206 protein-coding genes, 1 tRNA gene and 3 pseudogenes (2 of these 210 only partly in view) are annotated in these 230,686 nt (G+C 42.7%); 107 read left to right on the top strand and 103 right to left on the bottom strand.

Annotated elements, in window-relative coordinates; genetic code table 11:
- From MA_RS07295 to MA_RS07285, 3 genes are all read right to left on the bottom strand, one after another.
- Positions 1-5, bottom strand: the beginning of a protein-coding gene (locus tag MA_RS07295) for a hypothetical protein (protein ID WP_011021422.1). 358 nt of this gene lie to the left of the window's left edge; the window shows 5 of its 363 coding nt (coding positions 1-5); its start codon is at positions 3-5; its stop codon lies beyond the left edge, outside the window.
- A 159-nt stretch (positions 6-164) separates the two neighbouring features.
- Entirely contained in the window at positions 165-716 is a 552-nt protein-coding gene (locus MA_RS07290; RefSeq protein WP_011021421.1) for a TVP38/TMEM64 family protein, read from the bottom strand.
- 7 nt (positions 717-723) lie between these two features.
- Positions 724-1,194 carry a hypothetical protein gene (locus MA_RS07285; protein ID WP_048065112.1) on the bottom strand — a complete coding sequence of 157 codons (471 nt, stop codon included), beginning with the start codon at positions 1,192-1,194 and terminating at the stop codon, positions 724-726.
- Positions 1,195-1,807: 613 nt separating this feature from the next.
- Here MA_RS07285 and MA_RS07280 point away from each other — a divergent pair.
- Positions 1,808-2,530: a 5' nucleotidase, NT5C type gene (locus MA_RS07280; protein WP_011021419.1), complete on the top strand. Its 723-nt coding sequence runs from the start codon at positions 1,808-1,810 to the stop codon at positions 2,528-2,530.
- A 177-nt stretch (positions 2,531-2,707) separates the two neighbouring features.
- Here MA_RS07280 and MA_RS07275 read toward each other — a convergent pair whose 3' ends face one another.
- The 3 genes from MA_RS07275 to MA_RS07260 form a co-directional block, all read right to left on the bottom strand.
- Positions 2,708-3,166, bottom strand: coding sequence for a PGF-CTERM sorting domain-containing protein (locus MA_RS07275; protein WP_011021418.1), 459 nt, complete (start codon positions 3,164-3,166; stop codon positions 2,708-2,710).
- 136 nt (positions 3,167-3,302) lie between these two features.
- On the bottom strand, positions 3,303-4,064 hold the full coding sequence (locus MA_RS07270; protein ID WP_083755888.1) for a VWA domain-containing protein: 762 nt from the start codon (positions 4,062-4,064) through the stop codon (positions 3,303-3,305).
- A gap of 279 nt (positions 4,065-4,343) precedes the next feature.
- A complete protein-coding gene (locus tag MA_RS07260) occupies positions 4,344-4,706 on the bottom strand; it encodes a VIT domain-containing protein (RefSeq protein ID WP_048065109.1) in 363 nt (120 codons plus the stop codon).
- Between the two features lie 694 nt (positions 4,707-5,400).
- Here MA_RS07260 and MA_RS07255 point away from each other — a divergent pair.
- The gene (locus tag MA_RS07255; protein WP_048065108.1) at positions 5,401-6,900 is read left to right on the top strand and encodes a DUF2193 domain-containing protein; all 1,500 of its coding nucleotides are present in this window, start codon (positions 5,401-5,403) and stop codon (positions 6,898-6,900) included.
- Between the two features lie 522 nt (positions 6,901-7,422).
- Here the strand turns inward: MA_RS07255 and MA_RS07245 are convergent.
- The 4 genes from MA_RS07245 to nikR all read right to left on the bottom strand — a co-directional run bounded on the left by MA_RS07245 (position 7,423) and on the right by nikR (position 10,775).
- Positions 7,423-7,710, bottom strand: coding sequence for a hypothetical protein (locus tag MA_RS07245; RefSeq protein ID WP_011021415.1), 288 nt, complete (start codon positions 7,708-7,710; stop codon positions 7,423-7,425).
- A gap of 87 nt (positions 7,711-7,797) precedes the next feature.
- A complete protein-coding gene (locus MA_RS07240; RefSeq protein ID WP_048066216.1) occupies positions 7,798-8,973 on the bottom strand; it encodes a DUF2117 family protein in 1,176 nt (391 codons plus the stop codon).
- A gap of 646 nt (positions 8,974-9,619) precedes the next feature.
- On the bottom strand, positions 9,620-10,123 hold the full coding sequence (locus tag MA_RS07235; protein ID WP_011021413.1) for an amino acid-binding protein: 504 nt from the start codon (positions 10,121-10,123) through the stop codon (positions 9,620-9,622).
- A 229-nt stretch (positions 10,124-10,352) separates the two neighbouring features.
- On the bottom strand, positions 10,353-10,775 hold the full coding sequence (nikR, locus tag MA_RS07230; RefSeq protein ID WP_048065107.1) for a nickel-responsive transcriptional regulator NikR: 423 nt from the start codon (positions 10,773-10,775) through the stop codon (positions 10,353-10,355).
- 669 nt (positions 10,776-11,444) lie between these two features.
- Between nikR and MA_RS07225 the strand changes: the two genes are divergently transcribed.
- From MA_RS07225 to hisE, 3 genes are all read left to right on the top strand, one after another.
- Positions 11,445-12,275: a YkgJ family cysteine cluster protein gene (locus MA_RS07225; RefSeq protein ID WP_048065106.1), complete on the top strand. Its 831-nt coding sequence runs from the start codon at positions 11,445-11,447 to the stop codon at positions 12,273-12,275.
- Positions 12,276-12,536: 261 nt separating this feature from the next.
- Positions 12,537-13,799 (top strand): 3-isopropylmalate dehydratase large subunit, encoded by a 1,263-nt coding sequence (locus MA_RS07220; protein ID WP_011021410.1) that lies wholly within the window; start codon positions 12,537-12,539, stop codon positions 13,797-13,799.
- A gap of 74 nt (positions 13,800-13,873) precedes the next feature.
- Positions 13,874-14,188, top strand: coding sequence for a phosphoribosyl-ATP diphosphatase (hisE, locus tag MA_RS07215; protein WP_011021409.1), 315 nt, complete (start codon positions 13,874-13,876; stop codon positions 14,186-14,188).
- Between the two features lie 346 nt (positions 14,189-14,534).
- Here hisE and MA_RS07210 read toward each other — a convergent pair whose 3' ends face one another.
- On the bottom strand, positions 14,535-15,410 hold the full coding sequence (locus MA_RS07210; protein ID WP_011021408.1) for a CBS domain-containing protein: 876 nt from the start codon (positions 15,408-15,410) through the stop codon (positions 14,535-14,537).
- 686 nt (positions 15,411-16,096) lie between these two features.
- On the opposite strand from MA_RS07210, the gene MA_RS07205 reads away from it, so the two are divergent.
- Entirely contained in the window at positions 16,097-17,113 is a 1,017-nt protein-coding gene (locus tag MA_RS07205; RefSeq protein ID WP_011021407.1) for an NOG1 family protein, read from the top strand.
- Between the two features lie 90 nt (positions 17,114-17,203).
- On the opposite strand, the gene MA_RS07200 is transcribed toward MA_RS07205, so the two are convergent.
- On the bottom strand, positions 17,204-18,115 hold the full coding sequence (locus MA_RS07200; protein WP_226990787.1) for a cytochrome c biogenesis CcdA family protein: 912 nt from the start codon (positions 18,113-18,115) through the stop codon (positions 17,204-17,206).
- 393 nt (positions 18,116-18,508) lie between these two features.
- Between MA_RS07200 and MA_RS07195 the strand changes: the two genes are divergently transcribed.
- Both MA_RS07195 and MA_RS29760 read left to right on the top strand, forming a co-directional pair.
- Positions 18,509-19,339 carry a DUF1670 domain-containing protein gene (locus MA_RS07195; RefSeq protein ID WP_052279128.1) on the top strand — a complete coding sequence of 277 codons (831 nt, stop codon included), beginning with the start codon at positions 18,509-18,511 and terminating at the stop codon, positions 19,337-19,339.
- Positions 19,327-20,075 (top strand): annotated as a pseudogene (locus MA_RS29760) (DUF1670 domain-containing protein). The gene MA_RS07195 and the pseudogene MA_RS29760 overlap by 13 nt, the downstream one beginning before the upstream one ends.
- Positions 20,076-20,381: 306 nt before the next feature.
- On the opposite strand, the gene MA_RS07185 reads toward MA_RS29760, so the two are convergent.
- From MA_RS07185 to MA_RS07160, 6 genes are all read right to left on the bottom strand, one after another.
- Positions 20,382-21,494 (bottom strand): pyridoxal phosphate-dependent aminotransferase, encoded by a 1,113-nt coding sequence (locus MA_RS07185; RefSeq protein ID WP_011021402.1) that lies wholly within the window; start codon positions 21,492-21,494, stop codon positions 20,382-20,384.
- 119 nt (positions 21,495-21,613) lie between these two features.
- On the bottom strand, positions 21,614-22,228 hold the full coding sequence (gene hxlB, locus MA_RS07180; RefSeq protein ID WP_048065105.1) for a 6-phospho-3-hexuloisomerase: 615 nt from the start codon (positions 22,226-22,228) through the stop codon (positions 21,614-21,616).
- A 345-nt stretch (positions 22,229-22,573) separates the two neighbouring features.
- Positions 22,574-23,089 (bottom strand): hypothetical protein, encoded by a 516-nt coding sequence (locus MA_RS07175; RefSeq protein WP_048065104.1) that lies wholly within the window; start codon positions 23,087-23,089, stop codon positions 22,574-22,576.
- Positions 23,090-23,104: 15 nt separating this feature from the next.
- Positions 23,105-23,464: a DUF2073 domain-containing protein gene (locus MA_RS07170; RefSeq protein ID WP_011021399.1), complete on the bottom strand. Its 360-nt coding sequence runs from the start codon at positions 23,462-23,464 to the stop codon at positions 23,105-23,107.
- Between the two features lie 5 nt (positions 23,465-23,469).
- Positions 23,470-24,111 (bottom strand): Era-like GTP-binding protein, encoded by a 642-nt coding sequence (locus MA_RS07165; protein WP_011021398.1) that lies wholly within the window; start codon positions 24,109-24,111, stop codon positions 23,470-23,472.
- Positions 24,112-25,192: 1,081 nt separating this feature from the next.
- The gene (locus tag MA_RS07160) at positions 25,193-26,173 is read right to left on the bottom strand and encodes a phosphate uptake regulator PhoU (RefSeq protein ID WP_011021397.1); all 981 of its coding nucleotides are present in this window, start codon (positions 26,171-26,173) and stop codon (positions 25,193-25,195) included.
- Positions 26,174-26,446: 273 nt separating this feature from the next.
- On the opposite strand from MA_RS07160, the gene MA_RS07155 reads away from it, so the two are divergent.
- The 4 genes from MA_RS07155 (at position 26,447) to MA_RS07140 (ending at position 29,049) form a co-directional block, all read left to right on the top strand.
- A complete protein-coding gene (locus tag MA_RS07155) occupies positions 26,447-27,364 on the top strand; it encodes an IS481-like element ISMac4 family transposase (RefSeq protein WP_011020628.1) in 918 nt (305 codons plus the stop codon).
- A gap of 103 nt (positions 27,365-27,467) precedes the next feature.
- On the top strand, positions 27,468-28,352 hold the full coding sequence (locus MA_RS07150) for a shikimate kinase (protein ID WP_011021396.1): 885 nt from the start codon (positions 27,468-27,470) through the stop codon (positions 28,350-28,352).
- Positions 28,345-28,632 carry a chorismate mutase gene (locus tag MA_RS07145; protein WP_011021395.1) on the top strand — a complete coding sequence of 96 codons (288 nt, stop codon included), beginning with the start codon at positions 28,345-28,347 and terminating at the stop codon, positions 28,630-28,632. The genes MA_RS07150 and MA_RS07145 overlap by 8 nt, the downstream gene beginning before the upstream one ends.
- A gap of 21 nt (positions 28,633-28,653) precedes the next feature.
- Entirely contained in the window at positions 28,654-29,049 is a 396-nt protein-coding gene (locus MA_RS07140; RefSeq protein ID WP_011021394.1) for a 5-(carboxyamino)imidazole ribonucleotide mutase, read from the top strand.
- A gap of 1,524 nt (positions 29,050-30,573) precedes the next feature.
- Here the strand turns inward: MA_RS07140 and MA_RS07135 are convergent.
- From MA_RS07135 to dph5, 5 genes are all read right to left on the bottom strand, one after another.
- On the bottom strand, positions 30,574-31,245 hold the full coding sequence (locus MA_RS07135; RefSeq protein WP_048066212.1) for a diphthine--ammonia ligase: 672 nt from the start codon (positions 31,243-31,245) through the stop codon (positions 30,574-30,576).
- Positions 31,246-31,375: 130 nt separating this feature from the next.
- Positions 31,376-32,275: a carbohydrate kinase family protein gene (locus tag MA_RS07130; protein WP_011021391.1), complete on the bottom strand. Its 900-nt coding sequence runs from the start codon at positions 32,273-32,275 to the stop codon at positions 31,376-31,378.
- Between the two features lie 246 nt (positions 32,276-32,521).
- Entirely contained in the window at positions 32,522-32,911 is a 390-nt protein-coding gene (locus tag MA_RS07125) for a DUF555 domain-containing protein (protein WP_011021390.1), read from the bottom strand.
- Positions 32,912-33,510: 599 nt separating this feature from the next.
- Positions 33,511-33,792 (bottom strand): DUF357 domain-containing protein, encoded by a 282-nt coding sequence (locus MA_RS07120; RefSeq protein WP_048066211.1) that lies wholly within the window; start codon positions 33,790-33,792, stop codon positions 33,511-33,513.
- Positions 33,793-33,878: 86 nt separating this feature from the next.
- Entirely contained in the window at positions 33,879-34,679 is an 801-nt protein-coding gene (dph5, locus tag MA_RS07115; RefSeq protein ID WP_011021388.1) for a diphthine synthase, read from the bottom strand.
- 164 nt (positions 34,680-34,843) lie between these two features.
- Here dph5 and MA_RS07110 point away from each other — a divergent pair, with 164 nt between their 5' ends.
- Positions 34,844-35,092 (top strand): glutaredoxin family protein, encoded by a 249-nt coding sequence (locus MA_RS07110; RefSeq protein WP_011021387.1) that lies wholly within the window; start codon positions 34,844-34,846, stop codon positions 35,090-35,092.
- A gap of 46 nt (positions 35,093-35,138) precedes the next feature.
- On the top strand, positions 35,139-36,056 hold the full coding sequence (gene trxB / locus MA_RS07105) for a thioredoxin-disulfide reductase (RefSeq protein ID WP_048065103.1): 918 nt from the start codon (positions 35,139-35,141) through the stop codon (positions 36,054-36,056).
- 345 nt (positions 36,057-36,401) lie between these two features.
- Here trxB and MA_RS07100 read toward each other — a convergent pair whose 3' ends face one another.
- A complete protein-coding gene (locus MA_RS07100) occupies positions 36,402-36,683 on the bottom strand; it encodes a MarR family transcriptional regulator (protein ID WP_048066210.1) in 282 nt (93 codons plus the stop codon).
- A gap of 245 nt (positions 36,684-36,928) precedes the next feature.
- Here MA_RS07100 and MA_RS07090 point away from each other — a divergent pair, with 245 nt between their 5' ends.
- The 3 genes from MA_RS07090 (at position 36,929) to MA_RS07085 (ending at position 39,308) form a co-directional block, all read left to right on the top strand.
- On the top strand, positions 36,929-37,441 hold the full coding sequence (locus MA_RS07090) for a response regulator (protein WP_048065101.1): 513 nt from the start codon (positions 36,929-36,931) through the stop codon (positions 37,439-37,441).
- Between the two features lie 364 nt (positions 37,442-37,805).
- Positions 37,806-38,072, top strand: a complete 267-nt coding sequence (locus MA_RS26675) for a hypothetical protein (RefSeq protein ID WP_011021383.1) — start codon at positions 37,806-37,808, stop codon at positions 38,070-38,072.
- A 357-nt stretch (positions 38,073-38,429) separates the two neighbouring features.
- On the top strand, positions 38,430-39,308 hold the full coding sequence (locus MA_RS07085) for a tetratricopeptide repeat protein (protein WP_011021382.1): 879 nt from the start codon (positions 38,430-38,432) through the stop codon (positions 39,306-39,308).
- 282 nt (positions 39,309-39,590) lie between these two features.
- Here the strand turns inward: MA_RS07085 and MA_RS07080 are convergent, their stop codons facing one another.
- Complete coding sequence (locus tag MA_RS07080; RefSeq protein WP_011021381.1) at positions 39,591-40,445, bottom strand: HAD family hydrolase; 855 nt, start codon at positions 40,443-40,445, stop codon at positions 39,591-39,593.
- Positions 40,446-40,679: 234 nt separating this feature from the next.
- Between MA_RS07080 and MA_RS07075 the strand changes: the two genes are divergently transcribed.
- Positions 40,680-41,876, top strand: a complete 1,197-nt coding sequence (locus MA_RS07075) for a tetratricopeptide repeat protein (protein ID WP_048065100.1) — start codon at positions 40,680-40,682, stop codon at positions 41,874-41,876.
- A gap of 395 nt (positions 41,877-42,271) precedes the next feature.
- Positions 42,272-43,177, top strand: a complete 906-nt coding sequence (locus MA_RS07070) for an ATP-grasp domain-containing protein (protein ID WP_011021379.1) — start codon at positions 42,272-42,274, stop codon at positions 43,175-43,177.
- Between the two features lie 86 nt (positions 43,178-43,263).
- Here MA_RS07070 and MA_RS07065 read toward each other — a convergent pair whose 3' ends face one another.
- Complete coding sequence (locus MA_RS07065) at positions 43,264-44,109, bottom strand: class I SAM-dependent methyltransferase (protein WP_011021378.1); 846 nt, start codon at positions 44,107-44,109, stop codon at positions 43,264-43,266.
- Between the two features lie 78 nt (positions 44,110-44,187).
- Between MA_RS07065 and MA_RS26670 the strand changes: the two genes are divergently transcribed.
- Positions 44,188-44,358, top strand: a complete 171-nt coding sequence (locus MA_RS26670) for a hypothetical protein (RefSeq protein ID WP_226990786.1) — start codon at positions 44,188-44,190, stop codon at positions 44,356-44,358.
- A gap of 125 nt (positions 44,359-44,483) precedes the next feature.
- Here MA_RS26670 and MA_RS28495 read toward each other — a convergent pair whose 3' ends face one another.
- The 3 genes from MA_RS28495 to MA_RS24425 form a co-directional block, all read right to left on the bottom strand.
- A complete protein-coding gene (locus tag MA_RS28495; RefSeq protein ID WP_011021376.1) occupies positions 44,484-45,251 on the bottom strand; it encodes a cupredoxin domain-containing protein in 768 nt (255 codons plus the stop codon).
- A 467-nt stretch (positions 45,252-45,718) separates the two neighbouring features.
- Complete coding sequence (locus MA_RS07055; protein WP_048065099.1) at positions 45,719-46,150, bottom strand: cupredoxin domain-containing protein; 432 nt, start codon at positions 46,148-46,150, stop codon at positions 45,719-45,721.
- A gap of 529 nt (positions 46,151-46,679) precedes the next feature.
- On the bottom strand, positions 46,680-47,105 hold the full coding sequence (locus MA_RS24425; protein ID WP_011021374.1) for a hypothetical protein: 426 nt from the start codon (positions 47,103-47,105) through the stop codon (positions 46,680-46,682).
- 248 nt (positions 47,106-47,353) lie between these two features.
- Between MA_RS24425 and MA_RS07045 the strand changes: the two genes are divergently transcribed.
- The gene (locus tag MA_RS07045) at positions 47,354-48,718 is read left to right on the top strand and encodes an NAD-dependent succinate-semialdehyde dehydrogenase (protein ID WP_011021373.1); all 1,365 of its coding nucleotides are present in this window, start codon (positions 47,354-47,356) and stop codon (positions 48,716-48,718) included.
- 215 nt (positions 48,719-48,933) lie between these two features.
- Entirely contained in the window at positions 48,934-50,568 is a 1,635-nt protein-coding gene (locus tag MA_RS07040; RefSeq protein ID WP_048065098.1) for an acetolactate synthase large subunit, read from the top strand.
- Positions 50,569-50,801: 233 nt separating this feature from the next.
- Here the strand turns inward: MA_RS07040 and eif1A (MA_RS07030) are convergent, their stop codons facing one another.
- From eif1A (MA_RS07030) to MA_RS07020, 3 genes are all read right to left on the bottom strand, one after another.
- The gene (gene eif1A, locus MA_RS07030) at positions 50,802-51,134 is read right to left on the bottom strand and encodes a translation initiation factor eIF-1A (protein ID WP_011021371.1); all 333 of its coding nucleotides are present in this window, start codon (positions 51,132-51,134) and stop codon (positions 50,802-50,804) included.
- 874 nt (positions 51,135-52,008) lie between these two features.
- Positions 52,009-52,209 (bottom strand): CxxC-x17-CxxC domain-containing protein, encoded by a 201-nt coding sequence (locus MA_RS07025; RefSeq protein ID WP_048065096.1) that lies wholly within the window; start codon positions 52,207-52,209, stop codon positions 52,009-52,011.
- Between the two features lie 277 nt (positions 52,210-52,486).
- A complete protein-coding gene (locus MA_RS07020; RefSeq protein WP_048065095.1) occupies positions 52,487-52,675 on the bottom strand; it encodes a hypothetical protein in 189 nt (62 codons plus the stop codon).
- 261 nt (positions 52,676-52,936) lie between these two features.
- Between MA_RS07020 and MA_RS07015 the strand changes: the two genes are divergently transcribed.
- Positions 52,937-53,125: a hypothetical protein gene (locus MA_RS07015; protein ID WP_048065094.1), complete on the top strand. Its 189-nt coding sequence runs from the start codon at positions 52,937-52,939 to the stop codon at positions 53,123-53,125.
- Between the two features lie 50 nt (positions 53,126-53,175).
- On the opposite strand, the gene eif1A (MA_RS07010) is transcribed toward MA_RS07015, so the two are convergent.
- The 3 genes from eif1A (MA_RS07010) to MA_RS07000 all read right to left on the bottom strand — a co-directional run bounded on the left by eif1A (MA_RS07010) (position 53,176) and on the right by MA_RS07000 (position 54,866).
- Entirely contained in the window at positions 53,176-53,493 is a 318-nt protein-coding gene (gene eif1A / locus MA_RS07010) for a translation initiation factor eIF-1A (protein WP_011021369.1), read from the bottom strand.
- A 617-nt stretch (positions 53,494-54,110) separates the two neighbouring features.
- Complete coding sequence (locus MA_RS07005; protein ID WP_083755886.1) at positions 54,111-54,332, bottom strand: CxxC-x17-CxxC domain-containing protein; 222 nt, start codon at positions 54,330-54,332, stop codon at positions 54,111-54,113.
- Between the two features lie 309 nt (positions 54,333-54,641).
- Entirely contained in the window at positions 54,642-54,866 is a 225-nt protein-coding gene (locus MA_RS07000; RefSeq protein WP_048065093.1) for a CxxC-x17-CxxC domain-containing protein, read from the bottom strand.
- A gap of 576 nt (positions 54,867-55,442) precedes the next feature.
- Here MA_RS07000 and MA_RS06995 point away from each other — a divergent pair.
- Entirely contained in the window at positions 55,443-55,769 is a 327-nt protein-coding gene (locus MA_RS06995; protein WP_048065092.1) for a DMT family transporter, read from the top strand.
- Positions 55,770-55,879: 110 nt separating this feature from the next.
- On the opposite strand, the gene MA_RS06990 is transcribed toward MA_RS06995, so the two are convergent.
- Complete coding sequence (locus MA_RS06990) at positions 55,880-56,563, bottom strand: class I SAM-dependent methyltransferase (protein ID WP_048065091.1); 684 nt, start codon at positions 56,561-56,563, stop codon at positions 55,880-55,882.
- 1,038 nt (positions 56,564-57,601) lie between these two features.
- Here MA_RS06990 and MA_RS06985 point away from each other — a divergent pair.
- From MA_RS06985 to MA_RS06975, 3 genes are all read left to right on the top strand, one after another.
- Positions 57,602-57,784 carry a hypothetical protein gene (locus MA_RS06985; RefSeq protein ID WP_048065090.1) on the top strand — a complete coding sequence of 61 codons (183 nt, stop codon included), beginning with the start codon at positions 57,602-57,604 and terminating at the stop codon, positions 57,782-57,784.
- 86 nt (positions 57,785-57,870) lie between these two features.
- Positions 57,871-59,202, top strand: coding sequence for an MFS transporter (locus MA_RS06980; protein ID WP_011021364.1), 1,332 nt, complete (start codon positions 57,871-57,873; stop codon positions 59,200-59,202).
- Between the two features lie 60 nt (positions 59,203-59,262).
- Entirely contained in the window at positions 59,263-61,278 is a 2,016-nt protein-coding gene (locus MA_RS06975) for a serine hydrolase domain-containing protein (RefSeq protein WP_011021363.1), read from the top strand.
- 291 nt (positions 61,279-61,569) lie between these two features.
- Here the strand turns inward: MA_RS06975 and MA_RS25195 are convergent.
- The 7 genes and pseudogenes from MA_RS25195 to MA_RS06950 all read right to left on the bottom strand — a co-directional run.
- Positions 61,570-61,791: pseudogene (locus tag MA_RS25195) on the bottom strand (transposase); the annotation flags it as partial.
- 103 nt (positions 61,792-61,894) lie between these two features.
- Positions 61,895-62,050: a hypothetical protein gene (locus MA_RS26660; protein ID WP_157860121.1), complete on the bottom strand. Its 156-nt coding sequence runs from the start codon at positions 62,048-62,050 to the stop codon at positions 61,895-61,897.
- A gap of 78 nt (positions 62,051-62,128) precedes the next feature.
- On the bottom strand, positions 62,129-62,323 hold the full coding sequence (locus MA_RS06970; RefSeq protein WP_048066206.1) for a YwbE family protein: 195 nt from the start codon (positions 62,321-62,323) through the stop codon (positions 62,129-62,131).
- 160 nt (positions 62,324-62,483) lie between these two features.
- Positions 62,484-62,738, bottom strand: a complete 255-nt coding sequence (locus MA_RS06965; RefSeq protein WP_048066205.1) for a hypothetical protein — start codon at positions 62,736-62,738, stop codon at positions 62,484-62,486.
- Between the two features lie 188 nt (positions 62,739-62,926).
- Entirely contained in the window at positions 62,927-65,875 is a 2,949-nt protein-coding gene (locus MA_RS06960; protein ID WP_011021360.1) for a heavy metal translocating P-type ATPase, read from the bottom strand.
- Between the two features lie 602 nt (positions 65,876-66,477).
- Positions 66,478-67,131 (bottom strand): flavin reductase family protein, encoded by a 654-nt coding sequence (locus tag MA_RS06955; protein ID WP_011021359.1) that lies wholly within the window; start codon positions 67,129-67,131, stop codon positions 66,478-66,480.
- A 308-nt stretch (positions 67,132-67,439) separates the two neighbouring features.
- A complete protein-coding gene (locus MA_RS06950) occupies positions 67,440-68,204 on the bottom strand; it encodes a P-loop NTPase (RefSeq protein ID WP_011021358.1) in 765 nt (254 codons plus the stop codon).
- Between the two features lie 148 nt (positions 68,205-68,352).
- Here MA_RS06950 and MA_RS06945 point away from each other — a divergent pair, with 148 nt between their 5' ends.
- Entirely contained in the window at positions 68,353-68,694 is a 342-nt protein-coding gene (locus MA_RS06945; protein ID WP_011021357.1) for a winged helix-turn-helix transcriptional regulator, read from the top strand.
- Positions 68,695-68,974: 280 nt separating this feature from the next.
- Here MA_RS06945 and MA_RS06940 read toward each other — a convergent pair whose 3' ends face one another.
- From MA_RS06940 to MA_RS24415, 10 genes are all read right to left on the bottom strand, one after another.
- Positions 68,975-69,172, bottom strand: coding sequence for a heavy-metal-associated domain-containing protein (locus MA_RS06940; RefSeq protein ID WP_048065088.1), 198 nt, complete (start codon positions 69,170-69,172; stop codon positions 68,975-68,977).
- Positions 69,173-69,354: 182 nt separating this feature from the next.
- A complete protein-coding gene (locus MA_RS25190; protein WP_226990847.1) occupies positions 69,355-69,546 on the bottom strand; it encodes a heavy-metal-associated domain-containing protein in 192 nt (63 codons plus the stop codon).
- A gap of 61 nt (positions 69,547-69,607) precedes the next feature.
- Complete coding sequence (locus MA_RS25185; RefSeq protein WP_226990785.1) at positions 69,608-69,913, bottom strand: heavy-metal-associated domain-containing protein; 306 nt, start codon at positions 69,911-69,913, stop codon at positions 69,608-69,610.
- A 215-nt stretch (positions 69,914-70,128) separates the two neighbouring features.
- Complete coding sequence (locus MA_RS06925) at positions 70,129-70,359, bottom strand: hypothetical protein (RefSeq protein WP_011021353.1); 231 nt, start codon at positions 70,357-70,359, stop codon at positions 70,129-70,131.
- 11 nt (positions 70,360-70,370) lie between these two features.
- Positions 70,371-71,330, bottom strand: coding sequence for a 2-hydroxyacid dehydrogenase (locus tag MA_RS06920; protein WP_011021352.1), 960 nt, complete (start codon positions 71,328-71,330; stop codon positions 70,371-70,373).
- On the bottom strand, positions 71,327-71,482 hold the full coding sequence (locus tag MA_RS26655) for a hypothetical protein (RefSeq protein WP_157860120.1): 156 nt from the start codon (positions 71,480-71,482) through the stop codon (positions 71,327-71,329). The genes MA_RS06920 and MA_RS26655 overlap by 4 nt, the downstream gene beginning before the upstream one ends.
- 11 nt (positions 71,483-71,493) lie before the next feature.
- Entirely contained in the window at positions 71,494-71,643 is a 150-nt protein-coding gene (locus MA_RS25180; protein ID WP_083755885.1) for a YHS domain-containing protein, read from the bottom strand.
- A gap of 82 nt (positions 71,644-71,725) precedes the next feature.
- Positions 71,726-71,857: a hypothetical protein gene (locus MA_RS29320; protein WP_281085356.1), complete on the bottom strand. Its 132-nt coding sequence runs from the start codon at positions 71,855-71,857 to the stop codon at positions 71,726-71,728.
- A 6-nt stretch (positions 71,858-71,863) separates the two neighbouring features.
- A complete protein-coding gene (locus MA_RS06915) occupies positions 71,864-72,181 on the bottom strand; it encodes a hypothetical protein (protein WP_048065086.1) in 318 nt (105 codons plus the stop codon).
- A 1-nt stretch (position 72,182) separates the two neighbouring features.
- On the bottom strand, positions 72,183-73,088 hold the full coding sequence (locus tag MA_RS24415; protein ID WP_011021350.1) for a hypothetical protein: 906 nt from the start codon (positions 73,086-73,088) through the stop codon (positions 72,183-72,185).
- 470 nt (positions 73,089-73,558) lie between these two features.
- On the opposite strand from MA_RS24415, the gene MA_RS06905 reads away from it, so the two are divergent.
- The gene (locus MA_RS06905; RefSeq protein ID WP_011021349.1) at positions 73,559-74,290 is read left to right on the top strand and encodes a sulfite exporter TauE/SafE family protein; all 732 of its coding nucleotides are present in this window, start codon (positions 73,559-73,561) and stop codon (positions 74,288-74,290) included.
- Positions 74,291-74,495: 205 nt separating this feature from the next.
- Here the strand turns inward: MA_RS06905 and MA_RS25175 are convergent, their stop codons facing one another.
- Positions 74,496-74,765, bottom strand: a complete 270-nt coding sequence (locus MA_RS25175; RefSeq protein ID WP_011021348.1) for a YHS domain-containing protein — start codon at positions 74,763-74,765, stop codon at positions 74,496-74,498.
- A 156-nt stretch (positions 74,766-74,921) separates the two neighbouring features.
- Between MA_RS25175 and MA_RS06895 the strand changes: the two genes are divergently transcribed.
- Positions 74,922-75,167, top strand: coding sequence for a hypothetical protein (locus tag MA_RS06895; protein ID WP_011021347.1), 246 nt, complete (start codon positions 74,922-74,924; stop codon positions 75,165-75,167).
- Positions 75,168-75,545: 378 nt separating this feature from the next.
- On the opposite strand, the gene MA_RS06890 is transcribed toward MA_RS06895, so the two are convergent.
- The 4 genes from MA_RS06890 to MA_RS06875 form a co-directional block, all read right to left on the bottom strand.
- The gene (locus MA_RS06890) at positions 75,546-76,841 is read right to left on the bottom strand and encodes an APC family permease (RefSeq protein WP_048065084.1); all 1,296 of its coding nucleotides are present in this window, start codon (positions 76,839-76,841) and stop codon (positions 75,546-75,548) included.
- 581 nt (positions 76,842-77,422) lie between these two features.
- Positions 77,423-77,671: an SHOCT domain-containing protein gene (locus MA_RS06885; RefSeq protein WP_011021345.1), complete on the bottom strand. Its 249-nt coding sequence runs from the start codon at positions 77,669-77,671 to the stop codon at positions 77,423-77,425.
- A gap of 239 nt (positions 77,672-77,910) precedes the next feature.
- Positions 77,911-78,150: a heavy-metal-associated domain-containing protein gene (locus MA_RS06880; RefSeq protein WP_011021344.1), complete on the bottom strand. Its 240-nt coding sequence runs from the start codon at positions 78,148-78,150 to the stop codon at positions 77,911-77,913.
- A 122-nt stretch (positions 78,151-78,272) separates the two neighbouring features.
- Entirely contained in the window at positions 78,273-79,928 is a 1,656-nt protein-coding gene (locus tag MA_RS06875; RefSeq protein ID WP_011021343.1) for an ABC1 kinase family protein, read from the bottom strand.
- A 205-nt stretch (positions 79,929-80,133) separates the two neighbouring features.
- Here MA_RS06875 and MA_RS06870 point away from each other — a divergent pair, with 205 nt between their 5' ends.
- The gene (locus MA_RS06870; protein WP_011021342.1) at positions 80,134-81,069 is read left to right on the top strand and encodes a nucleoside recognition domain-containing protein; all 936 of its coding nucleotides are present in this window, start codon (positions 80,134-80,136) and stop codon (positions 81,067-81,069) included.
- Positions 81,070-81,463: 394 nt separating this feature from the next.
- Here the strand turns inward: MA_RS06870 and MA_RS06865 are convergent, their stop codons facing one another.
- A complete protein-coding gene (locus MA_RS06865) occupies positions 81,464-81,658 on the bottom strand; it encodes a hypothetical protein (RefSeq protein ID WP_157860119.1) in 195 nt (64 codons plus the stop codon).
- Between the two features lie 726 nt (positions 81,659-82,384).
- On the opposite strand from MA_RS06865, the gene MA_RS06850 reads away from it, so the two are divergent.
- Positions 82,385-86,671 (top strand): PAS domain S-box protein, encoded by a 4,287-nt coding sequence (locus MA_RS06850; protein ID WP_011021340.1) that lies wholly within the window; start codon positions 82,385-82,387, stop codon positions 86,669-86,671.
- 506 nt (positions 86,672-87,177) lie between these two features.
- Positions 87,178-87,954: an SDR family oxidoreductase gene (locus MA_RS06845; protein ID WP_048065081.1), complete on the top strand. Its 777-nt coding sequence runs from the start codon at positions 87,178-87,180 to the stop codon at positions 87,952-87,954.
- 359 nt (positions 87,955-88,313) lie between these two features.
- On the opposite strand, the gene MA_RS06840 is transcribed toward MA_RS06845, so the two are convergent.
- Positions 88,314-88,742 carry a class I SAM-dependent methyltransferase gene (locus tag MA_RS06840; RefSeq protein WP_226990784.1) on the bottom strand — a complete coding sequence of 143 codons (429 nt, stop codon included), beginning with the start codon at positions 88,740-88,742 and terminating at the stop codon, positions 88,314-88,316.
- A gap of 45 nt (positions 88,743-88,787) precedes the next feature.
- On the bottom strand, positions 88,788-89,387 hold the full coding sequence (locus MA_RS06835) for a class I SAM-dependent methyltransferase (protein ID WP_011021338.1): 600 nt from the start codon (positions 89,385-89,387) through the stop codon (positions 88,788-88,790).
- A 436-nt stretch (positions 89,388-89,823) separates the two neighbouring features.
- Here MA_RS06835 and argH point away from each other — a divergent pair, with 436 nt between their 5' ends.
- The 6 genes from argH to MA_RS25165 all read left to right on the top strand — a co-directional run bounded on the left by argH (position 89,824) and on the right by MA_RS25165 (position 96,888).
- On the top strand, positions 89,824-91,299 hold the full coding sequence (gene argH / locus MA_RS06830; RefSeq protein ID WP_011021337.1) for an argininosuccinate lyase: 1,476 nt from the start codon (positions 89,824-89,826) through the stop codon (positions 91,297-91,299).
- Between the two features lie 267 nt (positions 91,300-91,566).
- Positions 91,567-92,841: a Glu-tRNA(Gln) amidotransferase subunit GatD gene (gene gatD, locus MA_RS06825; RefSeq protein ID WP_011021336.1), complete on the top strand. Its 1,275-nt coding sequence runs from the start codon at positions 91,567-91,569 to the stop codon at positions 92,839-92,841.
- A gap of 147 nt (positions 92,842-92,988) precedes the next feature.
- Positions 92,989-93,189, top strand: a complete 201-nt coding sequence (locus MA_RS06820) for a hypothetical protein (RefSeq protein WP_048065080.1) — start codon at positions 92,989-92,991, stop codon at positions 93,187-93,189.
- Positions 93,190-93,328: 139 nt separating this feature from the next.
- Positions 93,329-93,487, top strand: coding sequence for a symporter small accessory protein (locus MA_RS28075; RefSeq protein WP_162829678.1), 159 nt, complete (start codon positions 93,329-93,331; stop codon positions 93,485-93,487).
- A 116-nt stretch (positions 93,488-93,603) separates the two neighbouring features.
- Entirely contained in the window at positions 93,604-95,262 is a 1,659-nt protein-coding gene (locus MA_RS06815) for a sodium:solute symporter family protein (RefSeq protein WP_011021335.1), read from the top strand.
- A 943-nt stretch (positions 95,263-96,205) separates the two neighbouring features.
- Positions 96,206-96,888, top strand: a protein-coding gene (locus MA_RS25165) for an IS1-like element ISMac16 family transposase (RefSeq protein WP_076611660.1) whose coding sequence is annotated in 2 segments (ribosomal slippage) — positions 96,206-96,526 and positions 96,529-96,888 — 681 coding nt in all. Because the reading frame shifts where the segments join, the coding sequence is not laid out codon by codon here.
- A gap of 87 nt (positions 96,889-96,975) precedes the next feature.
- On the opposite strand, the gene larA (MA_RS06800) is transcribed toward MA_RS25165, so the two are convergent.
- Positions 96,976-98,235 carry a nickel-dependent lactate racemase gene (gene larA, locus MA_RS06800; RefSeq protein ID WP_157860456.1) on the bottom strand — a complete coding sequence of 420 codons (1,260 nt, stop codon included), beginning with the start codon at positions 98,233-98,235 and terminating at the stop codon, positions 96,976-96,978.
- A 122-nt stretch (positions 98,236-98,357) separates the two neighbouring features.
- Entirely contained in the window at positions 98,358-99,620 is a 1,263-nt protein-coding gene (larA, locus tag MA_RS06795; protein ID WP_048065079.1) for a nickel-dependent lactate racemase, read from the bottom strand.
- A 107-nt stretch (positions 99,621-99,727) separates the two neighbouring features.
- On the opposite strand from larA (MA_RS06795), the pseudogene MA_RS29755 reads away from it, so the two are divergent.
- The 3 genes and pseudogenes from MA_RS29755 to cooS form a co-directional block, all read left to right on the top strand.
- Positions 99,728-99,943, top strand: a pseudogene (locus tag MA_RS29755) (hypothetical protein); the annotation flags it as partial.
- A 537-nt stretch (positions 99,944-100,480) separates the two neighbouring features.
- Positions 100,481-102,271 carry a hypothetical protein gene (locus MA_RS06790; RefSeq protein WP_011021330.1) on the top strand — a complete coding sequence of 597 codons (1,791 nt, stop codon included), beginning with the start codon at positions 100,481-100,483 and terminating at the stop codon, positions 102,269-102,271.
- Between the two features lie 466 nt (positions 102,272-102,737).
- Positions 102,738-104,639 carry an anaerobic carbon-monoxide dehydrogenase catalytic subunit gene (gene cooS, locus MA_RS06785; RefSeq protein ID WP_011021329.1) on the top strand — a complete coding sequence of 634 codons (1,902 nt, stop codon included), beginning with the start codon at positions 102,738-102,740 and terminating at the stop codon, positions 104,637-104,639.
- Between the two features lie 160 nt (positions 104,640-104,799).
- Here cooS and MA_RS06780 read toward each other — a convergent pair whose 3' ends face one another.
- Positions 104,800-105,492: a metal-dependent hydrolase gene (locus MA_RS06780; protein WP_011021328.1), complete on the bottom strand. Its 693-nt coding sequence runs from the start codon at positions 105,490-105,492 to the stop codon at positions 104,800-104,802.
- A 173-nt stretch (positions 105,493-105,665) separates the two neighbouring features.
- Here MA_RS06780 and MA_RS06775 point away from each other — a divergent pair, with 173 nt between their 5' ends.
- The 3 genes from MA_RS06775 (at position 105,666) to MA_RS29750 (ending at position 108,016) form a co-directional block, all read left to right on the top strand.
- Positions 105,666-106,850 (top strand): DUF2117 family protein, encoded by a 1,185-nt coding sequence (locus tag MA_RS06775; RefSeq protein ID WP_226990783.1) that lies wholly within the window; start codon positions 105,666-105,668, stop codon positions 106,848-106,850.
- A 147-nt stretch (positions 106,851-106,997) separates the two neighbouring features.
- A complete protein-coding gene (locus MA_RS28490) occupies positions 106,998-107,633 on the top strand; it encodes a Fic family protein (RefSeq protein ID WP_083755884.1) in 636 nt (211 codons plus the stop codon).
- On the top strand, positions 107,579-108,016 hold the full coding sequence (locus MA_RS29750; protein WP_083755987.1) for a Fic family protein: 438 nt from the start codon (positions 107,579-107,581) through the stop codon (positions 108,014-108,016). Before MA_RS28490 ends, MA_RS29750 begins: the two co-directional genes overlap by 55 nt.
- A gap of 137 nt (positions 108,017-108,153) precedes the next feature.
- On the opposite strand, the gene MA_RS06765 is transcribed toward MA_RS29750, so the two are convergent.
- Together MA_RS06765 and MA_RS06760 are read right to left on the bottom strand one after the other, a co-directional pair.
- The gene (locus tag MA_RS06765) at positions 108,154-108,450 is read right to left on the bottom strand and encodes a nucleotidyltransferase family protein (protein ID WP_011021326.1); all 297 of its coding nucleotides are present in this window, start codon (positions 108,448-108,450) and stop codon (positions 108,154-108,156) included.
- A gap of 400 nt (positions 108,451-108,850) precedes the next feature.
- Positions 108,851-109,237: a DUF2971 domain-containing protein gene (locus MA_RS06760; RefSeq protein ID WP_011021325.1), complete on the bottom strand. Its 387-nt coding sequence runs from the start codon at positions 109,235-109,237 to the stop codon at positions 108,851-108,853.
- Positions 109,238-109,287: 50 nt separating this feature from the next.
- Here MA_RS06760 and MA_RS06755 point away from each other — a divergent pair, with 50 nt between their 5' ends.
- The 7 genes from MA_RS06755 (at position 109,288) to MA_RS29745 (ending at position 118,219) form a co-directional block, all read left to right on the top strand.
- Positions 109,288-109,632, top strand: a complete 345-nt coding sequence (locus MA_RS06755; RefSeq protein WP_011021324.1) for a hypothetical protein — start codon at positions 109,288-109,290, stop codon at positions 109,630-109,632.
- A gap of 288 nt (positions 109,633-109,920) precedes the next feature.
- A complete protein-coding gene (locus MA_RS06750; RefSeq protein ID WP_011021323.1) occupies positions 109,921-111,261 on the top strand; it encodes a radical SAM/SPASM domain-containing protein in 1,341 nt (446 codons plus the stop codon).
- Positions 111,262-111,457: 196 nt separating this feature from the next.
- Entirely contained in the window at positions 111,458-111,682 is a 225-nt protein-coding gene (locus MA_RS26640) for a hypothetical protein (protein ID WP_011021322.1), read from the top strand.
- Between the two features lie 1,301 nt (positions 111,683-112,983).
- Positions 112,984-115,818, top strand: coding sequence for an ATPase, T2SS/T4P/T4SS family (locus MA_RS06740; RefSeq protein WP_226990782.1), 2,835 nt, complete (start codon positions 112,984-112,986; stop codon positions 115,816-115,818).
- Between the two features lie 20 nt (positions 115,819-115,838).
- Positions 115,839-117,776 (top strand): hypothetical protein, encoded by a 1,938-nt coding sequence (locus MA_RS06735; protein ID WP_011021319.1) that lies wholly within the window; start codon positions 115,839-115,841, stop codon positions 117,774-117,776.
- A gap of 64 nt (positions 117,777-117,840) precedes the next feature.
- Positions 117,841-118,083 carry a DUF2117 domain-containing protein gene (locus tag MA_RS29315; protein ID WP_011021318.1) on the top strand — a complete coding sequence of 81 codons (243 nt, stop codon included), beginning with the start codon at positions 117,841-117,843 and terminating at the stop codon, positions 118,081-118,083.
- The gene (locus MA_RS29745; RefSeq protein WP_394295990.1) at positions 118,046-118,219 is read left to right on the top strand and encodes a DUF2117 domain-containing protein; all 174 of its coding nucleotides are present in this window, start codon (positions 118,046-118,048) and stop codon (positions 118,217-118,219) included. Before MA_RS29315 ends, MA_RS29745 begins: the two co-directional genes overlap by 38 nt.
- On the opposite strand, the gene MA_RS06725 is transcribed toward MA_RS29745, so the two are convergent.
- From MA_RS06725 to MA_RS06685, 9 genes are all read right to left on the bottom strand, one after another.
- Complete coding sequence (locus MA_RS06725; RefSeq protein WP_011021317.1) at positions 118,203-118,553, bottom strand: HepT-like ribonuclease domain-containing protein; 351 nt, start codon at positions 118,551-118,553, stop codon at positions 118,203-118,205. The genes MA_RS29745 and MA_RS06725 overlap by 17 nt on opposite strands.
- Complete coding sequence (locus MA_RS06720; protein ID WP_048066199.1) at positions 118,550-118,846, bottom strand: nucleotidyltransferase family protein; 297 nt, start codon at positions 118,844-118,846, stop codon at positions 118,550-118,552. Before MA_RS06720 ends, MA_RS06725 begins: the two co-directional genes overlap by 4 nt.
- 447 nt (positions 118,847-119,293) lie before the next feature.
- Positions 119,294-119,503: a hypothetical protein gene (locus MA_RS28480; protein WP_011021315.1), complete on the bottom strand. Its 210-nt coding sequence runs from the start codon at positions 119,501-119,503 to the stop codon at positions 119,294-119,296.
- Positions 119,500-121,566, bottom strand: coding sequence for a PKD domain-containing protein (locus MA_RS06710; protein WP_011021314.1), 2,067 nt, complete (start codon positions 121,564-121,566; stop codon positions 119,500-119,502). The genes MA_RS28480 and MA_RS06710 overlap by 4 nt, the downstream gene beginning before the upstream one ends.
- A 384-nt stretch (positions 121,567-121,950) precedes the next feature.
- Positions 121,951-124,824: a PGF-pre-PGF domain-containing protein gene (locus MA_RS28475; RefSeq protein ID WP_011021313.1), complete on the bottom strand. Its 2,874-nt coding sequence runs from the start codon at positions 124,822-124,824 to the stop codon at positions 121,951-121,953.
- A 410-nt stretch (positions 124,825-125,234) separates the two neighbouring features.
- On the bottom strand, positions 125,235-125,882 hold the full coding sequence (locus MA_RS06700; protein WP_048065078.1) for a histidinol phosphate phosphatase domain-containing protein: 648 nt from the start codon (positions 125,880-125,882) through the stop codon (positions 125,235-125,237).
- A 225-nt stretch (positions 125,883-126,107) separates the two neighbouring features.
- Positions 126,108-127,769, bottom strand: a complete 1,662-nt coding sequence (locus tag MA_RS06695; protein WP_011021311.1) for an IS1634-like element ISMac10 family transposase — start codon at positions 127,767-127,769, stop codon at positions 126,108-126,110.
- Between the two features lie 351 nt (positions 127,770-128,120).
- Complete coding sequence (locus MA_RS06690) at positions 128,121-128,768, bottom strand: histidinol phosphate phosphatase domain-containing protein (protein ID WP_048065077.1); 648 nt, start codon at positions 128,766-128,768, stop codon at positions 128,121-128,123.
- 222 nt (positions 128,769-128,990) lie between these two features.
- Positions 128,991-129,809, bottom strand: coding sequence for a 23S rRNA (uridine(2552)-2'-O)-methyltransferase (locus MA_RS06685; protein WP_011021309.1), 819 nt, complete (start codon positions 129,807-129,809; stop codon positions 128,991-128,993).
- 507 nt (positions 129,810-130,316) lie between these two features.
- Between MA_RS06685 and MA_RS06680 the strand changes: the two genes are divergently transcribed.
- Positions 130,317-130,610, top strand: a complete 294-nt coding sequence (locus MA_RS06680) for a hypothetical protein (RefSeq protein WP_011021308.1) — start codon at positions 130,317-130,319, stop codon at positions 130,608-130,610.
- 3 nt (positions 130,611-130,613) lie between these two features.
- Here MA_RS06680 and MA_RS06675 read toward each other — a convergent pair whose 3' ends face one another.
- From MA_RS06675 to MA_RS06660, 4 genes are all read right to left on the bottom strand, one after another.
- Complete coding sequence (locus MA_RS06675; RefSeq protein WP_011021307.1) at positions 130,614-132,287, bottom strand: right-handed parallel beta-helix repeat-containing protein; 1,674 nt, start codon at positions 132,285-132,287, stop codon at positions 130,614-130,616.
- Positions 132,288-132,774: 487 nt separating this feature from the next.
- On the bottom strand, positions 132,775-133,071 hold the full coding sequence (locus tag MA_RS06670) for a hypothetical protein (RefSeq protein ID WP_157860117.1): 297 nt from the start codon (positions 133,069-133,071) through the stop codon (positions 132,775-132,777).
- A gap of 187 nt (positions 133,072-133,258) precedes the next feature.
- On the bottom strand, positions 133,259-134,278 hold the full coding sequence (locus tag MA_RS06665) for a hypothetical protein (protein ID WP_011021305.1): 1,020 nt from the start codon (positions 134,276-134,278) through the stop codon (positions 133,259-133,261).
- A gap of 759 nt (positions 134,279-135,037) precedes the next feature.
- On the bottom strand, positions 135,038-135,508 hold the full coding sequence (locus MA_RS06660; RefSeq protein ID WP_048065076.1) for a hypothetical protein: 471 nt from the start codon (positions 135,506-135,508) through the stop codon (positions 135,038-135,040).
- 397 nt (positions 135,509-135,905) lie between these two features.
- On the opposite strand from MA_RS06660, the gene MA_RS06655 reads away from it, so the two are divergent.
- Positions 135,906-136,622, top strand: a complete 717-nt coding sequence (locus tag MA_RS06655) for a YoaK family protein (RefSeq protein WP_226990781.1) — start codon at positions 135,906-135,908, stop codon at positions 136,620-136,622.
- Between the two features lie 199 nt (positions 136,623-136,821).
- Here MA_RS06655 and MA_RS06650 read toward each other — a convergent pair whose 3' ends face one another.
- Positions 136,822-137,865 carry a Vms1/Ankzf1 family peptidyl-tRNA hydrolase gene (locus MA_RS06650; protein WP_011021302.1) on the bottom strand — a complete coding sequence of 348 codons (1,044 nt, stop codon included), beginning with the start codon at positions 137,863-137,865 and terminating at the stop codon, positions 136,822-136,824.
- A gap of 596 nt (positions 137,866-138,461) precedes the next feature.
- Between MA_RS06650 and coaBC the strand changes: the two genes are divergently transcribed.
- The 7 genes from coaBC (at position 138,462) to MA_RS06615 (ending at position 150,405) form a co-directional block, all read left to right on the top strand.
- Positions 138,462-139,727 (top strand): bifunctional phosphopantothenoylcysteine decarboxylase/phosphopantothenate--cysteine ligase CoaBC, encoded by a 1,266-nt coding sequence (gene coaBC, locus MA_RS06645; protein WP_048065075.1) that lies wholly within the window; start codon positions 138,462-138,464, stop codon positions 139,725-139,727.
- A 149-nt stretch (positions 139,728-139,876) separates the two neighbouring features.
- A complete protein-coding gene (locus MA_RS06640) occupies positions 139,877-140,803 on the top strand; it encodes a pantoate kinase (RefSeq protein ID WP_048066198.1) in 927 nt (308 codons plus the stop codon).
- A gap of 235 nt (positions 140,804-141,038) precedes the next feature.
- Complete coding sequence (locus tag MA_RS06635; protein ID WP_011021299.1) at positions 141,039-141,800, top strand: 4-phosphopantoate--beta-alanine ligase; 762 nt, start codon at positions 141,039-141,041, stop codon at positions 141,798-141,800.
- A gap of 2 nt (positions 141,801-141,802) precedes the next feature.
- Positions 141,803-142,447, top strand: coding sequence for an HD domain-containing protein (locus tag MA_RS06630; protein ID WP_011021298.1), 645 nt, complete (start codon positions 141,803-141,805; stop codon positions 142,445-142,447).
- A gap of 520 nt (positions 142,448-142,967) precedes the next feature.
- Positions 142,968-144,266, top strand: a complete 1,299-nt coding sequence (locus tag MA_RS06625; protein WP_048065074.1) for an amidohydrolase family protein — start codon at positions 142,968-142,970, stop codon at positions 144,264-144,266.
- Positions 144,267-144,653: 387 nt separating this feature from the next.
- The gene (locus tag MA_RS06620; RefSeq protein WP_011021296.1) at positions 144,654-145,889 is read left to right on the top strand and encodes an adenosylhomocysteinase; all 1,236 of its coding nucleotides are present in this window, start codon (positions 144,654-144,656) and stop codon (positions 145,887-145,889) included.
- 448 nt (positions 145,890-146,337) lie between these two features.
- On the top strand, positions 146,338-150,405 hold the full coding sequence (locus tag MA_RS06615; protein ID WP_011021295.1) for a PAS domain S-box protein: 4,068 nt from the start codon (positions 146,338-146,340) through the stop codon (positions 150,403-150,405).
- Positions 150,406-150,535: 130 nt separating this feature from the next.
- On the opposite strand, the gene MA_RS06610 is transcribed toward MA_RS06615, so the two are convergent.
- From MA_RS06610 to MA_RS06600, 3 genes are read right to left on the bottom strand one after another with little or no spacing between them, the layout of a single operon-like run.
- Positions 150,536-151,549 (bottom strand): ATP-binding cassette domain-containing protein, encoded by a 1,014-nt coding sequence (locus MA_RS06610; RefSeq protein WP_157860116.1) that lies wholly within the window; start codon positions 151,547-151,549, stop codon positions 150,536-150,538.
- A gap of 1 nt (position 151,550) precedes the next feature.
- A complete protein-coding gene (locus tag MA_RS06605; RefSeq protein ID WP_011021293.1) occupies positions 151,551-152,246 on the bottom strand; it encodes a GTP-binding protein in 696 nt (231 codons plus the stop codon).
- Positions 152,243-153,475: an ABC transporter substrate-binding protein gene (locus MA_RS06600; protein ID WP_011021292.1), complete on the bottom strand. Its 1,233-nt coding sequence runs from the start codon at positions 153,473-153,475 to the stop codon at positions 152,243-152,245. The genes MA_RS06605 and MA_RS06600 overlap by 4 nt, the downstream gene beginning before the upstream one ends.
- Positions 153,476-154,789: 1,314 nt before the next feature.
- Between MA_RS06600 and MA_RS06595 the strand changes: the two genes are divergently transcribed.
- The 17 genes from MA_RS06595 to rpsJ all read left to right on the top strand — a co-directional run bounded on the left by MA_RS06595 (position 154,790) and on the right by rpsJ (position 176,876).
- Positions 154,790-159,160 carry a PAS domain S-box protein gene (locus MA_RS06595; RefSeq protein ID WP_011021291.1) on the top strand — a complete coding sequence of 1,457 codons (4,371 nt, stop codon included), beginning with the start codon at positions 154,790-154,792 and terminating at the stop codon, positions 159,158-159,160.
- Between the two features lie 97 nt (positions 159,161-159,257).
- On the top strand, positions 159,258-159,698 hold the full coding sequence (locus MA_RS06590) for a response regulator (RefSeq protein WP_011021290.1): 441 nt from the start codon (positions 159,258-159,260) through the stop codon (positions 159,696-159,698).
- A 58-nt stretch (positions 159,699-159,756) separates the two neighbouring features.
- The gene (locus MA_RS06585) at positions 159,757-160,203 is read left to right on the top strand and encodes a response regulator (protein ID WP_011021289.1); all 447 of its coding nucleotides are present in this window, start codon (positions 159,757-159,759) and stop codon (positions 160,201-160,203) included.
- A 31-nt stretch (positions 160,204-160,234) separates the two neighbouring features.
- Positions 160,235-162,085: a PAS domain S-box protein gene (locus MA_RS06580; protein WP_011021288.1), complete on the top strand. Its 1,851-nt coding sequence runs from the start codon at positions 160,235-160,237 to the stop codon at positions 162,083-162,085.
- A 594-nt stretch (positions 162,086-162,679) separates the two neighbouring features.
- Positions 162,680-162,756: transfer RNA gene (locus MA_RS06570), tRNA-Lys, on the top strand.
- 86 nt (positions 162,757-162,842) lie between these two features.
- Complete coding sequence (locus MA_RS06565; RefSeq protein ID WP_011021287.1) at positions 162,843-163,079, top strand: DNA-directed RNA polymerase subunit H; 237 nt, start codon at positions 162,843-162,845, stop codon at positions 163,077-163,079.
- A 213-nt stretch (positions 163,080-163,292) separates the two neighbouring features.
- Entirely contained in the window at positions 163,293-164,888 is a 1,596-nt protein-coding gene (locus MA_RS06560) for a DNA-directed RNA polymerase subunit B'' (RefSeq protein ID WP_048065071.1), read from the top strand.
- A 13-nt stretch (positions 164,889-164,901) separates the two neighbouring features.
- Positions 164,902-166,716: a DNA-directed RNA polymerase subunit B gene (gene rpoB, locus MA_RS06555; protein WP_011021285.1), complete on the top strand. Its 1,815-nt coding sequence runs from the start codon at positions 164,902-164,904 to the stop codon at positions 166,714-166,716.
- Positions 166,717-166,730: 14 nt separating this feature from the next.
- The gene (locus tag MA_RS06550) at positions 166,731-169,373 is read left to right on the top strand and encodes a DNA-directed RNA polymerase subunit A' (RefSeq protein WP_011021284.1); all 2,643 of its coding nucleotides are present in this window, start codon (positions 166,731-166,733) and stop codon (positions 169,371-169,373) included.
- A complete protein-coding gene (gene rpoA2, locus MA_RS06545; RefSeq protein ID WP_394295987.1) occupies positions 169,370-170,572 on the top strand; it encodes a DNA-directed RNA polymerase subunit A'' in 1,203 nt (400 codons plus the stop codon). Before MA_RS06550 ends, rpoA2 begins: the two co-directional genes overlap by 4 nt.
- 261 nt (positions 170,573-170,833) lie before the next feature.
- A complete protein-coding gene (locus MA_RS06540; protein WP_048065070.1) occupies positions 170,834-171,124 on the top strand; it encodes a 50S ribosomal protein L30e in 291 nt (96 codons plus the stop codon).
- 20 nt (positions 171,125-171,144) lie between these two features.
- A complete protein-coding gene (locus tag MA_RS06535) occupies positions 171,145-171,570 on the top strand; it encodes a NusA-like transcription termination signal-binding factor (protein WP_011021281.1) in 426 nt (141 codons plus the stop codon).
- Between the two features lie 103 nt (positions 171,571-171,673).
- Complete coding sequence (locus tag MA_RS06530) at positions 171,674-172,102, top strand: 30S ribosomal protein S12 (protein ID WP_011021280.1); 429 nt, start codon at positions 171,674-171,676, stop codon at positions 172,100-172,102.
- Positions 172,099-172,668 (top strand): 30S ribosomal protein S7, encoded by a 570-nt coding sequence (locus MA_RS06525; RefSeq protein WP_011021279.1) that lies wholly within the window; start codon positions 172,099-172,101, stop codon positions 172,666-172,668. The genes MA_RS06530 and MA_RS06525 overlap by 4 nt, the downstream gene beginning before the upstream one ends.
- Before the next feature lie 72 nt (positions 172,669-172,740).
- Positions 172,741-174,933 (top strand): elongation factor EF-2, encoded by a 2,193-nt coding sequence (locus tag MA_RS06520; RefSeq protein ID WP_011021278.1) that lies wholly within the window; start codon positions 172,741-172,743, stop codon positions 174,931-174,933.
- Positions 174,934-175,260: 327 nt separating this feature from the next.
- Positions 175,261-176,529, top strand: coding sequence for a translation elongation factor EF-1 subunit alpha (gene tuf, locus MA_RS06515; protein WP_011021277.1), 1,269 nt, complete (start codon positions 175,261-175,263; stop codon positions 176,527-176,529).
- A 38-nt stretch (positions 176,530-176,567) separates the two neighbouring features.
- Positions 176,568-176,876 (top strand): 30S ribosomal protein S10, encoded by a 309-nt coding sequence (rpsJ, locus tag MA_RS06510; RefSeq protein ID WP_011021276.1) that lies wholly within the window; start codon positions 176,568-176,570, stop codon positions 176,874-176,876.
- A 679-nt stretch (positions 176,877-177,555) separates the two neighbouring features.
- Here the strand turns inward: rpsJ and MA_RS26615 are convergent.
- From MA_RS26615 to MA_RS06495, 5 genes are all read right to left on the bottom strand, one after another.
- Positions 177,556-177,702 (bottom strand): hypothetical protein, encoded by a 147-nt coding sequence (locus tag MA_RS26615; RefSeq protein ID WP_157860115.1) that lies wholly within the window; start codon positions 177,700-177,702, stop codon positions 177,556-177,558.
- Positions 177,703-177,726: 24 nt separating this feature from the next.
- Positions 177,727-177,870 carry a hypothetical protein gene (locus tag MA_RS26610; protein ID WP_157860114.1) on the bottom strand — a complete coding sequence of 48 codons (144 nt, stop codon included), beginning with the start codon at positions 177,868-177,870 and terminating at the stop codon, positions 177,727-177,729.
- 118 nt (positions 177,871-177,988) lie between these two features.
- On the bottom strand, positions 177,989-178,195 hold the full coding sequence (locus tag MA_RS06505) for a hypothetical protein (RefSeq protein WP_157860113.1): 207 nt from the start codon (positions 178,193-178,195) through the stop codon (positions 177,989-177,991).
- Positions 178,196-178,872: 677 nt separating this feature from the next.
- The gene (locus MA_RS06500) at positions 178,873-179,580 is read right to left on the bottom strand and encodes an HAD family hydrolase (protein WP_011021273.1); all 708 of its coding nucleotides are present in this window, start codon (positions 179,578-179,580) and stop codon (positions 178,873-178,875) included.
- Positions 179,581-180,430: 850 nt separating this feature from the next.
- Entirely contained in the window at positions 180,431-181,291 is an 861-nt protein-coding gene (locus MA_RS06495; protein ID WP_011021272.1) for a class I SAM-dependent methyltransferase, read from the bottom strand.
- A gap of 889 nt (positions 181,292-182,180) precedes the next feature.
- Here MA_RS06495 and MA_RS06490 point away from each other — a divergent pair.
- The 7 genes from MA_RS06490 (at position 182,181) to MA_RS06460 (ending at position 189,893) form a co-directional block, all read left to right on the top strand.
- The gene (locus MA_RS06490; protein WP_048065068.1) at positions 182,181-183,755 is read left to right on the top strand and encodes an ABC transporter substrate-binding protein; all 1,575 of its coding nucleotides are present in this window, start codon (positions 182,181-182,183) and stop codon (positions 183,753-183,755) included.
- 216 nt (positions 183,756-183,971) lie between these two features.
- A complete protein-coding gene (locus MA_RS06485; protein ID WP_011021270.1) occupies positions 183,972-185,534 on the top strand; it encodes an ABC transporter substrate-binding protein in 1,563 nt (520 codons plus the stop codon).
- Positions 185,535-185,545: 11 nt separating this feature from the next.
- Entirely contained in the window at positions 185,546-186,238 is a 693-nt protein-coding gene (locus MA_RS06480) for a class I SAM-dependent methyltransferase (RefSeq protein WP_011021269.1), read from the top strand.
- Positions 186,239-186,269: 31 nt separating this feature from the next.
- Positions 186,270-187,220 carry an ABC transporter permease gene (locus MA_RS06475; RefSeq protein ID WP_011021268.1) on the top strand — a complete coding sequence of 317 codons (951 nt, stop codon included), beginning with the start codon at positions 186,270-186,272 and terminating at the stop codon, positions 187,218-187,220.
- Positions 187,204-188,043, top strand: a complete 840-nt coding sequence (gene nikC / locus MA_RS06470; protein ID WP_048065067.1) for a nickel transporter permease — start codon at positions 187,204-187,206, stop codon at positions 188,041-188,043. Before MA_RS06475 ends, nikC begins: the two co-directional genes overlap by 17 nt.
- Position 188,044: 1 nt before the next feature.
- Positions 188,045-188,983 (top strand): ABC transporter ATP-binding protein, encoded by a 939-nt coding sequence (locus MA_RS06465; RefSeq protein ID WP_083755881.1) that lies wholly within the window; start codon positions 188,045-188,047, stop codon positions 188,981-188,983.
- Positions 188,976-189,893, top strand: coding sequence for an ABC transporter ATP-binding protein (locus MA_RS06460; protein WP_011021265.1), 918 nt, complete (start codon positions 188,976-188,978; stop codon positions 189,891-189,893). The genes MA_RS06465 and MA_RS06460 overlap by 8 nt, the downstream gene beginning before the upstream one ends.
- 217 nt (positions 189,894-190,110) lie before the next feature.
- Here MA_RS06460 and MA_RS06455 read toward each other — a convergent pair whose 3' ends face one another.
- Positions 190,111-194,703: an NACHT domain-containing protein gene (locus MA_RS06455; protein WP_157860112.1), complete on the bottom strand. Its 4,593-nt coding sequence runs from the start codon at positions 194,701-194,703 to the stop codon at positions 190,111-190,113.
- A gap of 826 nt (positions 194,704-195,529) precedes the next feature.
- On the opposite strand from MA_RS06455, the gene MA_RS28115 reads away from it, so the two are divergent.
- On the top strand, positions 195,530-197,065 hold the full coding sequence (locus MA_RS28115; RefSeq protein ID WP_011021263.1) for a transposase: 1,536 nt from the start codon (positions 195,530-195,532) through the stop codon (positions 197,063-197,065).
- A gap of 170 nt (positions 197,066-197,235) precedes the next feature.
- On the opposite strand, the gene MA_RS06445 is transcribed toward MA_RS28115, so the two are convergent.
- Positions 197,236-198,561 (bottom strand): formylmethanofuran dehydrogenase subunit B, encoded by a 1,326-nt coding sequence (locus tag MA_RS06445; protein WP_011021262.1) that lies wholly within the window; start codon positions 198,559-198,561, stop codon positions 197,236-197,238.
- A gap of 203 nt (positions 198,562-198,764) precedes the next feature.
- Positions 198,765-198,887, bottom strand: coding sequence for a hypothetical protein (locus MA_RS29310; RefSeq protein ID WP_281085384.1), 123 nt, complete (start codon positions 198,885-198,887; stop codon positions 198,765-198,767).
- Between the two features lie 275 nt (positions 198,888-199,162).
- On the opposite strand from MA_RS29310, the gene MA_RS06440 reads away from it, so the two are divergent.
- The 5 genes from MA_RS06440 to MA_RS06420 all read left to right on the top strand — a co-directional run bounded on the left by MA_RS06440 (position 199,163) and on the right by MA_RS06420 (position 203,125).
- On the top strand, positions 199,163-199,372 hold the full coding sequence (locus MA_RS06440) for a TOBE domain-containing protein (RefSeq protein ID WP_048065065.1): 210 nt from the start codon (positions 199,163-199,165) through the stop codon (positions 199,370-199,372).
- A gap of 290 nt (positions 199,373-199,662) precedes the next feature.
- Positions 199,663-199,872: a TOBE domain-containing protein gene (locus MA_RS06435; protein WP_011021259.1), complete on the top strand. Its 210-nt coding sequence runs from the start codon at positions 199,663-199,665 to the stop codon at positions 199,870-199,872.
- A gap of 486 nt (positions 199,873-200,358) precedes the next feature.
- Positions 200,359-201,189: a molybdate ABC transporter substrate-binding protein gene (modA, locus tag MA_RS06430; protein WP_011021258.1), complete on the top strand. Its 831-nt coding sequence runs from the start codon at positions 200,359-200,361 to the stop codon at positions 201,187-201,189.
- A gap of 128 nt (positions 201,190-201,317) precedes the next feature.
- Positions 201,318-201,995 carry a molybdate ABC transporter permease subunit gene (gene modB, locus MA_RS06425; protein ID WP_011021257.1) on the top strand — a complete coding sequence of 226 codons (678 nt, stop codon included), beginning with the start codon at positions 201,318-201,320 and terminating at the stop codon, positions 201,993-201,995.
- Positions 201,992-203,125 carry an ABC transporter ATP-binding protein gene (locus tag MA_RS06420; protein ID WP_011021256.1) on the top strand — a complete coding sequence of 378 codons (1,134 nt, stop codon included), beginning with the start codon at positions 201,992-201,994 and terminating at the stop codon, positions 203,123-203,125. The genes modB and MA_RS06420 overlap by 4 nt, the downstream gene beginning before the upstream one ends.
- Before the next feature lie 435 nt (positions 203,126-203,560).
- Here MA_RS06420 and MA_RS29305 read toward each other — a convergent pair whose 3' ends face one another.
- The gene (locus MA_RS29305; protein WP_282679839.1) at positions 203,561-203,689 is read right to left on the bottom strand and encodes a hypothetical protein; all 129 of its coding nucleotides are present in this window, start codon (positions 203,687-203,689) and stop codon (positions 203,561-203,563) included.
- A gap of 649 nt (positions 203,690-204,338) precedes the next feature.
- On the opposite strand from MA_RS29305, the gene MA_RS06415 reads away from it, so the two are divergent.
- From MA_RS06415 to MA_RS06365, 11 genes are all read left to right on the top strand, one after another.
- The gene (locus MA_RS06415; RefSeq protein WP_011021255.1) at positions 204,339-205,370 is read left to right on the top strand and encodes a FecCD family ABC transporter permease; all 1,032 of its coding nucleotides are present in this window, start codon (positions 204,339-204,341) and stop codon (positions 205,368-205,370) included.
- On the top strand, positions 205,361-206,149 hold the full coding sequence (locus MA_RS06410) for an ABC transporter ATP-binding protein (protein ID WP_048065064.1): 789 nt from the start codon (positions 205,361-205,363) through the stop codon (positions 206,147-206,149). Before MA_RS06415 ends, MA_RS06410 begins: the two co-directional genes overlap by 10 nt.
- Positions 206,150-206,226: 77 nt before the next feature.
- A complete protein-coding gene (locus MA_RS06405) occupies positions 206,227-207,318 on the top strand; it encodes an ABC transporter substrate-binding protein (protein WP_011021253.1) in 1,092 nt (363 codons plus the stop codon).
- A gap of 104 nt (positions 207,319-207,422) precedes the next feature.
- Positions 207,423-208,508, top strand: a complete 1,086-nt coding sequence (locus tag MA_RS06400) for an ABC transporter substrate-binding protein (RefSeq protein ID WP_011021252.1) — start codon at positions 207,423-207,425, stop codon at positions 208,506-208,508.
- A 107-nt stretch (positions 208,509-208,615) separates the two neighbouring features.
- The gene (locus MA_RS06395) at positions 208,616-209,707 is read left to right on the top strand and encodes an ABC transporter substrate-binding protein (RefSeq protein WP_011021251.1); all 1,092 of its coding nucleotides are present in this window, start codon (positions 208,616-208,618) and stop codon (positions 209,705-209,707) included.
- Between the two features lie 250 nt (positions 209,708-209,957).
- Positions 209,958-210,839, top strand: a complete 882-nt coding sequence (locus tag MA_RS06390; protein ID WP_226990780.1) for an ABC transporter substrate-binding protein — start codon at positions 209,958-209,960, stop codon at positions 210,837-210,839.
- 38 nt (positions 210,840-210,877) lie between these two features.
- Entirely contained in the window at positions 210,878-211,570 is a 693-nt protein-coding gene (locus tag MA_RS06385) for a GTP-binding protein (protein WP_011021249.1), read from the top strand.
- Between the two features lie 2 nt (positions 211,571-211,572).
- Positions 211,573-212,583: an ATP-binding cassette domain-containing protein gene (locus tag MA_RS06380; RefSeq protein ID WP_011021248.1), complete on the top strand. Its 1,011-nt coding sequence runs from the start codon at positions 211,573-211,575 to the stop codon at positions 212,581-212,583.
- Positions 212,584-212,636: 53 nt separating this feature from the next.
- The gene (locus MA_RS06375) at positions 212,637-213,767 is read left to right on the top strand and encodes a LeuA family protein (RefSeq protein WP_011021247.1); all 1,131 of its coding nucleotides are present in this window, start codon (positions 212,637-212,639) and stop codon (positions 213,765-213,767) included.
- A complete protein-coding gene (locus MA_RS06370; RefSeq protein ID WP_011021246.1) occupies positions 213,760-214,629 on the top strand; it encodes a homocitrate synthase in 870 nt (289 codons plus the stop codon). The genes MA_RS06375 and MA_RS06370 overlap by 8 nt, the downstream gene beginning before the upstream one ends.
- Before the next feature lie 99 nt (positions 214,630-214,728).
- Positions 214,729-215,667 (top strand): hypothetical protein, encoded by a 939-nt coding sequence (locus MA_RS06365; RefSeq protein ID WP_048065062.1) that lies wholly within the window; start codon positions 214,729-214,731, stop codon positions 215,665-215,667.
- A gap of 77 nt (positions 215,668-215,744) precedes the next feature.
- Here the strand turns inward: MA_RS06365 and hacB are convergent, their stop codons facing one another.
- The 11 genes from hacB to nifH all read right to left on the bottom strand — a co-directional run bounded on the left by hacB (position 215,745) and on the right by nifH (position 226,119).
- Positions 215,745-216,239, bottom strand: coding sequence for a homoaconitase small subunit (hacB, locus tag MA_RS06360; protein WP_011021244.1), 495 nt, complete (start codon positions 216,237-216,239; stop codon positions 215,745-215,747).
- A gap of 82 nt (positions 216,240-216,321) precedes the next feature.
- Positions 216,322-217,419, bottom strand: coding sequence for an ABC transporter substrate-binding protein (locus MA_RS06355; RefSeq protein WP_011021243.1), 1,098 nt, complete (start codon positions 217,417-217,419; stop codon positions 216,322-216,324).
- A 257-nt stretch (positions 217,420-217,676) separates the two neighbouring features.
- Positions 217,677-218,234 carry a NifB/NifX family molybdenum-iron cluster-binding protein gene (locus MA_RS06350; protein ID WP_011021242.1) on the bottom strand — a complete coding sequence of 186 codons (558 nt, stop codon included), beginning with the start codon at positions 218,232-218,234 and terminating at the stop codon, positions 217,677-217,679.
- Positions 218,235-218,257: 23 nt separating this feature from the next.
- Complete coding sequence (locus tag MA_RS06345) at positions 218,258-219,598, bottom strand: nitrogenase component 1 (protein WP_048065061.1); 1,341 nt, start codon at positions 219,596-219,598, stop codon at positions 218,258-218,260.
- The gene (locus MA_RS06340) at positions 219,583-221,112 is read right to left on the bottom strand and encodes a nitrogenase component 1 (RefSeq protein WP_048065060.1); all 1,530 of its coding nucleotides are present in this window, start codon (positions 221,110-221,112) and stop codon (positions 219,583-219,585) included. Before MA_RS06340 ends, MA_RS06345 begins: the two co-directional genes overlap by 16 nt.
- 201 nt (positions 221,113-221,313) lie before the next feature.
- Positions 221,314-222,699 (bottom strand): V-containing nitrogenase subunit beta, encoded by a 1,386-nt coding sequence (gene vnfK, locus MA_RS06335; protein WP_011021239.1) that lies wholly within the window; start codon positions 222,697-222,699, stop codon positions 221,314-221,316.
- A gap of 40 nt (positions 222,700-222,739) precedes the next feature.
- On the bottom strand, positions 222,740-223,078 hold the full coding sequence (gene vnfG / locus MA_RS06330) for a V-containing nitrogenase subunit delta (protein WP_011021238.1): 339 nt from the start codon (positions 223,076-223,078) through the stop codon (positions 222,740-222,742).
- Positions 223,075-224,517 carry a nitrogenase vanadium-iron protein, alpha chain gene (gene vnfD / locus MA_RS06325; protein WP_011021237.1) on the bottom strand — a complete coding sequence of 481 codons (1,443 nt, stop codon included), beginning with the start codon at positions 224,515-224,517 and terminating at the stop codon, positions 223,075-223,077. The genes vnfG and vnfD overlap by 4 nt, the downstream gene beginning before the upstream one ends.
- A 19-nt stretch (positions 224,518-224,536) precedes the next feature.
- On the bottom strand, positions 224,537-224,908 hold the full coding sequence (locus tag MA_RS06320) for a P-II family nitrogen regulator (protein WP_011021236.1): 372 nt from the start codon (positions 224,906-224,908) through the stop codon (positions 224,537-224,539).
- A 46-nt stretch (positions 224,909-224,954) separates the two neighbouring features.
- Entirely contained in the window at positions 224,955-225,272 is a 318-nt protein-coding gene (locus MA_RS06315; protein WP_011021235.1) for a P-II family nitrogen regulator, read from the bottom strand.
- 19 nt (positions 225,273-225,291) lie between these two features.
- A complete protein-coding gene (gene nifH, locus MA_RS06310) occupies positions 225,292-226,119 on the bottom strand; it encodes a nitrogenase iron protein (protein WP_011021227.1) in 828 nt (275 codons plus the stop codon).
- Positions 226,120-227,989: 1,870 nt separating this feature from the next.
- Here nifH and MA_RS06305 point away from each other — a divergent pair.
- The 5 genes in view from MA_RS06305 to anfK are tightly spaced (at most 33 nt apart) and all read left to right on the top strand, a layout consistent with a single transcriptional unit that may run on beyond the window.
- Positions 227,990-228,307 (top strand): P-II family nitrogen regulator, encoded by a 318-nt coding sequence (locus tag MA_RS06305; RefSeq protein WP_011021234.1) that lies wholly within the window; start codon positions 227,990-227,992, stop codon positions 228,305-228,307.
- 13 nt (positions 228,308-228,320) lie between these two features.
- Positions 228,321-228,701 (top strand): P-II family nitrogen regulator, encoded by a 381-nt coding sequence (locus MA_RS06300; protein ID WP_011021233.1) that lies wholly within the window; start codon positions 228,321-228,323, stop codon positions 228,699-228,701.
- 33 nt (positions 228,702-228,734) lie between these two features.
- Complete coding sequence (gene anfD / locus MA_RS06295) at positions 228,735-230,297, top strand: nitrogenase iron-iron protein, alpha chain (RefSeq protein WP_011021232.1); 1,563 nt, start codon at positions 228,735-228,737, stop codon at positions 230,295-230,297.
- 22 nt (positions 230,298-230,319) lie between these two features.
- The gene (anfG, locus tag MA_RS06290) at positions 230,320-230,670 is read left to right on the top strand and encodes a Fe-only nitrogenase subunit delta (protein WP_011021231.1); all 351 of its coding nucleotides are present in this window, start codon (positions 230,320-230,322) and stop codon (positions 230,668-230,670) included.
- A gap of 15 nt (positions 230,671-230,685) precedes the next feature.
- Position 230,686, top strand: a 1-nt sliver of a protein-coding gene (gene anfK, locus MA_RS06285; RefSeq protein ID WP_011021230.1) for a Fe-only nitrogenase subunit beta. It continues 1,388 nt past the right edge of the window; a 1-nt sliver of its 1,389-nt coding sequence is all that appears in the window; only part of the start codon is in view: it crosses the right edge, with 1 base visible at position 230,686; the stop codon falls past the right edge of the window.

Here is a 230,686-nt window from a genome sequence, read left to right as displayed (position 1 = left end):
TTCATTGACTCTCATCCTTTACTTTTCGCTTACTATGGATGGAAATATAAAAGGAATATTATTTGACCGTTTCTTACCGGATTTGTGTGACTTATGAGCTTCATGCAGGCTTGAATTTTTACAGAAAATCCTGCTGCTTATTTTTTGCCAGGATGAAATTAATTTCAAAGCTTCAAGATCAAGTTTGTCGAAAAGATATAAAATGCATTGAGTACGGATTCTCCCACAAAAACACCCAGCAGACACTTGAGCAGGGGTATTTTCAGGCTTGAGCCGACATAAACTATCAAATCCGTGGGTACAAGCGGGAAAAAACTCCAGCCGACGATCACCGGGAGTTCTTTGTCGGTGAGGCCTCTCCTTATTTTTCGGACATATTTTCCGTGTTTTGTTTCAAAATAGGAATCAAAGCCCAGGAATTTTGAAAAATAGTAGACTATGGTAGAAGAACTCAGTATTCCTGCCATGTTTACGATAAAGAGTTCCAGGGGGTCGAAGGTCAATACTCCTGCCAGGAGGAGAGGGGTGGAAGGGATCATTGTAAGGCCCCTGGCGGATAGGAGCAGGAAATAGATGATCAAAGCTACGTAATAGTATTCTTCGGAAAGATCTTCCAGGAAAAGGATATTAATCTCATCAGGATAGAGGAAGTATGCCGTTATACCTCCTGCGACCAGGAGCAGCCAGAGGTAAAAAGCGAGCTTTTTCGGGTTCATTTTTCGCTCATCCCCTTCCCGGATCTTCCGGCGGTCTTACATCTTTATGAAAAGTTCCGCCTCTTCTTCCATTGGCCCAGTGTGCTTTTCTGGTACTTACGTAGACAAGATCGGTATACTTGCTTATCCCGTAGAGAGTGTAGGTGGAATTGTCCTGCGGGTCCGGGATATCATAAGTGACCATCAAAAATTCATCTTTTTTATTTGCAGTCCCGTAATGACTCTCGAAAAGTTCTATACAGTCGTCTTCAGGGCTTAATGAGACATTTAAGTATTCCAGCGCAAATTTTTCTTTTGTGTAAGTCTCAAACTTGAATTCATGAGGGTCGGTCCCGCTGTGCTTAATAAGCAAATTGACATGTGTATTCATGAAAAAAGGGTTAGAAAAAACCAGAATACCTGATATAAAAATAAGTATGAATAGGGTTAGAAGGGTATAGATGGCAATTTTCAGGTATTTTTTCATTTTTCTTCCCATCAATCTGAATTAGTTTTGTAACAGTTATAAATATTCCTTTCAATGAGGCAGCCCCCTTTAAAGAATAGTCTTTTAAAGAAAGGCTAAAAAAATCCGGAATAAAACCTGAAAAAATATGAAACAAAAACTAAAACGAAAGCTGAAAAAAAAGCTGAAAAAAAAATCTAAAACAAAATCTGAAGCGTGAATGTTCCCCCAAATGTAACTATTCCCTGAATAGTTGCTTTCATTGGCTCTTCGCTGTTTCGAGTGGATAACTTACATTCATCTCCAAAATGTCGAAGCAGCATATCTAAAATTTAGAACCATTTATGGTTGAAAATCACATTCAAGATCGATGTTTCTCGTTTTGGCCTAGCTACTTTCTAACTGAGTAATTATTTTCAACCCACACAAAATAGCGAAGAGCCCTTTCATTTTTGTTTTCTTTTTTTCGTTTTTCTATCATCTTTACATTTAATATTATTTTTTTATAATTGGCATTTTTTACGCTATCGGCATTTTTTGAGTCCTTCAGTTAATTATATTATTTAGGAAGAGTAAATATATTTATCATTCCTCCTATAATAACTAGGAAACTATTTTCCGCCAGAAAATATAAGGAACGGTTGTCATGTCCATTTATATTGATCAGCGCAGGTTTACAAGGAAAAGTTCCGTAAAGGACAACTCAACTCCTGTTGATAATGGTCAGAGTAATCCAGTCCAGAGTATCCCGGCCCAAAATGGTTCCTTCCAGGGTTATCCGGTTCAGGGCAACTCCCTTAGTTTTCACCCTATCCTTCCGGATAATTCTCCTTACACTCCTTTTTCCGTACAGGATTCAGGGTTGAAGGTTTTTCTGGATATGGACGGAGTCCTCACGGATTTTACGGGTGCATGCGAGCTACTGGGCGAACATATGATGTTCTGGTACACTACCGACAAGGAACGTTTCTGGAGGCACATTACAGCTGCAGGAGCCGATTTCTGGTCAGACATGCCCTGGCTGGAAGGAGGCAAGGAACTTCACGGTTTCCTAAAAAGTTCCGGTTTACATCCCACGATCCTTTCTGCTCTCCCAAATCCTGACCGTAAGATTGCCCTTGTTAATGCCAGGAAAGGAAAAATAGAGTGGCTGAAAAAAGAACTCGGAACCCCGTATGCAAACAATGCAATTCTCTGTTTCCGCCCGGAAAAAGCTCTCCAGTCCGGAACCTCCAGGATCCTGATCGATGACAACTCCGATAACATCCGAGAATGGGAAGAAGCAGGCGGTACAGGCATCCTGCATAAGAACACAAGCCGGACAATCAGATGTCTTGGCAGAATAGTCGAAAAAGAACAGATGACCTGAATTTTTCATTCTTTCCCTGAAAGCTAATAACCGTTAGTCTGATCACCCGAATTAAATAATTAAACTGCATTTTTCATATTGCTTCCGCTCCCACCGACCTCTGACGCCTTGATCGCATAAAGTTAGTTTTCATCCGGTGGGAGCTCTTAATCTTCACCTTTTTCTTTTCACCCGTTCTTACTTTTTCCGGAAACAAAATGCGATTCCCAAAAGTCCGATCAACGCAAGGGAGATTCCAAACCCGGGTGTCGCTTCCTCTTCAACTCCTTCGGCCAAACCTCCGTCATATGCTCCATTCCTGTCATAGGATAAAGAAATAGAAGGTTCCTGCTGACCGGTAGAATAGCCAGGCATTTCTTCTTCCTCAAGAGCCATCTCTTCCTCTGCCTCCATTTCCACCATCTTTTCAGCAACTTCTTCATTTATGGCACCAGTTGGCTCCGGGTCTGCCAGCTTGGGTAGCTCTACGAATAAAGATGTGTAAGGAGTCACAGACCCGAATTCCAGAGCAAGTCCTGTTACTTCAGACACTAAGGCCTCGTTTTTCCCTTCGACCTCGATCCTGTCAAGGAGGGAATTTATGGTCGTGTAAGCCCAGACCCTGGGAATGAAGGAATTTGCGGCTTCCGGGGTCACGGTAAATTCTTCGAGAAATCTCGGTTCCCGGTCCTTGTACTTGCGGAAACGTCCGTACGGACGTTCCCTGTTCCTGTGCTGTATTTTCCAAGGACTATCACGTCCGAACCTGCAATGAGGTTTTTCTCTCCGGTGTTTACGATTTCAGAGACCTCCCCCCGTAAGAGAATTCCATGTCCGTGATCAGGGGGGTTGAGATCGTTTCATAGAAGCTGCCTATTTCCTCGGCTGCATTGGCATCAGGGGAGAACCACTCCGCAGTCCCGTAGTTTTCGATCGCCCTCAGGAAGTAGTAGTTGCTTTCGTCATCGATCCCGAAGGCAATCGAAAAGATCGAGACCTGTGCGGAATTCGCGTCCTTTATGTTCTGGCGGATTGCGTAAGGGGAAACAACGCCCTGGGTGGGTTCTCCGTCGGTCAAAAAGACTATGATCGGGACCCTTTCGCTCTCAGGGTTGAACATTCCGAGAGCCGTCAGCAGGGCTTCGTTAATGTTCATGCTCCCGTTTGCATCAAGGTTGTTTACAAAGTCCAGGGCTCCTGCCTTTTCTTCCGAATTTGCCTCCATCAGGGTCCCGGAATAGCTCTGGGCCGTGGAATCGAAGAAAATTATGTTGAAATAATCCCCCGGAGGGAGGTCTTCAATGATATTTCCGAAAACTTCCTTTACCTGCTCGATTTTGTCCCCTTCCATAGAGCCGGATTTGTCGAGTACGAAAATTATTTCCTTGCTCATGGCTGAGGTCCCGAGCTCTTCTTCACCGGGAGAAAAGATATGCATGAAGTATCCTTCACTCCCATTTTCATAAAACAGCATGTTCCCGTTCAGGGGCGGATTTTCAGTCTCGAACACGACCCTGAGTTCCGAAGGTGGGAGGAAGTCCGTTTCATACCTCACCTGACCTCTATTTGCCGAAAGGTATTCGACCTCAGCTGCCGGGAAATCCGGAGCTTCCAGGCGGGCGAGCTGATTTTCCGAATTGATATTTACGATTACCGAAAGTTCACCTGCTGATTTTCCGCTGTCCAGGAACTGGACAAGTTCATATTCCCCGAGGGTTTTTTGAAGAGCCTGTTCACAGGTCAGTTTAACAGTAATGTTTTGCCCCGGTTCAAAGCTCAGGGCATAAGAAAAAAGGTTCTGTTCTTCAGTTTCCAGGAGCCCTGCATCCCTGCCTTACGAGGCTGCAGTATCGAATCTCCGGGAAGTCTCTTCTTTTTCCAGGACTTCGGCTGTGTATTCCTTTCCGTCAATGATCAGGGAAAAGCCCGAAATGAAAGCCTCCTCCGGGATTAGGAAACTGAACCTGTCTTCAACTGCCGTATCAGCCGGGTTGGAAAGTTTTTCTTCAACCGTGGTAATGGCATACCCATTGTTTATGTCCGTGCTGATATTCAGGTACTCTGCAACAGGGCTGGCTGCTCCTGCCTGGGAAGTTGCCAGCAAAACAAGGCAGGCTGTAAAGATTCTCTTGATCCGGTTCTTGATATGACTCTTGATATGAAATCCCCCTCTTTTTGATCCTGTGAACAGGGACAAATTATTTGTGGAATTTTCACGTCGGAATTCGAGGACAAGTCCAAAAAAATTTATTCAACGTCCTAAGAGAAAGTACTAAACTGTCTTATTTATATTTGACTTTGACTGCGGACTATTTCGAAGTTATTGGAAAAAATAAGGGTTATAAAGTGCTGAAAAAATGAAATTGAAATTATCAGGGTTCCGGGAAAAAGCCGGTTCAATATTCCGAAAAAAAGGAAAAAATAGAAAACAAGAAAAGTAAATTTTTCGCCAAAAGATGTTTTCTGAACATTTAAGATCCGAACCTAAACAGTAGTTATCAAATTAACTTTTGATTTTATCATCAATAACAATTGTTACCAAAATTACCCTCTTTATTTCAGCGTTTTAATAATAGTTATCAACTTGAGCCCTGGATATCAGATTCCGGATCTTTAAACCAAATTTTATTCTTTAAATCAAACTATTTATAGAATAAAAAAGAATCATAGTATAAAAGTTAGCATATATTACAACTGTAGAATCCAGAAGAACAATAATAGAAATTATCTGGATAGGGTATCTTTGGTTTTTAGTCTGGGGGATTTATTTCTGTCAAATCTGGTCATTGAATTTAAGTTCTAGGCTTTTAAGGTCTGAATTTCTGGATTTTTAAGGGTATTAATCCCTCGCAGATATACTGACAACTTTAAAATGATTTTGGGGAGTGAATATGAAAGCGGAACCTAAAGATGATGTTCAGGAAGTGTACAATAAAATGGCAGACGAGGCTGTAGGGGCCCAGAAAGCCGTTGTGGGAGTGATTAATAAAAAGAGGGGTAGTGAGTTCAAAGTAACAGATGCAAAACCCTACGTCGACGCGGTAAACAAAATGAAGCCGGTCGGAGAGCAGTCCAAAGAGGTCTTCGACCTGCACATCGATTCTGTAAACACCCATTACGAAACCCTTACAGGCCTTACGGACACGGTCAGGCCTGAAGATGATCCTTTTGTAGAACATTACCAGACCCCTCCGATCCTTGAGATCCTCTATGAAGAAGACCCGGCTTTCCATGAATCCGTCATGAAGTTCGTGGAGGAAATCGGAAAATCCGAAGCCCTGATCGGAAAAGAGTCAATCCGACGGTACGGGGGCTTCTACGGGCCAACCTGTGTCGTGGACTTTGCCTTTGTGCCCGGAAGCACGAGCAATGTTGTAAACAGGATTCTCAAGAAGATGGACATCCCTGTGGAACACAAACGTGCGATCCTGTCTTCAAAGTCCTGGGGGATGAACACGTCCTACGGAATTGGGGGGAAGTTCCAGATCGCGGTCGAAGATGGAAAAACTCCGTCGGAAGCCATAAAAGAAGAAATTGATATGCTCAAGATGGTCTACGAGTCTCCGGTGGACGCTCAGGTAAAACTCATGGAAGAAGCAGGGCATACCTCCTTTGACACCAAGAAGTATATGGAGACATATAAGCAGAGGATCCGAAAAACCGTAAAGGCTGCCATGGACGCCGACGTTTTTTACGGGAACATTGTGACAGTACCCGCTTACGGCGTAGGTGACGTAGCCCACCATATCTCCCAGTCCATGTACAACATGACAAAGGACGACGTCGTACTGGCAGTTATCAACGCTGTCACTGATGTCCTTGAGAGCACCATGAACCGGGCAAAAGGCAGGTTCAGGGACGAATACTCGCCTCTGACCATCGGCACGGACGCAACAGCCGCTGCAGTCACCAAGATCCTCTGGATGGACGGGTTTACCACCATGATGGTTCTTGACCTTCTGGTCAAACGCTTCCACAATCTTGTGCTGACCAACCCGAGACGCGGGGCGGCAGCTGAGCTGCATAACGTGGACTTCATCGACCTGATTGAAAAGGGTGAACGGATTATCGACCATATTCCAAGGGGTGCCGGCTGCATTGTACAGGGTGTGCCTATCGACCTCAGCCCCATCGACAGGAACGAAGTCCTGCAAAATCCACAGCGTTACACATATCCGGCCTGTGCGATCACGGTCCGTTTCTCGGCTCTCATGCGCCTGGCAGATTTCCCCTGCCTCCTGACAAGCGAGCCCGTGACTGCAACACTTATGACCAACATCATTGCACTGCACAAGAAGCAGGCACATTCTCCGGCCAGGGTCTGCAAGTTCTGTTCGGCGAACTACTTTGATTACAAGTGCAATTACTGTAACTGGTCAGATGCAGTGTAACGGATGGCGACAAAGAGGATGCGCGAAGGGAAGCTGAGGAAAAGGCTGAGGAAAAGGGAAGCAATAGAGAGATCTGTAGATCCTTTTAAATACGGCCCTCCCTTACAGTTCTCTTTGTCCTGAACTTTTCAGTGAGGAGTTGAACAGTCGAACCTAAAAAAGTAGCTTGACACAGATTGCTACATAGATTTAGTAAACTGGTACAAATACTTTGTAAAACGGATAAAAGCCAAAAAAAGTCAAAAGCGCTCTGTTTTTCTTCCGGCACAATTTCTTTTCCTGCTTCTTCTTCAAATGGTCTTTCTGTCAGAGGTTCCAGCTCACAATACAAAGAATACTTTTCTGGTTTAGCCTCGATCCACACTCAGTAAAAATGTTATCAAAGAGCTGCTTCCGCCTGAAAAAAAAGTGATAATCGGAGACATCCATTTGTGGAAATTTCAGTAGGCGGAAGCGACATAAATAAAAACACATTTTTTTTAGTTATAATTATTTATCCGGGTAACAGACCTTAGCTTTACGCTAATACCCGGATTTTATTTCAGACCGGACCTTTTTTCTCAAAGTACTGGCAGACTCCAAAATTTTCCTGAAATTAGTTTTATGCCCCTCTTTAATCAACCTGAGATAACCAGCCTTTCTCCTGTGGGAGCGAAGCAAATCCAGGTAAAGCTCTCGAAGTTTCTCTTCGTAGCCTTCAATTTCTGCCAAGACACCGGGAACTTTTTCCTCAAAGCTCTTGAACACGGTTGTCTCCAGTTTTTCAGCAGCATCTTTCAACTTTTCACCTGCTCTTGTAATTAGAACCATACCCGTATTCTTATTAACTTCATCTGATTTCTTACCTGTTACGGTAAAGTGAGAATTCCCCGATTTTTGAAAAGTGCAGGCAAAAGTTTAGTATTCTGAGATGGATTCCAGAGAATTTTCTCCAAGAGTTATGACCTTTCGCTTCAGGTCCCCCAGATTCTCAAAAATTGCAGAATATTTCCCGGAAAAGAGTTCCTGCTGAAGTATTCCTCCCAAGTCGTCATCCATTCCGGGCTTTAGATGAAGGATCATAGACCCCGGGGCATAATTCACTGCGGTTGCAAGTTCGTCACAGTCCCCATCCGTAATCCCCAGAACAGGGATTCCAAATCTGGACAGGATATTTCCTGCAAGCTCCGTTGTGTCATCTCCAATAGTAATGGCAAGCTCTGCCCCTTCTATCAGCTCAAATGAACGCTCTGCGCAGTGGTTTATAAGAACGACCTTAACTCCGCCTTCCGGAGTCTTCTCCTGTAAATAACTTTTTTTCAAAGACGTGTTTTTTGCCATCGCTTCAGCTTTATCTTCCATCAGGTTTTTACAGCCATCCGGACTTTTTCGGGAAGCTGCAGTTTTTACCCATGCCCTTGCCAGGTCTACGGGCACTCTTTCTCCATGCTTATGGAGGATTTCGATACCCTGCTCCTTTATGGTTCCCCCTTCCATTGAAGTAAGAAAACCGTTTTCGGTTACGAGGACGACCTCGGAGGAAGTAGCTTTTCCAATCACGATCCCTTCGACCATTATGTTTGCCCCCGGGAAAGTTGAGATTCTTCTCACAACCCGTTTTCCCTGGTTACTTATTTCTATATTGTTGACAGGCAGAGGGGGCCTGGAAATTTTAAGGTTAAGAAGACCTGAAAGTTTTTTTGCATGGGGATCTGCAGCCCGGTTCCAGGGGATGAGTTCCCCGTCAAGGCATCCGGGCCTTTCAATCTGGATCAGGGGTTTCTCTTCAGGATTATTTGTATTTGACACCACGATCCTGCCAAAAGTCCGGCCTGTTTGAAGCTCACGACCATGGTTCAGGAGACATACCAGGTCATTTGACCCGAAAAGGGCTTCTATGCAGGCACTGGGTTTCAGAAACTGTTCTATTTTGATCAGGTCTTCAAGGCCGGCATCAATAGCTGCAACTTTTCCCATAGTGCCGCAGAGGCAGGCATTTATGCAATTTTCCCTGGAAAGAAGGGTAAGAATATCTTTTACCTTCTGTGGAGAATCCATGAGCTGGAGGTTATGAATCACAATTCCTATCTTCATACACATAAAACATACATAGTCAAACTAATTATACTCACCGAATTAATTTTGTGTTAATAATTTTATCACTCTTCCGAACAATTTTGAGATATCCCCTTCTGGATCATTCATTTATATCATTCAGGTTTCTGGCAGATAGTAGAAGATTTAGCCAGTATATGGGTTTGAAGAAGTCTGATAATTTCATCAAGGATAATCTGAAGAGAAATATATGCGACTTCCAGCATAGAGTTTGATTCAGAGAGGATTTTTGCAAAAATCAAAAAAGTCGTATATTAATAATTAATGTTAAGTAGTTTAAATATGGTATTATGAAGTAATGCAATCTTCAATATTTCCCACTCATATCTTTTACGCTTATGTAACTTGACATTTCCGGCATCAGAAAAAAATGGTTACGAATTTTATGAAAAAAGTCAGCCGGAAACGAGGCATATGTTTCTTGTTACAACCCACAGGCCTGAAATGACCAGGACTGCGTATAGGGGGTAAAACTAAAAGATGGAAAAAAATTACTAATGGGTTTTTTAAGCCTCTGATTTTTTCCATTCGTGCTGGCACTCTCAAAAAGCTGCGGCACTCTCAAAAAGCTGCAATTGTTGTCCAGCTTACGTTAAACTCTGATTTTGTAAAAATGGAATTATTTTCAGTAAATGCTTACTCCTTTTACCGAGGGCAGGTTAAGGATATCATCAACAAGGTCGCCAGGGACTTTGTGGTCGGTAATGATGGTGAGCCTGGGATTGTCCGTAAGGTACGGGTCGTCCGAAACAGCCTGGCGGATGCTTACATTATGTTTGGAGATCAGGCCTGCGACTTCTGCAAGGATGCCAATATGAGCGGCGTCTTCAGGGATAATGATGATTACCCCGAGCCCGAGAGCAGGGGCCACATCTCTGAGGAAAGGGATTGAATGGACATTTTTGAATATAGTGCTCAGGAGTTCGTCGGAGATTATGGTCTTTGTGGTCGCGTCAACAACCCGTCGGTCAACCCCCACTTCCTTTGCAAGCTGGGTGTGTGCAATCTCGATGCTTCCGGAAGTTACCTTTCCTTCCTCGTTCACCTGAAACCCGCGCTCAAAAAGTAACTTAAGTACTTTTGCCTGTGCCGGGTATTTTTCAAACTTACTGAGTAGTGTCTGCCACATACAAACTAACTTTTAATTGAGTCTCCGAATATAAAGCTTGCTGATCGAATCCGGGGCTAGAAGGCTTCAAGGTTTGAGTGGATATCGGCTACCAGCAGGATTTTCATTTTATTCTCCACATTTCCGGAGGACTCGAACCTGAAGTTTCGGAATATGCTCAACAAATGAGATATGGAAATCTGGTTTTTTTAAGCCCCCCGGAATATTAATTTGCATCTCATATGAAAGGTCAAATATTTTCATTTGAAGCTACGGTTGTGAGCTTGGAGAATTTTACCCCTTTGAGAACCATCATAGTCTCGGAAAGCTCCGCTATTTCCTTGCCGTCCCCGTTCAAAACAACTACTTCAAAACACTCTTTGTGGTCGAGGTGAACATGTATTGAAGACTTGATCAAGTGAGAGTAGTGATGCTGAATATCGGTCAGGGAATTTGAAAGCCCACGCTTTGTGTGGTCGTAAACGAATGCAATTGTCCCGACACGATGCCCTTTAATGTCGTTCATCCACTCATAATAGGAAATATAACTCCTTATGGCATCTCTTATGCCTTCCGAGCGGGAGGAATAACCTCTTTTTCCAATAATCTCATCAAATTCACCAAGAAGGATATCGGGAAGAGAAATCCCTATCCTCATGAGTTCTGTTTCCATCATATCACCCATCGGTAATTTCAAATTTGTCTGAATAGTACTACATAAAGTAATATACGTATTACTATATATGTTTTTTTCACTTAAAAACTAAAATAAAAGAGTTTGTGGGCAAGAAAAAAAGGAGACATAACTGACAGACAATAGAATAAATGATCAAATTAAGTCTTGAAATTCCACGTTAAAAACACTTTCAAATAGAATCTGTTTTTCTGCGATAAAGAATGTATTTTTTATCTCTCGTATTTCCGGAGAGTAATACAAATAAGAAATATAATAACATCAAATATTATGAAAGATATGAAAAGTATTAAATAGGAGCTTATCATACAGTTATATGTCTAAGCGAACAGACAAAAAACAAAAAACGCCTCCTAAATCGATGAATAAACTTGAAACGCTGCATATTCCTCACCTGTGAGTGCAGGCAGGCGGGGAATATCAGGTTCAAGGGCAGAACAACAAAAAGGTAAAAATCCATTGGAGGCTAAGGTTCCGCCGCATTAATTTATGCTTCAATTTTCTCAAGAAAGATAGTTATTTGCTTGATGCCGAGCACGAAGATTTATTTTTCCGTACCCGTATCCTTCAGACACTCTTATTCTGCTAGCAATCGCCACCCACGTTAGTTGCGTTAGTTTGATCTACCTGCAGGACAGGAACCTGTATATGGAAGAATCCAGTTCAGGCAGTCCGCAAAAACCCGAAAAAACAAAGTATCAGCTCATTCTAATTGCCGCCCTCAAAAAAGAAATTGAGATTGCGCGCAGGCTTGACCCTGAAAAGCTTGCATCCGAAATTGAAAAAACAGGTTTTTCCTGCCAGTACTGCGGGAAGTGCTGCCAGCGGGCTTTTGGGGACAACAGAGTAGTGTTGACCCCTTCCGAGATTGAAAAAATCCAGAAACACACAGGGCTTTCAAAACTTGAGGTTGCAGGCCCCCTTATCCCTGAAACCTGCCAGCCCGAAGAAACCGGAAATAAGGAGGAAGGTAGAGAAATTGATAGAGAAATTTCTTCCATGCAACCGGAGATATCAGAAACAGATGAAGAAGCTTTCTCAAAACCTTCCCAGCTGTTTGAGCTCCTGAGGGAGGACATCGACTCCCAGGGCAATATCCATGCCTACGGCTGGATGCTCAGGCGAAAAAGGAATGGAGACTGTCTGTTCCTCAATAAGGACACAAACAGATGCAGGATTTATCCCGTTCGCCCGATGCTCTGCAGTACCTATCCATTTTACATTGAAGGACTTAAACTGTACACCTGCGAATGTGAAGGGTTTGGAGGGCATATTTCTAAGGAAGAAAGCCGGAAACTTGCAGAGGCCCTGCTCTCCAGATATATCGCGGAACTTGAAGATACGCTTGCAATGTACGAAAAATACGAAGATTTTGAAAAAGACAAAGAAGGGCTGGAGATTGCGAAAAATAATCTGGAAAAAGGCACATGTGTTTATGTGATTCACGACAGCAAAGGAATTACAAAAATGATCGATTGAGGCACGATTCCTGAGTCCCTGAAGAAAAATTTCAGTTTTCTTTCCCTGCATTGCACGGGTTTGTACTGGCCTCCCACCCGGATAAAATATAACCGACAAAGCAACCCTGCAATTAAGAAAGATATACTGAAAAAATACTGAAGAAACATGCCCTGTCCTTGTCCTGAACCCCATTTTCGTTCCGGCTCAGCAATTAAATTTATTTATTAGAAAGCTCCAGTTATCCCCATGACCGGAATGTCTGGTAGTGACAATCGTCCGATGACCGTTTCGGAGAAGATCTTTTCGAAGGCCTCCGGAACTCCCGTGAAAGCCGGGGATTTCGTACTGGCAAACATAGACCTGGCAATGACCCACGACATCACAGGTCCGCTGGCAGTCCAGGGCTTTTACGAAATCATGAGAGATGAAGAAGAAAAAAAAGTCTGGGACCCCAGCAAAATCGTAATCATTTTCGATCACCAGGTCCCTGCAGACTCAATTAATGCCGCAGAAAACCACATCATGCTCAGGAAGTTTGCAAAAGAGCAGGGCATTTTAAATTATGATGTGTACGAGGGAGTCTGCCATCAGGTTCTGCCCGAAAAAGGGCATGTACTGCCCGGAGACCTTATTGTGGGCTCTGACTCTCATACCTGCGCATACGGTTCTTTAGGGGCATTTTCTACCGGTATAGGATCTACTGACATGGCAGCTGTTTTTGCTACAGGCAAACTCTGGTTCAGGGTTCCCGAGACCTTCCGTTTTGAAGTTGAAGGCAAACTGCCAGAGCGCGTTTACTCCAAAGACCTTATCCTGCACCTCATCGGGGATGTAGGAGTGGAAGGTGCCAGATATATGGCAGCCGAGTATGCAGGTTCGACCATCCGTTCCCTTTCCATTCCCGAGCGCATGACCATCTCCAACATGGCAATAGAGATGGGAGGAAAGGCAGGAATTATCGAAGCCGACGAAGTTACCGAAGCATACCTTCAGGAGAGGATTCCGGGCTACAAACTTGACCCATACTGGAAGTCCGATGAAGAGGCTAAATACCTGGACATCAGGCACTACGATGTCTCCGACCTTGAACCCCAGGTAGCCTGTCCCCACAATGTCGATAACGTGAAGTCGGTAAGTGAAGTTGAGGGCACGAAGCTTGACCAGGTCTTTATGGGCTCCTGCACGAATGGCAGGTTTGAAGACATAAAGATAATGGCTGATATCATGGGCGACGAACCTGTAGCAAAAGGTGTGCGTCTCCTTGTTGTGCCTGCTTCGAAAACCGAATATATGAAACTGTTAAAAGCCGGATATGTTGAAAAACTCATGAATGCCGGCGCAATCGTAGAAGCTCCCTGCTGCGGACCCTGTATGGGTGGCTCTTTCGGCCTGCTCGGCCCGGGAGAAGTCGGGCTTGCAACCTCTAACCGTAACTTCAAGGGTAGAGAAGGCAGCGCCGAATCGTTCGTCTACCTTTCTTCTCCTGCAACCGCAGGAGCATCCGCCCTTACGGGAGAAATTACCGACCCCAGGAAGGTTTGAAAACCCTCCTGTTATTACTTCTTTTTATTTTTCAGAATTGTTATAACTGCTATTTATCTTGAACAGGTGTTAGAATGCCGGAGGCTGACTTATCCATTTTAAACAGGGTGTACGATATAATCCTGGACCGAAAAGAGAACTATGACGAAAATTCATATGTCTGCAAACTCCTGAACCACCGCAAAGGTATGAATAAAATCCTTGAGAAAGTGGGAGAGGAATCCATTGAAACCATCCTTGCAGTCAGGAATGAAGACCATAAAGAAATCGTCTCGGAAAGCTCGGATCTGATTTTCCATCTGCTGGTACTGCTCGCCGCAAACAACGTTACCCTTGACGAGATTGCAGGCGAGCTCAGTGCCAGACACGAAAAAATGAAAAGAGACTGAATAAAGAGGTTAAAAATCAGATAAAGCGATTTCAAAAACGATAAAGTCCGAAGAGCGCCCGGGTAATGACCAGAGAGGCTAAAGCGAGGTTTTAAAAGAGGTTGAAAGGGTTTTGAAAAACCCGGGCTTCTGTCCTCCTGTCTAGTGTTCCTCTGGTTAAACTACGGTTTCACTCAGATGACTTCGATTTCAACATAAGGGTCTCGGTTTTAATTAGCTAAGTCTGATTTTGATAAACTGATTGCGGTTTCAATAAAAGGATCCGGTTTCAGTTTGCTAATCCCGAGTTCAATTTGCTGAGCACGAGTTCAATAAACTTATCCAGTTTTAAGACGCGATTTCCGTTTCAATATACAGCAAGTTCGTTCAGAACATCGGTTTTTGACAGGGTCCCCTTGGGAACTCCGTTGATTGTTACAATAAGCCTTCCCACATTATACTTGTGGAAGAGTTTTACCACATCATAGAGCTGCATGTCCCCGTCAACCGTTATCAGCTCTTTTGTCATTATGTCCTTGACCTTGACATTGGGCTTTCCCTGGGCAATGGCGTGTGCAATATCAGTATAGGTAATTATCCCTACGATTTTTCCTTTGTCTTCTACAGGGGCTCCGTGTACGTTATTCCGGATAAAAAGCCTTGTTGCTTCCTGGATACTGGCATTGAGGTTCACAAGCAGCGGAGGATACTTCATATAATGTTTGACATGCTTTTTAGGCAGAGAGATCATTTCTGTGATGTTAAAAAGAATTGAGTTGTTGGTGTCGTCTCTCCCCGTAACTTCCCCCCGGACTATGAGGCGGTTTACGGGGGTTGGCCCTACCTGCAGCTTGTCATCCATTACAAAGTCCTTGATATTACCTATTACCCTTATTACTCCATTACATGCATCGGGATTCCGGACGGTCGTAAAGCTGATTTCTGCAGCTGTTGCCCCGTTAACGATCACATTATTCCTGTAGATTGGAACAACGGATTCGTTTTTCAACTGCTGGATGCGTAAAGCATCATATGCTGCCCCTGTTGGTTTATAACCTCCCTTTGGCCCGGGTACGCCTTCAACCAGCCCAAGAGCCTTTAGTAACTGCATCTGGTTGCGGACCGTACCAGGGTTTCGCTGGATAACTTCGGCAATTTCTTCCCCTTTAATTGCCCTGTCTTTTTGCCGCTGAAGGTTGATTAATGCAATAATAATGTCTTTTTGAATCGGAGTGAGTTCCATACTACCACCATCAATTTCATATACCTTGTATCAGGATGAAATAACATATGTCAAGAATAGTATATACCTTAATTTACCACAATCTTAATTTACCACAATCTTAATTTACCACAATCTTAATTTACCACAATCTTAATTTACCACAATCTTAATTTACCACAATCTTAATTTGCCATAATTAATGATTACAAATACCTAATACAAATTACAATTACAAATATAAATAAAGTCCGGTTCTACTTAAAAATACAGCCTTTTTCCTGCCTGTATTTAAGTCTATTATAATAATTTATAACTGAAACTTCTGATAGAACCAGAATTGTAATCGATTATTGAGCAGTCAACAAACAAATGTAAATTAGACAGTATTTTACATTTCTTGAATATTGCTCCAGATCGAGCTTAATAGAAAGGAACAAGTATAATTTAAAGTTATATTAAAATTTCGTATGCTATGAAGCCCAGAACTTAATTATCTTCCCGGGCAGTTTTCCGGGATTGTACAGGTTTTTGGGCAGAAAAAGCCTAGAGAGAAGCTGTTTAGAGAATCCGAATAAGAAAAGTAAAGAAACTCCGCTCAGGAACTTTTGAAAAACTTTTGCTTACGGAATTTAGATTTTTCTGCTAAACTTCCTCACTCAGAAAAACCTTTATATAGATTAACAGAGCCCCCAGAGGGTTAGAAAATGATGATATTTGAAAAAATTCACACAGTTCCTACTTCCGAGGAGTTAACTAATAAAGCTTTCAAACGGGCAGCAAGAGCAATGTCCGGGAAAACTATTGAGGGGAGGGAAAGCCGGCTCAGAGCTAACGAGTCTATGGTGCTGACGGCTGCAAACATTTTCACGGATAACCTTGCAAACATAGTCCGGCGCTTTCCAAGTTTTGAACAGCTACCCAGATTTTATTATGAACTGACCGATATCCTTGTGGGCGTAGAAAAACTCAAAATGTCTCTGGCCTCCGTAGACTGGGCAAGCAGGAAGATCCATGAGGTGGCAAGAAGCTATGTAGGAAAAATGCGGGATGCAGATACTCCCGATCCTGTCAGGAAAGAAGCCTTCGGAAGGCTTGCCTCCATAATCAAGTCCATCAATAAGGACCTACTCTTTCTGAATGAAGCCAGAAACATCCTCAGGAAACTCCCTGATGTTCAGGACGAACCCACAATTGTAATTGCGGGCTACCCAAACGTAGGAAAATCAAGTTTTGTTTCGAAAATTACCGGAGCAAGCCCGGAAATAGCCCCATATCCCTTCACAACAAAAGGAGTAACAATCGGCCACTTCATACGGGACGGAATCCGTTATCAGGTCATGGATACCCCCGGGCTCCTTGACCGTCCGATGGCTGAGAGAAACGATATCGAACGCCAGGCAATCACAGCAATCCACTTCCTGGATGCGGTTGTAATGTTCATTATGGACCCGAGTGAGAGTTGCGGATATGAGATTGAAGACCAGAAACGCCTGCTTGCCGAAATCAGGGAAAACTTTGACCTACCCCTGCTCGTGGTTGCCAACAAAGCCGATAGGCCGGAGTTCAGGAAAATGGATGAGATCGAGCTGAACATCTCCACAATTACCGGAGAAGGAATCGAAGAAGTAATGGACAGGCTTCTGGAAATGATTGAAGAAAAGCGCCTTCGGGCTTCAGAAGAGCCCTCAACGGAAGAACCGGATGAGGAGTCCACGCTCTGATTCCTTATCTGGCTTTTATTTGAATATCTTCATTTGAATATCTTTTTGCCTCTGACTCCTTATCTGACTTTTATTCAAAGTATCTTTTATTTAGAGTATCCTGAGCTGCATCAGCAGGGCAAGGACAATGAGTATCAGCCCTGTTATCAGCCTTATCTCCACCCTTCTTTTTTCACGGAATTCGGTGACTTTTTTAGGGCTCAACCCGAAGGACAGTAAAAGACCAAGGCACATTACAGGGAGCAGAAGGCCAAAGTTGTAGATCCCCATGTAGGCTATTCCTCTTATAATATCGGTTTTTACTGCCAGCATACTCAGGATTGAGAGATAGATTGCCCCTACGCAGGGAGCCTTGACCAGAGAAAACATACTCCCTGCGAGAAAGGACAGAAGCAGGAGGTTTTTTTCACCCATACGGCTCATAAAGTCCTTCAGGGATTTCGGAGTCTTGAAGGTCGACTTTGCATGTGTTCTAAGCCAATAAGCATCATAAATGTGCCAGAACCCAAGCAAGGCGGTCAGCAGGATCGTAATCGCCGTAAAATGGCTCCGGAATTCAGGCAGGAAACTGACAGTACTCAAAATGCTTATTCCTGCAAACATGTACATGGTGAAAATGCCCGCAGAAAAGCCCAGGGTGATTTTGAGCATCTCTTTTCTACCTCCTGTCTGAGCAAGAGTGACAGAAGCCAGAAAAGCCATTACTGCAAGCAGGCAAGGGTTAAAACCTGCAAGGATGCCCGCTATCAGGATTAAAAAAGGGCTCATTTTCTCAAGGTGCTTATTGTTTCCATCTCTGCTTCCTGTGAGGGGATCCGAGGACTCAGGGATGAAAAGCAGGGCAGGGGGTTCGATGGTTTCCAGCAGGAGAACTTCTATTGAGTTTGAGATTTCGTAAAAATAGCCATTTGACCCGTTTGCCGTTGGGATGAACGAACCGGAAGCAGGGCTCAGTAACAAAAAAATAGACATGAATGCAAGAGTTCCTTTAGTTACAGACATAAGGCACATAGCTCTCTCTTTCGCACCTCTCTTCAGAAGCTATTTTTGTGAAAACACACAAAAATTCTCCTTCAGATGACACATACTTTTTGACATAGACAACTTTCAACGCATAATTTTCAATGGACAGAAACGTTCCGGCAACATCACCGGGAAAAAGGTCATTGCAAAATAATATAGATAGCAGGCTGCGGAACAGTTGCAATAAGCACATTTCTTCATATCAGGGTATCGGGATGCCCCAATATAAATATTCCCAAAGTTTACAGTGTTATTCCGGGAACAGGAGAAAGGAATGAAAATAGTAGTAGAAGAAAAAAGAGTAGAAGAAAATACTCCCTTCTGACCGATTGTTTATCTACTCTTGTCACCAAAGCATTGTTGGTGGCACTAATGGTCGTTAAAATCCCAAAAGAATATCTCTCAACTTTTAATCGCCAATTACAGACACAACTTTACAATGAACTGATGCAGGATTATTCCTTTCCTCGTGCTGTCTGCAGATCGCTGTCTGAACTCTTCATTTCCTATATTGATCTATATTTCAGCAGCCAGCGCAAAGAAAGCCAAGTTATCTTCCATGGAGTTTCCAAAGACGTTCCTCCTGGCGTACCAGTTGACGAAATGAATCTGGTTTCTGTCAGTATCACCATCTATGACCCTGAAGACTGCAAAGTTAAGAACCAGCGAGAGCTGCTGGATAAACGGATCATGCGCATAAGTAATGAAGCACACACTCAGGGCGCTTTGCTCACCCAGGCTGGCATAGCAATTCTTCTGGGAGAGAGTACAAAGACAATTTCACGACATATAGAAGCGCTGGAAGAGAATGGGGAACTGGTGCCAACCAGAGGAAAATGGAAGGATATAGGTCCCGGAGTAAGCCACAAAAAACGGATTCTGGAGCTATATCTTAAAGGGTATGAATATACCGAGATTGAGAGAAAGACCCAACATAGTGGCGAAGCCATAATGCGTTATGTAAAGGATTTTGCAAGAATTATGGTGCTGACGGAAGAGGGATTCGAAGATGAAGAACTCAGGATCATAACAGGGCTTTCTGAAAAAACAATTCAGGAATACAAAGAGCTGATTGAGACTTATTCTACCGAGGAACATCAGGAACGTTTAGACCAGCTTCATAGCATTTTTGGAAAAAAAGAGACCAGCAGAACGAACACGGAAACAGGTCCAAAAAACAGTTCGGGGAGATGGAGCAGATGAAAGTACCGTCAATGATTGAAACAAAGGTAACAGGCTCCCTGAAAGGTTCAGTTCTGGATCTGATACAGAATGATTACCAGTTTATTGCAGGTGACAAAATTCAGGAAATGTTTGCCAATGATCTTGTGGAAGTGGTGAGGAAATCTTATAGAGAGCCATGGAAACTGGAAGTTGGACAGATTTTGTGGTATGGAGCAAAGGCTTCAGAGAAACCAAATTATGGTAAAAACAGTAAGAAAACACCATTAACACCAATTGTTTTGACCCTGATTTCCAAAGATGACCTGGAGATGAAGAAGGAAGGGTATTCAGATAGAGAAATTATGGAAACAAAAGTAGTTAGGATCTTTAAAGAGGCATATAACAGGGAGCACTGCTAACACATTCTGATATGGCATATCTGCTAAATGTTTCCACGGGTACGGTAAGCAAACAGGCAAAGGAGTACATGCAAAGAACAGGCGAGATATTGCCAACAAGAGGGATCATACATGATATTGGTAGAGCAGTCACTCACAAGAGGATTATACTAAACTTGTACAAAAAAGGATATCAAACACCGGATATTGCAAGAATGACAAATCACACGCAGGAAGCGTGTGATAGGTACATAAAAGCATACAAAAAGGTAGAAAAGCTTAGCAAAACGATGAAAAGTGAGGAAATTGCACAAATTCTGGGAATGGGAAAATCCCTAGTAGAAGAATACATAAGAATTTTAAATGAGGAGGAATGACTGATGGGCGAAACAAACTACGGCATGTGTGGGCGCCTACCGGTCAAATGGGAGTTTAGAAAAAGAAAAAGGAACAGGGAACAAAAAAGAATAGAAGAATAAAAGACAGGGGTAGGGAATAAAAAAGAATAGAGGAATTAGAGGAGTAAAAGCAGAGTAACAAAAAAAGAATACAGGAATAAAAGAAGTGAAACTAGAATAGCAAAAAAGAACAAAGTAATAAAAAAGTAAAAACGGAACAAAAGAAACCAAGCAGGAAAAAAGAAGAGAAAAGAGAAAGAAAAAAGTCTTTCTCCCTAAAAAGTCTCAGAGCACTTTTTCCATAATGGCAAGGGATTTTTCAATATCTTTCATTGAGGCTGCATAGGAAATTCTTATATAGCCGTCACCTTCGCTTCCGAAGGCTGTTCCCGGGACAACTACAACCCCGTTTGAGATCATTTTAGAGGCGACCTCAGCTGAGTTTTCAACTTTCGGAAAGGCGTAAAAAGCCCCTTTCGGAAAAGCACACTCCATTCCCAGCTCATTGAGCCCTTTTACGAGTAAGTCCCTGCGTTTTCGGAACTCTTCACGCATTGCATTGACCGAGTCTTTCGGGCCGGTAACTGCGGCATAGGCAGCCTTCTGAGCAATTGAATTTGCACAGGCCTGTATGTACTGGTGGACTTTGTTCATCTGGGCTATGTACTCTTTCCTGGCTGCAAGATATCCGAGCCTCCAGCCTGTCATGGAATAGCTTTTTGAGGTAGCGTTTATAGTGACCACATTATCCGAATAGCTGGCAGGGCTTACGTGTTCGCCTTCATAGATGAAGTACTCGTAGACCTCGTCAGAAATGATGGTTATGTTATGGTCATCTGCAATCTCGGCAAGGGCTTTGATATCTGCCCTGCTTGAGACCGCACCTGTAGGGTTGGATGGAGAGTTAAGGATAAGGGCTTTTGTCTTAGGAGTTATTCTCTCGAGGACAGCGTCCGGCTTCATGGTAAGGTCTTCTGCCAGGGGAACGCTTACCACCTTTCCGTTCAGGATCTCAGTCAGGGCGTTGTAGGACACAAAGCCGGGGTTTGAGATCAGAACTTCATCTCCGACATTAAGGAGGGCTGCAAGGGCAATGGTAAGAGCTTCAGATGCGCCTGAGGTTACAATTATTTCCTGAGGAGAAACAGAAAAACCATTTTCCTCCAGGAATTTCTGGCTCAGGGCTTCTCTCAGTTCAGGGATTCCCGGGCCTACGGTATAACCCGTAAAACCTTCATTTATGGCTTCGATTGCTGCGGTTTTTATGTGTACCGGGGTATCGAAGTCAGGCTGTCCGAGCCCAAGGTTGATGGCATTTGAACCTGCAGCTTCGAAAATCTTTCTGATCCCGGAAGTATCTATCCGGGATACGTTTTCTGAAAAACTGATTTCCTTCAAGTTACACCCTCCTTATGTCCCTGCAATAAATTACATCCTTTAAAATCCTGCTTATTTTAAGCAACCTAATCCGTTTATTCAGACGTTTATTTTAAAGCCATTATCCAATGCTAAGTCCGTTATTCAATATTTGTGTGCCTGGACTTGAGTTCTGCTTCCGAAGCACCTGTAAGCGTAATCAGCTGGGCAATTACCGAGTCAAGGAAGACAAGGGAAGTGATTTCAAAAGCAGTGCCCAGTGGAGGCAAATTCTTGTAATCTCCCCTCATATTTTTTTCAAGGGAGCCCCCTGCATCATGATCATTTTTGGTCTTGCTCGGAAGGACCATAGTTATATCAGAAATTTTACCAAGTGATGAATCTTTCTTGGAAGTGACAGTTATGAGAGTTGAACCGATCTCCTTTACTATTCTTCCGAGATTTGCTATGGAACGGGTTTCTCCTGACCCTGAAATAGCAATAACGACATCTTGAGGATGGACTGCAGGGGTTGTGGTCTCACCAACGACATAAACACTAAATCCGAGATGCATCAGCCTCATTGCGAAAGCCTTGGCAACAAGCCCGGAACGCCCGGCACCCATTACAAATACCCTCTCCCCCTCCATTATTTTTTGAAGCATGCTTTCTATAGCCTGACAGTCAAGCATCTTGACAACATCACTGAGATTGTCTACCATAAGTTCCATTGATAAAATTACATCTTTACAGTCATTTACCTGATCTTTTTTCATAGAAGTTCTCCAAAAAGTATTGAGTTGAGTTCTCAATAGATAACAGAAAATAATAAGTGCTTAACTTTCAATTTACTTACTTTTATCGGATAACTGATACTAATCTCAAAATACCGGCGAAGATCCTGAGACTATGTGTGCTGTATCTTGAAACTATAAAGTAATGTAAATAATTATCGTAGATACATACCGTATTTACCATATCTACCGTAAGTACGGAATGTAAAACTGAATTTAGTTTCTGAAATCCTGCCAGATAACTTTTTTTCGCTTTCTTAAACTTATTGGTAAGGATTTCAGGATAAATTTCTGGAAGCTTCCGTCTATCCTGTTCTTGCCGAAAGTTTATCGGTTTGTTTGCGGCTCAGTTTTATAATTAATAGCTTTTAGTTCCCAGCTGTCAATATTGTTACTGAACTCCTTATAGAGCCGCTGGATGTCACAATCACTCCCGTTCCAGTAGAAGTCCTTACGTACCTCTCCTTTCTGGAGTTCTTCAAGTACGAACCGGGAAAGATGGAAGAGGGCTTTTTTGTTGGAAAAAGGAATACTATAGTTTACACGATAGCCGCCGGCGGTTTTACCATAGGAAACCAGTATGTACCCTTTGCTTTCATACTCCGTAATCTCATCAAAATCGCAGATGATTTCAAACTCGTGAACAGTAGATGGATCTACCTTTGAGATTCCTATGAGTACCTGCGCTATAATATAATCAGGAACCTTTCGTCCAAACCATACTGCAATTTTTCCGTAGGTACAGACTACGTTAACGTCGTTCCTGCCCATCTCAAAGGAGCCTAGGGACTGAGGAGGGGATATTTTTGCTTCCAGGTCTTGGTGGGTCTTCTGGGCACACATCGTTTCCACTTCGTTTTACTTACTTGCAGAGACAAGTGCACTGATCAGATTCCTGTCCTTTTTAAGGGTTTTGAGCTGGTTTGCGGGCCCTATCACCGTAAGTCTCTTGCTGTTTTGTTTTTTGAATAACTTACCCAGCAAAGAGGATTCTGCGTTTGCAGGGTAGCTTTGCATCTCTATTCCTGAAAACACGTCCGGTTGAATTGCTGACATTGTCATCTCAATGAGTTTTGCTTCCTCCATTGGGTTAAGCCCTTTTTCAAGTACAAGGATTTTGCCCTTCCGCACCTCGTCGATTATGTACCGGACTTTTTCCATAGAAGCCATCTGAGAAATCCTGGCTTCGGATATAAGATCAAGTTGGATTCCCTGCATTTTGATCACCCGAACTGCTTGGCCAGAGCTTCATAGAATGAGTCCATTCCCATTCCTTCAAGTGCCGAGACTGGTACCATGGGGTGTTGAGGGAAGGCTTCCTTTATGACTCCTGGGTCCGCATCAGGAAGGTCTACTTTGTTTGCTACGATGAGAAGCGGCAGGTTTCTGGCTTCCATATTCCCTATCACAGTTACGTTAACCTGAGTATAGGGGTTTTCTGTGGAATCCATCACCAGTATGACCCCATCAAGATCATCCAGCCATTTGACAGCTTCAATTACGCCTTCTGTAGCTTCTTTTGACCTTTTCTTTGACTCAGAGTCACTCATTCCTTGTTCCATGAAGTCATGGAAGTCGATCTTTGTTGCAAGTCCGGGGGTATCCACAATATCAAGGCTGATAGTATGCCCGTTAGTTTCGATGATGAGCCCGTTCCTTCTTTTTGCATGTCTGGTTTCGTGGGCGATATGTGAAACTGAGCCCATTGTTTCCTCGCTTCCGACCCAGTCCCGGAGAATGCGATTGCTAAGGGTTGTCTTGCCGGCATTGGGGGGACCGTAGATACCTATGCATGCTCCTTTTTTCTTGAACAGCTTGTTAAATATTTTTGAAAAGCTTACCTTAAATCGTTTTATCATATTCATGGCTTCCCTCCATTGGGAAAAGCATAACACCAAAGGATTTCTCGGATTGCTTTCCTTTATAGATTTACTGGTGTTTTCGTGACCTTTTTATTTAATTGATCCTTGCATATAAATAATTTCTATTTGTTAAGCCGAGGGAATCAGAGAAATTGGAGATACTGACATCTCCTTTCTGACATACCTGGAATAAATAGCAAACCTTGCATCTCATGTGAGAATAGAAAGTACCTCCGTGAAATAACACCAGAATATAAATAAATTACTTCTTATCGCCTGACTCCCGGACATATTTAACAAAAAACTTTTTTGTAAAGAAGAACTTCGTTATGTCGTTAACTCTCTTCATTTTCTATTGAATTTTTATGTTTGTACTGATGTTCTGTACTTTCCTTTATATTTTTTCCTATTTTTATTCATCATATCTTAAAAATATAAATGGTTTTTATCCAATGAAGGAACTAGCAAATTTGCCTTCATTTTTAGTTTCCCTATCCCTTTTGCTACCGTACTCCGAAAAACCTGAGCTGCTGAACCTTAGATCTTGGCCAGACTCACCGCATTCATACATTAACTGCTGTTCCGTCACTCTGCACATTTTTCTTTTGACCCTCCTGAAACTTCTCAGGAAAAGTCCCTCCGGGTGCTCCGTTACTGGAATCTGGGGCAGTTTTAACAGGCAGAGATATTAAAAGCTGATTGCTTGCCCTCGTTTCAAGAGCGTAGTTATATATTTAGGTTATTTATTCAAATAAAGATACTTTTATTACCAAATAGAATACTTCAGCCTCTTGACATTGAAAAAAGGATTATTTCGTTTAATTCAGGGCAAAAAAGAAGTTTATTCATAAAAAGGGAAAGCTATTTATTTCTATATGTATCGGCCTTTTTTAAATCCTATTTATTTCTTTTTGGGAGGCGCCGCCAGACAAAAACGGATTTTCTACCTGGCGGGCAGGTGACGGAAGTCCTGCAGTACAGAAAAACTAAAGCTTCCACATTTGAGGTCCGAAAATTAAGACTCTGAATAAGATCACCAAAAGAACATCCTGATTCTAAGGGACTCCAACTTTTCCCGATAGCCTCACTTGTCTTTTACCGCGGAATTTATGGCTATCTCGGCTATGTTGGAGCCAAGGTCTCCTATTCTGGAGAGGCTATCCACTATCATCCCGAGGGAGATCATGGTTTCATGGGACTCAAGTTTGAGAATGGAAGCATGAAGTTCCTTTACACGCAGGCGCATACCATCTATACTGTCTATTGCCTGGTTTGCAAGAGAGGTGTCAGCATTGTAGAGGGCGTCTACTGCCTGCTGAACAAGTTCCATGTAGGTATTGCTGAGGTTCTCTATGACTTCCATTACATCTTCCCTGACCGGCTCCTGCATTTTAGAGGCAACGTTTGCAATCCTCTGTGAATGATCTGCTATTCTTTCTATAGGGCTTGCAGCCATTCTGAAATCATGGTATTCCTCAATACTAGTTTCCGAGGAATCGGGCATTCTTCCGCCACAGAGCACAGAACGGAACTGTTTGGAAATCAAAAGACACAACCTGTCGACCTCATCATCTCTCTGACTTACATCGAGAGCAAGATCATGGTCAACATTTTTGAGGGCTCGTATGGCATCCTTTTGCATAGAGCCTGCAATCAGGAACATCCGGTGTATACCTTTTTTAATGTGGAGTTCATTGGGATTAAGAAGGTCCTGAATGACCACGCAGTTTGAGCTTTCCTCAATGATTTCAGGGCCTATGAGCTTGTAACAGACCTTCCGAATAACCTGTTTCTGCTCGGCAAGTATCCTTTTTGAGATAAACTCCATCCTGTCATAGCCATAGAGGTATGCAGCAATGATATCCCTTTCCAGGGCTCTTGCCTCATAGCCTGTCACATCGATCCTTTTCTTTTTGATCGTGCGCCCTTCCAGAATAGGATCAATTAACAGTTTTCCGTCTGGCTGAGCCTGAATGGATACTCTCGTCCCTGTTTCAATTCCTACTTTTTCAGCCCACTGTTTAGGGAGAGAAATTATATAAGTGGACCCACCCGTCTGCTGCACTTTTCTGGTCTCTATATGGATTCCCCGTTTTTGGTTGCTCAGGCCAAGCCTGGAAGTTAGAGGATGCTCACTTCATATTTAAAGTATTTATTAGTGTGTAGATAACGACTTAATATATATACAATTTGGCTTTACTATTTATATTCGGGGGCTTCTTTCTTTTCTGCAGAGAAATTCCGGAACCCTGTTATAAAGTTTAGCTGCCCGGAATAGAGGTGTTTTATCCCGAAATTATTTCGCGCTAAATATGTCGGTTGTAATCCCTTATCTTTTGTGAAACTTAATGGAAAAAAGATACGTTGGATCATTGCTCAAAAATCGAAAGGTGAATCTACCTCGACGATAGCTGAGATCCAGGGGATCTCAGCCCGTCGAGTTCAGCAGATCTACAAAGAATACGTTGAAACTGGTCAGCTTCCTCAAGTTGGCATTAATCTTGGAAGACCAAAGAACCCCTTATCCTCCTCTGATCAGGAATTGATTGACCAAACTTACTCTGATTATAAGTTTGGAGCCTGTTACCTTGAGATTCTCATCGAAGGCAAATATAATCGTAAGATATCTCATAACAGAATCCATAACTACCTACTTAGCATGGACCTTGCCAAGGAAAACCGAAAAAAGAAACAGAGAAGAAAATGGTGTAGATACGAACGCGAACACAGCATGTCTGCTGCACACATCGATTGGCATGAGAATCCCCTGTTAGGACTGCAAGTCTGTGCCATTCTTGATGATTCATCAAGAATGATAATTGCAGGTGGAGAGTACGTTCATTGCAACACGGAGAACACCATTAAAGTGATTGATGAACTTGTCAAAGAGTACTGGGACATATACCCTTTAAGAGAGCTCATTATGGATCATGGAAGTGAATTCGGGGCTCACAGGATTAATAAGGATGGTTCATGGGATAGTGACTTTAAAAGATGCATTGAAGAACTTGGAATCAAACCAATACTTGCAAGGGTAAGACATCCTCAGACAAACGGAAAAATAGAGAAATGGTTCGATACATATCAAAGGTTTAGAGGAGAGTTTGAATCATTTGAAGAATTCGTACAGTGGTATAACAAGAGGCCACATGGAGCTTTGAAACTTGAACAGTTAGAATCGCCACAGGAAGCATTCTGGAATAGATTACCAGTTGAGGCAAAGTTCAGAATAGGAGTGAGATTGTTTGGGTGGTGAAAACATGGACAAGAGGAAAAAAGTTTCAAAGCGAAATTATTTCAGGACAAAACATCCCGGAATAGAGGTAAAAAATATTAAAGAACAGAGCATTCTGAACTTGATGACATTTGAAGGGCATGCCTGCGCTTTCGGAGCAGGAACCATAATAAACGCTATAGCTACCTGGAAAGGTGCAGCATTCGGGGTAGACTTAAAAACCTTTGCAGAGGTGTCCCTCTTCGAGGGAAAATCGGGCATTAAAGGCTCAATAGAGGGGACGCCTGAAGGAGACACTCGCCTTATAGAGCACTGCGTAGAACTCGTCCTTGAGCGGTTCGGGCTCGAACTCGAAGGAACGATAATAACGGGAAGTGAAATCCCTCTTGCAGGAGGACTAAAAAGCAGTAGTGCTGCAGCAAACGCTTCAGTCCTTGCTACCCTCCGGGCAGTTGGTGAGATCCTGCCTCCCCTTGAGATAGTAAAACTGGGCGTAAGAGCTGCAAAAGAAGTGGGAGTTACGGTAACAGGAGCTTTTGACGATGCTTGTGCTTCTTTTTTAGGCGGGATTGTTGTTACCGATAACCGAAAAATGGAACTGGTTCGGCGGGAAGAAGCCGACTCAAAAGTCCTGATATTTGCTCCCTCAAAAAAGGCTTTCAGTGCGGACACAAATGTGAAGCGTTCCCGATTGATTGCCCCATATGTGGAAATGGCATACGAGCTTGCCCTCAAAGGGGAGTACGAACGCGCAATGACACTTAACGGCTTTCTCTACTGCGGAGCCCTTGGTTTTGATACGGAATACATGCTAAAGGCTCTGGAATGCGGGGTAACTGGAGTCAGCCTTTCCGGAACCGGCCCTTCCTATGCAGCCCTGGTGAAGGCAGAGCAGGTAAAAGAGCTTAAATCTGCCTGGGAAAGCTGCGGTATGGAAGGAAAGGTCATAGAGACCAGTATAAATAACAGAGATGCAATATCTTTTAAAGGGAGGGGTTCTCTTGAGTGAACTTGAAGCTGTCCGCAAAGAAATAGAGGAGATTGACAGGGAAATCCTTTCCCTCATTGATAAAAGAGTCAACCTTGCCGAGAGAGTTCTTGAATCAAAAAGAATAAATGGGACTTCCATAAATGACCGTAAGCAAAACGAGGTTGTAATTAACAGGGCATTAAACACTGCGACCGAACTCAACCTTGATGTAGGATCGATAAAGGAAATATTTGAAATTCTGATCCGGATGAGTATCGAACGCCAGAACGAATTAAGTGGAAAGGGAAGCCTGCCCTGACTTGCCTCAAAGGAGCAAAAAATGGTCGACATCTCACTGATTATGGGCTCTGAGTCCGACAGATCAATCGCCAACCGCGCGGTAGCTGTACTTGAAAAGAGCAAATATACTTACGAAGTAATGGTTATCTCTGCCCACAGAAACCCCGAAGAACTTGATAGCTATATTTCAGGCTCGGATGCAAAAGTCTTTATCACTATAGCCGGTCTATCGGCAGCTCTCCCGGGGGTTGTTGCTTCCAGAACAAAAAAACCTGTAATAGGTGTACCCGTAAGCGCAAAACTCGGCGGGCTTGATGCCCTTCTCTCCATAGCCCAGATGCCCCCGGGAGTACCTGTTGGAAGCGTGGGGATCGACAATGGAGCAAACGGCGCATATCTTGCCCTGAGAATTCTGGATTTAATCGAAAACCCTTAATGAGAGAGAATTCGAATTTTAAGCTGGTACTGCAGGAATCCGATTCCTGAAACTTATTTTTTCGCATTTTCCATATTGATTCATACTCTGGTTTTCCACCTTTTGGAGTTGATCCCACCTGCATATAGAGGATCTTTTAAACAACTCTTTTTGAACAGGTCTTATAAGCTCTTATGAGCAGATCTTAATAAGTGAAAACAAACATGAAACTCTGAAATGGATTAAAAGGGAAATAGAAAAACAGAATGAAAAAGAGGTATGGATATCAGTAATTTGTGTTGGGGGGATAGGGCATCTGAGTAATGGGAATGTGGGGATATAGGGGGTAAAAGAGTCGGCTGAGGTTTACAGCGAGAAAAGATTTTTTTCTTCTCAGATGCCCTATTTAACAAATATAAACAATAATATATAAAAACACAGGTATACTGCTGAATTTCAGGACATTTTTGCAGTACCGATATTTTTCACGGTAGAGTTGCGCCACCCGAATTGCGCCTCGGGAGTACGCGGTCCGTTTCACTCGCTTCGCTCGCTCAAGCGGACTACTTGATGGGTTTTTACAGTTAGTTTCGCTAAAGAGGAAGAAATTCAGATTTTCTTCCCCATACAATGTTATTCGCTGTACTGTGTCGTTCTTGTCCCGCTCAACGCAGGAGAGCGGTTCTTCCGCAAATAAGAAGAAAAAAGTACAAAAAAAGAAGTAAAATGGGAAAGTGGTAAAACAAAGGCTTCTGAAAACATTTTTGAGTCCGGAAAAGAGCACAACAGGTCAAAGCGATGAAAATTTTGGTATTATTTTTCTTTCAAATCTGTTTTTTGCTTTTTTCTTCTGAAAAGGGATGCCAGACAGGCTGGTGGAGGCTCTTGTCTTTACCTGTGATTTGAAAAGCGGTTGTCGGAGTTAAGAGCAGTTTTCTCCTTCTGAACCAGAGGACATTTCTTCGGTATACTTTCCCTCTGAATTGCAACAGCGTTTTGCTGGTTATTTTTTATCTGACAGGCCGGCAGGGCCCAGCCCCTTGCAGCGCAGGTAGAGAAAAAAGGAAAATTATCACCTGGATTCCGGAATAGATAAAGCAGCTAATCAAAGATCATTGAAAAAAGAGATATAGAAAAATATAAAAAAAGAAAAAAAATAAAAGAATGTGGCATGAACAGGCACCTAGTTTGGGAAATCTGATCCGGGAAATATCTGGAGAAGGGATCTTCCTGTAGAACACAGTTCCTCAGATGCCAGTTGAATAATATACCTCCACATATATAAAAGTAATGTCATATTGTGGAGTTGTGATTAACGCCAGTCGGCTAAATAGAAAAAATGCATAAAAAATAAAAAAACAGTCTTCTGTATTGGATATAGCTCACAACTGCTATTCAATAAGACGAAAATAAGTTTACCGGATGGTTTCCAGATATTCGCAGAACCCCTAACTGCAGAAGTTAACAAGAACAGGGAAGCCCGAATGCAGGAATGAGACTGCTCCGGGCATCTGCCTTTATGAGAAAACAGTTTCTTGTGAAAAATCAGGTTTTATCGACCAGTCTTGCATCCAGGATCTTTAAAGTGCCTGTATCGCCTTCCCACTCGATCTCACTTTTCACAATTTCTATGCGCTTTTTGAAAAAAGGAGCATCAAGAACTACTGTTTCGTATTCGCCTCCTTCTCCTGCCATGTGGACCATGTACCTTCGGTTCAGGGCTTTGAGGTTTTCAATTGAATTCACATTAATAGGGCGACCAAGCCAGGAGCTGTCAAGGCCCTCGGCTGCAACCCGGACAATCCTTATATCGAGAACTTTTGCCATCTCGTTCAGGAGTTCTTCAGGATCCCTGTGCCAGAGAGGGGCATAGACTTTAAGCCCGAGGGAATCGCAGATCTTCTGCACCCGGCTCGCCTGGTACTGTGATTCAATAGCGCCTACAGACACCCCATCCACATTTACCCTCTTTAGAGCAAGAGTAAGGTCGTCCAGCTCGAGTTCCTTGATTCCGCTGGACTCCTGCTGGATCAGCGGGATTTCACTGGCGGCAGAGATCAGTTCGACCATATGGAGGTTGATTGAGTGGTACATGTAGGAGTCGTCCCTTGCAGGAATAATATTGATGAGGTGGGTGACCTCGTGCCCTTCTTCAAGGGCTTTGTGGATGGCAAAGACCGAGTCCTTGCCGCCAGAAATCAGTGCTGCGAGTTTCATCTGCATCCTCTTCCGTAATTCTATTTTTTGTACTTCCAGGTTGTAATTCGCGGAGTATAGTTCTTAAGTCATTATATAATATTTCATATGCTTTTCTCATTTCAGCCTGCTTCTACGAGCTTTTATAACCTCAGCTCTCTACTTCCAGTTTTCCGAAGCTGGCTTCATAGCGGGATTTCATCTCTTCCCAGGTTGGAAGGCTGGTCTGGCAGCCCCGGGACTGTACCGCAAAGGACGCTACAGTTGATCCTATTTTTCCGCATGTGGGAAGGGAATACTCCCGGGTGTAGGCGAGCAGAAAACCTGCCCTGTAAGCATCTCCTGCTCCGGTAGGGTCTACGGCCTTTACAGAAACTACAGGAATTTTCCATTCTTCATTGCCGGTGTAAATTCTGCTGCCTTCTGCATCATATGTTATAACAATGACCTCAATCATAGCCCTGAGTTCGGAGAAGCTTTTCCCGGTCATCTCCGAAACCCGCTTAATTTCGTGCCGGTTTGCAAAGAGGATATCCGTGTGGGCAAGGATTGTCTCGAGTTTTTCTTGTGAGTAAGTCACCAGATCCTGTCCCGGATCAAACGAGACAAAACCGGCAATTTGCGCGATCTTTGCATTGTAGATGCAGTCTGCTGTTGCCAGGTGTGCAAAATCTACGGGTTCAGGCTCAAGCTCTTTGAACTTTGAGGACGCTCCCCAGTAAAAATAGGTGGTCTGGTTGTCTTCCCTGTCCGTGAAAATGAAAGCCTTGGAAAGTTTCAGGGCTTCAATGCTGTAAAGGCGGGAGAGGTCAACGTGTGCGTCCTTAAGAAGTTGCTCATATCCCGAACTCGAAAAATCCATTCCGACAGGAGACATCAGCTGGCTTTTTCCTCCTAGCTTTGCAATGGCAACTGCAATATTTGCAGCCCCTCCGCCAGGATATTCTTCATAGTCAATTACAGGGGAAGACTCGTTTTTTCCTGCTATATTTTCAACATCGATGATGTAATCAAGGGCAGTATGCCCCACTACGGAAATAATTCTGTCCATGCAGTTTCCTCTTTTTTACGGGTCTGGAGGGTCCCGGAGTTTTGGGGATAGAATATATTGTTAAAAGTTAAGTAAAATGAAAACTCAGGAAAAGATAAAATTACTGATTTATCCATTTCTGCCGTGACAGGTGCTTCATTTTTTAGCCATAGGTACTGAGATCCTGGCTACAGAAGAGCTATCTTATTAGAAAACGTACAGGCACGCCTTCCTCTGCCCCGACATATTAACAGGAAGGAAAAGACTTTATTTTTTCGCCTTTCCTTTCTGCTGCTGGTCGCCTTTCTCGCCTGACCTTTCGAATTCCGTAACCTCGACAACTGTCAACGGGATATCGCGGAGAGACTTGCCTATGACGGATTTTGCGATCCTTTCCGCATGTTCCGCAGATTCGGCGTCAAAAACCTTCATTTCAAAAATAAGCCCTACAAGCGCGGTATTTGCCGCTATGAAAACACTGCTAAAAGGTTCACCGCATGCCGGGCAGGACGTAGATCCCACATCAACCTCTACAAAATCCAGTTTGGGGTTCAGGCGCTTTCCAGCCTCAGAAATCGCAACCCCTATTGCATCATCAGCCGTTTTTACATCTCTAACCAACCAAGCTGCTTCAAGTACCACATGAAAGTTCTTCATAATTTATCCACCGCAGTTATTCAATATACATAATAAGGAATATTCCCGGAGCAGGGAAAAGTCTTACAAAATCTAAAGAATAGAGCAAAGTACATCAATTATTCAGGACATCAATTATTCAGGCTTCGAATAAGCGTTTGTATTTATAAACTTTACTTATTATATGGTTTATCAGTTTAAGCTATTAAATTTCCAACTTTCAGTTATAAGTCTTAACTTTCTACTTTAAGTGTTCCTAACTTTTAGCCCCTAATTTTGGCGTCTATTTTTTAGTCTTAGTTTTAGCGATTATTTTTAAGCTTTTGATTTTGGTATCTATTTTTCAGTTTTCATGATTCTGGTTTCTGTTTTTCAGCTTTATATTTGCATTTTTCAGCTTTATATTTGCATTTTTCAGCTTTATGTTTAGCTTTTATATTTTATTAGTAACGTTTTAACCCTTCAGTTTTCGTTTTCAGGATGTTTACTTTCTATTCCTGAAGCTATGTAAGTATTCCTATATTTCCTATTTTCTTTGATTTTTCAATTCCAGCTGTTTCTTTCAAGTTCTGGTTCCTTCAGAGTCCTGGTTCTTTCAGAGCTCCTGTCCCTTAAAAGGCTCATATCGTAAAAAGAGTCTCATCGTCCACAGCAAAAACCCCGAGTTTTGCTCCGGCATCAAGCCAGGCGTGCCCATAACTGAAAGAAGTCAGGGCATTCACAGGGTCCCCATTCTCAAGAAAGTAGATTCCGTCCTTATAGTAGGCTTCTGCCATTGTGTAGTAGTCCTCTGCTACTGCACGCATATGGGAGTTAGGGATCGGAGCATACTTTGCTTTCTGAAGAGCCCTTTTCAACATATCCTCGTATCGGTTGACCTTTTCATTCAAATCGGCAGGCATCTTGACCACCTGAGAAATCATTCAGCAATGGTTACTCCATCGATTTTTGATTTTATCCTGTTTATTTATCGGAAAATTATTTGACCTTACTCCGTCTCTTCCATGATTTTCCCAGGCCCGGCTGCAAGTTTCACAAGAGCTTCAGCTTCTAGGAAATGCAGTTTTCCGGGAACCACGAGGATATGAAGAGGATTTCCAAAATCGAAGTCCTTCAGGCTTTCTGCGTAGTCAGCTTTCACCACGGGTTTTTCCGAGCCGGCTCTTGCGATTCCTACAGCAACAGCCCTCTCCATTATCCCTTCTCCTCTTCGCTTCTCAACCTCGAGCAGGAGTTCAAGCGCATGGTTGGCGGTCATATACCCTTTATCTTTATCGATGTCCAGAAAGATCATGGTGTGGAGGCCAAGTTCGGAGTTCTGTTTTATGGTGTCATAAGGAGTTTCCGAAATAATTATGGCTCCTCTACGGCTTTCATAAGGATATGGGATACTTGCGGATTTTCCGAAGCGGTAGTTCTGAAGCCCGGTAAGCCCCGAGACAGCCGAAGCGATGGAAGCCCCATGAATCAGGTGGGTTTCTATGCCGAGCTTTTCTGCCCTGAGGCGCAGGTCAACATGGGTTGTGGAGACCATTGTGTCCCCGCCTGTGAGGAAGGCGACATTTTTGTCTTTTGCTTTATCCAGCCAGTCGGGCTGTTGTTCTACGTCTTCCCTTGAGAGTAGATGGACTTTCTTTCCATAGAGCTTTTCCATTTTTTCAGGGTTTGTTCCCATGAGGCAGGAAGTATAAAATTCCGCGTATACAAGGTCAGCTTCCCGGACAGCCTCAAGTCCTTTTAAGGAAATATCGTATTCGTCAAAAAGGCCCAGCCCTATAAATGTGAGCATACCCCGCTTTAGGAGTTTATTGGTTTAAAGCTTTTGGCGCCACAGGCTTATTCAAAGAATCTATGGATTTATTTTATGATTTGCGGAGACGCTCAACGTATTTATATCTATAAATTAATAATAGGGATGAAGTTTACATTCATATTTTTTGGAGGTATTTTTTTATGGCAAAGGTTACGCTAATTCACGCTACCTGGTGCACGGCATGTCCGGCAACACGCAGGTTCTGGAAAGACCTTAAAACGGAATACGATTTTGAGTACGAGGAAATTGACGTCGAAAACCCCGAAGGCCAGGCTCTTATCGAGAAGCACGGCATAGTCGGCGTCCCTACAACTCTGATCGATGGAGAGCCTGCATTTACGGGTCTTCCTAAAAAAGCCGATGCTATAGCCCGCATTACCCGAAGGTAAGTTAAAACTTTATTTTTTGAACTCATTTTTGTTTTCGGGAGGAAATATGTACGACCTGATAATCATAGGAGGGGGGCCTGCAGGGCTTGCAGCGGGAATTTACGCCGTACGTTTCGGGCTTGACACCCTCGTTCTGGAGAAAAGTGAGATCAGCGGTCAGATCTCCATGTCAGATATTGTAGAAAACTATCCTGGCTTTCCGTCAATTTCCGGACTTGAATTGATGGAAAAATATAGAACCCACGCTCAGGAAGTCGGGGTTAAGACTAAAATTACGGAAGTTCTCTCGGTCCGTACCGAAGGGGCAAAAAAAATAGTCTCGACAGATAGTGGAGACCTTGAAGCAAAAACCTTAATTATTGCCACAGGCGCAAATCCAAAGCACCTGGGCGTGCCCGGAGAGAAGGAATTTATCAGCAAGGGGGTCTCCTACTGCGCAATCTGCGATGGGCCTTTTTTCAAAAACAAAACTGTAGTTGTGGTAGGAGGCGGCAACTCCGCTGTCACGGATGCTCTTCTTCTTTCAAAGGTTGCCCAGAACGTATATCTTATCCACAGGCGGGACCGTTTGAAAGCCGCAAAAGTCCTTCAGGACCGGGCGCTTGCAACTCCGAACATCGAGTTCATCCTCAATACTCTTGTCCAGGAAATAGCAGGGAGCCGGGAGGGGGTCAAGAAGGTCGAGAAGGTTATCCTGCAAGATCTCAACAGCAAAGAATCAAGAGAACTTTCGACCAATGGGGTTTTCATCTACGTGGGCATCCAGCCGAATACCGAATTCGTTAATGTGGAAAAGAATAATGAAGGCTTCATCATAACCAACCGCTGGATGGAAACCTCGGAAAAGGGGATTTATGCCGCAGGTGACTGCCGCGACACCCCGATCTGGCAACTTGTAGCAGCAGTGAGAGACGGAGCAATAGCAGCCACGGCTGCGAACGAATATATTGAAAGCCTGAAATAAAGAACGCATCTGAAGAGCTCAAAACAGAACCTGTTCAGGAAAAAACATTTAGGAAGCAGGTTGAATGCAAAATCCGGAAATTTGCTTCTCTGACCGGAACGACCTCAAATTGCGGTTATTCCGGTTAATACTTCTTCTCAATGGTTCCTGCCAATTCTTAAAATAGGATGGTCCCATCAAATCTTCTAATTCTAATTATGATCAAATCTTCTAATTATAGTTAAAGTTCATGTCAAAATCGCACAGTCGGCACTATTCAGGCAAAATTGAAAAAGGATAAGATTGCCCTCTATCCCTGACCTTTGCTCGATTCGGACTCACGCATTCAGGAATTCGCTTTAAAATTTATTCCAGCATTTGATTAATTTTATTGTAAAAATCTATAATCAATCTTGTCGCGTCGCTTTCCATATTCAGCTGGAAGGTCCGGATTTGCTTTCCAAGAGGTTTTTCAATGACAATTCCCGACTCTATTAGCGGGGTAATAACCCTTGATACACTGGAGTGAGACAAACCGGTTTCTTCAGCTATCCCCGATAGGTAGGTTGACTCGTTCTGGTGCCCGATCAGGTTTTTAAGCACGGTCATTTGTGCAGTTTTTCCAAAGATTTTTTCAAGCGGATCCATTTCTATCATCTCAGAGGTGGCTGTTCTCCGTAAGTGATTCTGATTTCCAATATTAACTTGTTATTTACGGTTATAAACTTATCTCCGAATTGGGTAGTCAGGCGATTCATATGAAATCTTCTAAATATTTGGATAACTCCGCTCTCTCCCGCTTTACTGTGTATATTTTTAGTGATGTTTTTCATTTTAATTTTTGAGAAATGTTTAATACCTAAGAAAATATATACTGTATGAGGTGGAGGGAAATGCATAACATCAATCTTGACCGTGAAATTTTAAAGCTTATTGAAGAACAGCCTGAGATCAGTGAAAGTGAGATTGCACGCACTCTTTCTATTTCGGAAGAGCTAGTAAAACTACGGATTTCAAACCTTCATGATATCAGAGAAAAAATCCTGATTATGGGGAACGGGAACAATGTTCACAATAACCTTCAGAAGGTTCTTGAAGCCGAAAACTATAATGTTGTCAGTGCTTCGGACAACTTTTCAGCTATTGAAACAGTAAATGAGGAAAAACCAGACCTTGTACTACTTGATACGGTTTATCTGGAAACAGATGGTTTTGAAATCTGCAGACAGCTTAAAGACAGCCCAAGGTACTGGTGGATCCCTATTATGATGCTGAGTGAGAGGAATAAAACGGAAGATGGTATTAAAGCCTTTGACTCAGGAGCTGACGACTACATTACTATGCCTTTCAATCCTCTGGAATTGAAGGCAAGAGTGGGAATGATCCTGAGACGTAGTCGGATTTGAAAATGGAATAAGTTTTCTTTCAAATAAGCAAGAGTACTCCATAAGGGAATCAGACACTTGAAAGGTGGAATTTCTTTTTTTCTCTTTTCAAGTTCTGCAAAGTCTGACAGGCTACCCCTGGATTTAAAATTTTTCAGATTGTCGGAGGATATCTTAAGATATTTATTCATATACTTCTTGAGATGTCCTCTTTAGCAATCTCCAAAAAATATGTCCACTAATCATGTTAATTACTTATAGTAAAAATTTTTTATGAAAAATACTAAAAAAATTAAATTTTAAAGTTTTTGAGATATACTTACGTTAGCTTCTAATTATTTTAACGAAGATTTTCCATTACAATCTGTAATATAGCTTTTTAAAAATGAATAGTTTCATTAAAAATATAGCTTCTTTAAAATTACATTTCCTGGCAAAACCAAATTTATCTGCAAAAATCAGATTTTCCATAGAAAACTACATAACTTTATTGAAAGTTCCCTCAGAAATATGCCGCGACTCAGAGATTGGAGTCTCCAGATCTCCAGACATGCAGCAAGCCAGAATCAGCTTCTTCTTATCCGGAAGATATCTGCCTGGATTTTACTTATTTACTTTTCGGGCAGAACTCCTTGGTGGAAGCAGAAAATGACCCATAGAAAGATAAGTTGAGCATAAAAAGTATAGATAATTTATATTTTAACCAATTAATATAAAAATCGATTGACTCGTCAGATAATATTTCAACCATTTGCTAAAAATCGACTTTGCCCCGGATTCGATTTTAAAAACTCTATTTTTAAAATAATAATGTATATGAATATTTCAAAATGTTTAAAAAAGAATAAAACGTAAATTATTATGCGTAACTGTTTATCCGTCCTTATTTTTGATAAGGAACGAAAGTACAAAACCGGCTTAATGCTCTAAAGGCATATAATATTGTTGTTCAAGGTAGATGTGGTAAACTGGTGGAAAAACGCAGCTCAAAAAAAAGGTGTGGTAAATTATGACTTCGAATGAATGGTATAGTAAAGGCGTTGCACTCCAAGAACTAAAAAGGTATAAAGAAGCTCTGGATGCATACAACAAAGCTCTGGAAATAAGCCCTGACAATCCAAAAATCCTGTTTAACAAAGGGCTTGTCCTCAAAAGCCTCATGAGGTACGATGAAGCTCTTGATGCTTTTGAAAAGGCACTTGAGATCAACCCCACTGATGCTAAAACCTGGTGCTTCAAAGCTGAGCTTCTCCTTGGAATCATGAAGTATGAAGAAGCTTTGGATGCATTTTACCGGGCTGTATCCCTGGCCCCTGAAGATCCTGAAGTATGGTACAGGCGGGGAATGGCTCTAAGGGAGATGCGAGCATATGAAGATGCGATGGACGACCTTGAGAAAGCTATTCAGCTCTATTCAAAGAACTACGACATCAGCTCCATGAGTGCAAGCGAATGGTGCAAGAAAGGAATGGGGCTTTGCAAAATAAAGAGCTATCAGGAAGCTCTTGATGCTTTCAACAGGGCACTCGAGTTAAACCCAACTAACGGAAAAGCCCTTTACAACAAAGGAGTGGCTCTGCGCTGGCTTGGGAAAAACGAAGAAGCAAAATTATATCTTGAGAAAGCCGTGGAGGTTTTTGACGGCAAGATCAAAGCAAATCCCGAGAACGCAAGGTTCTGGTACAACAAGGGAATCGCCCTGAGAGATCTTGAGAGATACAAAGAAGCTCTGGAAGCTTTCGAAAAAGCCATTGATATCAACCCGAGCTTTACAAAAGCATGGATTGGCAAGGGAATAGTATACGACAGAGTAAAGAAACACCAGAAAGCAATGGAAGCTTACGAAAGGGCAGTCGATATAAATCCCTTATATTCAGACCTGGTTTAAGCAGCCCTTATAGGAAGATCTTTCCAGAGAAATAAAAGATATCTATGCAAGCCTGAAAAAGCCGTTAGCCGGAAAAACTCATTCAGGAATCGAGAGGTATAGCGGCTGAAATTATCTTTTTCCTTAACCTTTTTAAATATTTTTTTCTTCGACCATTTTATTGTCTATTCCTTAGACCATTTATTGTCTACTCCTTAGACCATTTATTGTCTACTCCTTAGACCATTTATTGTCTACTCCTTAGACCATTTATTTCTGGCCGGCGTTTAATTGCCAATAGACTTAACTTTTGTTTTGCGAATCAGTTTGCACATGAGTCCTGGTCAGGCTGCTGATACATCCCATCAGATCCGGAAATGTGTTGAGTTTGAAATCAAAACACGATTTAGTTACCTCTAAGGGTCTCCAGTCTCCGTAAGAAGCATATGCTGTTTTCAGGCCCAGCCTGCGGGCAGGAGCCATGTCTCTTTTGAGGCTATCCCCCACAACCAGGCTTTCTTCAGGTTTAATTCCGAGGGCATCAAGAGCAAAGAGAAAATGAGCAGGGTCCGGTTTTTTCGTACCGGTCATGTCCGCAGACACCAGGAGCTCGAAGGAATCAAGAAGTCCGACTCTTGTAAGCCTTGAAAGGGCATGATATCTATCGGCATCGGTTATTATCGCGAGCCTGAGACCAAGTTTTTTCAGCCCCTCAAGGGTGTCCTTTACCCCGGGATAAAGTTCGAGGTTCTCCAGTTTTTCTCTATCATAGATCTCACAGCACTGCAGATACGCCTGCTCTGTGAAAAGTTTTCTTTCCTGCATGTAGTCCCTTATGTTTTCATAGTCTTCAAACCCGTAAGTTCCCCTAAGGAAATAAGCGAAAAGTTCTGCAGGTTCCTTCCTAAGGTTTCTGTCCCTCTCTCCAAGATAGGAAAGGATCTCCCTGCATGCTATGAGTTTTACGGCTACGAAATCAAAAAGAGTATTATCCATATCAAAGAGAACAGCTTTCAGAGTTTTCTGACAATCTTGCTGCACATTCTTCCGGGCACTTTCCATGGTTTCCCTGATCTCTTTTTTCCAGATCCTTTTTATCGGATCTCTATAATTTCCTGGATTCGTTTTTTCAGGTTCAATCATTTCATGATCAATCATTCTCTGTAATTCTTTTTTAATTCTCTACTGTATGCTTTCCGGATCTTTCTGATCTTTTACTTCTTCCATTCTCCTTTTCTGGACATTTCAGACTACTTTGTGGGGAGAGGCTATAAAAGCCATAAAGGACAGAGGTATAGGTTATAAAGGGCAATAGACTTAAGTAGGTAACGAACGCGAGTACCTCAAAAAATATGGGTCTTAATTGTAAAGGACAATAAAGGAAATTTGGACATGAACTCTGGAGAACAAAAGGACGAATCTTTCGCAAGAGAGGAAAAAGAAGAAAGAACCGAAACAGAAGAGGGGGCTGTTTCCGGGGATATGTATGTACCGGACGAATTGGAAAATGCAGCAGAAGAAGAAGTCAGCAACGAAATTCTTGCAGCCGAGCTCAATGAGTGTGGCCTTGACCTTCTCAAGCTTGGCAAGTTCAATGAAGCAATAATTGCCTTTGATAAGGCGATTGAGAAAGACCCGAAGAATATCTATCTTTTGAATAATAAGGCTGCAGCTCTCGAAAGCTTTGGAAGGTTCGAAGAAGCTCTCAAACTCTATCAAAAAGCTGTTGAGATTAATTCCGAAGACGCAGACCTCTGGAATAACATGGCTTTTTCCTACTCCCAGGTAGGAGAATATGAAAGAGCAGTCGAAGCCTATGGTAAAGCTCTTGAACTCAGACCGGACTATCCCAATGCATGGTATGGAAAAGCCCTGAACCTCAGCCAGGCAGGAAGCTATGAGGAGGCTGTCGAAGCCTATGAGAAGGTCCTTGAAGAAAGTCCGGATTATAAAGAGGCTTGGGCAGGAAAGGGTATTGCTCTCGGTCAGATGGGGCGCTACGATGAAGCAATTATTGCATACGATAAAGCAATCGAAATAGACCCCGGTTTTCTTGAAGCCTGGTATTACAAAGGAGTGGACCTTGATAGCCTCGGCAGTCACAGGCAGGCTCTGAAAGCTTATGAAAAAGCCGTGGAACTGGACCCTGAAAATGATGATGCCTGGAATAATATGGGGATAGACCTGGAAAACCTGGAAAAATATGAGGAAGCAATCAACGCTTTTGATAAAGCAATTGCGATCAACTCTGAAAACTCCGATGTGTGGTATAATAAAGGCTTTACCCTGAGCCAGATGCATAGGTTTGAAGAAGCCGTTGAAGCATACAGAAAAGCCACACAGCTTGACCCCGAATACCTGGAAGCCTACACAAGCCTCGGTTTTGTGCTGGCTCAACTCAAGAACTTTGAAGAAGCCCTGGAAACCTATGAAAAGGCACTTGAACTCGATCAAGGAGCTGCTGATTCCTGGTTTGGAAAAGCCGTCTGCCTGAGTTTCCTTGGACGTGAAGAAGAAGCTGAGGACGCGTATAGAAAAGCTGTAGAAATCGATCCCAGGTATGCGGAGATAGGGGGAGACATTCAGTAAATCCAAGAGGACATTCGGCAAATCCGGAAAGATTTTTCCTCCTGACTTTACATTTTCCTTCATTTTTAACCTGTAATCCGAGACTAAATTAGTGCTTACGATATGGAAATTAGCTATATTATTGTTATAAAAATTAGCAAGATTATGGTGTGTAAAAAATTAGATAGATTAGAGCATTTAATATTTTATAATATGGCTTTTTAAGATTCATTTGCTGGTTTTCTGGAATGCCTGACAAAACCGAAAAAACCGGAAATCGGAAAAGAGGAAAGACGGAAAAAAGCAGGACTCTGAAACGAAAAGAATAGCTCTATATATCGGAAACGTTTTTCAAATAGCTGACTATCTTTTTATAAATATAGAAACACTCCCCACAGGGTAGAGCGGATGAAAGAATGAAAGGATGGATTCTCTACAAGAATACGGCTGCCGAATTAAGGCCCGACCTGTACGAAATTCACCGCTTCATCGAGGTTGCGGGAGAGAAGGGAATAGAACTAAGGGTTGTAAAACCCGACCAGTTCGACCTGATCGTAACAAAGGAAGACAGGAAAAGCATTCTTCTTGACGGGGAAGTTGTCCCGCTTCCGAACTTTCTCCTGCCGAGAATGGGCGCAGGCACGACCTACTTCGCTCTTGCAGTAATCCGCCACCTAGAACGCCGCGGAGTCCGTGTATTTAACTCTTCTCAGAGCATTGACACCGTCAAGGACAAGCTCTACTCCCAGCAGATCCTGGCCGAAAGAGGAATTTCCTCTCCCAATACGATGTTTGCCAAAAACCCTGTCAACATAAACCTGGTTGAGAAATACCTGGGTTTTCCCCTCATAGTAAAAGCCCTCTCCGGCTCCATGGGCAAAGGCATCTTCCTCTCGGAAAACCACGGTAACTTCCAGGACCTCATGGAACTGATCCATGTCACCAACCCCAACGCAAACATAATCCTTCAGGAGTTCATCAAATCCAGCCTTGGAAGAGACCTCAGAGTCCTTGTTATAGGAGGCCGGGCGGTTGCCTGCATGGAAAGAATCGCTCCCGCAGGCAGCTTCAAGTCCAACTATTCCAGAGGCGGAGCAGTCCGCAAATTCGAGATGACTCCCGAGATCGAACAGCTTGCAACCGAAACCGCCCACATCTTCGGCCTCGAAATAGCAGGAGTTGACCTCCTCTTCGATGGCGACTACTTCAAAGTCTGCGAAGCTAATTCTTCCCCCGGCTTCAAGGGCATAGAAGAATGCTGCGGGATTAATGTTGCGGGGATGATTTATGATTTTGTGAGGGAAAAAGTGGAAGGAAAATGAGATATGAAGTTTTTTACTAGTGGCTTAATCTACCTAACCTGCCCGGCTTGACCTGTTCGGTTTTGTCCGCTGCATGCTCTGACCATTCAGTTTGTTTTTTCCCACCACATCTTTACCCTTGTAGACCATCCTCTCTGAACAAGGGCTCCGTTGTCTTTTTCAAGCACACCTTCAAAATAGTCCCTGAGGATGGCTTCCTGGGTATCGGAGCTTGCGTTGTAGTATGACTTAAAATCCTCGACAGCTTCATCAAGGGTTGCAAACCTGTGGACGTGCTCAAAGGGAAAAACGCTTACATTCGGGTAGATTCCCATGTCATAGAGCACGTTATAGAGAACATCGCATTTAGGAGCTGGTTGGTACTCACTCCCGTGAAGAAAAGGCCAGAGTTTCCGGGAATGCATATCCCAGGAAGTTTCCCCTGCAAACCAGTACAGGTAAACGTATTTCGAAGAAGCGTCTACCATCTTCTGAACCGAAGTCCGTATATCTTTCATGCCCAGGGAATAAGAAGCAAAAACCACATCATAAGGAGCGGAAAGGTCGGACTCGACATCAACGGACTCCCAGTCTTTGTGTACAGGGTCGATATTTTCGATTCCGTACTCTTTAATGTTGTCCTGCATAACACTTATCATGCCCTCCGAAGGCTCTACAGCGGTTACGTGGGCGACACGCTGTGAAATCGGAATTGCAAGGGTCCCGGGCCCGGCTCCTATATCGAGAACTCTGGAGTCGGGGGAAAGCTTCATGCCTTCTATTCTCTTCTCGGTTATTTCCCTTGACTTCCCATCCTGAAACATCCTCCAGAAGCGTCTGGCGTTTTCCTTGCTGTACCATATGGTCGCACAATCTACATTTCTGTTTGATTTCAGCTGTTTTTCCAGCGTCTCTTTCCAGACTTCGTTCCAGTCAATTACATCTGAGTCCATATTACAACCTCGGTTAGCTTCTATTTTCGAAGATATAGTGTTACTAAAATAAAAACAAGTATTAACATATCTACTTTGTTGTTAAATCACAACAGGAAAGAAGCAATTTACTTCTTCTTCGATGAAGCCCACTTCAAAGTCTGCGAAGCTAATTCTTCCCCCGGCTTCGAAGGCGTAGGAGAATGCTGCGGGATTAATGTTGCAGAGATGATTTATGATTTTATAAGGGAAAAAGTGGGAGGAAAATAAATGTTGATTCTTTGATCCGACATTCTGTAGATGTTCTAAAAAAAAGTGGGATACAATATTCAAAAATTATCCCAATAACATGAAGGAATTTAACGATTCCTGTACCTTTAGAAGTGGATCAATTTTTACGGCTTTACCCCCTCAACTGTCACAACCCCTTCCATCGAGGCGTGAATTGAACAGTAGTACCTGTAGGTACCCTCTCGCGTAAAAGTGAACTCGTAAGAGTCTCCGTCCCTTAGTGTGCCGGAAGAGAAATCAGGGCCTGTTACTGTGTGAGTGAACAGATCCAGGTTTGTCCACCGGACCGTATCCCCGGGAGAAATCGTAACCGAGTCGGGGTTAAAGGCAAAGTCTTCGATTTTCACTTCAACTGTTTTGTGTTCAGCTTCCGGAACTGTCAGGTTTTCAGCAGCTGTTTGATTGGAAGTGTTATTTTTCGGATTTTCAACAATTTCAATTTCCGGAACTGTCAGGTTTTCAGCAGCTGTTTGATTGGAAGTGTTATTTTCCGGATTTTCAACAATTTCAGTTTCCGGAACTGTCAGGTTTTCAGCAACTGTTTGATTGGAAATGTTATTTTCCGGATTTTCAACAATTTCAGCTTCCGGAACTGTCAGGTTTTCAGCAGCTGTTTGATTGGAAGTGTTATTTTCCGGATTTTCAACAATTTCAGTTTCCGGAACTGTCAGGTTTTCAACAGCTGTTTGATTGGAAGTGTTATTTTCCGGATTTTCAACAATTTCAGCCGGAGCCTGAGGCACTTCAGCCGGAACTATGGGATTTTCGGCAGGAGTTACAGCAGTCTCGGGTTCTTCAACGCCATTTTCTGCACAGCCTGCAGACAGGAGTATCCCGAGCAGGATTATGAAAATAATATATTCTCTTCTCATTGTCCCCCCATAAATACGGCGTACAGGTGTTTTATAATATAGTCTTTATTCCATAATAGTTGCTATCCGATTAATTAATTGTAAAATGCGGCAGAACACCTGAGAAATAGCCCTTGGCGCGAACTATGGGTAGAAGGTGGAAAAAAATTGATTCGACTTTTGATCTAACAGATTCTTTAAAGCCAATTTCTGGCAGGAATTTCTTTCAGAGCAGATTTCCAGGTTAGAAATATCGGATTGGAGATCTGATAGTCCGGAATTATCGGAAAATGTGCTTGAAAATGCACTATAATCTTTTCGATAAATAAAGAAAAAAAGTTAATCAAAAGAGAAAAAAGATATATTTTTTCCAACAAGTAAAAAACCGTTTTTTTTTTAAAGACTCTTTTCTTATATGAAGATTTTAGCTTCTTATTTTAGCTGCTTAGATCTTGAATTTAAATACACCTTCTACCTTTGTAAATTCCTCAATTATTTTCTACTATCACCGTTCCTTTCATAGAAGGATGGATTGAACAACTGTAATCATAAACCCCCGGATCTGTAAAAAGGAACTCGAAAGAGTCTCCATTTTCCAGTATACCGGACTCAAAAGTAGGTCCGCTCACAGTATGGCCAACTGAGTCCATGTTCGTCCATCTTACGGTATCCCCGGCTGACACCGTGACCGATTCCGGGTTAAAGGAAAAATCCTTAATCGACACTTCAACAATCTTTCCGTCACCCCCGGTTTCAGACGTTGCATTTGAATCCGGTACCATTGCAGGTTCTTCAACTGGAATTGAAGGCGTTTCGGTTGGAGTTGCAGGTATTTGAGTATCATTGCCCGTGTTGCTTGTGCACCCTATCGCCATAAAGACGCTAAATAAGACTGGCAAAATAATAAGCTCTTTTCTCATCGTCTCCCCCACGTAAAGATCAGATGTTTGTAAATAATAGTTTGATTTTATAATGGTTCCTACCAGATTCTGAATATAGTTCCTCTTATGATTTCACGTATGAATTAGAAATTTGAAAGACAGATATTTTGTAAGTTCAAAGCGCTCTTTTCCACACGGATTTGACCTTATCTTGATAACAGAAGACTCTAAAAATAAGGCTGTTTGAAGTGGGTTCGGTAACTTGACAAAACGAAAAAGCATAAACTTAGCTCAATTGATAAAAAGTGATATAGTTAAAACGGCATATTTACAAATAACCGTTCTACATAACCATTCAATATTGGATGGACTGAATAAAGGAATTCATAGAAACTTTTTCAAGAAACAGATTTTAGATGTTTCTTATTCTGCTTATCAGACTAAAATGCTGTAATTACACTTCATTTGTTTTCGAAAACCCTTATTCATCCATATCGAAATATTACCTTATTTTATACTGCAAACTGTTAGGATTAAAAGCAGAATTTTGAACTGCCGCGTCCACCATTTATTTGTTAGGGGTTACCTGGATTACTCCGGTTCCTCCTGTAACATTTTCAGTTTCGTTATCTGCTTCCTCTGCAGCTGTCATTTCCTCTCCAGCTAGAATTTCTACTTCTTCTCCGCCTGCTACATCACTTACATTCATTTCTTCGGTTGCAGTCATCTCTTCGGTTGCAGTCATTCCTTCGGTTTCAGTCATTCCTTCGGTTTCAGTCATCTCTTCGGTTGCAGTCATCTCCTCGGTTGCAGTCATCTCCTCGGTTGCAGCCATCTCTTCGGTTGCAGTCATCTCCTCGGTTGCAGCCATCTCTTCACCTTCAGTTATCGTTTCAGTTGGAGTTCCTGTTTCATTCGGTTGTTCGGTACCTGTACATCCTATTGCCAAGAATACGCCAAAAATAACCATTAAAACAAGCAATGCTTTTCTCATATTTTCCCCCCATTTATTGAGTGCTCTATAATTAATATTCTGGTTTTATAACTATTACTGCCAGCTTCTGAACATAGTTTCGTTATTTAGTTCATTTTTTACTCGGCAAGATGACATGAAAGTTCATTCCGAAAACAGGAACTTTAAAGGATTCTGATCATCTCTTCCTTTTAAGAGGTTTACCTGTCCTTAAATTATAATAGCGGGAATCTCAATATTACTAAAGGACTCTTTTTCGGGGGGAGGTCATGAAAATCAAATCTATTAATCCTTATACTGAAGAAGTAAACTGGGTTTACGATGTATTATCTTTTGGAGACTGCGAAGACCAGATCAAAAAGTCCAGGGCTACTTTTTCGGGTTGGAGCTCGCTTTCTGTTGAGGAAAGAACCAGGTATATTGCACGTGCAGCTGAGGTACTCAGGCAAAGCAAAAGGGTGTACGCCGAAATTATCACAAAAGAAATGGGAAAGCCAATCAGGCAGGCACTTGGAGAGATTGATAATTGCGCATGTCTCTGTGACTATTATGCGGAAAATTCGGCAGAGTTTCTGAAGGATGAAGTTGTGGAAACAGAAGCCGAAAAGAGCTATGTCACCTTTGAGCCCCTGGGAATTATTCTCGGGATCGCACCCTGGGATTTTCCTTTCTGGCAGGCTTTCAGGTTTGCAGTGCCAGCACTGACTGCTGGAAATGTGTGCCTGCTGAAGCATGCGTCCAATGTGCCTATGTCGGCTCTTGAGGTTGAAAAAGTATTTACCGAAGCCGGACTACCTGAAAATGTGTTTAAGACCCTGCTGATCGACTCTAAAACTGCCATGGAAATCGTAGATGAGGACCTTGTTGACGGGGTTTCGATCACCGGGAGCCAGGTAGCCGGATCTGAAATAGGGGAGCTTGCCGGAAGGTTGGTCAAGCCTTTTGTTCTGGAACTTGGAGGGTCCGACCCCTTCATTGTGCTTGAAGATGCGGATATAGACCGGGCTTCACAGTTTGCGATAGAATCCCGTTTCCTTAATGCCGGGCAGAGCTGTATTGCCGCCAAGAGGTTCATTGTCGTTGAAGATGTCGTCGTGGATTTCATCGAGGCCTTCGAACTGCATATTCAGGAGCTGAAAATCGGAGACCCCATGGATGAGGAAACTGACATCGGGCCTGTGGCAAAAAAAGAGTGTGTCAACATCCTTGAAAAGATCCTGAAGGATGCAAAAAGAAAAGGGGCAGAGCCTCATGTGTACGGGGAAGAACATGCGAAAGGCTTTTTCTTCAGACCGGCGCTTATCCCCGCTGCCAGTGAAGACATGAAAGCCTGCAATTTTGAGGTCTTCGGACCTATCGCACCCGTAATCATAGCAAAGGACGAGGATGAGGCAGTGGAGATTGCAAACTCTACGGAGTTCGGGTTTGGAGCTGAGATCTGGTCTGCAGACCTGGAAAGAGCCGAACGGCTGGCAAAAAGAATCAGGGCAGGTTTTGTGACCATAAACGGAATGGTCAAATCCGACCCAAGACTGCCTTTTGGAGGAGTCAAAAAATCCGGAATAGGAAGGGAACTTTCATATTACGGCCTTAAGCAATTTGTGAACATAAAAACCGTCGTTGTTAACAAATAAGAATAAGTAGGCAGAAAACCCGGTTTTCAGGTCATATAGGTTCAGCAAGCCCATATGCATTTAGCAGCAGTAATATGTGAATTCAACAAAAAGGATAGGAGTTCAGCAGCGGCGATCCAGGTTCGAAAATAGCTGGATCGTAATTGATAACAGGGTAAAGGTTGATATTAAAGATCGAATAATATTTTGGATAGATTAATAAATTGGGGTTTTTTATGAAAGCTTCGGACCTTTTTGTTACCCAGCTAAAAGAGGAAGGTGTGGAATATATTTTCGGACTCCCCGGAGAAGAAAACCTTGCTCTTCTAGAATCTCTGCGAAACTCGAATATCAAACTGATCATAACAAGGCATGAACAGGCTGCCGCATTTATGGCTGCAGCTTACGGAAGACTGACAGGAAAAGCCGGGGTCTGTTTTTCAACCCTCGGACCGGGTGCAACGAACCTTGTTACAGGCGTTGCCCAGGCACAGCTTATAGGAGCTCCTTTAATCTCCATATCCGGACAAAAAGCGCTGGTGGACAACTGGCAGGCCCGTTTCCAGCTTGTAGATGTTGTCAGGATGATGGAACCGCTCTGCAAAAAAGCTGTATCGATTTCCGATCCCGGCAGGATACCCACAGTAATCCGAAATGCCTTCAAACATGCAGAAGCCGAAAAACCTGGAGCTGTACACATCGAACTTCCTGAAGACGTGGCTGGCGAAGAAACCGACGCGGTAGTGCAGAAGCGAAGCAGGATCAAAATTCCATCTCCTGACCCTGAAGCTGTCGAAATGGCAGCGAGAATGATCCATAAAGCTAAAAATCCCCTTATCATCGTTTCTTCCGGAGCTAACCGGACGGAGGTTACTGAAGAGCTTGAATATTTTTCCAGAAAGACCGGCATCTACCTTGTGCATACACAGATGGGAAAAGGAGTTGTCCCTGATGACTGCATCTATAGCCTCTTTGCTACAGGGATTCATGCAAGAGATTACGTAAACTGCGGAATTGACGGGGCAGACCTGATAATAACCGTGGGCTACGATATAGTTGAATACCCACCATACCTCTGGAACAGGCATCTGGACAAGAAGATCATAAACATAGACTTTGCGGACTCCATACCTGACAGGTATTTTAATCCGGATGTAGAGGTAATAGGAGACATTGCTTCCTCCATCCGCCAGCTTGCCGCAAGAATTCCGGAAAAGAGGGAGTTTCCTTTTTTCGAAAACACAAGAAACTTCATTGAAGAAAAAATCAATTCTCCTTTCAGGAAAGGCTATCCACCCCTCCCTCAGGAAATTGTACAAAGCGTGAGAAAGGTGCTAGGGCGAGAAGACATTATTTCTCTTGATAACGGGATATACAAGCTCTGGTTCTCCAGACTTTACAAGGCTTATGCTCCCAATACCGTGCTGCTGGACAACGCCCTCGCTACAATGGGAGCAGGGTTCTCGGCAGGGCTTGTTGCAAAACTCCTTCACCCTGAACGCCGCGTACTCGCAGTCTGTGGAGACGGAGGCTTTATGATGAACTGCCAGGAGCTGGAAACTGCAATCCGCTATAAGATCCCTCTTGTCGTCCTCATACTCAACGATAATGCTTTCGGCTTCATAAAATGGAAGCAGAAGAAGCTGCATTTTGAAGACTTTGCCCTTGACTGCGGAAACCCTGACTTTGTCCGCTTTGCAGAAAGTTTCGGGGCAACAGGCCTGAAGGTCGAAGAAGGAGACGACCTTTCAGAAGTTCTCGAAAAAGCCTTTTTCCTGAACAAATTGGTGGCCATCGAATGTCCCATTGATTACTCCGTAAACTATGAGACTTTCTCTATAGAACTCGGAAACCTTGTGTGTAAATTCTGAGATATGGAGAAAAAAATACAAAGTAAAACAATTGAAATGCAAAAAAAGCAAAGCAAAGAACAGATAAAGGGTAGAAAAGATAACGTGTGGAACGGTCCAGCACAGTTTCTAACTCCTGAGTTTACGGCCCTTTTATGGTCATCGAGAATCTTCGAGACTGATCAGGGCTCTTCCAGCTCATCGAAATCAAGGGTTAGGATAAAGTAAACGAATAAAAGGTTTTTGAGGTGACCTTAATTAAGGTAACCTTTTCTTTCAAGCCAGTCTACCTGAGGTTTTGTATACTTCCATATGACATCGGCTTTTGAATCCTGAATTTCCCAGGGGTTTGCGATCACAACATCGCCTTCACGGACCCACATTTTCTTGTTTTTGGAACCGGGAATTCTGCCCATGCGGACAACCCCGTCCATGCACTGCAGCGTAACTCTTTTTGAGCCAAGTAAACTTGCTACTGTTGCCAAGACTTCATTTCTGTCCTTACGGGGTGTTCGGACTCTTGTTACTTCCTGATTATTTCCCGAGCTTACAGACTTATTTGACCCTGATTGTCTTTTTCTAATAATACTTCTATAATTAGCCAGATTAATTCCTCCTATGTTTATTCTATAATTTTTTTGATGGCTTATCGAGCCTGTTTCAGCCTTCTCACTTTTTACCAGTTTCATCACCAACTTCCATCCTAGCATTTATCACCGTGGAAGGTCTTGCTTTCAGCCCCTTTGCATTTTCCTCTCGGAAATGCTGTAAAAGAAAATCCCTAATAGTATTCAAACCGAATACAACCATTCTAACTGAATGTTAGGTACTTGATTCAGGGGAAGTTCGCAGAAGAATGAAGCGAAAGCAAAGGATGAAAAACAAAAAGTGAAAAATGAATCGAGTATTATGCAAACTGAGCTGCAAAAATAACACTCAACGCAGATTATCTTTAGGATTTCCTGTGTTTAGGGAAACACTCTCTGCAGATTTATTTCGTCTCCGCTGAAAGCGGAGATTCATCAGTTTAAAAATAAAATTGTATAAAGCTCTTTGGTTAAAAACAAAAACCAGTTTTTAATAGCAGATTATACATCTCTTTATTTTCAGCTCTAACAAGACATTCAAATTATATAAATGTTTCTATAAAAAGTAAAGCCACAGAAAATAAAATTTGCACATGTAAAAGAAGAAAAAATCCTCCGACTCAAACATTATACTTAAAATAACGATTGAAAACCTGTACTTAAGATGACATTTGAAAGTAAACCTGAAGAAAATAACCTGAAGAAAATAACCTGAAGAAAATAACCTGAAGAAAATAACCTGAAGAAAATAAACCTTAAAGGATTGAAAACTTAACAAGATTCGTAATGGAAAAAGAATCGATCCGTCCGCCATCTCAAGCAGGCAGGACGGAAACACTCTATAAAAGTAAGAATTCCGAAATGAGTTCGGGATTTAGTAGCGGTTCTCTCTGGGCTTCCTGTGGTTAGGAAGGCAGTCCCTGCAATAGACCGGTCTGTCGGGATCAGGTTTGAAAGGAACCTGTGTTTCAGCGCCACAGTCGGAACAGATTGCGTTGTGCATTTCCCTCGGGCCTCCGAAACCTCCCCGGTTGTTGTCTCTTCCCCGGAAGGAATTTCTGTCATTAAAAGCCATTTTCTTTTCACCTCCGCTTACAACGGATAGTCATTTGCTTAAAAATAAGATTGTATAGAGCTCTTTGATTAAAAACAGAAATTAGTTTTTAATAACAGATTATACGTCTCTTTATTTTTAATGCTCCTAGTATACAGTCAAATTATATAAATTTTACTCATAAAAATTAAAAAACAATCATAAAAATATTTTACACCTGAAGTCGCCTGCATTTAAACTAAATAGTCTGGATTCTTTACTGCAATTAAAAAATCGATATTTAAATTTATTCGACTTTTTAACCAGGCAATTTCCGGAAAATAATGAAACCTGACTTTTTAAAATACCCGATTTCTCTTTTCAGGTAGTGCCAGAAAACCCATACGTAGACCAGTTCCCAGCCTTCAGACCCGTATCTGTTGAGGTCCTCTGCAGTGCCTCTACCCAATTTAAGAATTGGAACACATTTGTATTCAAATTTTTTCATGTAATCTCTCCAGGATTCAATGCTTTTTCAACGAATTATTCTGAATTTAAGTCTGACTTTAAGCAAAATGATAGAAAAAACATAGTCGGCAGTGACACGATCTGTAAGCAAAAACTGTCAGTGAGCAGAAGGGTAATCATGTTAAACCGGGAATAATTCATGTTAAACCGGGAATAATATATGAAAATAGCAAACTCTGCAAGCAAGTACATTCAGCATACCAGTAAATAGCACAATCTGAGAAAAGACAAAGCAGAAGTATTGAAAAATTACGAAAAGATAGGAGCAGGATTTTTGAGAATTGAAAAGAATAGGAGCAGAATCAATCAAAAGCTGAGAAAGGATCCGCGGGACATGAAAAGAGCAGAAACTCTTGAGATAGCCCTGAAAAACAGAATTTTGAAAAGAGGAATGAGAGGTTTAACCGTTTCGCTGGTTAAAACCAATTAATATCAAGGCAGTTATTTTTTGTCGGTTAAGTTGTACAATTAATTAAGCAGTTACTTAAGATAGCCTTTACGCTCGAGCCACTCGATCTGAGGTCTTGTATATTTCCAGATAACATCGGCCTTTGTATCCTGGATTTCCCATGGAGTGACAATTACGACATCCCCCTCACGAATCCACATCTTCTTGTTCTTGGACCCGGGGATTCTCCCCATTCGGACAACACCGTCCATACACTGTAAATTGACCCTCTTTGAACCTAAAAGGCTTCCTACCGTTGCCAGTACTTCATGGTTCTCCTTGCGTGGAGTGCGTACCCTTGTTACTTCCTGAGTACTGGGTGCAGCTGATCCTTCTCTTCTCTTTCTCATATTGCTTCTATAATTAGCCAGGTTGATTCCTCGTTTGTTTATTTTGATTTTGAACTTTTGATTTTGAACTTTTGATTTTATTTTTTGATCTTATTTTTTGACCAATTTTTATTCTGAGGTTTTGATTTTGAATTCCGAGATAATATGCCGGTTTTAATTATCGACCTTAGTTTCTTCTATGACATCACAAGGATGGATTGAACCCCTATACAATTATCGATCCCCGATAGCATTTTAGTTTGAAGGTTCATAAATGGATAGGAAGTTAAAAACCTATAGAAAGCATAAAAGGCCTGAAATTTAACATAAATCTGAAACCTCAAAAACCACTTTATAGGGGTACCGCCGACCCAATCCGTGATCCCCTGAAGAAAAGAGGCTTAAAAACTATCCAGATTGGAATATTAATAAATTTTAATTGATATATAATCTTTGATTGACATCTGAGTAACAATTCCAATAATTAATTCCAATAATTCGGCACTCAATAAACAAATTCAAGATAATTGAGGATCCGATGCCATTTACCTCAGTATAAGGCAAAAAACACAGATGAAAAGTGAAAAAGTGTTGCTGTAAGAGCTTACAGGGCAACACCTTGTATTAAGAAATCAAATTTAGAACTTCCTGTGGTTTGGAAGGCAGTCTCTACAGTAAACCGGTCTTCCTTCAGTTGGCTTAAAGGGAACTTCGGTTTCAACACCGCAATCTGAACAAATAACCTTGTGCATTTCCCTGGGGCCGCTGTTGCCGCCTCTGAAACCCCCGCGGTTACCATCTCTGCCACCGCGGCCACTGTCTCTCCCCCTGTAGGAGTTTCCTCTGTCATTAAAACCCATTTTAGTTTCACCTCCGCTTTCAGCGGTACACATATTCATAAAAATATGATTGGATATAATTTATTATTTAAACCAAAAATGGAGTTTTCAATAACAGATTATATTTCTCATTATTTTTACTAATTCTACAACCTTTTTATGATATATAAATTTAATCTGCAGAATTCATAAAAAAGGGAGCTCTCTCCCTTAAGACAGAGGTTGAATTAAAAACTTGACCCGAAAATAAATGAGTAAAGTTGGAAACCCGATTATCAGCAGGTTTCCGGATATAAAGCTTGATATAGAAAATTTTAGAATTTATGGGATTTAGAACTTCCTGTGTTTCGGAAGGCAGTCCCTGCAGTAAACCGGTCTTCCTTCAGCCGGTTTGAACGGAACCTGGGTCTCTACACCGCAGTCAGAACAAACTGCTGGGTACATTTCTCTGGGACCGCTGCTGCCGCCTCTGAAACCCCCGCGGCTGCCGCTGTCTCTGCCACCCCGGTTGCTGTCTCTCCCCCGGTAGGAATTCCCTCTGTCATTAAAACTCACTCTTGTTTCACCTCCGCTTATAGCGGATAACCTCTTAGTTGCTATAAAAATAAGATCCTATACATTCTTTTATTAAAAACAAAAATGAAGTTTTTAATAACAGATTATATGATTCTTTATTTTTACTGCAAATATGACCCAAGACATTATAATATATAAATCTATCTCAAGGGAAAAGAAGCCTGACAAAAATCCTTTCATGCCCTCAAAACCTCGTTCACCTTGAATCCGATCGTTTTTCCGGATAAAGAAACTGAACCTCAAATGTTTCCAATTTGTCCCATATTTCCTTTATCTATTCTTAATTCACCTTAGTTATATTTTATTTCTTTATTTATATCAGAAATCTTGAATATTTTTTAAGATTTCAATATATTTTCAAAAACATGCCTGGGAACCCCAGATAAGAAATACCTGAATGTTTGAAGAATATCAGAATATCCAAAAAAATATCTGAATGTTCAAAGAATATATGAGTATCTGAGAATAGGCAAAATTGAGGGCAGGGAAAGGCAAATCATCGGACGATGAAATGGACCAAGGAACTGATAATGAATAAAAGAAAATAATCCATTGATGAACTACTATTACCTGCTGTTACTGGCAATAGCATTTGAAGTATGCGGGACTACCTGCATGAAATTATCCGAAGGCTTTACAAAACTGCTCCCTTCGGTATTGATTTTCGTGTTCTATGCGATCAGTTTCTTTCTCTTCACACTTGCCCTTAAAGGAATAGATGTGAGCGTTGCATATGCAATATGGGCTGGTCTCGGAACTGCCCTTATCACCATCGTAGGGATTTTATGGTTCAGGGAACCTGCCACAGCTCTCAAAATGATTTCTCTTATCGTTGTAATTACAGGAGTTATCGGGCTTCATCTGAGTGATAAAGTCACATAATCGGGCAGAATATCAATAGGCTAGAATACCAAAGTATTCTGTGAAATGGGTTATGTAAGCAGAACTGAGAAGTTTAGTACCCCGGAAAAATGCATACATTAGCCTGAGGCTCAAAGCTTTTTAGCTACAACTACAAACCCGTTAATTCTGTTACCTGTTCTGGTTTTGAGCTCTTCTACCCTGAAATAGTCAATCTCAAACCCACCGTCTACCAGCAGGAACACAAGCTCTTTTTCGGAAAAATGATGTGCAATAAATTCAACATCTCCTGTTTCAGGGTTAAGGGCAAGGAAAGAACCTTCTTCTTTTGTAACCGGAAAATCCTGCATGTAGCGCTTTCTGTAAAGCTTGAGGTGCCAGTTCTGGGCAAATTCCACAAGATAAAGGTAACCCCCGGGTTTCAGGACTCGGAAAGCCTCCTGAAGAATCCTGACTCTTGCCTGCGGCTCCGGCACAGAGGTCAAAAAAGCCTGCATGATTTCAAAATCGAAACTTGAATCGTGAAAAGGGAGATCAGAAGCATTCCCAACCTTAAATTCAGCCCTTCCTTCTGTCTTTCGATTGTGTTCCAGACTTTTTGCTGCAGCTTTCGAAAGTCTGATCGCTTCGGAGTTTATATCTATTCCTGTTACCGAATACCCCAGGGAAGCAAGTTCAAAGCTAATTTTTCCAAAACCGCATCCGATGTCGAGAATTTTATAGCCTTCCTGCAGATAACTTTGAACTATGGGATAAAGCTCAAGGCTTGAAGGTATTTTCTTTCCGGGAACCGTTTCCCAGTATGATTTTGGCATAGAGAAGCAAATACAGGTACAGGATAAAGAAGATTTCGAAATCAATAAAATATTTTGAGATACTCCCTCCAAATAATTTGACCTGTTATTCCTGCGGTCAGAAGGCCAATGTCAACTGTGCATGAAAAGGAGAAAGATGGAATTCAACCTTGAGGATTCTGAAAGACAGGAATAGAAAAAGATGAGATCATGAAAGGCGAGACAGAAAACAAAATGAGGAAGACAATATGAAGAAAAAGGGGTGAAAAAAATAAAAAAGGGGTTTGGGAGTAGATTGTTCATTTGGAATCGATAAAGAATAAAGATATTTCAGGCAACACCTGAATCCGCCCTACAGGCGTTGCCTGAAAAATGCTTATTGTTAAGAGCTAATCCCGTTAACATGTACCTTGACACCGCCTCAGTACTGTTAATCCAGGATTTTATCCCACAGCGTACCTGTGACAACCTGTCCAGGTACTACTATTTAATGGGATAACTCGGCAGCTTCTGTTGTGGGTTTCCGGAAGGATCGGATCGTTGACATCAATATGGGTACAACAGATGCCACCGTTTCAGGACGATGTGCCCTTAACATTCAGGTTTCTCTCAATGTTTTTGGAGTACATACTTTTTGGAGATTAGTTCCTTCTGTTTTTGAGACCTTTATTCCTTCGATTTTTTAAAGACCTTTATTCCTTCTTGTTTAAAGATCTTTTAATTCCCAGAGATTGTTTTCAAAGCCTTTCGTTTTGCCTTAAAAACAATTTTGGGATAGTACTTCATATTGTAAAATTAGAATATAAGTATACTTTTTGCAATAGTTTTGTTACCGGAAAGGATTGATACTTTTAAAACTTGATAATACTTTATTTTCCTTGATAAAAGATCTGCGAAATTTATATTCCGGAAAGAGTAGATATAAGCCCTTTTATCAAACATACAGGAGATTTATCAAAAATTAAACAGTCATTGACCCTTTATTGATATTTTCTACGCATTTAAATCTGTAATATGAGGCTTCTTGATAATTAAGATCCCCAAGTTCCTTACAAGTATTTGAATCTCTATTTCAGGGTTGAAAACCCTGAAGAGCCTTACAGGTTATTTACACCCGATATAGTTCGCGGAAAGGACGAAATACATGCAGAAGACTTGCAGGAGGCTTACGGAAGGCTTCAAAAATTTCAGAACAACTCTCCATTAAACTGCAGCCGTGCTGTTGCAACAGATAAAAAATGAACCAGAATCAAGGCGAACCGGATCAAAATACTCCAAATTCTGGAAGGGAAATACTATAAAGCACAGAACCAGCATAATATTCTGTAATGGGGTCGGATGCGGAAACTTCCTCTGTAGATGGGAAGGCACTTTTTCCTCTGTATACCATAACGTTTATCGGAACCCTGGGGTTTGGCATCATACTTACTTTTCTTGTATTTCTTGTGACAAAATACGGAGGCAACGCCCTTGTCTATGGTATACTTGCCTCCACCTATCCGGCTTTTCAGCTTATTGGAGCCCCCATCCTGGGCAGGTGGTCCGACCTTTACGGAAGGAAGAAAATCCTGTTACTGAGCCAGATCGGGACCCTTATTGCCTGGATTATTTTTTTTGTCGCCCTGTTCTTTCCCATAACTCCCCTGGTAGAAATCAGGTCTAACCTGCTGGGCATTTTTACGATTACCCTTCCCCTACTCGCGCTCTTTTTTGCTAGGGCTCTTGATGGCATTACAGGAGGAAACGTATCTGTTGCCAATGCATATCTTGCGGACCTTACATCCGAAGAAGAGAGAAATAAAAACTATGGCAGGATGTCTGTTGCCTCAAATCTGGGCTACGTCTTTGGCCCTGCTCTTGCAGGAATTCTTGGAACGACGGTCTACGGCGAAATTCTGCCCGTATCCGTAGCTCTGCTTATCTCAGTTGTAGGGACTCTTATCGTGCTTTTTCTGCTCCCGGAATCCCGGCCCTGCACCCTTGAAGAATACCCGGAACCCACGGGTATAAGAAAAGTCCTCGGACAGGAACAAAAAGAGTGCTATCAGGTTGAGGCAGGAAACAAAGTAAGTTTTCGTGAGATTTTCAGGCTCGAATACATCCCCTTTATGCTGCTTGTTTACTTCCTTATCTTTCTGGGCTTTAATATCTATTATACTGCATTCCCGATCTTTGCGGTTGTTGCCCTTGAATGGAACCCTGCCGAACTGGGGGTTTATTTTTCCTTAATCAGCATATTCATGGCTTTTGTGCAGGGCCCGGTCCTCGCAAAACTTGCAAAAAGATACCCTGAGTCAATTCTGGTTGTTGCCGGCAGCTTTATTCTGGGACTGCAGTTCATTCTGATAATCCCCGGGAACCTCGTTCTCTTATATCTGGCAGCGGTCTGCTTTGCATTCGGAAACGGGATTATGTGGCCTTCTATCCTTTCAATCCTCTCGAAATTCGCAGGGAAAAAATATCAGGGCTCGGTACAGGGCTTTGCGATGAGTGCAAGCAGCCTCGCAAGCATAATCGGCCTTCTTGCAGGAGGTCTGCTTTATACGCAGCTGGGAGTGATAGCCTTTCTGATCGCAGCTACAATCATATATCTTGTCTTCTTCCTCTCATTCAGGCTCGTTAAAATTGAAAAAGCCGAAATCGAAGGAAATAATAGTTAATAAAATTTCAGCTGATACTTCCAGAAACAATTGAGCTTATAAATTACCAGATGGTGCAGGATGACGAAGCATCGGAATTCCCACAGCCGCAGCATAAGTTCGGTTACTCGTTCATCAGGACACTCAGCAAACAGGCCAGGAAGAAAAGCGTTCATTTTTGCCCTTGGTCTGGCAGTTATTTTCCTGACTTTTAGTGCAGCATCTGCTTCTCCTATAAAGTCGAATGTTACCTCAAACGCCAGCGGGCCAACAAATTCAGCAGAGCTGGAAGCTTTCATGGATGGAGCTGTAAATGCGCAGCTCAAAGCTAATCATATTCCCGGAGCAACTGTAGCTGTGGTCAAAGACGGCCAGATCATTTTTGCCAAAGGCTATGGTTATGCCGACATTGATAAACGCCAACCGGTCGTTGGAAATCAAACTCTTTTCCGTGTGGGCTCTGTCAGCAAACTCTTCGTATGGACAGCAGTGATGCAGCTTGCTGAACAGGGAAAGCTGGACCTCGATGCCGATGTTAACACTTATCTCAAGGACTTCCAGGTCCCTGCTACCTATTCCAAGCCTATTACCCTCAAGAACCTTATGTCCCATACATCGGGCTTCGAAGATTTAGCTATCAGTGGACGCTTTTTTGTGCACAACTCAACTGACATTATGCCGCTCGAGGAGTACCTGAAAAAGGGAATGCCTGCTCGAGTGCGCCCTCCTGGAGAACTAACCGCCTATTCGAACTACGGCTCTGCCCTGGCTGCATATATTGTTGAGCAGGTATCTGGAATGCCTTTTGATAGGTATGTGGAAGAGAATATCCTGCTTCCGCTGGATATGAACAATACGACATTCGACCAGCCCTTACCAGCCAGACTGGCTTCGAATATGTCCAACGGATATGTCTATTCGAATAACGCTTACACAGCCAAACCATTTGAATACGTGCAGGTCTGGCCGGCAAGTTCTATGAGTTCCACCTCTGAGGATATGGCGAAATTCATGATTGCTCATCTTCAAAACGGAAGGTATGGCGATAAGCGTATACTGCAGGAGGCTACAGCACAGCAAATGCATAGCCGCCTCTTTACGAACGCTCCAGGGGTTAACGGTGTAACTTATGGATTTCTGGAGATAAATCCGGAAAATCCGAGAGTTATAGGGCATGAAGGCGACACTATCCTGTTCCACACCCAGCTGGCGCTGATACCAGAAAGTCAACTTGGCCTTTTTATCTCCTTGAACGAAGAGGATAGCGAATCGGCAGCCTTTGAGTTACTGCAGGCTTTTATGGATCATTACTATCCCACGCCGCCTCCCCCGGTCCCGGAACCCATCCCCGGATTTGGAAAGAATGCAAGTCTTTTTGCTGGCAACTATCGCCCAACAAGGAGTGCCTACACTAATTTTGAAAAATTAACCTCTATCTCCCAGAGGATACGGATATCTCCGGGCTCGAACAGCACCCTCATAATTTCTCAGCTCACCGGAGGGTCAAAAAAATGGATAGAAGTAAAACCGCTTACTTTCATCCCGGCTGATGGTCTGCCTTCCCAGGACGGCCTGGTCTTTGGCAAAGATAGCCAGGGCCACATAAATTATCTCTTCATAAAACTGGATCCCACGGCAGCCTATGAGAAAGTGCCCTGGCACGATGATCTCAGCATTAATCTTTTCCTGCTGGGAACTTGCATTCTCCTTTTCTTATCGACGCTCATCTGGCCGATAAGCCTGATTATCAAGCACTCTCCTCGAGAACCCAAAAAACCTGTCAGAGCTGCCAGATTGTTTGCAGGCGGAGCCAGCGTGATTAACCTTCTGTTCCTGATAGGGTTAATATTTCTTTTCCGGGATAAAACTGCAAATGTAGAATTTATATACTCTGTCTCTACCTTCCTGATACTCCTGTTAGCAATTGCCCTGATAGCTGCGATTTTGGCGCTGGGATCTTCCGTATTCGTAGTCCTTGCGTGGAAAGATAACTACTGGAGCTATCCCGAAAGAATTCATTACAGTCTGGTGGTCCTGGCTCTGCTGGTGTTTGTCTGGTGGCTCAATAACTGGAACCTGCTTGGGTTCAGATTCTAATTTGATCTTATGCCTATGAGAATTGATCGAATTCTTGAGTTACGTGCACTGTCAGGAGGAGAAGTACTCGGAAATTTCCTGAGTATTAAAGTTGAGAAACCTGCAGATCCAAAATATGTTCTCAAACTTTGCTTTAAGAAAATATTCAAATTAATAAAATAAAAAAAGAAACTATTTTTCAACTAGAACCTGGAGAATAAATTCTGGGAAGCAATCGAAAGTAGAAAACCGGTTTATATGACGAAGCGTAAAACCCCTGAGTCTTTAGCTCAGGGGATATAAGCGTCAACTTCAACCCTGATTCCGTGTATAATATTCGGCGGCTTCTTTACTCACATTTCCGATAGTAGAAGCAAAATATCCATCGCTCCAAGCGAAATATCCATCGCTCCATAACGTCTTCTCACCTCAATAATACTTTTCCGGATCTTCTTTTTGTATTTTCCATATCCTATTCGTAGATTCCTGTTTCAGTTTTCGGACAATAGATAGAACACTGACTTTCGGTTCGCTCTATTCTTGTTCAAGCTGCTAACCTTCAGGAAAATAACGCCGGATGAGATAGAACCTGGTCTGGAATCGAAAAGTCATATTAAAAACAAAAATCTTAAATTCTTTAAGAACCTTTCAAAGTAAGGATGTATCCTGCTGGCCCGTCCCTTCTGGAATTCATAATAGATAATTTCAACACTGAAAATCTGCCCAGAAAAATAAAAAATTTATTATATTTTACAATTGGTGTGTTTGCTTCTGCAATTATCTTTTTTTGCATTTTTCGCCTGCTTAGAATAGCTTTTTTATCAATATGGCATCAGTAGCCACTATTTAGAAAAGAATGAATCACAACTTTTTAATAAATTTCCTTAACCCGTCCAACCTGCCCATCCGCTAATTGAACTTTTATCCCATGCGGATGGGTCGAAGAATTGGTCAAAATTCTCTTTACAACGCCCTGGGTGATTTTCCCGGTTTTCTGGTCCTGCTTTAAGACAATTCCTACTTTTAATCCTTCTTTAATATTTGCTCTGATACTCCCTTTGCTCATGGCAGTAGGTAAATTCGTTATTATATAAATCCGTGGGTAACTTTCAATCATGGGTAACTTTCAATCCATGGGTAACTTTCAATCCGTGGGTAACTTTCCAGGCTTAAGTAAAGTATTCGTCCGGCTCAGGAGGTATTCTTCAATAAGGTTTAAAAAATTGTCACTGCTTCTTTTTTTCTCTGCTTTCAAGCCTGTCAATTATCCTGGGCCAGAGGGACAGGGAGATTATCATGGTGATCACAAGAACAAAGATAGAACCCGCAGCGATATCTACCATAGTGTAGGATACTTCCCCCCGGTACATGTTGACTAACAAAGTCCCAAGCAGAAAGAGGTTCATCAGCACCAGCGAGGTAGCAATACTTGAGATTAACACGAGTCTGGCCCTTTTGTCTTTGGATCCGAATTTTACCATAGAATTCACCATCAATAAATACATGTTCGGAATTCCCGAAAACTTAACCTTTAACAGGTTCATCGGAGGAGTTTTGAAAGTACGCATGCAGAAAAGTTAGCAAGATATCCTTCATGCATGCGTTTTTTGGCTTTTCTTTTTTCAAATCTGCTCTAAATTATTCAGCTTCGAAAATATCTGCCCTGAACTTATTTAATCCTGCTTCTTTTCATCAGCAGGGAATTGGTTGTTACGGAAACCGAACTCAATGCCATGAAAGCGGCAGCCAATGCCGGTGTAATCAAAATCTGATAGAAAATGGGGTACAGGATTCCTGCTGCAATAGGGATACCTATCGTATTGTATCCGAAGGCCCAGGTCAGATTTTGCTTGATCTTATTAATGGTAAGCCGGCTCAGTTTAAGCGCTGCGACCACATCTTTAGGGTCGTTTTTTATAAGCACTATTTTTGCCGATTCCATTGCCACATCCGTACCTGCCCCCATAGCGATTCCCACGTCGGACTGAATGAGGGCGGGGGCATCATTAATGCCGTCGCCTACCATACCGACAAGTTTGCCTTCCATCTGGAGCTTTTTGATTTCGTTTGCTTTGTCTTCGGGCAGCACCTCGGCAAGCACTCTCGGGATCCCGACCTCAGCTGCAATTGCTCCGGCTGTGATTGCGTTATCTCCGGTTATCATAACTACTTCGATGCCCATTTTATTCAGAGTCTCGACTGCATCTTTAGAGTTCTCCTTCAGAGTATCGGCAACCGCAACAAGCCCTATGGCTTCGTCCCCTGAAGCTACAAGCATTGCAGTTTTCCCATGTTCTTCAAATGTGCGCATCTCAGTTTCCAGGCCCTCAAAAGGAATCGAGCTTTCTTCCATAAGCTTGCGGGTCCCGAGCAGAATCTTCTGGTCTTCAATGTAGGCTTCGATTCCTTTTCCGGGAATCGAACGGAATTTTTTTGCCTCGGCAAGGCTGATTTTCCTGTCCTCCGCGCCTTTTACGATGGCCTCTCCCAGTGGGTGCTCGGATCCTTTTTCAGCCGTTGCGGCAATGAAAAGTACTTCGTTTTCTTCGCGGCCGGGAACTGCAAATACGTCCGTAAGTTTCGGAGTGCCTTCGGTCAGGGTCCCGGTTTTGTCAAACACGATAGTGTTGAGTTTATGGGCCCTCTCAAGGGCTTCCCCGCCTTTGATCAGAATCCCGTTTTCTGCACCTTTGCCGGTCCCGACCATAATGGCTGCAGGGGTTGCGAGCCCAACTGCACAGGGACAGGAGATTACAAGGACAGTGATAGCTATAAGCAGGGAGAAAAGGAAAGGGCTTATCCCTCCGAGCTCTGCGGACTCTCCTACCCCGTAACGCCAGTAACCGATGAAAAACCAGAAGAAGAAAGCCAGAAGGGCAATTATATGGACGGCTACGATGAAGTTGCCGGCAAAAACATCTGCGATCCTCTGGATTGGAGCCTTGTTGGTCTGGGCTGCTTCTACAAGCCTGATTATCTGGGCAAGGGCTGTATCGGCTCCGACCTTTGTAGCCCTGAACCTGAAAGACCCTGTTTTGTTAAGAGTAGCACCAATAACCGTGTCCCCTGTACCTTTTTCGACCGGAATACTCTCCCCGGTAATCATGGACTCGTCTATTGCAGAGCTGCCTTCAACTATAACCCCGTCAACTGGTATCTTTTCTCCGGGGCGGACCACAACAATGTCACCGACAACAACCTCTTCTACAGGGACCTCTTTTTCCTCCCCGTCTACAAGTATCCTGGAGGTTTTAGCCCTTAACCCCATCAGTTTTCGGATGGCTTCCGAGGTCCGACCCCTTGCTCTTGCTTCAAGGTATCTGCCAAAGACTATGAAAATAATCAGGAAAGCAACGGTGTCATAGTAAAGAGAGTTATATCCCGGCCCCAGGTCAAGGAAAGTTGACGCTACACTGATAAGATAAGCCGATCCAGTCCCGGCAGCAATCAGCAGGTTCATATCAGTTACGCCATGCTTGAAACCCTTGAAAGTCCCCACAAAAAACTGCCTGCCCGGAAAAAGCAGGACAAGAGTAGACAGTACAAACAGTACCATCGGGTTGGAAAAGATTGGGGGTACAAACGAGAGGAAAGGAAGCATCATGCTCATGTTTCCCAGAGAGATGGGAATCCCCAGCAAAAGAGCAATTATCAGGTTGTTTTTCTGCCTGCGGATCTCAGCTTCCCTTGAAACCTGTTCTCTGTCTTCATACTCCACAGTTTCAGCCTGGACCGAGGCTCCGTACCCGATTCCCTTAACTGCAGAAATAATTTCCCTGACAGAGATACGGGAGGAGTCAAATTCCACAAAGGCTTTTTCAAGCGGGAAGTTTACGGAAACCGAGATTACGCCATCGGTTTTATTGAGGATCTTCTCAATGTTTGCAGCACATGAGGCGCAGCTCATGCCCTGGAGGTTCAGGGTTACTTTATCTTTCTCGACTTTATATCCTATGGATTCGATTGCCTCTCCAATTTCCTGAGGAGAGATAAGGGAAGGCTCAAAGCTGACCTTTGCCCTCCCGAGTTCCAGATTAACAGCTACGGAGGCAACACCCTCCTTTTTCTTCAGGACCTTCTCGATATTCAGGGCACAGGCCGAGCAGGTCATCCCGGAAACTCCGAGGGTGATTTCTTTTAAGCCTTTATTCTGACCTGCGAGATAGGATTCTTCTTTTTCTGCTTCCTCTGCGAGGGGAACCAGGGGGCATGCTTCGGTCAGGGGGCACGTCTGAGGAGCTCCTTCGACTTCTTCTTCCGCTCCCTTTTCGGTCCTCTCGTCCTCTCCCTCTCCCACACCCGTTTCCGATCCTTCTAAAGCCCCCTCAGAAGATTCTAAAACCGGCCCTGCAGGTGCTTCTCCCCGGGCAGGTTCTGGGGTTTCTATCCGGGTCTCCTCTTCAGTTTCTACTTCGGGTTCTGTAGAATACCCGGCCTTCAGGACAGTCCCTTTAATATCGTCAGGGCTTACCTTCCCAGGATCAAAAATAACAGTTGCACTCTCGGCTTCGAGATTGACATCTACAGACTCCACGCCCTCAAGAGAAGAAATAGCATCCGCTACTCTTTTCTGGCAGTGACCACAGGTCATGCCGTAAACTCCTATCGTAACTTCCATCGGATATGCCGCCTATTCTGTTTTTTTAGAAACTCTCGGAGTTATATAACTTCTCCGGGCTCCAATATTTATTTATAACCAACTAATTTATAACCAGCTAATTTATAACCAGCTAATTTATAACCAACTTTTTCAAACAGGGGCTTCACCCATATAATTAGAATTTGTGCCTTTTAATACAATTAGTCTTTGAAACAGATGATATATATAATTTACATGATAATTTCAATAGTTCGTATCCGGCTTCTCGAAAAGCGGCCCTAACTTTCTTCAGCTCTGCTTTCTTTTCATCATACTCAACAATTATCTATTTTTTCCGAAAGTTCACGCCCGCTTTCCGTACGCCTTCAAAGACTTAAATTGTTTTTTGACTCTAATAACGCAATCCTTACAGGATATTCCTTCACCCCTTATGGTTTATTGATTCAAAGTTTCAATCTACTATAATACGCTCGAAACAATACCTACTAAATTCATAAAAATTATATGAAAATGATACAAGTAGATTCTGTATATTCAGCGGGGATTTACAGGTATGGAGCTTCAACCGGGGTGCAAAAGACTCTAATTCCCAATAATTACACAACAACCTCTCACCTGTATTATTGCACTTCCTTTTCTTTATGCATCCATGATAATGGATCTTTACCGTCTTCAAACATAGCTCCAAAAGTCTCAAATTTGCCTATATCGCTGGCAGTACTGAAATGCATCCCACGGTCCGATCCTGTCATCATCAAGGGTTTAGCCTTTTCTATATCCCACGAACCGTCTTCCTTGTTATATATATTATCTTCCACCTCAAGATGTACTACTTTACCGAGAATCAGCAGATAAGGGAAGCCACCGTATACTTCTTCATGTATACTATGCAGTTTGCATTCCATCCATGCATAGCAGCCGTCAATTCCCGGTGCTTTTACCTTCTTTGAAGGTCTTTCCTTTAAACCGGCCAATTCGAATTCATCAACATTGAAAGGAACATGCATGGCTGTTGGAATCACTTTATCCGCCATGTCAACACCAGGCATATTAAGAACAAACTCTTGCGTACTTTTGATATTGGCATATGTGTCTCTCATTTTCGCTGAAGCAACACAAACTAAATCCAGTGGTCGTAAAACAGGCATAACGCAAGAATATGGGGCTATATTTCGAATACCATCTTCACTGATAGTGGATATAAATACTACCGGCAAGGGTATCAGCGATTCTCTCTTAAAATTTTCTAATATCATATTACCACCAGTTTCCATCGAACTTTAGTTAACAAAATTAATATTTTTTCCAAACAGTATTATTAATCCAATAAAATGAATCGAAAATTCAATCCCAAACCATGAAAGAATAGCTTTTAAATCGTTGAAATAAAGCTATTGAAAGTTTTAAAATAGGACTTACGCACAGGGCAGAAAAACACATAAGTACACGCTGCAATTTAAAACACTGCATTTAAGCATTTAATGGTTTAAAGCCCTCAATAATTTTCAGTTCAATTTCGTAAGTCCTATATTTTTAAGAAATCAGTTAATCATATTCACTTATTGAAATTGTATTCTTTCTTTCAGGAATGAGATCCCGAAACTAAAAAATCTGAAATCGATTCGATTTCCGGAAGTTCAACGTTTAGCTCCTCGCCAGCAAATCCCGCCTGAAAAACTTCCGGGCTCGATGGAATTGAAGCCAGGATATTAGTTTTGCCCAAAGCTTCCATCATTAACTGAATTCCTATTTCATCCGCACGATTAAGAATAAAATAGAATGGTTTCCCGGCTTTTTCCGTAAGTTCTCTTATTTTTTCGGAGAGCCGAATAGATTCATAAGACGGATCAAGTACCATTAATACGATGTCGCACCCCTCTTCAACCCCTCTTCCGAAATGCTCTATCCCTGCTTCCGTATCCACAAGTATCAGGTCTTCGGATGTAGTTTCAATATTAGTCAGTAAATTTCTTGCAAGTGCACCCATAGGACAGGCGCAACCTTCCCCGAAATCGTGAATTTTGCCGATAGCCATCACTTTTATGTTCTCTTTTTTTACAGTGTAAGCCTCAGGAATGTCGGATATTTGCCATTTATTTTCAAAAAGACTTAAAGTATCACCTCTCTGATATGCCCCCATCAATTTTTCTCCCAGGTTTCTCTTTCCCCCCAGATAATTCATGAAATCTTCGGGCAATCCAACCCCAAGCTGCCTGTGAAGCCCGAAATTTGATTCGTCACTGTCCACTACAAGCACATTGTACCCTCTTTTAGCCATAGATTTTGCAAGCATGGCAGTGATCGTACTCTTGCCACTGCCCCCTTTACCACATATAAGAACTTTCATTCAGTCACCTCTACAAAAAACTTTACTTATTTGCTTTTTCAAAAGAACAAACAATAATAAAAAAACTTTAAATAATAGCACTTATTATTAATAATCATAATAATTTTGATAGTATTAATAATATCAAGTTTATAGTGATAAAGTAACTATGAAAAAGAATAGTAATGGGATTTGCCTGTGCCCTCTCGAAGGAATTATCACCACAATATCCAAAAAGTGGGCTATCCTCATTATCAGTGCCCTCGGACATCATGAAAGATTACGATTCCACGACCTCATGGGTGTTCTTGAAGGGATCAGCCCCAAGACGCTTACGGATATGCTAAAAGAACTTCAGAAAGAGGGCTTGATCCAACGGGAAGCATTTGCCGAGATACCTCCGCGGGTTGAATACTATTTGACAGAAGATGGAAAAAAGCTTTGTGAGGCAGTTATTCCTTTGATACAATGGGTCGAAAATCGGGATGATATACATCAGAAAAACACATAGTCATCCCGATGTATTATCCCGGGCATTTTCTTCAATATCGCGCAAACATCAGCCTTTCAAATAGTTTTCTCAATAGCCATAGTTATATCTTCAGACTGACTTTTTGAGGGTCAATTAACAATTACACCTTCTAACTCTTATTTATCCTCAAAAATACATCTTCATGAAAAAATAGCCTCTGCTACCCTTTTCTGGCAGTGACCACGGGTCATGCTGAAAACTCCTAGCGTTATTTCATCGGATATGCCGCCTATCCAGAGTTTTCGGACTGCCTGTCCGTTTAAAAAGCTTTTACAGTTTCCCAGATATTTTTATAACCTGCTTCAAGCAGGGTCATCCTTATGACATGCGAATCGGTTATCCGGCTGTCATAGGTTACATTTACCGTCCTTTCAGGGACGTTTACGCTTACGCGAGACACCCCGTTAATAGAGGTAATGAGCCTGGTAACCGTGTCTCTGCAATACTTGCAAATCATATCATCTACTACAAGCGTTGTTTCCCCGATGAATTCACCCCCAGAACATCAGCTGCTTTAAAATAGACGCTTTACCCATGTTATAAAAGTCTGTACCTTTTACTATATAATGAATTCCTCGAACCCAAAAAATTGAGTCTTTCAAGACTCATTATTTTGAGGGTTAAACGCCTTATTCAAGATCAGACGGGTTCATACCCGGATTCCTTTATCGCAGCTTTGATTTTCTCGACATCGGTCTTTCCTTCGTCGAACTCAACAACAGCCTGTTTGTTCTCAAGGCTCACATCTACTTTCTGTACGCCCTGTACACCTTCAATTGCCTTTTTAACTCTCATTACACAGTGCCCGCAGGACATGCCTTCGACTTTTATGGTTTCTTGAGTAATTGCTTAGACCTCCACTGATTTTATTGACTGATTTAACATAATAATTTTATGGACTACTGCATGATTGAACAGATATATGTCCGGTCTTCTGCATAATTCTTTGCGTCCCCAGGCCGGATAGGCAGGGAAAAGTGGCCCTCTCATTAAGCCTGAGAGAGTAAAAAAGTAGGAATTGAAAAAAGCAAAAGCCTGTTTTTAAAGGGGGTTCGTATCCGGTTTCCTTTACCGCAACTTTGACATTCTCGACGTTGGTCTTTCCTTCGTCGAACTCAACAACAGCCTGTTTGTTCTCAAGGCTCACATCTACTTTCTGTACGCCCTGCATACTTTCAATTGCCTTCTTGACTCTCATTACACAATGCCCGAGGGCATACCTTCGACTTTTATAGTTTACTGAGTAATTGTTTAAACCCCAATACTTATCCAGATTATTTTATCGAATAAATTTACTGAATGCTAGAATAATAATGTGCAGGGAATCCTGGCTTAACAGTGATGCTACATCGAGATTGTTCCAAAAACCTCAATTCTTGATCACGGAAGAATCCACAACTAAGTTTTTCTGTCTCATTTTGAGAATCCGAACTGAGACTTTACCCACCACCAGTTCGTATGGATATGCGCGAGTACGAGCACGGCCAGACTGAAACCCGTTACCAGGTGCAGGCTCATTAAGATCTGGGAATCCTCCCATCCCAACAAATCGACGAACCACAGCCTTATGCCCATTAACAGCTGCAACAGAAGCAGGATAAAAAGTGAAACATTAAGAATCTGGAGCTTGAGCTGTTTGGCCATCTGCAGACTCCTTAACCTTTTAACACCGAGGGATTCACCACATTCTGGGGCTTTCCCTTCGCAAACATCTCCACGTTCTCAATACTTATGTACGTGCACTCATCCAAAGATTCCTCAGATAGAAAGGCAATGTGTGGAGTCAGTACCACATTATGCATCTCCAACAGAGGGCTGTCCATGGATAGCGGCTCCCTCTCAAAGACATCCAGCCCTGCTCCGGCAATCTTTTTTTCCTTAAGAGCTTCCATAAGTGCAGCTTCCTCAACAACTTTCCCCCTGGCAGTGTTAATCAATATAGCAGTGGGCTTCATCTTTGCCAGCTCCCGGGCACCTATCATATGCTCTGTTTCGGGTGTAAGAGGCACATGCAATGTGACTATATCGCTCTCAGAGAGCAGAGTGTCCAGATCGACGAACTTTACCCCCAGAGCCTTTGCCCTCTCCGGACTGGGGTGAGCCGTTACAGAGAGCACATTCATATTGAATCCATGCGCGATCTGTATCACCCTCTTGCCTATTTCGCCCGTTCCCAGAACACCTATGGTCTTACTCATGAGCTGGTTGCCCACATAGTACTTCCAGTCGAACAACCCCTCTCGCAGGTTCATATCTGCCAGATGGACTCTTCTGAGCAAATTAAGGGTTAAAGCAAAGACAAACTCTGCCACCGACTCGAAGGCATAACTGGGGACGTTCGAAACAATCACTCCGTGATCAGTGGCCTCCTCCAGATCTACATTGTCAAAGCCTGTCTGCCACAGGGAGATCATCTTCAACCTGGGTGCAGAACGCAAAGCTTCGGCACTGACCCCGTACCTTCCCACCACTACAATATCTGCGTCCTTAATCCTATCAATGAACTCGTCAAGCGAGACAGGAACACTGTCATAAATTTCGAGTTCACCCAACGCTTCGAGCCTCTTTCTGTACTCATCCGTCAGAAATATAGAGTCTGCTACTACTATCTTCATACGCCACCCCGGGAATTAAAATACTGCACGGGATTCTCGTCAAACTTCCTGCAGGAAAAGTTGAAAAAACAGTACGTTTTGCCTTCGTGCTTTGACCTGAAGATAGCTAACTTGCTTTCACATCCCATCTTGCCCGGGTCCAGGTTCCTCATACCTGCCACCCTCAGGACTCGATATACTTCTCTGGATGTTCATCAAACTTCTTTTTATCCGAAAGGGCACAGAAGTAGTACGTTTTTCCATTGTACTCACTCTTGAACCTCGCCTCTTTCTCGTCCAGCTTCATCTTACAAACAGGATCAACTACCGTCATAATAACCCCCAATGATTAAAGATGCGTCAAGTTATTTTTATTTTATCACCCGATGCTTAACCATAAAGTCGGAATTCTCAAATCATCCAGAGCACGGGATAAATTCTGAAGTTCCTGCAGTGTAGCTGAGATATACTTCTCCAAACTCCGCCAGACCTTCTTTTTCCTCACTTTTTGCCAGAAAGACATAATTCCAGCCCAACATTGAAAACATCAGATATCACTCCATTAAAAAGCGAGCGATTATCTCTGCGAGGATTCCAATAATCAGGATCAAGGTCACGGCTGTCAGGGCATTCGGCCATAAACCTACGTCATAAGCCTTCAGGGACTTTCTCACACTCTTCGAGCCCAGCAGAAGCCCGGAAGAGAGCATGAATAATATTATCGTTATTATGCTCACGGATATCCAGTGATGACCCGTAAGTTCTGCCAGCGATTGTCTAAAACCGGCTGACAAATCATGGATGATGATGGTACAGCCGATTAAAAATACGGTAATTGAAGCTGATGTGATGAATGTTGCCGATTCCTTCATTTCAAACCCCCGTTCCCGTTTTTTCAGCATTTGATATAATCGCTCCCATCAGGAATATGAGTAATACCATAAAGAGTGACAGGGAGGCAACCATCGTCAGAGCGCGCCTAAATTTCACATCACCCAGGAAAGCATCTCTATCGAAGATGTGGAGGGTAATGGACAGAGCAAAAACGATTACTGGAAGGAAAACAAAGATGTGCTCTTTTGCCTCCATCACTATCTCATGCACCCAGGAGTTCGGCCCTGCAAGGATCACAGGTTTTACCTGAGAACCATAGGCCGTTAGATAGTTGTAGCCTCCGGCGATCCAGCACCCCGCGGTTACCAGAAGTGCCGCAAAATAGCTTGCTATCCTGGCTCTTGCAAGTGACTTATCTGTCGCATATAACATTTCCAGAAAGATCCTGACCAGAGCAAGGGCAGCCAGGCCACCTGATATCGAATGAAAGAGGACCAGACTACTTTTTGTCCCGGCGGCAACACCATTGTACAGGCCCCAGCTGGCATCAATGCCCAGGATTGGAGCCAGGGAGTATCCCATTATTTTGTGCAATCCTCTGTAGCTGGCTCGGTTCTTTAAAACCAGACTTGGAATTACCTGCGGAATTACAATAAGAACTATAATCAGACCCAGTTTTCCGTGAATGGATGCTAATATAGGCTCTCCGTGCTGCAATCTCATCAATAAACCATAGGTAAACGAGCCCAGGATAAAGGCTCCAAAGTAAATACCACTTCTTCCATGAAACCTGAAAATATTCCCCGGCTTTCTTTTTATTCTTCCTTTGAGCATAGCTCCGGTTGCAAGAGCGTAGATAATCAGTAAAAGGCTGATGAGAGCTATCAGAGCATGGCCTATCCAGCTTTCATACATCATAGCAATGCCGCTTATGACCAGAAGCAAAACCAGACCTATGTATATGTCCGAGGTCTTTTTATCCGATGCCTTTTGCCTTCGCTTTGATTCCTCAGGAATTTAGAACCCCCAGTACTGCCTGTTTTCAAAGCTTCTCAAATATTCCATATCCCGGCACCAAAAATGTCTTTTTCTACCTATGAATGTATGTTCAGAACCCTTTTTATCTGCAAAACTGTTCGACATACAAACTCCCATTCAATAGTGCCTTATAGCACGAGCTGCCCCAAAGAACACCTTCATGGACGTCCTTTTCTAACAAAAATATAGGCACGGCAAAATATGTTCACGTCAGTAAGATATCGCGATAATAATAAAATATGATAATAATAATTGTTATGATTGGTATAATACTTTATTATATCCTTTAAAAAGCCTAAACCCCAATGGGCACTTCTTTTAGATCTGGATCTGATCCCGAAAACATAATGCATTAACGCAGTCAATATAACAAAAGTATGCTTGCGTATGAGGAAACTATTTTCATAGCTCTGCTCACGCTGCTGGCAAGCGTGATCGGGACTCTGGCCGGATTCGGGATATCCACAATTATGGTGCCCATTCTTCTGATGGTATTTCCTCTGTCTCAGACCCTGCTTCTGGTGGGCATAATTCACTGGTTTAACGATATCTGGAAAATACTCTTATTCCGGAAAGGCATAAGATGGAAGCTTTTCCTCGCCTTCGGCCTTCCCGGTATCGTCACAAGCTTCATAGGATCATCTTTATCCTTGAGAATCTCCCAGGAGGTCCTTTCAAGAGCTTTAGGGTTGTTCCTCCTGGCTTATGTCCTTTTCATCACCTTCAACCAGACCTTCAAGCTTAGCCGGAGGTTGTCGGTAGCAATGTCCGGTGGAGCCATTACCGGATTTTTTGCAGGCATCTTCGGCATCGGAGGAGAGATAAATGCGGTAGCTTTGAACGCTTTCAACCTGGAGAAAGCCGTTTATATCGCAACCGCAGGTGCAATATCTTTTATGATCGACTCTACAAGGATAGCAACGTATATCAAAGGCGGTGCCTGGTTAGATCCTGTCATTTTATCGGGCTTTTTGATCTTCATACCAGCGTCTTTGATTGGGGCAATGATTGGGAAAAGATGGGTTGAAAAAATACCCCAGGGAAAATTCAGAAACTTTGTAGCAGTATTTATACTTTTATTGGGCCTGAAACTGGTGTTGTTTCCCTAGTCTGATGGTATCTTTTGCTCTATAGTTTCTGTGCATTTTTCGTGATGTTATGCTTCTGGTTGGACTTATAATAAACTGACAATATAAATTAGGCGATAAAAACACATGCCTGCAAGGAATCCCCTGTATATAGTCATCCTTTTCAAAGGCATTAGAGCATTTTTTTAATTCCTCTAATCAGATAATTGCCTTATTTTACATGTTATTAATATCGAGAATCTACAATACTTAGTCCGGTACATGGAGAAGAGAAACGATGGTAGATGCAGGTGGGCATTTCATTCTTCAGGCCCACTTCCATGGAGAAATAGGCGATTCTTGGGTTCTCCAGAAAGCTGCGTTTATGCTCCTCGTTGCAAAAATAATATGTGCCACCCCTGATTTCCGCCTTGAACTGAGCTTTTTCGGTGTCTACAGGCATTCCACAAATGGGGTCAATCTGGATCATATGTTGATTAATAATGAGCTCACCCATAATGAGTTCATCCCAGAACCCGTTTCATCGTTAGCAGTATAGTCTTCGGCTTATTAAAAACACTAACGTAAAAGCCCATTGAAAATACCTGACTCTGAGAAACTTTATGTTTCATTAATCCAGAGGACTATAATAGTTAAAAGTGGGGGGAAATAAATGGAACAACAATTAAAACCATTAGCACTTGGCTTGGCTGCAGCAATAGTCTCTGCAATTATCATGGGTCTGCTCGGGATACTTGGAAATTTAGGGATTTACACTGGTGCTGTTGAGATGATGAGACAATGGCATATGTTCTTCTCGTTAACTCTAACCGGTATAATTGCTGGAATGATCGAAGCTGCAATCATTTCTTTTATTTTCGCATACTTGTTCGGGATATTCTATAATAAATTTGTTTGACCCGGATGTGATTCCGCAAATGCATTCGGTTTCAAAGGATTCTCGCATCTTTTCAAACTCGAGAGGTTTAACCTTATCCTGCAATTATTCCAGTTACTGGATATAGGTAGAAGTAAGCAGATCGGAATGTTTGCATAACATCTGGCCAGATCTTATAAAAATTGGACCGGATTCCTCAAAAGCAAGCCGGGGCTCTATAGCATTACTACGGTTTATTAAATCAAAAGAACATGTACATTTTTGTTTGAGATGTAATCCCATCGAATATCTTTGTACAGGAATGGAAAAAAAACTATATTTTAAGAATACCCTTGCAATGGTAAGATATCTTTCTGCTTTTTAAAACATTAAAGTTAGGTTCGATATTAAATCTTGTTGTCATTCCTGATTCGGGTGTGAACGTAAAAACAGTTTTTCTCCAGCAAAAATAAGTAACATCATTATCAGGGATATGACTACCAATAAAGTATCGGTAGATGCTTTTGTCAACAGAAGAGCGCTGAGCACAGCAGCATCAAGAATGATTGCCGTAATGACTATATAAGATCTTATTTTAATTTTTTCACGCATATTACGTAAAAGCCCCCAGTGTATCATAATATCCATAACTAAATAAAAAATTGCTCCAAGAGAGGCAATCCTGCTCAGATCAAAAAAGATTGTTAACAATATAGCGACGACAATCGTGTAAACAAGGGTATGCTTCTGGATATCACCCGGCATGCCAAAATGCCTGTGGGGTATTAAATCCATGTCCGTTAACATGGCAAGCATGCGGGACACTGCAAAGACACTGGCAATTATACCGGAAATTGTTGCAATAATCGCTAATGCTACGGTAAACCACAAACCGTAATTCCCAAAAACCGGTCTTGCTGCCTCTGCCAGTGCGAAATTCTTTGCCTCAATGATTTCAGGTAGAGTAAGACTGCCTGCCACTGCCAGAGATACTAAAAAATAAATAATTGTACAGATTGCTATGGAAATAACTATTGCTTTACTCACATTTTGATGAGGATCAACAATCTCCGAGCCACTGTTAGTGATTGTTGTAAAACCCTTGTAAGCAAGTACGGCCAGTGCTACGGCTGCTAAATATTCTTCCGTTGTAGTTGCCATCGCATCCGTAGACGTGTAAGTAAAAGAAAAGTCTGCAAGCCATAAGCCAACAATTCCAAAGATAGCAATACCGGTTATTTTTATTAAAGCCATAAAGAAAGAAAATTTTTCAATCACACGGTTGCCAGAGATATTAACTGCAAAAGCAAAGACCAGTAACCCAACACCTAAAAGCGGTACAAGGAAACTGCCCTCATCCATATTAAAGAGTTGTATTGTATAAGTCCCAAAAGTACGCGCAACAAGACTTTCATTGATCACCATGGAAAAAGCCATCAGTAACGCACCAAAACCGGTCATTACCCCTTTTCCGTATGCTTTTTCCAGGTACATGGCAATTCCTCCGGCTGAAGGATAAGTGTTGGAAAATTTAACATAAGAATATGCGCTAAAAGCGGTTACAACCGCACCTATAAGAAATATTATTGGAAATAACATTCCAGCCAGTTCGGCGATCTGTCCCAGTAGTGCAAAAATACCTGCACCAATCATAACACCGGTGCCCAAAGATACGGCACCAGTAAGTGTTAGACTATTTGATTCATATCTATTCATTTCTGGCTCCGTCCAAATTCTCATGTATTTTTGTAAATATTCAAATGGGATGCATGAACAGAAAATCTACCGGTTCCTATAGAAGATTTTACCGAACTAACTTTTTCTCTTTCAGCACGTAACAATTCATACCTGAAATTTTTTAATCCATCTTCAAAGCCGAATCTGTTTAACCCCGAATACTACTCTTTTCGCAAACTTTTGAGAATCGGAACCGAACTTCGTCCACCATGAATTCATAGAAATATGCGCAAGCAAGAGCACAATTAGACTGAAGCCCGTTACCAGGTGCAGGTCCATTAAGGTCCGGCAATATCCTCCATCCTGACACATAGACGGATCACATTCTTATGCCTGCTAACAGTTGCACCGGGAATTTGAAAAGTGCAACTTCCGGAGGGTCCAAAGTTTCAATCGTTTAACCATCTGCCGATCTCCTCAACCCTTTAACGTCAAGGGATCAGGCATATTTTATGTTTTCCCCTGGCAAATATCTCCGATATCCCCACATATTTTTGGTTAAACAGGTTTCAACGCTGCTTGTGAAATTGGGGAATCGATTCGATACCCACGTTTCCGTCTCATACCAGGCGCTTTTTCATTTCTTCAAATTCTTCTTCGGTAATTTCGCCTTTAGCATACCTTTCCTTCGCAATATCCAGCGCAGACTTCTCTTCACCACCACGGGTTTTGTTCTGCTCGACAAGCCATTTGATTAGCAAATAAGCTACCACAATTAAAAGAATCCAGAAAAGGAGCCCGAAAAACATACCTCCGTATCCCATCATACCGTAACCGTAATTGTCCATAAATCCGTCTATTTTAACCACTCCCCGAATAGTCCTTGGGAATAATATTCACGTATTTTTATATATAATTCCAGGTGCAAAGACTTACCGCTTAATTCTCAATACGACAGAGGATCCCATTCCTTAAATTAATCCAGATATGAGAACAGATCTTCTCTTTAACCTGATTTTCAGTAACCGACCTCAGGACTTAAGTTTGCCGGAAGTTTTTTACTACTACCAAGCCAAACAGAAAAATATAGATCAACATAAAAACCGGATTATAAGGGCTCGTACCCGGCTTCCCGGATTGCATCCCTTATTTTTCCGGAGTCTGTCCTGTTGTCCTCAAAGTCCACAACTGCTTCCTTTTTTTCCAGACTCACATCAACTTCCACTACCCCTTCCACGGAAGCAATAGCTCTCCCCACTCTCATTACACAATGATCGCATTCCATACCTTCAATTTTTATGGTTTCCTGTACCAGAGAAAACACCCCCTTCCCTGTTATAGATCCCAATTTTGACTCACCCGGTTTTGTCGATACTTATAAAGCAGAACCGATATGGCAACTATTATTCTGTACAGTATTATTTTAATTCCAGTTTATTAGAACTTTTGTATTGAAGAGTTAACTTTCTTTCATTCCCTGTGCAATGAAGTAATGAGGGCTATCAGAACCGTTACCCCAAACCCGAGAAGCCCGATCCAGGAAAAGGTGTCTCCGTATAACAGGATATAAGCCGAGACAACGAGAAGGACAGAAAGGAAAAACTCTCTTGAGAAAACACTGCGCTTGCTTTCTTTTTGCTTTCCTTCGAGGAACCTGTCCCCCATGTCTTCCATTTTATCGGCAAGCTCCCTGATTGTAGCTCTTAGTTCGGCTTTCTCGTCCACGGGCTCGGTGGAAAATTCGATATGAAGGGCAGTTCCCCTGGAGGAATCGAGTTTCTTGTAGGCATCCATAAGGACAGGGATTGCAATGGTCTTAATGTTGTACCGGGGGTCAAGTTCAAGACAGACCCCTTCGATAAGCAGGATTGCCCTCTGAAGGGTTGAAAATTCTCCGGGAAGCCGGATATCATATTTAAGGCCGAGTTTAGCGTAGTTGTCACTCTGCCTACCTTCAAGCCCGTAGTTCTGGTTTGCAATAAGGTCGTCCATATCTTTCCTGAGTCTGCAGACATCCACATCTCTGGGATCTGCGCCCCCTATCCTGAGGAAGCCCTGAGTTGCGCCTTCCACGTCCCTGTTATTGATAGCATAGTAGAATTCAAGCATGTTCTTTTTGAGCTCGTCATCGATACTGTCGACAGCCCCGAAATCGATGAAGGCAATGGTGTCATCCTCCTCGACCAGCATATTGCCACCGTGAGGGTCTGCATGATAAAAACCGTCGATGTAGACCTGTTTCAGGTAACTTTTGGTAATCGTACGCGTATATTCCGATTTTTTGCTCTGGGGTACAGGCATGTCGATAATGTCCTTGATCTGGGTCCCCTGAATGAATTCCATTGTAAGGACATTGACTGAACAGTATTCGGGACAGATTTTCGGCACGGCGACATTTTTCACATTCTTAAAATTGTCCTCAAAACGCCTCATACTGACTGCTTCGATTCGAAGATCAACTTCCCGGGTAAGCATCTCCCGGATTTCTCGTAAAAAAGCATCGAAATCGAATTTCTTTCCTACCCCGAGTACTTTTTTTATCACAGGCTTAAAATCGTCCAGGATAGAAAGGTCGATATTTATAGTATCAATGAGGTTCGGGCGAAGAATCTTGACAGCCACCGGCTTGCCTTCGATGACGCCCCTGTAAACCTGTGCAATCGAACCGGAGGCTATAGGATTTGTATCAAAACTATCGAAAATTTCAATGAAAGCTTTAGCTCTTCTCTCCTTTGAAGCCTTCAGTTCCTCTTCAGTTTTTTTCCTGTTCCTGTCCTCGGGAGAGATATACTCGCAGATGCAGGCAAGGTCAAGAGATTCAGCCATTTCCTCAAAAAGCAGGGGTTTAACCCTGTCCTGAAGGTTTGCCATCTCTATAACATAAGGCTGGGGCACGAGGTCAGGCCGCTTGCTCATGGTCTGCCCCATCTTAATAAAAGTTGGTCCGAGTTCTTCGAAAGCCTGCCTGAGTTTTACCGCCGTCTTCCGGTTCTCAACATCAAAAGCACAGGTACAATCCGTATTTGAAATATAATCTGTACGCAGTTCCCGGTAGAGTTCCGGGATAAGGTTGTACTTCAAAAGAACCTTTATGACCTCGAGATAGCGCTTTGTTTTCCCCAGCATTCATCAGGAATTAGCTACTATTGTTTAATATAGTTTCTTGGAATATACTCTGGGACATATTTAAGAACATAGTTGAGCAGATTTAAGAACATACCATTCCCTGCTTTTGAAAAGCTGGATAAATTAACTATCCTGTTTTGTCATTGAAAAAATTGTTATGAGTTATTAGATAAATTGATAAACTCTGATACTTCAATACCATTGAATGTTACCTGCCTCCCTCATACACTCAGCTGAGTACCTTTTAAAAACAGGTCCCTCAATAATCCTTGGAGTTGTCCTTGCCGAACTTCTGGTAAGCCTCGGCTGGTTCTATAAATTTGATTTCCTGGTAAAGCCGATTACAAACTACGCCCACCTCAAAAAAGAATGCGGGGTAAGTTTCCTTACGGCTTTTGCATCCACATCCTCAGCCAATGCTTCACTTAAAAGCATGTACGATGGAGGAATCATAAAAGAAGATGAACTGATCATAGCTTCGGTTTTGAACTCTTTTCCTGCAATTGTCATGCACTGGAGGACCCTGCTCCCGATACTTGTCCCCCTGCTCGGGACGACAGGGATCATTTATGTGGGCCTGATAACCTTTGTGGGGTTTGTAAAAACCCTGATAGTCCTTATTGTTGGGCATTTCCTGCTTGAAGAAAAAGAAGTGCGTTTTGAAGACTTTGAAAAAAAAGAACCTCCGGCATTAAAGACGGCTTTTAAAGAAAGCCTCGGGACTTCGAAGAAAACCATAATCAGGATTTTCAAGGTAATGATCCCGGTAACCATTCTGGTTTTTGTTCTGACAGACCTGGGAGTCTTTGACACCCTTGGCTCATATCTGGAACCTGTCTCGGCTTATCTGCCTGTACCTGTCGAAGGACTCCCGGTAATTGCTGCCCTTTTTGCAAGCCACCTTGCAGCCTACACGCTTGCATCAAACCTCATGGAGCAGGGAATCTTAAGCGGAATCGAAGTCATAATCGTCCTCCTGGTAGGCAATATCGTTACAAGCCTCGGGACACTGAGAATTTACATCCCGCATTACGTTGGGATCTTCGGTCCCAAAATAGGAATGAAAACTATTCTGATTTCTCAGACTCTCAGAATCTTTGTTATGCTGGGGATTACGGGAGTAATTTTGATAGTGTTTTAAAATGAGAATAAGTTGACGAAGGAGATAACTGCAAGTGTAATCGCTCCTTTCCATTTCATATCAAAAAATTCCTTCGTTTGTGTTTGCCAAGTCCGATGTTATATCTCTCCGGGCTAGAGGATTTAAAGAAGAAGATATAGCAGTAGGCTCATTGAAAATATCGCCAGAAAGGTTGCGGTTATGGTCCGCCAGATAGGATTAAAACAAAACGTTGTTTTCGTGGGTGGTGTCGCAAAAAACGCGGGATCAAGGTATTTCTGGAAAAAGAACTTGGTATTTCGCTCTACGTACCTCCTGAGCCGCAGATCACGGAAGCAATTGGGGCTGCACTGTATGGAATCAGTAAAAGTTGAGTAAATCCTCCTTTATTCATTTTAAAAAAGAGAAATTGGAGTCAAGGCCAGGATAGCTGAGCAGATATAGCCTGAAATTTTTCAAGTTCATTTGCCAAGCTACTTGGAAGCTCACCCTTTTCATACTTATTACCATTAATTTTGTTGTTCAATGCTTCAAGGAAAAGATCAAAGTACTTTTCTTCATTTTGTCCTTTCGACAATGGTATGAGCTTCATTAATTCTTTTTGATCCATTTTCTGCATGCGGAGTATCAAATGGTAACAATTTCGGACGTAAATTTTAGGATTAAACTCTGCAGTTTCCAGAGACTTGAGGTAGTATTCGTATTTATCATCCTTTGGTCGTAGGGGTGAGTTACTGAAAACCAGAAGCCTCCAAATATCTCCATATTTATTTCAAACATGGGATATGTGCTCGTTTTTTCAGATTTGATCAATGACTCGCCCCCACTACCCATCCTTTTTCACTTCAATATTTCCAAGTAACAGATACACTTTTCGGAGTAATTCGCACCTGCCAAGAGCAAGTTTCAACAGTATATATACAGTTTTTATGAGTCAGGAAAGATAATTCAACCGTTCCTTCAGTCACTGATTCATTCCTTCCATCACTGATTCTTTTGGTGGAAGTTCTGATATGCGAGAAACATAGTTTAATATTTTTAATAATTATAATTATATATAATACTTATATAATAAGTAGTTGCAAATACTTTGGTAATATAATCCGATACTTAGAGAGACGATCCCAAAACTCAAAGTCTGGTGGAAAAGAGATTATAGAATTTACTTTCTTTAAGGCGATTGAATATTGCTGTAAAAGTCTTCTGGTAACCTGTAAAGAGTGGGATCCTGCCAATATAAATTAGGAAGTGTGGAAAAGATAGAACCGAACATCCTGGAAGCAATGAGTTTTGCCATCTTTTGCCATTATATCCTCAAACCTGGAGAAAATATGGAATGAGAAAAAAACTGAGAAATTCCGGTATTGATATTGTTGGAGATGTGCCGTGGGGAACACATTTCTGTCAGTTTTACCACACAGAAGAAGACCTGATAGACATACTGGTTCCTTATTTCAAAGCAGGGCTGGAAAATAACGAGCTTTGCGTGTGGATTATTTCACAACCTCTGGAAGTAGAAGAGGCAAAAGCAGCAATGAAAAGAGCTATTCCTGATATCGATGTTTATCTGGAGAAAGGGCAAATCGAAATCGTCCCTTACACTCATGGATATCTGAAGGGTGGTATTTTCGACCCGGATGGAGTCGTAAATAGTTGGGTTGAAAAAATCGATAAGGCTCTGGCAAGAGGCTATGACGGGCTCAGAGCTGCAGGAGACAATCGCTGGCTGGAAAAAGAAGGCTGGAGTGGCTTTATTGATTATGAAAATAAAGTGGATGCTATTATCGGCAAAAGCCACGTGATAGCTCTGTGCCCATATTATCTCGATATGTGCAGCACAACTGAGGTTATTGATGTGGTCTCAAACCATCAATTTGCTTTGATCAAAAGGGAAGAAAAATGGGAGAGGATAGAAAATTCCGGAAGGAAAAGGGCGGAAAAAGAAGCTATTCAGGCTGCAAAAAATTGGGAATATACCTTTGATGCTGTGCCGGACCTGATAGCCATAGTCGACGATAAGTATAGAGTTATTCGTGCAAACAGAGCCATGAAGGCAAAATTGGGGGTGACACCGGAAGAATGCACAGAGTTAACCTGCTATCACGTTATCCACGGGACAGATAGTCCTCCCTCTTTTTGCCCGCACCGGCAGTTTCTTAATGACGGAGTTGAGCATACCGCAGAGGTTTGCGAGAACCGTCTTGGGGGTTATTTCGTGGTAAGCGCCTCGCCACTACATGATTCTGAAGGAAAACTCATTGGGAGTATTTATGTTGCCCGTGATATCAATGAACGCAAAAAAGTTGAAGAGAGGCTTAAAGAAAGCGAAGAAAAATACCGCAATATCGTGGAAACCGCCAATGAAGGTATATTTATAATTAACTCTGGGATCAGGATTACCTATTCAAATAAGAAAATGTCGGAGATTTTAGGATACAGTCTGGAAGAAATGATTGGCAGATCTTTATGGGACTTTGTCGATGAAGAAAGTAGGGATATCCTCAACCGGAATATGGACAATAGACGGCAGGGTATCAATGAGATCTACGAACTTAAATTAATATGTAAGGATAGCTCTCCCGTATGGACGCTTATAAGTGCTAAAGCCCTTTTTAATAAGGGAGGCGAGTTTACAGGTTCCCTGGGTATGCTCACTGACATTACCGATCGCAAGCGGGCAGAGGAGGCTCTGCGCCAGAGTGAACAGCGCGTCAGGCTGAAGTTGGAGAGCATTCTCTCCCCCTCTCGGGAAATTGGGAACCTGGAGCTGGCAGATATCATTGATTCCCAGGCGATCCAATCCCTTATGGATGATTTCTATACGCTTGCTCACATTCCCATGAGCCTGATCGATCTCAAAGGCAATGTTCTGGCGGGTGTAGGATGGCAGGATATCTGCACCGAATTCCACAGGGTTAACCTCGAAACCTGCAAGCACTGTGTAGAAAGCGACACGAAGCTATCCGGGGGTGTTTCCCCGGGAGAGTTTAAGCTGTACAGATGCAAGAACAACATGTGGGACATTGCAACTCCCATCATGGTGGGCGGCCAGCACGTCGGCAATATCTTCTCAGGGCAGTTCTTTTTTGAAGACGAAACTCCAGACTACGAACTCTTTCGATCCCAGGCCAGAAAATACGGTTTCAATGAAGAGGAATATATAGCAGCGCTTGAAAAAGTTCCCCGGCTGAGCAGGGAAGCTTTGGACACAGGTATGGCTTTTTTCATGAAGCTTGCTAGCATGTTCTCAAAGCTAAGCTACAGCAATGTCAAGCTGGCCCGGTCGCTTGCGGAACGTGATGCACTGGTGGACGCGCTGCGGGAAAGCGAAAAACGTGAGCAAGCTCACTCTGATGAACTGGAAGCAGTATTAGATGCCGTGCCTGTTGCTGTGTTTATAACACACGACCCCCAGGCGGGTCAGCTAACCGGTAACCGCCTCTCCTATGAATGGCTGCGGGTTCCCGTGGGTACAAACTTTTCCAAATCCGCTCCTGAAGGAGAGAGGCCCGAAATGTTTGAGCTATTCAAGGACGGGAGAGAGATCCCGCCTGAAAATATGCCGTCGCAGATGGCCGCTGCAGGTAGAGAGGTAAACAACTGCGAGCTGGATATTGTATCTGCTGACGGTGAGATAAGACATGTACTGGGCAACGCCAGATCCCTGCTTGACGAGCAGGGCAACCCACGAGGATCTGTTTCTGCATTCGTAGACATTACAGAGCGCAAAAAGGCGGAGGAAGCTCTAAAAAAAGCACATGAAAATCTGGAGGAAAAAGTTAAGGAACGTACAGCTGAACTTGAAGAAGCTTATAAATCATTAATGGAAGAAGAGAGAAGGCTCTCCGAAGCTCAAAAAATAGCTCACATTGGAAATTGGGAGTGGGACATTGAGACCGATAAAGCATACTGGTCTGAGGAAATGTATCGTATTTTCGGACTCAATCCTCAAGAATCAGCCCCACCTTACAATGAATTCTTAAGTTATGTCCACCCCACCGATAGAGAAGATATGGACAATGCCTATAAGAATATTCTGAATGGTAAATCTTTCAACATTGAATTCAGGATTGTCCTGGCTAACGAGGAAGAACGCACAGTCAATATGCAGTCCAGAGTTATCTTCAATGAGAAAAATATACCTGGTAGACTGAAGGGAATAGTTCAGGATATTACTGAACGTAAAGAAGCTGAAGAGAAAATTCGGATACTGGCGGATGTTGTAGAATCATCGAACGATGCTATTATAACTGAATCTCTTAAAGGTATTATTACCAGTTGGAATAAGGGTGCAGAGCAGATTTATGGCTATTCAGCTGAAGAAATACTGGGAAAAAATGTATCAATACTCGAACCGGATAATCTTAAAGGAGAAATAAGCCAATTTATTGGAGAGATCAAACAGGGAGAAAAGATCAAGAACTACGAAACGTTACGGTTAAAAAAAGATGGTGCAACAATAAATGTTTCATTGACTATTTCTCCGGTTTTTGATTCTTATGGAAAGCTTGTGGCTATCTCAGCTATTACCAGAGACACTACAGAGAGGAAACATGCAGAGGAGGCGCTGAGGGAGAGCGAAGCGCGCCTGCGCCGGTTTTACGAATCGAATCTACTCGGTGTGTTTTACTATAATCTGGACGGTTCGATAATCGACGCCAACGATAAGTTACTGGAGATAGTCGGTTACACGCGCGAGGACCTGCAGGCTGGAAGGGTTAAATGGGACAAGATAACTCCACCGGAGTACCGTCACCTGGATGAGCACGCCACCGCGGAACTGAAAGCCTCAGACATGAATACGCCCTACGAGAAGGAGTACACACGCAAAGATGGCTCGCGTGTACCTGTCATCGTCGGGATAGCTACCTTCGATAAGGAGAGCAATGAAGGCATAGCCTTTGTTCTCGACATTACCGAGAGGAAAGAGGCAGAAAAATCTCTGGCAACTATCGAGATTGCCCGTAAAAAGGAAATCCACCATCGGATCAAAAATAACCTGCAGGTTATTTCCTCCCTTCTTGACCTTCAGGCGGAAAAGTTCGGTAACAAAAAATATATAATGAATTCAGAAGTTATGGACGCTTTCAGGGAAAGTCAGGACAGAGTAATATCCATGGCTCTTATCCATGAGGAACTGCACAAAAGTGAAGGGCTCGACACACTTAACTTTTCGCCGTACATTGAGGAACTCGCTGAAAATCTTTTCCAGACATACAGGCTTGGAAATTCAAATATCTGCTTAAATATGGATCTGGAAGAAAACATTTTCCTTAATATGGATACTGCAGTCCCTTTGGGGATAATCATCAACGAACTCGTTTCCAATTCTTTCAAACATGCATTTACTGAAGACGAAGAAGGGGAAATTCGAATAAAACTCCATAGAGAAGAAAATGGAGAACACAAAAAGGAGAGAAATAAGAGTACCGATTTTGTTCTGACCGTTTCAGACAATGGTGCAGGCATTCCTGAAAACCTTGATATTGAAGATCTTGGCAGCCTTGGGCTTCAGCTGGTAACTTCCCTCGTAGACCAGTTAGACGGGGAACTTGAACTGAAGAGAGAAAATGGGATCGAATTCACTATAAGATTCACTGTAACAGAATATAATCAAGTGTAAGCGTCATCTCTACAACAATTAATTTTGATAATGCTTAGAACTTGATTAAGCGTCAGCCCTAAACAATTAATTTGATAATGCTTGGAACTTGATCAACCAGTTTAGTATGATGCAGAAGCCACTTATTGTTGAAGCTGGCTCAAATACGAGGCCAGGGTAAAACCAAGAATAGATATTTTTGCCACAACCCAAGTGAAAATGCTGTGTCAGTGTCTAATGAAATAAGTTATACAACTAGATAGCAAATAAGATAATAACAAAAATCTTACGGTTTTGCCCGAAGCTTCCTGTAATATCGTTAAAAAGAAGTTTTTAGCTTGTAACAGTAAGCTTGTAACAGTAAAGATGATTTTTTTTAAATACTCTTTATTGTTTCATATCGCGCTATCTTTTGTCAAAAGATATATCGAATGGTTATTATAATTTAGATTTATAATTTACATTAATACTACAGGTTAGTCTAACAACTAAATGTGAGGTCAAAATTTTCACAGTTGGGGGAAATTATGAGTAAGACAATACTTATTACTGGTGCCGGGCACGGTTTTGGCAAAGGAACAGCATTTGGTTTGGCCCGGGCAGGTCACAAAGTTATTGCGGCTGCACAGATCTGGCCTCAGGTCTGGGATTTACGAACCGAAGCAAAAGAACAGGCTCTTGAGCTTGAAGTAATCAAACTCGACATCCGGGATGAGATCGACAGGCAGCATGCTTTGACCTACGATATTGACATTCTGGTCAATAACGCAGGCATTATGGAAAGCGGTGCGATGGCTGAGATACCTATGGAGAGGGTACGTGAGTCCTTTGAGACAAACGTATTCGGTCATCTGGAGTTGACACAGGGATTTGTGCGCAAAATGATTAAGCAGGGCCATGGTAAAGTTGTGTGGATTTCGTCGATGGGTGGAATCTTAAAGGTTCCATTTCTGGGAGCTTATTGCGCTACCAAGCATGCTATCGAAGCCATCGCCTGGATAATGAAAGAGGAGCTTGCACCTTATGGCGTGAAGGTTGCAACAATTAACCCGGGAGCCTACAGGACGGGTTTCAACGATACAGGAGCAGAAAGTGCGTATCAGTGGTATGATCCTGAAAAAGGTTTGATCAAACTTCCGGACTACAGAGACGCTTTATCCCAACAATATGATCCGCAAGAGATGATCGACGTTATGGTTGAGGTAATTCCATCTGACGATCATCTTTACCGCACTGTAAAACCGGAGACGACTGCGGATATTATGAAGCAGGTCCAAGCTAATGAATGGAAGGCTAAAGTTTAAGGAAATTGAGTACGTCACCAGCTAAGGTATTGACAACTCCGGAAGCCGTTACCAATAGGTAGAGATCATTAACAACCCTTCCGATATCGCAATACCTTCTTCCGGTAAATATCTCAAGGTATTAGTTTGCACGGACAAAATGTTGAAAATTTATTAATGTGTAGAATTTAAGACCACGTCTTCGCTCTTATCTTCCTGAAAACGTCGTTAAATGCCAGTTTTTTTGCTTCCAGTACGGTGAAGCCGGCTTCTTCAATATTCTTCAGGGTATTCCGGGTCGTATGATCCCCAAGCAGAATAAATAGGGATCAATCAGGTGCTCAAAAAGATCAATAATCGGGTTACTGCTACGCAAGTGTTCAAGGGCTATCAGCTTCATCGGAAGGTTTCAGGACACGCCTCATTTCCTTGAGAGCTTTTACAGGATCAGGGATTGTACAGAGGACAAAAGTCGTAATCACATAATCGAAACTCCGGTCCGGAAATTCAAGGTGCTCTGCGTCCATAATGAGAAGATTGACGTTTTTCATTTCCCTGGCTTTCTTGCGGGCTTTTTCGAGCATACCTTCACTGTTGTCAATTCCTGTAATCTGAGCTGTCGAAGAGTAGTATTTCAGATTCCTTCCACCCCCCATTCCGACTTCCAGAACTTTTCCGCTCAGGCCTGAAAGTGCTTCTTTTCTCCACTTCCGGAAAAAGGGGAGTTCCAGAGGTAAGTCTATCAGCTCATAAATTGGAGATATCCGATCGTACTTTGAGGCTGCGGACATCTTTGGGTTTGTAGACATTGTAAGATTGTAGACATTGTAATCAAGTACTCTGGCTCAAAAATATTATGGGCTTACCCGGATTTTTTTGAAAACATCTTTAAAAGCCAGATTCTTTTCTTCTTTGATAATGAATCCAGCCTTTCTTATGTTTCCCACAGTATCCCTGGTCACCTCATCTCCGATAATGGAAAACATAATCGGATTGATTAAAGTTTCAAATATGGAAATAAGATTGTTACTGCTGCGCATGTGTTCAATGGCGATCAACTCCCCTGAGGGTTTCAGAACGCGCCTCATTTCTTTTAGAGCCTTCACGGGATCGGGGATTGAACAGAGGACAAAGGTTGTAATGACATAATCAAAGGTCTTATCCGAAAACTCCAGGTGCTCCGCATCCATAAGGAGAAGATTTACATTTTTCATGCCTTCCGCTTTTTTTCGTGCCTTTTCAAGCATACCTTCACTGACATCGATTCCTGTTACCGAAGAGCCCGAAGAGTAGTATTTCAGATTCCTTCCGGTTCCCACTCCGACTTCCAGAACTCTGCCTTGCAGGTCTGAAAGCGTTTCCTCTCTCCACCTCCCGTATAAGAAAAACTCCATAGGTAATTCCATCAGGTCATAAATGGCTGCGATTCTGTTGTACTTTGAGATTACGGACATTAAATGAATTTATGCTTTCATAGAGGATTAGTTTTTTCAGGAGAGCCTGGGAAACTGAATCGGTCAGAAAGAATTCCCAACCATTCCAAAGTTCAAACCTTCCATGGGAAAAACAGAAATCACCTGATATCACTCTGACATTCTTACCCTGGGGGAAAACTCCCTGAAAACCAATTCATATTTAAGTGTTCGGAATAATACCACGCTGCGGGTAATCCATATTTTGCATACCTGGAAAATTAAGATAAAATAGATACTGATAGAGGCTCCGGGCAAGCTAACAGTATCATTTATCTCGCAGTATCATTTATCTTACAGGTATCATTTATCTTACAGGTATCATTTGTCTCACAGTATCATTTATCTTACGGAATCCTTTATTACATAAAGACTCTCACAATATAGACTTACTTCACAATTATACTGAGGAAAACCGATGAGCAACATTTTACGCAGAGGAAGGCTGGAAGCAGCCCCGGACGAGGAAATTTTACGTTACGCCTCTTCAATGGAGACCGACAGGTGGATTTTTAGTGCTGACATAGCAGTGGACCTTGCTCACACAGTAATGTTAAAAGAACAGGGTATTATAAGTGCGGAGGACTGCAGTAAAATCCTCGCAGGGCTTTTGAAAATCCGGGAAGAAGGAATGGAAAAGCTCGACTTCAGCTATGAAGACATCCATATATCCCTTGAATCCAGGCTCATCGACATGGTTGGAGAAGATGTGGGAGGCAGGATGCACTCCGGGCGCTCAAGAAACGATGAGGTTGCAACCTGCATCAGGCTGACCCTGAGAGAAGAACTTCTCGGCCTGCTCGAAGAGATCTTTGCCCTCAGAAAAACCCTTGTTTCTTTGGCAGAAAAACATACAGAAACCCTCATGCCCGGTTTCACCCACCTTCAGCACGCCCAGCCGACCACCCTCGCCCACCACCTCTGTGCCCACGAAGCGGCACTAGGCAGGGACTTTGACAGGGTGCAGGACGCCTTTTCCAGGGTAAACCTCTGCCCGCTCGGAGCTGCTGCATTTGCCTCTACCGGTTTTAACCTCAACAGGAAACGGACTCAGGAACTTCTGGGCTTCGAAGGCTTGCTGGAAAATTCGATGGACGCGGTCAGCAGCCGGGATTTCCTTATCGAATGTGCCTCGGTCTTTTCAAACCTCATGATAAACCTGAGCCGGATGGCTGAAGAACTTGTAATCTGGTCTTCGTCCGAGTTCAATTTCATCGAGCTGGACGATACATACGCCTCCACCTCCTCGATTATGCCCCAGAAGAAAAACCCGGATACTGCCGAATTAATGCGCGGAAAAACAGGAGTTGCCGTGGGAGCCCTTATGTCCCTCCTTACGATCTGTAAAGGCCTGCCCCTGAGTTATAACCGCGACCTGCAGGAAGCAACGCCCAACATCTGGCGTTCAGTAGAGACCGTAAGGGCATCGGTCAGGGTAATGGAAGGAATGGTAAGGACCATGAAAATCCATCCGGAAGTGCTTTCAGCCCAGTCCGTAACAGGCTTTACAACAGCAACCGAGCTTGCGGATACCTTTGTCCGGGAGGCAGGGATTCCCTTCAGGACTGCCCACCAGATTGTCGGGATGCTTGCACGGGAAGGGGAAAAACCTACAATCGAAAAAATTGACTCTGTAGCCGAAATAGTGCTCGGAGAATCACTTTCAAGCAGGGGCCTGACGGAAAAGATGATAAAGGAAGCTCTTAACCCGGTCTCCAACATAAAGAGAAGAAAGATTGAGGGAGGACCTGCCCCGGAAGAAATGCAGCATTATATCGGAAGGCAGCAGACCGAACTTGAACTGAACGAGCAGGAGATTGCAACCATCAAAGATTCGATTGACTCCGCTTTTGAAGCCCTGCTTGAAGTCGTCGACGAATACAGGAAAGTATGAGAATACAGGGAAGCCCAGGAATACAGGAAAGTATGAGAATACAGGGAAGCCCAGGAATACAGGAAAGTATGAGAATACAGGGAAGCTCAAGAATACAGGAAAGCATGAGAATACAGGCAAATTCAATAACACATTTAATTTAAGAACACATTTAATTTCGAAAACCCATTTAGTTTCAATAACGCATCGAACTTTAATATTATTTAGACCTCTTAGTATCACGCAAATTATACGGCACCTCAAAAACCAGCAGAAAAGGGATTATTCATGGAATTCAAACAGGGCGATTGGGTACGCATTGAAAGGAACGGTACTGTCTATGAAGGCAAAGTAATGCCTTCCATGGAAGGATATATCACAATAAAAATGAAAAGCGGGTATAACGCCGGTTTTTCCATTGATAAGGTCAGGATAACCCTTCTGGAAAATAACGGGGAAACTGCAAACGGAAGCAGAAACGGCGGAAAAGGCTGTAAAACTAACGAAGAAGAACTTCCCGAACCCGGAAAAAAGCTCCCGAAAATCGCAATCCTTTCTACGGGCGGAACGATTGCCAGCAAGATCGACTACCGTACAGGTGCAGTCACATCCCAGTTTACTGCTGACGATATCCTTGCCGCAATCCCGGAACTGAAGGAAATTGCGGACTTCAAAGGCAGGGTAATCTCAAGCATCCTCTCAGAAAACATGGACTCTGACTCCTGGCAAAACCTTTCAAAAGCCGTTGTGGAAGAGATCGAAGCCGGAGCTGATGGAGTAATCGTCACTCACGGGACAGACACAATGATGTATTCGGCTGCAGCCCTTTCCTTCATGATCAAAACTCCCGTACCCATCGTTTTTGTTGGTTCCCAGAGGAGTGCGGACCGCCCGAGCAGCGACAACGCCATGAACGCAATCTGTGCAGCCCGGGTCGCCATAAGCGACATTGCCGAAGTCGTGGTGGTTATGCATGGCACAACCTCTGATGATTTCTGTGAAATCCACCGCGGAACGAAGGTCAGGAAGCTGCATACCTCCCGTAGGGACGCTTTTAAGTCCGTAAATTCCCTCCCGGTAGGGACCGTAGACTACGGTACAGGAGAAATAAAGACATTTATTGACTACACCCGACGCGGAGAAAAGGCCCTGAAATTCAAGCCGGGAATGGAACCTAAGTGTGCCCTTGTGAAGTTCACTCCGGGAGCGGACCCCACAGTCCTTGACTACTATATAAGTAACGGCTACAAAGGGCTTGTTGTCGAAGGAACAGGCCTCGGCCACATTTCCACAAAATGGATTCCCCTGCTCCGGAAAGCTACGGACGCAAAAATGCCCGTAATAGTTACCTCCCAGTGCCTTAACGGCAGGATCTGCGACCGCGTCTATGATACCGGCAGAGATATGCTGAAGGCCGGGGCAATCGAAGGAGAAGATACTCTTCCCGAAACTGCCCTTGTCAAGCTAATGTGGGTACTTGGCCAGACCGATGATTTCGAAAAAGCCGCCGGCATGCTCAGGGAAGACCTCAGCGGGGAAATTACCGAGTGCACGCAGAGATAAGAAATTCTGAAAAATACGTTCTTAAAATAGACCGTAACCAAAAATACTAACTGAACATCACTCTCTACAGATCTTTCTGATATATATTCTTTCTTTTTTTAAGAAGCCTCCAGATAAACTGTCTGGGGCGCTTTCACAACCTTTTGATTGGAAAACGATTTTTCGGATCTAAGGAAGCACTTTTTTGCCGAGCAAATTCTTTTTTGTCGGTCAGCTTCTCTCGGACCCGGGGGCAACCTGACAATCGGTATTTATCCAGCCGGAAGGCTGACCGTAGATGCGGTGAATGGGGGAAAAGGCATGGGTAAACCCGGCTGTGGGAGGAAAAAGGAATCAGGAACTGCCTGAACAAAAAGTATATCTTCCAAAGTTAACTTTAATGCGAAATTTACCCCGCTCAACATATTTAAATAACAAAAAGCTATAATGTACTGTGTTAACAAGTGTCATGTTAGCTAATAGCAGGAAATTATTGGTAGGTGTGTAGATGTTAGGAATTGAGGATCCACAGATCTGGCTTGCATATGTATTTTGCGTATTAAGCGCACTCGGATGCATGGTTTATGGAGCATTGAACTGGAGGGGCGGGGAAGAAGAACAGGTAGTCAAGGGCGGGACTCCGAGGACAGCAGTTCAGGACCAGTAAAAGAGGTCCAGGATCACGTTTTCCCTCTCACGCATTATATCTCGCTTCAACCGACTTTTTTGATAATGTCGTAAGAAAGGGAACTAACAGCATTAACACTATCCGGAATGATTTTTATGGCAATCAGTACTTCAACTCTTATCCTGTTTGTTATCATTTATCTTACAGCTACTTTCTACGTTGCCTACCTTGGATACAGGAAGAATTCCCAGACCGAAGGATATATGCTCGCCGGTAGAGGAGTGCACCCTGCAGTCATGGCCCTTTCCTACGGAGCTGCGTTTATCAGCACCTCTGCAATAATAGGCTTCGGAGGAGTAGCCGCCTCATTAGGAATGGGGCTTCTGTGGCTTGTTTTCATGAATATCTTTTTTGGGATATTCATTGCCTTCGTTATTTTTGGCCCTCGTACACGGCGTATGGGGCTGAATCTGGGAGCTATAACTTATCCTGAATTTATAGGAAAACGCTTCCAGTCAAAGTTTATTCAGGCTTTTTCCGGGCTTCTGATCGGCGTTTTTATGCCTCTTTACGCTGCAAGCGTTATCATAGGGGCCGGGAGATTCCTTGAGACAACTCTGGGAGTCAACTACAATATTGCCCTTATAATCTTTACTATCATAATTGCTTCCTATGTGATTAAAGGAGGCCTTCTCTCAGTAATGTATGTGGATGCCATGCAGGCTGTCCTGATGTTACTGGGAATGGGTTTTCTGATGGTCTTTACTTATGTCAAGCTTGGAGGAGTTGTTGAAGCTCACCAGGCCCTTACCAGTATGGCAAACCTTGTGCCCCAGGCCCTTATAGACCGGGGACATCAGGGCTGGACTTCAATGCCTGCATCCGGATCTCCTTTATGGTGGACAATGATTTCCACAATCATATTGGGAGTTGGAATAGGTGTGCTTGCGCAGCCTCAGCTCGCGGTCAGGTTCATGACTGTAAAAGATGACCGCTCCCTGAAAAGAGCAGTCGCTGTCGGAGGCCCGTTTATCCTGATGATGGCAGGAGTCGCGTATGTTGTAGGGGCTCTTTCCAATGTGTATTTCTACAGGACTACGGGCATGATTTCCCTTCAGGTCGTCCCGGATGGAAACACCGACCTTATAATGCCTACCTTCCTGAACCAGGCAATGCCTGAAATGTTTGTAGCGCTCTTCATGCTTAGCCTGCTCGCGGCGGCAATGTCCACCGCAGCTGCCCAGTTCCATACAATGGGTACAGCCATAGGATACGACGTCTACCAGCAGAGCCTCATGAAAGGCAAGTCCTCAGCGACCGTCCATGTCACAAGACTTGGAATTGCCTTCACCATCCTGGTCGCGGTCGTTCTGGCGTACATCCTGCCCGGAAGTATTATTGCCAGAGCTACGGCAATGTTTATGGGCCTCTGTACCTCTGCTTTCCTGCCCATGTTTGTCGGAGCCCTTTTCTGGAAGCGCACGACAAAAGCCGGAGCAACTGCAAGCCTTGTAATCGGCTCTTTAAGCAGCCTCTTCTGGCTGACTTTTGTCCATGCATCAGAAGCAGTGCCTCTCGGGATCTGCCAGGCAACTTTCGGGAAAGCAACTCTACTTTCAGGCACCTGGACTGTTGTGGACCCGATTCTTATCGCAACTCCCCTCTCTATCCTTACCCTGGTCGCGGTAAGCCTTATGACACCCCAATTTTCACCCGCCTTCCTGAATAAAGCTTTCAGGCTCAGATTTGAAGACGAAGAAGAGGAGGTCCCGGAACCTGCATCACACAAGACAATTGATTCCACAGGCGTTTAAGCCTGCTCCTTTTGAAAATCAGGCGCATTCTTCTGCGCCACCTCTTTTCTATTTCTTCTCGTTTTGGTTGTCCCTGATCAACTGATTGATATTCCGGAATCCCAAAGTAGATTTTTCAGTACCCCCTTCTCGCCCCACGATACCTGGTCCCGCCTGCCGGTTAGAGAAATAACAATTTGAAAGTCAGCGCCGCAATTAAGAGATACAATAAAATTAAAGAAATGACCTCTGACTAAATTAAAGAAATGCCTCCTAGAATGAGAGAATACTTTTCTTGAGCCCAAAAATCATTTTTAAATTCACGGGTAAATATAAGCACCTCCACCAGCCTGTCTGGCGGCCCTTCCCAAAAGGAAAAAGGATATGAAAGAGAAATAAAGACCGAAAATTATACCGGCTTTATCTGTTTGGCCTCTTCCCTGTTTACAAGCGTCCGCAATAGCTTTTAATTTCCTTTCATCTTTTTCTTTTCTTTTTTGCGGGAAAGACCGCTCTCCTGCGTCGAGCGGGACAAGACCGATAAAATACAGCGAGTAACATTGTATGGGGAAGAAATATTAATTTAGTTCGGCTGAGTGAAGCGCCTGTTTCTAATCATAAAATAGTCCTCTTTAATGAAACTAACTGTAAAAACTCACTAAGTAGCCCGCTTGAGCTCAACTCCCGATTTTTGCCAAAAATGAGTCTGCTTGAGCTCAGCTCACTTCTTAAACCATAATTGGTCTACTTGAGCGAAACTACCTGTAAAAGCCCATCAATTAGTCCACTTGAGCGAAACGAAGTGGAGCGAAACGGACAGCGCACTGCAGAGCCGCAACTCTGCCGAGACGCAATTCGGGGATGAAAAGTAGTAATCAATTGAGAAAAAAGAAGGACGAAGATAAAGAAAATAAGGTATTGGTAGTTAATTATAGTTATATATTATGAAAACCTATATTTCTGCATGAACTGCCCAAGATGCAAAAGTTCCAATCACACAAAAAACGGTATAGTTTGTGGACGTCAACGCTACAAATGCCACGATTGTGGATATAACTATTCAGTCGAGCTAAAATCAACTGCTAGTTCTCCTTTAGTTAAGAGACAGGCTTTGCAACTTTATCTTGAAGGATTAGGATTTCGCTCAATAGGACGATTTTTAGGGGTAAGTCATGTTTCTGTCCAAAAATGGATAAAGAAATTTGGTCAGGAGATAGAGGAGCTAAAAAGCGAAAATGAGATATCTATTGTTGAACTGGATGAGATGCACACTTACATCAGTAACAAAAAAAATATTGCTGGATCTGGATTGCTGTTGATAGAGTTGGGAAAAAGTTCATCAACTGCTCTTTTGGTAGCAGAGGAACGAAAACTGGACAACTACTCTGGGAAAAATTAAAGAAGAAAGAGATTGGAGAGGTGATGACTGATCACTGGAGGGCATATGCAGAGTTTATTCCTGAAAATATTCATACTCAATCCAAAGCAGAAACGTATACAGTTGAAGGATATAACGGCATACTAAGGCACTTTCTGGCAAGGTTGAGACGAAAGACAAAGTGTTATACGAAGAGTCTTGAAATGCTAAAGTACTCTGCTCTTCTATTGATGAAAAACAGAAATAAAGAGTTATCTATATTTAATTAACAATACCGAAAATAAAAAGAATAAAAGGAAAAAGGCCCTGTTTCGAGAGATCTTGTTGATACAGAGATACAGGTTTTGTAGAGGCTTTTAATTTTCTTTTCTGACAGGTAGAGTCTGCCCACCGTGAGGCATAAGGTGGATCTTTGAATCAGGGTTTTCCGAGAGGACTGCAGAAAGGGCTTCCTGCACACTTGCCATAGGAGTGAAGAAGGCGGTTCTGGCTTTATCTTCCGGGAGCTCCGAGACAAGGTAAAGTTTGAACTTCTTTGCGGCTATTGCAACAATTGCACTCTTGTGCCCTCCGAACTCGAAGCAGTGTTTAAAGCGCTCTATTGCATCGTCCGGAGATTTACATTCCCTGTTCCAGCACTCATAGACCTGGTTACCTATTCCTTCGGAGCATTCGGCTACGAGGATGATTGAGCCGCCATCTTTTACGGCCTGGGTTGCATTGTCAAGGGCTTTATTTGCCTGGTAGAGGTTGATATCCTTGGGATAGCCACCACAGGAAACGACAACGGCATCCGCAGGCTCTACGGGAACCTTATACATAGCGTCCACAACCTCGACCCCTTTCCTGTGGGCTTCGGTAAAATCTCCGGCAACGGCAGCAACTATCCCTTTTTTGCTGTCAAGCACAACATTAAGAATAAATTTAAGGCCAAAGATCTTTGCGGCTTCTTCCATATCCTGCCGGACAGGGCTGTCCACTCTTCCGGAAACCGCATTTTCTTCTATCATCATTTTGTGGTTGGTGAGCACAGCTTCCTCAGAGCTTACGCCGGGAAGGATAGACTTTGCTCCCCCGCTGTACCCTGCATAGTAATGGAACTCAATTCCCCCGGTCCCGATAACAAAATCGGAATCAAGCACTTCTTCGAAGATATCAACAGGTGTGCCCCTGCTGGTTACCCCGATACGCCTGCATCTGGAAGTGTCGTGCTGGATGCACCGTATTTTTTTGTAGATGTCCTCCCCGACAAGTTTCTTTGACTCTTCTTCAGTCTGCTGGCGGTGAAGCCCGAGAGCAAAGATAATCATGATGTTCTTATCCCTTGCTCCCCCCAGATAAAGCTCGTCAAGGAGAGGAGGAAGAATTTTTGCCGTAGGAGTGGGCCTCGTAACATCGCTTACGATAATAGCAATCCGGGATTCCGGGTTTACAATCTCGGAAAGTCTCTTGCTGTTTATGGGGTTTTCAAGAGCTTTCCGGATTAAAAGAGCCCCATCCTCTTTTTTTTCAGGTTCCGAAGGCAGGATAAGGCTGGAGATGTTTTTCTCCGGGATATTCAGCTCAAAAACCCCACTTCCGAAAGCAAGTGGAATCTTTTTTATATTTGTCGTCATGTTCATGCCGGTGAGTTCGTATTGATGGTATAAAACCGTATAGGTAAACAATGGATAAATAGATGTCCGAAATTCTCTTTTACTATTTTCATTTCCGTTAACGGGCTTACTTACCATCTCGCTTATTTCCGGACAGGCAGGGTCCATCCTCCATCAGGCATCACGTGAATTTTTGCATCAGGATTTTCGGCAAGAATAGCTTCAAGGGCTTCCTGTACGCTTTTTGCAGGAATGAAAAAAGCTCTTCTGCTTTCCTCCTCGGAAAGTTTTGAAACGATATAGAGCTTGAACTGTTTTGCAGCCTTTGCAACTATTGCACTTTTATGCCCCCCAAACTCGAAGAATTGCTTGAAGCGTTCTATAGCATCATCAGGGCTCCTGCACTCCTTATTCCAGCACTCATAGACCTGGTTTCCGATTCCTTCCGCACATTCGGCCACGAGTACGATTGAGCCTCCTGCTTTTACAGCAGGGATGGCATTTTCCAGAGCCTTTGTTGCCTGGTAGAGGTTGATGTCTTTAGGGAAGCCGCCGCAGGAAACGATGACTGCATCTGCAGGTTCAACCTTTATTTTGTATATGGAATCTACATATTTTGCCCCTTCCCTGTGAGCCTGGATGAAATCTCCGGCAACGGCAGCAACGATTTCTTTTCTGCTATTGATTACCACGTTCAGGATAAATTGAAGCCCTGCAAGTCCTGCGGCTTCTTCGATATCCTTCCTCGCAGGGCTGTCGATCCTACCCGAAAGGGGTTCACCTTCGAAGAGTTTGCTATAATGGCTGTGAAATGAAAGTACGGCTTTTTCCGAACTGACCCCCGGAAGGATAGACTTTCCTCCCCCACCATATCCTGCGTAATAATGAAATTCAACAGTCCCTGTGCTAATAATCAGGTCTGCGTCCAAAACCTCTTCAAAAACTTCAACCGGAGTCCCAAAACTTGTCTCTCCTATATGCGCGCATCTTTCCCTGTCGTGCTGGACAAAACGGATATTTTTGGAAATTTCGTTCCCCAGAAGCTTTCTGCACTCCTCCTCAGTCTGCTGGCGGTGAAGCCCGAGAGCAAAGATAATCGTGATGTTCTCATCTTTCGCCCCTCCCAGATACAGCTCTTCAAAGAGAAGAGGAAGAATTTTTGCCGTAGGAGTGGGCCTCGTAACATCGCTTACGATAATAGCAATCCGGGATTCCGGGTTTACAATCTCGGAAAGTCTCTTGCTGTTTATGGGATTTTCAAGAGTTTTCCGAATTAAAAGGGCCCCATTTTCCTGTTTTTCAGGTTCCGAAGGCAAAATAAGGGTGGAAATGTTTTTCTCCGGGATATTCAGCTCGAAAACTCCACTTCCGAAAGCAAGTGGGATCTTTTTTATATTTGTCATCATGTTCATGCCGGTGAGTTCGTATTGATGATATAAAACCGTATAGGTAAACAATAGTGAAACTATGTTTTAAGCACTTTTAAATCTGCGCTTAAAATTCCAATTTCGGACCGTTATTGGGAAATTCAAAAAAATGTTCAAAAAATGTTCAAAAAATGTTCAAAAAATATTCAAAAAATGTTCAAAAAATGTTTAAAAAATGTTTAAAAAATGTTCAAAAAATGTTTAAAAGATGTTCAAAAAATGTTCAAAAAATGTTCAAAAAATGTTCAAAAAATGTTCAAAAAATGTTCAAAAAATGTTCAAAAAATGTTCAAAAAAGTTAAAAGAATGTTCATGAAACATGATCCAGATTTTTAGTGGCTGTTCCAATAGCCCTGATGTTCGACCAGATTTTTTTGTCCAGATGCGGGGAGCCATATTATTGCTCAAAAAGGATGGAACTCGTAAAATTCCGCAACATTAGGGACACTTTCAGGTAATAAAATTATGTAAAATATAAAAGGCAGAAATATTCTGCAGGTTCAAACTTAACTCCCTTTAATACCTTTTTGAGTATTTTTCAGTATATAAATAATCGTTATAAATCCAGGCAATAAAATCGGACCTTTTTAAGAATATAACACGAAAACAAAACATTAATTTACAGGTGGTAGTAGATAGGTTGGAATTTTTCCCGGAATATAGAAATTTCGGAAAATGAAAGAATTCATATGCATCAACAGGACCTGGAAAATCCCTAACAAGTCTTCAAAAAAAGATATGCAAAGAGCTTGTAGAAGATATTTCAAAAGCCTGTTAATCAAAGCTATAAAAGTTACAGATGAGTGTAGGGATAAATGTAAATTAATTTTGGTGATTTAGTGAAAAATTTAAGTCGTCTAAAAATGGTTATATTCGTGCTGCTGATATCAAGTTACCTGTGGATAGGAGGTGCATACGCAACCCCGGCTACGGAGAATTCAAAAACAGTTGAGAATATTAATCAGGGCAGTATAATCCTGTTTTCACAGAACTACTCCGAAACAAATAATCTTCCAGCTAATGTTTTCATCGCAAGGGTTCAGAAAGAAAAACCTTACGATAAAATATACTCCACAATATATGCAACCCAGGAATCGGAAGTGTGTTTCAATAACACTTCAAAAGGATTGAGGTATACGAATATAAGAGACTCTCCTCTAATTCCATGCAGTTTGCTTCCAGATATGGACCTTATCTCTTGTTTTGGAATCAACGAATACCTGAGGCATTACAGAAGTAACCTGGATATTTTCACTTTTTGTCAATGTACCTCTGTCCCCATAATTCACTATCTTGAGGAGCCAAGACAGGCCGGAGCCCTGTACATATGCAAGCTCGCACCAATGGTAAAATGTGCCTATGAGATCTCGATGGATGTATATGCGGATGATCCACAGAGCTTTATTGAACTGAATAGCCCCGGTTCAAGACTGATAATTCAGGAAAGAGAGGGACAGACTTTACTTAAAAGCTATTATAGAGGCTCTTCAGGAAAGCTCAAATACCAAAAAATTATTCTTGGCGATGCATCAGAAAAAGCAAATTTCAAAGTAATCTTTGACGGCATCAATAAAACAAACACCATTTACACAAAGGACGGCAGTTCCATAGTTACCCCGTTCTATAACCTTGGCAGGCAACAGCTGCCCTATATCGATTTTTCAAACGGGTATATCAAGTTCACTGCGTTTATCCTTGGAGAAGGAACCTATTTTGACGTTGACATTTACAGCATCAACCAGACCGCAGAGAGAAAACTTATAACCGCAATCGGGGACAAGAAGCTAATCCCATTCGGGCTTGACGGACCTTTGCCATTGAACACGACCGGAGAAGGAATTGAGTACCTGAGCAGTAAAGGATATAGAGGTACGATGTGGTTTGATGAGGGAATGTGTGAGAAGGCAAATGATACATACATAGCTTATCTGCGCGATCTGGTTGTTAACGATTCCTGGGAAGTTGGCATACATTATACAAAGGAGTTAAACAGCCTTCCACTTGAAGAAGCATACAGAGTTATGGATGAAGAATACTCATATGTGTATGAAAAAATAGGCCAGCCACCTACAAGCTGCTGCTGCCTGAGAAACCGGGATAACCTTACGCATGCGATCTATGCATATGAAAACCTGAAGATGACCTGGAGAAACGGAGATGCAGCAATTCACGCAGAAAAGGAAGTAGGAAACCTGTACGATGATACATGGGAATGGTGGGAGCCAGCGTCAAAAGCAGGCATGTCCTATCCGGTGTTCTCCCATCAGCTCGATGTGGAACCTGCAATAAAATACTCAATCAGTCGCTCGAAGTTCCGGGAATGGGTGGATAACTACTACGCAAACAACATGACCATAGTGCCATTTTATGAATATAACCAGATAAGCCGCAATACATACTATGCAAGCTTTGAAAACCTGCAGTACGACGAGAACCTGCTTTCGTTCGACGCACATACAAATGGTTTCAAGGCTCTTGTAAACATAAACATTCCTGCAGGAAACGACACACAGGTCTATGACACTACACTCGAAAAGTATCTTGACTATGAAACCGAACAGGACAGGTCAATTAATTTTTGGGTTGAAGACAGCCACAATTATAAGGTATATATAAACGGGGTTGAGTAAACAGAGTTGAGTGAAGTATAGAATTCCAACCAGAAGTCTAACCGCAGAGGCACAAAAAAGAAGGCAGGTACTTCTTTGTGTCTGTTTGTGCCTTCCATGTTAGCTTTTCTTTTATCACTGTGCCTCTACGTTATCTTTTTTCTTATTACCGTACCTTCCATGTATTTCTGTTATTATTGTGCCCTTTTAGGTTAGTCTTTTTTCCATTCTCTTTTCTCAAATGCAGTAATGCATCATAGAGTCAACACACTCTATATTCCAACAGTCAGAGTAATTTTCTGCCAGCTACTGTGCCTTGAATTAATTGTAAATAATTCCTGCACCGATATTATTGATACCCGCAAACAGGCTTACTGATGGAGATCTGCTTCGTAAAAAACTATTCATACGGTACAGCCTGGAAGGGATCTCCTGACACGGGGAAAAGAAGGAGAAAGGAGTAGCAGTTAATCGGGGAGTAACAACCATGGATAAAGAAAGAATTTCCTATCACGAGTCCGTTCAAAAAATGTATGAGCGGATAAAGAAAGATAATATGACAAATGTATGGGATCGTTATGAAGCTCAGGGAATAGGCGGAGTTCCGGACAGGAGATGTACTTTCTGTATGGCAGGAGCCCGCTGCGACCTCTGTTCCAATGGCCCCTGCCGTTCGGATGCTGCAAAGGACAAAAGAGGAGTATGCGGAATCACCGCAGACGGGATGGCAATGCGGATGATGCTTCTCAGAAATGTAATGGGGGCTTCGACCTACCACTACCATACCGACCAGACCATCCGGACTTTAAGAGAAACCGCAAAGGGAAAAACCCCTTACAGCATCAGAGAACCTGAGAAACTGAGGACATTTGCAGGCAGACTCGGGATAGAAACCCTCGGAAGTGATTCCGAAATTGCCCTTTACCTATGCGAATTTGTGGAAAAGGATTTTAACAGGCCTGCATACGAACCAAGCAGGATTGTTGAGATCCTTGCCCCTCCTGAAAGGAAGAAAAGGTGGGAAGAGCTGGATATATTCCCAGGCGGGATTTACGGGGAGATGATGCTTTCAACAAGCTCCTGCCTGACAAACGTTGACGGATACTATGCCAGCCTGGCCCTGAAAGCTATGCGCCTCGGGATTGCAATGGCATACCAGAGCCAGATCGTAAACGAATACTGTCAGGATATCCTTTTCGGAATCCCAAAACCTCATACGATGAGGGTCGACCTCGGGGTGCTTGACCCCGAATATGTAAACGTGCTTCCGAACGGGCACGAACCTTTCCTGGGCTTTGCCATGGTCCAGCTTGCAAGAAAGCCCGAATGGCAGGAAAAAGCAAAAGCAGCCGGAGCAAAAGGCCTGAGGGTCATTGCCAGCATAGAAACCGGGCAGGAGATGATTCAGAGGTGGGAAGAAGATGACGCTTTCTACGGTTTTACCGGCAACTGGATTTCCCAGGAGGCGGTGCTTGCAAGCGGGAGTGTGGACCTTTTTGCCGCAGATATGAACTGCTCGCTTCCGGTAGCCCCTCTCTATGCCGAAAAATACGGGTTCAAACTCATGCCCGTAAGCGAACTCATAGCATTTGAAGACATCACCGAGCGTCTGAACTATAACCCTGTGGAGGCTGGAAGACAGGCAGCAAAACTCCTGAATATGGCAGTCGAAAACTTCAAAAACCGAAAAAACTCGGGAGAACCCGTATTAAATCTTCCGGTAAAAGAAGCAGTCGTCGGTTTTTCAACAGAGAGCATACTTGATGCCCTTGGAGGGACCCTTGACCCGCTCCTTGATGCTATAAAAAGCGGTGCGATTAAGGGAGTGGTCGGGATGGTCTCCTGCACTACATTAAGAGACTACGGGCAGGATGTGCACAGCGTTGCCGTGGTAAAAGAACTGATCAAAAGGAATATCCTTGTCCTCTCCCTGGGCTGCGGGAACGGAGCTATGCAGGTGGCAGGCCTCTGCTCCCCCGAAACCAGAGAGTTTGCAGGAGACAGCTTGAAAGCCGTATGTGAAGCCCTTGGAGTCCCGCCCGTACTCAGCTACGGGACCTGTACCGATACCGGAAGGCTTGCAGACTTTCTCGGAGCCATCTCCGCAGTCATGGGAGTCCCTATCCCTGATCTCCCGATTGCTGCCGCGGCTCCCGAATACATGGAGCAAAAAGCTACGATCGACGCCATCTTTGCCCTGGCCCTGGGGCTCTACACTTATGTGAACCCTGTCCCGACCGTCACCGGAGCCCCTGACCTGGTCAAACTGCTTACGGAAGACTGCCGGGAAGTTACGGGCGGGGTCCTGAATGTGGAAAAAGATGCAGTAAAGGCAGTTGATGGGATAGAGCAGCACATCATGGAAAAGAGAAAGAAGCTGGGAATCTGAGAGCAATTTGAGAGCGGGATTTGAGAACAGGATTTGAGAACAGGATTTGAGAACAGGATATTAAGAATTGAAGCCCTGAAAAAAGAGGGCTAAAAATTCAGATGTATCCGATCTAATTTACTTTCTATTTTTTTAACTAAACAAACCGGAATCTGAAAAATCAAAGCTCTATAGATTCTCCAGGGTCCAGAATAATTACTTTCGTATCAACTTTCGCTTCAACGGCTTTTCTGAAAACTTCAGGGTCCTGTTTGATGACATCAAAGGTGTTATAATGCATCGGCACAACAATCTGAGGCTCAATGAGTTCCACGGCCTTTACGGCCTCCTTTATCCCCATAGTAAACCGACTTCCTATGGGCAGCAGGGCGATTTCGGGTTCGTAGAGTTCTCCGATAAGCTGCATGTCCCCGAAAATCCCCGTATCTCCGGCATGATAAATTGAATGCCCACCAATGCCTATCACAAACCCTGCCGGGCTGCCTCCGTCGAAACTGAAGCCAGAAGCATCAATCGAAGAGGAATGAAGCGCCTGAGTCATTGTCAAAGTGACGCCTTCGAGGTCAACGGTCCCGCCTTTGTTCATGCCTTCGGCAAAGACTCCTTTTGACTTGATATAATTTGCAACCTCATGGATCGAGATGATCCGGCAGCCTGTCCGGGCTCCGATCTCGATGGTATCTCCCAGATGGTCGCGGTGCCCGTGAGTCACAGCTATGATATCGGGATTCAGCTCCTCGGGGGTACAGGGAGCTTTCGGGTTTTCGGAAATAAACGGGTCGATCAGCAATTTTTTTTCGGCTTCGAGCAAAAAAGCAGCATGCCCAAGCCAGGTTATTTTTAAGTCAGCCATCTATTTGCCTCTTGTCCTTATCTTTTTGTCAGAACGTAACAATGCGTAATGTAATTTTCTATAATAAACGGATAATTATTACACAACACACTGTTCCGACTGATATCAGAAGCACACCTGGAGATGAATACAGGGTAACATTAATATGTGCCCTTAAGTGTAATCAAGTGAGAATGCTTGAGTGTAACCGGATGAAAATGAAGATCGGCCTCGTAATCCACGGCCCCGAAGTAATTGATTCGAAAGAAGCGGAAATAGTCCTGCAAAAACTTTCTTGCCTTGGTGAAGTAAAAGCAGAACTTGGCGGAGCCATGGGAAAGACAGCCGTCCTTGACGCAGGACTTGAACATGTTATAGACATAAGCCGGCACCTGAAGCCGAGCGCCTGCATCGAATCCTTTTTTGAAAGCTCAGACCTTGTCTGCCTCCTGAACAGAGGAAAAACAGTCGAAACGGGCAAAGTGTTCGGAGCAATGGTCACCTCGCACCTCAAAGAGCCTGAAAAGAAATCCCTTATCCAGATCGAAAGCCCAGACTGTGCAGGCGGGAAATTGATCCCCCTCAATAAAAAAGCCGTATCTCATCTGGAAAAAATCTCCGAAATCTTCGGGCTGCCTGCCGAAACCCCTCTCCCCTTTCAAGATTCGGTTTGCCTGGAAACCTGCCCCCAAACCGGCAAAACCCGAACTATCCGCGAAATCTCTGGAGTTTTTCCCGGAGAAAACATCCTTGTGAATGGAATCGTGATCGGAAAAGCCCTCTCTTCCGGGGTCAGAATAGTTACTGAAAACGGCTTCGTTACCGCAATCGAAGGCGGAGAAATAAAGGAGCACGGCCTCGAAAAACTCCATAATTACGAAAAAATGGATCCAGTTGACCTTGCCGGAGCCTGGGTAAAAAGCGGGGAGATCCGAAGAAGCAGTTCCTTCCACCCGGCTGCCCGAAAGGAAAATGCCAGCGCCCGAAAAGCGAGTTCTCATTCCGGGCCCGGGACAGGAAAAGTCGTGCTGATAGACCACGCCGCCGAAAATTCCTATGAACTGGCCTCCGGAGCGGAACTTGCAGTCACCGTCGGAGACGATACCACAGCCATAGCGGGCGATATCCTCTGCCGGCTCGGAATCCCGATCATTGGGATCACTGACGGGGACTGCGATAACGTCACCTGCGAGACAAAAATCTTTCCCGGCTCGGTTGTCCTCAGGCTGATACGAGGGAGCGATGATATCGTGGGCAAAAGAGTAAAGCAGGAACTCCTGAGAGGTCAAAATTCAGCTGTTTTTGAGAACCTTTTCGCCTTTAAAGAAGATGTGCTGAAACTGGCAGAGCTGTCGATAGAAGATGTTTTTGAATACTAGCATAGCAGACTCCCTTGAAATGGAACTTATGATTCCCGGGTACTGAATGCAGTTTCGTCTTTTGCAGCAATTTTATGGAAATGTCCGCAATGAGTGCGGAAACAAATTCCTGCTAAGTTAATAACAAAAGGAGTAACTCTTTTAATAATGGATGGAAAGGCGGATAAACGGATGTTTCAGCCAAATTTCAAGTACACAAACAAAATCATGCGCCTGCTTGCAAGGATCCAGGCTGCCAGGGAAGTCATCATAAACAGCCCTCTGATTCCGGCATGGGAAAAACAGCTCCAGCGAGAAGCCCTTATAAAGCAGACCCACCACACGACAAGTATCGAGGGAAACCCCCTGACTCTTGAGGAAGTTGAGCTTATTATAGAGGGAAAAGAGGTCCTTGCCCACGAAAAGAACAAAAAGGAAGTCCAGAATTATGTGGATGTACTGAAATATATCGATTCCTTACCTGAAAACGGACTCATAACCGAAGAGTTTCTCCTGGAAATCCACAGGCTCACGGCAAAAAATATCCTTCCTGATGATTCTGCCGGCAACTACCGGAAAGTGCAGGTCGTTGTCGGAGACCCGAAAACCTGGAAAGTCACCTATACCCTCCGGGACCTGCTGAAGTCCCTGCCCTGGCAAAAGCCCTTGTCGAGTGGCTTAACAGCGAAGATGCCCTTGACCTCATGCCCGCCGTGTAGGCAGGAGTTGCTCATCAGGAACTTGCCAGAATCCACCCCTTCGTTGACGGAAACGGGAGAACCGCGAGGGCTCTTGCCAGCCTGATCCTGACAAAGAGAGGCTTTGATACCAAGCGGTTTTTCGCTCTTGAGGAGCACTACAACAAAGACCGGCCCTCTTATTACTCCGCCCTTTCAAGTGCGGATGCCGGGGACAGAGATTTGACCGAATGGTTCGAATATTTCCTTTTCGGCATTGCCGTGGAAATCTCAAGAGTCGAAAAAACGGTCCTGAAGCTGAGCAGCGACCGTTCGATGAAAGAAAAATTCGGACAGATAGGGTTGAGCAGCCGGCAGGTAAAGGCGATTGAATATTTAAAAGAAAATGGTAAGATCACAAGCAATGAGTATCAGGAAATATGTGATGTCAGTCAGTCCACTGCAAATCGTGACATCCAGGATATGCTTGACAAAAAACTCCTGAAATAAAATGGGAAAATCGGTCAGCAGGTAATTTACGTGCTCAATTTCTGATTGGGGGCCATTCAGAAGCTATTCAAAAGCTATTCAAAAGCTATTCAAAAGCTATTGATTATATGTAGCATGTGAGCAATTTTTATATTTGTTCATTCAGAGATCACTCTGGCTTCTTTTTTAATTTCATCAATCAGGTAAGGACTTATCGATTTCTCAGTAAGTAAGTCGACTTTTATACCCAGGTAGTCAGAAAGCTCCAGTTCTATATTCACCAGAGTGAGCAGGCTTTTCCGTTCGGCAAACTCAACCAGGATGGCAATGTCGCTTTTTGGTTTCTCTTCTCCCCTAACGTAAGACCCAAAAACAGATACTTTACTTGCCCCATATTGTTTTAAAAAGGAAGAAATTTTGCGAAACAGATCTTCCCTTTCTCCCACAGTGTGCATGTGATATATCTCGTTTTTTTCAATTAAAATCTATCCCGCCCGAGTTTCGCTTCGGGATCACAGGAAATCGGAGATTTCCTGGGAGTTGCACTGCAAGTGCAACAGCACGAGGTCCTTTTCACTGCGCTCAAGAGGACTAAATTCTAGATATTTCTGACCCATAAAACGTCATTCGCTGTTTTATGTCGTTCTTGCCACGCTCGACGAAGGAGAGAGGTCTGACAACAAATATCCCTAAACCAAGAAAAAATCAAAGAGACACAGAATTAGAAATTATCAATATAATGGTCCATTATATAGATCCGATTGAATTACTTCTTTATCCAGTCCGTATTTTATTGAGATTGATCTCACCAAGTCTAAAAACCATTTAGGTGCCTTAGGAGAAACAAATATTTTTTCAATTAATATATCTAGAGAAACCGGAACGTAAATTCCATTTGTTATTTCGTTTTTCTTCATTACGAACAAAAACGATGGCCCGAATTTCATGTTCGTATTCAAAACTTCGTCTTTTGTACACGAAAGGCTTGTATATGTATAATTTATTTCCCCAAGGTATTGAATCCTCGTTATAATTAAGATACTCTACCTTCCCGATCACAACATCAGGCTCATCTTCAAAAAAGCATTCTTTTAAATTCTTGAAAGTTGATTGGATGGCAATTCCGTTTTCAAGATCCGAATATAGTTTCCACATTGCTGCAGATTCATAGTCATTTTCATGCCAACCGCATATACAGAAATTTCCTAAACCGAATTCACAGACATATAAAATGTCAATCACTTACGAACATGAAACAAAATTTTAAGTATCAATAATACCTATATTTATATATGCCGGGAAAAGTTGTTGGAAAAGTTGTTGAGGGCGTATCATCGTCTACAAAAGTAAAGGCCAGAAAACAAATCGACGATGCCTTGGATATATTGATTGAGACAGGCAATGACTGCGGATGCGTTAAGGACCAGGGATGCTGCCAGGATAAAGGGTGTTGCAGAGAAGGAAAATGCCCGGCCGAAATGCCTGGACTAGAAATGCCTGAATTATGGGGATGCGCTGGTGATAGCTTCTCAATAAATATTAGAGATCATCAGGAACTCATCAAAGAATATATAGTAGAAAATAAAAAGTCTGTTGTAAAATACTTTAAAGAAAAAGGCGTGAATTTAGAACAGTGAATGGTGTTGTTCGCGATATAACTTTTTGGCTCTCTAAGTGGGGTAATTGCAATCGTTTTCTAAAATTATAATTATTTTCTAAATATGAGTGCAATACTTAGAATGTTTGAGTACATTTAATAATTAAATGCATTTGTTTGGAAAATGACATCCAAGATGGATGTTTGTCTATTCTGGATGGTCACTTTTCAACCGGGGAATTATTTTCATCCCACTCAAAACAGCAAAGAGCCAGATTTGTTAATTTTCTTTTCGATAAAAACATAGCTATGCGAAGTGGGATAAATCATGATTATATTCAAAAATGAACAATATCTTCCCTGTTCGATACCTGAAATTTCATACACGTATGAAAGAAAAGTAATATCTGATAAAGAAGCCCCGCTCTATTTAAGAGAAGATTTATTCGTTTATCCTATGAATGCAGGGTTTATTGTTGAGAATAATAATGGTCAATTCCTGACGGATTCCATTGGTCTTCTACAGCTAATTCGTGGAAAAAGTGTGAATGATCTCTGCCATAATGAGAAAGATTTAGAAGAGATTGAACAATATTATCGCTATGGTTTAATAGGATACGAAAAAAACACAACTGCTAAATTAGTGATCCCGGAAGTAAGTCAAAAATATTTTGATTTTTATGAGAGTTCACAGACTACATGGTTTTGCCATATCCCTTTAAAAATTGAACTTGACATAACAAAAAAATGCAATTTTCATTGTAAACACTGCTCAAGGGAAGCTTCTCCGACAACAACTGAAGGTGAAATGTCTCTTCAGAATTATGTTGATGTCATCCAGCAGGCTGGTAAAATAGGAATTCCTGAATTCTCATTCATGGGAGGAGAGCCAACCTGTAATCCATCGTTTATTGAATTAGCTACTATTGCAAGAATGTCAGGAATTCGTACTCTGTCCACAAGTACAAATGGTTGGCTAATAAATGAAGAATTGGCAAAAAAAATTGCGATTTTATTTGATTCGGTGCAGGTAAGTATACATGGAGCCGATAGTGAAACCCATGACGCTATTGTTGGCCGTCCAGGAGCATTTTCCCAAGCATGTAAAGCAATAGAATTGCTCAAGAAACATAATGTTTCTTCATTAAACATTTCATGTACGGTTATGAATGAAAATGCCCACCAGATGGAGGCAATGATCCAGCTTGCAAGAGATTTGCAGGTAGAATCAATTCGTTTTCTCGTTTTATTCTCTAAAGGAAGGGGTAGCCAACTCAGTCAATGGAAAAAAGAGGAAAAAACGGAAATGGCAAATAATCTTAAAACCTTAAGCGATAAAAATATAAATAACTTAAAAGTTGAAAGCGGGGGTTTTCCTCCCTACTACAAAATAGGGAATAACGCAGCAATATACGGCTGTCCAGCAGGAAGATCTCTGATGTATATCAGTGCAGATGGAGACGTGCGAGCTTGCGGTAACCTGGACCACACAATCGGTAATATCCGCGATATGAAAATCATGGACCTATGGCATAGCGATACGATGATTTCATTACGGAAAAAGCCCGCTTGCGATTGCCCATATACGGATATATGTGCCGGAGGGTGTCTTGCAAATGAGTATTGGAGTAAAATGTTCAACATTAATATAACTCCAATAATGACGTAATCTCGGACTTATTAATTTCTCGATATCCTGTCGTGACTTGAGAACAGATTTCTATAAACAAACCATACTCGATATATACTCGATATATTATTCAACGAATAGTGATAGGATAAAGAGATCCGATAATGAAGTTGATAAACTGCTTATGGTTAAAACTGCTTATCACACTTTAGACTTCATTTTCGGAAGGTACTGATTGATACTCAAAAGCTTCGGCATCCTAATTGCGATTCGGAAGCTTGCAGTCTGTTTCGACAGAGTTGCGGCTCTGCAGTGTGCTGTCTGTTTCGGCAGAGTTGCGGCTCTGCAGTGCGCTGTCTGTTTCGCTTTGCTCAAGCAGACTATTTGTGGGTTGAGAAGTGAGCTTTGCTCAAGCGGATACTTGATGCTTAGAGTCTGGAACTTTGATCAAGAGGAATAATTAGATTTCTCTTCATTGGTCATCGGTTAAGGAGTTTTCTTGCCTGAAAGCTATCGATTTTGCACCAAAAGGCTGCCCTAAATTTTGGCCTTATTACATGAAATCGATACCCAGTTCCAGTCCACAACACATTAAAATTATTGACAATTGTTGTGAGAATGGAGGCAATTTATCACGATTCCTCACTTAACCGAAGACGCATGGATTTCTCTTACCCGTGCAACATCATTCACTGAACCAAACTATTCTTGTCCCGCTCGACGCAGGAGAGCGATCTTTCCCGCGAAAAAAAGGGCTCATTTGAGATCAGTCAGCAATACTGATCGATTGCCCTGGTCCCGCATAAATCCTGTCTAATTCGTCGGGTTAGGTGCAGGCAGATCTGAACAGTTTTAGCCGGGTCCCCTAACAGTAGATAGAAAATACAAGAACTAACGGGATAATCCACAAAACCAGACAAACTAAAAATTAATTAAAAAGTTCAAGATCCCGAACAAAAATTTGCTTTTTTCATATAGATCTATACTCAGTTATTTTAAAAATTTTTTAGCGAAGATCCATTGCTGCTTACGTATGTAGTATACAGAAATAACCGAGGCCCATGAAAAAAAAGCAATCAACATGAGTAAATTAATGGGACCAATGGAATACGTAAACAATAAAAAAACAGTGCCCATAAAGAAAAATAAAGATAGTAACAAAATTCCCAAACCTGCATATATTTTTATTTGATAGTTGAAATAATTAAAATTATATATTTTATCTTCACATGGGTCAGAACCAGCACCTTTCTCTAATACTGTACGTATGTTTATACTATCTGAGGAACTTAAAGAATCAGAAGAACTGTAGGAATTTTTACCATCAAGCGAATATAAAGATTCTTTATTCCAGAATTCAGTCTTTCTTTTAAACATCATTCATAATAGCTTAATTGTAATACATATAATTAATTAATTTTGCTGATATTTATTCAATTGAAGAATTAGAAACACATTCTTTACAAAACATATAAAATTAATTCTAAAAAAGTAGTTAATTATGGAGCTCATCCCAAAACCCATTTTTATTTTCAATACATAAATATTCAGAATTGTCTCATAGTCATAAGTTCAATTGGTCGCTTAAAATACGATATACAGAGAAGCAAATTTTGAGTTTTGGGAAAGGCTCATGAACAATATAAAAAATACAGGCGCATATGAAGATTGAGATTTATACTTAAATTTTGATAGTCCAATATTAAGATAGATAGAAACTCTTATTACATTTGAAGTTAAATTTCAAAGTAGCCAGGGGAAATGGGGGTTTCTATTCTGAATATAATGCTAAAACTTCAGGACGCTGCCTGCAGCCTGCAGGATACTGTTAAGAGTTTAATTCCGTGCCTGCTTCAAGTAAAAGATAAAGAGGAAGAAAAAAACTGCCCGCACAGGATAAAGCAGACGAAAAACCGGAAAACAATTGTAATCAACTGCAGGGAATGCGAAGCCGGGTCTTCCCTTAATGATCCGCAGTGCAGGGAAAATATCTTCGGCATCCTCCGGAGGGAGGTTCATGCCAATTGTCTTGTACTCTCAAGGCTCTATGAACGGGACTACGAAGGAAAATCCCTCTCCTTGCTTTATGATTTGGCAGGTTTCAAAGGAACCGTTGCTGCTTACAGGAGCATTGAAGTTGTGCCTGAAGCATGTGCCTGTCCCGAAAAAAAGGCGTGCAGCCTTGAGCGAAAAGAGATAATTGCTTCTCTCTCCGAAACCGTGGGAACCGATCCCTTAAAAGCCCGGCTGGAGCTAGGAGAGCTTATTCACAAAAAAAAGGCTGGCAGAGTTCCGGAAACAACTTCTATTTGTCTTGAATGCTCGGAGTGTTTCTATAGCATCCTGAATGAAATTGAAGAAAAAATATCCTGTTTTCCTGAAGTCCAGGTTACCAGAAAATCAGGAAAGAAAATCGAGACCCTTATAAAAAATACTCCGGGAGAAATAACTCCTGCTTCCTTATCCAGAAATGTTTCGCTCTCACTTTCCGGGGCTGGAAAAAAACAGGAGAACAATAGACAGGAAAACGAAAGAAAAGAGAATCAGAGACAAGAGAACGAAAGAAAAGAGAATCAGAGACAAGAGAACGAAAGAAAAGAGAATCAGAGACAAGAGAACGAAAAAAAAGAGAATCAGAGACAAGAGAACGAAAGAAAGGAGAACAAAAAGCCAGATGATAATTTTTTCGCCTACGAAAGCAGGATCAAATCTCATGTCAGGCCGCCTTTTTCCAGTTCGCGAATTTACACCGAAGCTCCTGAAAATACCGAATTTCTCGAATGTTATGACATAAACGGCAGAGAAGGAAGAAACCTTGAGGTCACCATTTACCGCTACACAGACAGGCCTGAAAGACTTTACATGATCCGGCCTCCCGAGTATAATCTCAGGCAGGAGGAACTCAGGCTCCTTGAGAAAATAAGGAGAAAAATGATCCGGCACAGACCAAAGGACCTCGCCTTTGCAGACCCGACCGGAGCCAGGGAGTACTTCAAACGCCTAGCAAAAGACTTGCTGGGGGAAGAACTTCTCGAAAGCGGGAAAGCCTGCAGCCCGGATGAGCTTGAAAGCTATGCCGACCTCCTTGCAAGGTATACGAACGGGCTAGGGATCGTAGAAGACCTCCTTTCCGATGCGAGGATAACGGACGTGTACATCAATGCCCCTGCGGATACAAACCCCGTGCACGTTGTGATGGAAGGGGAGGAATGTACGAGCAACGTCTTTCTTTCGCAGGACGACCTTGACGCCCTGGTCTCAAGGTTCAGGACAATTAGCGGCAGGCCATTTGGAGAAGCTGTCCCCGTGCTTGAACTCAACCTTGAGGCTTTCGGGGTAAGGGTATCCGTAATAGGAGACCCGCTAAGTGCAAACGGGCTTGCTTACGCTTTCCGAAAACATTCCCTAACACCCTGGACCCTGCCGAAACTGATCAATACAGGTTCGATTTCTCCTTTTGCCGCCGGGTTTTTGAGTTTTCTTATGGACGGGCAGGCTTCGGTCCTTGTTGCCGGAGAAGTGGGTGCCGGAAAGACCTCGCTTATGTCAGCAATGCTGCTTGAGATCCCTCAGAAGTACAGAATCCTTACAATTGAAGACACACACGAACTCCCGACAGAACAGCTTCAAGAACTGGGCTGGAAGGTACAGGGGATGAGTTCCCATTCTTCGGTTCTGAAGTCAGGGGCGGAAATGAGCCCTGAAACCGCGCTCCGGGCTGCCCTACGGCTCGGGAGTTCTTCTCTGGTGCTTGGGGAGGTCAGGGGGCCGGAAGTTAAAGTGCTCTACGAAGCCATGCAGGTAGGAAATGCCGGAAACTCCGTTATAGGAACCATCCACGGTTCTTCCGTTGAAAACATATACGAGAGAGTTGTGCACACCCTTGGGGTTCCTCCGGCTTCTTTCAAAGCGACCGATGCAGTGATAATCTGTTCAGGAATCAGGCCCGGGGGGAGTATGAAAAAGTTGAAGCGGGTGAGCCGGATTTCGGAAGTAACCGGCAAGTCGATAGAAGACCCCGAACCATCGGAACTCTTCAGAGATATCATGTATTATGGTGCTGCTCAGGACTGTCTGTTTGCAGGAGAGGTGCTCGAGCAGGGGCAGTCCGAACTTATAGGGAAGATTGCCCGAAAATGGGGGATTTCCATTGACAGCGCCCTGAAAAATATCGAACTCCGGACAAGGATAAAAGAAAGGATTGCAGCTGAAGGGATTCACAGGCCATTCCTGCTTGAAGCCGAAGCCGTAAGCGAGGCAAACAATATGTTCTGGCTGCTTTCGGATTCCATAAAAGCAGGTAGTGGAAGATTTGAAACTGACAACGAACCGGCTTCAAGGGATGAAACTGAAGAGCTTTACAGACAGTGGGAAACCTGGTTTGAAAACTTTTCCAGGGTATGCACAGGAGCAGAGAAAAAAGGGACCGGAAAAAAAGGAACAGGGAAACAACTAGCTAAAGAAAGACGAACGGTACCGGAAAAACGGCCGATAGAAGAAAAACAAACAGCAGAAATAAAACAACTGACACAGGAAAAACTACTGGAAAAGGAAAAACTACTGGAAAAGGAAAAACAGTTACAAGAAACAAAATAACTGCCTGAGAGGAGCAGAGAATGGAAGTAAGCAGCTGGTACGTTAGAGCCTGCAAGACCACGGCGAAGCAGTGGATATGGGCTGTTCCTGACCCTGAGGCTTTCAGCCGGAAATGCGAAAAAAGCGTGAGCCCTGAATACAGAGATGCCCTCAGGTTCACGGGTTTTGACCTGGACGCGTTTGAGACAGTTTTATTTTCTTACGTGGGGACATTTATAACCTTAATTTTGCTGCTAGGGACAGACCTTTTCCTTCTTCTTTCCCGGAGTTTTGAACCCAGGACTCTTTTCATAATGGGAACCCTGACCTTTATCCTTCCGCTGATAGTTCTCTGCTATCTGAGCGAGTATGTGAAGATAAAGGCCAGCTTTATGAAAATCTCCTCCCTCGGGGACATCCCTGAAATCCTGAGCTATATCATCATGTCAATGAAGCTGGTCCCCAATCTGGAACATGCTGTTCTTTTTGCAGCCCGGAACTCGGAGAGACCTCTTGCCATGGACTTGAAAAAACTGACCTGGGACCTGAATTTGAGGCTCTACAGCAGCATGGATGATGCTCTCCTTTCTTTTGCCGACCTGTGGGGCAGGAACAGCGAATATTTCAAACGTTCTCTCCACCTGATCAAGAGTTCCACAGCCGAGCCCGACGAAGCCCAGAGGGTCATCACCCTGAACCGCGCCCTTGACGTCAGCCTTGAAGGGACTGAAAGCCTGATGGAGGCTTTTGCCGAAAAGCTGAAGACCCCAAGTTACATCCTCTACTCGATTTTTATCCTGATCCCCCTTGCCCTTGTCGCTCTCCTGCCTGCGGTCACGGTTGTGGGGATGAAACCCGAGATTACGGACCTGATCCTCCTCTACGACTTTGTCTTTCCCGTCCTTGCAGCGGTATATTCGGAGTATATCCTGATGCAGAGGCCTGTTGCCTTTATCCCCAAACAGATCCCGGATTCCCACCCTGACCTTTCGGACATCGTGCAAAAAAAGCGGTTTGCCATAACGCTTTCAGTCCTGGCCTTCTTGCTGATAGCCCCTTCAGGATACCTCCTGCTGATGATAGGAAACCCGGGAGAAATGGTCTCAACCGAACCCCTCAGAGGGTATCTTCCCCCTACTCTTCCCCTTGTTGTGGGAGGAGCCGCAGGAATCTCGATTTACCTGTACTTCTCGTCTATTCCATATAAGAAAATAAGAGACCGGATAAAACAGATGGAGCTGGAATTTGCAGATTCCCTCTTTGTGCTAGGAAGAAGGATTTCGGAAGGAAAAGCCCCGGAAGAAGCCTTTGCCCATACCTCCAGAACCATGGAAGGCTCAAAAATCGGGGAAGCCTTTGAGGAGATTTCCATGAACCTGTTCAGCATGAGGACAAATCTCAGGGATGCGATTTTTGACGAAGAGTTCGGAGCTTTCAGACACATATATTCCGAGAGGATAAGAAACACAATGCTCCTCTTTACGGAAAGTGTCCATAAAAACCACGAAGCTGCAGGAGCTTCGATAATCAAGCTTGCAGACCACTTAAAAGAACTCAGTGCCGTTGAAGAGAGGATCAGGCGTTCCCTCTATGACGTCACTTCAACAATGCGTTCAACTGCTGCAATCTTTGCCCCCCTTATTGCAGGAATTACCCTTGCCCTTTCCGAAGTTATCACAAAAATCCTGAACCAGGTAGCAGAAAGGGTAAGCAGGGTCCCTGCAGACCTTTCCGGAATGCCTGTAGAAATCAGTCCCGAAAGTTTTTCGCAGTCCATTCCTCCGGACCAGTTTCTGCTTGCGATAGGGGCTTACGTTATAATAATCAGTGCAATCCTCACCCGCTTTGCAGGAGCCATAGAATACGGAGGGGATAGAGCACAGTTGAAATACGACCTCGCCTGCATGCTCCCGATTACGGTGATTATCTTTGCAGTCTCGGCTGCGGCTTCAAGGGTTATCTTCAGCGGGATGGTGTGAGGTTGAATGATTCCTATGAGCTATAAAGGAACATGGACGCGAAAAGCCCCTCAATTACGAAAAAATGGACCCTGTTGACCTTGCCGGAGCCTGTATAAAAAGCGGTGAGATCCGAAGAAGCAATTCTTCATTCCCGGCTGCCCGAAAAGAAAATACCAGCGCCCGGAAATCGATTTCTCATTGCAGGCTCGGGACAGGAGAAGTTATGCTTATAGACAACGTTGCCGAAAATTCCTACGAACTGGCTTCCGGAGCCGAACTTGTGATCACTGTCGGAGACGGCACCACAGCGACACCAAGACCATAGCGGCAATATCCTCTACCGGCTCGGAATTCCTATCATTGGAATTACAGACGGAGACTGCGATAACGTTACCTGCGAGACAAAAATATTTCCTGCACTCAAATGGACTCGGGAGCAAAAGATTAAGGGTTTCCATTAAGATCCTGGATAATTTCCAAGACTATTTTTTTGAGAGCAGGAATATCCTCCTTTATGGTATCCCAGACAGCATTGATATCCACACCGAAATAATCGTGGATCAATTTATCCCTCATACCCGCTATTCCTCTCCAGTGGACCTGTGGATACTTATCTCTCAGAGACTTTGATAGGTTTTTAGTAGCTTCGCCTATTATCTGGATTTGCCTGATAGTCGCATCCTGAAAAAGGCTATTTGATAGGAACTCTTCTTCGGTAAGATCTTCTGTATATTTTTCAATCAAGGAGACTGACTGGAGGATGTGGTTGAGATATACTCTGTCGTCCTTTTTCATTCAGAGATCACTCTGGCTTCTTTTTTAATTCCATCAATCAGGTAAGGACTTATCGACTTCTCAGTAAGCAAATCGACTTTTATGCCCAGGTAGTCAGAAAGCTCCAGTTCTATATTCACCAGAGTGAGCAGGCTTTTCCGTTCGGCAAACTCAACCAGGACATCAATGTCGCTTTCCGGTTTTTCTTCACCCCTAACGTAAGATCCAAAAACAGATACTTTAGTTGCCCCATATTTTTTCAGAAAGGAAGAAATTTTGCGAAACAAATCTTCCCTTTCTTCCACAGTGTGCATGTTGATATATCTCGTTTTTTTCAATTTAAATCTATCCCGCCCGAATTGCGATTCGAGATAAAAGGAAATTGGAGATTTCCTGGAAGTTACGATGCAATCGCAATAGCCTGCAGTCCGTTTATAAAAGGTTTAAAATTAATATAACCGTTTTTTATCCCATAAAGATTTCGCAGATTTAAAACCATTCAAGAGTTCAATACACGATACAATACAGATGACTCTAAAGATTTAACGTTGAGTAAATTCCAATTTCATTTTGGTACTGTGGGATGACCATGTAAAATGAAACAAATTCAAAGTTAGTAAAATAACGGATCACTTGTATACGATATTTTGCTGCAATAAAAGAAACTAAAAAGCGAAATAATTATTGGATAAAACAGAGATTAATCCCGACAGTTTTTCCTAATCTGTCCCTCCAGACCAGTTCCTGCTTGCAATAGGGGCTTACGTTGTAATTATCAGTGAAATTCTTACCCGCTTTGCGGGAGGCATAGAATACGGAGGAGGCCGGACGCAGCTGAAATACGACCTCGCCTGCATGCTCCCGATTACAGTACTTGTCTTTGCGATTTCAGCGGCTGCTTCAAGGGTTGTTTTCAGCGGGCTGGTGCAAGGGAGAGTTAAGTTTCCAACAGGTAATCCCTGAGATTTCAAGCGGTGACGGTGATATAGCTTGATTTTTTCATCTTATTATTCCCTTCTTTATTTGCCACTGTTAAAGCAACGTCGTACACACCAGGATCAGTAAACGTATGTGTTGCATTCATATGTTTTGAATTTATACCGTCACCAAAATCCCAGAGCCAGGAAGTAGGGGCCGGACCAGTACTGGTATCAGTGAATAATACAACTAAAGGCGCCCTACCTGAGGTAACGTTTGAAGAGAAATCTGCCAGTGGCACATTTGGGTCTGTGACCGTAATATAATTGTATTTTGTTATGGTGGATATCGCGCAGCGGTCATCCATGGATAGTGTTACAGTGTACTTACCGGGCTTTTCATAGACATGTGTTGCATATGGTGTTGCAGACTCATTAGCATCCACCATATAAGTTTGAACGACTCCATCGCCGAAATCCCATTCGCGATAGATAGGATAATTTGGAAACTTAGCATCCAGGTCGTCGACGAATGTCACAGTTAGCGGGGCATTTCCGGATGTTATGTCGGACGAGAAATATGCAGGGGTTACAGGTCCGTCCGTGCCCTCAACGAGTACATAACCATATGTGCTTGTAGTATTGCTGCCAATAGAATTACTTACAGTTAAATTGACGGTGTATCCACCCCTAGCATTGTACGTATGCGCTGGATTCTGGACTGTTGAGGTGGCTCCGTCACCAAAGTCCCAGAACCATGATGTGGGTGATCCTGTACTGTTGTCCATAAACAATAAAGTTTCATTTACAGAAATTCCTCTAAACGGCTTTACCTGCGGAGAAAAAAAGTCTGCTACAGGCGCTTGCGGGACAGTAACGGTAATACAATTTGATTTTTTCACCGTACTGCTGCCAGCGGAATTGGTTACCGTCATAATGACGTTATAAGTTCCTGTTCTCGCGAATGTGTGTGTAGCCGTTTGAGAATGTTTTGAAGTAATGCCGTCTCCGAAATCCCAGTACCAAGATGCTGGCTCTCCTCCAGTGCTGGTATCAGTAAATAACACTGTTAATGGTACGTTTCCAGACCCGGATGTTACATTGTTAGTAAAAGAAGCAAATGGGACTACAGATTTATCCGAAAAATCATACATATAAATCTCGCAATAGTATTCGTTTGGATCAGTGTTACGATAATCCTGCCACACTATCCTGTCCCCGTAGATATCAGGCTCCCTCTGATCTGATTTATCAGTTGTTATCTGAGTTTCCATGGAAGTGGAAAGATCATACATGTAGATGTCCCAGTTTCCGTTGCGATTATCCTCCCAAACTATCCGGTCCCCGTAGATTGCGGAAATCGAATGAGATAAGCCATCGGTAGTAACCTGAGTTTCTGCAGAAGTAGAGATATTATACAGATAAATCTCAGATTTTCCACTGCGCCGGTCCATATACACTATCCTGTCACCGTAAATTTTAGGACCGCCTGCTGACCCACTGGTGGTAACTCGAGTTTCAGTAGAACTGGAGAAATCATACATGTAGATATCAGTATTTCTCCAGGTTTCGCTGTCGTTTCGGCCCACCCAAACGATCCTGTCCCCGTAAATAGAAACTGTGGTTGCAAAACTGCCGGTAGTGGCCGGAACAGAAGTAATCCGGGTCTCACTGGAAGTAGATAGATCGTAAACGTAGATATTCCAGTTTCTATTACTTTCATTTCTGTCGCGATCATCTTCCCATACTATTCTATCACCAGAAATTCCTAGAAACTCCTTTTGTCCCTCATTCAAACTTTCATTTGTAATCTGAATTTCAGCGCTGGAAGAAATATTGTACATGTAAATGTTATCCCCACGCACCCACACAATTCTGTCCCCGTAGATATCGGGTGAAGAACCTGATTCATTTGTAATCTGTACTTCTTTGCTTGTAGACAGATCTCGCATGTATATGTAGCCTGTAGCCCAAACAACTTTATCATCATAAATAGCTGGATTGAAACCACTCTCGTCATATGATGTAATCCGAATCTCCTGTCCAGCTGATGCTGTGTTTGAGACAAGTAACAAAAGTAGAAAGGGTAATGAAATAGAAAGACATCTACTTTTCATTTATTTTGCCCCCCAAGTAAGTCATCTATGAAGATCAAACAGTTGATCAAACAGTTTTGAACCCTAATAGAATAATGATAATTAATTACTGATTTTAATTTGTTTTCATTAATATATATAGATTTTTATTTATTTACACAATAGTAAATAAATGATTGACTTAGAGAACAAATAGTAATCTCTGAATCGATTAGTTTTTGTTTTCCATTATTAACTTAACTCAAAGCATAATCATAGAAGTGAGAATTGTAAACTGGAAAATTCAGGAAGCAACCGAAAATATCAGAAAATAAGAGTAGATGAAAAAGATAAGAAGAAGGAGAAGAAGATGGGGATTAATTCCCCTCTCTGTTTTTTACATAAAATTCAGGTATTCAACCTTTTTTACTTCCTTCTATACAGGAATACTGCAAGCAAACCGGCCATCCCATAAATCATCTCAAAGCCCGGCAAACTTGCACTTTCTTTCGGGTCAGCTTCCTGTTCAGCTTCAGGTCCTTCATTACCCTCATCGGTTTCATCAACCGCTCTAGTCTCAGATCCGAGATTTGCTCCCGTTTCAGAGCCTCCCAAAGTACTCTTACTCTCCCCTGTAATAGCAAATGAAGAGAAGCCCGGAGTTTCGGCCGTGAAATACAGGAATTTATCATCTTCCCCTGAAAGGCTGGCTGGAAACTGTTCCCATTTTTCATCTTTATACCGGTTCAGGGAGATTGAAGCCTGATCTATCCCTTTATCCTGTATCCAGGCCTTTTCAACCTTGAAACCGATGACCGGGTTTTCTATATTCTTTGAGCTTGAGGTTTCACCGCTTCCGACCCAGATATTAAAGGACTTGTAGACTTCACCTTCAGGCAACTCGGAGACAAGCGAAGAACTGTTTTTTAACTGCTCGACGATTGTTGTGGTTTTACCCAGAGTCCTCTTTGCGTCAAAACCCACATACACGACACAGGTCGCATTCTTTGTGAAATCAAACTTCACTTCATTTCCGTTCGTAATGAAGACCTGGGAAAGCTCCTTTACTTCAACGTTTTTAGCAGGTTCGGGAGAGCCGCCTCCACCGCCACCACTGCTTCCACCGCTGCTCTTGTGGCTGCTTCCTCCACTGGAACTGGTAGCAACCGGATCTGTGACAACTATATAATCTGTCTTTGTAACCGTATTGTTACCTGCGGAATTTTCCACAGTTAGACTGACTGTGTAATTCCCTGGCTCCGTAAAAGTATGTGTTGCGTTCATAGCGTGTTTTGAATTTATACCGTCACCAAAATCCCAGAGCCAGGAACTAGGAGCCGGACCGGTGCTGGTATCCGTAAATAATACAACTAAAGGGGCCGGGCCGGAACTTACATTCGCAGAGAAATTCACCACCGTTGCATTTGGGTCTGTGACCGTGATATAATGGTATTTTGTTATGATAGAGTTCCCGCCGCGGTTATCCATGTACAGTGTTACGGTGTACTTACCGGGTTTTTTGTAGACATGCATTGCATATGGTGTCGCCGAGTCGTTGTCATCCACCATATAAGTTTGGACGACTCCGTCGCCGAAATCCCATTCGCGCCAGATCGGATAATTTGGTGACTCAGCATCCAGGTCGTCGACGAATGTCACCGTTAGCGGGGCATTTCCGGATCTTACGTCGGAAGAGAAATATGCAGGGATTGCAGGCGCGTCTATGACCCCGACGAGTACGTAACCGTATTTGCTTGTTGTATTGCTGCCAAAAGAATTAGTTACCGTTAAGTTGACAGTATACCCACCCCTGGCACTGTATGCATGTTCAGGGTTCCGGGCTGTTGAAGTGGCACCATCTCCAAAATCCCAGAGCCAGGACATGGGAGATCCGGTGCTATTGTCGATGAACGATACGGTTTCATTTATTGGAATCGACTCTCCAAAATCTCTGAGATCATTTACTTCCGGAGAAAAAAAGTCCGCTACCGGGGCCTGCGGAGGAGTAACAGAAATATAATTTGATTTATTCACCGTACTACTGCCTGCAGCGTTGGTTACTGTCAAACTGACATCGTAAGTCCCCGGATTCGTAAACGTGTGTGTAGCCGTTCGGGCATGCTTTGAGGTTATCCCATCCCCGAAGTCCCAGAGCCAGGAAGTCGGAGTTACGCCACTGCCGGTATCAGTAAACAACACAACCAGAGGAGCAGTTCCGGAAGTCACGTTGGCTGTGAAGTCGGAAGCAGGTGATGCTGAATTATATTTAGCTGTGAGGGGCAGATAGTCATAGTTCTTTTCAGATATTGCATAAGCCGAATCTGCAATACCATCTCCATTTGCATCAACAGCAGTCTGAGAGAACCCGGTTCCATCCGGCTTTGCCCAATAATTGCCTCCAAGATATGGCCCACCAAATATGTTTGTACCCTCAGTGAGGGAGGTGTTCCAGGTATATGTGTCTTCATAGTCTCCAAACTTTACATTCACCGTGTTGTTAAAATAATTATTATAGGCCCCTTTAGTTTCTAAAGAACCAAGCACTTTAAGCCCGCAGTCTGAGCAGTACATTATTTTATTTCCAATTAAACTTGCACCACCGGTTTCTCCGGCTATTACTCCTACACCACAATTTGTGATTTCGTTGTTTTCGAGATCATAATATAAGCCAGAAACATGTATTCCGACATCACAGTTGTTTATTTTGTTACCACTAATAGGTGGCACATATCTTTCATCATAAACATAAATTCCTGTAGAACAATTTAAAATATCATTATCTGTTATTTCATTGTAATCCCCACAACATGCAACGTCTATACCAGTACCACCGGTGATTTTGTTTCCGGATATGATAATACCGGAACTCTCAGATCCTACGCCAATACCACCATTTTCAATAACGTTGTTTGTTATCTGGCTCATATTGTTCAGATAATACTCACTATTACCTAACATTGCGTTATTAACGTAAACACTACCATCTATATCAAAGCCGGTTAGTGTTATCCCAACGTTGCTCAGAATAATAGTTGCCTTTGTGCTGTCTGCCGGTTCAATGAACACGTTATTTGTTTCCGGTTTAATTGTTAACCTTGCTTTTGAAACGTTTATGTTTTCAACATAAGTTCCAGGTTTTATTATTATTACATCTCCGGCTTCTGCACCATCTAAAGCTTCCTGTATTGTAGAATATGATCCACTTCCGTTGCCCACTATAATATCTCTTGCCGATACTGTAGATGGTACCCCAATCAGGAATATCAAAGTAAAAACTATGAATAGAGTTTTACTCTTCACTTTATTTCCCCCACATAGACTCTATTTCTCAAAGATAGAGTAGTATATCCTATACTATCTGTTTTACTTACCCACTTAAATAGATAATTTATAATCAATAATACCACATTTCTTTAAATGTGAATTATATTTATGGTTAATTACACATCCTATAAATAACTAAACTATACCCCCCAATATATAACTACAAGCAAAGTTCTTTCTGACTTTTGCTACTTGCGAACTTAGATTTAAAACTGAGATTTTTAAAGTGAAGCGTGACCATTTATACGCATACAAGATAGTTTTTGAAAAAAGATCATTCCCTTTGAGAACTGTATTAAATAGAAGTCATCAAAAGTAGACATTAAAAAATGGCTAGACTCCTCTGGATTCCCGCCCGGAAACTTTATTTTCAAGATATTCAAAGTTCAGACTATCTCTGCTACCTTCTTTTTAGACGCTTCAAATGCTTCTTTTACCCTTGATTCGGTAAGCCCGGCCCCCATTGCAATTTTAAGGGCAGTCTCATCGGTGATCAGGTTTCCAGGCCCGTGGGTATCGGTGTTCACTACAAGAGTTGCACCGATTTCGAGGGCAAGCCTGGCAACATGGCCATTTGTCCTGTTGTGCCCGTTTCTGGTGGTAATTTCAAGGAGAACGTTGTTATCTACAGCTGTCTGAACGTCTTCCTCCGAGATCAGGCCGGGGTGGGCAAGGATATCAACATACTCACAGGCAACTGAGGCTGAATTTGTTCCGGGGGCAACCGGTTCTGAGATGGTTTCCCCGTGTACGACCACGATTTCTGCGCCCAGCTCTTTTGCTTTCTTTGACAGAGGGGCAATCTTCCTCGGAGGGACATGTGTCAGTTCGACTCCGGACAGGACGCGGATATCCCATTCTTCTTCGAGGTATTTTGCTTTCTTTGCGGCTTCCAGAAGCCATTCGAGATTTGTGTGATCAGCATGGTCGGTAATTGCAACAGCCTCATAGCCGTGGAGAACTGCATGCCGGACAAGTTCGCTGGGGAGGAATTCTCCATCACTAAAAATTGTGTGAGTGTGAAGGTCAATCAACTGGATCACCCTGTTCGAAAAAACTCAGGCTTTTCCTATCGTTATAAAGATTTTTCCTTACAGAGATATACTTTCCCCATAAGATATATTTCCGGTACTTAGAGCCTATCCGAAAAGTACTGTAACTACTATAACTCACCTTTCAAAGATGAGTGATTTTCCGTTATCCTCTGGCTTTGTTTGTGTATGCCTAACGAAAGAATAATCCTGCCACTAACGATTTTGTTAAAATGGCAGGTATTTTTCCATGTTCAGAAAAGAAAATAACGATGCTTGTTTTGTGTCCATTTCTTCCACAATAATTTTGCTTTTTTTGGACTCTTTTTCCTGAACTACCGCAATCTTGATCTCAGACAGTTTTTCAATGAGCTTTTTCATAGAGAAACCGTACATTTTGGTCTCCCATGCCAGGTATCTGTAGAAAAGTAGGCCAACCATAGCCAAAAACACATGAACTCTAATGTTTTCATCCTTGTGATGATATACTGGTCCTACAGGAACAAGCAAGTGATCATTCAACAGTTTAAAATCATCTTCAACAAGATTCTTACTGTTATATGTTTTCACTATCTTTTTAGTTTGCCATTTATGCTTGTCCGTAAATAGGATGTTCTTCCCAAACGTCTTTTCGCACTTTTTTTCGTTATCTTCATCAATCCAGAACTTTAACTGAGGTTTTTTCTTCCCTTCCAGAGCATCAATTATTTCATATTTTATAACGCTACTGTATTTTTTCAGAATAATTCCTGCAACCTCACGTTCTACGCTGCTCCTGTTTCTTTCTTTTCCTTTACTGCTTTCTAATCTTCTCCGAAGATCCTCCAAACTATCAATTATTCTTGATTTGTTTGTTTCATAAGTGCTCTTTTGAAGCTTGTAAGTTCCCTCGTTGTAGGTTATTACGGTTGTATATTCTGTTCCATAAAACTGGTGTTTTGTCCTGTATCCAAAAATTTTGTTACCTTTCGAATTCTTGTATAAACACTCATATTTGGAAAGTGGAACATCGAGAAGCTTCTCGGCCTGATTTGCTTTTACAGATCCTACAAAATTCATTTTTGATGTTACCTTTTCAATGTTGACCTTTGAGTTGTTACCCTTATCGAAAACAAGAACAAGATCTTCAGAACAGATATTTAATTCAGTCAGTCTGTTTATGATTTTATCTACTATGCCTGAAAATTCTTCAGAGTCATGAACATTTCCAGAATATGTTTCATGAATAAAAGGTATGTTGTCCTCGTTTACAGCTAGCGAAACACAGATTTGATTTTTGTCTTTCCTATGCTTTTTATTATATCCTTTATGAAGCAGTTCGCTCTCGTCATCATAATTGTTAGCATATGTAAACCAGTTTGATTCATCCACAAACATTATTGATGGAGTAAATCCCTTTCCTACAAGAACTCTGCAAAGATCGTCTTCGATCTTTTTCATCGTCTCTAAGTCAACATAATTCATTTGGTTCAGAAAATTCTGACAATTTAACTTGTGCGGGAATTTCCACATGAAAGCTAAAGGGGATTTTTTGAACCATTCTTCAATCCCGTTTTCACTTAAAACGCCGTGACTTTTTCCGATTACGTCAAGTAAAAGGTATTCTCCAACACTCAATCCATCTATTAATTTTTTGTCAGTATGCTTGTTAACTATGTCAGTGAATCCAAGTTCTTCATTCACATGAAGGAGTGCGGCAAGCTTGCCGTAATCAAAGGATCTAAGTTTATCATAGGGCAATGATTCACATTGCCTTTTCATCTCAAGTATTTTTTCTGCGCTACCCAGATAAACCTGAAAAATGGTTTTTACCTTTCCATCAACTCTGGCAGATTCTACTATGTACCAGTAAGGTTTCCCGTTGACGAGTTTCTTTCTTAAAAATACCATAATATTAATTATGATCTACTTATATAAATAACTTTTTGAAATAAACAATATTAATAGACTTTTTAAAGTGAATTTAATATTTAGGATCTACAAATAAAGAATTTGCAAAAGGTCAGCTGATATTGTTTTTTAGAGAAAATTGAGGTTAAAATCGCGTTTCTTTGAAACTAAAGTATAAGGCAACATGCACAACCGGCACGGATACTCAGATACTACAGACCAATTAAGTCCTGATAACTGAATATAATCCCCGTGCAGAGAACAATTTCCGTCCCCACAGTTATTTCTCTGGAAAAATTACGCAAAACGAAGAAAGATAAAAAATCAAAAACAGAAAAGAAACATCACCCTTTAAACAATCTCCGCTACCTTCTTTTTAGACGCTTCAAACGCGTCTTTTGCCCCGGACTCGGTAAGCCCGGATCCCATTGCAATTTGAAGGGCTGTTTCATCGGTGATCAGGTCCTCAGGGGCATGGGTATCGGTGTTCACGACAAGCTTTGCTCCTAATTCGAGGGCAAGTCTTGCAACATGCCCGTTAGTCCTGTTGTGCCCGTTCCTTGCAGTGAGCTCGAGTAACACATTGTTCTCTGCCGCAGTCCGGACATCTTCTTCGGAGATAAGACCCGGGTGGGCAAGGATATCAACATATTCACAGGCAGCTGATGCTGCATTTGTCCCGGGGGCAACCGGTTCGTAGATTGTTTCCCCGTGTACGACCACGATTTCTGCGCCCAGCTCTTTTGCTTTCTTTGCCATGGGAGCAATCTTTCTCGGAGGGACGTGCGTCAGCTCGACTCCGGGCAGGACGCGGATATCCCACTCTTCCTCCAGGTACTTTGCTTTCTTTGCAGCATCGAGAAGCTGTTCGAGGTTCGTATAGTCTGCATGATCGGTAAGTGCAATAGCCTCGTAGCCGTGAATAACGGCCCGCCGGACGAGTTCACTGGGGAGCAGTTCCCCGTCACTGAAAATAGTGTGAGTATGAAGATCAATCAACTGGATCACCGTGTTTGAAAAAACTCAGGCTTTTCCCATTGTTATATAGGCTTTCCCTTAAAGATATATACTTTCCCCATAAGATATATTTCTAGTACTTATTAAGGGCTTATTCAGATTCTAGTGATTCTAATGATAAGGTTTTTTCATATTCTCATGCCAGGGACTTGTTAGTATCCTCACAATTAAGGGCTTATCAAGTATTCTCACAATTCCAGGGATTTACTCGGCTTTCTCAGAATTCCCTAAGTTTTCAGAATCCTCAGCCTTTTCAAGCCTTTCTTCGACATCGGCAAAAGCAAAGTTAGGTTTGACATCTGCTATTTTAATACGGACCTTTTCTCCGACTTCAACTTCCTTTACGAAGACAACGAACCCTTCAATGAGGACCGCCCCGTCTCCACCTGAGCCGAGCTTTTCTATGTCCACAACGAATTTGTCGCCTCTCCTGAGAGGAGCCGTGAGGAATTTTTTCCCGATAACGTAGATTTCCGCACTCTGCGACCTTGAAGCCTGAGGGGAATAAGCTTTGACGTGGACAAAATTATCCCTGACTTTTTCCAGGTAATCGTTGAACATGTCGCCCTGAAAGACCTTGACAACAAAGTTTCCTTTTGGCTTCAAGATCTTCTTTGCGCACTCAAGGGCCGAGGTCGTAAGTTCAATTGACCGCGCATGGTCATAAGACCAGTTTCCCGAAAGGTTCGGGGCTGCATCACAGAGCACCACATCCGCTCCTTTTTCCCCGACAGCCCTGATAATCTTCTTTATTGTCGAGTCAGCGTTTATGTCGCCCTGGATAGTCTCGACTCCTTCGATAGGAGCTATCCTCTGCAGGTCCACACCCAGAACCTTCCCTCCGGAAAGCTGTTTTGCAACCTGAAGCCACCCCCCCGGAGCCGCACCTAAATCAACAACCGAGTCTCCCCGCTTGATAACATTATGTTTCTCATTAATCTGTTTGAGTTTGAAGGAAGCCCTGGACCGGTACCCTTCCTCTTTTGCCTGATGATAATAATAATCTCTTCTATCTCTTGCCATTGCTTACCTTCCCGCACTGAAAGCTGATATAGCTTGCGCAGAAGTCTTGTTTCCTGATCTTAAATTTGCCGATCTCAAAGGAAGAAGGAAATTTAAATCAAAGTAAGATAAATTGATTTAAATAAATATATAATTATTGTTATTTATAAATAAAAGAAGTTTATTTCTCATGTTTAATCAGTTTCTGGACAGGCTCACCATGTTATTAGAAAACAACGGAGAATATGTTGAAAAAATTAAAACTTAATCCATGACCTGATGGAAACATTCTACCTAATTTCGCAGTTTTTTCTACGGGCTAACAGACAAAACGATAATGCTTCTGAATCGGATTTGATCGCTGACATCTTCCAACATATGTTCGAAGAAATTTTTAACCTGTAGATATAAATGCTTACTATGCCGGTTCCAATACAAGTTTAAAATATTTACCCCATAACTTGCTCATATATAATTAAGTGACAGAATTTATGAACAGGTTTAGTCATTGAATTATATGAAGTTATTATGACATACAATGCAAGAAAACCTGGGAAAAGTGTAAAATCGGAATGGAGAATGAGAGCTGCTGATTTTGAAACCGGTGAACCTTCAGAGGTTATCAGGTCTTATGGAGGACCCGAGAAAAAGGAGATAGTTGGGAGATGGATCAGTGATGATGAGTATATCTCAATTAGCGGTATTAAAAGCCATGGAGGAATGCCCTATAAACTATGGACGAGAGACGAACCAATTCCAATATCTCCTACAGACGCCAGTATGCTGGTTAGAGCACATCTGATCAGACGCGTAAGAAAATAATTGTTAGCTTGTTAGATTAGTTAGATTAATATCTCTTACCGCTACCCCGGTTAATTCCCAGTTAGAGTCTCCATAGACAGGATTTGGATATTCGTAGTATCTGTTTGCGTAAATTTCAACTAACACGTTATGTTGTTTTTCTTTTTCTAAGTCAAGAAGATAGCTGTAATGATATGGCTCTGAATACTCTAAAGTGAGAGGTTCTTCATATAACGGGGTGTAATCCCCTAACGTACTTGCAACACTCATTGAACTTATACGAACATAAACTGGTAAAATGTCCGTTTCAGGACCCTCTTCAAGGTTTAGAGACTGTGAATTCTTGTGCAGATAAACAAAGTCCATTGAGAGATTTCCTCTTACATAACTATCATTTATTGCCCCATTATCAATCCAGTTGATATTATTAATTTCAACATTGTTCTCAGGCAGGCCTGACTCAAACGGGAAGTACCACACGACAATTGCAAGGATCAATAATGCGAACACAATAAGCAGGATCTTTAAAGCTTTCAATAGCAATGACTCTTTTTTCAGGTAAAATACCGTCCCGATTATTATCAGGATGAGAAAAGCAGGTATCAGTTTATTAGCGGTCAATCGGTCATCTATTGTATTTGAAGATATCTGATTTTCGGACAATTTTTTCGTTCTAATTCCTTTTTCATTATTTAGTAAGGTGTTGTTTTTGACAATGTTGCCTGTAGTGTAAATGAGAAGTATGCCATATTTGTCGTTGGAATTTATTTCATTGTTCCGGATAAGAGCACCGTCACCTCTGGAATATATTCCATTTTTGTTGTGTGAAAGCTCGTTGTTCAGGATTCTGTTGTTTTTATTTGTATGAAGGAGAGTTAAGCCCGAATCTCTATTGAAGCTGAAATTATTGTTTCCCAGCCGGTTAGCCCCCGAATCCCACACAACAGAACCGGTTAATGTATTATTGACAGCACTGTTGTTTTCTATTTCATTATTAAAGGATGAGGTTAAACAAATACCATGTTTGTTCTCAGCAGCAATGTTTTCTTTTACAATACTGTCATTTGTTCTGAACAGGGCTATCCCATAATTCTCGTTAAGGCTTGCATTGTTCCTGGAAATTATATTGTTGTCTGAAGATTCTACAATAATTCCATATCGATTATTGAAAAACGTATTATTATTTATGAAGTTGTTATTTGAGCCGGATACATTTATTCCATGCAAACTGTTTGAAAATAGAGAATTACCTTCGATTTTGTTTTCCCGGGAAGAGGAAAGTAGAATGCCGTCTTCGACATTTGAAATACTATTATTTGAGATTTGACAGTACGTGGCATTGTCCAGGTATATCCCGGACCTGAGTTTGCTCCCATTTTCGGCTGTCAAATTGAAACCAACTATGCTGGTGTTTGATGAGCTTATGTGGAATATATGATTTGAAGAGTTTGGAGCCTTGACAGTTACGTTAAATGAGCTATTGTCTGCAGTTTTTAATGTAAGTGATTTGTTGATAAGCAGGTTTTCGGAATAAACCCCACTGTAAACAATAATGATATCCGTATCATTTGAATTATCGATAGCATCCTGAATCGAAGTATAATCTGCATTTTTGACTCCTACCGTGATCACTTCAGCGGATACCGGAGTTATTGAAAAGAAAAGAAGCAACGTAATCAAAATGATTTTCATTTTCATAAAATTACCTGTAACTGTCAGTCCATTCTTGTAAATGTACGTGGTTTTGATTTCCCTATTTTTTTAGTTTTTCTGCTTCAACATAAGCAAGAGGACCATTGTAGTAGTAACTTTTATTCCCGTCGATAAACGGACTTTTGTTTGTCGTTGAAAATCGTTGAAAATTCAGGCACAGACAAATCATTCACATTAATAATGATATAGCCTCCATCACTTATCGAAAAAGCAACAGCTTCAACATTATCTTTGGAACTGTACAAACTAATTGAAGGAGTTAGATTTATAGAATAAACAGTTCTTTCAAGAACAGTTTACCATATTCTTTTTCTATACTGAAATCTTCACATTCAACATTTATTCCATATCTTCTTTTGTTTGAGCACTCGCAGCAGGTACAAATACCATGATAAGCAGTAACATTGATGCTAACATAGTACCGGTTCTGGATTTCATATTTGTTATATTATTTTCTAAGCAGACTGAATTATCACAGTGAATCTACATGTTCGTCAATTGTTTCCAGTTCAATAGGAAAATCAATGACATCATAGTAAACTTCATCAACTCGCATAATTTTAGAGTCTACAATAACTATTCTCGAAATTTTATTGGAACCGCTGTAAAAATCTATTGTATAACGATACCCACCCAAAGTCTCTTGATTATCCATTTTTTCCAATGAATACCTATCAAGATGATTTATTAATCCTGTTATTTTGACTGTGTCATCCGTTGTACTCAGTTCTCCACTTAGTCCATTCCTGACTGAAACTTTTGAGATCATGTGTCGATCTATATCTGTCAGTTCAGTAACCCTTTTCCCTTCAGTTCGGTTTGACGCGCAACCAGAATAAATGACTGTGCTACACAGGATTAAGCATAAAATTAAATTGTTCATCATTTTGTTCATTTCAATCTTCTCTTTGATTAATAAGAAGGAAATATTCTAGTAGAATATTTCCAGAAAAAAATTATTCGATCCACACTTGGCTGACAAGATAATCATCCATAAGCACATTGACGCCATTGGCGCCCCATCCATTATTGACTATAATATAATATTGTGGGTCAACATATGGAACTGTGAGTATATAGTATCCATGAGCTATTACCCAATGATCGTCAAAAGTTGGGTGATTATTAGTCAAGACATCTATAGGTTTATCGGCATTTATTAGAGACATCAGTTTATTGTAATCAAAAGAAGTTGAGTAAGCACTGTACTCATTAGCAAGATTTCTATCTGCGATGTAACTGTTCAGTCCATCCCTTAATTCCCATGAATACGCACCAGAATTATCAATATAATTATCGATTATAAGATCTAGCAGATCATTCTGATTCTCATAACCAGTAGCTACGAAATCGTCATCATGGTAATCATCGAAATATATGAGAGTTATACCAGCTGCAATTGGACCACAATAAATATCGTCATCTTCCCAAGTCCTTAATGAATGACTCAAAATGCCGCTTGTAGACGATAGTGTCTGTATCTTTTGTGCTTCTGTGGCTGCTTCTTGCAGTTCCATAAGTTTTTTAGATTTACTCACTTTTTCTTTTTTGTAAATGTACGTGGTTTTGATTTCCCTATTTTTTAGTTCTTCTGCTTCAACATAAGCAAGAGGACCATTGTAGTAGTAACTTTTATTCCCGTCGATAAACGGACTTTTGTTTGTCGTTGAAAATTCAGGCACAGACAAGTCATTCACATTAATAATGATATATCCTCCATTGCTGATCGAAAAAGCAACAGCTTCAACGTTACCTTCCAGATTATTCAATGGAATTGGAGAAGTCAATTCTACAGAATAGCCCATTTTTTCTAAGAACAACGTACCATATTCTTTTTCTATACTGAAATCATCACATTCAGCATTTATTCCTATATTTTCGTTTGTTTGAGCACTCACAGCAGGTACAAGTACCATGTTCATCAGCAACATTGCCACGAACAGTGTACCTATTCCATATTTGATACTAGTTTTCACTTATTTCACCTGTTTTTGTCCCAAGAGGCAAGATTACGCAAAGCTTAAACATTATCAAAGCTAAACAAACCCTTGCCTTTGGGCATGTGTCGTGGAGTTCAGATAACCGGGAAAGCATATTTGAACTCCATACATTCCTTTTTGTTGATATGTCATAAGTTTTCTGGCCAGATCATCAAACTGACTATTTTTATACTCGTTTCAAGTACGCAATTATTCCCTTAGCTTCGATTGTTAAAGACCATGGACAGAAAACTTATATGAATTATAGTTGCAGCTAGTGTATTTTGGAATAAAAAAATTTAGAACTTGCGCAGCTGATCATTTTCCTGCAAATTACACTAAAATACTATTCACTCGTTCTCGGTTAAGCATGAAATTCTCTCTTGTGCATGTTTTTTATAATAAGATCTCACTGGCCATCGGTTAAAGAATGAAATCAAGTTTTCTTGTGCATTTTTATACTTACTCACGAATATAAATGTTCATAGTCAGGTCTCATGCTAAATCTACTCTCGAAGATCCTCTCCAAAACTATTTAAAGAATCTGGAAAAGATTGGAGTAAAAAACTTGAATACAATTACGAGAAAAGTAGCTGCTGGTGTAAAAGCAGGAATGTATGGTAAGTGCTGTTGCTGATGGATCCAAAACTGTTGCTCTGTAGCCAGTCCGCCTCTTTCATTTTTTCTCCTCTCAAAAGAAAATTCAAAATATGGCGTTGTACGATTGTCCGGCTGAAATGGGCAACTGGTATTTTTTTACAGGACAGTAATTTCTTCAATTCTGGCAATGTCAAATCTCGAGACTTTGCATAACACTTTATCTCCAATTTTTGCCCTGTTGAAGTCTTCCAGATCGGTTAAGTAAGCACAGGTTTCCCGTTCTCCAACGTCATTTAGAGGATCTTCAGAACTCACCTCTATGGCAACAATGTAGTCAATGCTTACATATTTCCTGTCCATCAGTTCATGCAGCGAATCGTTAATAAAGACATTTCTATCCTCTGGAGAGAAAAATTGCTCAAAGTCTTTGTCCTCTACAAGTATCCAGGGTTCACCCGGGTATGGCATGTTAGATAAAATTCCCTTTACAATATTCCCGCTCATCCTGCCATTTATTGCTTTTGATTCAACAGTGCCTTCCACATATACGGGAGTTATAATATAAAGAAGGAATAAGAGAGCAATTATTAAAAGTAAAAGTGAGAATTTTCCGTAAAATTTTCTCATTTGTCCCAACTCTTTGAAATAGGAAAATATTACTGTCTAAGGCAGTAATATTCTACAATAGTAGCTAATATACGGTGAAGACTTTTTTGAGTTCAAGAATCTGGAAAGCACATTTGAACTCCATACATTCATTTTTATTGACTCTTCATAAGTTTTCTGTCCAGATCATCAAACTGACTATTTTCATACTCTTTTCAAGTAAGCAATATTTCCTGATCTTTAATTGTTTGAGACTATGGTCAGAAAATTATAAGATCATATTTGCAGCCAGTGTTTTATATCCGAGCCTGAAAATCGAATATAACTATTAGATTATATGGAGACAGATAACTATTAGATTATATGGAGACAGGCTCGTTACAATTAAATATGCCTTCTAGAATTCAGAAAGATGAAAATGCAACTGTCAAAAAACGAACGAGAAACAATTTCATATAATCTTACCTCCGAATCGGTGAAACTTGGCATACTTCTTGCAATTGTAGGAGGATTTCTGGACACTTATACATTCATAGGGCGAGGCGGTGTTTTTGCCAATGCACAGACCGGAAATGTTGTCCTCGTTGGTATAGAGGCTGCAGCAGGAGAGTGGGAACAGGCAGTGTTTCACGCAGTCCCCATTTTAGCGTTTATAGTCGGAGTAGTAGTCGCCGAGATGATAAAAAAACCTTCAATACGCCTGTTCATTCCGGATGCCGAGAGAGCAGTCTTAATCCTTGAAATTGCGGTCCTTTTTGTCATAGGCTTTATACCCTACAAAAGCCCGGATATTATTGTAACTGTTGCAGTTTCGTTTGTCTCTTCGGTCCAAATCTCTTCATTTCGCAAATTGGTAGGTTCCCCATATAGCACAACAATGATCACTGGGAATTTACGCTCAGCAACGCAGGAGGCTTATATTGCTTTTACAAAAAGAGACTGGAAATCAGCTCTGCGAGCGGTCCGATACTCTATAATCATCACTGCCTTTTTAGCAGGAGCTATTTCGGGAGGGTTATTGACATCAATTATCGGGGCCAAAGCAGTATGGGTAGCTGTAATTATATTAATTGGATCTGTAATTTTGTTTAGTATAGACGAACGTAAGAATAAGTATGCTGATACTGTAGTATAAAACTTATATGATGATTTATCGAAGATTATTGAACTATTGACAATTAAGAACAGGCTACATCCGCATTTGGAAATTATTCAAAATTTATTGATGAGATAGGAAAAACTGAAGAATTTGAAAATACAGGCCAAAGACCGAAAAGATCAATACAAAACTGGAAGAGAAAAATGAATAATTCCGGTTATCCTTGATTATAACGTCAAAGCAGATACCTTCTTGAACTTAAAACCGTTCGGAGGACCTCCTCCCCGCCCGTTTTCTCAACCTTGATATCAGTAGGTTTTTCAATAATTTCAAGGTTGAGAGGCAAACGCCTCTGGACTTCCTTTATGAGTTGGGCATCCCCGCTCATAATAACGCAGTCGATTGGAGAGTTTTCCTCAAGGACTTTATCCAGGGTTTCAAAGAATTTGTCCATGTGGTGGGCAATATCTTCTTCTCGGAGGCGTTCGAAGCGGCGCTGGGAAAAGCCTCCTTTGCTGTGTTTTTCTTTAACGCTGCTTTTGATTAACTCTTTTTGATCAAATGCCCGGGCATCCGGAGCAAAACCTATGAAGGATTCGCCTGCGTGCAGGACAAGGACGAGCATGCGGAAGTCGGTATTCAGGCTCTCCTCAAGAGGGGCGGTTTCAAAACTGTCTTTAAGATGCCAGGCCGGAAGGGAAACAGGGATAGAGGGAACAATGGCTTCGGAAATCATGCGGTGCAGGTCGTAGAAAAAGACCATGCCGGTCTCAGGGTCAAGCCTGTCAAGCAGGGAACGGGTTTCTTCTTCCAGGAGATCGAAGGTCTTTTCTGGAATCACGGCTGAAAGGCGAGTTCCGTAGGGCAGATAAACGGTTAAAAGGTCATTTGCAGGGGAGTGAAAAGAGTTTAGTTTTGACAGATAAGCTTTGATTGCGGCAGGGCTCAGAGTTTCAGTCCCGCGGAACTCCGGTTTTCCCTGAGATTCCTTCCTCAGGGTCTCAAGTTCGTGGGAAAGGGTCTGGGTCCGAACAAGTTCCTGGTTCAAGCGCGATTCGGCTTCCTGCCTGTCCGCAACTGCCTGCCTTGCAAGGGTTTCTTTCTTCTCAAGCTGGTTTCTTGTACCCCGGAGGGCATGTTCGAGTTCGGCTATTCTGGAATTCAGCCTATCAACCTCAAGTTCCAGCCGCTCTTTTCCGGAGAGCTTCCCTATAATGGTGCCAAAACCCTTTTTTCCGTCTGCGGCAACTTCTCTTTTTGCAGCTTTCTTATCGGTCATATGCTTTCCTGCCCTCTCATGTTTGTTGCAACCAGAATGTTTCGTACAATCAAAGAAATTCCCAAAAGCAACCGACTGTATAATATTGGCAATACCTTATTAAGTATGCGAATTACAGTACCGGCAATTAAGCCAACCATGAGTATACAGGCTAAACAGTAGTAAAATGATAAAAATAGTCGTAAAACAATAAAAACGGTAGTAAAACGATAAAACGGTAGTGAAACGTTGAAAACAGTAATAAAACGATGAAAATATTAGTGAAACGATTAAAACAGTAGTTAAAATATCATACGATTAATACGGAACTTATGAGATTAATACGGAATCAATGACGTAAAACGAGGATTAAAACTCGGCTCTGCCTGATAATAGAAACCGTATTTCCGACTACACTTACTAACAAAATGGAGCCTCTATAGGATTCAACCGGTCCCTATATTTCGAAAGTTTTAAGAATATCGTATTTAATGTCACTGTGATTTCAGGATTTTTTTTAAAAAAAGAGAGCTCATTTCCATACATAATTCTTATCGATTATTTCGGTGCCTGAATGAAAAAAACCATTGAAAGAGTCTCAGAAGCAGGAGGATCGGATGAAGCCTGACCAGAAAAATCCTTCCCGGACGAAAGCTGAAAAAACTCACCCTACCCTCTGGATCCAGGGACAGAAGAGTTCTTCCCTTTCCGGAAAAACGATTGTCCTGGGCGTTACCGGGAGTATAGGAGCGGTCAGGGTAGTTGAACTTGCAAGGGAACTGATCCGGAACGGGGCGGAAGTCCATGCAGTCATGACCGGGGCTGCAAAGCGTATCCTGCACCCCGATGCTCTGCAATACGCCACCGGAAACCCTGTGATTACGGAACTCGGCGGCAGGGTGGAGCACGTGGAGTTCTGCGGGTTCAAAGGCAGGGCAGACCTTCTCCTGATAGCCCCGGCAACGGCGAACACCATTGGAAAAATAGCATGCGGAATAGACGATACCACGGTTACCTCTTTTGCAACAACAGCCCTTGGCTCCGGCGTTCCTCTCATGGTTGTCCCCGCAATGCATGAGTCCATGTACAGGCACCCGGCTGTGGTTGAAAATGTGGCAAAGTTGAAAGGCTGGGGAATTTCCATGGTGGGCCCGAAGTTCGCAGAAGGCATTGCAAAGATCGCCTCAAACGAAGAAATCGTGCTTGAGGTGGAAAGGGCTCTTGGGAACCGGAGCCTGGAAAAACGGAAGGTGCTCATAACGAGTGGCTCCACTGCCGAAAACCTTGACCCCATCCGTATCCTCACCAACCGGGCTTCCGGAAAGACCGGCAGGGAACTTGCCCTTGAAGCTTACCGCAGCGGAGCTGATGTAACCCTTGTGCACAGGGACAGGCTCGGGCTTGCAGGGATTAAAGAGGTCTTTGCCGAAAGCGCTGCGGAAATGACCGAAGCCGTGCTCTCGGAACTGGAAAAAGGATATGATGCCCTGATCAGTTCTGCGGCAATTGCGGATTATACGGCCGAGCCTTCTCCTGAGAAGATCAAATCGGGAGGAGAATTTGTGCTCAAACTGAAACCCACTCGAAAACTGATAAAGGAGTGCAGGGAAAAATACCCTGACCTGGTGATCATAGGTTTTAAGGCCGAAACAGGAGTCGGGAGAGACGAACTCCTTAAAAGGGCAGCTGCAACCCTAAAAGGAACAAAACTCGATCTGATTGCAGCAAACGATGTAGGAAAAGGTGGAATGGGTACGGAAGAAAATGAGCTTTACCTGCTTGGAAAAGGCGAACCCAGGCATGTAAGCGGAAACAAGCGCAAACTTGCAGCCTGTATCCTTGAAGAGCTTACCGGAATTTTAAACTCACGAGAGGGGCTCTGAGCACCTGATAGGTTTGGGAAGAAAAACCAACCAGGAGCCCTACAGTGCCTGATCTGCCATACCGGCTGATCCTGCAAATTGTCCTGCACAATATCTACAAAACAGAAATGAACTTTGAAAATAGCTTGAACAACAAAAAGGCGTTTTATATGTATACATACGAGAGTGAAGGGGCAGACTTTATAGCAAAAGCATATGCTCCAGGACATATCACAGGGTTTTTTCAGATTCATGAGCATAACGACCCTCACCGCAAAGGATCCACCGGCTGTGGAATTGTTCTGAATGGAGGAGTGACGACCGAGGTAAAGGCTGGAAAATCCGTCGAAAAGACCGAGATCTTCCTCAATGGCAAGAAGGTTGAAGGCAGGACTACCCGCACAGTGGTAGAGATGCTAACCGATGTGCCTGTAAAAGTAAAGAGCTGGGCGGAAATCCCGGTTGGTTGCGGGTTCGGAGCCTCGGGAGCAGGAGCGCTCGGGGCTGCTTATGCCCTGAACAGGGTGCTTTCCTTAAACCAGACTGTAAAAAGCCTGACCGAATACGCCCATGTAGCTGAAGTTGTTAACCGCAGCGGGCTTGGGGACATTGCTGCCCAGTCCAATGGCGGAGTGGTAATCCGGCTGCATCCCGGAGGACCCGAATTCGGGAGAATAGACAGGATTCCGGCTCCCGAAGCCAGAGTTTTCGGCATTGCGCTCGGAGAGATTTCTACGGATTCTATCCTGACAGACGAGGTTACAGCAGGAAAGATTAATGCTGCAGGAAAAGTCGCGATGTCCGAACTACTTAAAAAACCCACTCTCGAAAACTTTATGCATCAGGCGAAAGACTTTGCCAGCAATACGGGCCTCATGAGCAGTACGGCAAAGGATGTAATTGAGGCTGCACATGCAAACGGAGGACTGGCTTCCCAGGCAATGCTTGGAGATACGGTTTTTGCAATCGCCCCCTACGCCCAGGAATTCCCGCTCTTCGAAGCCCTCCAGGAATTCGGGCAGGTAGCCCTCCAGGAATTCGGGCAGGTCCTGGAATACGGGATCAGCACCTGTGTACCGAGATTACTTTATGACTGAGCTTCAGACAGAGCTCTTTATTTCGGAAGATTTTGCAGCCGTATCGGATAAAAAGTATCGGATAACACTACCAGATAACAATTACCAGATAACAATTACCAGATAACAATTACCAGATAACATTACCAGATAACATTACCAGATTACATTACCAGATAACAATTACCAGATAACAATTACCAGATAACAATTACCAGATAACAATTATCAGACCAAAAAAAGGTAAGCGACAGATATGACCGATATACCCCAAGACCATCCGAGGTACGAATCCCTGCTGGCCCGTGAAAAGGTTGCAGCCGGGGTTAAAATGGGAATTACGAGTATCCAGGGGCTTATTGCCCAGGGGAGAGGTGAGAGCTTTGACTATCTTATAGGCGAGCGCAGCACGGAGTCTGCCCTGTATGCTGAAAGGGCGGCAGTTGCCGCACTGCTTCTGGCAAAAAACCCGGTTATTTCCGTAAATGGGAACGTCGCAGCCCTGGCTCCCGAAAAAGTCGTTTCCCTGGCAGATATTACCGGAGCCAAGATTGAAGTAAACCTCTTCCACAGGACCGAGACAAGAGTACACCTTATAATAGAACAACTCAAAGCCAATGGGGCTTCCGAGGTGCTCGGGAAAAATCCGGATGCGAGCCTTGAACTCTCTCACGCCAGGCGGCTGGTAGAAAGCCGGGGGATATATTCCGCAGACGTGGTGCTTGTCCCTCTGGAAGATGGAGACCGCTGTGAGAAACTTGTAGAAATGGGAAAGACTGTTATAACCATTGACCTGAACCCTCTTTCGCGGACCTCCGGGACAGCTACGATCTCGATAGTTGACAACCTTACCCGGGCGCTCCAAAACATGATCAAGTTCGGGGTGGAAATGAAGAAGGAGAGGAGAGAAGAACTTGTGAAATTAATCACGACCTATGATAATAAAGAAGTCCTTTCCGAGGCGATTTCTGAAATCCAGGAACACCTTAAAACCATGGCTGCAGAAATGGAATACTGAATATGGACCTTATAGGAAAAACGAGGGAATTTGCGGCTACTTTTCACGAAGGGGAGCCCAGTTCCCACGATATGTCCCACATAACCCGCGTGGAAGCCCTCTGCCGGGAGATCCAGAAAGAAGAAGGAGGAGACCTTTTCATTCTCCAGCTTGCCGCTCTTCTGCATGACGTGGGAGTTATCAAAGAACACGCGGAGGGTGGAGACCATGCCCTCTACAGTGCAGAGATAGCTACCGAATTCCTGGGAAAGGCAGGCGTTGAAAAAAAGACTGTTGAAGCTGTGGCATACTGCATCCTGACGCACAGGTTCAGCGGAGGAAAAAGCCCGGAAACAATAGAAGCAAAAATCCTCCAGGACGCCGACAGGCTCGATGCCCTGGGTGCAATAGGAATATTCCGGTCCATCCTTTCAATGGGAGCTCTCAGGATGCTGAAGCACACAACAGGCCTGGATAAGGGAAGCTCAAAAAAGACTGTCTATGTCAGGGACCCTGTCGAAGGCTTTAACGAATATATGCACTACAAGCCTTTCACGATCCCCGATAAGTTGAATACCGCTGCGGCAAAGAGGATTGCAGAAGAAAGGCTGAAGATAATGCGCCTCTACCTTGAAGCTCTGAACCTGGAAACCGGGACCGACAAATAAAAATCCTGGCAGTGAAAAAACTGTCAGTTAGCTAATTTTAAGAATAAAGGACAAAAAAAATCCTGGCCGGAATTTGAGGCCGAAAAATCCCGACGTTCCTTACAATGCCCCAGAAGCAGGTTTTCCTTCTGAGCTCCTGAAACCGAGGTCCTGAAAACTCCGGACCTGATCATCCGGCAATATTTCATGAGGATTCACACTGTATAAAGACTCGTGTTTTATGCAAAGTACAGGAAAACTCAGGGAAATTTAGAAGAATTCAGGGGAATTCAGGAGAATTCTCAGGACAACTTTTTTTAGGATAACATCTTAAACTTGAGTTCATCACCTGAAAGGTTACAGTTCAATAAAGTTGCCGTCAAATAAAGCTGCATTTAACAAGTTGCACCTAACAAGTTGCACCTGACAAGTTGCAGTTAAATAAAGTTGAAGTCCAATAAAATTGCAGTCAAATAAAGTTGAAGTCCAATAAAATTGCAGTCAAATAAAGTTGAAATTCAAATCTGACGGATATGATCATATGGCTGACATAATCATAAAAAATGCCTACGTTTTAACGATGGACCCCGATGCCGGAGACCTTAAAAACGGGACCGTTGTTATCGAAGACGGAAAGATCACGGAGATCGGGGAGAATACAAAAGAAAATGCCGACACAGTAATCGATGCAAAGGGTTCGGTAGTAATGCCGGGGCTTGCAAACACGCACACCCATGCAGCAATGACCCTTTTCCGGGGTTATGCCGACGACCTCCAGCTTGCGGAATGGCTTGAAAAACATATCTGGCCTGCCGAAGCCCAGTTGAAGGCCGAAGATGTATATAAAGGCAGCCTGCTCGCATGCCTGGAAATGATCAAATCCGGAACAACATCCTTTGCAGACATGTATTTCTATATGGACGAAACGGCAAAGGCTGTAGAGGCATCGGGACTTCGGGCCTCCCTTTCCCACGGCTTAATTGAACTCTGGAACGAAGAAAAAGGAGAAGCTGACCTTAAGGAAGGAAAACGCTTTGTCAGGGCCTGGCAGGGAGCAGCAGACGGCAGGATAAAAACCATGTACGGCCCCCATGCCCCTAACACCTGCTCGGAGGAATTCCTTACAAAGGTAAAAGAAGAAGCCCACAGGGACGGAGCAGGCCTACATATTCACGTCCTGGAAACCGAAGCCGAACTGAACGCGATGAAAGAAAGGTACGGAAAATGTTCCGTACACCTGCTTGAAGACATAGGATTTTTCGGCCCTGATGTGCTTGCTGCCCACTGTGTATGGCTTTCGGACGGAGATATAGAGATTTTAAGGCAGAGAGAAGTAAACGTATCCCACAACCCCATAAGTAATATGAAACTGGCATCCGGAATTGCCCCGGTATACAAGATGCTGGAAAAGGGGGTAAATGTCACTCTTGGCACTGACGGCTGCGCCTCAAACAACAACCTTGACCTGTTTGAAGAAATAAAAACTGCTGCCCTCCTGCACAAGGTAAGCACGGGCAACCCGACCGCTCTTCCGGCCCGCCAGGTCCTTGAGATGGCAACCGTTAACGGGGCAAAAGCCCTTGGCACGGAAACCGGAATGTTGAAGGTAGGAAAGAAGGCGGATATGATTGTAGTGGACATGAAAAAACCGCACCTTACTCCCTGTTTCGATGTCCCGTCCCACCTGGTCTATTCTGCAAAAGGCTGCGACGTCAGGACAACAATCGTGGACGGAAAAGTCCTTATGGACAATTACAGGGTACTTGTAATGGACGAGGAAAAAGTCATCGAAGAAGCCAGGACGGCTGCAGAAGAACTCGTAGCAAGGGCAAATGCCTGAAAAATCAGGGAAATGTCATATAACGCATTAGATATTGTTATACAGGAACAATAAATACCTGAAAGCCAAACATAAGCACGGGTTTGATTCAATCTGCAGGCAAATATAGTTTCAGTTTGAGTAAACTCACCGGAAGGGGTTGAGAAATCAAAGTTCCGGCTTAATCACCGGCCTAATCAGTCGTTTGATTCAAGCATTTATCTGAGAACTAAACCGTATGAATCACGTAATTCAAGCATTTATCTGAGAACTAAACCGTATGAATCACGTAATTCAAGCATTTATCTGAGGATTCAAATGTATTAAGTTTTTTAATTCAAGCATTAATCTGAGAATTCAAGCGTATTAGCCATTTAATTAAAGCATTATCTGATTGACGGGATAATCATGACCGAACAAGAACTTGTAGAATCCGGAAACATGAAAATGGAATGGGCAAGAAACCACATGCCGGTAATTGCGATAATCAGGGAGAAGTTCGAGAAAGAAAAACCCCTGAAAGGGCTTAAAGTAGGAATGGCCCTTCATGTAGAAGCAAAGACCGCGGTCCTTGTCGAGACGCTGGCTGCAGGCGGCGCACAGGTAGCTATTTCGGGCTGCAACCCTCTGAGCACACAGGACGACGTGGCAAGGGCTCTTGACACGCGAAAAAATATTAGCTGTTTCGCAAGATACGGGTGCTGTACCAGCGAGTACTATGAAGCAATAGATAAAGTCCTTGACATAGAACCTGACATCACAATCGATGACGGAGCAGACCTTATATTCAAACTCCACAAAGAAAGGACAGATCTGCTCCCGAAGATCCTCGGAGGCTGCGAGGAAACAACCACAGGAGTTCACAGGCTTCATGCCATGGAAAAGGAAGGCGCTCTCAAGATGCCGGTAATTGCGGTAAACGATGCCATGACCAAATATCTCTTTGACAACCGCTACGGGACCGGGCAGTCAGCCTGGGACGGGATTAACCGGACTACAAACCTTCTTGTGGCAGGCAAAAACGTTGTTGTTGGAGGCTACGGCTGGTGCGGGCGTGGGGTTGCAATGCGGGCTGCAGGCCTGGGCGCAAATGTGATCGTCACAGAAGTAGACCCGATAAGGGCTCTTGAAGCCAGGATGGACGGGTACAGAGTCATGAGAATGGCAGACGCTGCAAGGCTGGGAGAGATCTTTGTTACGACCACCGGAAACCGCGATATCCTTACAGCCGAGCACTTCAAGGTCATGCCGGACGGGGCAGTCCTTGCAAACTCAGGACATTTCAACGTGGAAATCGATATGGAAGCCCTTACCTCCCTTGCAAAATCCGTTAAAACTGTCAGGCACAATATAAAAGAATATGATATAGGCGACAGGCGCATTAATGTCATAGCCGAAGGCAGGCTCGTAAACCTGGCTGCAGGCGACGGACACCCTGCCGAAGTCATGGACATGAGTTTTGCAAACCAGGCCCTCTGCGTGCGCTACATTGCCGAAAATACGCTTCTGAACGGAGTCCACGGCGTCCCCAGAGGAATTGATACCTACGTGGCAAAACTGAAGCTTGAATCCATGGGCATAAGCATTGACGAACTTACTTCCAAGCAGGAATGCTATATGACCGGCTGGGAGTGCGGGACGTAAGCAGAAAAGAAGCAGAAGGGAATAATTTCACCCATTTTTAAATTTCCTAAAGTCTTTAAAGCGGTAAATATAACGCCATTTCCATATATTGGAATGGAAGAATATTTACTGCACTTGAATTATAAAGTAAGATAAAAAAATAACTAATTACTAATACTTACAATACGTTTTTTAAGCCAGCCATTCCTGTAAAGGAAATAACTGCTAAGAGAACACCCGGAATCTAATTTTTGAATAAATATTCAAATCGAAAATGGAGTTGTCATTATTCCTCCAAAAACATATATAATTATTTCAATATGACAAGTGGAAAGTTTACGTTAAATCAAACAATTTACGTGAAATCATAAACAGAAGAACCTTACATTCATTTCCGATCCAGCCATAAATTATTGAAGAATATCGTCCGTAAGCAGGGTACTATTGAAATAAGCCAGAAGGGATAGGGATGAAAGGACAGCTGAGAAAGTCCGGTATTGATGTTGTTGGGGATGTGCCGTGGGGGACTCACTTCTGCCAGTTCTACCAGACAAAAGAAGATTTGATAGAGATACTTGTCCCTTATTTCAGAGCAGGACTGGAAAATAGCGAATATTCTGTATGGATCACCTCAGAACCCCTGGAAACGGGAGAAGCAAAAGAAGCCCTCAGAAAAGCTGTTCCTGATATTGATGTTTACCTGGAGAAGGGGCAGATCGAAATTATTTCCTGCACTCATTGGTGTTTAAAAAATGGGGTTTTCGATAAGGAGAGCTTATTGAACAGATGGGTCGAAAAAATCGGTCAGGCCCTGAAGAATGGCTATGAAGGATTGAGAACGGCAACGAACATTTCCTGGCTGGAAAAAAAAGACTGGAACGATTTCGTTGATTATGAAGAACAGGGAGACGGAGTCGTCAGCAACTGCCCGGTATTGTCCCTATGTACTTACTCTCTCGATAGATGCAATGCAGGCGAAATAATCGACGTTGTTGCCAACCATCAATTTGCTCTGATTAAAAGAGAAGGAAAATGGGATCCGATAGAAAGTCCCAGACGCAAGAGGGCAGAAGAAACAGCTCTTCAAGCCACAAAGAACTGGGAATTTACCTTTGATGCCGTGCCGGACCTTATAGCCATACTTGATACTGAATACCGGATTGTTCGTGCGAACAGAGCAATGGCAGCAAGACTTGGCAGAACACCGGAAGGGTGTGCAGGTTTAATCTGTTACCGTGCCATCCATGGGAGGGACAAGCCTCCTTCTTTTTGCCCTTACAGGCAGTTACTTATGGACGGGGTTGAGCACACCGAAGAAGTTCGTGAAGATTCTCTGGGAGGAGATTTCATACTTAGTGTCTCTCCACTGCATGATTCGGAAGGAAAACTTACCGGGTGCATCCACTTTGCCCGCGATATCACCGAACGGAAGAGGGCGGAAGAGGCAGTTCGCGAGGGTGAGGAACGGTTGCGCTTCGCGCTCGAAACCAGCCGCACCGGCGCGTGGGACCTCGATCTTGTAGATCATACCGCTTATCGGTCGCTTGAGCACGACCGCATCTTCGGCTACGAACAACTGCTCCCGCAGTGGACCTACGAGATGTTCCTCGATCACGTACTTCCTGAAGACCGTGCGATGGTTGACGAAAAGTTCCGCAAGGCCATAACCACGTGCAGTGACTGGAGTTTTGAGTGCCGCATCCGGCGTGTGGATGGGGAACTCCGATGGATTTGGGCGGCCGGACGGCACCTGATGGATATCACCGGAAGCGTGCACCGGATGGCAGGCATTGTCCAGGACATCACCGAGCGCAAACAACTGGAAGAACAAACTCGTCAGCGAGCCGAAGAAATGGAAACAATAATGGAAGTTGCGCCTGTTGCCATCTGGACCGGCCACGATCCGCAAGCTCAAAACATCACCGGCAACCGGATGGCTAACGAGTTATACGAGGTAGAAGTAGGGGAAAATATCTCGCCAAAAGTCACATCTACGCGACGCTTCTTCTGCCAGGGCCGCGAATTAGCCGCGGACGAATTGCCCATGCTGCAAGCCTCCATAAAGGATATCGACGTGCTCAACGCGGAAATAGACGTACTGTTGCCCAGTGGGGAATTGCGGGGACTTTTAGGGTCAGCCAGCCCCCTGCACGACTTTGAAGGGCGTGTGCGCGGCAGCATCGGCACCTTTATCGATATAACTGAACGCAAGAAAGCAGAAGCTGCACTGCGTGAAAGCGAGGAAAAGTACCGCAATCTCATTGAGACAGCAAACGAAGGTATATGGATACTTGAATGGGTCCATGACTCGGAAGCAAGGACCACTTACGTAAATAAGAAAATGGCAGAGATGTTAGGATACAGCCGGGAAGAGATTATCGGCAAATCTGTAAGGGATTTTACCGATGAAGAGGGTAAAGCTATTTTCGAGATGAGGATGAAAAAAAGGCGGCAGGGTATCAGTGAAAGCCATGAATTCAGACTGCTGCGTATAGATGGCTCCCCTTTATGGGCTCTTGTGAATTCTAAAGCCCTTTTTGGCAAGGACGGCAGGTTTACTGGCTCTATGAGTATGCTTACCGATATTACCGAACGGAAAAAAACGGAAGCTAAATTGAAAGACACACTTGACAACCTGGAAAATATGGTAAAAAAACGCACATCAGAGCTTGAAAAGGCTTATAAGTTACTGAAAGAGAGCGAAAGAGGGCTTGCCGAAGCTCAAAAAATGGCTCGTCTCGGAAGCTGGGAATGGAACATTGCAAGCGGCGAACTGCACTGGTCCGATGAAAAATATCGGATTTTCGGGCACGGCCCTCAGGAATTCATCCCGACTTACGATACATTTGTAAGTTACATACATCCGGATGACCGGGAATATGTGAATAATGCGATCACAGAGGCTTTAGGCGGAAAGCCGTATAGTATTGATTATAGGATTTTCCGGGCTGACGGAGAAGAAAGCGTAATTCATGCACAGGGAAAAGTTATTTTAGATGAAAGAAACACCCCCGTTCGGATGAAAGGGACAGTTCAGGATATTACTGAGCAGAAAAAGGCTGAAGAGATGCTAAAAGAGAGTGAAAGCAAATTGAAAACTCTCTTTGAATTGCTTCCCGTTGGGGTTTCAATCATTGACAAAGACGGAAAAAACATCGATGTAAACCTTGCCCTTGAAAGAATCCTGGGCCTGTCAAGATCGGAGCTGTTCAAAGGAAAGTATAAAGCCAGGAAGTATCTCAGGTCAAACGGCACAGAAATGCCTGCTGAGGAGTTTCCAAGTGCAAAGGCTTTAGAAGAACCAGGGTCAATTCAAATTTCCGAAATCGGTGTAGTTAAAGAGGATGGCAGTACTATCTGGACGGACGTGAGTGCAACTGTGCTGCCTTTTTCCGATGGACAGGTAGCTATTACCACCAGGGATATCACCGAAAGCAAAAAAGCAAAAGAAGAACTTCAGAGAACCGAAGAAAGGTACCGGATAGTGACGGAACAGACAGGGCAACTTGTATACGATTATGACGTAAAGAAAGATACCGTTGATCTGACAGGCAGTACTGAAGAACTTACAGGCTTTACTCCCGATGAATTGAAAAACATTAATCTGAATTTCTGGATTTCCCGCATTCATCCGGAAGATCTGAATAAGTTCCTGGAAAATCATAAAAAACATTTCGGGTCTGAGAGAGGCGCTTACAGAATAGAATACCGTTTTAGAAAAAAGAATGAAGAATATATCTATCTTGAAGATAACTGGACATTCCTCAGAGATGAAAAAACAAATATGAACAGAACTCTTGGAGTAATTAAAGATATTACGGAAAGAAAGCAGGCAGAAAAGACCCTCGCGAATATCGAAATCGCCCGCAAGAAGGAGATTCATCACAGGATTAAGAATAACCTGCAGGTAATATCTTCCCTGCTTGACCTCCAGGCTGAGAAATTCAGAAGCAGAGAACATGTTGAGGATTCGGAAGTCCTTAATGCTTTTAAGGAAAGCCAGGAAAGAGTAATATCCATTGCCCTGATCCATGAAGAGCTGCACGAAGGCAAGGGAACCGATACCTTGAATTTTTCACCATACCTTCAGAGACTAGTTAAAAACCTCTTTCAGATCTACAATCTTGGGAATGTTGACATCAGTTTAAGTATGGACATAGAAGAAAACGTTTTCTTTGATATGGATACTGCCGTCCCTCTGGGATTGATTGTGAACGAACTTGTTTCAAACTCCCTCAAGTACGCATTTAAGGGCAGGGATAAAGGAGTTATTCGAATTAAACTGAGCAGGGAAGGAAACGGGGAAATTATGAGCAACAGGGAAGAGAGCAAAAAAGAGGGGCATGAGGATACCAATTTTGTTTTAACGGTTTCGGACAATGGGGTGAGTATACCTGAAGACTTTAATCTGGAAAACTCCGATACGCTTGGCATCCAGCTGGTGACTACCCTTGTAGACCAGCTTGATGGCAGACTTGAAATGAAAAGGGGCTCGGGGATCGAATTTATCGTAAGATTCCCAATCACAGAGAAATAGGATGCTACTTGAGCGGCAAGGAGTACGGGACATAATAGAAAAAAAGCCGGAAGGGAACGATTTCAGCCGTTTCAAAATTCTTAAAGTCACGTGGAATTTTTGTACTATTCATTATCCCTAAGAAATTAAGTTACACCAGAAAATCGCTGAGGTCGATTTCTTCCCCTCTTCTCAACTGATTTCTAAGATGAGTAAGTTTGCGGTCTACTTTTTCAAGGCTCTCCAGGTACTTTTTCTCATCCTCTGTGGTTTTTAAAAGTTTTGAAATCCCACCATATTGAATGACCAGGCGCTGATCTGCCGAGAGAGCCAGAAGAGGATCATGAGTACTGATTAAAACGATCTTGTTATTACTTACCAGAAGCTCCAGAGATCTAACCTTGTCGACTCCGGCATTCTCAATCTCATCGATCAGGACGACAGCCGCCGGACTGAGCAGTGCGGTATCTGCAATCATCAGGGCGCGGGACTGGCCCCCTGAAAGTTCCGTAACGGGAGTTTTCCTGCTGAAAGGTTCTCCCGCCAGAATGTTTGCGGTATCATATATTTTCTGAACAATAAGGGAGACCTCATCGACCATACGGCTCTCGGCATGCAGGGTCAGAAACTCCTCGACACTGAGATCCATAACAAAGTTCATGTTCTGAGAAAGCTGCGCAATAAAACGCCCCTCAGTTGAGAAACGCTCCTCATCCACGGGAGCTCGGCCGTTAACCAGGATTTTGCGGCCGGTGGGAGTATCCTCCTGAGCCAGAGATTCGATATCGGCCAGAAGACGTGACTTGCCCGAGCCTGTCGGACCTACAATTGCTGTCACCTCACCCTTTTTCAGTTTTACCGCAAAGGCTTCTTTTTCCCCATTCTTGTTACGTCCCGGGAGCACGGTCAGGGACTCAATTGTAGGCCCATTTCCCTGTTGAAGAGCCCTGGCCTGCTCAATAAATAGAAAGAAACCATCAATAAAGGCGAGAGAACTGCTTCCCATCTCAATAAAATAATCTTCACCAAGTATCGAACCCAGCTCTTCCAGGTTCCTGTTCCCGAACTGCACAGGATCAATTGCAAATGCAGAGAAGTAATCCTCTATCCAGGGCATCATCTCCCTGAGTTCATTTATTGTCATGTGAAGCAAATCTGTACGCAAGCTATTCTTCTCCTCTGAAATTAACCAGCTTTGAAACACCAATCTGCCTGTCATCCCCGATTTTTCTCTCTCCGAGACAATATGAACATAGGGCTCCGGGCATAGTAAATCGGAGTGTGGCTCCCTGAAGGGTTTCAATTGTAGAAGTTTTTTCCACAAGTTTTGCAAGATAGAAACTACCCTGGCCTGTAACTCCATTAACCTGGACTATCATTCCCCTGGGGTTAACCTGTCTGACCCTGTATGCAAAGACCTCACGCTCTGCCTGGGAAACAATATCCCCTTTTGTAATAACAACAATGTCGGCAAGTTTTAACATGGGGCCGATTTTTTTAGGCGTGTTGACTCCGCTCAGATTATCAATAACACAAATTGCCAGGACATCCTTAATATGGGGAGAGCAACGGTTACAGAGCCCGGCACTCTCGGTAATCAGAAAATCAAACTTCCTCTCTCTTGCCCACCTGAGAGCTTCTTCTATATTGCTTACGAAAAAGTGGTCAGGACAGAGCCCTCTGGAGAGCCCGGTCCTGACCGGAATAGTGTGAGCGGAATAGAGTTCTTCATCCTGAGCCGAAAGACAGTCAAATTTTACCACACCGATTGTAAAACCTTTTTGCCTGAGCTCTTCGATGGTCTTGACAATGATACTGGTTTTTCCTGAGGATGGAGGACCTGCTACCGTAACAAGCCTCACACAAAGCCTCCGGTCTCTCTGAACTGGGCATTGAAAACCTCTTCAACTTCTTTTTTAAGTTCTCCTATGTCGGTATTCATCAGGAAGTCCCAGCCCAGCCAATAGAGTTTGATTCCTTCAAGATTATTCTCAACTTCAGGGTTTGTTGTCGGGAAAAAAGCCCGGGCAGAGATTTTCCCAAACCCTTTTCCACAGAGAAAATCCGTGATCTCCTTAACCCTTTCTACTGCACTTTTTTTGACCAGCATCTGCACAGGGCTTACAATAGCTCCTTCCGAAGGTATATTGATTGTTATCCGGGATTTGTCCTGAATTTTCTTAGCAAAGAAGAGAGGCATGATATACATGGGTGGTACATCATCTTTTTTGCTGTCTATCATTTTGACCATCTCGGACGGATGGAGTCCCGTATATACTGACGAAGCAAGTTTTTTAATTCCCTCCATCCCGTATAACCGGTAGAACGGGAGCAGTACTCCATTACAGAAAAAGCCATCCTGTCCCCGCATAACAACCCTGTTCCGGTACCCAGCTTTTAAGAGATCTTCCCAGGACTCCGGTCTGGTATTACCCTGTATGAGTTCATCTATTGTAACCAGAACAAGAAGGTTTGCAGAGATCATGGTAAACTGGGCGCGAGGATCTGCAAAACCGATAGATTCAAAATCAATGTTCATGGGGGATGAATTAAGATTTACGAAATATTCTTTATTAAGGAAATTCTCCTGGAAGGATTTATGGTAGAAACTGTTAATATCAGAACTGATAATTATGTCCGGGAGTTCGTCAATCGATGTAACCAGATCGATATAGGCATAATAGGAAAGCTCATGGTTGACATTGCCTTCGACAAGAGAATGGAGTACATTATTCATTTGCCTGCTGTATTCAGCTGAAAAGTCATCAAATGCACGGGAAAAAGGCATCTTCATGCCGCAAGGCAAAAGGGCAAGAAGGGTCAGCTCTTTTTGTCGTTCCGGGGAATCTGCAAGGGTAAAATCTCCTTTTGCTTCACTGTCCGAAACAGCCTGGTTCAGGAGCTCAATAAAGGAGTCTTCATTCACCGATACCATTGATAGGGCTGTTTTCAATTTCAGTAAAGGACCAAGTTTTTCGAGAACTTCCCTGTTTTCAAATTTCTCCATTCCATGCTGTTTGAATATTTTAAGCAAAAAAGGATATTCGCTTAAGATCTGGTATATGCTCATTGTTTCATCTATTACTTTCATATCATTCCGCCTGATATGCCTTTGATCGGTATTTAATCTCCCTTCATGACGTTCAAATTAAAAGTTTTAATGATGGCATTTCCATCAAAGAAAAAACTTGCGTTATCAAATTTTATGAATTCAACATTTACACCAACCCTTTTTTTGTTCTGTTTTGTAGGATGTCAGTAATTTCAATAAAGATACAAACATATAAATATTTGCACATAGGAAATACTATTCCTATAGAGATGCCAAATTAGCTCTTCATTTCTTCCATTCGAATTTGATAAACACTTACCTCACCCGTAATTGCAAATGAATTTGAATTTTTGACACCATTTTACAAATTCGAGAGCAACATCAATTGATATATTAAAAAATTACACGAAGGCAGAGGAACCGTACCTTGAATTTTTCACCATACATTCAGAGACTTGTTAAAAACATTTTTCAGACCTGCACTCTTGGAAAGATCGATATCAGTTTAAGTATAGACATGGAAGAAATGTTTTCTTTGGCATGGAAGTAATTGAAAGAACTTTCATGCCAAATAAGAAGCCTCTTCAGGGAAGGTGCCACTCACTTAGTCATCTCAGATTTTCAGACACCGGAAACAGGAAAAAAGAGCTGCTATCATGAATAGCTTTCAATTTTTGATAAGAATAATAGTATTTGCTTCGCCTCATTTTTAACGTTTTTGGATGAAAGACAAGCTTTTTAAACAGTTGACAGCGACAACTTATAAGCTGGACGTTCATAATAAAGAGCATGACAATTATACGATTTAATTTGAAAATGCTTAAATAACGAATATGTTTACTTATTTTTGAGAAAACTTTGAAAAAACATTAAGGACTCAATTTTATAAAAAGGAAGTTTACGTAAATCAGAACTAAGAAAAACATAGAATACCTTTGAAAGCCTGCCTTAATGTAGTGTGGAACCTGTTTTGTAGAACCTATTTTTTAGAACCTGTTTGAAAATAACAGGTTTTGGGCTCTACATTGAACCAGTCTTCTCAATGTACTCTAAAAACTAACTCACTGCATCTACATCTATGATACAAATATGCAAAATGATATGCAGATTCCAGCACCTTCAGTATTTTCGTGACTTACGCATTTATATCTTACCTTATATACAAACATGATCGGGAGATACTGACCTGGAAGAATATTATGTCAAGCAGACCGCAGCATCCTGAAAAAGATACGTAAACTCCTTTATGACATGGCAAAGAGTTTAAAAATATTCCGGAGTCAAGAAAATAAATCGGCAGCATCCAGTAAAACTGAATTTTTAAATCGTTTTTGAAGAACGGAGAAGTGATGAATGGAAGAAAAACTAAGGACGTCCGGGATTGATATAATTGGGGATATTCCCTGGGGGACGCATTTCTGCCAGTTTTACCAGACAAAAGAAGATTTGATGGATGTACTTGTCCCTTACTTAAAAGCAGGGCTGGAAAACAATGAGTTCTGCATGTGGGTTACATCGCAACCTCTGGATGTGAAAGATGCAAAAGAAGCCCTTAGAAGAGCTGTTCCCGACCTTGATACTTACCTTGAGAAAGGGCAGATAGAGATCATTCCCTACACTCACTGGTATGTACAGGAAGGTTCTTTCGATTCGGAAAGAGTATTGAACGGGTGGATCGAAAAACTCAATAAAGCCCTGGCCAATGGCTATGACGGTTTGAGATTGACAGGGAACACCTTCTGGCTGGAAAAAAAGGATTGGAATGATTTTGTTGATTATGAAGAAGAAGTGGACAGAGTTATCGGTAATTACCGTATGATAGCACTGTGTACTTATTGCCTTGAGAAGTGTAATTCAACTGAAATAGTTGACGTGGTAATCAACCACCAGTTTGCTCTGATTAAAAGGGAAGAAAAATGGGAGCAGATCGAGAGCTCAAAACGCAAGAGAGCAGAAGAAACCGCTCTTCAAGCCGCAAAAGATTGGAAATATACCTTTGATGCCGTGCCGGACCTGATAGCCATACTTGATACTGAATACCGGATTGTTCGTGCGAACAGAGCAATGGCGGCAAAATTGGGAGTGACACCGGAAGAGTGTGTGGGGCTAACCTGCTATCATGCCATCCATGGGACGGACGAGCCCCCTTCTTTTTGTCCGCACAGGCAGTTGCTTAAAGACGAGCTTGAACACACAACAGAGGTTTGCGAAGATTGCCTTGGTGGTTGTTTCTTAGTAAGTGTCTCACCACTTTATGATTCAAAAGGGAACCTTATCGGGAGTGTGCATGTTGCCCGTGACATAACGGAACGTAAACAGACTGAGGAAACACTGTTTGAAGCCTATGAGAATATCCAGGTTCAATCGGAGGAGTTACATGCTCAGGCCGAAGAGCTACAGGCGCAAAATGAGGAGTTACATGCTCAGGCCGAAGAACTTATGAAAACGAATGAAGCGTTAATCGAGAGCAAAAAGCGCTTCGAGCTCCTGAGCGAGGCAAATGCCTTCCTCCTTTCGAGCAAAGAACCCGAGACTACGATCCTGACTATCGCCGAGAATGTGATGCGATACCTGAAATGTGACGTGTTCTTCAACTACGTTTTTGACAGGGAAAATGGAAAGCTTCATCTCAACGCCTGCGGCGGGATAAGTGCGGAGGCAGCTAAAGAAATTGAATGGCTGGATAAAGGAGTGGCTATCTGCGGTTGTGTGGCCCGTGATGGCTGCCGCATAGTTGCCGAGGATGTGCAGTATAATTGGGACAAGCGGGCAGATCTCGTGCGGTCGATGGGGATTCAGGCGTATGCCTGTCATCCGCTCCATGTAGGAGAGACGACAATAGGCACACTTTCTTTTGGCACAAAGAGCAGAAAGGACTTTAAGGAGGACGAGCTTGCCCTCATGAAAACCGTAGCTGACCAGGTATCGGTGGCCATCGAGCGCAAGCGGGCTGAGGAGGCTTTGAGTGAGGCGTATGAGAATCTCCAGGTGCAATCGGAGGAGTTGCAGGCTCAGTCCGAGGAACTCAATGAAGCATATGAGTTACTTCGTAAGAGTGAAAAACGCTTCCGTACACTTGCAGAAAATTCTCCTGATGTAATTGCCCGTTTTGACAGACAGAACCGTCACCTGTATGTTAACCCAGCAGCTACGGAACCTTATGGCAGGTCTCCTGAAGAAATCATCGGGAAAACTAATAGCGAACTGGGAATGGACCCTGAACTGGTGACGTTCTGGGAAGGCCACTATCAAACAGTTTTTGCCTCGGGAAAAACCGAAAAAATGGAGTTCCACTATATATCACCTTCGGGAAAAGAATACTACTTCAGTACGCGAATAGTACCCGAGTTTGTTGATGGCGAGGTCACTTCCGTTCTTGCCATTTCGCGTGATATCACCGACATAAAAGAAGCAGAAATCGAGTTGAAAGAAGCACGTGACAACCTGAAAAAGCTGGTTGAAAAAAGAACTCTTAAGCTCAGGAAAGCTTACAAATTATTGAAAGAAAGTGAAAAAGGGCTTGCTGAAGCTCAAAAAATGTCTCATCTCGGAAACTGGAACTGGAATATTGTAAGCAATAAATTATTCTGGTCTGATGAAATTTATCGGATTTTCGGCTTCAGACCTCAGGAATTCTGTGCTACTTACGATTCGTTTTTGAGTTATGTGCACCCGGAAGACAGGGTCCTTGTGGATGATGCGGTAAAAGAAGCTTTCAACGGAAAAACTTACAGCATCGACCATCGGATTATCCGTGCTGACGGGAAGGAGCGTATCGTACACGAACAGGGGGAGGTTGTTTTTGACAGAGAAAATGTCCCTGTTCAGATGAAGGGAACAGTCCAGGACGTTACCGAACGTAAACTAGCTGAAAAAACATTGGAACTTGCAAGTAAATATAACCGCAGCCTGATCGAAGCCAGCCTGGACCCTCTCGTTACAATCGGGGCCGACGGAAAAATAACCGATGTCAACAGCTCTACGGAAACGATTACCGGCTATTCGCGGGACGAGCTTATAGGCACTGACTTCTCAGATTACTTTACCGAGCCTGAGAAAGCAAAAGAAGGTTACAGGCATGTGTTCCAGAAAGGACTGGTAAGGGACTACCCGCTGGAGGTTCTACATAGAGACCGGCATATAACTCATGTTCTGTATAACGCTTCAGTTTATAGGGATGAGATCGGGGAAGTTATCGGGGTTTTTGCTGCAGCCAGGGACATTACTGAACTAAAGAAAGCAGAAGAGAAAATTAAGACACTTGTGAGTGCTGTGGAATCGTCAGATGACGCCGTTATAACTATGTCTCTGGATGGTATGATTACCAGCTGGAACAAAGGGGCAGAAAGGGTTTATGGTTACCCGGCTGAAGAAATCCTCGGAAAAAAAATGTCAGTGCTTGAGCCGGCTAATCTTAAAGGGGAAATAAAACAGTTAATTGAAAGGATTAAACAGGGAGAAGGAATCAACCACTACGAAACTGTGCGGTTAAAGAAGGATAGTACATTAGTAGATATATCAGTAGCTCTTTCTCCGGTTTTTGATGACTCTGGAAAGATTATAGCACTTTCTGCTATTGCCAGAGATATTACTGAACGCAAGAAAGCAGAAGAAGCTTTGAGGCTATCAAACATTTATAACCGCAGCCTGCTCGAAGCCAGTCTCGATCCTCTTGTTACTATAGGTCCTGATGGAAAAATAACCGATGTAAATAAAGCCACGGAACAGATTACCGGCTATTCAAGGGGCGAACTTATAGGTACTGATTTTACGAATTATTTCACTGAGCCTGAAAAAGCCAAAGAAGGATATCAGCAAGTATTCAGAAAAGGGGCAGTGCTGGATTATGCGCTTGAAATCCAGCACAGGAACGGAAGCGTAACTCCCGTATTATATAATGCTTCGATTTACAGGGATGAATCCGGTCAGGTTATTGGAGTTTTTGCTGCAGCGAGGGATGTAACCGAGCTCAAGAAGGCAGAAAAAATATTAGAACTGAAATTGGAAGAACTTGCTCGCTCAAAAGCGGACCTGGAGCAGTTTGCTTACGTATCGTCCCACGACTTACAGGAACCGCTAAGGATGATAGCAAGTTATTTGCAGCTTTTACAAAGGAGATATCAGGGCGAACTTGACGAAAGGGCTGATAAATACATCTATTTTGCCGTGGACGGAGCCTCTCGTATGCAGAGCCTGATAAATGATCTCCTGGAATTTTCCCGGGTAACCACCAAGGCCAGAGAATTCGAACCTACTGATTGCGAATCCATTTTGAACTACGTGTTATCTGATCTGGAGGTTTCCATAAAAGAAAATGAAGCTACCGTATCATACGATTCTTTGCCTGAGATAATGGCAGATGGCACTCAGCTGACTCAGGTATTTCAGAACCTGATCAGCAATGCAATAAAATTCCGCAGTAAAGAAGCCCCAAAAATTCATGTTTCCGCGGAAAAAGAAGATGATAAGTGGCGTTTTTCGGTACAGGACAATGGAATTGGAATCAATCCTAAATATTCGGAGAAGATCTTTGAAGTATTTAAAAGACTGCATAAAAGGGAAGAATATCCGGGAACGGGAATCGGGCTTTCAATTTGTAAAAAAATAATAGAAAGGCATGGAGGAGACATATGGGTAAAGTCTGAGCCGGGAAGAGGTTCAACTTTTTATTTCACTTTACCGGCCAGCTTTGAAAAAATTGCATTAAACAAAATTAAGGAGTGAAAATTTGATCGTCAGGACCCGGCTAAACCCCGATAAGCTTTTTGTCCGAGATAAAAAAAATTTAAGATCTTACCTTGTAATTAAGAAGGGCTTGTAAATGGAAACATGGACGGCATTTAAACCGGTAGATATTCTTTTGGTGGAAGATAACAAAGGAGATGTTGGGTTAATCGAAGAAGTCTTCGAAAGCTCAAAAGTCCGGAATAAACTTTATGTTGTAGAAGACGGAGAAGAGGCGGTACATTTCTTACTTAGAGAGGGAAAATTTTCAGATGTCCCACGCCCGGGAATAATTCTCCTCGATTTGAATTTACCGAAAAAAGACGGACGTGAGGTCCTTGAAGAAATAAAGGAAGATGATGACCTGAAGAATATACCTGTGGTAGTTCTAACCACTTCCAGAGCTGAAGAAGACATACTTGAGTCTTATAAGCTTCATGCCAATGCATATGTCACCAAGCCTGTAGACTTTGACCAATTCATAAAGGTAATTAAATCCATAGAAAACTTCTGGCTTGAAGTCGTAAATCTTACTTAACAGGATAAGAATATTCAAAATTTCTATTTTGCTTAACCAGCTAAGAAGGTCTGTATAAATGAAAACAAAGGTAGCTGCCAAACCTATAGAAATTCTTTTAGTAGAGGATAGTGAAGGAGACGTCGGGTTAATTGAAGAGGTTTTCGAAGAGGCAAAAATCAGGAACAATCTTCACATCGTAGAGGACGGAGAAGAAGCAATACTCTTTTTACGCGGGGAAAAGCAGTTTTCTGGCATTTCACGCCCGGATATAATCCTTCTGGATCTGAATTTGCCGAAAAAAGACGGACGAGAGGTCCTTGAAGAAATAAAGGAAGATGATGACCTGAAGAATATACCTGTGGTAGTTCTAACCACTTCCAAGGCTGAAGAAGACGTACTTAAATCCTATAATCTTCACGCCAACGCATATGTTACTAAACCTGTCGACTTTGATCAATTCATAAGGGTAATTAAATCCATAGAAGATTTCTGGCTCGAAGTTGTGAAACTACCGTCAAAATAAACTCAGAGTAACCCGGACAGGACTGTTCAGCATGGAGAAAAATGTTCAAATATTGCTTTTTGAGGATAACCCCGGGGATGCGAATCTAATTGAAGAATTACTAGAGGATTTCGCCGACTTCCCATTTGAACTTAAAAGCGTCGAAACCCTTAACGAGGGTTTAGTTCTTCTCAAAGAGCATCAATTTGATGTTATATTGTCAGATCTGAGATTGCCAGATAGTGATGGCATCGACACCTTTCTTGAGATTAATAAAAGAAATTCGCGAACTCCCATAATAATATTAACTGGCATGAATGATGAAAAAATCGGAATCGAGGCTGTAAAAAAAGGTGCTCAGGACTATTTAGTCAAAGGGCAAGCAGACGGCAGGTTATTAAAACGTTCTATCCGGTATTCCATTGAACGCAAAAAGGCGGAAGAGAAGGTTCAAAGCTTAGCAAATATTGTGGAATCATCAAATGATGGTATTGTGACAGAATCCCTTGATGGCATTATTGTCAGCTGGAACAAAGGTGCGGAACAAATTTATGGTTATTCGGCTGAAGAAATTCTCGGAAAGCACATGTCCATCCTGACCCCTCCCCTTCTGGTCGGAGAGACCAAAGAATTAGTTGAGAGGATTAAAAAAGGAGAGAAAATCTATCATTATGAGACTTCAATGTTAAGAAAGGACGGCATGGAAATAAAGGTCTCAATAACTCTTTCTCCGGTTTTTGGCGGCTCTGAAAACCTGACTGCTATCTCAATTATTGCCAGGGATATAACCAAGAGAAAAAAAGCAGAAGAAGAACTTCTAAAAAGTGAAGAGCGCGTCCAGTCATATCTGCAGAACTTCAGGGGGATAGGCACTCAGCTGGATGAAAACTTTATTCCTATTTTTTTACATGGAGCTGTTGCAGAACTCACGGGATATACAAAAGAAGTTTTCCTTTCCGGAAAACTTCACTGGCGGGAAATTGTGGAACCTGAAGACCTTACAGAGCTTCTGAAAAAAGTACAAAAAATGAAAGCCACTCCAAACGCATTTGTCAAGCACGAGTACAGGATCAGGAAAAAAGACGGAGAAATTCGCTGGATACATGAAATTATCCAGAACATTTCAGAAGAGAATAAAGAGCTTTATCAGGGCTTTGTTTATGACATAACCGAGAGAAAAAAAGCAGAAGAAGCCCTTGTTGCGATGAAAGAATCCCGCATAAAAGAAATCCATCACAGGATCAAAAATAACCTGCAGGTAATTTCTTCATTACTGGACCTACAGGCTGAAAAGTTTGAAGACCCCACTATCAGACAGGCCTTCAGGGAAAGCCAGAACCGGGTAATCTCTATGGCTTTAATCCATGAAGAACTATATGAATCCGGGGAAATTGGCACTCTGAATTTTGCGGCATACATGCAAAAGCTGGTAGAGAATATCTTCGAGTGTTACAATATTGGAGATCATAAAGCCCATTTGCATCTGGAAATAGAAGAAAAAACTTTCCTTGACATGGATACCGCTGTCCCGTTAGGAATAATTGTTAACGAACTCTTTTCAAATTCCCTCAAGCACGCATTCCCGGAGAGAGATGAGGGGATAGTTAAAATAAGACTTTGCAGGGAAGAAAACTGGGAATGCAAGAGTAACAGCGTAGAAAATACCGGAGTAGAAAACCCCGGAAGGGATAATACAAGAGGAGATAATAAGAGCATCAATCTTATTTTGACAATTTCGGATAACGGAGTGGGTATGCCTGAAACTGTCGATATGGAAAGTCCCTGTACTCTTGGGCTGCAGCTGGTTACCATTCTGGTAGATCAGTTAGATGGCGAAATTGAATTGAAAAGGGATTCCGGAACTGAATTTATCATCAAAATTGCAGTAAAACAAAAGCAGTAAGAATCTGTCTTAGAGAAATTAATGTACCTTAATCTTATTTCTTTTGGATACGTACCTTAATCTTATTTCTTTTGGATATCCCGATATGTAATGTCCAACAATTACAAAAGTATCAGGAATTTTAACCCTAAATACTGGGGCGTGAAATCAAGTTAAATGATTGATTTAATACTGAGACTTGTATTTCATACTGAGACATGAAATCAATTGATGCTTCTTTTTGGAGGGTGCGGCGGGGAAAGCGGCGGGTAATTCAAAATCGGGACAAAAATTACCGTTTAACCAGAATATGTGGAGAAACAAATTGAATTTAATTTTACTTTTTAAAAAGTGAAAATTCTCGTACATATAGCTTTCCAGGAGAGGAGGAAAAATATTTGTATAAATCATACACATATCAAAAAAATTTAGCCAAGATTTTCAGAAATTTGAAGAAAAAAAGCAAACCGAGCATTAACTATAAATAGTATAGCTATAATTAGAGGGTTGCACCGGTGTAAGAGGTGCTCCCTGATGCAGCGGGGCAGCAGGGTTGCATGCTAAGAAATTAGTCTTCAATGGTGCAAAGTGCAGAGGTGGAGAGATAAACAAACCGGGCCCGTAGCTCAGTCAGGCAGAGCGACTGGCTTTTAACCAGTCGGCCTAGGGTTCAAATCCCTACGGGCCCGCCATGTTCTTATTACAACCGGCGGAGAGGCCATCCGCAGGAAATGTCTAGCAAGTCTTTTTATGATGCTTTATTTTTGGAGGAAAGGATTTGACAAAATTCAGCCTGCTCGACCATGAGTCAGTCCCTAAACATGAAATTATTTCAGAGGGCGAATTAAAGTCTGTTTTAAGCAAATATTTAATTGAAAAGGAACAGCTTCCGAAAATTAAAGTTCAGGATCCTGTTAGTAAAGAAATAGGAGCTGTCGTCGGAGATGTTGTGAGAATCACAAGGAAAAGTCAAACTGCAGGGGAGGCAGATTATTACAGACTTGTGATCGAGTAAGCTGGGGGGAGTTTTAACCGCTTGCATGACCGCATTTTTTTCACTGAACATCTTTTTGAATCCCATGCACCACCGTACGGAAAGATTCAACGACTGCATAAAGATCTGAGGATCATCGTTTATTGATTTTCATATTAATAAAGCAAAGAGGGTGCTATCATCGCGTTAGAAAGCAGTATACTGTCGCAGGCTTATTTTACACGGGACAAGATAGTGCAGCACCATATAGACTCATTTAACAAGTTTATAGATTACGGGCTGCAAAAGATCATTGATGAACAGAAGATTATAGAAACCGACATTGAAGACACATATCTCAAACTCGGCAAGATCAGGGTAGAGCACCCGGTGGTAAAGGAGGCGGACGGGGCAATCGAAAAGCTTTACCCCAATGAAGCAAGGCTCAGGAACCTTTCGTACTCAGGCCCTCTCTACCTGGAGATGAGTGTCGTAAAAGAAGGGATCGAATCCGAAGTAATGGAAGCAAAGATCGGGCAGCTTCCCATCATGGTCAAATCCAAGATCTGCAACCTTCTCGGCCTTAGTGAGCCTGAGAAAGTTCGCTATGGAGAAGATCCCCTTGATCCCGGAGGATATTTCATTATCGGCGGTACGGAAAGGGTAGTTATGACCCTTGAAGACCTTGCCCCCAACAAAATCCTTGTTGAGTACGGAGAACGTTACGGCGACTCCATAGAGGTTGCAAAGGTCTTCTCCCAGAAAAGAGGATACAGGGCACTCGTAATTGTAGAAAGAGGGAGAAAGTCCCTGCTTGAAGTATCTTTCCCTTCCATATCCGGCAGAGTATACTTTATTACACTCATGAGGGCTCTCGGGATAGTAACTGACGAAGATATAGTAAATGCAGTTTCAAGTGATCCCGAAATCATCAAGTTCATGCTGGAGAACCTTGAAGAAGCCGAAGTCGAGACCCAGGAAGAAGCCATTGAGAAGATAGGGGCGAGGGTTGCTGCCGGGCAGGCCAAGGAATACCAGATAAAAAGAGCAAACTACGTAATTGACCGGTATCTTTTCCCCCACCTCGGGAACGATATGAGAGACAGGATCTCAAAAGCTCATTTCCTGGCAAGAATGGCTGAGTCCTGCTTCGAGCTCGCACTTGGAAAGCGTACCGAAGACGACAAAGACCACTACGCAAACAAGAGGCTGAAACTCGCAGGCGACCTGATGGAAGATCTTTTCAGAGTATCCTTTAACAGACTCGCAAGGGACATAAAGTACCAGCTCGAACGTGCAAACATGAGGAACAGGGAACTTAACGTCGCTACAATCGTAAGGGCAGACGTCCTGACCGACCGCCTGCAACACCCCCTGGCAACAGGGAACTGGGTAGGAGGAAGGACGGGTGTTTCCCAGCTTCTTGACCGGAACGATTATATTTCTACCCTTTCCCACCTGCGCCGTGTAATTTCCCCGCTTTCCAGGGCCCAGCCTCACTTTGAAGCTCGTGACCTGCACGCAACTCAATGGGGACGGCTCTGTCCTTCCGAGACTCCTGAAGGTCCTAATTGTGGTCTCGTGAAAAACTTTGCCCAGATGGTCGAACTCTCCACGGGAATAGAGGAGATCGAGAGCATTAAAAAGATACTCTACGACCTCAATGTAGAAAAGGTAGTTGTGAAGGTACCCGAAATTCCGGCAAGGATAAAGGAAATCCTGCTCGACGAGTTTGGGGAAGAGATTATTGAAGAGTTTGAAGAAACTCCGGAAATCGAAACCAAATACAAAGAAGAGGACTTCTACGATTATTCAGATGTGGACGACTCCGGATCAATGTTCGGGGACTGAGGGTTGATGTCAGATGACTAAAGCAAAAGTATTCATAAACGGTGAGCTCGTCGGAACCCATGACAACCCTGCGGAACTCGCAGAAGAACTCCGAAAAATGAGGCGGCAGGGGTTCATATCCAAGCAGGTCAACATAGCTCTTAACGACAATACAAGGGAAGTAATTATAAACTCCGATATGGGCAGGGCAAGAAGACCTCTCGTGGTTGTGGAAAACGGCGTTCTCAGGGCAACTGAAGAGCACGTACAGAAACTGAAGAGCAAAGAGATCACCTTTGATGACCTCGTCAAAGAAGGCTGTGTGGAGTACCTGGACGCAGAAGAGGAAGAAAACGCGTACATCGCACTCTATGAGTCGGACATTACTTCCAGGCATACCCACATGGAGATAGATCCCGAACTTATGCTCGGCATATGTACCGGAATGGTTCCCTATCCGGAACATAACGCATCTCCGCGTAACACCATGGGCGCAGCCATGATTAAGCAGTGCATCGGAGTTTCCACGGCAAACCAGAAGTTAAGGCCCGATACCCGTGCTCACGTCCTTCACTACCCGCAGAGGGCACTTACAAGGACAAGGACTTCCGAAGCAATCGGTTTTGATGACAGACCTGCAGGCCAGAACTTTGTGGTCGCAATTCTGTCTTATGAAGGATATAACATTGAAGACGCGCTGATTTTCAATAAGGGTTCAATTGAAAGAGGGCTTGGGAGAAGCCACTTCCTCAGGACCTTTGAAGGAGAAGAAAGAAGGTATCCCGGCGGGCAGGAAGACAAGTTCGAGATTCCCGACTCCGAATACCGCGGAGCCCGCAGCGCAGAAGCATATGCAAACCTCGACGTAGACGGGCTTGTAAACCCTGAAACCCCTGTAGGTCCCAATGATGTGCTTATAGGAAAAACTAGCCCCCCGAGATTCTTAGAAGAACCTTCCGACTTCGGGATTGCAGTCGAACAGAGGAGAGAAAGCTCTGTTACCATGCGTTCCAACGAAACAGGAATTGTAGACACCGTCATTCTTACGGAATCCATTAACGGAACCCGCCTTGCAAAAGTAAAGGTAAGGGACGAAAGGATTCCGGACATTGGAGACAAGTTCGCTTCCAGACACGGGCAAAAAGGGGTTATCGGCTTAAAAGTGCCTATTGCTGACATGCCGTTTACGGAATCAGGCCTGACTCCGGATCTGATGATTAACCCTCACGCAATTCCTTCCCGTATGACCGTGGGACACGTCCTGGAAATGATCGGCGGAAAAGTAGGTTCCATGGAAGGCAGGAGAGTTAATGCAACAGCCTTTTCCGGAGAAAACGAAGACGACCTTCGAGAAGCCCTGAAAAAGCACGGCTTTGCCCACACAGGAAAAGAGATTTTCTATGACGGGGCAACAGGCAGGATGATCCCTGCAGATGTTTTCGTTGGTGTGATCCTTTACCAGAAACTGCACCACATGGTCACCTCCAAGATGCATGCCAGGTCCCGCGGGCCTGTACAGGTGCTCACCCGCCAGCCGACTGAAGGTCGAGCAAGGGAAGGCGGTCTCAGGTTCGGGGAAATGGAGCGTGACGTGCTGGTGGGGCACGGAGCTGCCATGTCCTTAAAAGAAAGGTTGCTGGACGAGTCGGACAAGGTGGTGGAACTCGTCTGCTCGCACTGCGGAATGATTGCAACGTACGACAAACAACGGAACGTCGCTTTTTGTTCAGCCTGCGGGGCGGACACGGATATATACCCCGTTGAGATGAGCTACGCGTTCAAGCTGTTACTGGATGAGATTAAGTCCCTTGGGGTTGCTCCCAGGCTTAATCTGGAAGATGCGGTATAAGGTGAGGTGGACATATGGCAAACGTACCTCCAATTCCAAAGAGAATTGCTTCTATCAAATTCGGTTTAATGTCCCCAAAAGAAATCCGTAAGATGAGTGCAACACCCATTATCACGGCTGACACTTACGATGACGACGGATTTCCGATTGACATGGGGCTTATGGACACAAAACTCGGGGTAATCGACCCCGGGCTTCGCTGCAAGACCTGTTCCGGCAGGGCGGGCGAGTGTCCCGGACACTTCGGGCATATCGAACTTGTTGCCCCTGTTGTCCACGTAGGTTTTAACAAAGTAATCCGAAAACTTCTCAGGGCAACCTGCAGAAAATGCAGCAGACTCCTGCTGGAACCAGCCCAGAAACAGCAGTTTCTGGACCAGCTCCTTGCAGTCGAAGAAATCGGGCATATGCCTGACGACCTCATTAATGAGGTATACAAAGAAGCCAGCAAGGTAAAGACCTGCCCTTACTGTAACGAGGAACAGCTCGAAATCAAATTCGAAAAACCCAGCGAGTATCTGGAAAACGGTGAGAAGCTGACCCCTACCGAGATAAGGGACCGCTTTGAAAACGTCCCGGACGAGGACATCAGGGTTATCGGGATGGACCCGAAAAACGCAAGGCCGGAATGGATGATCCTTACCGTCCTGCCTGTGCCTCCTGTTACGGTGCGCCCTTCAATCACCCTTGAATCCGGGCAGCGCAGTGAAGACGACCTGACCCACAAACTGGTAGACATTATCAGGATCAACCAGAGATTCCAGGAAAACAGGGAAGCTGGAGCTCCACAGCTTATCATTGAGGACCTCTGGGAGCTACTTCAGTATCACGTTACTACATTCTTTGATAACTCGGTTTCAGGAATTCCGCCTGCAAGACACAGGTCAGGCAGACCTCTCAAGACCCTTTCCCAGCGTTTGAAGGGTAAAGAAGGAAGGTTCAGAGGAAGCCTTTCAGGTAAACGTGTTAACTTCTCAGCCCGTACCGTTATCTCTCCCGACCCGAACCTGAGCATTAATGAAGTCGGGGTCCCCATGCCCATTGCAAGAACTCTTACAATTCCTGCAGTGGTAACCCCGAGAAACATCGAACAGCTCAAGGTCTATGTAAGGAACGGCGAAGACATCCACCCCGGAGCAAACTATGTGTTCAGGTCTGACGGCAGGCGCATAAAGGTCACCAATATGAATAAGGACGACCTTGCCGAGAAACTTGAGTTCGGCTGGACTGTGGAACGACAGTTAAAAGACGGTGACACCGTACTTTTCAACAGGCAGCCGTCTCTGCACAAGATGAGTATCATGGCCCACTCCGTAAAGGTTCTGCCCAATAAAACCTTCAGGCTGAACCCGGCGGTCTGTCCTCCTTACAACGCCGACTTTGACGGGGACGAAATGAACATGCATGCTCTCCAGACCGAAGAGTCAAGAGCCGAGGCAAAGATCCTCATGCAGGTTCAGGAAAACATCCTCTCCCCGCGTTTCGGAGGGCCCATTATCGGCGGAATTCACGACCACATCTCAGGGCTTTTCCTGCTGACCCGTTTTGAAAACCATATTTCCAGCCACGAGGCTTACGACATCCTTAGAAAGAGCCGGGCACGGAACCTGCCCGAACCAGCAGGCCACGACGAAGATGGGAAACCTTTCTGGACAGGAAAGCAGATTTTCAGTCAGATCCTGCCTGAAACCCTTAATATGGAGTTCGCAGCCCAGGTCTGCTCCCACTGTGATACCTGCAAGAAAGAAGAATGCCCAAATGATGCCTATGTCGTAATCCGCAATGGAGAGCTGATTCTCGGCACAATCGACGAAGCTGCAATCGGGGCTTTTAAAGGAAAGATCCAGGACCGCATTATCAAGGAGGTCGGACCCGAAGCAGGAGCTCGCTTTGTTGACGACATGACAAAGCTTGCGATCAGGTCAATCATGCGTACGGGCCTGAGTTTCGGAATAGCTGACGAAGACATTCCGAAAGAAGCCAGGATCCAGATTAATGAGGTTCTCGGTAAAGCTGAAGACGCCGTGCAGAACCTTATCAAGTCATACCAGAACAAAGAACTCGAACCTCTCCCGGGCAGAACCCTCGATGAAACAATCGAGATGAGCATCATGCAGAAGCTCGGAAAAGCCAGAGACGAGACAGGTGGAATTGCAGATAGCCACATGGGACTTGAAAACTCGGCAGTTATTATGGCCCGCTCAGGAGCCAGAGGTTCCATCCTGAACCTTACCCAGATGGCAGCCTGCGTAGGGCAACAGGCAGTGCGTGGTGAACGTATCCGCAGAGGTTACGCAGGCAGGACTCTCCCACACTTCCAGGAAGGAGACCTGGGCTCGGACGCCCACGGGTTCGTTAAGGCAAGTTACAAGAGCGGGTTAAACCCAACAGAATATTTCTTCCATGCAATAGGTGGTCGAGAAGGTCTTGTGGACACTGCGGTCAGGACATCCCAGTCAGGGTACCTGCAGAGAAGGCTTGTCAACGCCCTTCAGGACCTTGAAGTCCAGTACGACCTTACTGTCAGGGACACCCGGGGTGTGCTTGTCCAGTTTAAGTACGGAGAAGACGGGATCAACCCGACAAAGAGCGACTTCAGCAAGCCCGAAACAATCCACAGGATTGTCCGTTCCGTGGTAAACAGGGAGGTGGCATGATGAGTATCAGTGAAGCTACAATAGACAGCATGTTAAAGGACCTGCCGTTTCCTTCTAACATATTGAATACACTGAGGGAAGATGTTCTCAAAGCCGGGGTGAGCAAGAAGGAAATGGAAGAGATCATAGAAAAAATGATGGAAGAATATGCTACCTCATGCATAGAGCCCTGTGATGCTGCGGGGGTTGTTGCAGCCCAGTCCATAGGAGAACCGGGTACCCAGATGACGATGCGTACCTTCCACTATGCCGGTGTGGCCGAGATTAACGTTACTCTCGGTCTTCCCCGCCTTATCGAAATCGTGGATGCAAGGAAGATTCCGAGCACTCCTATGATGACAATTGCCCTCTCCAAAGAGCACCCTGAAGATTACGCTTACGACAGGGAAAAGACAAGAGCCCTGGCCTGGGAGATTGAGGCAACAAAGATCGACCATATCGCCGACGTGACCACTGACCTCTCCCAGATGAAGCTTATAATAGACCTGCACGAAAAGGCAATGGAAGGCAGGAATATTACTATAGACCAGGTGAAGGAAAAGTTCAACGAAGAACTGAACGTACTGGTCAGCATTTCACCGGATATCGATAACCAGATCGTCATCACCCCTGGAGAACCTTCTTACAGAGAGCTGCTCCAGCTTGCAAAAAGCATCCACAATGTAACCCTTAAAGGCATAGAAGGGATCAAGAGAGTGGTGGTCAGAAAGGAGGGTGAAGAGTATACTCTCTATACTGAAGGTTCAGCTCTGCGAGACGTTTTGCAGTTCGAGGGTGTGGACAAGACCAGAACCAGCACAAACAACATCAATGAAATCTACGAAGTACTTGGAATCGAAGCTGCAAGAAACGCCATTATCAAGGAAGCCACGGATACCCTGCGTGAACAGGGTCTGACTGTGGATATCAGGCACATCATGCTTGTGGCAGACCTCATGACCTGCGACGGGGAAGTAAAGCAGATCGGTAGGCATGGGATTTCAGGTGAAAAGGCCAGTGTATTTGCCCGTGCAGCTTTCGAAGTTACTGTCAACCACCTCCTGGATGCAGGTATGCGCGGAGATGTGGACCAGCTGCAGGGTGTCACGGAAAATATCATTGTCGGTCAGCCTATTCGCATGGGTACGGGTGATGTGCACCTGATCAGCAGAAGAGTTGAAAAAGTTGAAGCTAAAGAGCTTGAAGCAGAAGAAGAATAAAGGCATGAAGGAAAAAACTCCGGGTTTTAACCTATAATTATTTAAGTATATACCCTGATAGAAAAGCAGTTCGGATCAGGTATACATCACCTTTATGAATTTCATCGAATCCTGCTGCAGAAACTTGAGTCCGCGAGGCTCATAACCAGAAAATTGATATAAGGCATCAGGTATTTAGAGTACCATATACTCACCGAGCTTGGAATCTTTATTGAGAAAGAGACAGAGTAGACGAGCTAATTTGAGACAGAGTTGATGAAAATGAAGATCAATGTTGATAAATCTCTTATCAAGGCTGTGAAAACAGGAAAAGTAATAGTTGGAGCCAACCGGACCATAGATGCAGCAGCAAACGGCTCTGCAAAGATGGTGGTCCTGGCATCAAACTGCCCCGAAGATATTAAAAAGAAAATTCAGGCAACAGATATTCCGGTCCTGGAGTACGAAGGTACAAGTGTAGAACTCGGCCCCGTATGCGGGAAACCCTTCACGATTGCAGCCATGGCAATCCTCGATGTAGGAGAATCGGATATCCTGGCAGCTACAGCTTGATAAAAAGGAGTTGCAACGTCTTGGGTGAAATAAGACTTACTGCAGAAAGCATCCAGTACATCGCATTGTTTGAGAACATGACCCGGGCCAAAATACTTGACTGTATTCCGGAAGAAGAAAGGCTCGTGTATGTTGTAAAGCAGGGCGATATGGGGCTTGCAATAGGCAAAAACGGAGAGAACATAAACCGTGTTAAAAAAGCCCTGGACAAACCCATTGAGCTTGTGGAGTACTCAGAGGATCCTGTTACCTTTATAAAGAATGCCTTCGGACCGGTATCAGTAAGTTCAGTAAACCTCACAACCAAAAATGGCAAGCGATTGGCTTATGTAGAGGTGCCCAATAAAGAGAAGGGGCTTGCCATCGGTCGTAACGGCAAGAACATAGAGAAAGTGAAGATGCTTGCCCGTCGTCACCACACTATAGAAGACGTGATCCTGCAGTAATATCCTACTTTACGTTGATCCATTAATCCGGCGTTGAAGGACAATTCTGGCATTTAATGCCACAATAGGAAACTGTGATCAATTTTAACTGGAGAAATTTACAATGGCTAAAGGAAAATATGCAGCTAATATTCTCAAACAAACCAGGAAAGATGCCCGCTGGAAAGATACATACTACGGCAGGCGTGTTCTTGGGTTGAACGTGAAAGCCGACCCCCTGGGTGGTGCACCGCAGGGTAGGGGTATTGTATTAGAGAAAGTGGGAGTCGAAGCCAAACAGCCGAACTCCGCAATCCGAAAATGCGTAAGAGTCCAGCTCATTAAAAACGGACGTCAGGTTACCGCTTTCTGCCCCGGAGACGGTGCAGTAAACTTCATTGATGAACACGATGAAGTTACCGTGGAAAAGATCGGAGGCCGCATGGGCGGTGCTATGGGTGACATTCCCGGTGTACGTTTCAAGGTAATTGCCGTAAACAACGTGTCCCTGAACCAGCTGGTCATTGGCAGAATGGAAAAGCCCAGGAGATGATTTTTTTGTACAAAATTTTTGGCAAATGGGACCCGACGGAAGTAGAGGTAAAAGACCTCGGAATTAAGCGCTATGTCAGCCTTACCCCTGTAATTGTGCCTCACAGCAGCGGGAAACATGCCAGGCAGCAGTTCAACAAATCCGAGATTTCAATTGTAGAGCGCCTTGCAAACAACCTCATGAGGACAGAAACCAACACCGGGAAGAAGCAGGTAACTCTCCGTGCAGTTGAAGAAGCTTTCGACATTGTGAACAAGAAGACAAAACAGAACCCGATTCAGGTTCTTGTGGATGCCATTGCCAATGCAGGCCCGAGAGAAGAAGTGGTCAGGCTTAAGTACGGCGGGATCTCCGTACCAAAAGCAGTTGACACTGCACCTCAGAGGCGCGTTGACACTGCCCTGCGCTACATCAGTATGGGAACAAACGCCGCAGCCTTCAAATCCAAGCGCTCTGTCGCAGAATGTCTGGCAACCGAACTTATAGGTGCAGCAAACCGCGATACCAAATCCTTCTCCATCAACAGAAAGGATGCAAAGGAAAGAGTTGCGAAGGCAGCACGCTAATAAGTTATGCGGGCTTGCCCACTTTTGAAAATAAACATATAACCATTCATATTTTGCTTAAAAGGTATTAGCATGGGACGAAGAAAGAAAATGGTCGAGCGTGTGACAACGCTCATGAATGATCCGCAAAGGATCAGAAATATCGGAATTGTTGCACACATTGACCACGGGAAGACCACATTATCGGACAACCTGTTAGCAGGCGCAGGCATGATTTCCAAGGAACTTGCCGGAAAACAGCTTTTCATGGACTCCGATGAAGAGGAACAGGCAAGAGGTATTACAATTGATTCCTCCAACGTTTCCATGGTTCACACATTTGACAATGAAGACTACCTGATCAACCTTATCGACACCCCCGGACACGTTGATTTCGGTGGAGACGTTACCCGTGCCATGAGAGCAGTAGACGGTGCGGTAGTAGTAGTTGACGCAGTAGAAGGCACAATGCCCCAGACCGAGACTGTGCTGAGGCAGGCTCTCAGGGAACATGTCAGACCCGTACTTTTCGTTAACAAGGTAGACAGGCTTATCAATGAGCTACAGGTCGATTCTCAGGAAATGCAGATCCGCCTGGGAAAGGTCATCGACCACGTGAACAAGCTCATCAAGAACATGAACCCGGAGAAGTTCAAAGCAGGCTGGAAAGTCGATGCAGCAGCCGGAACCGTAGCATTCGGGTCAGCTCTTTACAACTGGGCAATCAGTGTGCCTATGATGAAGAAGACCGGGGTTTCATTTAAGGACGTATACGATTACTGTAAAGCCGGTGACATGAAGTCCCTGGCAGAAAAGTGCCCTCTGCACGAAGCTGTTCTTGACATGGTTATTCACTTCCTGCCAAACCCGATCGAAGCTCAGAAAGGCAGGGTAAAGGTCATCTGGCACGGCGATGAAAACACCGAAATCGGAAAGGCCATGACCCACGCAAATGCAGAGGGAGACCTTGCATTCATGGTAACGGACATCTCCGTTGATCCCCACGCAGGAGAAGTTGCAACAGGCAGACTGTTCAGCGGTTCTCTTACCCGCGGTATGGAAGTTTTCACCTCAGGAAGTGCAAGGAAGAGCAGGGTCCAGCAGGTCGGGATCTTCATGGGTCCGGAAAGGCTTGAAGTGGACAAGATCCCTGCAGGAAACATTGCCGCAGTTACCGGTTTAAAGGAAGCAATCGTCGGGTCCACCGTAACCACTCTTGATGGCATGACTCCTTTCGAAAGCATCAGGCACGTAAGCGAACCTGTGGTGACTGTGGCTGTGGAAGCAAAGCACACCAAAGACCTTCCCAAACTTATTGAGGTTCTAAGGCAGGTCGCAAAGGAAGACCCGACCCTCCAGATTACCCTGGACGAGGAAACCGGGGAACACCTGATGGCAGGTATGGGAGAACTTCACCTCGAAGTTATCGCTCACAGGATAGAAAGGGACAAGAACGTGGAGATCACCACGAGCAAGCCGATTGTCGTTTACAGGGAAACGATTAAGAAGAAAACCGAACCCATTGAAGGGAAGTCCCCGAACAGGCACAACAGATTCTATATCTACGCTGAGCCCCTTGACACCGAGATTGTTAGTGCGATCAAGGAAGGGGAAGTCAGCATGAACCTGCCTGAACTTGAGAGGAGGCAGAAGCTCATAGATCTCGGCATGGAAAAAGAAGAGGCAAAAGGCATTGTTGGCATCTTCAACTCCAATATCTTCATCGACATGACCAAAGGTATCCAGTACCTCAATGAGACAATGGAACTTGTGCTCGATGGGTTTGAAGAAGTCATGCGTGCAGGTCCGCTTACCAGAGAACCTGTAGCAAACGTGAAGTGCGTGCTCGTAGACGCAAAACTCCACGAAGACGCAATCCACAGAGGTCCGGCTCAGATAATTCCTGCAGCAAGGCAGGCAATCCAGGCAGGAATGCTTATGGCAGAAGACAGTCTGCTTGAGCCTTACCAGAAGGTCTTTGTCCAGGTACCTCAGCTCTTAATGGGTGGTGCAACAAAGGAACTTCAGGGCCGCCGTGGAATTATCCTTAACATGACTACGGAAGGGGACCTGGCAATTATCGAGGCCAGGGTACCTGTGGCCGAGATGTTCGGATTTGCCGGAGAGATCAGATCCGCAACCGAAGGGCGTGCCATGTGGAGCACGGAGTTCGGAGGCTTTGACGTTGTGCCGTCAAGCATCCTGAACGACATCGTTGGCCAGATAAGAGAAAGGAAGGGCCTGAAGAAGGAACTGCCAAAAGCTTCTGACTTCCTTTCAATGTAAGCGGAATTTTTCCGCTTCTCTCCCCTCTGTAAGGCAGATACCTCACAAAACTCCCTCGGATTCGAAGGAGAAAAGTCAGGAAATCTTCTGAGAGATTAGTCAATGGGAAAGATTTAAAACAAGGTATGCCTATAATGGGGAAAACAGTCCAGGCCTCTGGAAATTCAAAATACGTCGACCCGATAAATGTTCAAAACGGGAAATGTAAGTAATGGTTGAAAGAAGACCGGAGAAGGTCTGACCATTATGAGATCTGCCCTAATATTAATATACTATAATCTGATATAGCATTGAAACTCATCCATAATTTATAAAGGAGAATTATAAATGGCAGCAGACAAACCGCACATGAATTTAGCAGTGATCGGTCACATTGACCATGGAAAATCAACCCTTGTAGGACGTTTAATGTACGAAGCTGGAGCAGTGCCGGCTCACATTATCGAGAAATATAAGGAAGAAGCAAAGCAGAAGGGTAAGGAATCCTTCGCTTTCGCATGGGTTATGGACTCCCTTAAGGAAGAGCGTGAAAGAGGTATCACAATTGATATCGCTCATAAGAGATTTGACACACCAAAATACTACTTTACAGTCGTGGACTGCCCGGGCCACCGTGACTTCGTCAAGAACATGATCACAGGGGCCTCACAGGCAGACGCAGCAATCCTCGTCGTTGCAGCCCCTGACGGTGTCATGGCCCAGACCAAGGAACATATATTCCTTTCCAGGACCCTCGGTATCAACCAGCTGATCATCGCAATCAACAAGATGGACGCAGTCGAATACAGCGAAGCAAAGTACAAGGAAGTTGTCGAACAGGTATCCGGCCTCCTTAAGATGATCGGGTTCAAGCCAGCCAATATCCCCTTCATTCCTACCTCTGCATTTATGGGAGACAACATCACCAAGCTCAGTGAGAAGACACCCTGGTACAAGGGTCCCGTAATCATGCAGGCACTTGATGAGCTTAAGGAACCGGAAAAACCATCCACTCTCCCTCTCAGAATCCCTGTCGAAGACGCATACACAATCTCCGGTATCGGAACTGTCCCTGTAGGCAGAGTTGAAACCGGCGTAATGAAGAAGGGTGACAAAGTAATCTTCATGCCCGGCGGAGCCGGCGGTGAAGTAAAGTCCATTGAAATGCACCACGAAGAAATTCCACAGGCCTACCCCGGAGACAACATCGGGTGGAACGTCCGCGGTATTGGCAAGAACGACGTCCGCAGAGGAGACGTCTGTGGTCATACTGACAACCCGCCAAAGGTTGCTGACGAATTCGTAGGACAGATCGTGGTTCTCCAGCACCCCTCCGCAATCACTGCAGGGTACACACCTGTTTTCCACGCCCACACCTCCCAGATCGCATGCCAGCTGATCTCTCTAGACAAGAAGCTGGACCCGAAGACCGGGCAGGTTAAGGAAGAACACCCGACCTTCATTAAGGCCGGAGATGCAGCAATCGTTACCATCAAACCGACAAAACCGATGGTTATCGAGCCCGTAAAAGAAATTCCACAGCTCGGCAGGTTCGCTATCCGCGATATGGGTATGACAATTGCCGCAGGCATGTGCATGAGTGTTAAGCAGAAATAACACTCTCCTTTTTTCATTTTTTAAGGAGAAAAAAGGTTATGCAAAAAGCTAGAATCAGATTGTCAGGCATCAGTCCCAAGGATCTGGACGGGGTCTGCAACCAGGTAAAGTCAATTGCGGAAAGGACAGGAGTAAACATTTCAGGGCCTGTTCCGCTGCCCACAAAGAAGCTGGTCGTTCCTACAAGGAAGAGTCCGAGCGGTGATGGGACTGCAACCTGGGACCACTGGGAAATGCGCGTACACAAGAGGCTCATCGACATCGCAGCCGATGAAAGAGCCCTCCGCCAGCTCATGAGAATCCAGGTCCCAAAAGATATAAACATCGAGATCGTGCTCGAAGGATAAATGCAAAAAATGCCAGGTTACAGAAAAACTCTGTACCAGGTCTTGCAAATTCCTTTTCACTTCTTTATTTCTGAATATTTACTTTAACACTTTAGAGAATTTTGCCGGCGGCTGCCCCTGTGAGAACTTCTACAGCCACCGGATATTCTGCAAATTTCTCTTTCTGTGGTTCTTCAAATATTTCTCTTCGTATTTTCACTGTATTTTTACTTACTTTCGGGTTTTACTTCGATTTCAATTCGAACTTTATTTCAGATTTACTCCAGCATTTAGATGTCATTTTCTCCTACCTGACTGCCATTAAAACCTGTTTTCTGCAGTATAGGTAATTGTTATAGTGCCTTTTGCAGGAACTGTCACTCTAATTTCAATTGTAAAAGCATCAATCTTCTGTACTTATCTTATATTCGGCAGGTCGACATTATGAATTAAATATTTTTGCTGATATTGTTTTTTAAACATTCTGCAAATTTGTAATATACTTGAAGCTGGTTAACATATGACTCAAATCTTACGCCCTATATAAGTAACGAACCATTTTTGCAGTAATGTTTAATGTGGAAGAAAATGTGTTTTCCCACAAAAACGCTATCAGTAAAAATACTTGGAAAAAATCAAGTTACCTGCCGAAAGTAGGCTTATCCTAACTTTCCAGGATTTCCCAATCTCCGTAGAGATGCTACACAACAGTCAGATCCTGAGCTTCGGACTTGCTGTTGTTAATTTCGATCTTGAGGCTTACCCTTTCCACATTATCACTTACACGCTGGAAATCAGTCCTTGTCCGCGTGACTTCAAGGTCGAAAGCCGAACCAACGGTTTTCATTTTTTCACCCGGGCAGTGTCTGCCCTATACTATTTTCTCGAGGAACTGGAGCAAACTGCCTGTGTACGCCTTCCCGTTTATACCCGTTACCGTAATCTTCCTGCCGAGGTAACTTTCAAGCAAACTGGAACTGCTTGCAAGGTTATACTCATATTTCTGTTCAAGCACAGTTACCTCCCCACCATCTGAAGTTTCGACCAGAACCGAGGAAGGGATAATCCCGAAAGCAATGCCATATATTCCACCAAGTTGGTCCCGTTTTCAAGCTCGACCTCTCGTCTTTCATTTACAAGGGCAAACCCCTGTTATAAATGGTAAGTTCCAGCTCCCCTCCGACTTCAACGACTCCAGCTGCCATAATTTCCAGAGGATTTGCGGTTGAGTTTTCACCAGAAATTCCCGAGTTTGATCCGGTTTGATTCATTTCAATGCCGGATACATTTGCCTGAGCAATGCCTTCAGGTTTCGGAGGCACATAGGTTCGGAGGCACATCAGCTGAAAAAAGGAAAAAAATCCCGACAAACACCGAAATAATCCCTAAAAAGTATTTCTTTCCTCCCGTAGCATAATTAATGGAGCTCGTATTTAGATAGACATAGTTTAATAGAAAATGCAAAATAGCTGAACCACTCAATGTTACTAGTGTCGTATCAATGATAAAATCTCGTATAAAATCGGTTACAACATTTAGAATTGTCCAATCTTGGATATTGGCATGACACTAGTACATCGATTCCAAATTATGGGAAGAATTGGACTTTGAAATCAGCACTGGTCAATGTTTTTTCTATGAGAAAACCACAAGCGGACAAGAATAAACACGAATTGAAAATATTTGTGTTCACTTGTTTTTATTCATGGTTTATTGAGGATATATGGAATCGATGTACTAGTTTTACCGGGTCAATCTGATCCCGCTAGATGTAGGAGAGTGGTCAGTCCCAAAAAGAAAAAAATAGAACATCAGGAGAGAAAAAACAGCGAGATATAAAAAACTAAAATGAAAACAGTGCGTTTTTGATCCCTTTTGTCCTTCTTTTCAAGGACTACTCTAGTTAGCCAAAACCTTTAAAAATGTTCATTCTCCGAAGATTTGACAGGACCAACTTAACTAATTTGTATTCATTGGAATGTATCGAATTTTCAGAATTTTGTCCTTTTAATAGGGCTCAATAGTCCAATAGCTGCGGCATATCCTCGTACAATACATTGACAAGTTCTTCTAATGAGAGGATACTTTTAATGTTCTTATTTGGGAAAGTTTTATTGCCTCTGTTAATCCATATGCCTTTCATTCCAATTTTCTCACATGGTATAATGTCAGTTTCAATAGCATCTCCAACATAAAAGCACTTTTCTGGTTCTTCACCATTCCTTTTACATGCAATTTCAAATATTTCCGTACAGGGTTTTGCAACATGAAATTCTCCTGCTACTATGATATCAACAAAGTAACGGGAAATTCCCATTTTACTCAGCTTTAGCTTTTGTTGCCCTAGATCACCATTACTTATAATACCCTTTTTTAAATTTGAAAGTTTTTTCAAGCAGGGAATCACATCATCATAGGGTTTCCAGCTTGATTCATAATTGAATAAATAGTAATCAAATACTTTAAGTGCCTCTTCATTTGAGAGGTTAATATTTCGTATTAAATAAAGTTCTTTAATTCGTTCAATGCGCTGCTCTTCAAAAGAACATTTTTTGGCTAAATATCTTTGAAAGTGTTTTTCTGCTAATTCACACCAAATAGAATAAAATTCATTAAAATCTATTTCGAAAAAACTATGATAATTCTGGTAAAATAATTCAACTCCAGAAAATTCCGCACTTTTATGATCCAATAGGGTACCGTCTATGTCAAAAAAAACCATCATGTTCTTACCTCAGATTCAAATAGTATGGCAGTATGCGTATTGAACCAAAAAATTACTTGAGGATCTCTTCCTCACGTACTCTTACTTTCCTTTTTTTTCAATGTTTATACAAACTGGCTGATGCAATAATATTAGCTAAAATTAAAACTAATCTAGGATTAAACTACTATTATTCTCATACCAAGTAGATTATTATTTTCATATTTTTGTCCATTATCGCTTAAAACCCCCTTTAAGGTGGAATATAACCCATAATATGTAAGAGAACTAAATCACAGATATTTTCCTGCTCGTACAATAGTATTCACTATACGGAACCATTCCTGCCACAACAGGCTTTAATTTTCCTTCAAGTTTTATAAGAGGCTGCCTAAGCCTCTGGGAACTTTAATCACCTAAAGGGCATTTTCAATTTTACAAATGTTTTTAGCTTCAATTTCTCCGTCCCTGAATTCAACCTGAATGTCATCACGGACAGCACACAGGCAGGAAGATTATTTTTTTGAAGAACATGATCACCGCCCTCTGCATAAAGACTCAATATTACATATTCGATGCTCTTTTCAGAATCGAAAAAAATAAGTTATCGTCTTTCATTTTTACTGACCTCTCAACAGTGCTCTGTGCGCTGCACGACAGTTCATTTTCATGCTGAATGAACAGTGCATAGCAATGGTACAGCACTGTGTTATTTATTGACTTCAGACCTCCGAGATATTATGTAGATAAGTAGATCTCCAGAATAAAAGAGAGGGAGTAATAAGCCCGTTGCAGGCGTCTACTGCTGCACGCTAAAAACTTACCCACACGAAACTACAAAGGCCAGAAAAAAGATTTAACCAGATCTAATTCAGCTATTTCTAACTTTTTTCTTTGCAAGAATCATATGCGGAGGCTTGATATACGCAGCTGCATGACCGGAAGGATCGTTTCGTTCCAAAAACGCATCATAATCGTCCAAAAACCTCCATGTTAAATCCTCAAATCCGTGAGATTCTGCGAGGTCAGCTATCCTCTCGGGAGTATTTTCTTTCGCAAAGGGCAGATTAGGTTTAACATCACCATACAGCTCATCAAATCGTTCGTAACGACTACTTTTTTTCTCTGTTCCATCCGGATTATGGAACCACAAACCATCAATTATCATCATAATGCCTCCGTCTTTTAAAAGCCGGCAACACTCACCCAGAAATTTATCCGGCTGGGGCAGAGTCCAGAGAAGATACTTGCTCAAAACGAAATCATACTCCCCATCTTTTAGAGGAATATCTTCTGCATCTCCCCGCATTAACAAAACATTTACTCCTTTTTCTCGGGCATTTGCAGCTGCTTTTTCAAGCATATTTTCGGACAAATCAACACCTGTTACATCGTGTCCCATGGCAGCAAGGGAGATGGCAAGAATCCCGGGACCTGTTCCAACTTCCACTGCACGGACTTTTTTATCCGTTAGCAGAATTTCAGAAAAAACGGATTTCCAGACATCCATTTCCTCATCCATACAGTGAGCATATTCTGTGTGATAATCAGAACTTCTGAAGTCCCAGTATTCTAATATTTTATCTTTCATTTTCAGTCCCTCAAAAATTGACATAAAAAAGTCTCTACCCGAAACAGTTGATACATTTTCATGCACTTTATTTCTATCTGTCTCAGATAATTCAAGCTCAAATTTTGATGTAATTACTGCCAGCTCATCTGGATAAATCACAGATCAAGTTACATTGTTATCGGAGTAAAAATACAGGCCAACATATGAGACTATACCGAGAAACTTTTCTTCCAAATTTTCCCTTTGTATGCGACCGACACGTAAAATTACCGCGAGCACAACAATTAATACTGTGAGCGCCGGGATGACAATTTGTAATTATGGAATCTTTCTCCATAAAATTGCATCCGTATAGTATGATTACAACGTTAGGCAGTATTATTATTTATAAGGGTATTATGTGGATATCATCATAAGTAACAAGATATTAATATTTATGCATTTTATTTCATATTTATAATTGAACATATAACAATGAATTTACAGACACTCTCCAGAGTATCCAAAAGAGTAAAAATGAATAAAACAACTTAGATGAAGGATGTCGGGTTAACAAAAAGAGATCAGAAATTACTGAGCTGATGGAGCCTGAAATTACGACTATCACGTAAACCATGAAATGAAAACGTACCGGAAGAACAGCCCGTCAACTGACGATACATAATTTCTAGAATGAAAAGCAATTAAAACCCGCCTTATTTTTTTGTTCTTTTAGCCAAAAATTGATGCTTAGTCTCTGCATCTCATGAATTACAATCAGTACTTTTATTACAATCAGTACTTTTCAAAATCAAAGTTTCGCTGGCGCACCCACAGCAAGATTGCGGGGTATTCAACCGGAATAACAGGCTGATTAAATTCGGGAACAAAATATCGGTCCAATCCCCGATACAGCTTACTGGACAGCTCCTGATTCAAAAAAATAAACATCTCATTACACCAACCATATGAATATCGGATAAAATCACACGATTTAAATATACATTCCATATAACTTAGTTAAAAATAGTATTAATAATATCATAAATATTTATACACATTGGTGCTAATGATGAAATTCAACGTACAAAAAACAAAAATCTCTTTCCCGGCAGTTGCAGTAATTTTGATTGTGGCGTTGCTCTGTTCAGGATGTGCTGAGACTGAGGGGACTGAAGAAAAAGTTCTCCGCGTAGTTTTTAATGAAGGTCCCGATACCGGAGGCAGTCTTGATCCTGCCAACGGCTGGACAGGGTGGTATGTCCATCAGGCAGGCATCTATGAAACACTGTTCTATTATGATGCGGACATGAATCTCATGCCCAAACTTGCAACCGGCTACAAACAGTTAAATGATACAGAATGGGAAATCCAGCTCCGTGAGGATGTAAGCTTCCATGACGGAACAAAGATGAATGCGGATGCAGTTCTCTTTTCGCTGAACAGAGTACTTGACCCGACAAACAGCAGATCATCCGAGTACTCCTTCATCAAAGAAGTACGAAAAAACGGCGAGTACACCATTGTCATCGAAACTAATGACGTTTATGCTCCATTGATAGCGTCCCTTGTAGACCCGATAATGTCGATCGTTAGCCCCAGCATTGTTGACGCAGACAAAGAGCCGATCGGGACCGGTCCCTTCAAGTTTGTTTCCTTTGAACCAAGTACAAGCCTTGAAATAGAAAAGAACCCTGATTACTGGGGCGGTGATGTCAAAGTTGACCGTATACTTATTCAGTACAACAAAGACAGCACTGCCAGAACCCTGATGATAAAATCAGGAGATGTCGACATTGCCAGAGATCCTCTCCAGAGCGACTATTCGGCACTTCAGGCCAATCCTGATATAAACGTCATTTCCAGAGAAACCCTGCGTACGTACTTCCTGTTTGTAAATGGTGGCAAAGCCCCATTTGACGATGTCAGAGTCCGCCAGGCCCTCTCCTATGCAATCAACCGCCAGGAAATCGTGGATACGGCACTTGAAGGGGTTTCCGGCATTCCGGCAACCGGCATATTCACAAATACCATGCCCTGGAACGCAAAAGACCAGATCGAAGCCTATGAATATAACCCTGAAAAAGCTCTGGAACTCTTCGAAGAAGCGGGAATCACGAAAGGCACAGATGGCAAACTCTACTACAACGGGGAGCCGTTTACCATTGAAATCCAGACCTACACAAAACGTGCAGCTCTTCAGCCGAGTGCGGAAATCCTCGCCTCACAGCTGGAAGATATAGGCATTATCTCGACTGTGACAATTCTGGATAGTTCTGCCCTTACAGCAAACGCTGTTGCAGGAACGTATGACTTTTCACTTGCTGCGTGGAGTACGGCACCGACAGGTGATCCTGATTACTTCCTCTCGCTTCATTATCTCTCAACCGGGAATTACGCAGCCAACTGGCTTCGCTATTCTAACCCTCAGGTCGATGAATTGATTCTTGAAGCAAGGAAAGAGACGGACGAAGAGAGACGCGCGGAGCTATATGACGAAATCCAGATACAGATTCAGGAAGATGCAGCAATACTGCCCGTCTTCTATGCCAACGAAATCTATGCACTGTCATCAGATGTTGAAGGTTTTGTAATGTATCCAAACGAGTACACAATCATCACCAAAGATATCGGATTTGTATAAATTTCTTGAGGAGGCCAGGGACTTCTACAGCGAAGTTCTGGCCTATCCCATTCAAAAACATGCCCGGAACAAGCTCCGAAATAACGAGAAGATTTCTGGAAACAGGTATCTGCGGAAACTTAATCTCATGGAAAAAAATCTGTGAGGTAAAAAGTTGATTTTGAGCTTGTTTCATCCAGGTTGGATAGTAATTTTTTGACTGTAAGAGGTATTGACATGGCTTTGAGGATGGAGTTATCGTTTGCCTGTACTGCAATTATTTTTGTTGCAATAATCATCTGTTCGGGTTGTGTTCAGACAGAGGGTTCTGAAGAAAAAATTCTTCACGTAGCTCTCACGACCGGCCCTGATACAGGAGGAAGCCTTGATCCTTCCATTTCATGGGAAGGCTGGCCCATGCGAAGAACCGGAATCTATGAGACACTCTTTTCTTACGACGAAAACATGACGCTCCAGCCTGAACTTGCAACAGACTATAAGCAGCTAAATGAGACAGCATGGAAAATTCAGCTCCGCAGGAATGTAAGCTTCCATGATGGGACCGTAATGGACGCAGATACCGTGATATATTCCATCAACAGAGTTCTTGCTCCTTCAAACAGCAGGTCATCGGAATACTCTTTTATCAAAAACATCTACAAAACCGATGACTACGCAATCGTTTTGGAAACAAATGAACCATACGCGCCAACGATTCTCATGTTCACGGACACTATCATGTCAATTGTAAGTCCCAACGCCAGTGACCTCGACAAAGAGCCGGTCGGAACAGGTCCGTACATGTTTGTATCATTCGAACCTGGCTCCAGTATAGAACTGGTAAAGAATCCTGTTTACTGGGGTGAGGAACCAAAAATCGACCGGATAATTATCCAGTACAGTAAAGACGCCGCAGCTCGAACTCTTTTGCTCAGATCAGGCGATGTTGACCTTACAAGAGATATCCTGCAAAGCGAATACCAAAACCTTGAAGCTGATCCTGATATTGAGATCTTATCCAGAGAAACGCTTCGAACCTACTTTATGTATATTAACGAAGGAAAAGCTCCATTCGACGATGTAAGAGTTCGCCAGGCGCTTAATTATGCTCTTGACCGCCAGGAAATCGTTGACACAGCCCTCGAAGGCGTTGCAGGCTCTCCGGCAACCGGAATATTCCCGGACATCATGCCCTGGAGTGCGAATTACAAGATTGAAGCTTACGAATATAACCCTGAAAAAGCTCTGGAACTCCTTGCTGAAGCGGGAATCAAACCGGGAAGTGATGGGAGGCTCTATTACAACGGAGAGCCGTTCACAATTGAAATCCAGACCTATACAAAACAGGCAGCACACCAGCCAATGGCAGAAGTAATTGCCACCCAGTTTGAAAAAATAAGCATCCCCGTTACGATAAAAATTGCCGAAACAAACTCAATTAGTGCCGATGCAGTAGCCGGAAACTATGACCTTGCACTCTATTCCTGGGGAGTTGCACCTGTAGGAGATCCTGACTACTTCGTGTCCAGCCACTTCCTTTCAACCGGTACCTACGCGTCTAACTGGCTCCGTTATTCGAATCCCCAGGTTGACGAATGGATTCTTGAAGCAAGGGCCGAAACAGACAAAGAAAAACGTACAGAACTCTATGACATGATTCAGGAACAGGTCCAGAATGACGCGGTACTTGTCTGTATTGCATACAAGAAAGAAATTGACGGGGGCTCGCCCGACCTCAAAGGTTTTGAAATTTATCCGAACGAATACACGTTCCTTACAAACGAAATGGAACTTGCCTGAAGGATTAAAAAATGAAAGACAAAATTACAGCACACTGGAATAAAAGAAGTCCAAGTTACCGTAAAATGTATCGTGACCACCTTGATGAAGAGATTCTCCTTATGAAAAACCTCTTTTCAGAGAAATTGCCTGCAGGTAAAAAACTCAGTGTCCTTGATATCGGAACTGGACCTGGAATCCAGGCCTTTGTTTTCGCCGAGCTGGGACACAATGTTACGGCCCTCGACATCTCAAAAGAGATGCTTGCAGGGGCAAAAGAAGGGGCAAGGAACCGTAATTTGTTAATCAGGTTTGTTGAAGGGGACGGAGAGAACCTGCCTTTTGAAGCCTGTACGTTTGATATTATTGTAAACATGCATCTTCTCTGGACGCTCACGGATCACGACAAATTCTTCAGTGAATGCAAAAGAGTCCTGGTTCCCGGAGGCAGGATTCTTGCGATTGACGGGCAATGGTTCCAGCAAGAATACGTTTCAGACGGAAATAATAACCCTGAAGAAAGAACTCACGAGGAGTTAATCGAGTATCTTCCGCTTTACAAAAGCAACTCGCCTGAAATGATTGCAGGCCTCATGGAAAATAACGGGTTTTCGGATGTCTCCTGGAAAGCTCTTCCCGAGTATGCCGAGTATATGAAAAGATGCGATCCGGAAGGTCATGACTATTTATCTGTTCCATACCTTGCCACCGGAGTAAAATATTGAGGAAGAGCTGAAGTTTTCAAGAGGCACTGTAATGCTAAAAGAGTATTTCATCCGTCGGGCCCTATATCTCTTCCCGGTTCTCATATTTATCTCATTTATGAGTTTCTCACTCATCTACATCGCTCCGGGTGACCCGGCAGAGATTATGATGACTAGTCCCTCGGGGGGGTATGATGAAGCAGCTGTTGAAGCGTTCCGCATAGCCCACGGGCTTGACCAGCCGTTTTACATCCAGTATCTGAACTGGCTCAAAGCCGCAGCTGTCGGAGACTTTGGTTACTCGTACATGAGCGAACAGCCGGTGTTTGAAACTGTTCTGAATGCATTCAAAAATACACTGACACTTTCCGTTCTTGCCCTTGCAATTGCTCTTTTTATCTCCATTCCCTTTGGCGTCGTATCAGCTCTGAAACATAACACTATTGTTGATGACGCCTGCCGCTTTGGCGCTCTTCTCGGAGTGTCCATGCCAAACTTCTGGCAGGCCTATCTGGTGATAATTCTCTTCTCGGTAATAATTCACTGGTTCCCGGCATCCGGATTCGGTCACGGGACAGACATCAGCTACATGATCCTGCCGGCGACCGTTCTTGGGACAGGATCGGCGGCGGTGATGATGCGAATGATCCGTTCAAGCATGCTGGAAGTCATGGGAAAGGAATATATCCAGACTGCACGCGGAAAAGGGCTTTCTGAACAAATCGTTGTCTTCAGGCATGCATTGAAAAACGCGCTTGTTCCGGTTATCACAGTGGTCGGGCTGTCGATTGGTTTTCTCTTAAACGGCTCGGTTGTTGTTGAGACAATTTTCGGATGGGCGGGTATTGGAAATCTTGTGGTGGACTCGATTCTTTCCCATGATTATATGATGGTACAGGGCACGGTGCTCTTTGTTGCCGTTATTTTTCTTTTGATCAACTTCTTTGTAGACTTATTCTATGTTTGGGCAAACCCGGAGATACGCTATGATCGAAATTCTTAAAAACCGGCAGATTACCCTCTCCCTGATAATTCTCGGAGGGCTTATCTTCATGGCGGTGTTTGCTGGGGTTTTAGCCCCATATGACTACACGGAAAAGGACCTGCAAAACCGTCTGCAACCTCCTTCTTCCGACCACATATTCGGGACCGACCACCTTGGCCGCGATATTCTGACAATGGTGATGTACGGTGCAAGGGCATCCCTTTTCGTCGGGTTTGCGGTTGTAAGTGTTTCGCTTTCGGTAGGAGTAGTACTTGGCGTTCTGGCAGGGTATTACGGCGGCTGGCTGGATGAGATTATCATGCGGCTGACGGATAGTTTCCTTGCATTTCCGTCGATGTTTCTGGCCCTTGCAATTACAGCATTTCTGGGTCAGGGGATGGAAAACATGATGCTTGCTTTAATTGTTGTCGAGTGGACGGTGTTTGCGAGAGTTGCACGCGGTTCAACCCTTGACGTCAAGACAAAAGGCTATGTCCGGGCCTCCCGCTGGGTCGGTGCTTCAAACAGTTATGTGATGATAAAGCATATCCTTCCGAATATTATCTCACCTGTTTTGATAATGGCAACGCTTGGAATTGGGAACGTGATTCTGGCAGCAGCCGGTTTAAGTTTCCTCGGGCTTGGGGTGCAGCCTTCAACACCGGAATGGGGTGCAATGCTGAATGCGGGCAGGACATATGTCACAACCGCTCCCTGGCTGATGCTCTTCCCGGGTCTTTTCATCATGATAACCGTGCTTGCGTTCAACTACTTCGGTGACGGGCTGCGGGATGCACTTGACCAGAAGATGAAAAATATTGAGCTTGAAGGGAGGTTCTGATATGCCTGATGTGTTGCTGAAAGTATCCGGGGTTTCCGTATCAATCCCAACCGGACAGGGATCAGTTCACGCAGTTGATGATGCGGTATTTTCTATTAATAGACATGAGGTGTTTTCACTGATAGGTGAGTCAGGAAGCGGAAAATCGATACTTGGCCAGGCAATAATGCGGCTGCTTCCCCCGAATGCAGTGTTTTCCGGGAAAGTGGAACTTTGCGGTACAGAGATATCCGCTCTTTCCGAAAAAGAGATGCAGAAAGTCCGCGGCAAAACGGTTGCATCAATTGCCCAGAACCCGTATCTTGCGATGAATCCCGGGATAAGAGTTGGCACTCAGATTGCTGAGCCGATGCGGGCACATCTCGGGATAAGTAAAGAGGACTCAAAGACCAGGGCTTGCCGGGCTCTGAAGTATTTTGACATCATCCCTTCCGAGGTGCGGGAAAGGGAATACCCGTTCCAGTACAGCGGCGGAATGCTGCAGCGGGCTATGGTTGCAATGGGAACGGCTGCAGATCCCGAGCTGATCATCGCTGATGAACCAACAAAAGGTGTTGATGTGCTAAAAAAGCGCAATATTGCGGCAATTTTTAAGAAGGTTGTCTCGAAAGGTTGTGCGTTTCTTTTAATTACGCATGATGTCGGTTTTGCTCGGGTGATGTCGGACCGAATCGCGGTAAACTACTGCGGGCAGATAATAGAGATTGCAGGAAAGGACCCGTTTTTCAAAGAGCCTCTGCATCCATATTCAAAAGCGCTTCTGGATGCGGTGCCGGAACGCGGCATGCACCCCATTCCGGGCCAGTCCCCTTCAATGATTGCGGTGCCGGAAGGTTGCAGGTTTCATCCACGATGCCCGTACAAAACGGACAGATGCCTGACTGATCCGCCGGTTGTGGAATTGGGGGGAAGATGTGTGAGGTGCTGGATGTATGCTTAAGGCAGAGAATCTGCGTTATGTTTACACCTCCGGCCTGATTAAAACCACCAAAAAGACAGCTGTCCGCAGCGTGGATCTTGAGATTCTTCCGGGCGAGGCGGTAGCTATTGTCGGAGAGTCAGGGTGCGGAAAATCAACGCTTGCAAAGCTGCTTGTCCAGCAACTGTCACCGGCTTCAGGGGAAGTGTTTTTCGACGAGACGAAACTGACGGGGATGAGCTGGAAGAAGCTCCGGAGGTTTATGGGAAAAATCCAGCTGATCCCCCAGAACCCGGCTGATGTGCTTGATCCGAGATGGACGGTTGAAAGGTCGGTTGCCGAGCCGCTGGTGATTTCCAGGGCTTTTTCCAGAGAGGATATTTCGGCAAAGGTAGATGCCCTGTTTGCGGAAGTGGGGCTTTCTGCAGAGCACAAGCCCCGATATCCGCATGAGCTGTCAGGAGGAGAGCTGCAGAGGGTGGTAATTGCCAGGGCGCTTGCTCTGAAGCCCGAGCTGCTGGTCTGCGATGAAGCGACCTCAATGCTCGATGTGTCGGTACAGGCGTTTATTGTGGCGGTGCTCAAAGAGATTCAGAAGAAACGAGAGCTTGGAATGGTGTTTATCACGCACGACCTGGAGACGGCAAAGGCTGTTTCGGACCGGGGGCTGGTGATGTATGCAGGTGAAATTGTTGAGGAAGGAAAGGATGTCTTTGATCAGCCTCTGCACCCGTATACGCGTGCCCTTCTGGATGCAGTACGGTATGTGTCGCTTGAGCTTGTGCTTCCCGAGGAAGGAGAAGCGCAGCCAGCTGGTTTTTCGGGCTGTCCCTACTTCAGATTGTGCCGGGAGAGAACGGACATGTGCAAAGAACCTCAAAAATTAAGGGATGTTTCGGGGAGATTGGTGAGGTGCTGGAAAGCAAAATGACTGCAATCCAGACATTGTTATCCAGAAACTGTTTTATCCACAGGAATTACGTGTGCAGGAAAAGAAAAACTAAGGAGAAATCTTCTGAATCTCGGTACCCACATAATGAGACATATAAGCTGAAAAAGTAAGACAAAACCTATAATCCCTACAATAATCCATAAAAGGGACTACGAAACCTTTCTTGTCACGCTTGACGCAGAAAACGATCTATTTATTATATAGTGATATTCAGATCTTGAAACTTAGCTATTACATAATTTATATCCTTATTTCTTGTCTCACTAAAATTGAGTTCTAAGTTTTCCAAGTAAGAATACAAGAAATTAATATTCTTTATATTTGACGAATTCTCAGTTATAAAATTCTCAATGCAACTTTTAATTTCGGAGAGATTTCGTTCAGAGTTCATTGCTATTCTTGATAAAGCTTCCAAAACGTCATTATGTAAACTGTGGAAACTATCTTGGGAAATATTTTCTTGATAACTTATTTTGAGTAGGTTTAATAGACCTGGAACAAAAATAGAATCAGAGAGGGATCGTAGAGGAGATTCACCGATAAACCAAGGATATTTTTCATTTTCTTTTATCCATTCAATAAGAAGTTCGATTCCCTTTATGTTTTGGGATTTCATTAAATAAATAGAAGCCTCTAATTTATCGTTTTCGTTTCCTTCATTATAAGTATTCAAAAGAAAAACTTCGCAATTCTTATTATTATCAATAAGTGTTTTAAGAACTACCCATTTAAAGGCATCATTTATTTTTGTTAATATAACCTCTAATTCATCTAGATCTTCTGACATTTCAATAGTAATGTCCAGTGCTATTTTTCGTACACTATAGGCTCGATTTACATCAGTTATGATATCAGGAGTAAATTGTAGTATTTGTTTTATTCTGTGGTTTTTGCAGAAAATAATGTGGTTTTCCAAAATGAAGTCATATTCGATTCCCTCATTCAAATTTTCTAAAATTCTTTTTTTCATTTCTTGGAGAGGCAATCGTCTTTCCAGATATTCTATTCCAACAAATTCGGTTCCTAAATCAGAACTGTCAAAAGAAATTAAATCTAATAGAACATTTACTGGATAGAAAAGGCCAAATTTTCTTAAAAAATACCACAGAAGTATAGCTTTTCGATCAGTAATTATTCTGTTATCTTTTTTAGAAATTACTTTTCTAAAATCAACATCATGAACATGTGAAAGACACCACTCAGATACATATCGTTTTTGTTCCAGTGTAAGACTAATGTCCTCATCTCTTATTGACATCTCGTAAACTTTTCCTATGACAAAAGAATCCCAGTTTAAACCATTAATATATTCAATAGCTTCTTCGAGAGAAACTGTTTTATCACCAGCAATTTTGTATAATAAATGAATTATTAACTTAGAGACATTGTCTTCAAAATTTTCTAATCCTACATGAGATAGTTCCAAGCGTGTAAGTTTTTCTTTCTTGCTTATTTTGAAGATCCTAACAATTTCTTCGAGGAATAGCTCTTTGTTAAAAATTAACTCAACGTCCCTCTGAACTCCTTCTATCCTTACTTTCTCATAATCTATATTTGGAGGCAAAGCAAACTTATCTCCAAACTTATCGACAATCAGTTTGTTAAATTGAGTACATAACTGCTTATTTTCAAATGCAAGCGAATTTTGTAGTTTCCATATTTCGGAATCTGTAATTCTTCCCTCCTCATATTCTTTAACATAAAATTCAATACAGTCCATATCAGCTAAAGTTCCAAGGTTTAAAATTGCGTATTTCTCAACATTCCGTTCCGAATAAATCTTTTGAAAAACCTGAAGTCTTGAATTGGTATTATCAAAAAATCTCAAAAAGTTTTGAGCTTGTTTTTCATGTCCTATTAATAATACTTTGAATAGTTCTAAACAGGATTCTAAAATTGAAGGATCTTTCATGTATACTTGGGCAGCATTGTCCAAAAAACCAATTTCTCGGTTAAAATAAATATTCTCTAAATTTTCAGGTTCTTTCCTAAAGAATTCTACTATTTTTCGGATTGATTTGGGAGAATTAGCTTTATTAAAACCTTCCATTAGATATGTAAATTCTGAAAAAGAAAAAATTTTTCGGGAATATGCACAATCAACTCCCTCTAAAAAAATATCTATGTAATCATTAAGATAATCACTGTTACATAAGAGACGATACAATCCTGATCTAATGTTATCATCTTTTGATCTTCTCAGTGATGGCACAATTTGGTCAATGATTTCTTTTGAATCAAATTTGTGAACCGACAAGCACTCAAGGGCATAATTTTGCACAATTCCATTATAACTTGTTTCCAAAGCACGTGCTATTAAAATATCTTTTGCCCTCTCTTTATATTCTGTCGGTATATCTTTTATTTCGCACAATAATTCGATTGCCGTTCCTATTGTAGTGAAATGTGCACCTTTCTCGATTTTGTTTAGCAAATAATCAACTATCTCATCAGATTGCCCGAATCTCGCAAGTTCATCAATTCGGAACTTACCTAATGGTATCCATATTTCTTTTTCTTCATAGCTTTCGAATATTTCTTTGAATATTCTAATTCTCTCTTTTCTACTGATTGTATTATACTCAAACTTTACAAAAAGTTCAGGTTGCACGGATAAAATCCATTTTTGTAGATCGTCAGTACCATAGATACTAACAAGGAAAGAAAGTGTATTTACCCAAGACAGAGCAATTTTTTCATGTTCATTTTCAGAAGATACAAATTCCTTAATCACTTCAATAGGATAATTTGCTAGTTTTTTGGCTGCTAAATATTCCTGAAAATTATTATGCTCAAACTGCCAAGTTACTTGATCAATTTCTTGCTTAACCCATGTTGTGCAGTATTTCAATAATTCTCTTGAAGATCTTTCTGGTAATATCTCTTCTAATTCTTCATTATCAATATAGTTTCTTCCTAGACATTCCATTGCCAAGGCAACGTGTTCTAGGTTTTTCATCAAGTTTTTCGTCTCATTCTCCAGCTCTTTTGTTGTGCGATAATGTTTAATGTCAAGTTTAATTCTTGATTTTAATAAATTTTTGAATATCTCGACTTTACTTTTGGAAAGATTATTATTTATTATATACATTTCAACCAAATATTTTAAATAAAAAGGGGATTTTAGTAAAGGGTAAAGATCTTTCTCGTAGATTGAATCAAAAAAATAAGTTGATTTAAAATCCAGCTTATCTTTGGCATATTTTTTAATTTCTTTGTTTTCAAGGTCAAGAAGTATATAAGAAGTAAATCCATTTAACAGACCTTCATCTTCTTCAGTTTCTATTTTGTAAAAATTAGTTCTGCAAGAAACTACAATATGCGCGTCGGGACACTCTCTTACAAAAAATTCAATTTCGCGAATTGCATCATTAATATTTTTACTTTCAATTTCATCAAATCCATCAAGCAAAACAAGAAGCTCTTTTTCTGGTATTAACTCCCAGTTCTTAGGGAAATACTCCTTAATTCTCTTATTTGTGTATAAATTGAGAGGAATGAAAATTGGACAGTAGGAGTGAAGCCTCGAACATTGATAATCAAGTTGCTTTAGCTCGGTCGTTTTCCCTACTCCAGCGTCGCAAAGAAGTACAATGTGTTTGTTTTCATTAATTGCTTGGCAAATATTTTCATAATTATTTTCGCTTGAAAACAAAGCAATGCTGGGACTGAAGTTCTTCACTTTGCACACTTTTCTGGGCAAATAATCGGGAACAATGGAATAGTTTTCTTTAGATTCATAAAGCTCTACTACTTTATATTTCGTATTCATAGAAGAACAGGTGAAAATCTCAGTAGTATAAGGCTCTCTGGAGAGCTTATGAGCCACTATATTTCCAAGTCCTGGGGCTTCAATTCCTGAAACGTTAACTCCACTTTCATTGAAAGGAGATGAAACATTATTTTCTTCATACTCCATGCACGTTAATAATTTCCTAAAAAATTCGTCAAAATGTCCATCTTTTCCATCTATTACTTTCCCTTTACCGCGAAGTGACAAAATCCGAGAACTTTCACTTTCTGCCTCTGGAGTTGCGGAATTTACGAAATAAATTTCCTTTCCTTTCTCTTTAAAAAGTGCATGGATATCTTGATCTTGCATGCTAGATCCTACAATTATGAGACTTTGGTTGATGAATTTATAAATCTCAGACTCGATTTGATTTTCAAAAAAAGATGTTTCTTCTGGGGTAAAGGCGTAGCTTGCTGAGAACTCTAAACTACCATGTAATTTAATAATTTCCAAAAAATTAGAGGAAGAATTAAGTTGTTTGGCTATTACCTCTGGTCGATCTTTTCCATTGACAAGAACTACAAAATCATCTGAATAGCACATATTTGCCTTGTGCAAGGCTTTTTCTAGCAAATTATCCAAATTTGTTGAAAGAATTTTTCTAATAAAACCTTTTTTTATTAGCTTAACTATAATGTCGTATCCTTCTGAGGGCTTTCTATCCCACAGATGTTGTTTAAGGATTGATTGCTGAGTATCGTGGTCTAATGTTCTCCATATCTCAAAAAAACGAGTACGCTTTATTTTATTTTGTTCATTTCTAACAAGATCTCCAAATTTCGGATCCTTTTGAGTAGCATTTTCAACTTCACTTTTCCATTTATCAAGATCTGATTTAGTAGCGTGATGTTTCAAGACATCATCAACAATTTGCATCATACTTGAGCACCCAGAACTTATGGATGCTCCAGCTCCGAGAAATAAGATATATGGATCAATACCCTCTTTTTTTCTTGAAACCATGTTACTGGCTAAACCTCTTATGGAATCTGACATATGGAGTACCATCTTCGGTGTTTAGGATTTAAAAATCAAATGAGAGTACTAAGTCAAAAAGATTACTATTTTTAATTCTTTCTGTACTTAAATCATAACTGCAAAGGCGCGAAAATATCCCATCGCTTGCAGCCGAGTGCATTAAAGTAAGTTTAATATTTAAAAAAGGGTTTCCCACAATAAAAAAGAGATGAAAGAGACATCAAATCTATCCTTGCCGACTTTTGTCTTTCTCATATATATATTCTTTCTACTTACTTCTTCTTTTTTTACATGACTGGTAGAAAAGCTGCTAAGACACTTTATGAGCTCATCCCAAAACCAAATTTCGTCTTAAATCAATAAAAGTTTCAGAACTATTTTCCATGATAAGAAACTTGATTAATCGTTCAAAATTGGGGAATAAGAGAACCAATTTAGAGTTTTGGGATGAGCTCTATTACAAATAAAAAAACCACCCCAATAAAGAAAAAGCATCTATCTGGCTATAGGGGAACTTCAACCCGCAGCATAATAGAGAAAACTAAAACTCCTTCTGGGCTCTGGCATAGATCAAACGATTGCTCGAAAACCACCGATTTTCAGAAAAAAAAGTTAGAAGAGCTGGCTTAAAAAGTGATAAGGCAAAATACTCACTTACTTGAGGTTTTACCATTTTTCTTTAAATTACTTCTTTTTTTAAAATAACAATAAAAAAAGATTATTTCATCGAAATATTATTTATTGGTCTTTAAAATACCATTTCAAATCAAATAATAAGGATTATACCTAATTAAACCTATTTTAAGGTACCAATCTAAAAATAAACCTTAATAAGGTATAATCCATGATAAAAATTGTTGGTAAGGGATATAAGTATTTTTTGCTTCAGTTGAGTGACTTTTTAGAGATTACAAAAACAATAGTTGTAAGCTTGAAGAGTGTTGAAGGCAGGAAAAAATATGAAAAGATATTTGGAAGAAAATTCGAAGACAAAAAGGACAATTCAAGAATTCTTACCGTTCACGTTAACCAGTCAACGCTTGCAAGCTTTATAGGTAATTTTTTTGAAAAAACGATATGTATCACCACTTTCAAGGACCATTTTCTTTTTAAAAATTCAAAATTTAAAATTATGTTCCTGAAGAGTGATAAAAAGAATAAGAAAAAAGCAGAAAACAGTAGACATTGTGTCATATCTACGTATCAAAGAGTACTGTCTGATTTCTTTGAGGACATAATAAATGTCCTCAAACGGAAAATTAATGTCCCTTACAAGGTTAAACCTTTAATTGTGAAGAGTAAGGACTATATGGAGAATGTTCTTCCTCTGAGTCAAATACTCGCTTTTCAAAATCTTAAAAAATTTAGAGGATATTTGAGGAACATTTTTGAATTAAACCCTTCGCTTGGTTCTTATTTTAATGACATTCAGGTATCAATGGGGTATAAACCTCAACTTGAAGAACTATCTTTCAATAATATTTTCAAGCTAGAGTTATCAAGATGCAAACTTGGATATTCTAATCTTGAATCATTTATCAGAGATTACAACCAGAACCAAGCTCTAAGGAATGAATTAAAAATCAAAAGCGGAGAAAAGATTACTCTTTCTTCTTATCGACGAAACCTAAAAATGATTTATCCTTATCTGGACACATATGCAGAATTACTAATCCAAGAATGTAGAAATCTTAACCTTATTGGTGACAAAATCTGGATTTGGGATCGAAGATTTTTTGAGTGTAATTGCAGTGGTTTGAAAAATAAAGAGACTGGACAGCTTTCCGATCCAGATGCTGGACATTATGTCAAGAAAACAGGTAAATTTAGTGTATTATCAGGAACAGGATACACTGATACATGTATTGTTGATAGCTGGTGGGGTTTACCTGTTTATTGGGATGCAGTAAACGCTAGTAAAAATGACAACACCATATTTCAGGATACAATAAACCAATGTATGAAATCAGCAACAGAAAAACCGTTTTTTGTGATCGCTGATGCAGGACCTGATAGTCATCTTTCCAATGAAACAGTAATTGAGAAAGGGGTTATTCCAGTCATAGCTGCAAGAGCGAATAGTGTTGGAAATATCTTGAAAACAGAAAAGGGGAACCACTTCAGAGCTCAATACGTCCCAAGAATTTATCATAAATTGCTTGGAAAATTGTACAATATAAGAACCACTGTTGAAAGGAAAAATTCAAACGATGTTGTTGGATACAATAGATCAAAAACACCAACCAGAGGAAGTGAATGGGCTAAAATCTATGTATCGATAAGCAATATTGCCGCATTACTTACGGCACTTACAGCTTTTAAAGTTGGAAGACATGATCTGATAAGAGCACCAGGAGCTTTTAGAAGGTTGAATATCTGAGCAAGTAAAAGCAATTTTTTTAAAAAAAAGGAAGTTTAGTGCTTTTAATTTGATTTTAAAGCATTAATAGTGAAATTGGCAAAGGCTCACTTAATTTGAGATTTTCCCAATCAAACCGAAGTCCGGACTTATATCTGCGTTCCACTGCAAAAATGACTTTTTGATATCCATTAACTGATTTTGACAGGCTTATAGTTACATTTTTCTTTGATCTTCACAAAAAGCTGCTTTAAGGTGTCTTCATTACTCTTTGTGAACTCAAAGGAAGAATCCATGAAGGGCTCGAAGTGAACAGCCACGTCATCGAGCCTGTAGAAGGTTCCATCGCATTCCATTGCATCAATAACAGCCGGAAGCACGACATCCGAGACAATTATGGTAGGACATGGAACAATGTCCAGGCAGATCAGGGGAATTTCTGAAAGGTAAGCTGCACAATCCGCAGGGACCTCGTTTAAAAGATCGGTGCCTATCACAAAGACAGCGTCCACATCCCTTTCCCGCAACAAATCCGCAGTGGTGAACTCCCCGGGGTTGTAACGGGGATACCCCTTCATGAAGTCAAGCCCGAAGGGATAGCCGTACATGCCGGATGCGATCTGGTTAAAGCCTGCAGCATTGCAGTGACTGCGGAGAACTCCAAGGGTAAACTTGGTATAATTGTTCAGTTCCTTTACGAGGTTCATGGCAATTTCGACGTTTCTGTGCTTCCCGATTGAAGAAGAAAGCCCAACTCCTACTGAGATTGAACCGAAGTTACAGTTTTTCATCATATAGAGCATCCGTTCCATCAAGAAGATGGGAATTCCTGTGACTTCTTCTATTGAGGGATGAGGAGTTTTTCCGTGGAGCAGGGTCAGCAGGCCACTTATCAGTTCGTAATCGGAGTTAGGTTTGAGCTGCACGTGCAGGTCGGAAGCCTCGGAAGTGAGAGTTTTTCTTGGATCCACCGTTATAACTGTCCGGTCAAAACGCCCGCGTCCGGTCCAGTAACCTCTCGGGAAAACTCCGTACCTGGACATCTGCCTGGGCATGGATTCGAGAGGATTGGTTCCCCAGTAGACTACAAGGTCGCCTCTGTTTTTCTTTTGTCCTTCTGTTGCAGCTGTTTTCCCTGACTCCTGAAGGCCCATGGCTGCTGGCCCGTTCCCCAGAGTAGTATTGGAATCCACAACCGCACCCAGATATTCTCCGATTCGAAGCCCGATTTCATGCGTTTCACAGGAAATATCACTTCCCATAAAAAGCAGAGGACGTTTTGCCGAAACAAGGATATCAGCAGCTTTTTCGAGGGCTTCGTCCCAGGAAACAGACTTTAATTTTCCCTCAAACTTTATAAGGGGCTGTTTGAGTCTCCGGGAACTGGTAAGCGCCTTGAACCTGGCATTCCCAACTTTGCATATATTTTTGGCTTCAATTGCTCCGTTCTTGAATTCAACCTGAATATCGTCGCAGGCAGCCCCACAGGCAGGACAAATTATGTTTTTGAAAAACATAATCACCAGCCTCCGACATTAATATCCAAAGCCGTCGATTCAGAGCTCATTCCAGGAAAATCGGATAATAGCTTATCATCTTGCATTTTGCTTACCTCTCAACATTGTTCCGTGAGCTGTACAGCAGTTCATTTTCATGCTGAAAGAACAGAGCACAGCAATTGCACAGCACTGTTTCATTTTTATGAACTAGTACTCCAATGTCAACAGGTATAGGAATACGCCTGTTCCCTGCAGTCAGGAAGACGGGTGGGGGAATCAAAGAAAGCCCAGGGCTTTCCGGGTCCCAATAGAAAAAAACCGTGTTCAAGTTTCTTTGCTGTCATTTACCAGTTAACGATTCCCATATCCAGGTTCGTCATCAGTAAACTGTTTTATCTCAAGTTATATATAAACAGCATAAAGAATTTACATTCGGAAGTAAATTTACGATTAGATATAAACATATCGACTCTTAACGTATTTGAGTAGAAAATCTACCTCATTCCCGGATATAAATCATGAGGACAGAAGCTGATCTAAAGTTCGCAAATTATATATAAAAGAAACTTTATATGTGAGATGGCGGAAATCGCCTTCCGTATTGAATGGAGGATTAAAAATGAAACTGAGTGCACGTAACGTTTTGAAAGGCAAGGTTAAAAGCATTGTCACCGGAATGGTTAATACTGAAATTGTAATCGAATTGCCAGAGGGAACGGAAATCACTTCCATCATCACAAAAACATCAGCTGAGAGTATGAATTTGAAAGTAGGAAGCGAAGTATGCGCAGCACTCAAGGCCTCAAATGTGATGATAGGCACAGATTAAAAGCTTTGATCTATCGTCACTAATGAGAGATGTGGCCAGAAATACTAATTCCGCATTCCAGAGAAGTGCCTTAAAGCCTGCTTGATTTATCAACAGTACCTTAAAAAAAAGCGGATGAATTATATACCTGTGTACAGCTACAAAATGTAGAATCTTAGCTCAATACAAAGTTTTTAGAAAGACCTTAAATCGAATTTATAGATAGGTTCAAATATAATCCAAGACCAGTAAAAATAGGGAATTGATTACCTATTGGTGGATAATTAATTGCCTGTAAGGAGGAGAAAAATATGAAACTGAGCGCACGCAATGTCTTTAAGGGGAAGGTAAAAAGTATCGTCATCGGGATGGTCAATGCGGAAATTGTAGTAGAATTGCCAAGTGGAACAGAAGTCACTTCCATCATTACGAAGACCTCAGCTGAAAATATGAAGTTGAAGGAAGGAAGCGAAGTATACGCAGCATTCAAGGCCTCAAGTGTGATGATAGCAACAGACTGAAAGCTTTATTTCCTTTTATCCTTAACGGAGAATAAATAGGCAAAACCTTATTCCGCTTTCCGTAGAAATGCACAAGAGTCACCTTGTATTAATCGGATTAGTTTAAAAAAGCAGATAAATCATACATATGTGTACATCTGCGGAATGTGGATCCTTATCTGGTCTTATTATTCTTGAGCAGTAGTTTTACTTACTTCACCATATTTGGATACTCAACTCGATAATGTAGAACGTTCCACGGAAAAATTTGCTCTTAAACATCATTATTAATTAATAAGCTTTTAAGAAAGTAATTACTCTCTTCAGGGTCCATACCTTATACGGACTTAGATGATTGAAGCTTTTTTTTGAAATTTATTTATATGGAAAAATAAAAATAGATGAAAACAAAAAGTTATTCGTACTTTCAGAGGTCCATTGCTTTCGATCCTTAGTTCAATTGAGTAAGTACGTAATTATAAAAAAATATTTTTAGTAGGCGAAATCATGAGGAAAGAACTGATCGTTCTGTTAGTGTTATTAGGTGTATTCCTTGCAATAGGATGTGCTGAAAACGGAAGCGAAGCTGTAAACGAAACGGGCACCCCCACAGCAGAAACAGCGGTACCCGGGCAGGAGTCCGAAACTATTTTAGTTTCTGCAGCTGCCAGCCTAACCGAAGTCTTTACGGATATGGAATCCCAGTTTGAAACCGAAAACCCTGGCGTAGACGTTAATTTCAACTTTGCAGGGTCCGGAAGCCTGCGTACGCAAATAGAGGGAGGAGCTCCGGTTGATGTTTTTGCTTCGGCTTCCCAGAGCCACATGGACATACTTGCCGGAGAGGGGTTAATTGAGAACAGCTCAAGGGAAGACTTCGCCCAGAACTCCCTCGTGCTCATAGTTCCATCAAGCAGTACCCTCAACATAAGCGGAATAGAAGACCTGACCTCCCTCGAAGTTGAGAGGATCGCAATCGGAAATCCCGAAACAGCTCCTGTAGGCAAATATACAACCCAGTCTCTGACCGAAGCAGGCATCTGGGACCAGCTGGAAGGAAAGACAGTACTTGCCGAAGATGTAAAACAGGTCCTTGTATATGTTGAAAGAGGAGAGGTTGATGCAGGTTTTGTGTACATGACCGACGCAAAGACCGCAGAGCCCGAAACCATCGAAATCGTTGCAACAGTGCCTGTAACTACCCCTATTAGCTACCCCATAGCTGTGGTTTCGGCGTCTGAAAACAAAGAAGAAGCACAGGAATTCATCGATTTCGTAACAGGACAGGAAGGCCAGGAAATACTTGAGGAATACGGGTTCACTCCCGAATCAGAATGAAAACGTAAGCTAGAAACAGAAGCTAAAAACAGAAGCTAAAAACAGAAGCTAAAGGCATAAGCTAAAAGCAGAAGCTAAAGCAGAAGCTAAAAACAGAAACTAGAAAACGTAAGACCAAAACGTAAGAAATGATACCTATGCTGGACAATATCTGGTTTCCTTTATCACTCACGCTCTGGATAGCAGCTATATCGTCTTTTTTCGTACTATCCAGTGGCGTAGCCATAGCTTATGTGTTTGCAAGGCGGGATTTCAGGGGGAAAGGACTTGCGGAACTACTACTAACTCTTCCCCTTGTCCTTCCCCCTACCGTAATTGGTTACCTTCTTGTTGTCCTGGTGGGAAGAAATGGATTTTTAGGGCAGATGATTCTCAATTTTCTGGGGACAGGGATCATGTTCACCTGGCAGGCAGCAGTTATTGCGGCATATACGGTTTCCCTTCCCCTGATGGTATATACCGCAAAAGCAGCCATTGAAGCAGTGGATAGGGAAATAGAATATGCTGCCTATATCCTTGGAAAAAGTGAACTTGAGACCGCTCTGCAAATAACCCTACCAATTGCAAAAAAAGGAATACTGGCAGGGCTGATACTCAGTTTTGCCAGGGCTATGGGAGAATTCGGAGCAACTCTTATGCTGGCAGGAAATATCCCGGGAAAAACGAACACAATGTCGATCTCGATATATAGCGCCTTTCAGGCGGGAAATAACGAACTTGCCCAGGTGCTGGTCTTAATCCTGGTCTTTATGTCCCTGCTGACCATTGCATTGACCGGAAGATTCGCAGGAAAATTAGAGGTATGAGATTGGGCGTTAAAGTTGATATTAAAAAACATTATACTGAAGCTGAAATCAATAGGAAAAGAAGCACTGGAAAAGCTTTTACGTTAGATGTCAGCTTTGAAATGGATAACGAACTTGTGGTGCTTTTCGGGCCTTCAGGGTCCGGAAAGACCACGTTGTTTAAATGCATTTCGGGAATCACACAGCCGGATAACGGAAAGATAACTGTAGGGAGTAAAATATACTACGACAAAGACAAAAAAATTAACCTGCCAATCCAGAAACGTAATCTTGGCTATGTTTTTCAGAACTATACCCTCTTTCCCCACATGAACGTGAGAAAAAACATAGAATGCGGCCTCAAAAAATGGGAAAAAGAGGACAGGGAAGTAAGGGTCATGGAAATGCTGAACCTGCTCCATATTGAGGAGCTGGAAACCCGCTACCCTTCACAGATATCAGGTGGACAGAAACAGAGAGTCGCCCTGGCAAGAGCCCTTGCCCCCAAACCGGGGATTTTACTTCTGGATGAACCGTTTTCCGCACTGGATATGGAAATAAGGACCGAACTTGCCGATAAAATAAAAAATTTGCAAAAAAAGATTGAGATACCTCTGTTATTCATCACACACAACCTTGAGGAAGCTTTCCTGCTGGCTGACAGGATTCTCATCTTACATGGAGGAAAGATCCAGCAGTTCGGGACTCCGGAAGAAATCTTTTATCAGCCTGCAAACCTTCAGGTGTCAGAACTTATTGGGATATCAAATATTTTTGACGATGCCTATGTTGAAGAGTACGATAAAGAGTCAAAAAGTACAGTATTAAGAAGTGGAGACATGAGAATAAAAATAGAATCTCCGAACTTCAAAGCAGGGGATAAAGTTACCTGGGGGATCTACCCGGAAAACATAACTCTTTTGCCGGTTTCCGGCTCTGAAGATCAGGATGAAAATATTTATTCTGCACATGTGAACAATATCATAAATAAAGGGCCTAAAAAAAGAATTACCCTTAAACTTGTAAGGTATAACAAAACTCTGATTGCAGAAGTACCTGCACAATTTGTTGATTCCCTGGAGCTGCATGCAGGCGGTTTCTGCCTGGTCAGACTGGAAATGAATAAAGTAGTAGCATTCCGTAATTTCTGACCCAACAAATAGAATATTTTATTGTAGATGGGATATTGATTATGGCAGTGTACTGACAGCTCACCATTGCATAATTGTTTTTTCAAGCTCAAATGGCAGTAACGAGCTAATATTTACTTAAGCTCTGTACTGGAATTATTTTGCCAGTGTATTTTACCTTCCGGACTCTCCTCGTTTTTGTAGAGAATATAAATAATACTGAAGATATAATTTGGCGGACCAATCAGAAAAATATGATACACGGGTTGGTTTTCAATAGTATTTTCAGTTTATATGTTATACTTTTCCAGGAAACAGATCAAATTACCTCTCGAAATACCGAAGAGCCCGGATTTACTTGTCATTCCAGTCTGAAATATAATACTTTTCTTATTACATTCGTGAAATCTTTTTCTGTGATTTCTTAGTTTGCTTTTGAACTTGTCTCCTGTCTTTTCATATATTCGCAGGCGAGTTGTTTATTTTATTCTTTCTAATCTCGTTCTTTAGCTCTTTAATCTCTGTATTTATTTTCTCGATTTCATCGTGTAGATTCTGGAATCTTGTTTCACATTCAGCACCCAAGTTCTAACCTCCTTAATCATGCAACTGAATCAAAATATCGACTTTGAGACTGTTGCAAATGATGCACTTCAATCTCCACTATTTAAATATCACAACCATGAATACGAACTCATTTAACCTGATAATGATAGTATCCTTAGTATTTTGCTGGGCAATGACTTTTCGATACCACTTTTTCCATGAAAAGACATTTTTCTTATTTACCTCCACTATATTTGTATAAGGAATAGGTTTATTCCATCGTAGCCAATTTTTATATATAGGAATACAGTAACCTATTTCCTATTTATCATATAAATAAATATTCATTTTACAGAGGATTTTTTATTTGGAGCCCCAAACTATAATCTTTCTATTTCTAAACAAAACGTTATGTCATGTTCAACATATCTATATCCAATCACGATTTCACAAATGCTCCTTTTTAGCTAACCAGGATCTCAGTTTTATACTCACAAAATGATTTTTCCGTTATTAGATCTTCTGTTATTGTTTCTTTGAGAAAACATTTATACAATTAGTATTTTATTAAATAGATATCTATTTATGCTATAAAGTAGGTAACTCCTTTCTGTATTTCATTATATAATAGTTGTTATGTTCAAATAAACATAATGGATATGTACATAGATCCGGTGTGGAAAGAACAATGAACAGGCGAATAAACAGGGAAACCATCCGAAATATCTCTTCAACAACTGTGCTGATAGCACTCCCGGTCATTTTATTTTTCGGGTCTTTTATGATTGGCCGATATCCAGTGTCTCCCCTGGACGTAATACTGGCCATTGTATCGGTTTTTGTGCCTATGGAAACAAATTTGGACCCCACTATTTATACAGTAGTCTGGGACATACGTTTGCCTCGCATAATAGCTGCGATGATCGTGGGTGCAGCGTTATCAATTTCAGGGGCTTCTTTTCAGGGGACTTTCCAGAATCCGCTGGTATCCCCGGATATCCTGGGAGTTTCTTCAGGCGCGGGTTTTGGGGCCGCAATAGCTATTTTATTCAGTTTTTCCATGGTGATGATTCAGACTACAGCTTTTTTATTCGGCCTCCTTGCGGTTTTCCTCACTTACTTTCTGAGTAAAAGATTTAAGGGCAATACCGTTTTAATGATGGTGCTGGGGGGGATAGCTATTGCAGCACTCTTTTCCGCTCTCATTTCATGCATCAAATATCTTGCAGATCCGGACAGCAAACTCCCTGAAATAGTATACTGGCTTATGGGCAGTCTCTCTGCGGTTGAAAGCAGCAGTATATTGATGATAGCAGGACCTGTTTTAGTTGGGTTTACAGCATTACTGCTTATCGGATGGAGAATTAATGTCCTTTCAATGAGTGACGATGAGGCACGTTCACTTGGTATAAACACGGAAAAAATGAGACTGTTGATAATTTTTTGTTGCACACTCCTAACAGCTGCTGCCGTAAGTATTAGTGGAATCATTGGCTGGGTGGGCCTTGTAATACCTCACGCGGCCCGGATGATTGTAGGTCCGGACCACAGGAAGCTTTTGCCTGCAAGTATTTCACTGGGAGCTGCTTTTCTCCTGCTGGTGGATGATGTGTGCAGAACAGCCACATCTATCGAAATTCCTCTGGGAATATTAACAGCCATTATAGGAGCACCTTTTTTTGTGTATCTACTCCAAAAAGGCTACGAGGGATGGTCGTGAAAAATATTATGGATATAAGGAATGCAGAATTTTCTTACAATGGAAAGAAAAGCATTTTCCGAAACGTGAACATCTCAATTGAGAGAGGAGATGTTCTGTGTATATTAGGACCAAATGGAACCGGAAAATCAACGTTAATCAAATGTATGAGCAGCCTGCTCAAACTAAAAAGTGGCAAGATATTATTGAAGGACAAAAATATATATTCAATGAATAATACCGAAATCGCCAAGGTCATGGGGTACATCCCCCAATCAAACAATTCAACCTTTGCATATTCAGTTCTCGATATCGTTTTAATGGGCAGGACTCCCTATTTAAGCATAACGTCGGTTCCCGGGAAAAATGATTATAAAATAGCTGAAGAGGCTCTGGAAAATCTTGGAATCCTGCACCTGAAGGATAAAATCTACACTGAGATCAGTGGGGGAGAAAGACAGCTAGTACTGATGGCCAGAGCAATAGCCCAAAGACCCGAAATTCTTCTTCTGGACGAGCCTACATCCCATCTGGATTTCGGGAACCAGATACGAACACTCAAAGTCATAAATAAATTGTCTAAAAGTGGGCTATCAGTTGTTATGACTTCTCATTTTCCAGACCATGCCTTTTTATCTTCCAACAAGGTCGCTATAATGAATCAGGGCACAATCATGGAGATGGGAGACCCGAGAACCGTAGTCACGGAAGAAAATATGAAACAAGCCTATGGCATAGACGTAAAAATACTGGATGTGGATGAACAAAGAAAAGCATGCATACCTATGCAGATACAATAACCACACAGGGCTATGAAAACAACGGGGCTATGAAAACAAATCGATCCGGACATATGATGGGAAATTAAGGTGATTGGATGGATAAAAAGGGTATGGTGGCTATCATTGCAGTTATTGCAATTTTATCCATTGCAGGTGTAGGTTACAGTAACACAAGGTCTGAGCTAGATAGTAATATCGGGATAAGAGCTGATCAGGGCGTTCAGATAACAGACCAGACGGGAAGAGTTGTAACTGTGCCGGCGAATGTGACTCATGTGGCTGCTCTTGCCGGTCAGTCATATGAAAAATTAATTTTGCTAAATCAGACCGACAAGATGGCAGTGACAATATCGGCATGGACCAATCTGCCCTGGTCATATAAGATAGCCCCACAGTTGAAAGATATCCCTATAGAAAACGATCCCAATGTGGAAGATCTTATCAGCAAAAAAGTGCAGGTCGTTTTTTGTTTGTCATACGACGGTAATAAGGAGAAACTGAATTCGAGCAATATAGCTGTTGTGATCACTCAGAAGAACTCGGGAAACCCCGAGAACGCAGACTCATTTGTTAAGTACGTGAAGCAGGAAATAGCGCTTTACGGCGAAGTGATGGGCCCGGATGCGGAGGAAATTGCTGATGAATGGGGTACGTACTTTGATCAGAAAGTGAATTATGTGACATCGAGAACTGCAAACCTTACAGATAGTCAGCGTCCCAAAGTGTATTATGCAAGGGGTCCGGATGCGATAACAACACAGGGTAAAAACTCTTATACGCAGTTTTATGTGGAAATGGCCGGTGGCGACTACGTTGCAAAAAATACCAATAAAGAAGGACTTCAAAGCGTCACAATGGAACAGTTACTGGCATGGAATCCTGATGTAATTTTTGTAGGCCGGGTTAACAGTACGGATATAATTACAAATGACACCCGGCTGAGTAACGTAAAAGCCGTACAGGATGACAGGGTGTATCTCTGTCCGCAGGGAGTGGCCTACTGGGATTACGGCGCTGAAGGGGTGTTACTTATGGAGTATTTTGCCAAAACCCTGCATCCTGAGCTATTTGAAGACCTGAACATGACCGGTGAAGTCAAAGATTACTACTCGAGATTCTACCACTATAACCTGACAGACGAGGAAGCAAACAGAATACTACAGCATCTACCGCCTACCAGTTATTAATGCTTTTGAAGAAATCGACAGCAACGAAGGCATAAAATTAATTGTACCTTAATCGGTCGAAGAAAAAATCAATACAAAATTAAAATGGAGTTCAAGGTGATTGAATGGATAAAAGGGGAATAGTGGCTGTTGTTGCGCTTATTGCAGTCCTTGCAATAGTATCCGTTGCTGCACATGTAGGTCATAGTAACACAAAATCTGATCAAGGTAGTGAGATAGGGTCTGATAAATACGTTCAGATTACAGACCAGGAAGGACGAATCGTAACTGTACCGGAGAATGTCACCCGTGTGGCTGCTGTTTCCGGTCAGGCGTATGAAAAATTGATATTGCTAAACCAAACGGACAAAATGGTAGTGACAATGCATGTGTCAAATGATTTTCCGTGGGCCTATAAAATAGCTCCGCAGTTGAAGGATATTCCAATGGAAGACGATCCTAATGTTGAAGATCTTATCAGCAAAAAAGTACAGGTAGTATTTTGCAGATCATACGATGGTACGAAAGAGAAACTGAAATCGACCAATATAGCTGCTGTGGTCACTCAGAAGAACTCAGGAAATCCTGATGATGCAGACTCATTCGTAAAATATGTGAAGCAGGAGGTAGCGCTTTACGGCGAAGTGATGGGGCCGGATTCAAAAGAGACCGCAGGGGAATGGGGTGCATACTTTGACCAGAAAGTGAATTATGTGACATCGAGAACTGAAAACCTTACAGATAGTGAGCGTCCCACGGTATACTATGCCAGAGACGCAACGACAAATCAGGGTAAAAACTCTTATCCGCAGTTTTATGTGGAGATGGCTGGCGGCAAGTATATTTCAGGAGATACAGAAGGGATTCAAACAATTACACCGGAGCAGCTACTCGTATGGAATCCTGATGTGATCTATGTTGGTCATGTTAACAGTACGGATATATTTACGAACGATTCCAAGTTCATTAATTTAGAGGCTGTACAGAATAACAGAGTATATCTCTGTCCGCAGGGAGTGGCCTGGTGGGATTATGGTGCAGAAGGGGTACTACTCATGGAATATTTTGCCAAGACCCTGCATCCTGAGCTATTTGAAGACCTGAACATGACCAGTGAGGTCAAAGACTACTACTCGAGGTTCTACCATTATAACCTGACAGACGAGGAAGCAAACAGGATACTGCAGCATCTCCCGCCTGCCAGTTATTAATGCTTTTGAAGAAATCGACAGCAACGAAGGCATAAAATTAATTGTACCTTCATCGGTCGAAGAAAAAAATCAATACAAAATTAAAATGGAGTTAAAGGTGTGATTGAATGGATAAAAGGGGTATAGTGGCTGTTGTTGCACTTATTGCAGTCCTTGCAATAGTATCCGTTGCTGCACATGTAGGTCATAGTAACACAAAATCTGATCAAAGTATTGAGATAGAGTCTGATAAATACGTTCAGATTACAGATCAAGAGGGACGAGTTGTAACTATACCAGCAAATGTGACTCATGTCGCTGCTCTTGCTGGTCAATCATATGAAAAATTAATTTTGCTAAACCAAACAGACAAAATGGCAGTGACAATACGTGTGTCCAATGATTTCCCATGGGCCTATAAGGTAGCTCCGCAGTTGAGAAATATCCCAATGAATGGAAATCAACAAAATCCTAATGTTGAAGATCTCATAAGCAAAAAAGTACAGGTAGTATTTTGCCTGGATTTTACAAGGGATAAATTAAATTCGAGTAATATTCCTGTTGTGGTTACTCAGAAAAACTCAGGAAATCCTGATAACGTAGACTCATTCGTTAAATATGTGAAGCAGGAAATCGCGCTTTATGGTGAAGTAATGGGCCCGGATGCAAAAAAGACTGCTGACGAATGGGGTGTATACTTTGATCGGAAGGCGAATTATGTGACATCGAGAACTGCAAACCTTACAGATAGTGAGCGTCCCACGGTATACTATGCCAATGATGCAATGACAAATCAGGGTAAAAACTCTTATCCGCAGTTTTATGTGGAGATGGCTGGCGGCAAATATATTTCCGGAGATATGGAAGGGATTGAAACAATTACACCGGAGCAGCTGCTTGTATGGAATCCTGATGTAATCTATGTAGGACATGTCAACAGTACAGATATATTTACGAATGACCCCAGGTTCAGTAACTTGAAGGCTGTGCAGAATAACAGGGTATATCTCTGCCCACAGGGAGTAGCCTGGTGGGACTATGGTGCTGAAGGGGTGTTGCTTATGGAGTATTTTGCCAAAACTCTACATCCGGAACTGTTTGAGGATCTGAACATGACCAGTGAGGTCAAAGATTACTACTCGAGATTCTACCACTATAACCTGACAGATGATGAAGCAAACAGGATACTGCAGCATCTGCCTCCTGCAAGCTCGACATGAAAACAGAGAAACAACAAAATGAGGGGGTGAAAACATTAAGGTAGAAAATAGAGATACTTTAGATTTACGTACAGAAGGAAATGACTACAATTCCGAAACCGAACTTTGCAGCGGTGACCTTCCACCCGGAGAATTTGACTTTATGGGACGAATTCCGGTCCCCTTAAAGTATACGTTCAAGGATGGTTTGGAAGCCATACTAAGGAATTATCGGATTGAAAAAGGAATCCGGCTCAAATGCTATTTTCCCATGGGTGGAGGAAGCGGCTATTCACCTTTTCAGCATATTCACGAGGTGGACAACATTGATGACTTTCCCAACATGGTGTTGTCTTCATCATTTGATAATGTATTTGAGAAAAATTTTTTCGAGAAATTTATCGATAAGGGTTATTTCCAGGCGTGCCAGCCCAAACCATTACCCCCCATATATGCTGATTGCGGGATCGAAGACCCTGAAAAGCGATTCACTATTTTTGCCGTAGTTCCCATTGTTTTTCTTGTAGACCATTGGAGGCTGGGCGGCCTGCCCGTCCCAGGGCGTTGGAGTGATATTCTTGACCCGATTTACCATGATAAGATAATTGTCGGAGGCTGGAGGAAAGATGAAAAAAGCCCGTATTCCGAGTTTAACACGTTTTTATTTTTAAATATATATAAAGACCATGGCATTCAGGGCCTAAAGCACCTCGCGTATAATACGAAAAACATGCTGCATTACGTCCACATGTCGAGAATTGCAGGTTCGGATAGCGAGCTTGGCGCAGCCATATATATCATTCCCTGGTTTCTGGCTGATATTTGTCCGAGACGCGGGAAGACTTCAGTTATATGGCCGGAAGACGGGGCTCTGGCGTTCCCGTTTTATATTTTAGCCAAGAAAGCAAAGCTGGAGGAACTGGATGTATTGATAAAGTACACTACCGGTAGAAAAATAGGGCAATATTTATCCGACAATTGTTATCCGCCATTAAATCCTGAAGTGGAGTACAGATATCCGGAGAATGCAAAATTGAAATGGCTGGGGTGGGATTACGTGCGTTCCAACGATACCATGGAATTAATCCGACTGGCATCAGAAGTATTTTTTGAAGCATGGCAGCCTCTCCTTTTTACCAAAATTGAGACTTAAGAGAGGCAAAATACCAAAACCGAAAGGAGATCCGCTAGATGAGATTAATTACAGTGGCAGGGCCGCCTTCAGTTGGAAAGACTTCAGTCATACTGAAAACGGTTGAACACTTAAAAGAAGAAGGGAAAAAAATAGGCATTATCAAGTTTGATGCGCTTTCCACAAAAGATGACCTTGCATATAAAAAAATGGAACTACCGGTTATTGTCGGACTCTCTGGGAATTTATGCCCTGACCATTTCTTTGTGAGTAACATTGACGAATGTCTGGCCTGGGGGTTAAAAAACGAACTGGATATGCTTATTACCGAGAGTGCAGGTTTGTGCAACAGATGCTCTCCTCACATAAAAGGAGTGATGGGGGTATGTGTTATTGATAATCTTGCAGGGGTTCATACACCAAAAAAAATCGGCCCGATGTTGAAATTAGCGGATATTGTTGTTATAACAAAGGGCGATATCGTATCGCAAGCAGAAAGGGAAGTTTTTGCCTTCAATGTAAGATTGGCAAATCCGAAGGCCGAAATTATGTTTGTCAATGGTATTACCGGGCAGGGAGCTTTTGATTTAAGTTATTATTTGCATAGCGCAGCTGAAGTGGACGCACTGGAAGGGAAAAAACTGCGTTTTTCCATGCCTTCAGCTGTATGCCCTTATTGTGTGGGAGAAACTGTAATCAGTAAAGACTACCAGCGCGGCAATGCAAAAAAAATGATATTTAAGGAGGTGTAAAAGTGGACGATCAACTGTTAACTTCATCGATTAACGATATATTGAATTCTCATCCCTTCATCATGGATTTTTTTGCATCAATCGGATTAAAAGAGCTACCCCGGTCCTTGACCTTACAGGATTGGCTTGCAGGATTGACCGATGAATTCCTGAGGGATTCGGGAATGGATCGGAAACAGATATTAAACCATATCGAAGAAATAATCCAGATAAATGCCATACCAGAGAAACAACATCGGGTGAGCTCCCTTACAGTAATTGGAGGAAAAGATAAGTCCGGTAATCCGGAGAATGCGAGTATTACATTGAAGCCCGGAGAGGTAGTTTGTATCGTTGGCCCTACCGGTTCTGGAAAAAGTCGATTGCTGGCGGATATTGAATGTATGGCCCAGAAAGATACGCCGACAGGGAGGCAGATCTTAATAAATGGCTGTGTACCTGAAGCGCAGAAACGCTTTTCGATGAACCAGAAGATAGTGGCACAATTGTCTCAAAACATGAATTTTGTTGTAGACCTTACAGTAAAAGAGTTCATTACAATGCATGCCGAGTGCCGCATGATTTCCAGGAAGGATGAAACAGTCAATGACATAATTTATATGGCAAATGAACTGACAGGAGAAAAATTCAGTGCCGATGTTTCAATTACCCAGCTTAGTGGGGGGCAGACACGTTCGTTAATGATTGCGGATACGGCTTTATTAAGTGCATCTCCTATCGTTTTGATTGATGAGATCGAGAATGCAGGAGTTAACAGGAAAAAAGCGCTGGAACTCCTGGTTGATAAAGAGAAAATAGTGCTCGTATCTACCCATGATCCACTGTTAGCTTTAATGGGCGATCGTCGGATTGTAATCAGGAACGGTGCAATATCCAATATTATTGAAACAAGTAAGCAGGAAAGAATGAATTTGGAATACATGGAGTTTCTGGATTGCAAAATGACGGAGCTGCGTGATATGTTGAGAAGAGGAGGGCGGATTGATACCGAACTCAACTGGTGTTCAGGATGACGAAAATTAAAAAAGGTCTTTCTAAACTTTGAATTATCGGCGGAGGAATTGAGTTGAAAGCAGACATTAAGGTTTCGATTGTGGACCAGACAATCAATGAGGTCGTACGCCTGGGGGTTAATAATCCTGCCGATGTAAGGTTTATGCTGTCAGTTCTGAAAAAGTACTCATTCGATGCGGCAGATGTCTCATTGAATAATTTAGAAAAAAATATGGTCGAATTTGAGGCTGATGAATTTTCGGAAAGTATGAGATGCAGAGTAAAGTGTTCCGGACAGGAGATATTCAGGGCGAAAAAGCTCGGTTTTTCCAAAATAGTAATAAACACTTCTCTCAACCCCCTCACCCCCATACAGGATATGCTTGAACCTGTATTGCAAATGGCCTGTAGCAACGACCAGGAAATTTATTTGAGCATTGATAATGCTCTGGAATTCTCAATAAGGGACGTAGAAACAATATATCCCCTTATTCCCAAATACGGGATAAAAAGGTTAATACTGGGCGATAGAAGCGGGAAAGCGGACCCTTTCACCACCTATGATAAACTTGGCTTTTTAGGGAATACAATTCAATGTCCTGTTGAATATGTGGGGTACAACGATTACGGGACTGCTACAGCCAACACGCTTTCAGCGTTAAGAGCAGGCATTGAATACGTCGCAACGGCTGTCAGCGGAATCGGAATTCCAGGAGTGGCGGCCATGGAAGAAGTTTTGATGGCAGCAAGGCATTTGTGGAAAAATGAACTGGTGCCCGATGGATATAGCATTGCAGCAGATTGTGAGAATATTTTATACAGGGCTGGTATTATGTTGCCCGGAGAAAAGGCCATCATAGGAAAAAATGTATTTGCGCATGAATCCGGGATTCACGTTGACGGTGTTCTTAAAAATCCTAATTTATACGAAGCGATTAAGCCGGAGGAGGTGGGCCTGCGGAGGCTTTTAGTAATTGGAAAACACTCGGGGACAGCATCGTTAGTGCAGAAGCTCCGGCATCTGGGTTTATCATTGAGTCCCGAGAAAGCGGCTGCATTGCTCGAGAAAGTAAGAAATACTGCGATCCTGCAAAAAAAACCGTTAACGGATTTGCAGCTTAAAACTCTTTACGATTTGCAGATGGAATCGGTAAAAGACCCGAATATTCATTTATCAGGCAAAGGAGAAATGCCCTGTGACTGAAAACAAAAGCTTTGAAATCGTTGATACAACTTTGCGTGATGGGGAACAATCTGCAGGTGTTGTATTTTCGATTGAAGAAAGGGTGAATATCATTTCGGCTTTAGATAAAGCAAACGTGAAATGGATTGAAGCCGGTATCCCTGCTATGGGCAAACAGGAATGTGAAGCTCTGAGCCTTATGCTAGAACTCCCGATAAAATCGAATCTTATCGCGTGGAACAGGGCAAATTTAAAGGATTTAAAGGCTTCTATCGAATGCGGATTTAAATTTGTTCATGTTTCCCTGCCGGTATCCGACCTGCATATAGAATATAAGCTTCAAAAAAGCAGGGCCTGGGTGCTTGATCAATTGAAAACCTGCCTGGAATATCTCAAAAACAGCGGGATAACGATTATTGTAGGAGCGGAGGATGCATCCAGAGCAGACCCGGATTTCTTTCTTCAATATGCGGATGTTGCGGCTTCTTACGGTGCGATAAGGATACGATATTCGGATACGGTCGGATGCCTGGATCATTTTACGACTTATAATAAAATCGAAAGCATTGTAAATCGCAGCCCTCTTCCGGTTGAAATTCATGCACACAATGATTTTGGCCTGGCCCTGGCAAATACCCTGGCAGCATACAGAGCGGGAGCAAAGTTTGCCAGCGTGACAATAACAGGGATCGGTGAGCGTGCAGGAAATGCGTCAATGGAAGAAACAGCCGTGTCTTTAAAACACTTTTACAACTATGATTGCGGAATTGAGCTTAAAGCTTTACCGTCCCTGGTTGAGATGGTCGCAAAAGCAAGCGAAAGAACATTGTTTCCGTATAAGCCAGTAGTGGGACCCTTTACACAAAATGTTGTAGATAATTAATATAATTTAACTTTATTTTTATTCTTAATACGCAGCATTGCTTTTCAGAATATGAGTTAAAGCAAAAAATTTGATTCATTTTTAGTCAGGGTGATACGAATGTTCACTGTCGAAACAAGCAACATAAAAGGAATTACAAGCTTCACCACGTATGATAGTGGTGGACTGAAAGAGTGTAAGCTTAATGAGTACAATTTAATCCACACAAAATACGGGGATTTTGTTCCCCAGTATGGAAACCCCGGAATAAGGAGAAAGCAGTTAAATGCCCTTTCTTTTTATAAGAGTGGAAAAGTTAAAAACATTTCACTGGAGCAGCAGACAGAAATAAGCACTTCAATAGGCAACTTTCCGGCTGAACTGGTCACTTTTTTTGAAGACGGTTCGCTTAATAGTTTATTCCCGTTAAACGGGCAAATAAGCGGTTTCTGGTCGGAAGAAGAGGAAGGTGCCCTGGCGCAGAAATATGATTTCACATTTCCGTTCGGGAGCTTCAGTGCAAAAATAATCGGTCTGCGTTTTTATCCGGACGGAAAAGTCAGAAGTCTGATCCTGTGGCCGACAGAAAGAATCGCAGTTGACACCCCGGCAGGAAAAATTCCCATCCGGACAGGGGTCAAGCTTTTTGAAGACGGCAGCATGGAGTCCGTAGAACCGGCAAAACCGGTTCCTGTTGAAACCCCTATCGGTTTGATCAATGCGTATGATGCGGCTGCAGTGGGTATTGATGCTGATATAAATTCCCTGCGCTTTGATAGAAATGGAAGGTTAACTTCTCTTGCTACCTTTGATATCATTTCGGTCAAAAAAAGCAACGGTGAAATGAAAGTAACTTTCCCTAAGCTGAAACCCGGCCTGACGGAAGAGTATGAAAAAGTGCCAATAAAATTGAGCTTTGACGATGATGCCGTAACTATTGACGACGGGACTAAAGCAAACGAATACAGGATATCCGATTCCACGTTCAAAATCACAGGCGGGGACTATACGGAGTCTCCAACTTGCGGAGATTGTTCTAAATGTAAGGGCTGCATGTAACCCGATTTCAAGTACCCGATTTTGAGTACCCGATTTCGATTATCACTGAGATACGAATTAGTTATCGGATTCCGTTATTATTTATGCTCACCCTTAACTTTTTTTCTGTGAGCTACAAGTCCGCCGTCATTGAGTATATCGAGCAGGAAATCAGGCAGTTTGTTTCCTTTGAATATGCCCTTTTCCGGAACCAGAACTTCCCCCTTGAACAGGTCAACTTTAATCTCATCTCCTTCCTGACACTCGACATCTGCTTCCATGAGAGGCAGTCCTATATTGATTGCATTTCTAAAAAAGATCCTTGCAAAAGACTTTGCCACAATACAGGCTATTCCGGAGTGTTTCAAAGCGAGGGGAGCCTGCTCCCTTGAAGAACCGCACCCGAAATTAGTGCCTGCAACAATGATATCTCCGGGTTTTGCTTTTTTTGTGAACTCAGGGTCAATGCCTTCCATTGCATGAGTTCCGAATATCTGCATATCCCTTGTTCGCAGGTATTTCCCCGGGATAATCGCATCGGTATTAATGTCATCTCCGAATTTCCAGACTCTGCCTACAATAGGATTTGCCATCACCCTCACCTGAAAGTAAATTTTTTAATGCATTTATACCTTAAAAAGCACCAAAATTTTCCGCCAAACTGCCAGTTATAGATCAATTTGGCGCCTCTGCATTCAGAATTTTTTGAACTTCCTCATCCGTAAGTTCATACTCAAAGAAAGTTTTGTAGAACCACTTTGTTTCATTATTTATGTCAATGAACTGAAACTTATCCGGATTGATGGTTTTTGCAGCCCATTGAATCTGAAGCGCTTCTTCTGCTCCGGCCCGGCTCCAGATAAATGCCCCTTCCGGATTTAGAAACACCCTGTTATCCTGAATTGCTTTAACTTTTTTCCATTGGTCACTGTTCATAATTTGTTCTTTCTCCCGGGATTTGGCGTTCACACTAAGAATAATCACATCCGGATTCCACTTTAATATTTGTTCCATTGAAACTTCCTGCATGATACCCCCTTTTACCTCTTCGGCTGCATTAACCCCTCCTGCGGCCTCAATCCAATCGCTTATAATATTTCCACCGCCATCTACACACAAAGGTGAGAGTGAAACCACATGAAGAACTTTTGGCCTATTTTCGTCAGGTATCTGGGATGAAGTATTTCTTACCGATTCCAGTTTACTGTCCAGATATGTATTATATTGCTGTGCGCGTTCCAGGGCTTCTTCATCCCCCAACACATTGGCAGTATCTGAAATGCATTTTTTCATAGAATCGAAATCTGTAAAACTTACCTGTACTGCAGGAATTCCAAGATTGGATATCTTTTCGAGATTCTTATCGGATTTCGACATGAAAACAACATCAGGTTTTGTAGCAAGCAACTCTTCGATATCATACGTCGGGCTCAGTGTCACAGCATCGTTGAAGGTCGGACAAACTTTATACATCCACGGCCTACTTTGGGGACTGAACATTGTAGCAACAAGCCTGTCATCAGCTCCAAGCATAGCCAGCACCTCATTATGCCCCATCCAGGTATCTGCAACCCTTTCTACCATTAAAGGAACCTGAACTTGTCGACCTAACGAATCAGTAACAGTCCTATTCTCTGTGTTTTCATCGTTTGAAGAGGATATGCCTTTTGTGCTCCCATGTTCCTGCGAGCTGATTTTTTCTTCTATACAGCCAGTGAAAAATAATACCGATAAGAATGCGATGAAGAGAATAGTTATTATTTTTGTGTTCATTCAGGTACCTCTTTTTATTCTTAGAATTCAGCACCAATTTCCAGGAAATATCCATTGTAAAGATGCTTCCGGTTATACCCCCGGTTATCAGAAGTAAAATGCTTCCAAAAAACTTTGCATCAAAAGGAAAATAATGGTTGACGGCTTATTAAATTCCGGAATCGAGAAAAACTATCGATATTCGAAAATAATGCCGTATAATTCGGTTTGCCGTATAATTCAGTTTGCCGTATAATTCAGTTTGCCGTATAACTCGGTTAAATTTTATACCTGTCTCTCTGTTTCCCCACCATCTGCAAATACTTTAATCCACACTCTATAGTATAACAATATTCAACGCAATCAATCCCGTATTCTTGAAGCTTTTTTTGCGCTCCTGACCCGATTTTCATGGTAAGCACGGCATCACAATCCGAAATCGACTTTATTGTTTCGTTTTTCTCAAGGGGTTCCACACCGATTCCGCTTCCTCCGTTGCAGTATTTCTTTGTTGAACGCGTCTCAAGAAATTTGCAATCCTGACCTTCAATTTCAAAAATCATAAAAGTAGTTGCTTTCCCGAAATGCTGGTCAACAAGCTTTCCTCCTCTGGAAGTGACCGCTACCTTGAATTTCCCATTGTCCCTGTTTTCAACCTCTTTTTTTTGCTTATCCTGCACAAATGTATCGTCTGCAAGTTCTCTTGAATGACCGTCGGTAAACACTTCCTCTTCATTCAACAACCCCACATCTCCCTCTTTAAAACCTGTGGTATTTGCCAGCAAGATCCCACGCATCCGTACACTCTTTTTCAGGGCTGTGAATGCACAATCCATATTGCCACCTCAATTCCTCTTAGTTACAAATACTCTTCCCAGTTAATCTGCTTCGAACGCAGTGATCTTTCCCAATCATTTGCGACATTTTCTAAAAAGTTCAGCATCCCTTCATATCCGAAATAGGACTTATTCAGATAATTGACTCTATTTGTCGGGTTGAAAACGTCAAATGCAAACTTTATCCCCAGTTCTTCAGCCATGTAATATTCCCAGGAAGAACCAAATACGGCATCAACGTTGCTGTCCATTAAGGATTGCTTTACCTGATACCCATCTGCGGAAAAAACAACCCTGGGAGAAATCCCCATAGCTTTAAGTTCATTTTCCAACAACGACTGAGAGTCGGGCATAGAAGACCTGAAAAGCAACAGCTCCGGAATCATTTCCAGCTCTTCGAACAGCATCCTGGTCAAACCTATTCCCAGGGTTGCATCGGCTGAAACGGCTACTCTGCAGTTGCGATACCGTTGAATCATCATCAATCCCCTTCGTCTCAGCACGTCGATGGTCAGATCTTCTCCTTCTTTTATTATCGTCTCGACATTTTCTTCAATGCCGAAATACTTACCCAGCGCACGAAGCCACCTTGCCGTATTTTTCAGCCCGACCGGGAGAGGGATATCCGAAAGTATGAGAGGGATCCCATGAACCTCCTGCATTTTTAATCCGAATTCATACCCTGCATCATGACTGAGAAGTATATCTGCCGATGCCAGCCCCGCACTACCCAGCTCCTCCAGTGAAGTCTCATGAGGCAGCACAGCCAGCACTCGAATACCGATTTTTTCGAGGACTTCACGTATCCATTTCAAATCCGCCCACCATGTAGGATTCAGGTTTGCCTGAGGGGCTATTAAGTTCACAGTGTTTGGAATTTTTTCACTCTGCTTTTTGATGAAAGGGAATAAGACTTTCAGCCCCATGTCAATCCCGGCATAGCTGTCTCCTCGAAACCCTCCTGCCATCAGGGGGATAAGCTTCGCATTGATCTGCGGCTGGAGATTTCTGCATAAGCCCTCAAGATCCTCACCGATAATATCAGCTGCACATGTGCCAATTACGAAAATAGCCCGGGTTTTAAATTTCGAATCAACTTCCCTGATCAATTCCTTCAGCTTATCCGAAGCGCCCATAACTATATCCGTTTCAAAAAGCCGGGTGCATGCAACCTTTCGCTTTGTAAAGTCAATTTCGTGGGTATCATAAGCTACTGAAACCGTTGAAGAACAACCTTGAGGAGAATGTATGACAATGCTGATATCCTTAATACCGGCCAGTATGCCGGCAGCACCTTCAAGAGCGCATCCGACCATCGGGTCCTTGCTATGGTTGCAATTCTCGAATTTTAGCTCATCATACATTTGCCCCTCCCCTTCCCTGCATAGATTGTACAATCCGGCAGCTCCTGAGCAAGTTTCGGGGTAAGCGACTGAGCCGAAGAGAGCCCTGATTTTTCAGGAAACACCATTCTTTTTGTTACCCAGCTGCGTGGTCTGAAGGAATACTCAAGAGCAGTGCAAATACATTTTGCCACCTTTAAGGCCCCCCTGTAACCGAATCTCGGACGGTTCAATATGGCGTTTAAGTCGACTACCGGAATATTCGGGAAACTCATTGATGACCCGAAGTATACGGTTCTTTCCGGACTCATATCTCCCAGATATTCAAGCAGCTCATTTTCAGTTTGAAGCATTGCCTCATATTTTCCGAAAGCAAGCGTACCCTTTGTTATCAGTATTTCAGGGTCAAGCCCGGTCTCCAGAAGGTAATCGATACTTGTTTCTCTTGCTTCCGTGCTCCAGGGATGGAAATTGTATATGACCACACGCATATCGAAATCACGTTCGAGCATGTGAGCAATTGACAGAGCCTTTATCGCGTCATGTCCTTCAACAATTGCCAGCTTGCCGGCAAGATGTTTTTTTGCCTCTTCAAATTCGACACGTATTGCTTCATATTCTCTTTTGATCAGGGCTTCAGCCTCAGCTTCCATGTGTAAATGCTTAGCCGCTTCCCTCAGCCATCTTTCCGTTGCACTGATACCATAAGGAAGAATCGTCGAATTCAGAGGGGTGTCAAATTGGTCAAGCATTTCTCTTCCTATCGCATACCCGAGGTCCAGGCATAAAGTACAGTTTACAGCCACACTGGGAGCCCGCTGTATCTCCTCCAGCGAGCAGTTGCCTGCAATAATTGCATTTACGCTTGCGCCCATGTCTTCAATTAAGCGCCGCAATTCTTTAACATCAGTATCAATTTCCGTCCTCTCGGGACCCATCTTCCCCCCGACGATATTGACCGAACTGGCAAGCGCTACTCTGCTTTCCGAATCAGGCTTATCCATGAGCTGAACGATCTGCCTGAAAACGAGATCGAACCCACTCCTGTATTCTCCGGCAAAGCCCTCGCAGTGAACGGCCATGATTTTGGCGTTAATTTCAGGCCGGACTCTACTCACTACTGCGTCCACATAGTCTCCTATTATTCCGGTAGCGCAGCTTGTCGCTACAAAAATGATGTCCGGCTTATACTTGCTGTCGACCTCCTGTATGGCACCCTTCAGTTCCCTTTCGCCCCCGTACACAACAGCTTTCTCATCAATATTTGTGGTAATGACAGCTTCATAAGGCGAACCACTGTTTCTGCAATTTGTTAGCTTATAGGTCTGCTTTACTCCGAATGCACAGCCGCTGGGGCCGTGAGCAATCACGACAGCATTTTTAATCCCACTCAGTATTTTCATTGCAGTCCAGAATTTACAGGGTCGGGTATGGCTGCCCTGTAATTTCGTATCGATTTTCCCGTCTTTTGCCAGTTGATAAAGCTCGCTTAAATTTCCAAAAAATACTACACTCTCATTAGCGATGCCGACCATATTAAACCTCATTCCTTTTATGCAGTTGATTACAATCAAAAATAAAAAATTCTTGATTGCTTTAGCTACAACTTTATGCCACCTGAACGGGAATCAAGGCAATTGTTGCTCAGAAAGCTACCACAAAGGACAGCTCAACTATACTGAACCAGGGCCTTTTCCCGATTTCATATAATTCTTCCATTTTTTGCCTCCTTTCGGTTACCAGACATTGATAATCCATTCTCTGTCATGCTTGTTTTCCATGGACGCAAAAATCGTATTTGCAATGTTCTCAGCCAGCCACTCAGCTCCTTTGTATCCGATTACCGGATATTTCCAAAGCCCTGCCCGGTCAAATGTCGGGAAGCCTACCCTAACCATTGGGATATCATTATCTATTGCGATGTACCTGCCTTTTGAATGCCCTAAAATCAAATCAACATCTATTGTTTTATTTTTGATACGGCTTTCAAGTTCCCATAAATCAGCGTTCCAGATGATCTGCATATCACAATTTGTCTTTTCCTCAAGTTCCTTGAGCCTCGGGTCTTTTTTATATGAAGAGTTATCGTCGCCTAACAGCAAGAGTACCGGCTCAAGCTCACATTCCAGGCAAAACTGCGCAAGCCCGAATACAAGATCCGGATTACCGAAAATGGCTACCTTTTTATTTGCAAAAAACATGTGTGCCAGGTCTACAATAGAATCTATTGCTTTGCCGCGTTCGATAACAAGGGATTCAGGTATGGGTTTTCCGGTAAGTTCACTAATATTTTTAAGGAAGATGTCGGTATTGTTTATGCCTATGGGAGTTGGCGTAACAATTGAAGGCACATCGAATTTCTCTTTTAAAAAAGTTGCAGCATTTGCTCCTTCATATCGGCTTAATGCAATCGATCCGAGAGCGTTCGCAGAATCGGCTATATCCTCAATGGTCGTGTTTCCATATGCGAATGCCGATTTATCCGGCATAATAGGAGAATCAAAGGTTTCGGTATCCAGGAGTATGTTTCCATCAACCTGCATCTCAGATAGAATGTGTTTAATTTCGGAAACATCCCCCGGATTGACCCAGCCGGTGAATATGTTCAGCTTTTCGGAAGGTTCACCTTTTTTTGCAAGAGCTTTTACCATAGCACTGATTGCATTATCATATCCCGTCACCATGCTGCCGCTGTAGCTTGGGGTGTGAATGGCAACGAGCTTTACATCCCTGTCAGGATGATTTTCCTTGATTTTCTGATTTACTTTCCGGATTATACCTTCAATATCGTCCCCAATAGTTTCAGTTGAGCACGTCGTTATGATAGGTATAATCCTCAGGTGAGGATACCTGGCAATAAGCGTTTCAACGGCTTCTTCTACCCTTATTGCACCCCCGAAAACGGCAGCACTTTCATGCAGAGAAGAGGAAGCAATGTCAAAATTTTCTTTAAAGTGTTGAGCAAACAGCAAGCGGACAAACATGCTGCAGCCCTGCCCGCCGTGTACAAGCGGGATGCAATCCTTTACGCCAATTCCTGCATACTGGGCACCTGCCGGCTGACAGGTGTACATAGGGTTAATTATTCCTGTTCTTTCCTTCAACATCAATTCACATGACACACTTTAACCCCCTTTTGATTCAGCTGATATTTTTGTTCAGTTAATAATTTGGCAAGTTCAGTTCGCAGTTCCGGGACTTTTTTACAGTAATATGGAGCAGTCTTTTCTTGACGCCTTCAACTAACTCCAGTATTCCTGATTTGTCGAGTTCGGAGATCCAGGGCATTTTATTTTGTATATCTGCAGCCAGATTTTTTGCATCGGAATAAAATGCTTTATCTGCCGGAGTTACAAGATTTATTTTTTCGCCGTTGAGGATTTTGCCGGTCATTGTCATAATACCTTCAATGTTTTCCTCCCGGTCCCAGCTTCTTGAAAAGAACTGCCACAAACACCGTTCCTGGATAAGAGCCGTAATTTCCTCTATTTTTTCATTCATGACTCCTGCACCACACCAGAATCTTTTTCAGTTAAGCTCCACATAGGGGAATCTGTCTCTCTGGGATCTTTTCCGGCTAACTTCCACATCGGGGAATATATCGCGTTATACATGTCTCTCGCCATGTTTACCGCTCCTTCAAAACCCATGTAGGGACCATTGTGATACGCATGTCCGTTAATGTATGGAATATGCAGTTTTTTGACGAGGTCTCCAACCCTCGGACCGGTAAAAATCAGATCGGCATGGATATTATCTAGCACCTCGAAGAATTCAAGCTCGTTCCCATCATCGATATAGATGGTCCCTATCCTGCCTCTGGCAATAACTTTTTCAAAGTCCTCCTGATGCCCAAATTTAGACGACATGGCAACAACTTCCATACCCAGATCATCTTCAAGAGCCTTTGTCCAGTGCCAGAGTCTTGGACCACCGGTCCAGATACAGATCTGCTTTCCTTTGAGTCGTTCCTTATACCAGTCAAGCTTTCCTTCGTATTTTGCAACTTCTTCTGCAATTACCTCTTCAGCCTTATCTTCCAGTCCAAAGAAAGCCCCAATCTTTCTCAAGGCTACTTTGACGTATTCAAAACCCCAGGTATCAACATCCATTCTAGGGATATCATATACTCTCTTAAGTTCGTTAGCTATATATCCGGCAGAACGAGCACAGTTGACAACATTCAGCTTTGCTCTATGCATGCAGCGCAGCTGGTCATAGGTTACATTCCCGGTGAAGTGTGCGATAACTTGGATACCCATTTTGTCAAGATATTTTTGCAGGACGTAAGTATCTCCCTGAATATTGTAGTCGCCAATGACATTAATCGTGTATTCGCTTGTAATTTCAGGTTCAAGCGTGCCGATTTTATCCCTCATCCAGCCAATATTTAGCTCATGATGTCCTTTCGATTGGCTGACCCCGGCAAAGCCCGGACACTCGACAACGAATATATCGACATCTTCAAGCTCTTCCTGAACTTCACGGCATACAGCTTTAGGATTATCTCCTATGAGTGCGGTTGTGCAGGTTGTATAGACAAACATTCTCTTAATTGCTGGAAATTCTTGGAAAGCTTCCATTATTGCTTTTTTCAGCTGCTTTTCAGCGCCGAACACAATATGCTTTTCTTTCGTATCCGAAGACCAGATATATTTTAATTGAAAGTTGTCATTGTCACTGGGATACCGCTTCGTGTGCCAGGTATCATACGCACACCCTACCGGCCCGTGTATCATTTGAATACAGTCTTTTATTACTCCACCAATAACGAGTTTAGCTCCGCAATAGCTGCAACCTCTTTCCGACAACGATCCTGCTATTGTATCAATATTTGACAATGGGAGAAAATCAGTTGTGTCTTCCCCTTCTTCCTTGATGTAAACATGGTTTTTGCGCTCAGGTATGCATTCATCGCAACAGAATAGTTTTAACGGCATCTTATACTCCCTTATCTGTTTATTTCAAAGATAGTTCTCCTTTTTCGCCAGTCCTGATCCTGATGACATCATCAATCGGCTCAACGAAAATCCTTCCATCCCCTATCTGGGCAGTTTGATTGACTTCGATAATGGTTTTTACCACCAGATCCACATCTTCGTCATTTACGACTATGCTCAGAAGCCTTTTGGGTATGTATTTCATACCTGTACTGTACCTTTTTGCAAGCAGCCTTGGTTGTATGTAAAAGTTAAGTTCCCCAGAGATGCCTCTTTGCTTGCCTTTCCCTAATACCGGAATTGCTGTCATAGCAGGAAAGCCGATTTTATCCAGTGCATCTTTTGTGGTAGACATTTTATTGGGTCTGACAACTGCAGTAACTTCTTTCATATGGAAACCTCCCGGTTTTCAAAATTTCCTGCTTTTAGAATTATTTTCATAATCCTTTTGCACCCGAACTAATCGTGTATGCGTCATCGATCGGGCTCACAAAGATTTTTCCATCTCCCATACTGCCTGTATATGCTTTACCAGAAATGATTTTTATTACTTCTTCAACCGCTTCATCTTCCACAGCCATCATGATCATGGTTTTTGAGAGTTCGTCGTAGTGCATATCACCAACAGTAATCCCTTTTTGTTTACCTCTACCGAAAACGTTTATTTTTGTAAGAGAATAATATCCAGCTTCTGAAAGTCCATCGGTTACTTCTTCCGTCCACTCAGGTCTTAATATAGCACGAATCATCTTCATTTGCCAACTCACCCCCAGGTTAATCCATAAGACCGTATCTTGCCACCATTTTCTCCAGTTGATCCATACTTAACGGTTTGGGGATCACGAACATATCATTCTCAAGAATTTTCTTGGCAAGTTTTCCGTATTCTTTTGCCTGGTTGCATTCCGGGTCGAACTCCACAACTGTCTTTTTATTAAACTCCGCCTTTTGAACAATGTTATCTCTTGGCACAAAGTGTATCAGCTGTGTTCCAAGCGCGGAAACAAACTCCTCCATCATTTCCAGCTCATTATCGACCTTACGGCTGTTACAAATGATTCCACCCAATCTCACCCCGCTCTGTTCTGCATACTTCAGTAGACCTTTGCAGATATTATTTGCTGCATAAGTCGCCATCATTTCTCCCGAAGCGACTATGTATACTTCCTGAGCTTTACCCTCCCGAATTGGCATTGCAAATCCGCCGCAGACAACATCGCCAAGCACATCAAAGTGAACAAAATCCAGGTCATCGGAATAGGCTCCCAGCTCCTCCATGAGGTTAATAGCGGTGATTACACCCCTGCCAGCACACCCAACACCCGGTTCCGGACCTCCGGATTCAACACATCTGATTCCTTTGAAACCGGTGTTAACTACATTATCAACTGTTACGGCCTCCTCACCCAGCTCTCTGAGCGTATCCATTATTGTGGTCTGGGGTACGCCCCCGAGTGCCAGACGAGTACAGTCTGCTTTGGGATCACACCCGTGGATGAAAACATTTTTGCCATGATAATATGCCATAGCTGCAGCAGTATTTTGTTGAGTGGTGGATTTTCCAATACCACCTTTCCCGTAAAAAGCAATTTTTCTGGTCATTTTTACTCCTCCAACACTTTTAAAAAACATCATCTAAAAAATCACAATTCATTTCCTTGAGTAACATACTCTGAAAAATCAATCAATTTTCTAACCAAAGTAACAAGATTTCCCCTAATTGCCTACTCCATTTTCTGCCTCCTTTAATAGTTTAATCTGTATTATGTTTATTCAAACATAACAATGATTTAAGTTTCAGGAAAACAGTAACCTATTTCCTATATGAAACTATAAATAAGTATCTATCGCCAGTCCTTGAAAAAGAGATAAAAACAAAAATTTGAGATATGTATAGTTAGAAAAACGGTTACTAAAAAAAGATATCAGTATCCATTTATGTATAATTTATCGATAATTGTTTTATTCCAAAAGAAAGAGTTTGAATTATGTTTATGCATAATATAAAACTTACAAGATAGTGGTCAATTATCGATTGCATACGGCATCATTATGTAATAAGGAAAACATAGTACAGTATGCTTTTTACACAAACACTTAATTTCCAAATCGTGGGTGTGCATTGCTTTCAGTACAAAAGGGTGTGAATTGCATATTGTTATGTTTAAGTAAACATAACTATTTTATTTCAATAAATTTTGGTTTTTTATCTCGTGAAACTAAGTACCTCATCAGGTTATGCTTAACTGAACATAACAAACTCACATGAAAAACGAATGCACCTTAAGTTTTTCGCATAAAAGGTATTAAACGAGTACTTATTAAACGAGTACTTATTTAAGAAAATTAGTTAGTATATTTAGAGGGGACATGTAAACTCAAAAACATAGTCCATAACACTTCATGCCAGCAGAAGTGGAAGGCAGATAAGTTATACGGCATTTGTGAGGTATGAAAATTCAAAGAAGCCGGGTTTAACAGGTCTTCTTCTAACATCTAGCCACAGTATGTGACGAAGCATCTATGCCTAATTACGGCAATTCAATGTGTTATCTCACTCTCCGCATCAAAATTTCGCAGTTTCATAATTTTAATTTTGGCCAATTTTTAAATTAACGTGAACCTGATTAAACTCTTGTGCAGGAATTAAAGGCAGGTAAATGTGTATCTAGCGACTAAAAAACTAGCGACTAAAAAACAATAGCATTCGATTTTCAACTATTTTACTATGATTTTAGAATATATTGATTTATTTCAAAAACGATATCATGAGAAATAATTATCTCAATAAAAATAATGCAGAATTTTGGAATCATATAGGTAACAAATGGTGCCCAATTGAAATATAGCAATTCTATTAATGGATAAAAATCGATTCTGGGTATGATTTCTCAAACAAAAGGTGTTTAAGTATTAATCATATTTAAAAAGTGATTGGAATCCCCGCTCAAAATAGCGAAGCAACTAATTGATTTTATTAAAAAGTACATTTTTTGTATTATGAAACTTTTTGAAGTAATGGGGACTCTCCTCAATAACGGCCCAAATGCATATTTAGAATGTTTTCATATTTAGAATGTTTTTGAAGCATTTTGGCTATTTCCGACTCTGAACTTTTAATTCATGGTTATTATTCGTTATGTTTAGAATTACATAACCATATTTTGTTCCAGAGGGCTTTCGTCGACAAATAAGGATTAAATTTTCTTTTGTCAATAGAAAGCTATTTATAATATTAAATAGGAAATAGGTAACTGTTTTCCTTTGATATAAATATTTGTTATGTTTTATTAAACATATCTCAGTTAATAGCTACAAAGGAGGTTAGGAAAAATAAAGAGAAGTTAATTATGCACATTGGATGTTGAAGCGCAAAATTCCACTCTGTATGCATGCCTCATTGCCTGCATACAAGGCTTTGCCGTAGGATGAAATTCCATATTGGAAGCATGATGGAAAAAGGAGGATTAATGTGAAAATGATCAAAGCTATAATACGTCCTGAAGCCGCTGATGATGTTATCGACGGACTTGAAGGGGCTGGTTTTTTCTCACTGACAAAAATAGATGTATTTGGTCGTGGGAAACAAAAAGGAATTACAGTAGGAATAATACATTATGATGAACTTCCTAAAACAGTGATAATGCTAGTCGTTGAAGATAAGTCTGTTGAAGAAGTTGCTAAACTTATTAAATACAAAGCGTACACAGGCAATTGTGGGGATGGTAAAATTTTTATAACTCCTGTTGACGACGCGTACACGATACGTACTGGAGTTTCAGGGCTTTAAAAGAGGTGCCGCTTTGAAAGAAATAATTGCAATAATTCGTCCAAAAAAAGTTGAACCTACAAAGGAAGCTCTTGTGGAACTTGGAATCCCGAGTGTAACTGTAGTCCCGGTATTTGGACGAGGCAAGCAACGAGGTATTGCAGAAGAGCTCAACATTGATATTCGTCCCGGTCTTTTGGATCAGGGCTTGTTGGCTGGAATGAAATATATGGAATTTATTCCCAAACGTCTGCTGTATTTAATCGTCAGTGATGAAGATGTCGATACTGCTGTTGACACAATAATTAAAGTCAATCAAACAGCTCAGATTGGCGACGGGAGAGTTTTCATCTGTCCGGTGGATAATGCCATTCGAGTGAGAACAGACGACCAGGGAGATAGTGCCCTTCTATAAAAATAAGAAGAAAAAATAAGGAGAAACAAACCGATGCCATATCATACTTTTGAATGTAGCGAATGTATTCCCGAAAGGGCGATGCACGCTGTTATAAAAGGTCCAGGTGAAGATTTGACGTCCTGTCTTCCCCTTGGATACCTCAACACAATTCCTGGGACGATTTCAGAAAGAGGATGCGCTTACTGTGGTGCAAAACATGTTATAGGCGCACCCATGAAGGATGTCATTCATGTAAGCCATGGTCCGGTTGGATGCACCTACGATACCTGGCATACTAAGCGTTACATCAGCGATAACGACAATTTTCAGCTTAAATATACCTTTGCAACTGATATGAAGGAAAAACACGTCGTATTCGGCGCTGAAAAAATGCTTAAACAGAATATTATTGATTGTTTCAAGGCTTTTCCCCACATCAAAAGAATGACTATCTACCAAACTTGCGCTTCTGCACTTATTGGAGACGATATCGCTGCAGTTGCTAAAAAAGTGATGGCCGAAATGCCAGATGTAGACATTTTTGTCTGTAATGCCCCAGGTTTTGGAGGGCCCAGCCAATCTGGAGGACATCACAAAATCAATATTGCCTGGATAGATCAAAAAGTTGGAACATATGAACCTGAGATAAAAAGTAAATATGTTATCAATTACGTTGGTGACTATAATATTCAGGGTGATGCGGAAATCATGGTGGATTATTTCCAGAGAATGGGGATTCAGGTTCTTTCCACCTTTACCGGGAACGGATCCTACGACGATCTGAGGGGTATGCATCTGGCCCACCTCAATGTGCTTGAATGTGCACGTTCTGCTGAGTACATCTGTAACGAGCTCAGAAAAAGATATGGGACCCCACGCCTTGATATCGATGGATATGGTTTTGAACCGCTGTCGGCATCACTTATGAAAGTAGCCATGTTTTTCGGACTTGAAAAAGAAGCACAGGCTATAATAGACGAAGAAACCGCCAGATGGAGACCGGAACTCAACTGGTATGCTAAACGTCTGAAAGGAAAAAAGATCTGTCTCTGGCCTGGTGGTTCTAAGCTCTGGCATTGGGCACATGTAATTGAAGAGGAAATGGGAGTTAAGGTTGTCTCAGTGTATTCAAAATTCGGCCATCAGGGAGACTTTGAAAAGGGTGTTGCTCGGTGCAGTGAAGGAGCACTTGCAATTGACGATCCTAATGAACTTGAAGGGCTGGAAGCTATGGAGATGTTACAACCCGATTGTGTCCTTACAGGTGTTCGTCCGGGAGAGGTCTCCAAAAAGATGAGGATCCCATATCTCAATATTCACGGATATCACAATGGCCCATATAAAGGGTATGAAGGATGGGTCAGGCTTGCCAGGGATCTTTACAATGCAATATATTCGCCAATTCACCAGCTTTCTGGCATGGACATAAGTAAGGATGAGATTCCCACTGATAAAGGATTCTTGACCAGACAAATGATTTCTGATGTAAATATTGTTGATGACAGAACAACTCCATCTGAGGAGAGACCGTATACTGGCGACTGGGATATTGTTACAAGATTGCGTGGAAAAACGTATCCGAAGCTTGAATCACAACAGCTTGGTACGGCATAATAGAAAGAGGGTGAGGTCATAAATGGACGACGTTATGAAAGATAGAATAGAGCAGCTTGTAGATTTTATTATGAAATGGTGCCTGTGGCAGTTTCATTCACGTTCCTGGGACAGAGAGAGACAAAATGAAGGGATCCTTACGAAAACCATGCAATTACTGTGTGACGAACCTGTTGATCTCAGCACGCCTTCAGATAGATGCTATTGGGTAGATGCTGTGTATCTGGCTAATGGTTTCAAAAAGACGTACCCCTGGCTGGGCACGATGGAAAAAAAAGATATCAAGCTGCTTATGCAGGGGCTAAAAGACCGTATCGACTACTTAACTATTAACGGGTCACTTAATCAAGAACTCACTAACCCGCTCTATTGAGGAAAAGGAAATATTA

The sequence above is a fragment of the Methanosarcina acetivorans C2A genome (assembly GCF_000007345.1).
In the GTDB taxonomy this organism is placed as follows: domain Archaea; phylum Halobacteriota; class Methanosarcinia; order Methanosarcinales; family Methanosarcinaceae; genus Methanosarcina; species Methanosarcina acetivorans.
The sequence above is the reverse complement of the archived record's forward strand: the minus strand, read 5'-3'. Positions and strand labels throughout refer to the sequence as shown.

Bases quoted from the DNA above. Each gene is read 5' to 3' on its own strand.
- MA_RS07290 (WP_011021421.1), bottom strand. From the start codon at position 716: ATGAACCCGAAAAAGCTCGCTTTTTACCTCTGGCTGCTCCTGGTCGCA.
- MA_RS07285 (WP_048065112.1), bottom strand. From the start codon at position 1,194: ATGGGAAGAAAAATGAAAAAATACCTGAAAATTGCCATCTATACCCTT.
- MA_RS07280 (WP_011021419.1), top strand. From the start codon at position 1,808: ATGTCCATTTATATTGATCAGCGCAGGTTTACAAGGAAAAGTTCCGTA.
- MA_RS07255 (WP_048065108.1), top strand. From the start codon at position 5,401: ATGAAAGCGGAACCTAAAGATGATGTTCAGGAAGTGTACAATAAAATG.
- MA_RS07245 (WP_011021415.1), bottom strand. From the start codon at position 7,710: ATGGTTCTAATTACAAGAGCAGGTGAAAAGTTGAAAGATGCTGCTGAA.
- MA_RS07240 (WP_048066216.1), bottom strand. From the start codon at position 8,973: ATGAAGATAGGAATTGTGATTCATAACCTCCAGCTCATGGATTCTCCA.
- MA_RS07235 (WP_011021413.1), bottom strand. From the start codon at position 10,123: ATGTGGCAGACACTACTCAGTAAGTTTGAAAAATACCCGGCACAGGCA.
- nikR (WP_048065107.1), bottom strand. From the start codon at position 10,775: ATGGAAACAGAACTCATGAGGATAGGGATTTCTCTTCCCGATATCCTT.
- MA_RS07225 (WP_048065106.1), top strand. From the start codon at position 11,445: ATGGAAGAATCCAGTTCAGGCAGTCCGCAAAAACCCGAAAAAACAAAG.
- MA_RS07220 (WP_011021410.1), top strand. From the start codon at position 12,537: ATGACCGTTTCGGAGAAGATCTTTTCGAAGGCCTCCGGAACTCCCGTG.
- hisE (WP_011021409.1), top strand. From the start codon at position 13,874: ATGCCGGAGGCTGACTTATCCATTTTAAACAGGGTGTACGATATAATC.
- MA_RS07210 (WP_011021408.1), bottom strand. From the start codon at position 15,410: ATGGAACTCACTCCGATTCAAAAAGACATTATTATTGCATTAATCAAC.
- MA_RS07205 (WP_011021407.1), top strand. From the start codon at position 16,097: ATGATGATATTTGAAAAAATTCACACAGTTCCTACTTCCGAGGAGTTA.
- MA_RS07200 (WP_226990787.1), bottom strand. From the start codon at position 18,115: ATGTCTGTAACTAAAGGAACTCTTGCATTCATGTCTATTTTTTTGTTA.
- MA_RS07195 (WP_052279128.1), top strand. From the start codon at position 18,509: ATGGTCGTTAAAATCCCAAAAGAATATCTCTCAACTTTTAATCGCCAA.
- hxlB (WP_048065105.1), bottom strand. From the start codon at position 22,228: ATGAAAAAAGATCAGGTAAATGACTGTAAAGATGTAATTTTATCAATG.
- MA_RS07175 (WP_048065104.1), bottom strand. From the start codon at position 23,089: ATGTGTGCCCAGAAGACCCACCAAGACCTGGAAGCAAAAATATCCCCT.
- MA_RS07170 (WP_011021399.1), bottom strand. From the start codon at position 23,464: ATGCAGGGAATCCAACTTGATCTTATATCCGAAGCCAGGATTTCTCAG.
- MA_RS07165 (WP_011021398.1), bottom strand. From the start codon at position 24,111: ATGAATATGATAAAACGATTTAAGGTAAGCTTTTCAAAAATATTTAAC.
- MA_RS07150 (WP_011021396.1), top strand. From the start codon at position 27,468: ATGACATTTGAAGGGCATGCCTGCGCTTTCGGAGCAGGAACCATAATA.
- MA_RS07140 (WP_011021394.1), top strand. From the start codon at position 28,654: ATGGTCGACATCTCACTGATTATGGGCTCTGAGTCCGACAGATCAATC.
- MA_RS07135 (WP_048066212.1), bottom strand. From the start codon at position 31,245: ATGAAACTCGCAGCACTGATTTCTGGCGGCAAGGACTCGGTCTTTGCC.
- MA_RS07130 (WP_011021391.1), bottom strand. From the start codon at position 32,275: ATGGACAGAATTATTTCCGTAGTGGGGCATACTGCCCTTGATTACATC.
- MA_RS07125 (WP_011021390.1), bottom strand. From the start codon at position 32,911: ATGAAGAACTTTCATGTGGTACTTGAAGCAGCTTGGTTGGTTAGAGAT.
- MA_RS07120 (WP_048066211.1), bottom strand. From the start codon at position 33,792: ATGCCTGCCGATTTGAATGAAAAGGTCAACCGATACGAGGATATGTTG.
- dph5 (WP_011021388.1), bottom strand. From the start codon at position 34,679: ATGCTCACATTTATAGGGCTGGGCCTTTTTGACGAATACGATATTTCC.
- MA_RS07110 (WP_011021387.1), top strand. From the start codon at position 34,844: ATGGCAAAGGTTACGCTAATTCACGCTACCTGGTGCACGGCATGTCCG.
- trxB (WP_048065103.1), top strand. From the start codon at position 35,139: ATGTACGACCTGATAATCATAGGAGGGGGGCCTGCAGGGCTTGCAGCG.
- MA_RS07100 (WP_048066210.1), bottom strand. From the start codon at position 36,683: ATGGATCCGCTTGAAAAAATCTTTGGAAAAACTGCACAAATGACCGTG.
- MA_RS07090 (WP_048065101.1), top strand. From the start codon at position 36,929: ATGCATAACATCAATCTTGACCGTGAAATTTTAAAGCTTATTGAAGAA.
- MA_RS26675 (WP_011021383.1), top strand. From the start codon at position 37,806: ATGAATAGTTTCATTAAAAATATAGCTTCTTTAAAATTACATTTCCTG.
- MA_RS07085 (WP_011021382.1), top strand. From the start codon at position 38,430: ATGACTTCGAATGAATGGTATAGTAAAGGCGTTGCACTCCAAGAACTA.
- MA_RS07080 (WP_011021381.1), bottom strand. From the start codon at position 40,445: ATGATTGATCATGAAATGATTGAACCTGAAAAAACGAATCCAGGAAAT.
- MA_RS07075 (WP_048065100.1), top strand. From the start codon at position 40,680: ATGAACTCTGGAGAACAAAAGGACGAATCTTTCGCAAGAGAGGAAAAA.
- MA_RS07070 (WP_011021379.1), top strand. From the start codon at position 42,272: ATGAAAGGATGGATTCTCTACAAGAATACGGCTGCCGAATTAAGGCCC.
- MA_RS07065 (WP_011021378.1), bottom strand. From the start codon at position 44,109: ATGGACTCAGATGTAATTGACTGGAACGAAGTCTGGAAAGAGACGCTG.
- MA_RS28495 (WP_011021376.1), bottom strand. From the start codon at position 45,251: ATGAGAAGAGAATATATTATTTTCATAATCCTGCTCGGGATACTCCTG.
- MA_RS07055 (WP_048065099.1), bottom strand. From the start codon at position 46,150: ATGAGAAAAGAGCTTATTATTTTGCCAGTCTTATTTAGCGTCTTTATG.
- MA_RS24425 (WP_011021374.1), bottom strand. From the start codon at position 47,105: ATGAGAAAAGCATTGCTTGTTTTAATGGTTATTTTTGGCGTATTCTTG.
- MA_RS07045 (WP_011021373.1), top strand. From the start codon at position 47,354: ATGAAAATCAAATCTATTAATCCTTATACTGAAGAAGTAAACTGGGTT.
- MA_RS07040 (WP_048065098.1), top strand. From the start codon at position 48,934: ATGAAAGCTTCGGACCTTTTTGTTACCCAGCTAAAAGAGGAAGGTGTG.
- MA_RS07025 (WP_048065096.1), bottom strand. From the start codon at position 52,209: ATGGCTTTTAATGACAGAAATTCCTTCCGGGGAAGAGACAACAACCGG.
- MA_RS07020 (WP_048065095.1), bottom strand. From the start codon at position 52,675: ATGAAAAAATTTGAATACAAATGTGTTCCAATTCTTAAATTGGGTAGA.
- eif1A (WP_011021369.1), bottom strand. From the start codon at position 53,493: ATGAGAAAGAGAAGAGAAGGATCAGCTGCACCCAGTACTCAGGAAGTA.
- MA_RS07005 (WP_083755886.1), bottom strand. From the start codon at position 54,332: ATGGGTTTTAATGACAGAGGAAACTCCTACAGGGGGAGAGACAGTGGC.
- MA_RS06995 (WP_048065092.1), top strand. From the start codon at position 55,443: ATGAACTACTATTACCTGCTGTTACTGGCAATAGCATTTGAAGTATGC.
- MA_RS06990 (WP_048065091.1), bottom strand. From the start codon at position 56,563: ATGCCAAAATCATACTGGGAAACGGTTCCCGGAAAGAAAATACCTTCA.
- MA_RS06980 (WP_011021364.1), top strand. From the start codon at position 57,871: ATGGGGTCGGATGCGGAAACTTCCTCTGTAGATGGGAAGGCACTTTTT.
- MA_RS06975 (WP_011021363.1), top strand. From the start codon at position 59,263: ATGACGAAGCATCGGAATTCCCACAGCCGCAGCATAAGTTCGGTTACT.
- MA_RS26660 (WP_157860121.1), bottom strand. From the start codon at position 62,050: ATGCAAAAAAAGATAATTGCAGAAGCAAACACACCAATTGTAAAATAT.
- MA_RS06970 (WP_048066206.1), bottom strand. From the start codon at position 62,323: ATGAGCAAAGGGAGTATCAGAGCAAATATTAAAGAAGGATTAAAAGTA.
- MA_RS06965 (WP_048066205.1), bottom strand. From the start codon at position 62,738: ATGGTAAAATTCGGATCCAAAGACAAAAGGGCCAGACTCGTGTTAATC.
- MA_RS06960 (WP_011021360.1), bottom strand. From the start codon at position 65,875: ATGGAAGTTACGATAGGAGTTTACGGCATGACCTGTGGTCACTGCCAG.
- MA_RS06955 (WP_011021359.1), bottom strand. From the start codon at position 67,131: ATGGAAACTGGTGGTAATATGATATTAGAAAATTTTAAGAGAGAATCG.
- MA_RS06950 (WP_011021358.1), bottom strand. From the start codon at position 68,204: ATGAAAGTTCTTATATGTGGTAAAGGGGGCAGTGGCAAGAGTACGATC.
- MA_RS06945 (WP_011021357.1), top strand. From the start codon at position 68,353: ATGAAAAAGAATAGTAATGGGATTTGCCTGTGCCCTCTCGAAGGAATT.
- MA_RS06940 (WP_048065088.1), bottom strand. From the start codon at position 69,172: ATGATTTGCAAGTATTGCAGAGACACGGTTACCAGGCTCATTACCTCT.
- MA_RS25185 (WP_226990785.1), bottom strand. From the start codon at position 69,913: ATGAGAGTCAAGAAGGCAATTGAAAGTATGCAGGGCGTACAGAAAGTA.
- MA_RS06925 (WP_011021353.1), bottom strand. From the start codon at position 70,359: ATGGCCAAACAGCTCAAGCTCCAGATTCTTAATGTTTCACTTTTTATC.
- MA_RS06920 (WP_011021352.1), bottom strand. From the start codon at position 71,330: ATGAAGATAGTAGTAGCAGACTCTATATTTCTGACGGATGAGTACAGA.
- MA_RS26655 (WP_157860120.1), bottom strand. From the start codon at position 71,482: ATGAGGAACCTGGACCCGGGCAAGATGGGATGTGAAAGCAAGTTAGCT.
- MA_RS25180 (WP_083755885.1), bottom strand. From the start codon at position 71,643: ATGACGGTAGTTGATCCTGTTTGTAAGATGAAGCTGGACGAGAAAGAG.
- MA_RS29320 (WP_281085356.1), bottom strand. From the start codon at position 71,857: ATGTTTTCAATGTTGGGCTGGAATTATGTCTTTCTGGCAAAAAGTGAG.
- MA_RS06915 (WP_048065086.1), bottom strand. From the start codon at position 72,181: ATGAAGGAATCGGCAACATTCATCACATCAGCTTCAATTACCGTATTT.
- MA_RS06905 (WP_011021349.1), top strand. From the start codon at position 73,559: ATGCTTGCGTATGAGGAAACTATTTTCATAGCTCTGCTCACGCTGCTG.
- MA_RS25175 (WP_011021348.1), bottom strand. From the start codon at position 74,765: ATGGGTGAGCTCATTATTAATCAACATATGATCCAGATTGACCCCATT.
- MA_RS06895 (WP_011021347.1), top strand. From the start codon at position 74,922: ATGGAACAACAATTAAAACCATTAGCACTTGGCTTGGCTGCAGCAATA.
- MA_RS06890 (WP_048065084.1), bottom strand. From the start codon at position 76,841: ATGAATAGATATGAATCAAATAGTCTAACACTTACTGGTGCCGTATCT.
- MA_RS06875 (WP_011021343.1), bottom strand. From the start codon at position 79,928: ATGCTGGGGAAAACAAAGCGCTATCTCGAGGTCATAAAGGTTCTTTTG.
- MA_RS06870 (WP_011021342.1), top strand. From the start codon at position 80,134: ATGTTACCTGCCTCCCTCATACACTCAGCTGAGTACCTTTTAAAAACA.
- MA_RS06865 (WP_157860119.1), bottom strand. From the start codon at position 81,658: ATGGATCAAAAAGAATTAATGAAGCTCATACCATTGTCGAAAGGACAA.
- MA_RS06850 (WP_011021340.1), top strand. From the start codon at position 82,385: ATGAGAAAAAAACTGAGAAATTCCGGTATTGATATTGTTGGAGATGTG.
- MA_RS06845 (WP_048065081.1), top strand. From the start codon at position 87,178: ATGAGTAAGACAATACTTATTACTGGTGCCGGGCACGGTTTTGGCAAA.
- MA_RS06840 (WP_226990784.1), bottom strand. From the start codon at position 88,742: ATGTCTACAAACCCAAAGATGTCCGCAGCCTCAAAGTACGATCGGATA.
- MA_RS06835 (WP_011021338.1), bottom strand. From the start codon at position 89,387: ATGTCCGTAATCTCAAAGTACAACAGAATCGCAGCCATTTATGACCTG.
- argH (WP_011021337.1), top strand. From the start codon at position 89,824: ATGAGCAACATTTTACGCAGAGGAAGGCTGGAAGCAGCCCCGGACGAG.
- gatD (WP_011021336.1), top strand. From the start codon at position 91,567: ATGGAATTCAAACAGGGCGATTGGGTACGCATTGAAAGGAACGGTACT.
- MA_RS28075 (WP_162829678.1), top strand. From the start codon at position 93,329: ATGTTAGGAATTGAGGATCCACAGATCTGGCTTGCATATGTATTTTGC.
- MA_RS06815 (WP_011021335.1), top strand. From the start codon at position 93,604: ATGGCAATCAGTACTTCAACTCTTATCCTGTTTGTTATCATTTATCTT.
- larA (WP_157860456.1), bottom strand. From the start codon at position 98,235: ATGACGACAAATATAAAAAAGATTCCACTTGCTTTCGGAAGTGGGGTT.
- larA (WP_048065079.1), bottom strand. From the start codon at position 99,620: ATGATGACAAATATAAAAAAGATCCCACTTGCTTTCGGAAGTGGAGTT.
- cooS (WP_011021329.1), top strand. From the start codon at position 102,738: ATGGATAAAGAAAGAATTTCCTATCACGAGTCCGTTCAAAAAATGTAT.
- MA_RS06780 (WP_011021328.1), bottom strand. From the start codon at position 105,492: ATGGCTGACTTAAAAATAACCTGGCTTGGGCATGCTGCTTTTTTGCTC.
- MA_RS06775 (WP_226990783.1), top strand. From the start codon at position 105,666: ATGCTTGAGTGTAACCGGATGAAAATGAAGATCGGCCTCGTAATCCAC.
- MA_RS28490 (WP_083755884.1), top strand. From the start codon at position 106,998: ATGGATGGAAAGGCGGATAAACGGATGTTTCAGCCAAATTTCAAGTAC.
- MA_RS06765 (WP_011021326.1), bottom strand. From the start codon at position 108,450: ATGCACACTGTGGGAGAAAGGGAAGATCTGTTTCGCAAAATTTCTTCC.
- MA_RS06755 (WP_011021324.1), top strand. From the start codon at position 109,288: ATGCCGGGAAAAGTTGTTGGAAAAGTTGTTGAGGGCGTATCATCGTCT.
- MA_RS06750 (WP_011021323.1), top strand. From the start codon at position 109,921: ATGATTATATTCAAAAATGAACAATATCTTCCCTGTTCGATACCTGAA.
- MA_RS06740 (WP_226990782.1), top strand. From the start codon at position 112,984: ATGGGGGTTTCTATTCTGAATATAATGCTAAAACTTCAGGACGCTGCC.
- MA_RS06735 (WP_011021319.1), top strand. From the start codon at position 115,839: ATGGAAGTAAGCAGCTGGTACGTTAGAGCCTGCAAGACCACGGCGAAG.
- MA_RS29315 (WP_011021318.1), top strand. From the start codon at position 117,841: ATGGACCCTGTTGACCTTGCCGGAGCCTGTATAAAAAGCGGTGAGATC.
- MA_RS06725 (WP_011021317.1), bottom strand. From the start codon at position 118,553: ATGAAAAAGGACGACAGAGTATATCTCAACCACATCCTCCAGTCAGTC.
- MA_RS06720 (WP_048066199.1), bottom strand. From the start codon at position 118,846: ATGCACACTGTGGAAGAAAGGGAAGATTTGTTTCGCAAAATTTCTTCC.
- MA_RS06710 (WP_011021314.1), bottom strand. From the start codon at position 121,566: ATGAAAAGTAGATGTCTTTCTATTTCATTACCCTTTCTACTTTTGTTA.
- MA_RS06695 (WP_011021311.1), bottom strand. From the start codon at position 127,769: ATGGTATTTTTAAGAAAGAAACTCGTCAACGGGAAACCTTACTGGTAC.
- MA_RS06685 (WP_011021309.1), bottom strand. From the start codon at position 129,809: ATGGCAAGAGATAGAAGAGATTATTATTATCATCAGGCAAAAGAGGAA.
- MA_RS06680 (WP_011021308.1), top strand. From the start codon at position 130,317: ATGACATACAATGCAAGAAAACCTGGGAAAAGTGTAAAATCGGAATGG.
- MA_RS06675 (WP_011021307.1), bottom strand. From the start codon at position 132,287: ATGAAAATGAAAATCATTTTGATTACGTTGCTTCTTTTCTTTTCAATA.
- MA_RS06670 (WP_157860117.1), bottom strand. From the start codon at position 133,071: ATGATCTCAAAAGTTTCAGTCAGGAATGGACTAAGTGGAGAACTGAGT.
- MA_RS06660 (WP_048065076.1), bottom strand. From the start codon at position 135,508: ATGAGAAAATTTTACGGAAAATTCTCACTTTTACTTTTAATAATTGCT.
- MA_RS06655 (WP_226990781.1), top strand. From the start codon at position 135,906: ATGCAACTGTCAAAAAACGAACGAGAAACAATTTCATATAATCTTACC.
- MA_RS06650 (WP_011021302.1), bottom strand. From the start codon at position 137,865: ATGACCGATAAGAAAGCTGCAAAAAGAGAAGTTGCCGCAGACGGAAAA.
- coaBC (WP_048065075.1), top strand. From the start codon at position 138,462: ATGAAGCCTGACCAGAAAAATCCTTCCCGGACGAAAGCTGAAAAAACT.
- MA_RS06640 (WP_048066198.1), top strand. From the start codon at position 139,877: ATGTATACATACGAGAGTGAAGGGGCAGACTTTATAGCAAAAGCATAT.
- MA_RS06635 (WP_011021299.1), top strand. From the start codon at position 141,039: ATGACCGATATACCCCAAGACCATCCGAGGTACGAATCCCTGCTGGCC.
- MA_RS06630 (WP_011021298.1), top strand. From the start codon at position 141,803: ATGGACCTTATAGGAAAAACGAGGGAATTTGCGGCTACTTTTCACGAA.
- MA_RS06625 (WP_048065074.1), top strand. From the start codon at position 142,968: ATGGCTGACATAATCATAAAAAATGCCTACGTTTTAACGATGGACCCC.
- MA_RS06620 (WP_011021296.1), top strand. From the start codon at position 144,654: ATGACCGAACAAGAACTTGTAGAATCCGGAAACATGAAAATGGAATGG.
- MA_RS06615 (WP_011021295.1), top strand. From the start codon at position 146,338: ATGAAAGGACAGCTGAGAAAGTCCGGTATTGATGTTGTTGGGGATGTG.
- MA_RS06600 (WP_011021292.1), bottom strand. From the start codon at position 153,475: ATGAAAGTAATAGATGAAACAATGAGCATATACCAGATCTTAAGCGAA.
- MA_RS06595 (WP_011021291.1), top strand. From the start codon at position 154,790: ATGGAAGAAAAACTAAGGACGTCCGGGATTGATATAATTGGGGATATT.
- MA_RS06590 (WP_011021290.1), top strand. From the start codon at position 159,258: ATGGAAACATGGACGGCATTTAAACCGGTAGATATTCTTTTGGTGGAA.
- MA_RS06585 (WP_011021289.1), top strand. From the start codon at position 159,757: ATGAAAACAAAGGTAGCTGCCAAACCTATAGAAATTCTTTTAGTAGAG.
- MA_RS06580 (WP_011021288.1), top strand. From the start codon at position 160,235: ATGGAGAAAAATGTTCAAATATTGCTTTTTGAGGATAACCCCGGGGAT.
- rpoB (WP_011021285.1), top strand. From the start codon at position 164,902: ATGACTAAAGCAAAAGTATTCATAAACGGTGAGCTCGTCGGAACCCAT.
- MA_RS06550 (WP_011021284.1), top strand. From the start codon at position 166,731: ATGGCAAACGTACCTCCAATTCCAAAGAGAATTGCTTCTATCAAATTC.
- rpoA2 (WP_394295987.1), top strand. From the start codon at position 169,370: ATGATGAGTATCAGTGAAGCTACAATAGACAGCATGTTAAAGGACCTG.
- MA_RS06540 (WP_048065070.1), top strand. From the start codon at position 170,834: ATGAAGATCAATGTTGATAAATCTCTTATCAAGGCTGTGAAAACAGGA.
- MA_RS06530 (WP_011021280.1), top strand. From the start codon at position 171,674: ATGGCTAAAGGAAAATATGCAGCTAATATTCTCAAACAAACCAGGAAA.
- MA_RS06525 (WP_011021279.1), top strand. From the start codon at position 172,099: ATGATTTTTTTGTACAAAATTTTTGGCAAATGGGACCCGACGGAAGTA.
- MA_RS06520 (WP_011021278.1), top strand. From the start codon at position 172,741: ATGGGACGAAGAAAGAAAATGGTCGAGCGTGTGACAACGCTCATGAAT.
- tuf (WP_011021277.1), top strand. From the start codon at position 175,261: ATGGCAGCAGACAAACCGCACATGAATTTAGCAGTGATCGGTCACATT.
- rpsJ (WP_011021276.1), top strand. From the start codon at position 176,568: ATGCAAAAAGCTAGAATCAGATTGTCAGGCATCAGTCCCAAGGATCTG.
- MA_RS26615 (WP_157860115.1), bottom strand. From the start codon at position 177,702: ATGAAAACCGTTGGTTCGGCTTTCGACCTTGAAGTCACGCGGACAAGG.
- MA_RS06505 (WP_157860113.1), bottom strand. From the start codon at position 178,195: ATGTGCCTCCGAACCTATGTGCCTCCGAAACCTGAAGGCATTGCTCAG.
- MA_RS06500 (WP_011021273.1), bottom strand. From the start codon at position 179,580: ATGATGGTTTTTTTTGACATAGACGGTACCCTATTGGATCATAAAAGT.
- MA_RS06490 (WP_048065068.1), top strand. From the start codon at position 182,181: ATGATGAAATTCAACGTACAAAAAACAAAAATCTCTTTCCCGGCAGTT.
- MA_RS06485 (WP_011021270.1), top strand. From the start codon at position 183,972: ATGGCTTTGAGGATGGAGTTATCGTTTGCCTGTACTGCAATTATTTTT.
- MA_RS06480 (WP_011021269.1), top strand. From the start codon at position 185,546: ATGAAAGACAAAATTACAGCACACTGGAATAAAAGAAGTCCAAGTTAC.
- MA_RS06475 (WP_011021268.1), top strand. From the start codon at position 186,270: ATGCTAAAAGAGTATTTCATCCGTCGGGCCCTATATCTCTTCCCGGTT.
- nikC (WP_048065067.1), top strand. From the start codon at position 187,204: ATGATCGAAATTCTTAAAAACCGGCAGATTACCCTCTCCCTGATAATT.
- MA_RS06465 (WP_083755881.1), top strand. From the start codon at position 188,045: ATGCCTGATGTGTTGCTGAAAGTATCCGGGGTTTCCGTATCAATCCCA.
- MA_RS06460 (WP_011021265.1), top strand. From the start codon at position 188,976: ATGCTTAAGGCAGAGAATCTGCGTTATGTTTACACCTCCGGCCTGATT.
- MA_RS06455 (WP_157860112.1), bottom strand. From the start codon at position 194,703: ATGTCAGATTCCATAAGAGGTTTAGCCAGTAACATGGTTTCAAGAAAA.
- MA_RS28115 (WP_011021263.1), top strand. From the start codon at position 195,530: ATGATAAAAATTGTTGGTAAGGGATATAAGTATTTTTTGCTTCAGTTG.
- MA_RS06445 (WP_011021262.1), bottom strand. From the start codon at position 198,561: ATGTTTTTCAAAAACATAATTTGTCCTGCCTGTGGGGCTGCCTGCGAC.
- MA_RS29310 (WP_281085384.1), bottom strand. From the start codon at position 198,887: ATGACAGCAAAGAAACTTGAACACGGTTTTTTTCTATTGGGACCCGGA.
- MA_RS06440 (WP_048065065.1), top strand. From the start codon at position 199,163: ATGAAACTGAGTGCACGTAACGTTTTGAAAGGCAAGGTTAAAAGCATT.
- MA_RS06435 (WP_011021259.1), top strand. From the start codon at position 199,663: ATGAAACTGAGCGCACGCAATGTCTTTAAGGGGAAGGTAAAAAGTATC.
- modA (WP_011021258.1), top strand. From the start codon at position 200,359: ATGAGGAAAGAACTGATCGTTCTGTTAGTGTTATTAGGTGTATTCCTT.
- modB (WP_011021257.1), top strand. From the start codon at position 201,318: ATGATACCTATGCTGGACAATATCTGGTTTCCTTTATCACTCACGCTC.
- MA_RS06420 (WP_011021256.1), top strand. From the start codon at position 201,992: ATGAGATTGGGCGTTAAAGTTGATATTAAAAAACATTATACTGAAGCT.
- MA_RS06415 (WP_011021255.1), top strand. From the start codon at position 204,339: ATGAACAGGCGAATAAACAGGGAAACCATCCGAAATATCTCTTCAACA.
- MA_RS06410 (WP_048065064.1), top strand. From the start codon at position 205,361: ATGGTCGTGAAAAATATTATGGATATAAGGAATGCAGAATTTTCTTAC.
- MA_RS06405 (WP_011021253.1), top strand. From the start codon at position 206,227: ATGGATAAAAAGGGTATGGTGGCTATCATTGCAGTTATTGCAATTTTA.
- MA_RS06400 (WP_011021252.1), top strand. From the start codon at position 207,423: ATGGATAAAAGGGGAATAGTGGCTGTTGTTGCGCTTATTGCAGTCCTT.
- MA_RS06395 (WP_011021251.1), top strand. From the start codon at position 208,616: ATGGATAAAAGGGGTATAGTGGCTGTTGTTGCACTTATTGCAGTCCTT.
- MA_RS06390 (WP_226990780.1), top strand. From the start codon at position 209,958: ATGGGTGGAGGAAGCGGCTATTCACCTTTTCAGCATATTCACGAGGTG.
- MA_RS06385 (WP_011021249.1), top strand. From the start codon at position 210,878: ATGAGATTAATTACAGTGGCAGGGCCGCCTTCAGTTGGAAAGACTTCA.
- MA_RS06365 (WP_048065062.1), top strand. From the start codon at position 214,729: ATGTTCACTGTCGAAACAAGCAACATAAAAGGAATTACAAGCTTCACC.
- hacB (WP_011021244.1), bottom strand. From the start codon at position 216,239: ATGGCAAATCCTATTGTAGGCAGAGTCTGGAAATTCGGAGATGACATT.
- MA_RS06355 (WP_011021243.1), bottom strand. From the start codon at position 217,419: ATGAACACAAAAATAATAACTATTCTCTTCATCGCATTCTTATCGGTA.
- MA_RS06350 (WP_011021242.1), bottom strand. From the start codon at position 218,234: ATGGATTGTGCATTCACAGCCCTGAAAAAGAGTGTACGGATGCGTGGG.
- MA_RS06345 (WP_048065061.1), bottom strand. From the start codon at position 219,598: ATGTATGATGAGCTAAAATTCGAGAATTGCAACCATAGCAAGGACCCG.
- MA_RS06340 (WP_048065060.1), bottom strand. From the start codon at position 221,112: ATGGTCGGCATCGCTAATGAGAGTGTAGTATTTTTTGGAAATTTAAGC.
- vnfG (WP_011021238.1), bottom strand. From the start codon at position 223,078: ATGAATGAAAAAATAGAGGAAATTACGGCTCTTATCCAGGAACGGTGT.
- vnfD (WP_011021237.1), bottom strand. From the start codon at position 224,517: ATGCCGTTAAAACTATTCTGTTGCGATGAATGCATACCTGAGCGCAAA.
- MA_RS06320 (WP_011021236.1), bottom strand. From the start codon at position 224,908: ATGAAAGAAGTTACTGCAGTTGTCAGACCCAATAAAATGTCTACCACA.
- MA_RS06315 (WP_011021235.1), bottom strand. From the start codon at position 225,272: ATGAAGATGATTCGTGCTATATTAAGACCTGAGTGGACGGAAGAAGTA.
- nifH (WP_011021227.1), bottom strand. From the start codon at position 226,119: ATGACCAGAAAAATTGCTTTTTACGGGAAAGGTGGTATTGGAAAATCC.
- anfD (WP_011021232.1), top strand. From the start codon at position 228,735: ATGCCATATCATACTTTTGAATGTAGCGAATGTATTCCCGAAAGGGCG.
- anfG (WP_011021231.1), top strand. From the start codon at position 230,320: ATGGACGACGTTATGAAAGATAGAATAGAGCAGCTTGTAGATTTTATT.